This window comes from Deltaproteobacteria bacterium HGW-Deltaproteobacteria-6 (genome assembly GCA_002840435.1).
Taxonomy (GTDB): domain Bacteria; phylum Desulfobacterota; class Syntrophia; order Syntrophales; family Smithellaceae; genus UBA8904.
This window is the reverse complement of record PHAT01000004.1, coordinates 115,344-346,029: the sequence shown is the minus strand read 5'-3', so window position 1 is coordinate 346,029 and position 230,686 is coordinate 115,344. Positions and strand designations below refer to the sequence as shown.

The following is a 230,686-nucleotide window of genomic DNA, read 5'->3' as shown; positions in this document are numbered from 1 at the left end:
TCTTTATTTTGATAGAATGATGTAAGACATTCCACTGTTGGGAATACGGACAAAATAGCTGCCATTGCCTTATCGCGGGGGTTCATTTTTTATATCCTCCATAATTTAAATTATTTATGCTTTATCTAGTAAATCCTGACGGCTTGTACCACTTCATTATTTCAGTCAATACTGTCTTACTGGTTTATTTATAAATCATTATTATTTGTAATACAACATATCAAATTGACTGTCTTTCTTTCAGCGATTATAAATCTGTCTTCAAGAGCTTGAAGCATTAACTGACCGGGGAAGGTTCAAAATGTTCAAGTTGAGAAGTAGCCTTTTTAAAAAAATGTCCGTCTTAAAAAAGGCTGAAGATTCACCTCTGGTGTTAAGTCACACTGTCTCTGTCATTTCGAAGAGGTCTTCAACGACTGAGAGATCTTAGATTTCTCCCTGCGGACTTGCCCCCAGCTATGGGGGTCGAAATGACAGTTCAGGATTGATGCGATGCTGGTCAGATTTTAAGGAGATGATATGGATCCGAATACCGTTTATGATTACCCGAACAACTTGGTCGATTTATTCGAGGAAAGTGTAACCAAGTTTCCGGACATCCGATTCCTGGGCACCAAGAATCCGGAATCCGGAAAGTATGAATGGATTTCGCGCAGGCAGATTGCCGAGCGGGTGGACAACCTCCGCGGCGCTCTGGCCAAACTTGGTTTTGCCAAAGGCGACAAAGCCGGCATCATCATCAACAACTGCGTTGAATGGTTTGTCTGCGAGCAGGCCGTCCACGGGCTGGGCGGGGTATTCGTTCCCATGTATCTGCAGGAACTCCAGAAAGTATGGAAATACATCATTACCGACGCGTCCATCAAGTTCCTGTTTGTCCGCGACGAGAGCGTTTACGAAAAAGTCAAAGAGTTCAAACAGGAAATCAACACGCTCGAAGAAATCTTTGTTGTTTACGGCGAAGGAGTTAACAGTCTTTCCGCCCTGGAAGAAATGGGCAGGAAGAATCCGGCCCCTTCCATCAAGCCCCACTGGTCGGACCTCGCGCATATCATCTTCACATCCGGCACAACGGGCGATCCCAAAGGCGCGATGATCTCCCATGGCAATGCATCTTGGGCCGCAAGGTCCAGCATCGACACGTTTGAGCTCAACGAAACCTCGCAGGTGATCTCGATTCTGCCCTGGGCGCATGTTTACGGACAAAACTGCGATCTGCACAATTATACGTCCTGCGGAGGGGGAATCGCGTTTATCGAATCGCTGGATAAATTCATGCAGAATGTCCAGGAATCGAAGCCCACGGCCATTAACGGCGTTCCGCGCATTATCACCAGGATTTACGATGCCATCATGCAGGGTGTGAATGCCGATCCCGTCAAAAAACAGTTTTTCGACGCGGCACTCGCTGTAGCGGCCAAAAACAGGGACCTGCCGGAGAAAACAAAAGAGTTCAAAGATTATGATGACCTGGTCTTTTCCAAGGTCCGCGCCATTTTCGGCGGCAATCTCCAATTTATCGTCAGCGCGAGCGCGCTTCTGAAGCCGGAAATCGCTCTTTTCTTCCATGATATCGGACAGCCGACCTACGATTGCTACGGCATGACCGAAACCTCGGGCGGCATTACCATGAACTGCACCGAATTCGGGAACAAATTGGGAACCGTAGGCAGGCCGATCCAGCATACGCACGTCGTCATCGACAAATCCCGCGTGGAGAAAGACAGCCTCGACGGCGAGATCTGCGTTTACGGGCCTCAGATCATGATGGGTTACTACAACAAACCCAAGCTCAACGAAGAGGTCATGCTGCCGGATAAATGGAACGGCTTTGCCGGCATCCGCACCGGCGACCGCGGCTGGTTCGACGAAGAAGGCTTCCTGCGCATCACCGGCCGCTTCAAGGACGAATACAAGCTGGCCAACGGCAAATATGTGCATCCGGAAAGCATCGAAAATGAAATCAAGCTGATGCGCCCCGTCGCCAACGCCATGATCTACGGCGAAGGGAGGGATTACAATGTGGCGGTGATTGTTCCGGACTTTGCCGAACTGAAAGCCGATCCCGCCACCCAGGCGTGGGTCAAAGACACGCCGGAAGAGACGCTTAAAAGCGAAGATTTAAAGAACTATCTTACCCAAAGCATTATAGAGTATGTGCGAAAGTCCTTCGGCGGTTATGAAGTGCCGCAGAAGTTTCTTTTTATTGCGGAAGACTTCACTCTCGTCAACGGCATGCTGACCCAGACCATGAAACTTAAAAGAGCCAACGTCCTTACGAAATACAAAGACCAGCTGCTGGCGCTTTATTAGGATTGTTTGACTGCTGCTATGCAAAAAAGCCGCAGCCCATTGTCGGGTTGCGGCTTTTTTTACAGATGAAGATTATTAAGTCATCCTTCCGGAAATGACAGATCAATCCATATGTTCCAGGGATAACTTCGCGGGTTGCTTTCCCAGCAGCACCATGCCGAAGTGTTCATATTTTTCACCGGCCTTATCCATGTCGTGCCAGCGCGCCAGAAATTCTCTCTCTCGCAGCCATGTCCGGCGTATCGTTGCCGGATCTTCAAACAGCAGGACGTCCTTGTTGAGTCCGATGACAATCGCGTAGTGGCCGTTATCCCAGCCGCGGCGCCAGTCATCCAGGGTCATGTATTGTTCCGCCCAGGCCTGTAAGAGCACAATTACCGGCGTTCCGGCGTCGACGTACTGCTTGACCTGATTGAGTGACCATTGCGTGCCGGATTTCACCTCGAAGCCATAGCTTTGCGCGGCTGCGATCATGGCCTGTGGAGGCGTGCCGCTTTCCTCGGTCGTGCCCAGCGCCGAAACCAGTTCGTCGCGGTCGACCTCCACGCCGTAATAGGTCATCACGGTCTGGAGAGCCTGCACGCCGCAGTCGTAATCATAAATCTGTTTGCCGATATGCAGGTCAATCATCGAGACTTTCTGAGATTCCTGAAGCGACTGGATGGTCCGGGTAAGCGATTCGGCAAATATGCGCCTCAGCCGGTTGATTTGTGCGACATTGGGTGTGCCGTCTTCATTTTTGTAGAGGTGTTCGTTGGTTTCCTGAATAAACGCCGGGGCGCGCGCGCCGATTCTTTTCATGGCGTTGACCGAATGTGCGGCGCATACGTGGCCGTGTACCTTGACGTACTCCGAAGCGTTTACCGTGATCAGCACATCGGGCAGGTGCTTGCGCAGTTCGGCGGCGTAAGTTTCCACGAAGATATCAGGGCAATAATAGAGCGGTTTCTCATCGCGATCCGTATGCTGAAAATTCATTAAATCGATTTGATTGCCGGCGACGCCGCGTGCGGTGATCGTGGAATGGCCGTCAAAGATCAGGCCTGCGCCGGCGGAGATACATTCTTCTATGCCCCGGTGAAAGGGTTTGAGATACTTATCCGACCAGGCCGCCCGCATGGATGCCGACGGTTCATACGCACTGCGGTAGATCGGACGGCCGAAGACGTCTCTGACCGGAATGCATTCGTCAATGTCCGCGGGATCGCGGTTGGCATCCAGCAGAATGCTGCAATACGGAAATATCAGCTGCCGGTTGCCGAGAATATCGCGGAAATCATAAAGCCACTGAGTATACCAGTCGACGTTTTTCAAAAGCGCGGTAAAATCGCCGGTCAGGTCTTCCAGCGAAATTTCCGGCGGAACGGCAACACCGCTATGCGCTACAACAACCAGAATGTCCGATCCCGTCATATCTTTAGCCTTTCCTGATGCTATGCCATTTTACGATGCCTGCCTGTCCAAATCGGCGCTCTGTTGCTGTCATTGGACTCTTCACCCTTCGGGTTCATACTCCCGGCAGCATACTGTGTCGTAATTACTTTTTATGTCCTTTCGCAGCGTAGCGAGAAATCTTATTTTCAATATATCCAATGCATTAAGAGTCCTCATCCCGACACATCGGGATTCGGAATGACAATTGCTGCAATTGTGACACAGTCTCCAGGGCAGGGTCCCATTCTTATTGTGTTTCCTTTCAAGATCGTACCTCCGGTCGAAGCAAAGCGGGAAATCCGTGTTTTGAGCTTTGTGAAGAGTTTTAAGATATCTACCGTTGGTCGATATGACAAGTTGGAATGGCGCCGCACGTGATATATTGTAGCGCTTTTCGCTGCCTTTGAAAATGTAAAATAAATTAAATAATATCAATGATATGAGTTTATTCATTGACAGGAATCGTGGTTCTTCTTATAGTTTGTTCCAATAAAGCTAAGGTATTGACCCAGATTCCATGAACAATCCATTCCGGTTTCGACAAACACATTTTTCAGGATGGCTTTCGCTTGCCGGTGTGATGCTGGCCTATGGTGGAATTTGCGGCAATGTTACGTACGCTTTCGGGGTATTTCTGCCGTCCATGAGTGAGACATTTGGGTGGAGCCGTTCGGCTTTGTCCGGTCCTTACACCCTTTATCTCATCATCGGCGGGATGCTCGGGCCGGTGGCCGGGTCAACCATTGCCAGGTTCGGCGCCAGGAAAAATATTGTTTGGGGAAACAGCATCGCGGTTCTGGGTTTGCTGGGGATGTCTCAAGTCAGTGAAATCTGGCAGGCTTACCTTTTTTTCGGCGTCATGGGGGGCCTTGCCCTGGCGTCCGCGGAATTTTTGTCTGTAACCACCGTAATTAATCACTGGTTCATCCGGAAAAGATCACTGGCTCTGGGGCTTGTGTTTGCTTCAGGTGGTGCGGGGGGATTTTTTCTGCCCCCGCTCATCAGTTTGCTGATGGGCGGCTTCGGCTGGCGCTGGACGTGGGTTGGCCTGGCCTTCTTCCATATGCTTCTGGCGGTTATTCTGGCCGGTCTGCTCATTCGGAATACACCGGAAGAAGAAGGACAATATCCGGACGGGCATGCGTCCCAAGAGCTGTTGGAACAGTCGCTCCTTTCGGCAGCAAGCCCTGTTTATCAGACAAAAGAAGATTGGAGTGTCCGTGACGCCCTGCGTGCGCCTGCGCTCTGGATTCTCCTGATTTTGTTTTCCGTGCTCTTGTTTGCCACCAATATGATGACGACCCACCAGGTTGCTTATCTGCAGGATTTGCAGTATTCGCCGATGGTGTCCGCCACGGCTCTGGGTTTGATGCTGGGGATGAGCATATTGGGCAGGATCCTGAGCGGTGTGCTGGGGATGCGGTTTAAAGGGCGGTATCTGGCGGCCGTCTTTATGGCCTGCCTGGGACTGGGGCTTGTGTCGTTGATGAACGCCGGGACCGTTATTTTTGTTTATCTCTACTCGATTTTAACCGGCATTGGATTCGGCGGGATGATTGTGCTTCTGCCCCAGACCATGGGCGCCTATTTCGGGCGCAAACATTTTTCCCGTATTGTCGGCTGGACCACCCCTGTCGTAACGCTGGCCAGCGCGGCAAGTCCGCTGCTTGCCGGATATTTTTATGATGCAACCGGCAGTTATTCTCTGCCTTTTGGAGTCACGGCGGCGCTGATTTTCGGCTGCGCCTTGCTGGCCATACTTATGCGTCCGCCCCTTGCGCCCGGGGCTTTCCGGTAATTATTTTATTTAATTCCGCTCACGCGGGACGAGCGTTAATTGCCGCGGCCTGCCGCGATATGAAAACGTTCGGTTCATGCTCCGACGGATTGCAGAAAGGCGGTTGATCCGCTCAATTTACATTTGTCTAATTTGGAAAATCAGTGTAGGGATGCCGGTATGAAAAACGATAATGGAATGATGGTTGCTGTTCAGGTCAGTCTCATCTGTAATGTTGTTCTTTTTGTCGTCAAGCTCGTCACCTTGCTGATCGTCAATTCTCTTGCCGTTGCCGCCGATCTGGGCATATCGGTTATCGCCCTGTGTGTGTCCGGCATTCTCTATTATGCGATAAAAATGTCGAATAAACCTGCCGACCTTCTGCATAATTACGGATACGGCAAAATTGAAAATGTGACGGAAGCGATTGAAGGCATCGTTTTAATCGGTCTGGCGCTGGCCATGTCCGTTCAGGCTGTTCTCAACCTTGTGAGGCCAGGCGAGGGCGTTCATTCCCCGGTGATCGGATTGTCCACCAGTATGCTTGGGGTGCTGATCAACTTCTGGGGATCCCGCTTCATTCTGAAGCTTGGCGAAAAGCACGCTTCGCCGGCCCTGAGGGCTGAAGGCATTCATTTCCGGCTGGAAGGGTTTATTTCTCTGGCAATTACAGGGGCTTTTGCCCTGGTGATGATTTTTGAGCATTACGGCTTCTCAATGTTGGCCAGATATGTCGATCCCTTTGCGACTCTGCTGGTGAGCGCGGTGATCACAGTGCCTTCTGTGCGTCTTCTCAAAGAGGCCTTTGTGAAGCTTCTGGACGCTTCAATCGGGGAGGAAAGTCAGATGGGTGTCATCAAGGCGCTCGCCTGCCACTATGACCGGTACTGTGATTTTAAAAATATTCGCACGAGATCGGCCGGCCGCAAACAGTTTGTGGACATTCACCTGATCATGCCGGAGCATCTTTCCGTTAAAAATGCCCATCATGTTGTTTCGGCGCTGAAGCGCGATATTGCCGCCGCCATCACGGAAAGTGAAGTCACGGTGCACATCGAGCCCTGCAAGAGAGATTGCGCTTACGTTAAAAACAACAAGCCATGTCCTTATTCTGCTCATTAACAGCGGTCACGCCTTGCCTGCCGGCTTTGCGGGGCAAGCTCGCGGCACATCCGCTGGTTTTGGCGATTTGAAGTTAATACCTGCCATTCTCCTCTCAGTTTATTATCATTGTACCAGACTGCTCAACTTGATAATTTATAAATAATTCCGTGGGTCAATGAGACCGGAACGTCTGTGGCAGTGAATACTGAAGCCTCCGGTGCGGTGTTTTCACCCTGCGGAACATATTATCGGCGGCAATTTACTTTGGATTACAACCGGATGGCAATTGACGGATTGGTCGTCAGAAGGAGCCGAACATGATTTGGGGCATCGCTGTCATTCTCCTGATATTGTGGTTGCTGGGATTTATCAGCGGCTATACGCTGGGCGGATTCATTCATGTCCTGCTGGTTATCGCCATTGCCGTGGTGGTGATCCGGCTGATTCAGGGGCGTAAAGTCATCTGACGATTCGGGCCTCACCTTAATGAAGGTTTGAAAAGTCGGCGGGCTCTCCATGCGCGAAGCGTTTGAATTCCGGCAGAAAAGTTTTGTCATAAACCATTTTATAATAAATATTTTCAAGGAGGAGTTGCTGTTATGAAAAGAACAAGTATCCTTATCCGTTGCCTGGCTGTTCTGATGATCGCCGCCTTCATAGCGTGCGCATCAACCCCCAAACAGGAAAGCGCAGGAGACTTCATTGATGATTCGGTCATCACGACCAAGATCAAATCTTTGCTGGCCAAGGATGACCTTCTCAAGTCATTCGAGGTCCGCGTCGAAACCCGGAAGGGCATCGTGCAGCTGAGCGGTTTTGTTTCTTCTCAACAGATTGCCGATAAAGCCGGCGAAATCGCGGGGAGTGTCGCCGGGGTTGCATCCGTAAAGAATGATCTGATTGTGAAATAAGGCAGATGCGATTAGTTGTACGGCGATTGCCGGCCCGCAGCATCGATGAACCTGTAAAGATGAATAACGGAAATGTTACTCCTTGCGGAAGACATTGCTGTTGTTCCTGGCAACTCCGGTAATGGGAAGAATGAAAAAGATTCTAGCTGTCATTTCTCTATGTCTCGCGGTAAGCGCAATGTCGGGTTGTGTTTTCGCTCCGCTTGTTCCAATCGCAGGCACAGCCTATGGAGGGTATGAAATATGGAAGGGCAGCAAGGTCATAAAATATTATGCTGCTGATTCCGATACGGTCTATCTGGCGATTCAACAATCGTGCAAGGAGATGAAGCTCGAAACAAGGATTCCCGACCCGGTGTCCCCCAAAGAATACTCTCTGGAAATCCTGGGCAATCATCCCGCAATGATCCAGGTCCTGCGAACTGAAAAAAATGTCTCTAAAGTTGTGATTGAAATAGGGGTTCGCGGGGATAAGCAATATGCCGAGTTTTTTTTCAAAACGATTGATGATCACATTGCCAGAATCGCCAGGAATGACCTGAAGCAGCAAAGCCCATGAAGAAAGGGACGGCAACCGCTGCCTGTTTCTTCCGGTTGCCATCGACTGCGATGATGAATTCATTGCTGCCGACTGAAATAGTTTTTAATGTTTTCCGCCGTACGGGTGATGAGCAGCCGGCGCGCTTCGGTGCTTGCCCAGGCAATGTGCGGGGTGATGTATAGGCTTTCCTTCCGGCGGACTTTCAGAAGCGGGCTGTCCGCCGCGATGGGTTCGGAAGCCAGCACATCCAGTGCGGCTCCGGCAATCCGGTTTTCATCAATGATCCGGGCGAGCGCCGCTTCATTCACAATACCGCCCCGTCCCATATTGATGAGATACGCCGTCGGTTTCATCAGTTTCAGCCGGGATTCATCCAGGAGATTCATTGTCCGGTCGTTTAACGGACAATGAATCGAAACCACATCGGCCGAGCCAAGCAGTTCATCGAGGGGCAGATGCGGATAACCCGCTGCCTCCAGATTTTTCCCCGATGTTGAAAAATAGGCAACGCGTGCTCCGAATGCTTCCGCCACCTGCGCCACGCGTTTGCCGATGGTTCCCATGCCGATGATGCCGAAGCGCTTGTCTTTCAGCTCCCGGAATGCGCGATCCAGATGAGTGAAGACGGGGCTTGCCGCGTACCCACCGGATTTTACATAGTCGTCATAGTAACGGCTGGCGTGGAGCAGATAGAAAAGCATGGCAAAAGTGCACTGCGTGACGGATTCGGTGGAATAGCCCGCGACATTTTTTACCGTAATTCCTTTTTTAACGGCATAGTCCAGATCGATATTATTCATGCCGGTGGCGGCGACACAGATCAGTTCGAGTTCCGGGCAGGCATCCATTATATCGCGGTCGATCACAACTTTATTGGTAATGACCGCGTTATGTCCGCTGATACGCTCGATGCGCGAATCGGGTTTGGTCAGTTCATAGCCTGTGTAATCTCCCAGCGTTGAAATTTCCGCCAGATTATCCACATTTCCCACGGTTACGGTGTCCAGAAACACTATTTTAACGGGTCGGTTCATGATGGTTGTCGGCTCCATTATTTTTTAAAATACATGTACCATGGATAACGGGTAAATTCCGTAAAGCCCATGCGCCGGTAAACCGGTGCGCCGAATTTGCTGGCCTGGAGAGCAACAAACGGCGCGCCCCGTTGCAATGCATCGTTGACTATAGCACTGACGCATGCGCAGGCCAGGCCTTTGCCCCGGGCGCCGGGGACGGTTCCCACCCAGTAAATGCCCGCTATGGCGTGGGAGTAAATGAGCATGGCGGCTGAAACCGGTTGATCTTTGTCATAGGCAACAACGATGTCGTGAAAAGGCTTGAGCAGTCTTTCGGGAGACGCAAATATTTTAGCGCCTGTTTCCGGCGGCAGACCAAGGCTTTGGAAGCTTTGTATGGTGACGGAAGAAAAATCGACAACGCCTGATTCTTCCGTGACATGCCGGATTTCAATTTCTTCCGGCAGCCTTTTATCGGGAAACGGTTTATCGATCATCATGCCCGGCGCATCGGCTATCAGGTAGAAATTTTCCTGTTTTAAAATGCTTTCCAGCTCCGCATCCGCATGCTTGCGGATATGAATGCTAAAACCCGATTTTCTCTCCGCATAAAAAGATTTGATCCGGTTGAACAAGTCCGAGCCGGATCGGCCCTGCCGGTTGTTCAGGCAAATTGCAAAATTTGTCGCCGGAGACCAGTCGGCGCCGCAGGTCAGCAGCAGATCATGCTGTTCGAAAATCTCACCGGTACTATTCCACCGCGCCATTTCCCGGACAGATTCCGCCAGATTCTGATCGGCAAGTTGCAGGATATCTTGCTTGTTCATCAGCAGGTCCTCTGAGAGGTTGTCTTATTTGTTTTCGGCAATGAATTTGACCGGTTTTACCATCTGCACTTTGAGGACTTTCAAGAACTTCTTCTTCACGGATGGAATCTTCGTCATCAGCATCATGAAGGCGTTCATGCGCCTTGCTTTGTAGTTTTTCTGCGGAAAATCATAGAGCCCGTGTGTTTTGTAGTAGCGGTGATCGGCCTGAAATACAAAGCGCAGCATGCCGTAAACCTCGTCGCGGAAAATTTTCCGGCCGCCGACGCCCAGAAACGTCATGGGCGGCGCGTAATGCTGCGCGGCGGGGCGGACCAGGGAGACTGCAAGCTCCGTCAGCAGCGCGTCAATCTCGCCCGAATCCCCGGATTCGTCCGTGATGATGGAGGCCAGATTGGCTTCCTGAAATTCCCCGTAGGTGTTGAGAATCTGGCGCAGATTGGGAATCTGTCCCAGAGGCCCGGAAATCAGAAAAGCGATCTGCTTGCCTGTGAGCGTCGGCATATGCGTGTTGAAAAATGAACGGTCGAAGTAGGTCTTCCAGCGCGAGGAGAGATAACGGTCGAAGATCGCGCCCGCGAATACGACCATATCCGCCTTTTTTACTTTTTCGTTGTAGAAATCTTTATAGCCGTCCTTGCCGTCGTACTCGCAGACATTGTCCAGACCGCATTTGCAGCATCCCAGGCAGCCGCCTTTGATATCGATGTCCATGAGGTTGACCACCTCGACGGGGCTGCGGAAATTCGCGGCAAGCGCCTCAACCATCGCGTCGATGTTGCCGGATGGTTTCCGGCCGTCTTTCATGATGAGAATCTTTTTCCCCGTGGCGTCCGCGAGGCCCTTTGCCGGCCCCGGTTTGTAAACGAATTTTTGCGCCGCAAGCGGCGGATAGACCCGGGCTGCGGGAGCAAGGCGGGAAACGGCATCAAGGAAAAGTCCCATGAACCCGAGCCAGCGGGTGCGCTCCGCCCTTTTCATCAGGTCGTACATGGCGGGCGAATACGCGCCCAGATATTTCATGCCCAGATCGTCGCAGATCGAATGAATGTAGTTGTGCGCCGTATGATCGAAGAAGTGAACCGATGTGGAAAGAGATGCCGTGTATTTGCCGGCAAAGGCCGCCTCCTGTTTCTTTTCAAAGATCAGTTCAATGAACCGCTTGTATTGCGAACACACCAGCAGAAAATACAGGGGAAAGGACCATAAGACCGCGTCGGCTTTTTTTACGGCTTCGAGGATGTCACCCAACGCCTTTTCGTCTTTTTCGAGTTTGCCGATGGTTTGCGCGACATGAAATATTTCAAAAGCATGATCGGGAAATTTCCGGGCGGCAAAGCGGACATACTGGAGTGTGACACTGAGTTCGCCTTTGGGGCTGCCGTTTAAGACGACAATTTTCATGGGGTGACATTCCTTTCTTCCTGATGCCGCGGCATTTTACGGCGGATGACCGCGCCGCCTCGCCGCCATGTCCGGTAAGATTCTTTTCAGGAATTATTTTTGTAAAAACAAAAACGGTTCCGCCCTGTATTTTTTGCTTCATACATGGCTTTATCCGCTTTGTTAATCAGGCTGTCAATGTTGTCGCCATGGTCCGGATACATGGCAATGCCCAGACTTGCCGTCACGTAGGCATCAATGGCATCCAGATGAAAAGGCTGATAAAAAGAAGACACGATTTTTTCGGCGACCTGACGGGCTTCATCAAAATTGTTTAAAGACGAAAGGGCGACGGAGAACTCATCGCCGCCCTGGCGGGCAACCGTGTCCGTGTCCCTCACTTTGTCCGCCAGTCTGTCGGCGACTTCTTTTAACAGCAGATCGCCCGCAGCGTGACCCCACCGGTCATTGACATCCTTGAAATAATCCAGATCGAGAACCATGATCGCGACCATTTTCTGGCTGCGCTTGGCTCTTTTGATGGCCATGTTCAGGCGGTCGGTAAAAAGGATCCGGTTGGCAAGATTGGTTAAGGAATCATGGAAGGCCTGCCGGCGGATGCCTTCCTCCGCTTTGCGCCTTGCGGTAATATCGCTCATGATGCCCCGGAATCCCTTGGGCTTGCCGGCGGCGTTGCGGGCAAGGCTGACGGACAATTCCACCTGCCTGACCTCTCCGCTCTTGTGGATGATATCCCATTCCATTTTGTTGAGAGGTTTTCCCGTTTTATAAACCTGTGAGAAGGCCCGAAAGGCGATATCGGAATTCTTTTTATCCACATATCGTTTGTAAGGGATTCCCAGCATTTCCTCCTGCCGGTATCCGAACAATTGCAGGAAGGCTTCGTTGAACAGCAGAAGATTGCCTCTCAAATCGACTTCATAGTAAGCGTCGGTAATGGAATCAATGATGGTTTGCGAGCGTTCTTCACTTTGTTTTAAGGCGTCTTCAGCGCGTTTCTGAAGGGAAATGTCCATCTGGCAGCCCAGAGTGGCCTTCTGATATTTATATTCAATAGAGGTAACGGTTCCCATGTACCATAAAATATCGCCTTTTTTAGTGACAACGCGATACTCATAAGGAAAAACAGTTTCTCCGCGCATCATTGCCAGGGCGCAAACCTTTACATGTTCCCGGTCGTCCGGATGAACCATAAACAGGGAATCGGCGCCGGTAATGTCATCCGCCGTATATCCCGTATTGTCGAGAAACCGCTGATTGGACCAGCAAAAGCGTTTGTTCTGAACAATAAAAATGCCGATGGGTGATTTCTCCGCCAGGGTGGCGTACAGCTGTTCCGCCAGCTTCCATTCCATGATATTTTTGGAAATGATGGAAGCAGCAATGATTTTTCCGTCGTTCGAAGATTCCTTCACCGGACTGAATGTGCGCAGGAACTCTCCTCCGTCTCTTTGACTCACATAACGGCGCTGAAATGATTGGCCCGATTTAAAGATATCCGCCACGTTGGAGGCAAAAACGTTTGTTTCTTCGGGCGAATGCAACTCGCCGTAGTTTTTGCCGATCAGTTCATCCGGTTGTAAACCGATCCTTGAGCAGTGTTTGGGGTTCACGTAAAGATAGCGGCACTCTTTGTCCACCATATAAATGGAATCACTTGTGGCTTCAACCAGGTTCCGGTAAATATCATCCATTTGCCGGAACGCTTTTGTTTTCAGGGGAGCTTTTTTTACGACTTTTGATATAGTTTTTTTCATATGAACAAAACCTGATGTCGTTTTCGATCTCATATCACAGCGAAAAATGAGCAAAATTATTTTTTGCCTGTTTTCTTGGTTTGAAAAGCATGATAATTAGCGAAGGAGTATATGAAGATGATCGCCCTGTGTCAAGATAATTTGAGCCAAATCCGGCGAGAAACTAATTGACATCAATGGCGGTTTTATCTATAGTCGGATATCGGAGTGAAGTAGAGCATGGACATAAAGATCAACACTAAACACTGAAGGCGGGGGAGAAAAGATGAAAATATTAGTCGCATATGCAGGTGAACTAGACGTTGATAAATCAGCCCTTGAAGTTGCCAAGAAGCAAGCCAAGGCATTTAATGCTACTCTTTATATTGCCAGTTCCATGGAACGGGTAACGGAAAAAGAACGCACGGAATTGGATAAGGTGGAAAAACGCCTGGCCCTTGTCAAACAGACAATGGAGGCCGAAGGCATCGCCTGCGAAACGCATATTCTGGTGCGCGGTTTAACGCCCGGAGAAGATATTGTCGAATTTGCAAAAGACAGGCAAATGGACGAAATCGTCATCGGCATCGAGAAAAAATCCAAGGTCGGTAAGCTGTTTTTCGGGTCCAATGCCCAGTATATTATTCTGGAATCAAGCTGCCCGGTGCTTTGCGTTAAATAAAACCGGCGCCATAATCCGATTCGTTCAGGATGGTCAGGACTGTTTCGGGCATGAATGATAAAAAATAAAGGCCGGCGCTCTTTCTGAAGAGCGCCGGCCTTTTGTTGTGTTTATTGCTTTACCGGGTGGTTATTTTTTCCTTTTGGCCATTTCTTCGGCTCTCAATTCCTTACGCAGAATTTTGCCGACCGTGGATTTCGGCAGTTCCTTGCGGAATTCAATTTCCGACGGCAGCTTGTAGGTGGCCAGCTTTGTCTTGCCGTATTCAATCAGTTCTTCGGCAGTTGCCGTTTCACCTTCTTTCAGGACAACAAACAACTTGATGTTTTCGCCTCTCTTCGCGTCGGGGATGCCGATAGAACAGGCTTCCAGAACTTTGGGATGTTCGTAGTAAGCTTCATCCACATCTCTGGGATAAACATTGAATCCACCGGTGATGATCATATCCTTCTTACGATCGACGATATAGAAGTATCCGTCCTGATCCATCGTGGCGATGTCGCCTGTGTAGCACCAGCCGTCACGCAAGAGACTGGCCGTTTCCTGAGGCTGATTGAGATAGCCCTTGGTCACCTGCGGGCCGCGGATAATCAGTTCGCCCGGTTCGCCGATGGGCATGTCGACTTCGCCTTTGTCCAGATCGACAATCCGGCATTCCGTGTCCGAAATGGGCAGGCCGATCGAGCCGATTTTCCGGACGCCTTCAAACGGGTTGGTATGGGTTACGGGCGTGGTTTCCGTCATGCCGAAGCCTTCCACAATGACCGATCCCGCCGCTTTTTCGAAATCATGAATGACTTCCACCGGGAGGGGAGCGCTGCCGGAGAAGAAACCTTTAAAGCATTTTACATCCGTCTTTTTCATATCCGGATGATTCAACATGCCGATAAACATAGTGGGAACCAGCGCGCCGAAGTTTGGTTTGAATTTGCTGATGGCTTCCAGCAGCTGCGGCGGCTGCGGTTTGGGAATCAAAACATCTCCCCATGCCTGATAAATGGAAAAATTCATCGCGCAGGACATGCCGAAAACGTGGAAGAAGGGCAGGGCGCCCAGGTTGATGTTATAAGTGCCGATGAACTTCGGGAACCAGGCGCTGATCTGCTGCACCTGTTTGCTGATGTTGCCGTGGGTCAGGATAACCCCCTTGGAAACACCGGTGGTGCCGCCGGTATACTGATACATGGCGGTGTCAGCGAAAGATAATTTCGCCTTGGGGGGATTGGGTTGTGAGCTCGCGATACAATCCTTCCATTTAAATACGTCGTTCGCCTGTTTCATGGGCGCCGCCGGCAATAAACCCTTCTTTTTGCCGACCAACGGGAATAAAAGATTGACCGGAAACGGCAGATAGTCGCCAATCGACGTAACAATAATTTGCTTAACTTTTGTTTTGGGTCTTAAGTCGATCATCCGGTTTGCCAGAAGATCGATGGTGATCAGGACTTTTGATCCGGAATCGTTGAGCTGATGTTCAAGCTCGCGGTCGGAATAGGTCGGGTTATTTAAAACAACGATAGCGCCCAGTCTGTGGGTGGCGTAATAGGCTACTACGCAGGGAATCATGTTGGGCAGAATAATGGCGACGGCGTCGCCTTTTTTAATGCCGATGCCGGCAAGGTAGGTAGCGAAACGGTCTACCATATCTTTGAGAGCTTTATAGTTCATGGTGTAGCCCTGAAAGTTCAGAGCCATGCGGTCCGGATATTTGGCCGCCGATCGATCCAGAATATCGGGCATGCAAATTTCTTCGTACTGAATTTTTTCAGGAACACCTTTGTCGTAAGACTTCAACCATGGTTTTGACGCATAAGATACTTCTCCAGCCATATTAACTTCCCTCCTAAGTTTGGTGTTAAGACGATGTGAATGAAGCAAACTATATCGCGCTGTCCTAATTGTGATTAATTTTCTACGATTATTCCTCCTATAATTTTTGATTTTTTGACTAAAAAAATAATAAAAAAAGAACCACTGACTGATAACCCTGAGCCTTTTAGCAATTTTTTGAAGCAAAAGCCATAAAATATTCCTTTTTCAGGCGGAAAGTTTTCATATCGGCACTATTTCGACTATTTAGCTTTATTAATTTTTATCGGAGGCGCAGCAAGCGTATCTCACACCGGGACTGCCGTGATTTGCGGGGAATGATCGCAAACCGCTTGACATAAATATTTTTCTGAGGATATTTTAAATTAAAGGAGGCCCTTATGAAAAAGAAATCAAGAGATTTGGAAAAGACCTATCCCGTCGCTGAATTTGCCGCCAAACTTCGCCGTCTGGCCGATGCGCTGGAAAACGGTAAACGCTTCGCCATCAGCATTTCCGGAGAGAGAATATCAGTTCCGTCTTCGGCCATATTTAACGTGGAGCATGAACGCGAAGGGAGAAAAGAAGAAATCGAGTTTCAGGTAAAATGGATCAACAAAAAATAAAGATGAAATCAGCGACGATTCCCGTCACCCCTGCACGATGAGCACTTTTGATATTCACATTCATACCCGCAGGTATTCCGGCTGTTCTTTTATTGATTATGAAGAGATCATAGAGCAGGCCGCGGCGGCGCGCCTCGACGGCATTGCCGTTACTGAGCACGGCATGCGCTGGCCGGATGAAGAATTCGGCGGATTGCGGAAAATAGCAGCCGGTCGCGGCATTGTTTTGATCAACGGACAGGAAATCAATACCTTCAATTCCGCCAATCGTTCCGAGGGTGAATTTCTGGTCTTTGGCATCAATCGCAGTCTGACCGAGAAATGTTCCGCCGCTGAACTGGTTCAAACGGTCCATGGGGAAGGCGGCATTGTCATTGCCGCGCACCCTTATAAATTATCCCGCGGCGGCAGGTCCCATTACTACGGGGCGGGTGATATGGTCTATAAACTGCGGCTTGACGCAATTGAGCTGTGCCATCCTGACCATAGCGAACAGGCCATGAAAAAGGTCCGGCAGGCGATGGATGAATTGAAGATTCCCGGCACCGGCGGCAGCGACGCCCATAAAATACTGAACATCGGTTCCCACGTGACCGTCTTTGAAAATCAAATTCTCAACGAAGAAGATTTCATCCGTGAAATCCGCGCAGGCAGGCTCCGGGCGGAGAAAAGGGATAAATAGGTTCAGGGGTTCAGAGGTTCAATGGCTCAGCGGTTCATACCCTGAATGGCACTCGTACCTCTGCGGGGCACAAGTGGTTCAATGGCGTAAAGCATGGGGAGATAAAATGAGGAGAGGCAGCGCCGGACGGCGCTGCCTCTCCTGTTTTAAAAATTATTCGCCGATAAAGTTTGGTTCGCGTTTTTCCAGGAAGGCAGTGATTCCCTCCATGGCGTCTTTGCTGGCGGCCAGTTTATTCGACCATTCAATATCCAGCTTCAATCCTGCGTCAAAACCCTTATCCAGTCCCACGTTCATGCCGTCGAGGACCGCGGCCACGGCAAGCGGCGGCCGTTTGGCCAGCGCTGTGGCCAGCGCTGTCGCTTCATTGATTAAATCCGCCGCCGGGACGACTTTATCCACCAGACCGATGGCCAGCGCTTCCGCAGGGGAAAGCCTCTTGCTGAAGAGGATGATGTCGAGCGCTTTGGATTTTCCCAGAAGCCTCGGCAGTCTCTGAATGCCGCCCCATCCGGGGGTAATGCCCAGGTTGACTTCCGGCAGTCCGATGAACGCCTTGGGGTTGTCCGTCATGATGCGGAAGTGGCAGGCAATAGCCGTCTCACAGCCGCCGCCCAGCGCGTGACCGTTGATGGCCGCGATATAGGGTTTGGTGGAACGCGAGATGGCATTCATGATTTCGTTGCCGTTGGGACCCTTCGTGATGTTCGCGATGTCGGAGACATCCATGCCGGCGGAAAAACCCTTTTCACCGGCGCCCGTGATAATGACGGCACGGGTGTCCTTGCTTTTTTCGATCGCGGTTACGGCGTCGAAAAATTCTTCACGAATCCCCAGGTTCACCGAATTCATTGGTGGACGATTGAGCGTGATGGTTGTTACAAAGTCTTTGGTTGATACGATAATGTTCTTGTATTCCATAAATATTCTCCTTTCAGATTTTTTATTCTTCAGCCTTCTGTCTTCGGCCTTCAGCCTTTATAATTTCTGATGCGCCAGCCGGACACCCGGAAACGGAACTTCAAAATAAGGAACGTTGGTCCCGCCCAGAGAGCCGATAAAAGCGGTCCGCCGGTCCGGCCCTCCGAAACAGATATTGGCCGGACGATTGATTACAAGGCCATCCGGGTCCTCTACAAAGATTTCCAGCCTGCCCCGTGCATCGATGAACCCGAGGGCATTGGCTATGGGGAAGGTGACCCAGAGGTTGCCCGCTTCATCAAAGGCGATCCCGTCGGGAAAGCCGAGTTTGCCCAGGGACGACGGCCCGTAAACTTCCGCCTTCTCCAGACTGTTTTCCGGGTTGATGCGATAACGCAATACTCGGCGCTGCATGGTTTCGGCCACATAGACAAATTTTTCTTCCGCATCCAGCGCCACGCCATTGGCGAAATAAATGCCGTTTGCGACGATCCGGGGCGGCAGGCCTTCCGCGATGACAACCAGGCATCCGTCCGGGACGGGCGACTGAAGCGAGGCGTCGATATCGGGATTGTCCGTAGAGTTGGATACCCATAGTCTTCCGGAAAAATCAAGGAAGGGAAAGTTGGGCGTGTACATTCTTTTGCCTTCAGCCTCGGTCATTAAAACCGTGTGAGAGCCGGAAGGCGATACCGATTGAACTTCGCCGTTGCCGATATTGGCGACGATGCAGTTGCCTTTCTGATCAAGGCAAATGCCGTTGGGTATGCCGCCCAGGCGGCCGAAAAAGGTGGTGCGGCCGTCCGCTGCAATGCGCGCGCAGCGTCCCAGCCCGTCCGCCGTAAGGACGCTTCCGTCATCCTGTGCCATCACGCCTTCGGGCCGCCGCAGTCCCTGTCCGATGGTTTTGACCTGTCGAATATCGATTTTCATAGGGTCCTCCCGTTATTCACTTTGCCGTCTCGCAGGGACGATTTTATTTTTACTGAAAGCGACGCAGTACAGGGGGACGCCATGATGCGCTGCTTCCAGGCATTTGTTGCAATAAACGCAACGCGGTTTGCGTTCCGGATCTTCGCCCCAGGCTCGAATCAACCCGGGCTCTGAAATCAGCGGACGGCAGAGCGAAATGAAATCGGCTTCCTGATGACGAATCATCTCTTCCATCATGGCGACGGTCTTCAGGCCGCCTACGGCCATGACCGGGACGGTAACCCGTTTTTTAATTTCCCGCGCTTCTTTGCGGAAGTAGCCTTCCCTTGCCGGTTTGTTGATTTTGGTCCTGTATTCCGTGCCTTCGTATTTTTCACCCCGCACGCCGGAGCTGATTTCCATGGCGTCATAACCGGTTTCGGCCAGAATTTCCGCCGCCTGTATTCCTTCGGCAAATGTGAGCCCCCCGGCAAATCCGTCTTCCACTCCCAGCTTGATCAACACGGGATAGTCTTCTCCCACGTTGCGGCGGACTTCCCGGTAAACTTCCCGATGCAGACGCAGACGGTTGGCAAGCGAGCCGCCCCAGTCATCTGTTCTTCTGTTGGTAAAAGGAGAAAGGAACTGGCTGAATAGATACCCGTGCGCTCCGTGAATCTGCACGGCGTCAAATCCGGCGTCCTTTGCCCGGCGGGCGGCCCGGCCGAAAGCATCAATGATTTCCCTGATTTCATTTTCTGTTATTTCCCGATAGTTGCCCTTGCAGTAAGGATCATCGGGAATTATGGATGGAGCAAGGGGCAGCTCGTGTCTGGTCTTGACAAAGCGCGCTTCCCGGCCGCCATGATAGAGCTGCACGGCAATCTTCGCGCCGTGTTCATGCGCGGCTTTCGTGAGATTTTGCATTCCGGGAATAAATTCATCGTCCGCCAGGGAATTCATGAAAGCAGATACCTGGCCTGACGGGTGAACATACGTAATGGCATGAACAATGAGGCCGACGCCGCCTGCCGCCAGATCGGAAATCAGCTTAAGCTGGCCTGCCGAGACATGGCCCGATGTTTCGGCCATGCCGTCATAGGTGGCCGACCGCACAAACCGGTTGCGTAAAGGTATTTTTTTGATCTGTAACGGTTCAAACAGGATGTTCACGATGACTCCTTTGCAGCCTCTGTTCTTGGCTGATATCACAGGGGATAGAGGAAAACCGCAGATAGATCCATGGTGCGCTTAATGTTAGTGACGTTTGTATAGCAGGACAATAGGCCCTGTCAAGCGTATTTATGAATTGTATTGACACGGGCGTTGCTTCTTTCTATACTTCAAAAATTAAGTGTTTAAAAAAAACGTAAATAATGGGATTTGATATGCTGAACCGTTTAGTAAGTGCAGTTATTCTTATTTTTATTGCTTTGACGTCCATTCCGCTTTTTTTTATCGCCCTTGTTTTGCGCCTGGTGACTTATCCCTTTGACCGGCGTCTGCGGCTTTTGCATTTGTTTACCTGCTTCTGGGCGTCGATTTACACCTGGATGATACCTGCCTGGCGGATTCGCATCGAGGGGCGCGAGCATGTCCGGAAAGACGCGGCGTATGTGGTTGTTTCCAATCATCAGTCGCAGTTGGATATCTTGGTCGCGTTCCGGCTTTTCTTTCATTATAAGTGGGTGTCCAAAATTGAGATATTCCGTGTGCCGCTGATCGGCTGGAACATGAGGCTCAATCGTTACATTAAACTGAAACGCGGCGATAAGGAAAGTGTCGCGCAGATGTTGCAGAAATGTGAAATGCATCTGGAAGAGGGAAGCTCCATTTTCATGTTTCCGGAAGGAACGCGCTCTCCCGACGGCGAAGTCAAGGCTTTCAAGCTGGGCGCCTTTCAGCTGGCGTTGAAGGAAAAAGTGCCCATTCTTCCTGTGGTGATCAGCGGAACCAACAAGGCTCTTCCCAAATACAGCATGAACTTTACCGGCATCCAGAAAATGTATATCAAAATATTTGAAGAGATTCCTTATTCGGCTTTTGAAAATTTATCGCCGGAGGAGACGGCGCAAATGGTGCGTCAATTCATCATCGATAAACTAAGAGTGATGAATGAATATACCTTGGGCAAATCAACTTAAATTTTCAGCAACGCCGCGCCGATTTTTTCCTGACGGATTTGCAGACGTCTTTTTTGCAGTGTTCCCAGCGATTCCATATCCCTCTGAAGATCAGTGTATTGGTCCGGCACGGGAATTTTCCAGCGTTCGGACAGTAGACCGATATCGGTGCGAAATTCCGCGGCGAGACGAGCGAAAGTAATTCCCAGAGAAAGAGGGGATTCGCAGCCCTGATCAAGCCTGCCGGCAGCTTCATAGGCGATGGCTTGCAGCGTTTGCCAAAAGGCGCTGAGGGCGCCTAAGTCACCTGACAGGGCACGGTCTGCGGACGTGGAATTTTCCCGGATGGAGGCTGTCAGCAGGTCCAGTTGTGCGGCCATGCCTCCCAGAACAGTTCCCATCATCACCGCATCTTCTATTTCGCCCAGGGGGACGACGATGTCCTGCCAGGCGCTTCCTTTCTTTCCCAGAATGGATTTCTGTCCGATAAGGCAATGGTCCAGTTGAATGCCGCCGTGGGGCGATGGTTTTAAAAAATTCAGGGGCATCGGCGGCGCTACGGTAAGGCCCTGCATATCGCGCGGCACGATGAACGCCGTAAAACTTTTCAGCGGAGCGGTGTCATCGGTCACGGCCACAACAATATACACATCCGCAATGGGGCCATTGGTCAGATAGGTTTTTTCACCGTCTAGCACATAACCGGTTTTAATTTTTTTAGCCTGCGTGGTCAGTGTTTTAGGAGAAGCGCCGCGGCCCGGTTCGGAGACGGCAAAAGAAAAAACGACCTTTCCTTCGGCTGCCGCGCCCAGGTATTGCCGCCGCTGCTGTGGTGTGCCGAACGAACCGACAACATAATGAGCGATGATCTGCTGGAAGAGCCAGGATAAGCCAAGCCCGAGATTACAGCCGCTTCGGACAAAAGCTTCTCCCGCTTTCAAAAGGTCAAGATACCCGCCGCCCGTTCCGCCGTATTTTTTTGCGATCCCGATTTTAAAAAGTCCGGCCTCACCCATTTTTTGCCAGATATCCCGGGGGAATTCCGTGCCGGCTTGTAAGTCCGGACGTGTGGCAATATGCGAGGCTGCAAAAGCCGCAGCCTGTTGGTATGTTATGATCTGGTATTCATCCGGTTGATGCATAATTTTTCCTTGTTACACCTAATACTAAATGTTTTTAAATTTTAATAGAAATAAGGTTTACTATTCGAAAGGTTCAACGAAAAAATCACCCGGAGCGCAGCGATCGGCTGTATTGACAGGTTGGTCCTGTTGTATTCAGTCCATACTGCTAGCAACCATCGTGTATTCTAATTCGAATTAACCGATCAGCCTTAAATTCATAATGAGCATCGTAATACAATAAAACCCTGTTATCCTCATCCATCGATGTGTTATATTCGAGAATCAGGGAGCTATCAGTCGTCTTTTGATTGTGTGGCGTACCAAGAATTGAAATTAACTCGGTTCTTTTCATTCCAAGCTTAATCCCATGGTCAACAGACATCGTATCAGGTAGCTTTTGCGATATGGCGGGTTTTGCAGTAGCAGCAGCTTGAGGGATGTTATCCCCAGAAAATATTTCCACGTCTTCGATAAGTTTGTCTGCACCTATTTCAATATGAAAAGTATATGAATGAGATTTATTTGTGTAATATCGTCCGCCACCATGCCCTTCATTTTTTATAAAGAACCCTTCGCCATACTTTTCAACTACATCTGAATCAAGACTTGAACCAACGCGTATATTTCCTATTTGTTGAACAATGGGTTGTTTTGGATTTTGGCTCTTTAACTCCTCTGCAAGGGCAACCCCATGCAGTAAGGCTGCAATAACTGCCGTAGTAGCAACAAGGGTTAAAAGATTTATCTTTTCTCTGAGGCAATAAGGCATTCAAATATCTCCTCTTGCTGGACTAACAAAAAGTTAAGCCGGACACGCAGCGGATCGGCTTGAGCGCCCTTGTTGTGTTTTTATTTTTGTTTTGCAAACTCTAACAATTTGGAGATTTTACTATGTGCAAGGTCTTTTTTCTCTTTTTCAATACCGCCTTCATAATCAAGCAGTGGAAAGTCTGCCTCTTTGTTATACCCCTCTGGATAGAGATATTCTTCCCATGCTTTGTTGAAGCCATGCCGTTTTCTTCTGGGAATCACTTGTTTGAAATCGTCTATAGCGTGCCTGTGCTTATTGAGAGCTTTAGTTAAAATATCATAGGTGGTTTCGTGAATAGAGCTATCGGGTTTGATGTCAGAAACCAGAAAAGCGAGTTCATCATCAAAGGAAGCGCGGAAAATGATGGAAGCATCATTGAAGATTTTAGCACGATGAATATGCAAAGGTATCCAAGTTGCCGGGATGAGTGCAATCAAAGCCACACAAATTGTAATGATTTGGAAATCGCTCAACTGTTCCTCCTCCTAGTTATATTTAACGTCAGTAACGATAATCATTAGCTATTGGTTGTTTCATTCTCACACAACATTTAATATACTTGGCAAGTTTTTTCCGATTTTTCGTTATCTTTATACTCTCTTTAAAAAGGAATCGAAAGTAAAAATATGTTTAAAATCAGAGGAAATGAAATTTAGGCGCCGGGCATTTCACGGTAATAAAGACCAAAAGCCTGCCGGGTAATTTATGGCTCTGGATGCCGGCTTTCGAGAGTATATCGCAATTCATTTTCATGTCATAACCTTTCAGGTCACGCGTTTCGAAGCAAAGCGAGAAATCTTGTTTTTAATAAATTCAAAACATTAAGATTCCTCATCCCGACACATCGGGATTCGGAATGACAATTGTTACCATTGCCACACAAATTGTAATGGGAGGTGTAAGGGGTAAGTAGTTTTATTTTACTCTCACCCAAAACCTTACAGAACCAGCTCCTCAATAAAGGCGATGAGCTGGTTGACGTTCCGGCAGGAACGGACTTCGTGGCAGTGATGCGTGTAGGCCCTGATCTCACTGTCTCCCGTGCCCCAGAGGTTTTCCGGTTCGGGATTGAGCCAGATCACCCGGCGGCAGCGGTCCCGCATTTCTCCCAGAATGGCGTCTTCCGCGTTCATGTAATTGGAACGGGCGTCGCCGACGATGATGAGGGTTGTCTTTTTGGTCAGAAGATCCATGTAGTCTCTTTTGAAGTGGCGCAGCGTTTCGCCATAGTCCGTCGGCGCTTCATAATGAACGTCAGCCTCTTCCATGACGATGCGGATGGCCTCGGAGATGTCGTGCTCTTCAAAGATGGGCGTCACATCCGTCAACTGGTCGATAAAAACAAAACTGTTCACTTTGTCAAAACAGTCCTGAAGGGAAAAAAGGAGATTGAGCATGAAGCGCGCCGCCGCCCAGACGGAGCCGGAAACGTCGCACAGCGTAACAATCCGGCTTTTGCGCAGGCTTTTCCGGCGGTATTTGATGTCAATGGGAACGCCGTTATATTTGGCCGACGCCCGGAGTGTTTTTTTAACATCCAGGTTTCCCCTGTCCCGCACGGCAAAGCGGCGGCTGACCACGTTCTTCAACTTACGCACCAGCTTGTCAACGGCCTCCCGCATCTCTTCCACTTCCTCATGGGTAAAAGACGAAAAGGATTTTTCTCCCAGATCCTTCATCCGCTGCTCATAGGTTTTGACTTTGCGGGTGCTTTGATCGCCGGGGCGCGGTTCATACATTAAGATGGATCGCGCTGCATCCAGCCGTTCGTCGAAATGAGCCTGAAGATTCTGGAGGGTTTGCGGACTGACTTTAAAATAGTTTTCAGCAATGAGCTCGGAGGCCGCTTTTGAGGCGGCGGTAATTTGCATCAATACATTAAAGCGGCTGGCCAGCGGCCCGAAGTTAAACCGGGTTGGCGACGGCTGATCTTCCTGCTCCGTCTGAATCCGGCGCATTTCCGCCAGAAGCTGCAGGGGATTGCCGGCCATAAAGTCCAGCACGGCATCGTAAACCGGATTATCATGGGGCTTTTGCTTCAGCAGCTCCGCCGCTTTCCTGATCTGGTCGGTCCATTTGGCGGCTTGATCCATGTCGCCCATGTCCACGCGCATTTCATGAAAGAAGAGATGGTAGAGGCGGTTAAAATGCTGCAAATCTCTCAGGCTCTTGGCGTAATTGGCGCGGAGGAGCGACTGGAATTGCATCTCGTCGGTCGGGTCGATCAACTGCAGCTGCTTGAGGCTGTCGAGAACCTCCGACGTGGAGATGCGCAGTCCCGCTGCCCGGCAGCAGGATACAAATTGCTGAATCAGTTTGACCATAGATCACCTGTCAAGTGACAACCCGATTCATGTTCTTACGCACTTTTTCCAGATCGATCTGATATTTGCAAATGACGTTGAGTGTTTCGGAGACGACTTCCGGCGTCAGTTCGGAAATCTGCAGCGCCAGAAGCGATTGCGCCCAGTCGAGTGTTTCTGAAATGCTGGGGCTTTTTTTCAGATCAAGTGTGCGGATTTTGCGGATGGCATCCACCAGAACGGCGCAGAGTTTTTCCTCGATCTCCGGAATTTTCAGGCGGACAATGGCGATCTCCGTGTCGCGCGCCGGATAATCAATATAGAGATGAACGCAGCGGCGTTTGAGCGCGTCGCTCATATCCCGGTAGTTGTTGGAGGTGAGCAGGACAAAAGGAATCTTGATGGCCTTGCGTGTTCCTAACTCGGGGATGGAAACCTGAAAATCGGAAAGCAGTTCCAGAAGGAAAGCTTCAAATTCCGGATCGGATTTATCCACCTCGTCAAGGAGCAGTACGACGGGTTTTTCCGAGCTGATGGCCTGCAAAAGCGGACGCGGCTGGATGAAACGGTCGGAAAAGAAGGCGTCTTCCTGGGCGGCAATCTGGTCCACCGCCTGAGCCAGTGTTGCCGTGGAGCCGATGATGTCGTTGATTCTATCTTTTACCATCTGGGTGTAGAGCAGCTGCTTGGCATATTCCCACTCATAAAGGGCCTTGGCTTCGTCCAGGCCTTCGTAGCATTGGAGACGGATCAATTCGCGATCCAGGCTGCGGGCGACTGCTTTGGCCAGTTCCGTCTTGCCGACGCCTGCCGGTCCTTCAATCAAAACGGGTTTCTGCGTTGCCTGGGCCAGAAAAACAACGGTGGCTATTTCTCTGGACGGGATGTAGCCCGCCTGTTCCAGCCTCTCCTGAACATTATTCACACTTTTATATTCCATAAAAACACAAACCTTTCTTCAGAATGCATATAACAATCACCCCCTCCGGTCAAGCCCGGGGACATAGACGGCCGGCGTTCCGCTGTATTCACCGGCCGGTTTGCCGGCCATTCGCGTTAAAGAACGTTTGACTTCATAAAAAACAACATGTTACTAATAGAAAAATATTTGAAGACCCGTTTGATGACATTGATACGCCGAATGTTACAAGGAGATCAAAGATGACATGGGATGCTGTCATTAATATTTTTCAGGGTGTCACCACCCTGGCGGACTCGTTTGCCCATAACCCGAAAATGGCTGTTGCCAGAATCGCTCTGATTCTGCTGGGGCTTTTTCTGGTTTATATGGGCAAAAAAGGATTTCTGGAGGCGCTGCTCATGATCCCCATGGGACTGGGCATGGCCACGGTCAATGCGGCGATCATGTATTTTGATCCTCTGAATCTGCATGGCGGAATGGGGACGCTTTTTGTGGAAGCGCAGGCGGGAGCTACGGCCGACGCCGTAAAAAACGCCGCCGATCTGATGACGGTCTTACAGATTGACTGGCTCCAGCCCATCTACACATACACCTTCAGCAACGGCTTGATTGCCTGCCTTGTTTTTATGGGGATCGGAGCTTTGCTGGACGTGGGTTATGTGATGGCCCGGCCTTTTCAGAGCATGTTCATTGCCGTCTGCGCGGAGCTGGGAACCATTGTTACACTGCCCATCGCCCAGATGTTCGGCTACACGCCGCAGCAGGCGGCCGCCATTGCGATTGTCGGCGGCGCGGACGGTCCGATGGTTCTATTCACCTCCCTGCATCTGGCGCCCGAACTCTTTGTGCCCATCGCCATCATTGCTTATCTTTATCTAGGGTTTGCCTACGGGGGGTATCCTTACATGGTCAAGATGCTGGTGCCCAAAAAGCTGATGGCCATCAAACCCGCGCCGCCCAAAAAGGTCAGACACATTACATCCGGCCAGAAAATGCTTTTTGCCGTTGTCGCGTGCGTCTTTCTGTCTTTCCTGCTTCCGGTGGCCGCTCCGTTATTTTTCTGCCTGTTTTTCGGCGTGGTCGTCCGGGAATCCGGCATCAAAGAATATATTAATCTTTTGCAGGGGCCGATCCTTTATTTATCCACGATGTTTCTGGGGCTGCTGCTGGGTGTTCTTTGCGACGCCAACACGATTATGGATCCGAAAGTTCTGCCTTTGCTGCTATTGGGAATATTATCGCTGATCATCTCCGGCATCGGCGGTATTATTGCCGGTTATATTCTGTATTTTGCAACGGGCGGCAAATACAATCCCGCCATCGGTATTGCCGGTGTCAGTTGCGTGCCGACCACGGCCAAAGTGGCCCAGAAACTGGTTTCCAAGGCCAACAAGACGGCTATTGTTCTGCCGGAAGCGCTGGGAGCGAATATCAGCGGTGTAATTACCACGGCGATTATTGCCGGCATTTACTGCAGCCTGCTTGCGAAATAAGAAGGAGAATGTGTGATGGGTGGATGGACAGCAGCATTGTTTACTTATCTGTTGACGATTATTATCGCCTTTTTCTGCGCCGGCATGATCCATTTGATGGTTGTGCTCCTGGACCGGCATTCCGGAAAGAAAAAATAGTTTTTTCCCCGGCGTCCTTCCGGTCTTTGCCGGACTTTAGAAATTACGGCCTTGAAATGCGGTCTGAATTCTGTTTAATCTATCCGATAAAGGGTTATGCCATATGACAACGGAACCAAAGCCCGTCGAGCAGAAGAATCGATGGGTTTCATCAGCACTGAAAGTCAATCTGGAAAGAACGGCGGTGGACGTCCAGATTCCCGGCCAATACGCGCCGCTTTTGCAGATTGTCGGGGAACACTACGGTCTGCAGAAAAAAACGCGCGAGCTTTTGACGGAACTCAATCATCCTTATGTCAACTGGGACTATGTTCTCAGGGAGCTCAAGTCCATCTCCATCGGTGATTTTCATATTTATAACAATCATCCGGAGGGACTGGCCGCTTTATCCATCCTCCTGACGATTTATTTTGATGTTCTGAAATCCGCCGCGTCCGAAGACGTGAAAGACAGCGCCATTCATTACCTGTTTGATTATGCGGATGCGATTATCATGCAGAGCAATGAATTTCTGGAAAGAAATCTGTCGCTGTTCCCGGGGTTGATCGCCTCTTTTATGAATATCGCCGGCGAAGAATCGGCGCTGTTCAAAAAAAGCTCATCTTATCTGAAGAGAATTATCCGGGTGGTCCAGGAAAAGAAGGTGAATATTTCCTCTCCGGCCTTCGACGCCCTGCTCTACAAGATGTTCCGGGCGACGTTCGTCTTCTGGCTTGGCCAGCCCGATCCCGCCTTGTGGCTTATCGCTGAACGCCGGGCCGACGCGCCGCTGGACGAGAATACGTATCTGGAATTAATCCGGCCGCTCAGTCATCACCGTTTCCGCGAACTGATCATGGAACTGGAAGGGCTTCGCCCCGTGGAAGGCGAAAAGCCGGGCGCACGGATGGGGGACTTTCTTGCCCTGCCGGATTATTTTCAGATCATTGACGGCTATCTGCATGTGGCAGACGCCCTGGAAAAATCCGAAGCCTACCAGGGGCGTCACCTGGTTAAACTGGATTTTCTTTTCGGCGTCATGTCCGCTCCGGGCCTGAAGGATATTCATGTCAGCGCCATGCGGGAAATCAATTATTCGCTGAAGCTGGTTTTCCAGGAGGAAAAAAAGGAAAATCTGGATGATTTTGTGCGCAGGATTTTCGGCTTTCTGAAAAAAAACACGTCGCGAAACGAATTCCGCGGCGCGAGCATTGACTGTATTGTGACGGCGGCCAGGGAGGTTTTCGCGCAAAACGCGCACCCGCTGGTGGAAACGTTCATCGACGAACTGATTGCCTACGGATTTGAATATCCGGAAATTCAGGGCTCGACTGCGGACTGGCAGGTGCAGGTCAATCCCGAGCATATTCGAACCATCCGCGCCTGGCTGGAAATTATCGCCATGAAGCCGCGCTGGACGAAAAAACTAATTTCCGCCCTGATCATTAATTTAAAAATGGGCGGGATTTTTATTCGCGATACCGATCTGATCCACCGTGAAATTTCAAAGCTGCTGAACACGGATATCGCGCCGGCTTACAACCTGATTAAGCAGCTTTTGCGTCTCTTTCCCGTGTATTTCAGTGAGATCGGGGCGGAAGGCGAACTTCGGGACATTACCACCCGGGTGGATGAACTGTCGTTTCGCAACGACCGGCTGGTGGATTTTTTCCGCAAGCAATCCCATGTGGAGAGCAACAGTCTGCTGGTCGAGTTTACCGAAGATATTTTCCACTACTGGTTTTCCGGCGATAAACAATATCTCCGCAAACATATTCCGGAGGAAGCGTTTGATCAGGTGACGAATTCCGGGAAGTACTTCGACGGGATGCATCAGGCGTTTGTCCATCTGCTGGCGAAGGTGAACAAGGACCCGCGCAGGTTTCTGGAATGGGAAAAGGCAAGAATTGCCAGGGAGATTCAGCAAATCAGGGATATTTCCGAAGTGGATCAGGAACGGGTGTCGCTGATGATTCGTATTTATCAGCTGATCCATAAAAAATATTATCCCCAGTATTTTGATTTGCTCAAAGACCTGGAGTCCGTCAATGCTTTTGCCGGTCAGGACCTCCTGTCGTTGAAACGGGCGCTGGCCTCGAAAAACTATTACCGGAGCCTGACGATTATCCTGAAATTTCTATCCGTGCTGAAGGCCAGAATTCTTTCCGGAAAGAAAACCCAGTCGTTTGAAAATATCTATCATAAGCGGCATATTGCTGCGGGTATTCCATCCATGTACGGAACTTATCATGAGGAGAAATTCGACGCCTTGGGGCTCACGCTGCGCTTGGAAGCCCTGGGCGGTATGCTGTTTGAAGAACTGATCAAATCGCTGAATCTGAAATTCATCACCAAGCGCACCATTATCAAAATTCATACTTATCTGTGGCACTACCTTGCCGCGCTGGAACTGGAAGGCGTTTCCACCGAAGGACTGGTGGCCAAAGTAAAGTATATTACGAGCGCGCTGCCCATTAAACAATTTTCCGTGGATCAATACATCGATATCTTTAGGTTTATCTCCAAGAGCATTCAGGATGTCATCCGTGATTATTATATCGATGCCCACAGCGTCAATTTACCGGTCATCGTCCGCCAGATCAAGCCGCTGTCCGATCAGCCGGACCTGGCGGGTGAGCCGCGCAGGCCCGATGAACTGGTCTATCAGCAATCGGAGAATTTCATCCGGGGTATGATCTCCTCCGCCTTCGGACTGCAGGTGCTGGATAATTTTGTTCACGCGGTGATCAAAACGCTCAACGCGGAACTGGAAAAATTCAAGGACAACAAAAGAATTCTCAATCTGCTGATGGATTATAATCCGGAGCTGGCCGTTTCTTCCATCTACGGCAAAAACACGAGCCTCGACAACCAGATCCTTCTGGGGAACAAAGGTTATTTTCTTAAAAAGATGGTCTCTTTCGGTTTTCCGGTGCCGCCGGGCTTTATCATTACCACGGAAGTGTTCCGGGGCTATGACGCCGTCTATGGTTACAAATATATTTTCAGCGACCTGGCGGCGCGCGTCAACAAGGAAATCAGGGCGCTGGAAAAGAGGACCGGCCGCAAATTCGGAGACCGCAATAATCCCCTGCTTTTATCGGTTCGCAGCGGCGCTACGGTTTCTCTGCCCGGGATGATGCGCTCCTTTTTAAATGTGGGCATCAACGGATCGATTGCGGAAAGCCTGGGCGCTAAAAAAGATTTTCAATGGGCGGCCTGGGATTCCTACCGCCGTTTCCTGCAGACCTGGGGCATGTTCCAGGGCCTGAGCCGCGATTTCTTCGATGCGATCATGGACGGCTTCAAGCAAAAGCACGGCGTGGAAAGAAAAATTCAATTTTCACCCGAGCTGATGAAAACCATCGCGCTGGCTTATAAAAAGGGCATTCTGGACAGCGGCATTCCCCTGGCGGATGATCCGATGCGGCAGCTGCGCCACGCTATTTTGCATGTTTTTGATTCCTGGTATTCGGAGCAGGCCAAAATTTATCGTCATCAGATGCATCTGTCCGATGAATGGGGAACGGCCGTTATCGTCCAGGCGATGGTTTTCGGTAATTTCCATGAACGGTCCGGTTCGGGCGTGATTTTTACGCGCGACCCCAAAAGTGTTTCATCCGATGTCACGCTTTACGGCGATTTTATCTTCGGCGTTCAGGGCGATGATATTGTTTCCGGCCTGGTGGAAACCTTTCCCATTTCGGAAAAACAGCGGATCGCCGAGCATCGCAATACGGGAATTTCCCTGGAAGCCACGTTTCCCGCCATTTATGCCGAGCTGGTCAAAATAGCCGAAATCATGATTTACGAGAAAGGCCTGAATCACCAGGAAATTGAATTTACCTTTGAAGGTCCCGAGAAAGATCAGCTGTTTTTGCTGCAGACGCGCGATATGGATCAAACCAAGACAAAAAGTCTGCGGCGTTTTAAAGACACGCCCTCATTGCAGGCGTCCATGCTGGGCACGGGGATCGGCGTGAGCGGCGGCGCGCTTTGCGGCCGGGCTGTGTATTCCGAAGATGACATTAAACATTTCCGCAGGACGGAACCCAAAACATCTCTGATTCTTGTGCGTCCCGATACGGTTCCCGACGATGTCGGCGTGCTTTTGCAGGTGGAGGGACTCCTTACGGCCAAAGGTGGAGCGACCTCTCATGCCGCAGTGACCATTCCGCAGCTGGGCAAAGTCGGGGTGGTGGGCTTGAGTAAGCTGAAAGTTTATGAAGCAGGCGGTTATGCCGCTCTGGAAGGCCACACCATCAAGACGGGAGATTTTATCTGCATTGACGGCTGGAGCGGCACGCTCTATCTGGGAAAGCATGAACGAGAGACGGATAAGTATTATTCGATCACCCTCTAAGCTGTCAGGGTTCGAAAAAACAAAAATGATTTTTTCTGCGCTTTTTCTTTGCCTTGTACATGGCGAGATCAGCATGATGGATCAACAGATCTGAATTGTCGCCATGCTCCGGAAAAAGCGCAATGCCGACGCTGAATTTGACCTTGATATTTACGGGCGGCGAACCGATGGATAACGGTTCTTTAAATTTTTCAAAAAGAAGCTGAACCACGGTTTCAATATGGCTTCTTTGCGAGATATCCGTCAAGAGGATTAAAAATTCATCGCCGCCGATCCGGGCGATGGTGTCGTTTTCCCGCCGGACAAAATCTTTGAGCCTGGCGGCAATTTCAACAAGCAGCTGATCTCCGGTTTTATGCCCATAGGCATCGTTGACGTCTTTGAAGTCGTCCAGGTCAACAAACAGCAGGGCCAGAGGGCTGCTTCTTCTTTTGGCCGAGACGATGGCCTGCTCCAGACGATCCATCATGAGTTTCCTGTTCGGCAATCCGGTCAAAGGATCGTTATAGGCCAGTTGCATGACCCGTCCTTCCGTCAGATCGACAAAATTGCCCAGGATGGCCTGTTTTTCATTCATGTTAACGAGAGCAACCGAACCCAGAATCCACTTGATTGTTTCCTGCTTCGTCATCACGCGAAACATGAAGAAAGATTCCGTCTGGTCGGTCAGCATGGCCTGGAAGCTTTTTTGCACGTGATCGCGGTCTTCTTCAAAGACAATCTTCAGGGGATCCATCTTTCTTAATTCCCGCGGCGAGAAACCGAATATTTCACAGAAGGCTTTATTGGTGAAGATCAGCCTGTTTTGCTGGATGATGCATATGCCGAAAGGCGACAGGTTCAGCATCAGCTCGATGAACTTATTGAGCTCATGAACCTGCTTGGTGGTTGACCCGAATTGGATTCGCAGGTGCTTATTTTCAGTGACCGCTTTTTTTAACTGTTCCTGAAGGTTTGCCTGAGCGGTTTTAAGTTGTTCCAGTTCCGAAGACACGGTCAATCACCTTTCCGGCGCTTAAATTCCGGGTTAATGGCCCTAACTGATTTACTTTCCTGTAGCATATACCAATTTACGCGAATATAAAAGCAGCTGTTGATCCCGGTGATCCGCTTCCAAATAGACAGCCCCCGTTCTCCAGGAAAAAAGAAAACGAGGGCTGTCCGTCTTAATCACCTTGCCGCTTACTGGATATTCTTGTGGATATAAACGGTCAAATCACCCAGCCGGTTAGTATAGCTGCCGTATTCGTTGTCATACCAGCCGAAAATTTTGGCATGGACTACCGGAACTTTCAGCATTTTCTCACCAATGCTTTCCACGAGCCCCGCCGGCAGATTCGGAATGTGAGACAGATCAACGGGAATGAAAGCCGTGCGGGTGTGATTGAACTGGCCTTCAATGATCACCGCCGCGTCTTCGCCGATCAGATCGGTCGAAACATTCTGCTGCATCGTGAACCGGACCAGCGGGTTGTTCTGGGCGGTTTTCTGATAAATATCATTGAGCTTCTTCGTATCGATATTGGCCGCGGCCCCCGTTTTGCTGTCGCGCGCCTGGAACGTCGCGTTCAGGATGATGAGCGAAAGGGTGTTGGTCGGCACCCGGATGGAATCGCCCATGAAACCGATGTTCTTGACTTCCGGAATAACTTCGATCAGAGCCTTTGCGGCGCCGGTCGAGGTAAGAATAATATTGTTCAGGATGCTGCGCGTCTTGCGGATATCCTTTTCACCCGCTTTGGGCAGTTTGTCCAGAACGCTCTGGGTATTGGTGACGGCATGGATCGTGGACATGGACGCCGTCAGAATGGTGCTGGTTTCCTCATTATCCAGAAGCGGTTTGACCATATGGGCAAGTCCGGTCGTCGTGCAGGACGCAGCGGAGACCAGAATGTGCTTTTTGCGGTCGAAGGCCGTGTGGTTAATGCCGTAAATCAGTGTGGTGGTGTCGTCCGGCGTCGATGCGGCCTTGTTTTTGATCTTGAACGGTGCGGAATGGACAACCACTTTGGCGCCGCCGTTTAAGTGACCGCGGATCGAGCCTTTTTTATCATCAACGGGAACGGTCGGATCTTTGAAATTGCCGCTGCAATCCACAACAATATCCGCGCCATATTGACGCCAGGGAATATTGAGGGGGTTTCGCTGCTCGCGGAGAATCGTTACCGGTATACCGTCAATGATCATCTTGCCGTTTTTCTCATCCGTAATCTGTATACAAGGCTGCGCCTTGTAGCCGTAGAGAAAACGATGGAGCAACCCGTAGGTGGCATCCGCTTCAATCAGGCGGGCAATGGTTTCCATACCCATGCCGATGTCGCGGCCCTGATTAACGACGATTTCTTTAAAATACTTTCTGCCGACGTGATGCCACAGAGTCAGTTTGCCGATTCGTCCCAGACTGTTAATGCCGAGTACCGGCAGCCTGCTGTCCTGTGTGCTACTTTTTACCATAATATATTTCCTCCTTTACCCCCATTTTGGCGGGAATGATTTTTTTTGTGAAATTTGAGATGATAAGGCGCATAGATCCCCAATGATAGCTACGGAAGGTGATTCTGTGTAAATGTTGCCCAAGTCCGATATCCATAATTCATTGAGGTCATTTGAGAAGACCGGGATATCCTTACCGGAAAGCCCGGTCAAAGTCAAGAGCTCAAAAGATAAAGTAAATAATATTAAGTAGATGGGTTGATTTTACCCATGTTTAAGCGCCTGGGGATCATCCGGATGGTTTCAACCGGAATCCACCCGTCATTTGCCGCCGTGTCACTTCACCCGGCATCCGCCGGGCCGGTGCGGCACGCAAGATGCGCTTCACGCGTACTCAGGGGCAACAACCATAGTTTCTTCCGGGGTCCGCTTCCTTGGTCTGAGGTCCGCAGCAGCATTCGCCGCCGTTTAGCCCCAGCATGCCGTTGATGACGGCTGCCGCGCAACCGACGCCGGATTGAACACTGATGGCCCCTGTCTTGCAGTTCCGGCTGCAGGCGCCGCACTCCATGCAGGCGTCGCGATCAGCAATTGCCGCTTTTTTCCCAATTATTTTAAACACATTATGCGGGCAGACGGTGAGGCACATGCCGCAGCCGGTGCATTTTTGCGTATTCATTTCCAGGGTTACGACGTCTTTTAAGTATGTCATCCGTTCCATATTTTCTCCTATGCGATGACCAGCGATGTGATCCACACGGCCAGCCCGAGAACTCCCGCCGTGATTTCCAGCGGTAAAGCAAACCGCATTTCTTTTTTAACACCGGACAGCGATGTGTAAGTCGAGCAGCCTGTAAAATTCATGGCCAGATAAGCGGCGACGGCGGGGATAATCAGCAGCCACGACAAGGCGGCGAGCCCGCCCGCCGGCGACTGTAAATCGGCGCCGGACAGAAAAATCAGCCCGGAGGCGATGACCAATCCGATGAACAATCCCTTAACGGAGAAGGCGCGTCCCGGCAGCCAGGGCAAAAGCAGGGGGTTGATTACCGCTCCGCCCATAACAGCCAGGAAGAGCGCCGCCACGGCAAACAATCCGATGTGGACGAGGTTCATCAGAAAGTTGTCTGGCCCCAAGAGCCCTGCCAGGGCTAATAGACCAAGCGACAGCATCAAAAAGGGCCTGAACGCTGACAGAAGCTCAATGGGAATCAGGACAGCGCGTTCTTTCAGGGGAAAGGTTATTTCTCTCATCCGGTTTGTCTTTTGCATCCCGCCGTCCAGATAAGCGGGCAAATCGACGGCGCGCACCGGTCCGTAATTAACTTTGAAGCCGGATAGCTGTTTGACCTGATGCGCCGCAACTCCCGGAGCGCCAAGTTGCGGAAGGATGATTATTCGGTGTCCGACAACTTTGGCAAGGCCGCTTAATTCTATTCTCCGGACGAGTTCCTCCGTGCCGAACGTGCCTTTGCCCGCCGCACACCAGACGTTGATGCCTTTGGTGTCCAGAACCAGAATCCAGGCGTTTCGGTCGGGGATGGCCTGCCTCAGATAATCAAAGCTCATTTTGTAATTGGCGGTAACCAGAACGGGCGATTTCGAATCAGGTTGGCCCAACGCGTAAAGCCCGGGATCAATCGCATAGTCCATTCTGCCCACGCCCCAGCGGGCTTTGATCGTCCCCCAGCGATCCCGGCTTGTTAATACGGATCCTACCTTCGGGATAGCGCCGGCGGGTGTGGCAATCGATCCGGTTACAAAGGCCTGATCCATTCCGGGAGGTGTGCTCACCGTGTCCGTGGAGGTATCAGCCCCGCAGCCGCAGCCTGGTTTCTGTTCCGAAATGATCGGGAAAATTAATTTGTCTTTCGGGCCACCATATTGTTTTTTTTCTTCCATATTCCATCCTCGCTATATTTATACCAAGTTGCTATCAAATATTAGAATGTTGATTTACTTGGTATTACAACAACCGCAGGCGCCTGCTGCGTTCTTTATCGCGTCGATAAAAATTTGCACAGTCTGTAAGACCTCATCTTTCCTGCCGACCGGGAGATTCCCCGCTACTTTATTGAAAAAATCATCAAGACAGGTGTGCACATTACGGTGAACGATGCTGCCTTCCTTCGTCAGGGTAAGCACAAAGGCCCTGGAATCAAGGCTTGATTTCTCTCTCGTTAAAAGTCCTTTTTGAATCAGAGGATTCACCAGTCTTGTTGTTGTGCTTTTTTCCACGAACAGGATTCTGTGCAAGTCGGAAATATTCAGCGCCCTGTTTTTTACCACGGCGTCCAGAATGACAAACTGATGAAAGGTAACGCCCTCGCAAAAAGCGGTATCCTGCCTGCAGCAGCGCGCCGCCTGAGAAAGTCCGATGAACATGTCTATGAACCCGTCATGATTCAGTGAAGTCTTTTTCATATTGGTTGTATAATACAACTATAATCGGGTTTGTCAAGCACAAAGACGGCGCAGGGGTGATGGACGATAGCCGACAGGCCAATAATCATTTGAATCTTATAGTAAAAATGTTATTCTAACCGCGCATGATCAACGTAAAAATGGAAACCTGATGGAAGGATGAATCATGAAAACACATTCGGAAATAGCTGAAGCAAAATTTATGGAAGGTTATAATTGTTCACAGTCCGTTTTATTTTCTTTCTGCGACGGGTTGGGGCTGGATGCGGATTCCGCCTTAAAGCTTTCGTGCGGTTTCGGGGGCGGGATGGGGCGTCAGGGTGAGATCTGCGGCGCCGTATCGGGCGGGATCATGGCGCTTGGCTTAAAATTCGGCAGGGGAAAGAATGACAGCCGCGCCGAAACGGATTTGACGTATTCAAAAATCCGTGAATTCATGAACCGGTTTTCCGGTAGACACGGTTCCTGCCTTTGCCGGGAATTATTAAGCGGCTGCGATCTGGCCACGCCTGCGGGACAGGAATTTTATAAAGACAACGAATATTTTAATTTAATTTGCCGTCCCTGTGTGCGCGATGCCGCCGCGATGGTTGAAAGCATCATGGCCTCACGATAATCATGGTTATCCAATGATTCAGACAGATGAACACTACGGGATGTGTTTTTCGTTTCCGGCAACGGCCTTCATTCGGGCTTTTTCCTGATACATGCGGCGGTCGGCTTTGGCGATCAACGCTTCTATGTCGTCACCGGCGCGGGCGGTGGAAAACCCCGCGGCAAGACTGATCGGCCGGGCCGCGTTCAGGTTGAATTGCGCCACGTTGTTCTTCAGGCGCGTCAGCGCCTGAGCGCAGGTTTCTTCGTCAACCAGCGGGAGCATGATAATAAATTCATCACCGCCGATTCTGGCGATCATATCTTCCGGCCGGAAAGCCTGCTTGAGCAGATTGGCTGTGTTTTTGATGCAGAGATCACCTGCGGCGTGCCCGTCTTCGTCGTTGACAACTTTCAGGTTGTTCAGATCCATGACGATAAAACTGACGGGACGAAGGCGGCTGGACTTGATGCGGCTGATTTCGGCATCCGAGTAAAAGCGGTTGTAAAGGCCGGTCAGGGCATCGTGAATGCTGATGTGTTTGAGGTTTTCTTCAGCTTTCTTTTGAGCGGTCATGTCGTTGACGTGCATGATGACGTTGTCCGGCGGCGCAAAAGCATATTTGATGGTTACATATTTTTTTTCATCCGCATGACCGTCCCTGAACCAGAAACTCTTTTCGATATGCGTCTGCAAAGAAAAACATTGGTGCATATCAGCGGCAATATGCGGCGCATTCGGGTAACATTCCTCCACCGTTTTGCCGACGGCTTCGAGAATTTTACCGCCGGTATATTGCAGCGCCGCGTCGTTGTATTCCATCAGGATTAAATTATTTTTGTATCCTTTCCAGACAACCGTGGGGACGGGGATATTGTTGAAGAGCACCCGGATTCTTTCCTCGCTGTGACGCAGCGCTTCTTCCGCCTGTTTGCTTTCGGTGATATCTCTGGCTACGGCCCGGAAGCCGGTTTTGCCGCCTGCCGCGTCCTTCATCAATCCAATGCTCAATTGATGGGTGCGAATGCTGCCGTCCCCCCTGATAATTTCGTAATCGCCCAGCTTACTGGCCAGTCCCGTTTGATAAACCTGCCGGTAGGCTTCCGTTATCCTTTTTCTTGTTTCGGGCGTCGTGAACTGCCGGTAATGGATATTCAGGAGTTGTTCTCTTGTATAGCCCATCATGGCGCAGGCCGCGTCATTGGCAAATGTGATGCGGCCTCTTATGCCGCTCTCGAAATATCCCTCCGTCATATTTTCCAGGATGGAACGGTATTTTTCCTCGCTCGCGCGCAGTTCCTCTTCCGCCCGCTTGCGTTCGGTTACATCCCGGGAAACAACTCTGAAGCCTACGGGATGCCCGTCCGTATCCCGCATCAGTCCGACATTCAGCTGATGAATGCGCGTGGTTTTGTCTCTCAGAACAATTTCGTAGTCAAACAGGGTGCAGGGAATGCCGGTTTCAAAAGTGTGCTGAAAAACTTCTTTTACTTTTTTTGATGTTGCCGGTCTTGTGAATGCGCGGTAATCCAGTTTCAGTAATTCGTCAGGCGTATAGCCCATTGTATCGCTGGCTGCTTTGTTGGCAAAAATGAATGTTCCGGACAGGTCGCATTCGAAATAGGCGTCCTGCATATTTTCAATAATGGTCCGGTATTTTTCCTCGCTGTGGCGCAGGGCTTCCTCCGCCTCGCGGCGTTCGGTAATATCGTGGATGATGGAGTACAGAAGCTTTCTGCCGCCGATTTCCACGGGGCTGGTGAATACTTCAACAGGGCGCAAAGCGCCGCAGGCGAGGCGGTGCGTAAAGTAAAAATGGCTGCGCTGCTCCGATTTGGCCATGAGCATCTTTTGGCGGACATCGTCCTCGTTTAATGTATTGATGTCCGTAATTTTCTTCTGCAGAAATTCTTTTTTTGAATATCCATAGTAGGAGCAGGCGGTCAGGTTGACATCAACAAACCGGCCGGTGTCCGGATCGATGAGAAACATGATGGCCTTCGTGTGCTCAAATAAGCTGCGGTAGTGCGCTTCACTCTGCCGGAGAATATCCTGCGTTTCTTTTCTGGCCGTGATGTCCCTGCCCACTCCCCGAAAACCGGCAATGCCTTTCCGGCCGGTCAGGATGGGGGAAATCATCATTTCCATGGTGATGACGGAGCCGTCCTTACGGCGCACGTCCGATTCAAAGAGTTTGGCGGGAACGCCCGTATGGTAGACCTCTTTAAAAATATTCAAGACTTTATCCGCTTCTGTTTTCGTCGCGTATCTCTGCCGGTGTCTGAGATTCATGTATTCTTCGCGGGAATATCCCAGCATCTGATGGGCGGCTTCATTACAGAAGGTGCATTTCCCGTTCGGATTAATTTCAACGCAGGCATCTTGAATGTTATCCAGGAAAATCTGGTGTCGATCCCGGCCGGATTTGATATTTTTTCTTTCGGTCCCGCCGCGGGTGACCGGGGCATCGGCGGCTGAAGATGCCGGTTGTGCATCCGTTCCGACGGGTTTGCTTAAAGCGATTATTTCGGTTCCCCGGGAACGGCCGGAGACTCTGGTATCCGTGTTCCTGCTCTTTGTTTTCATCAATAAACTCATCTGGCTGATTTGATTTTATTTTTAGCATAAGAAGAGTGCTGGGGCAAGTCAAGATAATATTGTATCTTTGATCCAGGATTGCCCTGACAGGTCATGCTGCCATTCTGATGCCTCATCCCGGGGAAACGAAATGTCCGGCGGATTGCACTTCCGGGTATTGCGTTTTGACAATAATATCGTCTCGTTTGCTCTAGGGGTCATCCCCTTTAGCCGGACGGGACGTACGCCTGACCTGCACAAAAATGCCTTGAGTTATAATTTACTACCCTATAATATAAATAAGCCGCTACCTGACGGATCATGATGGATAATAAGAAAATGAAATCAAATCAGCCGCAACAAAACGTTCACAAGGTTCCCCAGAAATGGATCAGACACATTTTTGAGAAGTCTCCCGTCCTTGTTTACGTAACCAATTATGACGGTATTTTTCTGGACATTAATTCAGCAGGCGTTGCCATGCTGGGCGGTGAATCGCGGGAGGAGTTCATCGGTAAGATTTCCATTCGCTCCTTCTATGCCGATCCGGACGACAGAAAGCGCTTTCAGGACCTTATCGCCGATCAGGGATTCATTCAGGACTTTGAAACGCAGTTTCGCCGGATCGATAAAAAGATCTTCGATGTCCGGGTCACCGGTTTTGTCCGTCAAACAGCCGTGGGAAAGATTATCGGTTATGAAGGGTTTATCGTTGACATTACAGACAGGAAGCTGGCCGAGCGGGCGCTCAAAGAATCGGAGGAGAAGTACCGCACGGTTGTCGAGAATTCCCTTTCAGCCATTCTCGTCCATCAGGACGGCCGTTTTCTGTTTGCCAATCAACGCTGTGCCGATTTGGCCGGCTACGACAGGCCTGACGATCTCCTGGGAAAATATTTTTGGGAATTCGTTCACCCGGAAGACCGGGCCATCGTTAAAGAGCGCGGCCTGATGCGTGAAAAAGGGCAGCTGACGCCTGAACATTATTCGTTTCGAATTTTAGAAAAAGACGGGAAAACAATCCATTGGGTCGAGCTACGGGCGACGCATGCCATGTATATGGGAAAGCCGTCGGTCGTCGCTAATTTTATCGATATCACGAAGAGCAAAAAGGCCGAAGAGGAAATACGCCAGTTGTCCCGGCGCCTGGTAAAGGTTCGGGAAGAGGAAAGAAAGATGTTTGCGGGCGATCTCCATGATGATGTGGGACAAATCCTTACGGCGATGCATTTTGACCTGGATTCTTTGCGGAAGATCGCTCCTTCCCATGACATCGCGCAAAAACAGCGTTATGAAAAACTGGTGCGGAATGTGGAAATGTTAGCCGATATCGTGCGCAAGACCACCTCTTACCTTCGTCCGGATATTCTGGACATGATGGTTCTGATCCCCGCCCTGACCAGACATATCGAGAAATTCCAAGCCAACCAGCCGGGCATTCACGTTGAGTTCAAGGCGCTTGGTCTCAAGAAGCGGTTGAATCCCGAAATCGAACTGGCTATTTACCGGATCGTTCAGGAAAGCCTGACGAACATTGCCAAACATGCGCGGGCAACCTCGGTCGATATCATGCTCACCTACTCCCATCCCCATGTTATTCTAGCCGTTCGGGACAACGGGGTGGGACAAAACGAGTCAGGCCGGGAAAGAAAAAAGCGCAGGGAAGGCGAGGGCATCGGACTCCTCACCATGAGGGAGCGGGCGGTATCCCTGGGCGGGTCTTTTGAAATATCTTCGCTGCCGGGCAAAGGAACGACCATCCGGGCGGAGATTCCGGTTTAACGGAAGGAAAACATCATGAAAAAGATTCGCGTGTTGGTAACCGACGACCACAGCATTGTGCGGGAAGGCCTGAAACAGTTTCTGAACAGCCAGCCGGATATGGAAGTGATCGGCGAGGCCGGGGACGGCGCGGAAGCGTTGGAAAAGATCAAAGGGCTTCATCCCGATGTTGTGCTCCTCGATATCACGATGCCGAATATCACGGGATTGGAAGTTGCCAATCTTGTTCGCGACACGGTGCCGAAGACGCGGATTGTCATATTTTCCATGCATGGGAAAGAAAGCTGTGTCAGAGAGCTTTTGTCCTCCGGTGTGCTGGGCTACGTCCTCAAGGCGTCTCCCAGTTCGGATATTCTCAAGGCGATCCGGATGGCCCACCGGGGGGAGTATTTCCTCAGTTCCAAGCTGAAAGCGGAAGTCATCCAGAAATATGTCAAAGGCCAAGGGAGCGCTCCGTCCATCAGCGGTTATGATCTGCTGACGGAGCGGGAACAGCAGGTTTTTCGTCTGGTTGCTCAGGGGCACTCCACGGGTAAGATCGCTGATCTTCTCTTTATCAGTCCAAAAACAGTTGAAAAACACCGCACCAGCCTTATGAAAAAACTCGATATCCACGACCGGTTTGAGCTTCTGAAATATGCCATCAAGGTCGGGGTCGTGGACCCGGAGCTTTGGAGCGACTAGCCTTTCTTTAATCCCGCTTAAGCGGGACGAGCCGTAAATTCGCCGCAGCCATATCTCGATTTATTCTGAACACCTTCCAATGACCGTTGATGACGGTAGGGTCTCCCCCCATATAAAAGTGGGGTCTGCCTCCCCCTGTATGGGGCTTCGCCCCAATTGTTACTTTCCCTGACATATCCTAAGTGCGGATCAGGCGAAAAAAGCGTTCGCCGAATTCAGCTAATGAGGAGGGTATGGAATGGATTGGAGTATTATCGGAATAATTATTTCATTGATCATGATCATTGTGATGGCTTTAAGGGGATGGCACATCATCGTGATTGCGCCGCTCGCGGCTATCGTCGTGGCTCTTTTTTCCAGCATGGACGTTTTGCCCACACTGACCGGGCCTTATATGAAGGGGTTCATCAGCTACGCCGGGAAATTTTATCTGCTCTTTCTGGCCGGTTCCATCTTCGGCAAATTTATGGAGGACAGCGGCGCCGCCAGAGCCATGGCCGAAGGTATCCTGAAACTCATCGGGCGCAACAATCCCATGGCGGCCATTATGGCGGCCGGTTTTATCGGCCTGGTTCTCACCTACGGCGGCGTGAGTCTCTTTGTCGTTGTCTTTGCGCTGATTCCCATCGCGAGGCCGATGTGGCGCGAATTGAATATGCCCTGGCATCTCTTTGCCATCTCTTTTGCCCTGGGAATCGGCTCCATCACGATGACCATGCTGCCCGGTTCGCCCCAGATTCTTAACATCATGCCCACAAAATACATGGCTTCGACCCCGATGGCTGCGCCTCTGATCGGCATCATCGCATCGGTCATCGTTTTTGTTTTCACCTACGTCTATGCGAAAATTCAAATCAAAAGATACCAGGCCCGTGGCGAGGGATATGTCGCGCCTGCGGGTATCGGCGTGGCGAGTGGTGAAGGCGCATCGGCGACGGCGGAGAATCTTCCCAATGTCTGGCTGAGCATCATTCCCATGGTGGTTGTTATTGTCATGCTGAATATATTCAAGCTGGATGCCGTCTGGGCTCTGACCGGCGGAACCGTTGTCTGTCTTGCTTTTTTCTGGAAGAAGTTCGCCAATATTCTGGATACGCTCAACAAAGGCGCCCTGAATACGGTGATCCCCATCGTCAATACCTGCGCTGATGTGGGTTACGGTATGGCTGTTGCCGCAACGGCCGGTTTCAAAGTGGTCACGGCGTGGCTGATGACGCTGCCGATGCATCCTATTGTGTCTTTGTCCATTGCCACCAATGTCATGGCCGCCATCACCGGTTCGGCATCCGGCGGTCTGGGCATTGTTCTGGAGACCCTGGCGAAACAGTACGTGGGTTTGGGACTTCCTCCCGAACTGATCCATCGGGTGGCGACCATGTCTGCGGGATGTTTTGACGCCATGCCGCATAACGGTGTGATTATCACCTTTCTCGCCGTAGCCGGACTGACGCACATGAATTCTTACAAGCATGTATTTTTTACGCACATTCTTGCAACGCTTGCGGCGCTGGTAGTCGTGATTCCCATCGGAATCGCCATTTACTAAAGGATGCCATCTGCCGGAGAATTAACTATCGCCCCGCAAAAAGCGGGATGAAACGATCATCATTAGAAGGAGACGTATTTATGCAGGGAGGTTTTTATGTCTGAAGAACGAAACAAAATCATGAGTGCTAAAGAAGCAATCGGCAAATATGTTTATGACGGTTGCAGTCTGATTCTGGGGAACTATACGGTTGCCGCTTCCATGGCGCTTGTTTACGAGGTTGCCCGCCAGCAGAAAAAGAAATTAACCGTGTATTCGCAATCCGGCGTTATCGATGTAGAAGTCCTGGTGGAAGCAGGCTGCGTGGAGCGCCTGGTAAGCACGTATGTTTATCGGGGCGGCGGCAGGTCCGGCGGGTCCGCCGTAGAGCGCGCCCTTAAGGCCCAGTCGCTGCAAATGGAGGACTACACAAATTTTCAATACAACGCAAGGCTGGTGGCGGGCATGCACGGCTTTACGTTTATTCCGGTTCTGGAAGGGGCCATTGATACCGATTTGTTCCGGAAACGCACCTTCATGGGTGAAGATAAATACCGGGTCATGGCGTGTCCCTATAGCGGCAAGGAAATTCTCACTGTTCCGGCGGCCAATCCCGATGTGTGCATCGTTCATGTGCAGCGCGCGGATAAATACGGGAATGCCCAGTATTGGGGAGCGCTCGGAAGCGTCGCCGCCGCGGCTCTCGCGAGCAAGAGAATTATTGTTTCGTGTGAAGAAATTGTCGAACACGACGTCATCGTGTCCAGCCCCCATCTGACGCTGATCCCCGCGTACCGGGTCGATGCGGTGGTGGAAATCCCCTGGGGCGCCAACCCGACGGAAGTCATCGGCTACTATAATCTGGATCGCTTCATGTTCAGCCTGTTTGCCATGTCCTGTGGAGAAGAAAAAGCCATGAAAGCCTGGATGGATGAATGGGTTTTCGGCTGCAAGGACCGTGAAGCTTATATCGATCACTATGCGCAAAAATTCGGCAGTGGAACCCTGGACGGCATCCGGGCGAAGGCGTTTTATTCCGCTCCGGCAAATTACGGGGCCGCGTTTACCTCCATTTGGGATAACGAAGGGCGGGAAAGAAACATGGGTGTGACGATAGAAGAATTTGAAAAGTTCCTGAAAGAGAAGGGGGCGCTTTATGAGTAAGGCATATACATTGGAAGAGCTGCTGATTATTACCGTCGCAAAGGAAATTCGTGATTATGAAAACGTGGTTTTGGGCGTCGGGCTTCCGACCACGGCCGGTGCTCTGGCCAAAGCCATTTATGCCCCCCATGCTACGCTGATCATGGAATCAGGCATCTTTGATTTTGAACCGCTGTTGCCCCTTAATCATATTGCCGACGCCAACGCCCTGCGCGGGTTTGCTTATGCCACGGATCTCTTTTCCGCCTTCACGATGACCTACCGCGGATTTGTGGATGTCTGTTTCCTCGGTGTGGCCCAGATCGACAAGTTCGGCAATCTCAATACCACGGTGATCGGCGATTATGACAAGCCGACCATGCGCCTGCCCGGCTCGGGCGGGGCGGCGGATTTTCTTTCCTACGCGAAAAGAACGGTCCTGACCATGTTGGGCGGCGAGTTCGTCAACAAGCTCGATTACGTCACCTCTCCCGGTTATCTGGAAGGCGGCGACAGCCGGGAAAAAACCGGACGCTACCCCAAGGGCAGCGGTCCGTCCATGCTCCTGACCACCAAGGGGGTTTTCCGGTTCGATCCCGTGAGCAAGGAGTTGTATCTTGCCCAGATTCATCCGCGCGTTCGCATTGAAGATGTGAAGAAAGATGTCCCCTGGGACCTGAAAATATCGCCCAATGTTTCAGAGACGGATCATCCGACGGAAGAGGAGATTGATTTTGTCAGGCGATTCGCCCCGGCCCAGGCGGCCGGACGAAAGCTGATGACCGAACTGGTCGTAACCAACATCATGAAGAAAATGGCGCAAAAGGCGAAGGCGTAAGCAGGGATCGCCGTCACCGAAATTCCTGGTAAAAACAGAAAGAACGTCTTCGCCCTCTTTCTTCCCCTTCTTTCTGCCAGGCGGAGGGTGAAGATGCTTTCTTTAGCCTGCCAATAAGGCAGAGGTGAATGCTCCGGTCTGCCGCAAACGAAGATGGCTGTTCAGCGGGATTCCGGGGAGATGAAGGTGAGGCTGAAAGACAAAATGGATGCCTTTCAGTTTAAAATAATGAAATAGAGGATTTCAAAGAAAAGGAGATTCAAAATGAAAACAACAACGAGGGGTACGGTGTTTTTTTTGATGGTCATGGCGCTGGTTTTCATGCTGCCCGCCGGCAATGCTTCAGCACAGGAGAAAAAGGCCACGCTGGCCCAGGCGAAGGAGTTCAACAAGAAACTGGTTGCTTACGCAGGCGAGGCCGGCTGTGAAAAATCTTTTGCGGAAATAAACAATGTTAAGAGTATCTGGAACACGACTTACGCCAACGCCTTCTCGGCGGCCGGAGACTGGAAAGGCACAACCCTGGCTCACGGCAGGGTGCCTGTCATGACCGGAACGAATACCATGGCTGTTAAAGACGCGGACGGCAAAACCTTCATCAAAGAGTGTATTGAGAAGTGCCAGAAGAGCGGATATGCGGAGGTCGGCTACCGGTGGTTCAATCCGAAACTGAAAAAAGCCGAAGCGCGCACCTTGATTGCCACGGTTGTGGACTGTGGTTCGAAATTCGGCAAGGTCGACATGATAACGTTTTATGAAGGAACCCAATAACATGGTTTGTCGTTTCCGGCCGGGCTGCAATGATGAGAATAAATTGCGGTTTGTCAACGCCTTGCGAAAGCAGGGAGCGCGGGGCTGGAATTAAATAGTATGACCTTTTCTTTCACCGGCAGGAAGCAATTTTCCCGTCCGAAGGCTGTTGAATCTTTTTTCCTGCCGGTGATTTCTCCTTTTTCATCACATTTATCCTGAATCATGAGGGGCCTGCATGAGCGATTATTTTAATAATTTAAAGCTGGCAAAGAAAATGCTGGTGGCGCCGGTTGTTGTTCTTTTTTTTCTAATTCTCCTGTCCATCGGCACTTATTTCAGCCTTGCCCTGCAAAGGGACGCGCTGGATGATATTTACAACAACAGATTTAAACAATATCAGAACAGCGCCAGGATCCAAAACGATGTGTCCAGTGTTCACGGGAACCTTTCCCGGATTCTCAACTGGATGAAAACCAATTACAGCGCGGAAGAGATTGCCCGGGAAATCAAACAACAGAAAGATCTTTTGACGGAAGATGTTGAGCTTATCAAGAAGCAGCTTGGATCCGGTTCGCTCACTCCGGAGGAGAAAAAATATTTTCAATCCGCTTCCGATCATCTGATCGAATATCAGAAAAGCGTTTTGGGCATTTTTAATGCGGCTGCCGTTAGTCCGGACATGGCCATTCAGATTATGACCGCGACCGATAACCTGTATAAGGACTTGAATAAGTTTCTTAAAGACCTGCTGATATTCGAAGATAAATCCAGCAAGAAAAAATATGACGCCGCAGTTGCGTCTTTTAATATAACCGTGATGATTTTTCTGGTGGTTGTAGCCATTGCGGTCGTTCTGTCTTTTGCCGTCAGTATTTTAGTAACCCGCATCGTTTTAAAACCGATCAATCGGACGATCCATGTTGTAAAACAATTAGCCGACGGTGATCTTACTCAGAAAATTGAATTGAAACAAAACGATGAAATTGGCGCTCTTGTTGAGTCCGTCAACACCATGCGCAGTAAAATGAATCATGCCGTGGGGCAGGCGATGCAAATATCCGGCGGGCTGTCGGATTCGGCCTCCCAGGAAGCCGCGGCCATTGAAGAAACCTCCGCGTCTCTGGATGAAATCGCCTCGATGACCCGCCAGAATGCGGCAAATACGGAAGCGGCCAACCAGCTGATGCTTTCCGCGCGCGACGCCATTAATAAGGCGAATGAATCCATGGGGGGACTGAAGCAGTCCATGATCGAAATCGCCAAGGCCAGCGAACAGACCCAGAAGATTGTCAAAAGCATTGACGAGATTGCGTTTCAGACCAATCTGCTGGCGCTCAATGCCTCCGTGGAAGCGGCGCGCGCCGGAGAAGCCGGAGCGGGCTTTGCCGTCGTGGCCGATGAAGTGCGGAATCTGGCCATGCGAGCCACGCAATCGGCAAAAGGATCCTCCGATCTGATCGGCGATATTGTCCGCAAAGTGAAAAATGGTGAAAATCTGGTCACGGCGACGAGCACAGCCTTCAGTCAGGTCACCGGCAGCGCCAATAAAGTAGTCGATCTGATGAGCGAGATCGCCGCCGCTTCGAAAGAACAATCCCAGGGTATTGATCAGGTCAACCGGGCTATTGCCGAAATGAATGTCACCACGCAGCAGACCGCCGGCAATGCGGAAAATCTCGCCTGTGTCATGACCATTTTCAAGACGGAGCAGAACGATGCGGGAAGAACATCCGGCTTTTCCATGAAAGCGGGCACGGTCGGTTCATCTTTTCAAAAACCGGCAGCCATGACCGTTATGGAGCAGACGGACTTTTAGCGGCAAACCCTGCGGGAAAACGTATTGTTGAAATAGTAAACCGCGTCATCAGAACAGGCGGGTGGTTTGGAAGCAAGAATAAGCAGCGTATCCTGCCCCTTAATCCGTTGTAAATAATCGTAATCAATAGAATTACCGAATACGCCGGAGAGATGTTGAAAACGACAGCAATATTGCGTTGACACGCGCGGGCCCTTTCCTTATACTCCCGGTCAGTAAAGTATCTGAAGGTAACGAAGCTTTTATGACTGTCGACGTTAAAATTGAAGATCACATCCTGTTCATTGAAATTAACCGGCCGGAAAAATACAATGCCATGACGCAGGCCATGTATCACGAGATCGGCCGGGCTTACTTCCGCCTGGATCAGGATGACGAGGCGCGCGTGGGACTGGTCCATGCGGCCGGTCCGCACTTTACATCCGGCCTGGATCTGACCGACTGGGGCGGTACATTTGACGCAGGCAAAGGGTTTCCTTTCATTGGGGATGACGAAATTGATCCGTTTTACGTCATGAGCAACAGGCGCTGCGCGAAGCCGATTGTCATGGCAACCCAGGGGTATTGCTACACCTGGGGATTTGAGATGATGCTCAGCACGGATATCCGGGTGGCGGCCGCCGATACCCGTTTTGCCATGTTGGAGGTCAAACGCGGGTTTTTTCCGGCAGCCGGCGCAACGCTCCGACTGCCCAAAGAGATCGGCTGGGCCAACGCCCAGCGTTACATGCTGACGGGAGATGAAATGAGCGCGGCGGAAGCTTATCGTCTGGGCCTGGTGCAGCAAGTGACAGAGCCGGGCCAACAACTGACGAAAGCGCTGGAGCTTGCCCGCAGCGTGGCGCGCGCCGCACCCCTGGGAGTTCGGGGAGCGCTGGCGTCATGCCGTAAAGCCGCTCTGGAGGGGGATGAAGCGGCCAAGGCGGTCATGTTTCAGGATGTGGCCCAGGTCATGAAAAGTGAAGATATGAGGGAGGGTCTGCAATCGTTTATCGAACGGCGCGCCGCGGTATTTAAGGGGAAATAACCGCAGGGGCACGGACGGCAAAGAGGGTGGACGTGTTGATATTTTTTAAACGGCAGTAAATGAACAACGGCTTTGCATGAATCAATGCTCTGGCAGGGGGCATGTATGCGGATCGGGTAAGAGGGTTTTGAATCTTACAGGGAAGATGATTCGTTTCATTCTACGCCTTTAATTTTCAACAGGAGGAATTGAACATGGCACACAGTAACTGGTTGTATCAGACGCGGGACATCATGTTCCAGATCAAAGAATGGCTCGGCGTGGAAAAGCTCCTGGGCCTTGACGCTTACAAGGATTACTACGGGATGGACGACATCGACAGTTTCCTCGATGTGAACTTCAAAGTCTGCCGCGACGTGATGTGTCCTGCCAATAAAGATGCCGATGAGCCCGGCGCAAAATTTGTTGGCGGCAATGAACATGCGGTTGTTACCCCCGACTCGTTCAAGAATGTTTATAAAACCGTTATGGAGGCGGAACTGGGACCCCAGTTCGGCTACCGCGGCGAAGGCAAAATACCGCTGTGCTGGTATGCTCCGATCCTGGAGATGCAGTCCGCGGCGTCGCCGTCGATCGTCATGTTCTGGTGTCTGACCCAGGGCGCGATCACCGTGCTTCATGAATTCGCCACCCAAAAACAGCAGGACCTGTTTATGCCCAAACTGCGGACAGGTGAATGGGGCGGCACCATGGGGCTTACCGAACCGGGCGCAGGCTCCGAGGTCGGTGCGGTTAAGAGCCGGGCCGTTCCCACGGATGTTCCCGGCAAGTATAAGCTCACCGGCACAAAATGCTTCATTTCTTCGGGCGACCATGACCTGGCGGAAAACATCATCCACCTGATGCTGGCCAAGACCCCGGACGCCAAAGAAGGCACCGCCGGCATCTCCCTGTTTATCGTTCCCAAGTTCTGGGTCAACGACGATGGCTCCTTAGGCGCCTGGAACGACGTCACCACCATGGGGATTGAGCACAAACTGGGCATTCACGGATCGACGACCGCCACCCTGTCCATGGGTGAAAACGATAACTGCTACGGCTGGATGGTCGGCGAGGCGGAAGTGGTGGACGGCCGCGGCATCGGCATGAAGCAGATGTTTGCCTATATGAACGAAGAACGTCTGAACACCGGCTTATTTTCCCTGGGATGCATTGGCTCCGCTTATTACTCCGCTCTGGATTACACCAAAATCCGTGTGCAGAGCAAACATTCCACCAACCCCAAGGGCCCCAGCGTCCGCATCATCGAGCACGAAGATGTCCGCCGCATGTTGTTGTCCCAGAAATCCATTCTGGAAGCCTGCCGGGCTTTGATTTACAAGTCTTATCTCTATCGTGATCTGGCCGTCGATGCCGCCACGAAAGAAGAGCGATGCTATTATGATGACATGTTTGCAATCAACAACCCGCTGTGCAAGGCCTATACATCCGATATGGCGAGGCTGACCACCGGGGATGCCATCCAGTGCCACGGCGGCTACGGCTTTACGGAAGAGTATGCTCCGGCGGAACTTTACCGGGATGTCGTGATCTACGGGATCTGGGAAGGCACCAACTTCATCCAGGCGCAGGACTACACCGGCCGCAAATTTACCATGCAAAACGGCGAACCGTTTGCGAAGTGGGTGAGAGAAATCGACGACTTCGTGGCCGGCAAGAAAACCGATGAATTTGCTGCGGAGTTCGCGATGATGGCGGATGCCATGGCGGCTTTCAAGGATATCGTGGATATGAATGCCGCCTGGACGAAAGGCGATAAGCAGATGAAGCAGCTCTACGCCACCCGGACCATGCATGCCGGCGCCAGAGTTTATTGCGGCATGCTGCTGCTCGACCAGGCGCTCATGGCGGCAGCCAAGCTCAAAGAAAATGGCAGCGTCGATGCCGATTTCTACAAGGGCAAAATCGCCACTGCCAGATTCTATGTCATGAATCATGTTCCGGATATTTTCGGATACGAGAAGGCGATGAAGTGCGGCGACCGCAGCGCGATCGACATCCCCGAAGAAAGTTTCATGTAGTTCAAACAAACCTTGGCTTAAGGGCAAGAAGACCGGAAGTATGAAAGGCCGGAGCGGAACAAAATTCCGCTCCGGCTGCTTAAAGGGGCCTCGGACAAGCTTTGGCATCGCGTTTCATAAAAGACTGGATCGTCCGTCCTGTAAGGCTGTTGTTCTTATTTTGCTGATTCATCCGACCTTTCAATCAGAAGCAATCAAAATATGGCTGAACTCTGATTCGACCTATGATAAAAGTATCCCTGGGGCATGTCAGTGATCAGAGAGAAGACCGGAAACTGATCAAGAAGCCGGAAGGGGGCGCGATTTAAAAACAAGGGAGTATTTTATGAAGAAACTACTCACATCCGTTTTCGCAGCTTTTTTACTGATAATCATTACGGTCTGTACGATTGAGGCCGGTGCACAGAGTCTTGAAGATGCCATATCCGCCGTAAAGCGCGGAGATATTAATTACGTGCGCGACTTCATTGAAAAAGGAGCGGATGTAAACTTAAAAGACAAGGCTGGTTGTAGTCTTTTATGCTGGGCAACCGTCTATGAAAAAGCAGACATTGCCCGCTTTCTCATTGAAAAAGGAGCGGATGTCAATACGAAAGAAAATATCGGTTGGACTCCGTTGCATCGTGTGGCGGCATTTACAAAAAAAACTGATATCGTGAACATTTTGACGGAGAAAGGCGCAGATTTAAACGTAAAAGACAAGTATGGTAAGACCCCTCTGATTTTGGCAGTAGACTCGAGGGGGAACGATGTTGCCCGCCTCCTCATTCAAAAAGGTGCTGATGTTAACACGAGAGACAAGAACGGCATGACACCTTTAGATTACGCCGCAAAAAACAATAATGCTGAGATTGCCCGTTTCCTCATTGAAAATGGTGCAAATGTAAATTCGAAAGGTGGCCATTCCCCTCTCTATTTGGCGCTTATTCATAAAAATATAAACACCATGAGAGTCTTGATTGAGAAGGGCGCTAATGTGAATGAGGGAGACCGCTCGACACTTTTGCATTCGGCGGCTCTCTCCGGGATGACTGATATCGCCCGCCTTCTCGTTGAAAAGGGCGCCAAGGTGGACGCAAAAAATGAATACGGCGCAACGCCTTTGCACAGCGCGGTCTCAAGCAAAAAGATCGATCTTGTCCGCTTTCTCCTGGAAAAAGGCGCAGATGTCAATGCGAAAGACAAAACTGGCTGGACCCCTTTGCATAAGGCGGCGAGCGAAGGGCAGACTGATATTGTCCGCCTTCTCATCGAAAAAGGCGCAGATGTGAGTGCGAAAAACAACTTGGGTTCAACACCCGTGAGTTTTGCAATAATGGACGGTTATCTTGAGGTTGTGCAAGTCTTGATGGAAAAGGGTGCGATTGTTGACGAGAAAGAGGCTCTGAAAGATGCAGTTTACCATAAGAAGACCAATTTAGCCGGTTTTTTTATTGAAAGGGGCGCAAATGTAAACGATCGGTACAGATATGGAGAAACGCTTCTGCATCAGGTGGCCGAAGGCAAGACGGATATGGCACGATTTCTAATTAAGAAGGGAGCCGATGTCAATGCAAAAAACAACGATGGTGAGACGCCTTTGCATAAAGCGGCTCGCTACGGCAATGTTGAGATGATCCATCTTCTCATCGAAAATGGCGCGGATGCAGGTAAGGAGGACAACAAGGGCGATACGCCGGTGGAGACGGCAAAGAAATACGGCATGGATAAGGCCAAACAGGCGCTGCGCGACGCAAAAAATAAATATGCCGCAAAAAAAACCGCAACGCCTTCGTATAGCCCGAAATCAGCTGTTAAGGAAAAATTGTTTGTAAACATCCACGAAATACCCGATTTCAAATCGGCGCCGAGACAAAATGATATTGCCGTTGTCATCGGAATAGAAAACTATCGCGGATTACCCAAATCCGAGTATTCCAAAAGCGATGCCGGCATCGTGAAGGATTACCTGAAAGCTCTGGGATATCAGGAGAGGAATATTGCTCTTCTTATTGATGATAAAGCAAGCCTTTCCGATATCAAGAAAACAGTGGAAACATGGCTCCCGAACAGAATAAAAAAGGGCAGCCAGGTCGTTATTTATTATTCAGGTCACGGCGCTCCCGAACCTAAAACGGGAGACGCGTATATTGTGCCGTTTGACGGCGACCCGGGTTATCTTGATGACACGGGCTATTCATTGAAAAGACTTTATGAGAAACTTGGCAAATTGAAGGCGGCTCAAATTGTCGTTTTACTGGATTCGTGCTTTTCCGGTTCCGGAGGAAGAAGCGTCCTGGCGCAGGGCGCAAGGCCGCTGGTGATGATGGCTGAAGCGCCGGTCAAGGCAAATAATTTAGCAGTGCTCTCAGCGACAGAGGGCGTTCAGATATCCACCTCGTCGCCCGAAAAAGGCCACGGTGTTTTTACCTATTATTTTCTTTTGGCGCTGAAGGAAGGGAAAAAGAGCCTGTCCGAAATTTACGAAACAGTTAAACCACAGGTCGAGGACGAGGCGAGGCAGATCAACGTCCAGCAAAGCCCCAGTCTTCATCCCGCACCGGAAAAACTGGCCGGACGATTCCTGCTGAGATAATAAAAAATTAACTTCAGGTAATAATCAATCAATGCATAAATTAAAAAAGGCAGAACCATATTCACCCGGTCCCTGCCGATATAAAATAATCCCGTCGGACTTTTTTCAAAATAAGTTTTATTAACTGTGATGCATATCACTGACAATTCTTCTGATACTCAATACTGTTTCCCGCGTGTGCCTTGCTTTGGCGGATGGCACGAACGGGACGAAAGGGGAGAGTACTGTGTGAGGTATGTTTTCAATGCAGGTAAGCCTCTGCTGCCTTGTACCCCACTTAAACTTCATCGTTGATCGAATATTTCAATCAGTAACCGGCGGCATATTCAATGAACACATACGCCGACTTCCATATGCTGCCCGGGGAAAATGGTAATATTTCATAAAGAATCAACGCATAACCATAATCATAATAGAGTTTTCCAAGTGAACAGAGAACACAAATATGAACTCAATACAGGCAATCTTCCCGATGATGAAAAAAACAAGATTGAAGTTAAGGTTGAAGGTGAACCGGTGCATTTATTGTATTTCTCTTTGGACATTTTCTATATTCTTTCGGAAAAATTATTTTCTGAGGGTAAGGCGGTGAAAGTTTCATTTAACCTGAAAGACAAGGGGAAAATAAACTTAATAGGCAAAGTTGTTCGCACCAGGTCCATGCCGGATGGCGAAAGGTGGGGCATCGAGATCGATTTAACACGTACGTATGATCTGGAATCCATATAATTCCAGTTCACGGAAACGAGGAGGAAACAGACATGAAATTGATCGTTGCAGACGATTCACGTTTAGTGCGCGGTATTGTCGTAAAAGCGGTCGCATCGATTGGTTTTGAGGCTGTCCCGGCGGCGAACGGCAGGGAAGCGTTGAATATCCTGGAAGCCGGTGACGAAAATATAAATTTGGTGCTTCTCGACTGGAATATGCCTGTCATGAACGGCATTGATGTTATAAAAAGCATGCGGGCTGATGATCGTTTTAAGAAGATTCCCGTATTGATGGTCTCAACGGAGTCTGAAGACGACAGAATTAACGAAGCCATCAGCGCAGGCGCTCAGAACTATCTCACCAAACCCTTTACCGCGGATCAACTGATAGACGCAATTCATCAGGTGTTGGGAAGAAAATAAAAATCGCTGTCCGCCGGTATCGGGAACCGGGTGCCGCGCGGGCAAAGCGATATCGATAACTGCCTGCCTCAGACTTCCATCAGGCAATCCCAATTATTGACCATGAAAAGAAAATGGAGGTTGTTTCTATGAAAAAAATACTGGGAATTGGTTGCAGCCCAAAAATCGAAAAAGTACTTTCGGGCCTGCTAGGCGAAGATTGCAATATTCAATATGAAAAATTTCATCTCGAAATGGTCATCAGCGATTGTGACATGATTATTCTCTGGATGGACAAAAATCAGGAGCAGGTTGTACGGCAAATCTGCAAATTGCGGTATGCCTGCAACTTCCAGAATATACCCATTATTCTTATTCATGGTCAGAAGCAGGATATCACGTCGCAACCCTATATGATCGCAGGCGCAACGGAAGTGCTGTCTGTGGCGGACCCGTCACCCGCCTTCAAGCATATTATCAAAGGTTATTTAATCCCCAACCGGGAGCCTCTGGAAGAAGAACTGGAGTATCTGCGTCCTTTTATCAAGAACACCTGCCATATCCTCAGAACGATGGCCGCGCTGGAGGTGGATTTCAAAAAAGTTTATTTCTCCAATGCCATCAGAATATTCGGTGATGTTTCCGGTATCATGGGCCTTTCCGGAAATGCCGAAGGCACGCTTGTCGTCACTTTTTATTGGGATCTGGCAAAAATGATCGTCGCAAAAATGATGGGAACGGATGAGAGTTCCATCGACGCTGAATTGATTCACGACGGTGTCAGTGAAATTATCAACATGATCAGCGGCTCCACGAAAAAAGAGTTTGTCGGCAAACCTTACCATTTTGAAATTACGCTGCCTTCGGTCGTTGTCGGTCCCGGCCACCAGATTGGTTATTTTCAGCATACCTCCGTCGCCGTGCTCATATTTCAAGCGGGAAATCAGTCGTTTGCCCTGCATGTTTTTATCAAACCGAAAACGACCATGCCGTAGGTTTGTAAATATATGATATACAGGATGACCGCTTGCGGAATGCATTTAAAATATGACTGGATATTTTTTCGGACCGGGATTTATGAACGTTAGAAGCTACATCCTTTTGGTAAACCGCGAAAAGAAAATTCTGGCTGCGGTTTGCCAGTCTCTTCTCGGCACCGGGTACCCGGTGCTCACGGCAACCACGATGAGCGATGCCCTGGATTTGCTGTCCAAAAATGCAGTGGCACTGATTATCTGCGATAGTGAGCTTGCGGATGCCAGCGGCTATCAATTCCTCAGAATTCTCAAGAACAGTTCCCTCTTGAAGAAGATCCCTTTTGTATTTTTCGTCCCGTCTAATTTTGTTACTCTGGAAGTGGAGGTCTCAACGGTTCTGGAGGCTTTTGACATGGGAGCTGCGGATTTCATCGCCTACGCTCCGGATGAAGAGGTCTCCATGGTTTTAATAAAACGCATGGGCAAATTGCTGCCGCCCCTGGCCGGCAATGAAAGCATATCTGCGCCACCCCAGGAAGCGCATCAGGAATCCTTTGCCGGGCAGGCTGAGTTCCCTCCGGCGCCAAAAGAGCGGCGGGACAGCGAAAGAACAATACCTAAGCAGATGATCAGCATTGAAATATCCCGCGATGCCGTTTTATGGATGCCCGGCCGGATAACCAATATCAGCGCAGAAGGACTTCTGATGGAAACGTCCCTCCTCGGCAAACTCGGCATGCTGCTTTACCTGAGAATGCCGCTGCCCGGCGGAACATGCGTTATTGAAAGTCACATCAGGCATATTTCAATAAGCGGGCATCAGCTTTCGGCGGAAATTGGCGTAAAAGTAGAACCCTCCGGGGAATGGATCGAAGCCTGTCATTACATTAAAACCCGCAACGACACGCAGGCCAGGTCTTCTGAAGCGGATAAAACGTCCATCGAAAAAACAAATGATGCAGCCATCACCGCCCGCATGGGGGACAAAAAGCAGCAAGTTGATAAGGCGCTGGAAATTAAATTCTATCATAGTCTTATTGGAAAGCAGCTGGGCAACTATAAGGCGATGTCCTTTATCGGCGCCGGCAGCATGGGGGGTGTTTTTAAAGGATGGGATGTCGTTCTTGAGCGCAATGTGGCCATGAAGATTATCTCTTATAATCTTTCGACGATCGCGTCCTACCGGGATATGTTTGTCAAAGAAGCGCGATTGGTGTCCCGCCTGACTCATCCCAATATCGCGCAAATATACCACATTGACCAAATGGGCGATGTCCTCTACTTTGCCATGGAGTTCATCAGCGGGGGAACGCTCGTGGATATGATCAAGAATCGAGATAAACTCAACACGGCAAAAGTCCTGGAACACTTCCTGACCACGTGCCAGACACTCGATTTTGTCAGCCGGCAAAGGATTGTCCATCGGGATATTAAGCCCGAAAATATCATGATCGATGATCAGGGCATATTGAAGGTCCTGGACTTCGGGGTTGCCACCGTCAATGACGGAACAAACAAAAAAACAGAAGGGTTTGGATCGCCGCTTTATGTGTCTCCCGAATGCATTAAGGGTCAGCAGCAGGACTGCCGAAGCGATATCTATTCATTGGCCGCCACATTTTACCATGTTTTGGCGGGAGTGCCTCCCTTTGAAGGAGATTCTGTTGAAGCCATTTTCTCTAAACACTTAAACGATGAGTTGGTTCCGCTGAAGAAAAAAAATCCCGGCCTTTCCCGCGGGCTGTCTGATCTGATCGGGAAAATGATGGCAAAAATTCCCGGGGAGAGATATCAGGACTACCAGGCGATTATCAATGATCTGGCGGTATTGATGCATACGGCGTGAATCATCTTTTCTGATTTGCTCACTTCAGCCACGGGCTGTCTTATCTGTTTTTTCAAAACAAGGCAGCCGGTCGCTCAGTTCCGGCTGATTGCCGCGTTACACCTTTCAAATCGTAATTCACAATACCGGGACTTTTAATAAAGCATCAGCGGTTGCGGCCGGCCTGTTTCCGTTCAATCGGTAATCAACACGGAAGGCCATTATCTTATTGACACTCCATATTGTTCTTCGTATACTTCCCGCCCGGGAAACAATGTTTCATCCAGCAAAGAATATATCCTCGGCACTCATCTTCGCGCTGAGATCGTTTCATGATGATCAATGACGGGAGAGGTGCCTGCAGGAAATGAAATACAAGATTGCCATCCATGAACTTTATGCGTGCGAACGCAGGGTGAAATTCTAAGAGAATGGAAAAAACGATAAAGCTTTCTTATGGCGATTCATCCCGCAACATACACTAATCATCAACGGCTGCGAAAAACGGTAATGGTCTGCCTGGTGCTGGCGCTGTTTGTCTGGACCATCTATCCCTGGCTGCCGTTCCACGGAAACAAACCTCCGCAGACGATCGTTCTCTATGGATTCGCCATTCTCGAATCCGTGATCGCCAAAAATGTATTTCCCGCCTTTCAAAAAAAATGGAAGGCCCAGACCGGGCAGGACGTGGAACTGATCGGCTCATTTGCCGGATCGGGAACTGTCACGAACCAGTTGATCATGGGCGCCCCTGCGGAGCTTGCCATCCTTTCCACGGAGCTGGATGTCCAGAGGCTCATGAAGGCCGGCGTGATCCGCGGCGAAACCTGGAAAGCATTGCCCCATCAGGGTATCCTGAACCGCACCCCATTCGTGATTGTTGTCCGGCCCGGCAATCCCAAAAATATACGGAGTTTTGCTGACCTGGCCCGTCCCGGAATCCGCATTGTCCATCCGGACCCGCTCACCTCGGGGGCGGCCAACTGGGCCATTGTTGCCGAATACGGGGCGGCCGTCAGACAGGCCGGCGCAGGTCCCGATGCCGGCAAGTCCATGCTGCAAGGCGTCTGGCGCAACGTGAAGATTCAGGCCAGCAGCGGCAGGGCCGCGAAAACCCAGTTTGACAACGGCTTTGGCGATGCTCTGGTCACTTACGAGCAGGATGCGCTCTGGAGCCGTGGGAACGGTTCACCTCCCTTTGAAATCGTTTATCCCCGGAGCACTATTCTCAGTGAGCACACCGTGGTCGTTATCGAATCCCATGTTTCCCATGAGGAAAGGAAGCTCATTGACGCGTTTACCGACTTTCTCTGGAGCGAGGAAGCCCAGCGTATTTTTGTTAAAAACGGGTTTCGCAGTGTTGACCAGCGTTTGAATGCAGTGAATCGGCAATTCGGACATATTCATGATCCGTTCCTGATCGAGGATTTCGGCGGCTGGCAGAAAGCCAGGGATTTGATCATTGATAAAATATGGAAAAACGGCGTCCTCAAGGAGTTAAAGCCATGAAACAGGGCAACATGTATAAAAGGATCGCAGCCATTCTTCCGGCCGGGTTTCTGGTCCTGGTGATGCTGCCGCTTCTGCTCCTGCCATTGACCTCGGTCTTCATCTTTGCTTTGCGGGAAGGTCTTGGTAATTTTGCCGCCTCGCTGGTTACCGTGGATGTCCTTTTTGCCATCCGCTTCAGCTTGATCATCGCCTTTGCCACGGCTGTCATCAACACCATTCTCGGCACCTACGCGGCTTATGTCCTCAGCAAAACCCGTTTCCCGGGGCGTGAGCAGCTGGGCATTATCCTGAACCTGCCGGTGGCCATTCCCAATGTGGTGGTCGGCACATCCCTGCTTTTATTGTGGGGGCCCATCGGTCTTTTCGGGAAGGCTTTGGAACCCTTGGGGATGCAGCCCATGTTCACGCCCGTGGCGGTCCTTCTGGCGCACATCTTCGTGACCTTCCCCTACATGCTGGGAACGCTCAAACCCGTGCTGGACGGGCTGGAAACAACCTATGAAGAAGCGGCCTATACGATGGGCGCCAGCCGTTTGCAGGCGTTCCGGCATATCGTTTTCCCGGCGCTGAAGGGGGGGCTGATCACCGGCGCTTTGCTGACCTTTGCCCACTCGCTGGGAGAATTCGGTGCAACGGTTATGGTCTCGGGAAACCTGAGACTGCGGACACAAACAGCGCCTCTGTATATTTTTTCTCAGTTTGAAGCCGGCAATATCCAGGCCGCAAATGCCGTGGCCACCGTTCTGGCGATTCTTTCCTTCATTCTTTTTTCCGTGATCCTTTATTTTGCCGCACATACGGGCAGGAAAGGGACGCCCTGATGAATCCCATGCCGGGGGGTCTTTTCTGTTTTGTTGCAATCGTCGAGGTGAATAATGTCCATTGCTATTGAAAGCATTAGTAAACGATATGGCAGCCATGCCGTGGTGGATCATGTGTCGCTCAATGTGGAAGACGGTGAACTGGCGGTGCTGCTTGGATCAAGCGGCAGCGGAAAAAGCACCATCCTGCGCATCGTGGCCGGCCTCATCGAACCCGATGAGGGACAGGTATTGTTGAACGGCAAAGACATTACCCATTTGCCCCCGCAGCAGCGCGGCCTCGGATTTGTCTTTCAGAATTATTCGATCTTTCCTAATATGACCATTGCGCAGAACATCGAGTTCGGATTGAAAATCAGAAACATGTCCCTGTCGGAACGGCAGGGTCGCAGCGACAGGCTTCTGGATCTGGTGGGATTGCCGGGACTGGGTTTGCGGTACTCCGGGCAGTTGTCGGGTGGGCAGCAGCAGCGGGTGGCCCTGGCGCGGGCCCTGGCGTATGAACCCCGGGTGCTTTTGCTGGATGAGCCTTTCGGAGCGGTGGACGCCAAGACCCGGATAGCGCTCCGTCAGTTATTAAAGAAGATTGTCCGGGAGACGGGTATCACCACCATGATGGTCACCCACGATCAGGAGGAGGCCTTCGAACTGGCCGACCGGATTGCCATTGTCAATGAAGGACATATCGAACAATACGGGCTTCCCAGTGACGTGTATTACAGTCCGTCAACACAGTTTACAGCCGACTTTGTGGGCGATATCAATTTTTTTGAAGGGCAGGTAAAGGTTTCTACCGGGAAGCAATGCGCAATAGAAATCGTCGGGCAGCGGCTGGTGCACCGGCGCGGGTTATATCCGTTTCAACCGGGACAGCGGGTTCTTTATGGAGTCCGCCCGGAACAGATCCGGGTCAGCCTTCTGGAACCGGAAAGCCATGAGAACGGTCTCAACGGCATTATCGAGCAGAGCACGTTTCTCGGCGATGTGACACGTTATGCCATCCGCCTGCCGGATGGCAGGCTTCTGGATGTGCAACTGCTCAATTACCTTTTTATCGACGGGATGGTCATGCCTTATGAACTGAAAGAACAGGTCTGGCTGATCTGGAGCCAGGGATCCGGAATTATCATCGCCGATCCGGCATCGAAATCATAAATCCCGTCTACAACTTTCTCTTATCAATCACCCGGCTGGCCTTGCCTTCAAAGCGCTGAATGGTTTTGGGCTCGACCAGTTTGATTTTGGCGGTGATGCCCAGGTAGTCTTTCATGTCTTTCTTCAGCTGCCCCTCCAGCTTTTGCAGCACCTTGACCTCGTCAAAATTGGCGGCTTGTTTTTCCGAAAGCTCCACCTGAACCTCCAGCGTATCCAGCGTGCCTTCCCGGTTCACGATGAGCTGGTAATGCGGTTCGAGGCCTTCAATGCCCACCAGCACGGCTTCGATCTGCGAGGGGTAGACATTGACGCCGCGGATGATCAGCATGTCGTCGCTTCGGCCCATGACGCGGCCCATGCGGTAATGCGTCCGTCCGCAGCGGCAGGGCGCGGGGTTCAAACGGGATATGTCGCGAGTCCGGTACCGGATCAGCGGAAAGGCTTCCTTGGTCAGTGTTGTGAAGACCAGCTCGCCTTCCTCGCCCGGAGGCAATACGTCGCCCGTTTCCGGATTAATGGTTTCCACCAGAAAATGATCTTCAAAGATATGCATGCCGTCGCGTGCTTCGGTGCACTCCATGGCCACGCCGGGGCCCATGATTTCGGACAGGCCGTAAATATTCATCGCGGTGAGGTTCAGCACTTTTTCAATTTCCTGGCGCATCTGTTCACTCCAGGGTTCTGCGCCGAAGACGCCCACGCGCAGTTTAAGCGCCCGCATATCCACGCCCATGGCTCGTCCCTGTTCGGCCAGATTCAAAGCATAAGAAGGTGTGCAGCAGATGGCCGTAGGTCCGAAGTCCTGCAAAATCGTGATCTGCCGTTTGGTGTTGCCCCCGGACATCGGGATGACGCTGGCGCCGATTTTCTCCGCTCCGTAATGAGCGCCCAAACCCCCGGTGAACAGTCCGTACCCGTATGCATTATGGATGATGTCGTTTTTGGTGAGGCCAGCGGCAACAAAGCACCGCCCCATCAATTCCGCCCAGGTGTCAATGTCGCGCTTCGTATAGCCGACCACCGTGGACGCGCCTGTGGTGCCCGAAGAGGCGTGCAGGCGCACGACGTTGCTCATCGGCGTGGCGAACAATCCGAAAGGATAATTATCCCGCAAATCCTGCTTGGTGGTAAAAGGGAATCGTTTCAGGTCGCCAAGCGTTTTCAGATGGTCCGGCGAGACGCCCGCTTTGTCAAAAGACTTTTTATAAAAACCAACATTATGATAAAGCCGCGAGGCGACCTGTTGCAGTCTTTTGAGTTGCAGCGCTTCCAGGGCTTCCCGGGGGAGTGTTTCAAATTCTTCATTATAGATCATGGGTTACGGTTCTCCTCAGGTTAAAAAATATTTGAATTCCTATAGCATAAACTCACTGCAAATCCAAATTAAAGCTGGACGAAAAGAGAGGGGAATTTTTCACCTGATCGTCCGCAGTAAAATTCATTGACAGCTAAGCATGTTCTTTCTATACTAAACAATCAGAATGTATTTTAAGCTCGAACCATAACAAAAGGAGTATATTTATGGAAATTGTTGTCACCAATGAGTCAGATATCTCTGTTTTTGCGATTAAAGGCAGACTGGACGCCGTATCCGTTCCTCAACTGGAAGAGCAGCTCAATTCGTGGTTTGAACAACCGGGAAAAAAGCTGATTTTTGATCTGGACGGGCTCGAGTACATCAGCAGCGCCGGCCTGAGAGTATTTCTTACCACCGCTAAGAAAATGAAAGCGCGTGACGGAAAGCTTTGTATGGCCAGGCTTCGGGATAACGTGAAAGACGTGTTCACCATTTCGGGATTCATCGCTCTGATCCCCTCCTTCGACAACCTCGGAGCGGCACAAGACGCCGTGCGATAACGTCCAGCCGCAGTGATGGTCTATGCTGATCAAACAAATGCCCGCCCGGGTGGAAAGCCTGCACGAGTTGCTGACTTTTATCAGGACCGAGGCTGAAAAAAGAGGATTTTCCGAGAGCGCTCTGAATCGGATCGAACTGGTTGTGGAAGAGGCGCTGGTCAATGTGTTCGTGCATGGCTATGCCCGGGATCAGGGAGAGGTCGAAATACGCTGTCTGGTTTCAGATGATCCGTCGCTGACCATTGAAATCCGCGATGCGGGCGTTTCTTTCGATCCGCTGTCCCTTGCCGCCCCGGATGTGGAATCCGATCTGACAAAACGCAGAATCGGCGGCATGGGTGTGTTTTTTATCCGCAAGATGACCGACAAGGTGGCCTATCGGCGTGAAGGCGACAGCAATGTCCTGACCATGACGTTTTTGAATCGCTGAAGACCACGGAAAAGAGAAATGGATCGTTGCCGCTAGAGTCCTGATTCCATTCCCAAATCAAGATGATACCGCGGCGGCTAGGAGGAGGTGACGAGGCGTATTGTATATACGCTGAGGAAGCCGACAGACGACGCCAACAAAGGGAGCGCTTGATTTGGGAATGGAATCACATTTCCACCCGCGTGACAATCCCCTGCAGCCGGCTGGGCGGCAGCTTGCTGAACTGCACGAAATTGGGCGTGACCCGTTTGATCAGGCTGAAGACCCGCCAGATGGGATTGCGCGTGACGATATCCTCCACCCCGTAAAAGATGACCTTTTCCTGAATGCCCTGTTCTTTAATCAGACCCTCGATATCAAGAATTTCCCGGTATCCGGCTTCCACTTCGAGAGCCTCCAGACCCGGCGCCAGATCCTGTTTCATCTGGATGTTCAGGCCGAAGGGTTCATCGGTACGGCTGATGGAAATGAGCACATTCCGTTCGTAAATAATGTTGCTGCGAAAGATGCTGTGGACAATATAGGGTGAGATCATCTGGTAGCCCCGGCAGAAATAAAGGGCTGTGCCGGCAATGTTTCTTCCCTTGGCGTAGATTTGTTCATAACTGATCCGGAAGGTGTCAAAATCCAGCGGCCGCAAAGATTCGTACAGGTGTTTCTGGCCCTTTGTCCAGATGAGAATCAGGGTTAAGGGGACGGCGGCCAGGATCAGCGACCAATAAGCGCCGTGGGGCAGCTTGCTCAGGGTGGCCACAAAATACATAAAAGCAATGCCGGTCACAATGATGGCGACGGGCAGTTTCCATTTCATCCTTTTGCTTTTCATGTTTGAAAATACCAGAATCATCATCAGACCGGTAATGGTCATTGATCCGGTTACCGCCATGCCGTATGCCGCGGCCAGGTTTTCCGATCTCTGGAAGATCAGGATCATGCAGATGACGGCGCACATCAATGTTCCGTTGACGACGGGAATGTAGATCTGTGATTTCATCTCGCTGGAGGTGTAGGCGACTCTCATGAGCGGCATGAGCCTTGTGGTAATGCCCTGGTAGACCACGGAAAAAGTTCCGCTGATGATCGCCTGCGACGCGATAATGGTTGCCACAACGGTGAGCAGGAGAAAAGGAATGTAAAGATAAGAAGCCTGGTGCTGGACCATGCCGAAAAGCAGGGATTTGACTTCAGGATGCTGGATGGCAAAGACGCCCTGACCCATATAGTTGAGCAGAACCGCAACAAACACGAAATACCAGGCATGCAGAATCGGTTTCTTGCCCAAATGGCCCATGTCGGCATACAGGGCTTCGCCGCCCGTGGCGCACAAAATAACCTCGGAAAGGACAAAAAATCCCGCCAGTCCGTTTTCCGAGAGAAATTTAAAGGCATAGTAGGGGCTGACGGCCTTCAGGATTCCCGGCATGGTGGCGACGGAAACCAGACCCGTCACCGCCAGACAAATAAACCAGACGGCCATGACCGGTCCGAAGACCCCGGCGACTTTATCAACGCCCCGGGATTGAACGGTAAAAAGTCCCACGGCAATCACAAGCGCAATCAGAATCAGGATTTCCATTTGCAAATTTCCCAGACCCGGAACAAGCAGGATGCCTTCCACGGCGGACATGATGGTGATGGCCGGTGTGATGACGCCGTCGCCCAGCAAAAGCGAGACGCCGATGAACGCCAGCAATCCCGCGAAGGCCAGTTTGCGGCCGGGTTTAAGCGTTTTCGACAGAATTTCCCGCAGCATGATTTCTCCGCCTTGTCCCTTATAGGCGAGGCTCATGGCCAGCCAGGCATATTCGGCGGTGACCAGGATCAGCAATGTCCAGACAACGAGGGAAAGAATTCCCAGGACGCTGTCCTGGTTTCTCGGGGTCAGGGCAAACACAACGGTCAGGGTATAGATGGGGCTTGTACCGATGTCGCCGAACACAATCCCCATAGAACGGACAACACCACCCCAGAAAGAATCCTGTTTGTTTTTCTTCAATATGATCCTCGCAATAGAACTGAGGTCTCATTTATCACCGAAAGACAGGGGGGTCAAGTTTGGTAAATGGTGTTTGCGCTTGTGAAAATTATTGACTTGGTTTGTCAATCTGCTTATACTGGCCCGTCAAAAAAAGCAATCCAATGGCAATAAAGGCGTACAATTTTAGCAAGATAAATAACTGAAAGACACGGTTTTATGGAAAACTGCTGTCCCGGCAACTGGAGGTTTCTTTTTTCGTGAATAAAAAACCCGCCTATGAGGAATTGGAACAGAGGATTAAAATCCTGGAGGCGGCAGTCGCGGAAGCCGGCAGGTTCCAGGAGGAACTGAAGGAGAGTGAGGAAAAATTCCGGTCTCTTGCCGAATCGACGCCTGCCGCGGTCATGCTGTATCAGAACAGCCGCTGGATATACGTGAACAGGGCTGCCGAGCAGATGACCGGTTTTTCCGCAGAAGAATTCCTCAACATGAACATCTGGGACATCGTTCATCCCGATTACTTGGCGCTCGTCCGGGAGCGCGGCCGGAAGCGTCAGCAGGGTGAAAAAACGATCAATCGTTACGAATTCAAGATCATCACAAAAGATGGTTTGGAAAAATGGGCGGATCTGGCCGGATCATCCACCATGATCGGGGGGCGCCCCGCCGGAATCATATCGGTAACCGATATCACCGACCGTAAGCGGGTGGAGAAGACCCTCATAGAAAGCGAGAAGAAATTTGCCGAATCTTTTTTGAAAAGTCCGATTCCGCTGGCCATAACGGCTATGAAAGACGGCCGGTATGTGGATGTCAACGAGGCATTTGCCAAAGTCATGGATCTTGAGCGTTTAGAAATGATCGGAAAAACCTCGACGGAGATCGGCTATATTACGGCGGAACAACGGACATTGTTTCTGGAGGAATATCACCGCAACGGATTCGTAAAAAATCTCGAACTGCGGATGCGCGTCAAGGATGGTGAATTGCGACAGGGTTTGTTCAATTCGTCAAAAATCAGCATTGGAGGTGAAGATTTTTTCCTGACGATGGTGACGGATATTGACGACCTCAAGCGCGCGCAGGAGGCGCTTGGCCAATCCGAAGAGAAATACCGTCTGTTGACGGAAACCCTTCCGGATGTCATTTTCACCATGGATAAAAACTGGCGGTTTCTCTATGTAAGCCCCTCGGTTGCTAGGCTTCGCGGGTACACGGCACAAGAGGTTATGACGCAGTCGATTGAGGATATTTTAACCCCGGCATCGCTGGAAACCGCAGCGAAAGCTTTTGCCGAGGAGATGGCGATTGAAGCCTGTGGAAATCCTAATCGGAATAGAATAAGGACTCTTGAACTGGAAGAAATCTGCAAGGACGGATCGACCATCTGGACGGAGACTGTTTTCAACGCCATGCGCGATCAGGATCATAAATTTATCGGAATGCTGGGAATAACGCGCGATATTTCCGAACGTAAAAAGGACGCCTGCGAGCGGGAGCGCTTGATGACGGAGCGCCAGAACGCGCTTTCGGAAATCAAGGTGCTGAGCGGTATGCTTCCCATTTGTTCATCCTGCAAGAAAATTCGCAACGATGAAGGGTATTGGGAGCAATTGGAAAATTACATCAGTGATCACTCCAGAGCCGAATTCAGCCATAGTTTTTGTCCCGATTGCGCAAAAAAGTTTTATGAAAAGGCGCATGAAGAGCGGTGAAAAAAGCCGGCGGTTCTGCGGCGTCCACGGCATTTAACTCTAAAATCCATCGGTAGTCTTGAGGCCATTAAACAAACTCTTGACTATTTTATCAGTTGGGAGCACATAAATACGAACGTAAATAAGGCATTGTCAACCGGTTAACAGACCATTTGAACCCTTTTTAAAAGGGGGATGCCATGGCGAAATTATTGAAACCCTGTTTCTGAAAAGAGGCGGGGTTTTGTTGTTTGCGGACTTCCTGAAACAGTGAGCCCGGTTTTCCGGCCGTCTGATTTGTGTGTTCACACTAACTGAGGGGCGGACCGCGATGAGTCGAATGATATGATTTTTTAAGGGCATTTAAGGAGTAAACCCATGAAAAAGACATGTGTGATAAAAACATATGCCGGGACAATCCTGCCTCGGGTTCTGCCCGTACTCTTAATGATACTGATTGCCGCCTGCGCCGTAACGCCCAGGGTAAACGTGAAAACAGGCGGCATGACTATCGACGTGAAAAAGCAGGTGCCTCCTGTATTTACCGTAGATTACTCTCCGGATGGAAAAAGTGTTGTTTCAGGCTCATGGGATAATACGGCAAGACTATGGGATGTCATTTCAGGAAAAGAGATCAGAAAGTTTAAAGGACACACGGGCGGTATCACCGGTGTAGACTATGCGCCTGACGGGAAGACCATCGCATCCATCAGTAATGACGATACGATCAGAATATGGGACATGGCCACAGGCAATGAAATAAAAAAAATATCCGGCCTGAGGGGGACGAGCGGGAAGGTTGTCCATTCACAGGATGGCAAATATCTTTTGGGTTTCAAGGCTGACACCTGGTCCGGATCGGAAATCATTGTGTTATACGACCTTGCATCGTCTCAAGTCGTGAAAGAATTCGCCGGTGATAAACCGGCTGCTTTATGGCTTGGAAAAAAGGGCCGGATTTCACCGGACGGGAAAAATATTCTGATACGGGACAGACATTCTATTTCTTTGAAAGAGCTAGCGACAGAAAGAGAAATATGGAAGACAACAACCGGCAAAAGCAGTTGTCTGCCTTATTTTACGCCGGATGGGCGGCAGATATGTGCGTTATGCCAGGATGTTCAGGGGCTGGGCGGCAGAATGATGAAATTTATCATCATGGACGCGGCAACAGGCAATCCAATCCGGGAATTTGGCTCAAGTGTTATCGCATCAGGCGCTCTGGATTTGAGTGCCACATGGAATAAGATTTGGGCCGTCGCTTTTTCCCCGGACAACCGATTTGCTTTGACCGGCGATCTGGGAGGGCGATACAAAATCTGGGATCTTTCCACCGGCGTGATGGTCAGGCAATTGAAAATTGCCGACGAGCTCGAGGGCAATCTCTATAATATCATTCCATCTGCGGCATTTTCCCCCGATGGCAGGACGGCCGTCGTTGAATCCCTGGCCTCGACAAGACTGTGCGACACCGCAACCGGCGAGGAGCTTGCCGCCATGATCGCCTTTGAGGACGGCGAATGGCTGGTGATAACACCGAACGGATATTATAATTCCTCGGAAAAAGGCGACCAGTACATGGACGTCACGGTGGGCGGCAGGGCATACTCGATTGCCCAACTGCGCGAGTCTTTTTACCGGCCGGATTTAGTGCAGTATGCGCTTGCCGGCGGTTCCATCAAAGAGTACAGGAAGATGGCCGATATAAAACCTCCGCCGATTGTAGCGATAGTTGATACACCGGCCGCTACGGATAAAAGCGACGCTTCCATTAAATTAAAGATTACCGATGCCGGCGGGGGAATCGGCGATATCAGACTATACCTCAATGGCTCGGCGGTCATGCTGGACAGTGCCAGAGGTGTCAATATTGTCACATCCAGTCGGAACGAAATCCATAAGACATATCAGTTGAAGCTCACCAGTGGCTCGAACTCCATACGGGCCATCGCCTTTAACGCCGACAATACCATGCAAAGCACGGACGCCACTCAAACGATAACAGCATCATTTAAAACAACCGGCAGGCCTTCTCTTCATGCTCTGGTCATCGGTATTAACGAATATAAAAATCCCAGGCTCCAGCTGAATTATGCCGTTGCCGATGCGACGCTTTTTGCCAGTACGCTGAAGAAAGGCGCTTCGCCTCTTTTTGAGAAGGTGGAAGTAAAGATGCTTTCTTCCAGAGAAGAGACGACAAGAGAAAACATCCTGAAAGAACTCAAAGCCATGCAGTCTTTAAACCCTGACGACCTGTTTGTCTTATATGTCGCCAGCCACGGAACAGTCGATGATGGAGAATACTTTCTGGTGACCTCGAATGTCGGATCAACGAGGACAGAGAGGCTCAAAACCGACGCCATCGGCCAGTCGGTATTCAAGGAGCTGATCGGTAATATCCCGGCCACAAAAAAAATGATTATCATCGACACCTGTAATGCGGGCGCTTTGGGCGAGGCCATCCAGGTGGCAATGCTGACGCGCGGCATGAGCGAAGATACGGCCATGAAGATTCTCAGTCGGGCGGTCGGGTCGACCATTCTTTCGGCCTCGACGTCCATGCAGGAAGCTCTGGAAGGTTATCAGGGCCATGGCTTGTTTACGTACGTGCTGACGGAAGGATTGAAAGGAAAAGCCGACAAGGGCAATACCGGCTATGTAAAAACGACGGAGCTTGCGGATTACGTGGACAATGAAGTGCCGTCCCTTGCCGAAAAGATCTTCAAGAAAGCCCAGTATCCCACCATATCAATAAGCGGGCAGGCATTCCCGATCGGAAAAGTGAGATAACAGGCAAAATAAGATTGACGGCCGATCGGTGCGGGAGATGACAGCGGTTTCATTTCGTAATCCCCGGGTTCGTCTATAGCCTGCTGTTCACGCTTTGCGGGCGCGGCGGAAAGCAGGCAAATTTCAATGGTCATTCATCGACCGGCGGCACATAACAGGGCGCTGTCTCAGTTGGTTTGCCTGAAACTCTTCAGTTGAAAAAAATTAAGAAATATGCAATATTATTAATAATAACAGTTGGCATCCTGTTACGTTGCCGAAACCTCAAGGTGCGAAGGAAAAAACAGATTGTTAACTGTGATATACGGAGCAGCCGTTTCACTCGATTTAAATATCCAACTGCCTTTCTGCTGATTGATCAAGAAGAATTGTAACGTCGTCTATTTTTTATTTGTAACGAAACAATCGAATAATCTTTTGAGGAAAATAGCTATGAGAATTGCTGTTTTAACGGGTGGCGGTGATTGCCCGGGGCTCAACGGCGCGATTAAATGGGTGACCAAAACGGCCCTCGATCCTCTTCTGGAGAAAAAGCATCGCATCAAGTTTGATGTGATCGGCATCCGCGAAGGATGGAGGGGGCTTGTGGCGGTTGATCCGGAAAGTCCTGAAAGCCTCGCCCGGCATACCCTGAAACTCGACGAAGAGATCGTGCGGACATGGGACCGTCACGGGGGGACCAATCTCGGGACATCGCGGACCAATCCGTTTAATCCCGTGAAGGACACCTCCGCAAAGGTGCTTTCGAATATCGCCAGGCTGGGCATTGACGTCATTGTGGCCATCGGCGGCGAGGATACGCTCGGCGTGGCCTCCAGGCTTTACCATCTGGGCATCAAGACGGTCGGTATTCCCAAGACCATTGACGGTGATCTGGCGGGCACCGATTATTCACTGGGCTTCGATTCGGCGGTGAATATCATCATGGAAGAGATTGATCGTCTCCGGACAACCGCCGGTTCGCATAACCGGATCTTCGTGGTGGAGACCATGGGCCGGCACGCGGGCTGGCTCGCCCTGCACGGCGGTGAATGCAGCGGCGCTTACATCATTCTGATTCCCGAGCACCCTTTTGATATGGGACGGGTCTGTACGCTGCTTGAAGAACGCCGCGGCCGGGAGATTCAATACAGTATTCTCGTTGTATCCGAGGGTGCGACCATGACCGTCCATCAGGAATTCTGCAAGGACAACAAGGTGGATGAGTTCGGGCACCGGTCGCTGGGAGGCATTGCCGCCCATCTCGCAAAGGAAATCGAGGAGAAAACGGGTTTGGAAACCCGCTATGTCGTCTTAAGCCACCTGCAGCGGGGCGGAGCGCCGTCGGCCCGGGACCGCCTGATGGCGCGGTGGTTCGGGATTGCGGCCGTGGACATGATCGTCAACGAGGATTTCGGCAGGATGGTCAGCTACCGCCACGGGGAAATCACATCGGTGCCCATGAAAGATGTGACCGATCACCTGAATCTCATCGATGTGGATAAATATTATGATGTTGAACGTTATAACGGCAAACGATCAATTCTCTAAAATGTGCCCGGCAAGAAAGATGTTTTTCCGGGAGATGACGGCCGCCTCTGTTCGCCAACAAGGAGACAAAAATTGAATTTGATCTACAAGACAGCGACCGATACTTTTTTACTTTTAAAAAAGCGCTTTTCGAAAAGGCGTTCCGGGAAGAAATATGCCCGCGACGAATTTCCTCTGCGATCGGAATTGCTCAGTTCAGAACAAATGAAGCGGCATGCCAGAAAACTGGCGGGCCTGCATCAACTAACCGGTAAAAAAGCGACCGAAAAACTGCTGGAGCGGCTCCATGAGAATGAAGCAGTTCTGGAGGAAACCATCCGGCGGTTGACGGCCGCCGTTTTGGCCAATCGCCCCGCCGCCCCGGCCGAGGAGTGGCTGCTGGATAACTTTTATTTAATTGAAGAAAATGTCCGTACGGCCAAGCGGCACTTATCCCGCAGCTTCAGCCGGAGCCTGCCCTGGCTTGCCTCCGGACCTTCAGCCGGACTGCCCCGGGTTTATGACATCGCGCGTCAGATCATTTCCCATGGCGACGGCCGGGTGGATCTGGAAAATCTGGTTAACTTTGTTACGAACTACCAGACGGTTTCCCATTTGAAACTCGGTGAGTTGTGGGCCATCCCGATCATGCTGCGTCTGGCTCTGATTGAAAATCTCCGGCGGATGGGAACGCGTATCATGGCCGATATCGCCGACCGGGAGCGCGCCAATGACTGGGCGGACCGGATGGTTGAAATTGCCAGGCGGGACCCCAAAAATCTCGTCCTCGTTATTGCGGATATGGCGAAGTCCGATCCGGCGCTTTCCAGTACTTTTGTCGCGGAGTTTGCGCGCCGTTTGCAGGGAAAGAGTCCGGCGCTGGCCCTGCCTCTGGGTTGGATTGAACAGCGGCTTTCCGAATCGCATTCGACCATTGAACAGATGATTCAGACGGGGAATCAGCAACTGGCCGCGGACCAGGCGTCGGTCAGCAACAGCATCGGCTCTCTCCGGTTTCTGACGACGATGGACTGGCGTGAATTTGTCGAGACCCTGAGCGTCGTTGAAAAAATACTGCGGGAAGATCCGGCCGATGTTTATCCCCGGATGGATTTTGTCACACGGGACCATTATCGTCATGTCGTGGAAAAAATCGCCAAAAACTCTCCGATGTTCGAAAGGGATGTCGCGCAAAAAGCCGTTGATTTAGCCAGAGAAGCCCTGTCGCAAAAAAGCGGTGATGAGCGGATGGTTCATGTCGGTTTTTATCTGATTAACAAAGGATTGCCGCAGCTGGAAAAAAGCGCGCAGATGCGCCTTTCTTTCACCGAGGCCGCAAGGAGGGTTCTCTGCCGGGTGCCTCTATTGCTCTATCTGGGTTGCATCATCGGGATGACCTTATTACTGGCGGGATACCTGCTTGCCGGGATTCAGAAGGCGGGCATTCACGGCTGGATACTGTTGCCTTTGGCGCTTGTCCTGGTTCTTTCCGCAAGCTCGCTGGGCGTGGCGTTGACCAACTGGCTGGCCACGCAGTTTGCACGTCCGCAGCCCCTGCCGCGCCTGGATTTTTCCATGGAAATTCCGCCGGAGTCGAGCACGCTGGTGGTCATTCCCACCATGCTCAACAATGTTCAAAACGTGAAGGATTTGATCGAAGCGCTGGAAATTCGATTTCTGACGAACCGGAAAAATAACCTGCACTTCGGCTTGCTGACTGATTTTTGTGACGCCGCTTCAGAAAAAATGCCCGAAGATGACGAACTTTTGCGTCTGGCCGAGAGAGGGATCAAGGAGCTCCACGAGAAATACCGGGGCGCCAAAGAAGGATCGTTTTTTCTGTTTCACCGTCCGCGCCGCTGGAATCCGGAAGAAGAAATATGGATGGGTTATGAACGCAAACGCGGCAAGCTGGCCGATTTGAACGCCCTGCTCAGAGGCGGCGCGAAAGATTGTTTTTCCAAGATTGTCGGCGCCGCGGAATTATTATCCAATGTCAAGTATGTCATTACGCTGGATACGGATACGCAGCTTCCCCGTGATGCCGCGGAGAAATTTATCGGGACGATGGCCCATCCGCTGAACCGTCCCCGTTTTGACGAATCAAAAAAAATCATTTACGACGGTTACAGCATCCTTCAACCCAGGCTGACGGAGAGCTTATCCGGGGTCAGGCAGACCCGGTATTCGCGATTGTGGGGAGGCCAGACGGGGATCGACCCATACACGCGCATGGTTTCCGATATTTATCAGGATGTTTTCGGTGAAGGGTCTTATGTCGGCAAGGGAATTTATGATGTCGATGCGTTTGAAAAGGTGCTGCATGACCGTCTTCCCGAAAACCGGATTCTCAGTCATGACCTGATCGAAGGGTGCCATGCCAGGAGCGGGTTTATCTCCGATGTGGAATTGTATGAAGAATATCCGGCCCAGTACCGGGCGGATGTGAGCCGCAGACACCGCTGGATTCGCGGGGACTGGCAAATTGCCGGTTGGCTGAGATCAAAGGTCCCCGTTTTCGGCGGAGCATATCGACAGAATGCCCTCTCGATGCTTTCCCAGTGGAAAATATTCGATAACCTCCGCCGTAGCCTTGTGCCCGCCGCCCTGACCATTCTGCTGATCGCCGGTTGGACGATCCTGCAGCCTGCCTGGCTGTGGACGCTTCTGGTGGCGGGGATTCTGCTGATTCCTTCCGCCGGCTCCGTCATCCTGGATGTATTGCGTAAACCGGGAGACGTGTTGTGGCGTGACCACTTAACCTATATGATGCGTCAGGCCAGAAGGCACGGTCTGCAGATTTTATTTACGATCGTCTGTCTGCCGTACGAAGCGCTGTACAGTCTGGATGCGATCGTGCGCACCAGCTTTCGGATGCTTATGACACACAAGCGACTGCTGGAGTGGAATCCGTTCAGCAACCAGGCGCATCGCGCCGGAAATGATCTGGCGGCATCCTGCAGGACCATGTGGATAGCGCCTTTCCTGTCCGCCGCGGTATGGACTTATCTGCTCTGGTCGGGGACGCCCGCCGCGATATGTGCGGCGGCGCCGGTGCTGGCCCTCTGGTTTTTGTCTCCTGTCATTACCTGGTGGGTCAGCCGGCCTTCCGTAAAAGAGGGGATCATCCTGAAAGACGAGCAGATCGTTTTCTTAAGAAAAGCCGCCCGCAGAACCTGGGCGTTTTTTGAAACGTTTGTTGCATCGGCGGACAACTGGCTGCCTCCGGACAACTATCAGGAGCATCCCGGCGCCGTGGTTGCCCATCGCACATCACCCACCAATATCGGACTGGCGCTGCTTTCCAATTTATCCGCTTATGATTTCGGTTACATGACAGCCGGTGAACTGATCAGCCGCACCGCGAACACTTTTGGGACCATGGAAAAACTGGATCGCCACCGGGGCCATTTTTATAACTGGTATGACACGCAAAGTTTAAGAACGCTGCCGCCGCATTATATATCGACCGTGGACAGTGGTAATCTTGGGGGTTCTCTGCTGACGCTGAGGCAGGGTCTTCTGGATCTTCCCGACAGGAATTTGCCGGGCAGTCGATTGGCGGAAGGACTTGCTGACACCTGGAGGGTCCTCAAAGACATGGCCGGAAATGCATCCGGAAATGAGCTGGCTGAATTGAAAAAACATCTCGATTCACTCATGGCTTTCCAGGGGGCGACCCTCAACGACTTGTGGCTGCGTCTCGATATGCTGGCGCAGTCCGCCTCCATCCTTGCCGAATCGCTCACGGCGGGTCGGCAAGATCAGGCATATGGCTGGGCGCAGTCCCTTGTCCATCAATGCCGTGATGCGGCGGATGAACTGATTGTATTCTGTCCCTGGGTGACGCTGAGTGGTCCGCCCGGCAGGGCTGCCCGTATTTTTGAGGAAATCGGCATCCCCACTCTGCGGGATGTTTCAGACCGGTCCGCGGGGTGGCTTTCCGCCGCTTCTGAAATGATCGGGCCTGCTCCCGACAGCCGAGAACAGGCGTGGTTTGCGGAGTTTCAGAAACTGGTCATGGAAGGAAACCGGAAGGCGCAGGAAAGACTGGCCGCCATCAATTGCCTGGTTAAAAGAGCAGGGGAACTGGCCGGCATGGACTACAGCTTCCTCTATGACAAGGGACGTCAGCTGTTGACGATCGGGTACAGCGTCGGCGAACGCCGCAGGGACCGGAGCTTCTATGACCTGCTGGCGTCCGAGGCCAGATTCTGCAGTTTTGTCGCCATTGCCGAGGGGCAGCTGCCGAAGGAAAACTGGTTTGCCCTGGGACGCATGCTGACCAATCCGGGAGGTGATCCCGTTCTCCTTTCCTGGGACGGATCGATGTTTGAGTACCTGATGCCGCTTCTGATCATGCCGAATTATGAAAACACGCTCTTGGACCAAACCTACAAGGCGGTGGTGAAAAGGCAGATAGCGTATGGGGAGAAAAGAGGCGTGCCCTGGGGCATTTCAGAATCCGGTTATAATAACATCGATGTCCATCTCAACTACCAGTATCGCGCCTTCGGCGTCCCCGGTCTGGGTCTTAAACGGGGGCTCGGCGACGATCTGGTGGTGGCACCGTACGCTTCAGCGCTGGCGCTGATGATCGCGCCTCAGGAGGCCTGCGTGAATCTCCAGCGTCTGGCCGCGAAAGGCATGCTGGGGACATACGGCTTTTATGAAGCGCTGGATTTCACCGCCTCACGTCTGCCCGCGGGCGTTGAAAGCGTTGCCGTGCGGTCTTTCATGTCGCATCATCAGGGGATGAGCCTGCTGTCGATGGCCCATCTCCTCCTGGACCGCCCGATGCAGAAGCGTTTTGAGTCCGAGCCGATGTTTCAATCGGCAATGCTTTTGCTTCAGGAACGCATTCCCAAAGCCCTTTCCTTCTACCGGCAAATCACCGACGATACGAATATCCGGAAGGCGGCGGGTCCGCAGAAAGTTCCGTCACGCGTTATCGAAACTCCCGATACATCCGTGCCGGAGGTGCAGCTTCTGTCCAACGGCAGATACCATGTCATGATTACCAATGCCGGCTCCGGATACAGCCGCTGGAAAGATCTGGCGGTGACGCGCTGGCGTGAAGACGCCACCCGCGATCCATGGGGCATGTTCTGCTATATCCGCGATGTGGTCACGGGAGAATTCTGGTCCAATGCCTATCAGCCGACGCTGAAGAAGCCGGACCGGTACGAGGCTATTTTTTCCGATGCGAAAGTTGAGTTTCGCAGGCGCGATGATGAAATCAACACCTACACTCAGATCGCCGTGTCGCCGGAAGACGATATGGAACTGAGGCGCATCCGCATTACCAACCGTTCCAGAAAACGCCGTGAACTGGATATCACCAGTTACGCGGAAGTGGTCATCGCGACGCCTGCGGCCGATGCGATCCATCCGGCGTTTTCCAATCTTTTTGTTCAGACGGAAATTATCCGTGATCGCCAGGCGATTCTCTGCACGCGAAGACCGCGCTCCAAGGATGAACCCGCCTACTGGACGTTTCATTTAATGGTGGTGCACGGCACGGATGGCCGCGAGGTCTCTTATGAAACGGATCGTTTGCAGTTTGTCGGCCGCGGCAACACGCTGTCCTGTCCTGTGGCGATGAACAGGTCGGCGGACGGGGTGCAGGCCCTCTCGAACACGGCAGGCTCCGTTCTGGATCCGGTTGTTTCGATTCGCCGTCCGGTCAAACTTGCCGCCGGGGAATCGGCAACCATCGATATTGTGTCCGGTATTGCCGAAACCCGCGCCGGAGCGCTGGCCCTTGTTGAAAAATATTCAGACAACCGCCTGGCCGACCGCGTCTTTACTCTGGCCTGGACGCACAGCCAGATCACGCTCAGGCAAATCAATGCGACACACAACGACGCGCAGCTTTACGGACGTCTGGCCGGTTCCGTTATTTACGCCAATGCGTCGTTCCGGGCCGATCCGAAGATCATTGTGAGAAACCGCCGCGGACAGTCCGGCTTATGGGGCTATGCGATTTCCGGCGATCTACCCATTGTGCTTTTGCAGATCGGCGATCATGCCAACATTGAACTGGTCCGTCAGCTCCAGCAGGCGCATGCCTACTGGCGTTTAAAAGGTCTGGCCGTCGATCTGGTCATCTGGAACGAGGATAATGCCATTTACCGGCAGGCGCTTCACGACCAGATTGCGGGACTGATTGCCACCAGCATGGAAACCAGGGCCGCCGATCGGCCGGGCGGCATTTTTGTGCGGCCGGGTGATCAGATATCCAGTGAAGACCGGCTTCTTTTTCAAACGGTTGCCCGCGTCATCATCAGGGATGATATGGGGACGCTTGAGGAGCAGATCAGCCGCCGCAAAAAGAAGGATACGCCTGTGCCGCTTCTGAAACCGCTCCGCAATCCCGGCGCGAAAAGCCAGGACGAGGCGGCGGTTTCTTATCCCGGGTTGATTTTCAAAAACGGGCTCGGGGGATTTACTCCTGACGGACGTGAATATGTCATCATCACAAAACCCGGGGAGAAAACGCCGCTGCCCTGGGTGAATGTTCTGGCGAACGCCCGCTTCGGATCAATTATTTCCGAAAGCGGTTCGGCATCGACATGGAGTGAAAATGCCCATGAATACCGCCTTACCCCGTGGCATAACGATCCGGTGAGCGACCCAAGCGGCGAAGCGTTTTATATCCGCGATGAAGAAACCGGGCAGGTCTGGTCTCCCACGCCGCTCCCCTGCCCGGGTGCAACGCCTTATGTCTGCCGCCACGGTTTCGGGTACAGTGTTTTTACGCACAGAGAAGACGGCATCAAATCGGAATTATGGATCTATGTATCCTTGAACGCGCCGGTCAAGTTTATGGTTTTAAAAGTGACGAATGAATCGGGGCGTAACCGCACCCTTTCCGTGACCGGTTATCTGGAGTGGGTGCTGGGTGATTTGCAGCCGAAGACAGCCATGCACGTCACAACGGAGGTGGATGCGGGAAGCGGGGCGCTTTTTGCCAGAAATCCTTACAACACGGATTTTGCCGACCGGGTGGCTTTTTTCGACGGGGATGATCCGACGCGGACGCTCACGTGCGATCGGGACGAATTTATCGGCCGCAACGGAGAACTGTCCCGGCCGCAGGCGTTGACGCGGGAGCATCTGTCGGGCCGTGTCGGCGCCGGTCTTGATCCCTGCGGCGCCATCCAGACGACCTTTGGATTGGCGGACGGGCAGGAGCACGAGGCCATTTTCCGGTTGGGTGTCACCGGGAGAAGGGGCGCAGACGATGCCAGTAAAACGGTGGAGAGCTTCCGGGGATCGGCGGTTGCGCAAAAGGAATTGGAAATCGTGCATCGATATTGGGCAAAAACGCTGAGCGTCGTGCAGATTGAGACACCCGATTCGTCACTCAATATTCTGACGAACGGCTGGCTCATATATCAGACACTGTCTTCCCGGCTCTGGGCTAGGAGCGGTTATTACCAGTCAGGCGGCGCTTTCGGCTTCCGCGACCAGTTGCAGGATGTTATGGTGCTGGTTTATGCCGAACCGGCCCTTGTCCGCGGGCACCTGCTTTTGTGCGCCAGCCGCCAATTTACAGAGGGTGACGCCCAGCACTGGTGGCATCCGCCTACCGGCCGGGGTGTGCGCACGCAATGTTCGGACGATTACCTGTGGCTGCCTCTGGCCGTCAGCCGCTATATCGACAGCACCGGTGATTCCGGAATTTTAAATGAAAGCATCCGTTTCCTGGAAGGACGCCAGGTCCGGGCGGATGAAGATTCCTATTACGATCTGCCGGGTGTGTCAGATGAAAAAAGCAGTTTATATGACCATTGTGTGCGGGCTGTCCGGAGAGGCTTGAGATTTGGCAGTCACGGGCTGCCTCTCATGGGGTCCGGCGACTGGAATGACGGCATGAATAAAGTCGGGGATGAGGGGAAGGGCGAAAGTATCTGGATGGGTTTCTTTCTGTATGACGTGCTTGTCAGGTTTGCGGAAATTGCCCGCCTGAAAGACGATGGACCGTTTGCCGATTTGTGCGGGAAGGAAGCGGCGCAACTTCGGCACAACGTTGAGCGGGAAGGCTGGGACGGCGGCTGGTACCGGCGCGCATACAGCGATGAAGGATTATCATTGGGATCGTGCACCAATACGGAATGCCGCATTGATTCGGTGGCCCAGAGCTGGTCCGTGCTGTCCGGAGCGGGAGATGAAGCCAGAGCCCGCCTTGCGATGAACGCGGTAGATGAATTTCTGGTGCATCGGGATAAAAAACTGGTTCAGCTCCTGGACCCGCCGTTCGATAAGTCGGAGATGGAGCCGGGTTATATTAAAGGTTATGTGCCGGGTGTGCGGGAAAACGGCGGACAATACACGCATGCGGCCATCTGGACGGCCATGGCTTTTGCCAGGCTCGGCGACCGGAAACGCGCCTGGGATGTGCTGGACATCATCAATCCGGTCAATCATGCCCGGACGCCTGAGGAGGTGGAAATTTATAAAGTCGAGCCCTATGTGATTTCTTCAGACGTCTATGCGGTCGCGCCGCATATCGGGCGCGGCGGGTGGACATGGTTTACCGGCTCTTCCGCCTGGATGTACCGGCTGATCGTGGAATCGCTGATGGGACTCACTCTGAAAAACGGCAGGCTGAGTTTTGCGCCGTGTCTGCCACAATCCTGGGAAGACGTTAAAATTCATTACCGGTACGGGGAAACACTTTATCATATCGTCATCCGTCAGGCCGCAGGAGAAGCGGATCATGCCGTCATGACGTCAGACGGCTTAACCATACCCGGTGCGGAGATTGCGCTGGTGGATGATCACAAAGAACACATCGTCGAAGTGGTCCTGCCCGTTAAGTTGTAACGGCTGTCATTGTCATATCGACCGCAGGGAGATATCTTTTTATTTCAGTCAGGTCGATTAGGACTTCTCCCTTCGGTTCGAAGTGACAAAATAGTCGAAGCGACAAAGCAATATCATTTGCGAATCCGCCCTCGGCGTGTTTGGTCAGCTACAGATAGTCCCTTCTGAGTTGTTCAATCATCTCATCGGTCAGTTTCTCCGTTTTGCGAAGCTGGGCGAACTTGTCCAGCAGGTTATCCACCGTGATCTGATTTTTTTCCTTTTCGGAAATATCGTCGATGATCCGTCCTTTGTGCATCATCAGCGTCCGGGAGCCCAGTTCGAGGGCCTGCTGCATGCTGTGCGTCACCATGAAGGTCGTCAGGTTTTCTCTTTCCACAAACGCTTTGGTCAGGGCGATAATCTGGGCCGCCGATTTGGGGTCCAGCGCGGCGGTATGTTCATCCAGGAGCAGCACATCCGGCCTGAGGATGACGGCCATCAAAAGGCTTACAGCCTGACGCTGCCCGCCGGAAAGCGAGCCGATGATATTGTCCAGCCGGTCTTCAAGCTGCATCTCCAGGCGGGCCACATGTGTGCGGAACGAGGCCAGGCGCGGGGCGGTGAGCCCCATCCGCAGAAGGTGCTTCCGGCCCCGAAGCGATGCAATCAACAGATTTTCCGCAATGGTCATATCCGGGGCGGTTCCCATGAAAGGGTTCTGGAAAACCCGTGAGATCGTATGAGCCCGTTGATAATCCTTCTGTTTTGTGACGTCCCGGTCATTGATGAACACGCTTCCCATGTCGGGGGAAATAGTCCCGGAAAGCACGTTGAGCAGGGTCGATTTTCCCGAACCGTTCGTGCCGATGATGGTGACAAACTCGCCCTCGCGGATGGTGAGATCAATTCCCCGCAAGGCGTACACTTCATTTTGCGTGCCGGCATTGAATTTCTTATGGATGTTGGTGAGGGTGATCATGATTTACCTCTTTACCACGGTTGCTTTTTTCAGGAGATCGGCCGGAATGGTTACGCCGTAGCGTGCGGCCAGCGCAAGTGAAACGCCCACCGCTTCAGGTACGTACTCCCGGATGGGAATGTTTTTGGGATTGTCGCCGTTGATCACGCGAACAGCCATTTTGGCCGTTTCCCGACCTACCTGATAATAGTCGGCCCCGATGGAAAAGAACGCGCCGCGTTCGATGTCGGAAGGATCATTGGTGAAATAGGGAATTTTGTGCTCCTGCATGACCTGTGCGACGGTCGCTGATGCCAGAATCACGGTGTTGTCGCCGGACGTGAAAAACACGTCGACGCCAGCGTTGATGACGGCCATCGCCGCGTCTTTGACTTCATCCGTACGGGTTACGGTTCTTTCCACCAGTTCAAAGGAATATTGGCGGGCCGCGGCCCGCGCTTTCAGCGTGCAGGCTTCCGAATTGGCTTCCGAGGGATTCCAGACCAATCCGATCCGTTTTGCCTTCGGGAAAATGGCCCGTATCGCGCGAATCGTGGATTCTACGGGCTGGAACGTGGCTACACCGGTAATATTCGGAATGTGATCGGCTGCGTTTCTGGCGACGCCCATCCGGTAGGGATCGGTCACCGCGCCGAAAATGTGGGGGATCTTTTTGTTGCCGTTGGCCGTTATCTGCAATGACATTGTCGAAGCCGTGATGATGTAATCATAATTCTGCCGGACAATGTCCTGCACAATCGCCTGTCCGGTGCTGTATTCATTCTGAGCGTTCTTCACATCGACGGTCATATTGTGTTCCCGCAAAACGCCGCTTTTTTTAAGTTCATCTTGAATGCCCCTGGCAGTCAGTTCCAAAAGGGTGCTGTCGGAAAAGACAAAGAGCGCGAGGCGTTTGGACCCTGCATCTTTTTTTGCGCCGCCCGTGATCGGTGTGGCATTAGCCAGCATAGCCCGTGGTATATTAATCCCCAGCTTTTTGGCGACATCGGGATTGTAGCCGATGGTCAGGTTCCGGTAGCGTTCAAAAGGAATCCGTGACGGGCTTTCCCCTTTGAGGATGCGGGCAACCAGACGCGCCGCCTGCGTGCCGCTCTGGGTATAGTCGTATCCGCAGGCGGCCAGAGCACCGTCATCCAGGCGTTCCACATCGCTCAGAATGACCGGTATCCCGCGGGCATCGGCTGCTTTGATGACGGATTCCAGGGCGGAAAAAACGATATTATCCGTGACCAGCACAAACGCGTCGATATCCTGCCCGGTCAATGCCTGCGCGGCCTGCTGAACTTCCGACGATCCGGTGACGGTGGCGCCGGCAAAGGTAATTTCGGGGTGCTTGGCGATCTGGGCCTGTAGCTGTCGGACATTGAATACCGCGTTCACCTGAGACGGGTCCCAGATACAGCCGACTTTGATTTTTCCCGGCAGGATCGCGGTGGTCAGTTCAATCATTTTATCCATCGGCACCGCTCCATAAACACCGGTGACGTTGGGCAAATGATTCGTATCGGATGTGCCTGCGCCGATGAGAAAGGGATTCGCGACGGTCGCAAAAACGACGGGTCTGTCTTTGATCTTGTTGATGGCCGCCTGCGTGCAGCCGGTGGAGATGGGCACCACCACATCCACGCGTTCCTGCAGAAATTTGTCCAGGATGCTGTTGACCGTGGCCATGTCGCCGTTCGCATCTTCCAGATAGAGGGTCACGTTCCGGCCGTCTTCATAGCCCAGCCGGCCCAGCTCCCGGATGAAGCCGTCCCGCGTCCTATTGAGCACATCATGATTGCTCAGTTGCACCACGCCGATGCGCAGCTTCGGCTGATCGGTGGAAAGTTTTTTCCCGGACATCGTGTAAGCGAAAACCCCGCCCAGCGCCAGAACGATCAGCAGGCCAAAGGCAATGACCGGCTTCTTTCCGGAAAAAAACGAAGATAAACGCGATGCGGCAGCAGGGGTTTTTGCCGGTTTTTTCTGAAGGATTGTCGGCGCGACGAGGATCGCCAGGACGAAGACGGCGGTGATCAGCTTCAAATCAATGGGATTCAAACCGACGTACAGTGCGAGGGCCACCATGAGGCGGAAAATGATGGAGCCGGCAATGACGCTCAGGGTCTTGGCCCAGATCGACCTCAAAGGCAGGATCGTTTCGCCGATGATGACAGCCGCCAGTCCGAAGACGATGGAGCCGATGCCCATGCCGATGTCGGCAAAGCCCTGATACTGAGCGACCAGACTGCCGGAGATGCCGACCAGTCCGTTGGCCAGCGCGATGCCGAAAATTTTCATGCCATTGACGTTGATGCCGGAAGCGGCCGCCATGGCGGGATTGTTGCCGGTGGCTCTCATGGAGATGCCGAAGTCCGTCCGGAAAAACAATGAGATGATAAGCCAGAATGCGGTGATGACCGCGCCGAAGATCAGGCAGAGCCATATTTCATAGGGCAGGCCGGGGTTGATGTCTTTCATGCCCGCGATGAGTCCCGGTTCGTTGAGCAGGGGAATATTGGATCGGCCCATGATGTGCAGATTAATGGAATACAGGCCGGTCATGACCATGATGCCGGCCAGAAGCCCGTTGATTTGAAAGCGGGTGTGGATCAGCGCCGTGATCGCACCCGCGGCGGATGCCGTAAGAAAGGAGAGCAAAAGCGCGATCCAGGGATTGACGCCCGTAACGATGAGGACGGCCGTCATGGCTGCGCCGGTGACAAAACTGCCATCCACGGTGATATCGGCGAAATCGTGAATGCGGAATGTGATGAAGACGCCCATCGCCATAAAGGCGTATAAAAAACCGAGGTTGATCGCGCCGACCCAGAGTTCCACGGTTATACCCCGATTTCCGTCAGGCTTGCCAAACCGCCGGCAAACCGGGATTGTCCGAGGAGGTGCTGAATTTTAAACACGTCCAGTTCATTGAAAACGCGCGCCAGTTCTCGGTCGAAATCCTGAAGGTTATTGCTGATGGGCGCTTTGTCAAAGATGCCGCCGTGCAGATGAAATAAATTGCCGCCGGAAAAAAGAGGCTGAATCGCCCCGGGCAGCTCCCCGGGATTGCGTGTGATGATGCCCGTTGCGGCGACAACCGCTCCGGCATGCATAGGTTCCACGGGAAAGTCAAACCAGTCGGAAAAGGATCCGCTGCTGAAAATATTTTCGCGCCGGGCGGTTTGCGGGTTTTCCACCGGCGGTCTTTTAATGTTCATGCCCCAGATGCCTTTGCTTTCGGCAAGCATTGTCACGCTGATGAGATTCGCCCGGGAAATGGTCAGGAAACTATTGATCAGCGCCGTGAGATCCAACGCGCCGTTTTCGCTTTTGAAAGACAGGAGATACCGCGGCTCGCCATTGACGCCGAAGCCATGCAGAAACTTGTAGGCGGCGGCGGGGTCCGCGTGGGCCCCCAGCATAAAATCGACGGACGGATGGCGGACGGCGGGGTAGTAAAAAAAGTTGGCGTTCACCACCATCGCCTCGCCGAAAAGATTCTGATATTCCGCAAAGCTGTCGCCCAGCGCGGCCAGTCCGCAGCCCGAGCGCATTAGGGAAGCCGGCACGGCCACCACGTCTGTTTCAGAATAGGAGGCGTTTTCCATTTTAGCGGTTGAACCAATCAGAAAAAGAGAACCCGGGGGAACGTCCTTTTCGATGTACGTAAGGGAAATCTGATCGGTCCGCACCTGATGGCCGGGTGCGGCCTCCGAACCGGCGGAGGATTGCGCTCCGATTGCATCAACGCCAGGCACGATGCGGAAAAGTTGATCCAGGCCGCTGACTTTAAAGACGTCCTGCACCTGCGGCGTAAGGCCCGCGAGCAGCATTTCACCGCCCACTTTTTTGAGCTCTTTTTGCGCGCTGATGAACGTCCGTAGTCCCGCGCTGCTGATGTAATGAACCCCCGAGAGATCGGCAAGCAATACCCGCCCGCCTTCCAGAATCAATTGCTGAAAAACTTTTTGAATTTCCGACGCGGAAAGCGCATCAATGCGCCCTTTTGCCGTCACGCACTGGCAGGAATCTTTATGAGTTATGGTGTATTCAAACATGCTGACACCGGTTCTGATTAAGGATGAAGGAATGAAGCACTATAACTGCATTCCTCGATTCCGTGCATCAGGGCGCGGTTGGCTGCGGCCCCTGCCGGAATACTGTGTGGATATAGCATAAACGGAGACCAATGCCAATTTAAAGCTGGGCTCAGGTCAGAAGCTTTTTGGTAATTGAAGAAGGCTCTCCTGAAGGGGTTTTGCTTCTTGCGCCTGCCGCGTTGCGTTATTTTTTATTGACAGCTCAGATGGTTGTTCTTATAGTTTAATTCAAGGGCAGCGTCTTATCCACAAGCCCGTCGCTCTTTGATCTTCAGATCACGTAAAAACGATATGGGCCTGCTGTGCAGCATGATTTTTGCCTGTTCTCAGGGAGCGTTAAGAAATAATGGTTACCTGTCTATTCTTTTCGTGACGGCCCTTATGCCGGTTATGATATGAAAATGTCACAGTTATTATTGAACAACGGCTAATGGGTTGAAATTTGAAAATCTTCTTCAGGGCACACTGACGTTACTAAAATGGCGTCAGAAGCTGACGACCGGAGATCATCATGACGTTAAAACAGCTTTTCGAAAGAATATTGCCCGGCAAAGAACTCAAGGAGTTTCAAGACCTCGAAGGCTGGCGCGTATACTATATCAGGTTCATGCTTTTCTTTGCCTTAGTCATCCTTCCCGTCGGACTGATATTTTCACTTCCAACCTACATTAAGCAGGGGAAATACGACCTGATTATTTTAGAACTCTTTATCATCGCGTTTATCACCGCGCTTCTGTGGATAAGATATACGCCCCATTTTATTAAAATTTTTTTTATCCTGCTTTATGGTTTGATGCTGACCTTTATTATTACGTTGGGGCCTCTTTACGCCCGGCCGGGCTGGCTGGTGATGTCTGTCGTCAGCGCCGCTTTTCTATTCGGCGTCCGCGCCGCCATTGTGACCACGGTGATCAATCTCATTTTGCTGATGGTATTATACTGGCAGGCCGGTCTATATCTGTCATCATGGGCGGCGATCTATACGGAGCCTTTCAGCTTGTGGGTTATGTTCATTGTCAGCATCTCGCTTGTTTCCCTGTTTGCGGGTTTGCCTGTCGGTCTGCTCCTGGACCGGATGAGCGAGCTGCTCCTCCATGAACATAATTTGCGCATACAGCTCGAGCAGGAGAGAGAGGCATTACAAGCCATTAATGAAGCGCTGCGCACCGAGATTTCCGAACGGCGGAAAATCGAGGAAGAAAAAGATCGTCTTCAGGGCGAACTGGATCAGGCCCAGAAAATGGAAGCCATCGGAACAATGGCGGGCGGCATCGCTCATGATTTCAACAACATTTTATCCGCCATCATCGGTTATTCGGAACTGGCGCTTTCCGATCCCGGCGCGGATGATAAAAGCCGCAGGAAAGTTGCCGAAATCCTGAAAGCGGGTGAACGCGGCAAAGCGCTGGTCAACCAGATTCTGACCTTCAGCCGCAAGTCTGAAATCAGCGTGGCGCCTCTTAAACTCAGCGAGTCTGTTTCGGAAGCGCTCAAGATGATGCGTTCATTGATTCCGGCCAATATTAAAGTTGAAGAATATTACGCCGACTCCGGCCTGATTCTGTCCAGTTCAACCTATATCCATCAGATCATCATGAATCTATTAAACAACGCTGTTCATGCCATGGACAAGGACGGCGGCGTGCTGGAGGTCCGCCTCACACGAGAGTACATGGATGAACAAAGAGCGGCGCGCGAGCTGCAACTTCCATCAGGCCCCTATCTTAAAATGACGATCTGCGACAGCGGTCACGGCATGACACCCGAGGTTTCTGCGCGGGTCTTTGAACCTTATTTCACCACGAAAGAGGCTGGCCGCGGAACGGGCCTGGGCCTTTCAGTTGTGCACGGCATTGTTAAAAGCCACGGAGGCGCCATTGTCTGCCGCAGCGCGCAGGGAACAGGAACCTCTTTTGACGTCTATTTCCCGGAGGTTGAAGACCGGAGAAAGCCGGAAGACGCGCGGGAAGAGGACGTCATGCCCACCGGAACGGAAACCATTCTGTATGTCGATGACGAACAGGCCCTGGGCGAGATAGCCGGTGAAATGCTGGAGAGCCTGGGATATCAGGTAATTGTTAAGACCAGCAGCATGGAGGCCTATCATTTCTTCGCCGCTGCCCCCGAGCGGGTTGATGCCGTCATTACCGATATGAGCATGCCGCAGTTAACCGGTGATAAGCTGGCGCATAAAATGCTGGAGCTGAGGCCGGATCTGCCCATTATCATCTGCACAGGGTACAGTGAACATATATCGAGGGCGGAGGCTGCCAGACTGGGTATCCGGGAGTTTCTCATGAAACCCTTCGAAATGGTTCAACTGGCCTATGCCGTGCGCCGAACGATTGACGGCAAATGCCTTGCGGCGATTCAGGATTCCGGTCAATATCCGGTGCCAAATGATGGATGAAACGTTGTAACAAGAGAGAGAAAAGCAGGTCGGGATTATTCTGACCTGCCGGAAAGGGTTTTTCTGCGTTCCGTAATAATGGATGATGAATAAGGAGAGGTGATAAAAATTAAGATGACTACACCATTAAAAATCGCAATGTCTCGGGGAAAAGAAATTGTTCTGCTGCCGAATATGGCCAACCGCCATGGACTTATTACGGGCGCCACCGGTACGGGGAAAACCGTCACACTGCAAAAGATGGCCGAATCCTTCGCGTCCATCGGCGTCCCGGTTTTTATGGCGGACGTTAAGGGAGACCTTGCCGGCATCGGGGCGGCAGGCGTTGCCTCGGAGAAAATGATGAAAAGGCTGGAATCGATCGGCATCAAGGATTTTCAGCCGCGCGCCAGTACAGCCGTGTTCTGGGATGTGTTCGGGGAAAAGGGACACCCGGTGCGCGCCACCATATCCGACATGGGGCCGCTCTTGCTCTCGAGGCTGCTCAATCTTAACGAAACTCAGTCCGGCGTGTTGACGCTGGTTTTTAAAATTGCCGACGACAACGGACTGCTTTTGCTAGATCTGAAGGATCTGCGGGCTATGATCCAGTTCGTGGGCGACAACGCCAAACAGTTCACCACGGAATACGGTAATGTCTCGGCGGCATCCGTGGGCGCGATTCAACGCGGGCTTTTAGGTCTTGACGAACAGGGCGGCGACAAATTTTTCGGGGAGCCGATGCTGAACATTGCCGACCTGATGCAAACCGACGGCGAAGGGCGCGGCGTAGTCAATGTGCTGGCCGCCGACAGGCTCTATCATAATCCCAAACTTTACTCGACCTTTCTCCTGTGGATGCTGTCTGAACTTTTTGAGCAGCTGCCCGAAGTGGGAGATGTCGAAGCGCCTAAACTGGTTTTCTTCTTCGATGAAGCCCATCTGCTGTTTAATGACGCACCGGCCGCGCTTCTGGAAAAAATCGAGCAGGTGGTGCGTCTGATTCGTTCTAAAGGCGTGGGTGTTTATTTCGTGACGCAAAATCCGCTGGATATTCCGGAAACCGTTCTGGGCCAGCTGGGCAACCGCGTCCAGCATGCCCTGCGCGCCTTTACGCCCCGCGATCAGAAAGCGGTTAAAACGGCGGCGGATACCATGCGTCCCAATCCCGCCTTCAGCACGTATGATGCGATTACTGAGCTGGGTGTCGGCGAAGCGCTGATCTCTTTTTTGGATGAGAAAGGCCGTCCGGCTCAGGTGGAGAGGTCTTTTGTTATTGCGCCTGATTCGCGTCTGGGTGTTTTAAGCGATGCCGAGCGGCAGGCGGCCATCAGTCGTTCCACCATTTACGGGCACTATGAAAAGGCGCTGGACCGCGAATCGGCCTATGAAAAACTGCGCGCCTCCGTTCAGGGCGAACCTGCCCCCGTGCAGCCGGGCGGGCAAACGGGTTCTGAGGCGCCCGCGCAGGAAGGCGGAGGAATATTGGGCGGCGCCGTGGGTGATTTATTATTTGGACGCACCGGACCCCGCGGAGGGAAAACCGACGGTTTGGTGCAAACCGCCGCTAAAAGCGTCGTGCGAACCATCGGTTCATCCGTTGGACGGGAAATTGTACGTGGTGTGCTGGGGTCATTGCTGGGCGGCGGACGCCGCCGTTAAATATTTCCGCCAAAGTGCAGACGCTAAAACGCGCCTGCGCTTTATCAGGGAGTGAAAAATAACTTTATTTTAATCAAAGGGCAGAGGCACCTGCAACAAAGACGCATAACAGCGGCGGCAGACGCTCTTCTGATAAGAGCGCGCCTGGCAGGCGTCCAGATCAATGAAGTAACCGAACTTGCCGCACCAGACGTTATTCCTGCCGTTTTTATGCGCCGACGGAAACCGGACCGTCTCCGTATCTTTTTGATGAACGACTTTTTTCATGAAAATATTATCGACTGTCGAAATCGGTGCCGGCAAACAGAGAATACAAAGCCGCAGGCCTCTCCAATCCGAGGTCTGAACGGGGGCAACCATAACCCGGATGATCTAAATTATTTTTTGGCGGCTTTCTTTTTTGCTACCGGTTTTTTGGCGGCTGTTTTTTTAGCCGGCTGTTTCTTTGCGGCCGGTTTTGCCTTTTTCACAACAGCTTTCTTTTTCGGCGGTGCGACCACTTTCTTGGGCGGTTTGGGACCTTTGTTTTCCATCGGCTCCTCGCAACAGATCAGTTCGGCGATCGCGCAGCCGCATTCCTCATCCACAATGACAGCAAGTCCGCATACTTCACAACTCAGAACATCACCAGGTTTTACATTTGACATTTGTGTTCCCTCCTCGTTGTTGATGGGTCTTAAATTCCGCCCTCTATTTATTCAAATTTACTTAATTTTAGTTTAAATTTATTTTTCTTTCAAGCATTGATTGATTATTTATTCATTTTTTTACATATTAAGCAAAATCCGATGATGCATCGTCTCGGGCTGGATCATTGACAAAACATCTGCCGGGGAAACAAAGGACAGCTTGACTTTACCCGGCGTTTTGGTATGATTTCGGAACTTAGGGAAGAATACTGCATGAATCAAAAATTGAAAACCATTTTACAGGTCACGCCGCTCAAGATTACCATCTTTGTGCTGCTGATTGCGCTGGTGTTGTTCCTGTCCGATTTTCAGTTTTTGCGGGTAGTGGAACTCAAAACGCTGGATTTGCGCATAGCGTCTCGCGGCCAGCTGCCAACCGGCGGTGAAACCGTCATTGCCGTCATCGATGAAAAAAGCCTGGCGGAACTTGGGCGCTGGCCCTGGCCGCGGACGGTGATCGCCCAGTTGGTCAACAAGTTAAAAAAGGGCGGCGCGAAGGCCGTCGGCTTTGATATCGTTTTTGCGGAGCCGGATGCCAATGCCAATATTAAAATGATTGACGCGCTTGCCGCCGAAATGAAAAAAAGCGGCATTTCCAATCCCAACGTCGTCAGTCTGCTGCGCAGGAAAAGAACCGTTGCCGACACGGACGCGATTCTGGCCGAATCCATTAAAAACGCAAAAAATGTAACACTGGGTTACTTTTTTCATTTTCCGCGCAAGGGCAACGACAAGGAGCTGGCGCACTTCACAGAGAAGAAAATCGCCGAGAATACCGCGCTTATAGAAAATTCACGCTATGGGATGATCAACTCCTCGACGGATAAACCCGATGAATCGTATCTGCCGCACGCTTATGCGCCGGAAACCAACATTCCACAGATCGCCCGCGCCTCGCAAAACAACGGCTATTTCAACATGCTGCCCGACAGCGACGGGTCCAACCGCTGGTCGCCGCTGATCATCGCGTTTGGAAACAATTGTTATTCTTCGCTGGCCGTTTCATTAGTCCATGCCTATTGGGATTTTCCGGGTTTGGCTTTGAATCTTGAAGAATATGGCGCTAAGAGCATTGCCATCGGAAATACGGTAATTCCTACGGATGAATCCGGCCGATTGCTGATTAATTACATGGGACCACCCCGGACATTTCCCCATTATTCCATTTCCGAAATTCTTTCCGAAAAAATTCCGCCGGACACTTTCCGCAATAAGATTGTGCTGATCGGAGCGACGGCCATTGGCATTTATGATCTGCGCGTGACGCCTTTTTCCGCCGTCTTTTCCGGTGTCGAAATCCACGCCAACGTCATTGATAATATTTTACATCAGAATTTCCTCACCCATTCCTCTTTAACCCGCTTTATTGATGTTTTCGCGATTATCTTTTTCGGACTGGTGCTGGGTCTTTTGATTCCACGCCTGCGGCCGATAGCCGGAATGATCGCCGCTTTTCTGATGATTGCCGCTTTTGCCGCCATCAATTTTTTTGTTTTCTTCAAGTTCAATATCTGGTTGAACCTGGTCTATCCGCTTTTGACCATGGCGACGATTTATCTAGGCATCACGATTTACCATTATTTTAAAGAAGAACGGGAAAAGAAAAAAATACGCGGCGCATTTCAATATTATTTGAACGCCTCGGTGATCAACGAAATACTCAAAGACCCCGCCAAGCTTAAACTCGGTGGCGACAAGAAAGACTTGACCGTCCTGTTTTCGGATATCCGGGGCTTTACCACCATGTCGGAAGGGCTGACGCCGCAGGAACTGGTCGCGCTGCTTAACGAATACCTTACCGCCATGACCAACAAGGTTTTCGAGTATGAAGGCCTGCTCGACAAGTATATGGGCGACGCCATCATGGCCGTGTTTGGCGCGCCGCTCGATCAGCCGGATCACGCCAAACGCGCCTGCCTCACCGCGCTGGCCATGATGCAGGAGCTGCACAGGCTGCAGAAGAAATGGAAAGAGGAAGGGCGCCGCGTCTTTAACATCGGCATCGGCGTCAATTCCGGCGATATGAACGTCGGCAATATGGGTTCGGAGATGCGCTTTGATTATACGGTGATGGGAGACATGGTCAACCTGGGTTCCCGGCTTGAAGGCACCAACAAGGAATACGGAACCAATATCATCATCAGTGAGTTTACGTATGAAAAAGTGAAAGATGTCATGTGCTGTCGCGAGCTGGACTTTGTGCGTGTCAAAGGAAAAGTCAAACCGGTAAGAATCTATGAGTTGCTTGCGGAAAAGAAAGATGAACCCGATTTTAAATCCATGATTGATGCCTTTGATAAAGGTCTGGTGCTGTATCGTGAAGGGAAATGGGATGAGGCGATTGCTGCATTCCAGACCGTTTTGGACATCCGGCCCGGCGATTTCCCGGCGACCATGTATATCGAACGGTGCAAAAATCTAAAGGAACATCCGCCGGCTGAACCCTGGGACGGCGTGTTTGTGATGACGAAAAAGTAATAACGATTCCCCTTTGTTATTTAAACCGCAGGGAGAAATCTTTATCCATGCATAAAGATTGCCTGTCGCTTACACTTCAATGCCGACCCCTTGATAGATAACGTGACCATCTGATCATCTGAAGGTCGCCGCCCTGCGGGCGGCAGGGCAGGAGGTCTCGCGAGGCGGCGTGACGGTGCCATCCCGTGGGCGCACACCGGAAGGACAGGCACACGATGCTTTGATCCATGAGGATTTGAAACAAAATATGCCTCTGAGAAACGAACAAAAATATCGCAGCTGGGTGGAAGTGGACCTGGACAACTTTACCGCCAATCTCCGGGAAATCAAGCGGCTGATCGGCGATGGGGTTGATTTTATGCAGACCGTCAAGGCGGACGCCTACGGTCACGGCGCTATTGAAATATCCCACGCCGCACTGCGCGCGGGCGCCCGCATGCTGGGTGTGGCCAATGCCGATGAAGGTGTTCAGCTGCGCGTGAGTGGCATCGAAGCCCCCATTGTTATTCTGGGACCTTCCACTTTGTCGGAGATCCCCGACATGATCAAATACCACCTTACGCCGTCTGTTTCCGACGCGGGATTTGTCCGTGCGCTCGAAGAACAACTGGCCCGCGCCTCACGGACTTTATCCGTTCATGTGGAAGTCGATACCGGCATGGGACGGGGCGGCACAATGCACAGTGAGGCCCTGGATTTGATACGCACCATTCAAACCCTCTCCCACGTTACCCTGGAGGGATTGTTCAGCCATTTTGCATCGAGCGAAGTCATGACCGCTTATAATGATCAGCAGTGGCAATTATTCTCCGGGCTTATTGCCGAATTGCAGCGCCTCGGCATCGACATCCCCGTCAAACACATGGACAACAGCGGCGCGATCCTGAATTACCCGGCGCTGAAACTGGAAATGACGCGTCCCGGCATTATGACTTACGGTATCTATCCGTCAGAGGAAACCCAAGCCAGGGCCACGCTGCTGCCGGTTATGTCATTCAAAACGACTATCGTGCTGGTCAAGGAATTTCCCGCGGGCTACGGCATCGGCTACAACAGAACATATATCACCAAAAACAAAACCCGTGTGGCGACTATCCCGGTGGGCTATGGCGACGGCTATCCCTTTATTCTTTCCAATCAGGGTGAAGCGCTGATTCGCGGCCGGCGCGCGCCGATTATCGGGCGGGTGTCCATGGACATGTGCACGCTGGACGTCACGCATATTCCGGACTGCGACATCGGCGATGAAGTGGTTTTGCTGGGAAGGCAGCAGTCCGAATATATCAGCGCCAGCGAAATTGCCGCAAAAGCAAAGACAATCAGCTATGAAGTGCTTTGCGCGCTAGGCAAACGCGCGCCGCGCGTCTTTTTGCAAAAAGGGAAAACCGATGCGGTGGAACCCCGGCTGAGACGGGTATTTGTTCCCGGTGAAGAAAAATCCATTGCGCGCATCGACAATATCATCCGCCATTGCTTACAGACCCGCACGCGCAATGAAGAACTCGGCGACGCCATATACTATGAAATGTTTGAAACCCTGTTCGGCAAGGAAGACCGGCAGCTTGAACTGCGTTCTTCTTTCCGCTATGATATTACCATTGCGCCGCTGCCCGACGCCGCCGAACACAGGCGGCGCGCGGAGGCGTATTTCCAGTTGAGAACCCATGTCGAATATAAAAAAACGATCCGCAGCGATATTTTTATGATCGGCTGCGCCTCGGACAGCGCGCAGCTGGAAGCCCTGATTGAAGACGAACATTGCGAATACCGCTGGATTCTGGGCGGTGATGATCTGGTGATGGAACGCGATTTTACCGTTGAGAAGATGAGCATTGACGGCGAGGATATCCCCATCATTGAAGCCAAAAAGACCGGCCGGGGCTACGAAGTCTGGTGCGGCAGCGAGAAACTCAAATCAAAAATCAACCGGGAAGTCAAAATCGAAATCGAAATCCTCACCAAGAAAGCCAAAGGCAACCGGACGTTTCCCGTCTATCTTTTATACCCGACGCGGGGGCTTTCGATCAACTTCAATTATGAAAACGCAAATTTGAAAAATGTCCGGGCGGAAAGCTTTTTTGCCGGTCGTCATCCTCACGCGGATATCCAGGCCAGCCGCGGCAAATCCATCCATATCAGGATATCCCATGAAGAATGGATTTTCCCGACAAGCGGTGTGATTTTCATCTGGGATGTTTAGGCTTTTCTTCTATGAGGAATACGCTGATAACCTGAATGTCGCGCAAGGCGGCGTGAAATGACTATCCATGAATGAAGCAAAGAATTTAATAATTCGCAAGATGAGCCTGGGGGAATTCTGCGTGGCCGTTGAATGGGCCGCCGGAGAAGGTTGGAATCCGGGCGTACAGGATGCCCGATGTTTTTACGCGGCCGATCCCGCTGGATTTTTCCTGGCCTTGCAGAACGGCAAACCGGCGGGGTGTCTGTCGGCGGTAGCCTATGATGAGCATTTTGGCTTCGCCGGATTTTATATTGTGAAACCTGAACTGCGCGGTCAGGGAATCGGACATCAGTTGATCCGGAAGGCCTCAGCTTACATGGGCAACCGCACCGTTGGAAATGATGCGGTTGTTGCGCAGCAGGAAGCTTATAAAAAATATGGTTTCAGCATGGCTTATCGCAATATCCGATATCGCGGGATTGCTGCTTCCGGCGTGATTAATGTTCCTGAAATAGCCGATCTGCGCAAAATACCTTTTCATGAGGTTTCAACTTATGACCGCGGGATGTTTCCCTCCGAACGTTCAGCTTTTCTGCATTGCTGGATCCATCAGCCGGAAAGCACGGCGTTGGGCTATGTTCGGGACGGGCAGTTATCCGGGTACGGGGTGATCAGAAAGTGCCGGCAGGGTTATAAAATCGGTCCATTGTTCGCAGATGGTGAAGAAATCGCAGGGCAATTATTGCTGGCTCTGACGGGCGTTGTATCTGGTGAGGAATTTTTTCTGGATATTCCCGAGCCCAATTCCGGCGCCCGTGCGCTTGTTTGCCGCCATAACATGCAAATGGTTTTTGAAACCGCCCGCATGTATTCCGGTGCTGCGCCTTTGCTTCCTCTGGACAAAATATTCGGTGTGACCAGTTTTGAACTGGGCTAGTCAGGGGCCGTGACTTCCACTTATTCCATTTCTAAATACCCTAATGGCCTAAAGGCCACACGAGGGCACGCGTCAATGATGATATCGCGGCGGCAAGGTGGGAGGAGACCAGCCGTATGGTCTATCCGTTGAGAAAGCCACGACCCCCACGTCTGGGGGCAAGCGACGCCAACAAAGACAGCGCTTGATCGGTGGTGCATTCCCGCAGGGGCGCGCATAATAAATAAAAGCTACATTACCGAGAATATTTGCCGAAATGGCAAATACTTCCTTTAGAAATGGAATCATGTTTTCAAAAACAACTTCCATCCCGCCCACAGTGATCCCGGATTGAAGTCCAGCGCGCCGGATGCTTCGGCAACCGGTGTGAAGCCACAGGCATCGCAGTTGATTTCTCCGCGGTTTTTCACATAGCAGCCTTTCGTAATGGTTCCGTCCGGATCAACGTTGATCAAAATATCGTCATGGCAGCGCCAGCAATTGTCCATCATTGCCCGAAGCCTGCCCGCCGAGTTCAAAATGGGGAATCCCCGCCTTTTCAGCTCCAGCAGTTTCAAAATAGCCTCGCGGCGTTCGTCCTTTGAGAGGGCAAGGTCATCTTCTCCCTGATGGTAGGGGTAAAAAAACTGGACGGTCATCCCTTGAATATGGGGTATTTCCTTCAACCACCGGGACAGCGGCTCCAGATCCCGTAAGTTGCGGCGATTGAGCGTGCAATGAACAAACACACGGGGGTGCTTTGTTGCTTTGAGGTTTGTACGGATACGGTCAAAGGAATGGCTGCGCAGGTCATCCTGTATCTCCTTCATGCCGTCCAGACTTACCCAGAGGGTATGGGCGGGGACGTCCAGTGGCAGTGTTCCATTGGTCGTTACGGCGACGCGCAGGAATCGTTTCCGGGCATAGCGGACAAGATCATGAAGACGGTATGCCCCGTCCCGCCACAAGAGAGGCTCTCCTCCTTCAAAAACGACCATGCGGGTTCCGAGACGGTGGAGGGCTTCCAGAGCGCGAACGGCAATGCTCCGGGACATGTGAGCATCTTCATCATCGGCGCGCAGATGAAAAGGGCAGGCCAGACAGGCCAGATTGCAGCGATAGGTAACTTTGAAACTCGCCAACAGAGGGATTTTGCGGCCGAATATTTTTCGCTGCCAGAAAAACCGCGGCAGGTCCAGAGGCCAGGGAAGAGGTGCGTTTTTCATTTTTTATTTCTTTTTTTCATGACAGCATTATCCCCAACCTGCTGCCCGCGAGAAAAGATTCTCCCCTCTTTTTTAAAGGGGGGAGAATTCGGGGGCGCTGCTTCTCCAATTAAACTGGATGCCCCGGTAATCCGGGTTCAGGAAATTTCTTCAATGCCGAGCGGATATTTGGACAGGACCTCACAGCCGTCTCTGGTGATGACGATATCATTTTCATAGCGGAAGCCGATGTTCTCATCGGGTGCGGCATACTGCATCGCGCAGACGACCATTTCGTTTTCCTGATAAACGTGATCCTGGTCCGTCCAGTAAGGAAGTTCGGAATTGACGACGGAACCGATGCGCCACTCATCGCCGAAAAGACCGATTCCGTGTTCGCAGGCCGGCTGGATAAAATCACCGCAGCCGCGCGATTCGGCAAAGTCCATCATCGTTGCGGCCAGCGTCCCGGGTGTAGTCCCGGCGCGGTAATGATCAATAACTTTTTGAATAATCGCGACAAAATTATCCGCGTGCCAGCGCTGGCGCTTGGTCGCCGGTCCGATCAGATAATTGTGCGAGTGGTCGCCCAGCGCCAGTTTGAACATGGCGTGGAAATCCAGCATCAGCGGCTCGCCCGCCATGATCTCCTTGGTGGTGGGGGGCGTGCACGCGCCCAGTCCCGTGCGGAATCCGCTGGAAATTTCATTGAGCCCCGCGAAATTCCACTCCGACACGCTGCCCGCCTTGCGCATGGCCAGCGCGGCGATGCCGGCAATCACGGTTTCCGTCATGCCTTTGTAGCCGCCGTTTGCAAGCGCCGCTCGCGCCGCTTTGTGTCCTTCATCAACAATCAGCGAGGCGGTGCGGAAACGCTCAATGGTGCCCTGGTCTTTGATCAGCGACAGGGCGTCGATAATATCGTGTGAGTTGACCCACTCAAAGCCGGGAAGCGCGTCTTTAAAATGGGTATATTCCCAGTGGGACAGATTTCCTTCGGCCGTGTAGGTGGAAATTCCGTCCTCGTAGCCCAGCCGCCCCTTCCGGAGCCTCAGCTCATCTTTGATAAAATCCGTAATGGCGGAAACCTGATCCATGCCGCCCATCGGCCCGTAGGCGCGAACATGATCGGCGTCAAGCCAGGTTTCGTCGCCCACGCGCAGCGCGTCGACCACAAATGTAAAATAGGTGGGCTGTCCTTCGGCGGGAATGATCAGATAACTTCTCCACGGGCAGAAGGTATCCATCACAAAACTCATGGTACGGATACGCGAACCAAGATACACGTCAATGCCGCGCTTGTGCATTTCGGTCTGAATCGCCTTCACGCGTCCGGGATTGTCGATATAATACTTGTCCTGAGGGTCTAATATTCTGGTCATATTTTTGTCTCCCTTTAATACTGAGTTGGAATCCGTGACAGAACCTTGTTCAGGCGGTCAGACACGGCGGCGAGTTTAAGCGCTTTGGCCAGATTGCCTTTAAGTTTAAGTTTTCCGGTCATCAGCGCCTTTTGCGCGCCCAGTTCCGCGCGGGAGATTCTGGCAAAAGTTTCATAATCGCCGATGATTCTGAACTCTCCCTGAGGCGGTTCGCCTGCTCCCGTTTCCACGCGGGTTACTTTCCCTTCCCGGCATTCGACAAAAAGAAACATTTCCACGCCGCCGGGACAGTTTTTATAAATGTTGGACATCGATGTCGTGACATTATTCATTTTCTCGGGTGGAAGTTCGGCCTGAAGCCTTTTGAGCGCTTCATCCCGCCATGACGGACTCAGGTATGCAAGTAACTCTGACATGTTGATTCCTCCTGTCTTGTTTGTCGGCCGGCATGGGCATACCGTCCGGATTGATATTATGTGAAAGGCTATGTCTCCTCTTTAAAGGCGGATTAACGATGAATTTCTTTCACGGTTTGAAACTATAGGGTCAAAAAAAAGGCATGTCAACACAATAAAGAAAACTAAAGAGGGCGTCCGGCGCTGAATGTGCTTGCGGCGGACGCCCTCTCTGTTCATTGATCAATGTCAAATCATTTCGCTGAAACGGTAAATTCCGTACTGACGTCACTTTCCAGGCCATCTTTATCAACAGCTGAAACCACATAGTTTTTATTTTTACCTTTAACAATAGAACCGTCTGAATAATGAGCCGTTTTTGTTTCAGCGATTTTTTCCGCACCCATAAAGACTTTTTCATAAACGACATAATGGGAAATATCCGCTTCCTTGTTGGCTGACCAGGATAATTCCGCTTTGCCCGCTTCATATTTTCCCTGCAGATTTTCCGGAGATTTTGGTTTTGGTTTGGTGGTCAGGGAAATGGTATCAGAAAAATCAGACAGCAGTCCATCGTTGTCTTTAGCCTGTATCCGGTAACGATAAGTGGCGCCATCCTTCAGATTTTTATCCGTATGAGGTGACATATTGGCCTGGGCGATATTGGAGAAACTATCACTGTCGCCGGTTGTCCGGTAAATATAATAAAGACTGATATCCTTTTCCGGATTGGCCTGCCACTCCAAAGGGGCTTCCTTGACCCTGGAAGATGTCCCTTTTAAACCGCCCGGTTTTTGCGGTCGGGGTTTGGTTGTGGCAAAAGCCTGCGCCTGCTTGCTTTCCGCATTCACTTTATTGTAAGCGGTGAGCCGGTAATAATATGTTCTGCCATCTGCCAGCTGGTCAAAACCGCGGGAATCATCCATGAAACTGTTGTTTTCCCGGCCGCTGATTTTCTTGAGCAGCGTATACTGGCCGTCCTTTTCCAAAGACCAATAGATTAAGTAGCCTTCAACCTCTTCTTGTTTAGCCGCCTGCCAGGTCAGTTCCACTTTCTTGACGAGGGCGCTGCGGGCGGCAAACTTTTCAGGTTGAGGAGGAATGTCCCTGGTGACCGCAACTTTAACCGGCGACGGGCTTGTTTCCACTCCTAAATCATCTTCTGCCGTGACATAATAATAATACGGGATTTTATCGCCCAGCCCTTCAACGTCTGAATACTCATACTGGTTGTTGGAGTCCGATGCGTTTATTTTCTTAATTTTAATAAAGCCGCCGTCACTTTTCGGACTGCGATAGATATTATAAGCAGCGAGGAAAGGGGATTGAATACCGGTCCAGCTTAACTTCACTTCACGAATCAAGTCGCTGACGCTATTGACTGAAGCAATTCCGGGGAAAGTCGTTCCTTTCACGGGATAACATAATTCGCTTTCAATTCCCTTTTCATTAAAAGCGGCAAGACGATAAAAATAGGTATGGCCATCCGGTAATGCCGTAGACCGATAATGAATTTTTCCGTCGCTGTTGGCGGCAAGATCATTGATGAGCAATTTATTAACTTCCTGATATTGGCCATCCTCCTGGTCGGCGCGGTATATCTTGTAGCCGGCCAGTTGGGATGTGTCCTGGCTTTTTGACGGACTGGGCGTCCAGACAATCAGAATGCTTTTTGAACGCCCTTCCGTCCTCAAGATGATGGGCGCGTTGGGCGCGAAATCAGTGCGGGCGGAAACAACGGGAGTAAAACCGCTCAACCGGCTTAGCTTGTCATAGGCTCTTACTTTGTAATAATAATCAATGTTGTTTTCCACATTTTGATCGTGGTATTCCGTTCTGTCCGCCTGACCCAGCATGGCGAACGGCCCATTCTGATTAAGGCCACGATAAACTTCATAACCGGCGGCGGCAAAACCCGGAATGCTCTGCCAGCGGATGATTATTTTTTTGTTTCCCGGAATGCTTTGACAATTACCCGGAGAGCCGGCTGCTGTTTCCCCTCCCGTGTCTGATGCCCTTTCTCCCGAAGAGCTGTTTTTAGTCAGCACTGCGATGAGCGAAGAACCGAGTTTTCCGACTTCCGTGGTCAGTGCCGATTCGCCGAACGCCGTTACCCGGGTCGTATAAACTTCCTTTTTTTTGTCGATTTGAATCAAGCTGCATTTGATGTTGATTGCCGATCCTCTTTTTGCCACGGACCCGACCACGATAAAATCGAGCCCCAGACGGGAACCGATATTGACAACATTATCAATTTGATCATTTTGTTGAAGATCATTGAGGTTGAGAAAAGTTTCGAGGTCTTTGCGGTCAAAGATAGAAAGGGAGGAATTCGTTTTCAGGGTGCCGATCAGCGCGTTGGTCACGCTCGTTCCCAATCCTGAGGCTTCAAAATTTACCGCTCCGAAATTAAAGACGGACAGCTTGTATTCGCTGGCATGGATCATCCCTGTCTGCGCAAGAATGATCAGAAATAATAAAATTGCACCAAGAATCGTTTTCTTAAGCATAATGAGTCTCCGGCTCAATGGATAAGTCATCATATCGGCATGAAGACCATCCTGAATATCCCACTGGGTTCATGATGACCTGCACCGTTTGTCGGATGTAAGCGAGACGCAGGTGCAGGTCATGTCAGGAAAGATTGAATGTAAAATAATTTAAATATCTTTAATGATCTTTTCAATTAATTCCAGCGATTTCTGCGATATCGGTGTCGTGATCCCTTTTAGTTTTTCATCATAAACGGCATCGATATATTTTTCTACAGCGGCCTCATAATTGCGGCGTTTCTGCAAGTCCTGCGCTTTGTTGAAATATTCCACTTCCAGACTCTGGAAATGTTTCAGAACGTTGCGGCCCATTTCCGAAATTTTGTCGTTGGCCAGTTCGTCCAGCACTTCGGCTTCCGTGGGCATTTCGAGCGGATCCTGCGCTATATTGGCCATGGGCAGGCCGTCCCGGTACTTATCTTCCTTAACCATCTTACCGGAAACAGTGTTGGCAATAATTTCACCCGTCTGTGTATCAACCAGTTTAAAAGACAGTTCCATCATGGCGCTGATTCTGGCGACACCCTCTTTATTGGATATGAACTGGTAATTCTTTTTCTTGATCGTTCGCGGCGGAGCATTTTTTACATCTTCTTCGGTCGGCTTGGGATTTAACATGCGCCAGTCAGACCAGTCAGGATTAGGAACATCGTCTTCACTGACCAATACCCTCACCTGAGTAATGCTGGGATTGTCCTTGAATTTGGCCGAAAAATGTAAAACGTCTCCCATGATAAAAGTATCGATGCCCCTCATTTTACCGACACTCTGGGCTGTTTTAATATCCACCAGTCCCGTCTGGCTGAGCTGCATTTCCCTTAAAATGGACTGCAGGTTTTCCCTTTCAATGATGCGCAGATCAACGCTGGCGTTTTTATGTAAAAAAGCAATTAACTTATTGGCGGCTATTTTGCCGGCATCTTTCTCGGTGCTGGGGGAACCGAAGTCAAAAACGGCTATCGATTTGCGGACGCGTTTGGTGATGGGATCTTTAACGTCGTTCTTCTTTTGGAATAATTCAGGGTAATCCGGAATAAGCGCTTCAATTTTTTGCAGCCAGACCAACGCGTTGCCCCACATCTCTTTTCCTATGAATTTATCCGATCTTTTCATCGCGGCGGCGCAAAGGCGGGTGGCATGCTGTCGAAAATCGGCATCATCGACCAGAGCAGGTGCATAATTGCGGGCCAGTTCGATCTCATCAAAAGCGCCGCAAAGCTTATCCTGCTTTAAAAGTTTGACGGATTCTTTGAAATGGATCTGGCTGGCCTTTGCTTTTAATGCCTCCAGATTTTTGCTCAAGCCGGGATCCGCCTGAGGATAACTCATTGCTTTCTCATAAAGAAACACGGCACGGTCATATTTGTCGGCAGCCTCGGCTCTGGCGGCTTCTGTTGCATAATAACTGGGGTTATCTTTTTTCAACGCTTCCTGATACTGCCTGGAAACATCCAGATACTTGGGATTAACATCCATGGCTGCTTTAAAATTTTCTGCAGCAGCTTTCCAATCGTCCTGCTTGCCGAAATTTACCGCCTGCTGGTAAAGCGCTCTTATCCCTTCAGACTGGGAACGCCTGAGTCTGTTGCCCGTGTCTTCATAATTGGGGAATATGGCATTGACCTGTTTCAGCTTGTTCAAGGCTGCAATCCAGTCTTCCCTCTGCATGTCGGCTTCCGACTGCTGGTAGAGGCTTTTCAAAGTTGCTTTCAAACTATTGGTTTGTTCATTGACCCTGGCGTGAAAAGATTTGATCTCTGCATTTTCAGGATCCATGGCCAGCATTGTATCGGCGTCTTTGGACAGTCTTTCCAGTACCATGAGGTTTTGTCCGGCCGATGCATAGGCCTGCTTGGCCTTCGCCAGACGGGCTTGCGCCGCCTGCTGTTTGGCTCTGGCCAGTTCATTTTTAAATTCCTGATTATCGGGTTCTTCACTCACCGCTTTTTGAAAATAAATGACAGCTTCTTCCCAGCGATTGGCTTTGGTAAAATCCTGGCCCTGCTTAAAACTCTCGTTTGTGCCTACACAAGCTGCAAGGAAAAACAAAATCATTGCAGATGCAACCACCATGTATGTTTTTCTGCTTTTCATTCTTTCATTCCCTCCCCTGAAATATCCGATATCTTTGCTTTAAGGCAGCAGAACTGCCTCAATTCGATTTTGACTGATTTCCTCAATTTTGATGCTGCGTTTGCCGATGGTTATTTGTGATACATCGTGTGCTACGGCTTGTGTGTCGCCTTCGATTTCCAGATCGAATTCAGCCTTGCCCTTTGAATAGTGCCGCTGGTTCATGCCTTTAAAACCTTTGATTTCCTCGCCGATCACCGATTTGAATTTCTGTAAAGCAGCATAAGAATTAAGCCCTGAAACAACCAGCTTGATGGTGGCGGTATTGGCTAATTCTTTCGACCAGCTTTCCAATACGTCATCGACAAGTTTAGCAATCAATTTGGTTGATGTCTTTTCCGTTAAAACTTTAAACTCTCCTTTGCCTTTGTTGTCGGACTCCGTTTCGCTTTCCGTTGTAACAATTTCGCCGGTGTCCCCGTTAACAACCTTGCCGGTGACAACTACTGAGTTTTTATTCATTTCAACATTATAAATTGTCGAGGATTTACTGATGGCCTCGACCGTTCCGAAGATAATCACTTCAGCCCCATAGCGATGGGCAATGCTGGAAATAGCCTTTTTATCTTCAGCCTCCTGCAGGCGCTCATAATCCCTGTTTTTTTTCAATGCCCGGGCGTCAACCAGCTTAAAATTATGATCCTTTAAATATTTGGCCATGGCGCCCTCAGCAACGGCATCTTTTGATTCTGAATCTTTAAAAATCAACATGACCCGCGGGTTTGATTTGCGCGCCATAATCAATTTGATAGCCGCCATCTTATCGCGTAATTTGCCCTCACTGACGGTGGCTTTAATAACAACTTCATACAAGTTGCCGGATCGTTTTTCTGAAATGATATCGTATTTATCAATAAACCCGCTTGATTCAGAAAGGATGCTGTCCATCTTCACCTGAAAATTTTCCACATTGGTTGTGCTGGTGATCATCACGCCGGCGACCTGTTCCACAGCATTGCGCTGCGCTTCATCCAGCGCTTTGCTGCGGGCGATATCAACAAATTCTTTTTGAATGGTTGCCATGCCTTTGGCCGTAATTTTCTTCTGGGCGTAAGCGGGTAAAATGGAAACAGCTATAAAAGCAAAAACGAGACAGAGGATTGTTTTTTTCATAAAAAATACCCTTGAAATTGTGAAGAGAATTTGTTTTCTGTAAAAGATCCTTTACGGTATCGGTTTAAGTCCGTTTCAACGTTTGGTTTTCCATTAAATCGACATGGAAAAGATATACTTAAATTGCTTATCACTGTCAAGATGAAATGGGTTTGAGAGCATGGCTCCTGAAAACGTAAAACAGCACATAAACTATTTTGTCAGTGAAGAGCAGGCAGAGCGTTTTTTTGATTTAAAGCCTTTTTTGAACCATTAAAGAAAAGGAAAAGGCATGGTAAAATCTTTCCCGAAGAAACCGTCTTATTTTAGTTATGTTCATCAGATAGTTAAACACGGCAAAAATAGTCAATAAGTGTTAATGCCCATCAGGTGCCTGGGCGAAATTCTATGATGACGTTCCCTGGATTTGAGCTGTTGTAACCATCGTTGTCGCATCGCTTCCAGATTCCCAGATCATACCAGAACCCCAGCTTGAAATCTTTGGACTTAATGGTCTTTCCTTCTCCTTTTAAAGCGGTGTAATAGCAATATTCTCCATAATCATAAGGCACTTTATCGGTATTTTCGCCCCGGCCCTTTTCGTTGACCAGTGTGCCATTATATTTTTTTATCAGCTTGTTTAACACTCCCCCCAAAATATTAAAGTAGGTATGCTCGGCGCTCAAATCACCGGTATTAAACTGCTTTTGCGCGTGTACGGATTTAATTTTGCCGCCCTTTGTCCGGCAGATTATCTTAAAACCGTCTATATAACCCTCGTAGGCATACCCATAATCATCATCACTGCCCGATTTGAAGAAATCTTCGGGAATTAAAGAGGCTGATCCGCCCGGATATGTTTTGAGAATAAAATCGACCATTTTTTCATTGGCGAAGGCGGCAATGCAATGCAACGGGGAAAACAACATGAGTCCTGAAATTACTGAAATAATCATAAGTCTTTTAAATTTCATATTATTCCCCTTGGTTTTTTATGAAATGAAGTTTCATGAATTTGTAAGACTGGTGCCCCCCAATGTCAAGAAAAAATTTTGCTGAAATTGATCATGAAAGCTGCATCAGTCAGCGGGCCGATCCGATGCGCATTCATTTGTTTCTTATATCAATATATCAATACATTATAATCTTTTTCACTTGACGCCGGACAGCTTTTCTCCTATTCATCATTCATAAGAAAGTAATTTCCGGCAGAGGCGGAAACCGGGGCGAACAGGTTCCGGGGGAAAATGCTGCTTTAAAAAATTATTTTGTCTCTGCCTTAACCGGGCTCACAACACTGAATTCAGGATATGAATATGAACAAGCGTTTTACGGATTTGATTCTTGCCGCCATCAAACAGAGAATTTCCGATCTCCACATTACCGGAGGCTTTCCCCTTATTTTCCGCAGTGACGGCGTTATTCATTTTGATAAGAATGTCAAATGGACGCATGCGGATATTGATATGATTGTCAAAGAAATGTTGAGCGAACGCCAGTTATTTACGCTGAGAAAGAGATGGTCCGTCGATTTTGCAATATCTTTTAATCACGTACGGGTAAGAATCAATGCATTCTACACAACCAGAGGATTGAGTCTGGCGATACGGCTTCTTCCCGAAATGATTCCCGATCTTGCTGCACTTAACCTGCATCCCTCTCTCAGCCAGATCAAGGATCTCCGGTCCGGGTTGGTTCTTGTCTGCGGCAGCACCGGTTCAGGCAAATCGACCACGGTCGCGGCAATGATTGAAGAGATTAATCGCACCCGGCCTGTCCATATTATTACGATTGAAGATCCCATTGAATACCGGTTTAAACCCAAGAAAGCATTTATTGAACAGCGGGAAGTCGGTATTCATGTGCCGTCTTTTGACCAGGGGCTGCTGGATAGTTTGCGGGAAAATCCTGATGTGATTTTTGTCGGGGAAATGAGGGATCCGAATACCATCCGAATGGCCCTTACCGCGGCCGAATCCGGACATCTGGTTTTCGGAACTTTGCATGCCACCGATGCGGAGGATGCCGTTTACCGCATCAACAATTGCGTATCCGGAGATAATCAGGAAGTCATTCGCTACCAGTTTGCCTCCACGTTTTCCTGGTTGATTATTCAACAACTGACCTATATCGAAAAGGCAGGTTTCCGTGTACCGATGTTATCGATAATGCGCGGCTCGTCATCGGTCAGGAGCAGTATCCGTGAAAACAAACTGGCCCAGTTGGAAACGATTATGCTTACCAGCAGGAATGAAGGCATGTTCACCATGGAACTTTATCAAAAGGAGTTTCTCAACAATCAGCCTTCGTTTAACCATCCCCATAAAAGCTTTGGTATGGGAGCGGAATCCTCGCGAGAAGCGGATTATGTTTCAACGCTCATCGATCCCAATGCCGTTCAGGATGTTGTTTATATGGCCAATGTTGATGATGCGCTCAAGAGCCCAACCGTAACGGTTAAAGACGAAGAATGGCAGCAATATGTCATTCTGGAGGATCATGACATGGAACTCAAGGACATTATCGCTCAGTACGACCAGGCGGATAATAACAAACCTGATGGCAACAATAGAAAAGGCAAATGATGCTATTTTTTAATGATGTGTTTTTCAAGTAAAATCTGATTGCTTCCGACCCATTCCGTTCATTATTTCAGCCATGTATAGTATCCGGGGCAGGTATTTCCGGTGAGATCGCCGTACGGAAAGACGACGTGCTCCGGGTTGTCTCCATTCTCAATATAACTTGACCGCTGGTCATTATAAGAGTAAAATCTTAATAGAATGTGCGGGAAACACATCGGGGAAATACAAATCAGGAGGAAATAGAGATGGCAAAATATCTCTACAACGAGGAGGCCGTTGCAAATCTCAGACTCAGCGATACGTCCGTTCTGGACCGGTTGGTTGATTTCGAGTCTGCGCGCGCGGCGCATTTAAAAAAGGAACATGCCAAGAAAGACAAACGGATGTCGCTTGCCGAGGCGGTGGCGACTTATGTGCAGGATGGCGACATCATGACCGATGCCGGTTTTTCTTATGTCAGAACACCCCACCAGGCTTTTCACGAGGTCATCAGGCAGGGTAAAAAGAATCTTCAGATGATCGGGGCGCCCAATACCAATCAGAGTTTCTTTATCTCTTATGGATTAGTGGATTATTCCCATAATTCATACACCGGTGCGGAGATGCGCGGAATTGATAAAAGCTATGACCGCGCGCTCAAGGCAGGCCGGATCAAGATTCTTTCCGAATGGAGCCACGGCGGAGTCGCTCAGGGGTTCAAGGCGGCCCAGCTCGGCACGCCGGGCGTTTGCAGCAAACAGATGCTCGGCAGCGACATCGTTCGCTATAATCCCTACCTCAAGGTGATACAGAACCCCTTGAAGAAGGATAAGGATCCTGTCGTATTTGTTCCGGCATTATATCCCGATGTGGCCATTATCCACTGTCATGTGGCGGACAAGTACGGCAACGGTTATATCTATGGCCCGGCCGTCAATGATCTCGCCGTGGCAGCCGCAACGCGCAAACTCATCATCACAGCCGAAGAAATCGTTCCCGAGAATGACATCCGCTACAACAGGCAGGGGCAGATCATCCCGTTCTTTTATGCCGATGCCGTGGTCGAGCTGCCCTTTGGAGCGGTCCCCGGCAATATGCCCGGATGCTACTACTGGTCGCGGCAGTGGTGGGAAAAAATCATGCGTTTTGGCGGCGTATCCGACGAAAATATGATGATCCTCCTCAATGAGTGGATCATGGGCACCAAGGACCAGTTCGAGTTCATCGAAAAGCTGGGAGGTGCGAAGTGGATCGCCGAGGCCCGTCGTCAGACCAAGGCCGCCGAAGGCGACAATGAAGACATTGATTTTTCTTATGAAGAATATACCCTGAAGCATGATTCAGGGCTCTATTATTAAGATAGGAGTATGTTATGCGAGATTTAAATGCACCGGCCAATCCTCTGGAAACGTTGGCCTATATTATTGCGCAGCAGATTCACGATCATTCGGTCGTGTATATCGGTACCGGGATCCCCATGGTGGCCGGAATCCTGGCCAAGAAAACCCACGCCCCCAATATTACAATTGTCTATGAATCCGGCGGACAGGATCCAATCGAAGGCGACATGCCCTGGTCGGTCGGCTGTCCCTTCACCTGGCGTAAATCCCCTACCACGATGGAAATGTCCTACTCTTTTGCCCAATGCTACAACGGATATGTGGATATGGGATTCCTGGGGTTTGCCCAGGTGGATATGTACGGCAACGTGAATACTCACATGATCGGCAAAGACTTTCACAAACCCGCGGTTCGCATGACGGGCAGCGGCGGGAATAATGACCTGTCGTCTTTAACTGAGAACATGGTGCTGGTCGGACTTCAGTCTCCGGATAAATTTCTGGAGAAGGTTGATTTCGTTACCTCCGTTGGACATCTGACCGGCGGCAATTCGCGTAAGGAGGCAGGCCTGATCGGTAAAGGCCCATCCGCCGTGATCAGCCCGTGGGGCGTTTATGACTTTCATCCGGAAAGCAAGCGGATGCGGGTCAAGACCCTGACCCCCGGCGTCACTTTTGAGATCGCCCAGCAGCTCACCGGCTTCGAGCTGCTCAGGCCTGAAGGAGACATTCCGGACACCAAACTGATCACGCCCGAGGCCTTGGAGATCATCCGTACCCAGGTTGATCCGCGCGGCGTTTTCACGATTATGCCCACCTGATCAAGATTTCACAGTGGGGTTGGGATAGAAAGCGATATCCCAACCCCTTTTTTTATGCATCAATGTCTCATCTGATTTAAATTTTATCCATCCATCGCCGTCCGGCTTCAGTTAAAATCCATTCAATAATTTTGCAGAACAATATTGACTCATTTCGATATTATGATATAGCAACCCGACCCTGAATAAAGCAAATAAGCACCATGAGAAAGGGGCATTGCAGAATCAGAAAAATGCCTCCCGGGTTTTGTGTATTTATAAAATAAAATAAGAGAGAAGAATATGACAACACCGATACAACAGAAAATAAGGGACAAGAAAAGAACAGCCAAACAGATCGCCGATATGGTCCAGTCGGGCGATTGGATCAACCACGGGACAGTCGGCGGTGATTCCACCGTCTGCACGGAAGCTGTCGCGCAACGACTGGGCGGCGGCCCGGGCCAGTTGAAAGATATCGAATTCTGGCTGGCCGGCAATTTTTATCCGCATCCGGAGTTGCAGCAGATGGATCCCTGTCAGCAGTATCATTGTGTTCACGAGCATTTCTTTTTTCCCTGGAACCGCAAAGCCAGGGAAGAAAACGGTGTTACCAGCTGGACGCCCTGGGGGTGGGCGGGCGGCATCTGGGCGCATCACTACCGGTTTGCCAATGCGGACCGGCAGAAGCGCGGCATGGACTGGTGGTTCAACGCGGCCACTGCGCCCGATAATCACGGCTATTTCAACATGTCCTACGGCACCAACAGCAGCAATGTCTTTCGCCAGACGGCCAGGAAAATCGTCTTTGAAGTGCGCGCCGATTATCCCTGGGCGGAAGGCGGGCGGTTCAACACGATTCACATCGATGATATTGACTACTGGGTGGAGGTGGACTGCGAAAAATATAAATGGCCGCAGATGAATGAAAAGGCCATTGTTCCGAAGCCGGTGGAGCAGGAAATTGCCAGCCACATCATGACCATCATGCGCGATCGCGATGTGGTCCAGCTGGGGATCGGATCGCTGCCCTCGGCATGCGTCGCCGCCATGGCTGATGCGGGATTCAAGGATCTGGGCATTCATACGGAAATGCTCAACTACGGTCTCATTAAAATGATCGAGTCGGGGCAGGTGACCAATGCCTACAAGAATCTGGACCATGGGAAAAGTGTCTGGACGTTTGCCTTTCCTGTCGATGTGGCGTGGTATTACGAAACGATCCATCGCAACCAGGCCATGGCCGTTTATGATATCGACTACACCAACAATCTGGATATTCTGCGCCGGATTGACAACATGGTCGCTATCAACAACACCGTGTCTGTTGATCTGCTGGGCCAGATGTCCTGTTCTTTTTATGATAGGCGTCCTATCTCCGGCACGGGTGGATTTTTTCAATTCATTATTTTCGCCGCTCAGGCCCGGGGCGGCCGCTCAGTCGCCGCCATGACGTCGCGCAGCAAGCACAACACGTCACGCATTGTTCCTTTCCTGCCGCCCGGAACGGCGGTGGATGTGCCGGCGCAGTTTGCCCAGTATGTCTGCACGGAATACGGGATAGTAAACCTGCGCGGCCTCAATGGTTATGAACGTGCCGCCGCGCTGATTTCGATTGCTCATCCGGACGACAGGCCCTGGCTTACAAAGGAAGCCCGGGAAAACGGTTTGATACCGCCGAAATTTCCGGCCGACTTTTTGCCTGCGGAAGGCGGCAACCGGCGCTATCCGTCTTATGACGAGCGGCGTCATTACAAGATGCCCATGGGGAGCGCCATCTGGGGATACGACTGGGATCCCATCCAGTCGGGCAAATAGCAGCACCTTGTCCGAATGGTTTCATGAACGGCGCTGCTGGCAGCAAACACTTGAAATGTATGATCAGGTCTGTTACAAGATTTTCGGGTTTGTTCGGCAAAAAAACGGAAATATTCAGGGAGTTGATTGGCCATGGAACAGGTTTACAGTATATGCAAATCATTTGTTGACCCCGTCTTTATCATTTTTATTCTTCTGCTCATTTCTTTTATCATCTGCCTTAATGCCAGCAGGAAAAAAGGCGGTGTTTTGTTTTTATTGCTGATGATTGTCCTGCTCTATGGTTTCAGCATAGAGCCGGTATCCAACTATTTGAGTTACGGACTGGAGAAGAACTATATTGCGGTCCCCCCGGCTGAAGAAAAAGCGGCGGTTGATGTGGTTGTCGTATTGAGCGGGGGCGTCTATTCTGTCAAGGCCCTGGGCAAAACATTTCCGAGTGATACCACCACCGGCCGGCTGGTTCATGCCGTCAGAATGTATCAGGAATATGACGCTAAATATCTTGTTTGTTCCGGCTATGATGACAGTAAAATATCCGGCGCGGAGCTGATGGCCCAGATGGCGGTAGCGTTCGGCGTGCCCAAAGCGAGAATCCGTATGGAAGCCAAATCAAGAAATACTTATGAACATGCGATAGAATTTAATAAAATGTTTATCGACAAAGACATCCGTATCGGGCTGGTAACCTCCGCCTATCACATGAAACGAAGCGAAAAAGAATTTCAAAAGTATTTTAAAAAAGTGCTGCCTCTGCCGGCAGGTTATCTTTACCGATCACCCGCAGGCGTTTCCGCCGTCCGATACATTCCGCAGGCGCAATGGTTGTCGAATAACGCGGTCATCTTCAGAGAGTATGTCGGTCAGTTCTGGTACAGCATCAAAGATTTCTAAAAGGTTTTCATGACAAAGGGAGTCCTGATGCAGGCATCGCAATGGCCGGAGAAATTAAGTTTCGTAAGGGCCGTAACCGATGACACATCGCCCGGAGCCTGCGACTTTCTTGCATTTTACACCGGTCTTTCCAAGGGCCGTGTAAAAGACGCCATGAACAAAGGCGCGGTCTGGCTTCAGCGAAAAGGTTCCGGGCGTATCCGTCTGAGAAAAGCCAGTTTCCGGCTCAGGAAAGAGGATATCCTTGAACTGCACTATGACCCGAAACTCCTGTCAATGGATCCACCCATAGCCTCGTGTCTCCAGGATTACAAACACTACAGCGTCTGGTTCAAGCCGGCAAATCTCCTCAGCCAGGGGACTGATTTTGGAGACCACGGATCGCTCCTCAGGCAGGCGGAGACATATTTCAATCCGAGGCGCGAAGCCTTTCTGGTGCACAGGCTGGACCGGGAGGCAGCAGGCCTCATGATGGTTGCTCATTCCAAAAAAGCTGCGGGCCGGCTTTCCATACTTTTCTCGGAACACAGGGTTGTCAAACGTTACCGCGTGGAGGTTCTGGGCATGCCGGAAAACAATGAAGGCGCCATCAGCCAGCCTCTGGATGGAAAGACGGCAGTAACCCGATACCGGATCATTTCAAGAAATCCCGAAGCGGATACATCCACGCTGGAAGTCGAAATTGAAACAGGACGGCTGCATCAGATCCGTCGTCATCTGGCGTGCATCGGCCATCCGGTGATGGGTGATCCGCGTTATGGCGCCGGCAACAAGGATGGAAAGCCGCTGAGGCTGACCGCCTGCGAGCTTGCCTGGCGCTGTCCGTTTACCGGGAATGAAAGGGTTTCCAGCTTGAAAAATGAAGAGGATGGCGATCGCGGTCCCGGCTTGCGGCAAGGCGTTAAGGCATGAGCAAGACCGGTGCCGGTGGCGATGTAATTGGGTGATAATTCGTTTATTTTACCGGACATGTGTTTGCGTAAAATTTCCCCGTCATTTTTATCTTTAAAATAGTGTTGAAAATATAGCATGAAAAGGATAAAAATCATCCCGGTTTAACTCTAAGGTGCCATGCAAACTGCCTTGAGCGGTTTCTAAAATATGGAGAAAGCGAAGGATACATATGCCGATTGAGATTAAGATGGAGGGCCAGGTGGCCGTAGTCACGTTGAATGAAGGGGAAAACCGTTTGAATCTGGATTTCCTGAATAAATTTATAGACGCCCTGGATCATATTGAGAAACAGACGGATGCCAATGTGCTGGTCGTTCGCGGCGCTCACGAAAAAATATTCAGCAATGGAATCGATCTGGAGTGGTTGATGCCGATCATGCAGAAAAATGACGCGGCAACGGCCAAAAAATTTATTGAAACGATGATGGTGCTTTTCAGGAAGATTACACTGTACCCCATGCCCACGATTGTCGCAATGACCGGACATGCCTTTGCCGGCGGCGCGATCATGTGCTGCTACTTTGATTTTCGTTTCATGCGGTCGGACCGGGGCTTTATGTGCTTCCCGGAAGTTGATCTGGGCATTCCGTTTCTGCCGGGCATGATGGCGGCGATGAAGAAGGCCATTCCGCGTTACAAACTCGATGAGATGGTTTTAACCGGAAAGCGGGTTGCCGCGCAGGAATGCGAGGAGCATCATATCATCACCAAAGCCTGCCACATTGACCAGCTGATGGACGAGGTCATGAATTTCGCCAAACAGCAGACGAAGAGACGCGCGGTTGTTGATCTCATTAAAGCGGAAATGAACAAGGAGATCGTTTACGCGATCGATCATGAAGATCCGCCGATTATTGCGTCCGGACGCTTTTACGTCTAATGAATCCTGCGATCGAAAGAGCTTGCCGGAGAAAAATATTTCCCAAAACCCGATGAAACCCGAGCCCCATCGCCGCTTGCAGACGATGGGGCTGTTTTGCATCCTCTAAACTTATGCTCGTCACATTATCTCTCGATATATTTTCCATTCATCGTTTATTTTTCTTAACTCTAATTTCTTGATGCCTGAATTTTTGAAGATGTCGGAATGGTAATATTGTGTGAAGGTTGCCGTGGCATTATTCTCCTTCACCGATATTTGCAATTCTTCAATCCTGATACGGATGTTTTTACTTTTCCGGTGCACACTGGTTTTATGGGAGCTCCAGACATTCCGGTTCATTCCCCTCGATATAAAATCGGGGGCATAGCAACTCCGGTAAATTTTCATATCCCCTGATTGCCAGCCGTTTAACCATCTGGTAATCAGATTCCGCACTGCTTTTTCACCCGATTGTGCCATGTCATTGTGCAGGAGGTTAACTTGATCCGGATTATTATCGGTAACCGCGGATTCGGCAGCAACCACCTTCTGAGAGGCCGCAGGAGCCCGGCAAACGATATTTTTTAATTTTTCCGCAACGGAATCGGGAAGGATGCTGTTCCATCCACCGGCCACATCTTTCGGTGATGAATAAAGCATATGGCCTTTCTCGTCATAAATAATGGTCGATAAATCTTTTGTTTTTTCTTTTACGCAGTCTATTTCCGATAATTCAAAAACATAATGGATTAAGTGCGGATTAACAGGTGCTTTGCCGACGCTTTGGAGAATTGAAAAATATTTTGTCTTGGCTTTTTCATTCACTACGTTTTGAGTCCAGATACTCATCACGTTTTCATTTACTTTTTTAATGCTGTGTTTGCTGTAATACACAGCCCCGATGGCGGATTCCGAACAGAATATCCAGTCTTCCGCCCGGGTGTGATTCGCAAACAGGAAAAGAGTTAACAAACAGACAAGGATCTGAAAAGTCCGTGTTTCATTATGTCTTCTTTTTTCCATAAATGTCCTGTTTCATACATTGCCCTCCGGTGCAATTCCAGTTATCTCCCGCAATCCGTATATATTGAATTGCCTCAACATCAGGTTATCGGGGCGTCGGGTGGCAGGCAGGTTGCTTGACGGGTGAAGAATAAACGCTATCCGTTCACTTGTCTTTACCGGTTGTAGAACGCACGAGCACCGAGTTGGCGTGCGCGTCAAGTCCTTCCATCCGGGCAAAATGCTGTGTTTGTGAGGATAGTTTTTCGAAAGCCGTTTGAGAGAAAGACAATACGCTCATTCGTTTGTAAAAATCATAGACACCGAGCGGTGAGGAAAACCGCGCCGTGCCTTCCGTCGGCAGAATATGGTTGGTTCCGGCGATGTAGTCGCCCAGCGCTTCCGGGGTATAGGAACCCAGGAATACGGAGCCGGCGTTGCGAACCTGGCCTAAAAGGTCCGCGGGATTTTCCACCATCAGTTCCAGATGTTCCGGCGCGAAGAAATTGGCCAGTTCCACTGCCTGAGCAATATCGGATGTAATGATGATCGCGCCGTATTGTGACAGGGATTTTTCAATGATCCTCTTCTTGGGCAGTGTTTGCATCTGCCGGTCAATTTCTTTTAACACGCGATCGGCCAGATCCGGGTAAGGCGTGAAGAGCACCGCCGCCGCCATCTCATCATGTTCGGCCTGCGCCAGCATGTCCGCCGCCGCAAAAGCGGGATTGGCGGTTTGATCGGCAATGACCACCACCTCGCTGGGACCGGCGATCATGTCAATGGCGACCTGTCCGAAAACGAGCTTTTTGGCCGCGGCGACATAGGCGTTGCCCGGTCCCACAATCTTATCCACGCGGGGGACGGTTTGTGTGCCGTAAGCCAGAGCGGCCACAGCCTGCGCGCCGCCGATCTTGAAGATGCGGTCAACGCCCGCAACTTCGGCGGCCGCGGCAATGAGCGGATTGAGCCGGCCGTCTTTTACGGGACTGGTCAGGATGATTTCTTTGACGCCCGCAATGCGCGCCGGAATGGCCGCCATGAGCAGTGTGGAAGGATAAAAAGCCTTGCCGCCGGGCGCGTAAATGCCCGCCCTGGAGAGCGGCAGTATCCGCTGACCCAGTTCCACGCCGGCTTCCTCACTCATCGTGTATCCGGATGCCGTTTGATGGCGGTGATATTTTTCAATCCGCCTAGCGGCAAGTTCAATCACATCCCGGTCTTCAGATTTTACAAGGGCCGCCGCTTTTTTTATTTCCGCACCGGTTGCTTCTATGGTTGCCGTTGTCAGGTCGCAGCCGTCAAACTTTTTTGTATAGTAAAACAGCGCTTCATCGCCGCGCAGGGACACGTCATGAATAATTTGGGCCACATTGGTCAAGAGCTCCGGTGTAAAGGCGCCGCCCCTGGCCCGTAAGGCCTGAAAAAAATCCCGGAATTCAATTGCGTCGGCTCGAATGATTTTCATTTTATTGTTTCATCCTTTTAATATCCGCACCCAGCGCGGAGAATTTCTTTTCAATATTCTCATAACCGCGGTCGATATGATAGACGCGGGAAATTTCCGTTGCGCCCTCGGCGACCAGTGCCGCCAGAATCAGCGAGGCGGAAGCCCGCAAATCCGTGGCCATGGTTTGCGCTCCGAATAAGGTGGGCACGCCGCGAACCACGGCGCTGCCGCCCTGAATCACGATATCCGCGCCCATGCGCATCAGTTCGCTGACATGCATAAAGCGGTTTTCAAATACGGTTTCCGTAATGACGGAAAGGCCGCTGCCGATGGTCATGTAAGCCATGATCTGCGCCTGCAGATCCGTGGGGAAGCCCGGGTGGGGAAGGGTTTTGATGTCCACACTGTTGATTTTCGGGCCGGCTTTCACATTCAGGCCTCCGTCAACGGGAGTGATTTTCATGCCGGTGTCCCGCAGTTTGTTGATCAGCGCTTCCAGATGCTGAGGATTGCAGCCCAGTACATTGATTTCACCGCGGGTCATGCCGGCGGCGATCATGAAAGTTCCGGCTTCGATGCGATCGGGGATGATGGAGGCTTCCGTTCCGGAAAGCGATGTGACGCCGGTGATGGTGATGACGTCCGTTCCCGCTCCCTTGATTCTGGCGCCCATGCCGGTGAGGACGTCCGCCAGGTTGACGATTTCCGGTTCCCGGGCTGCGTTGTTGAGAACCGTCGTGCCTTCCGCGAGGGTTGCCGCCATCATGATATTTTCCGTGCCGGTAACGGTCGGCAGATCAAAATAAATATTGGCGCCTCGAAGCCGGTCCGCCTTCGCTTCGATATAGCCGCCGTGCAACTCCACGGAGGCGCCCATGTCCTGAAGCGCTTTGATGTGCAGGTTGACCGGACGCGCGCCGATGGCGCAGCCGCCGGGAAGAGACACGCGGGCATGGCCCATGCGCGCCACCAGCGGCCCTAACACCAGAATCGAGGCCCGCATTGTTTTGACAAGATCATAAGGAGCGACGCTATGGGTGATTTTTTCAGCGCTGATTTTTACCGTGCTGTCGCCTTCAATTTCCACTCCCATATTTCTTAAAAGCTTATAGGTGGTTTTGATATCAACCAGATCGGGAATATTGGAAAATGTGCAGGTTCCTTCCGTCAAAAGCGCCGCCGTCAGCACCGGCAGGGCGGCGTTTTTCGCGCCGCTGATCTGAACATCTCCCTGTAGCGGCTTGCCGCCGTTAATGACTATTTTATCCACTTATTTTCTCCTTCCTTTGATAACGCGAGAAAGTCCCGCGTAATCAGCGCGTACATCAATATGGTCGTAAAAACCGGCATTTGCCGACATGATGGCACGCACACTTTCGCTTTGTTTAGCGCCGATTTCCAACAAAAGCCAGCCATTTTCCGCAAGGTGGCTATGTGCCTGATATATCAATTTTTTGTAAAATTCCAGACCTGTTTGTCCGGCCCAAAGCGCAAGCTTCGGCTCAAAATCTTTGACGCCGGCTTCGAGTGTTTCATACTCCGTCGCTCCGATGTAGGGCGGGTTGGAAACGATAATGTCAAATTCGCCGCAAACCGGTTCGAACAAATCACCCGGAAGAAAGGTGATTGAGTTTGCCAGACCGAGCGCGGCGGCGTTTCTTTGCGCTGCGGCCAGTGCCGCCTCTGAAATGTCGGTGGCTGTTACTTTTGCTTCGGGAATTTCGCAGGCCAGGGCCAGCGCAATTGCTCCGCTGCCCGTTCCGATATCCAGAATACGCGGATGATGAAAAGCCTCTGTCTGAAAGACGGCCAGCGCCTCTTCGACGAGCACTTCCGTATCAGGCCTCGGGATCAGGACATCCGGATTAACGTCCAGCGTCAGCGACCAGAAAGCCTTGCGGCCGGTAATGTAGGCCACCGGCTCGAAGCGCAGCCGCCGTTCGATCAGTTGATGAAAAGCTTTCAGCTGCGTCCCGCCTATGATCCGGTCAGGATTTTTGATGAACTCCATCCGGTCGCATTCCAGACAGAAAGCCAACAGAACTTCCGCATCCAGCCTGGCTGAAGGAATTCCCGCGCTGTCCAGCTTTTGAGTTGCTTTGGCAATAATGTCTCGCATCGTCATTTCGATATACTTTCTTTCCTCTAAACGAGAACCTCAACTTGAATGGCGCCGCCTTTATGAGAATAGTTTGCCTTATAAGCAAGCGTCCTGAGCAGCCGCTTCATGTTATGATTGGTCGAATCAATGACGGATACGAAGCGGAAAATTCCATGCTCTCTGCCGATGCTCAGGATTTTGTCAAGCATGTATTTGCCCAGGCCCAGATGCTGCCAGTCGTCACGGACCGCAATCGCAAAGTCTGTAGCCTTCTCGGCGGTATCATACCCATATCGCGCGACGGCAATCAGGGAGTCTTTTCCATGCTCTTCGATGACCGCGACCAGGGCAAAGTTGCTTTCATAGTTAATGTGCGTGAGCTGGAAGAGCATTTTTTCAGGAAGTTCGGTTACGGGCCTCAAGAAACGCAAATAGACGGCATCAGGAGACAGTTTGTTCAATAGATCCACGATCAGGGGCTTGTCTGTCTGCAAAATCGGCCTGAACAATACTGCTCTGCCATTTTTCAGCGTAAGCCGGCTTTCATATTTTGCGGGATAGCCTTCATTCATCGTTGGAATATATATCATCTTAAGGAAATATCCAATCGGCGATTATTTTTGCTCCGCGTTTATTCCGGTTCATCAAACGGCGCCGCACCCCATGTTTTACGCCCAGAATTCTATTGACACAAAAGGCCGCGCTTCGTATATTGCCGACATGAAAAAACAATGCCTGATCAGTCTTTTTGCCCTTTCCGTCCTGCTTGTGTCCTGTCTGAGCTGGGTCATGGAAAACCCTTCCATTGTGGTAAGCGAGATCAGCCTCAGACCCCGCTCCCTGACGGAGGTAAATCTTTTTCTCGGTCTTGATGTGCAAAATCCGAATCGTTTTGACCTGACGCTCCGGTCATTTGAATATACGGTTTACCTGAACAATGAAAAGATCGGGAACGGGCATCTGGAAAAGGAAATCATGATTCCTGCGTCGGCCACAACGCGGGTCCAGGTGCCGGTCGTTGCAATGTTTAAAGACTGGGGCAAAAGTCTGAAGATCATTATTACCGGTGAAAAATTGCCTTATAAGATTGAGGGAAAGGCCGTCATCAAAGCGGCCTTCGGATCCCACGATTTTCCTTTTTCCAAAGAAGGGCACATTAACAATTAGCCCGGCCTGCAATCCTTTTGATGCTGTTTCCCGTTAAAACCAATCCACCGATGCGGCAAACCGTTTTCAGACGTGCCGATAGGATCTTTCGCCGAAAATTGCCCGTCCCACGCGGATAATGGTTGCACCCTCTTCGATGGCGACTTCAAAATCGTCGGTCATGCCCATGGAAAGTTCGTCCATGCGGATGTTGGGAACAGCCGCGCTGTTTATTTCATCGCGCAGTCTGCGCAGGGCTTGAAAATAAGGACGTGAGGTTTCGGGATCATCCGAATAGGGCGGCATGGTCATCAATCCGCGCACGTTTAAATTGGGCAAGACTGAAATCTGCCGGACAAGATCGAGGGCCAGCGAAGCTTCCACGCCGCTTTTTGATTCCTCGCCGCTGACATTGACTTCCATCAGGGCGTTTAATTTGCGGTTGTTCCGGCCCGCCCGCTTATCCAGTTCGCGCGCCAGCTCCAGGCGGTCAACGGAATGAATCCAGTCGAAAAGGTTGATGACGTATTTGACCTTGTTGGTTTGCAGATGGCCGATCATGTGCCAGGAGACGGTGTGACCGATGGCGGGAATTTTTTCACGGGCTTCCTGAACGTAGTTTTCACCAAACAGCGTGATGCCCGCGTCCATGGCGTCACGGATGCGTTCGGGCGGGACCGTTTTGCTGACCGCCATCAGTTGAATGCCGCCGGGGTCACGGCCCGCCCGGGTTGCGGCAGCGGCGATTCTCTCTCTGATCATGCGGATGTTGGAGACGATTGCTGTTTCCATAAGGATTCACCTGAAATGAATGGCCCCGAAAATTTTAAGTTCTTCCAGCGTTTCACAAAGCGGCAAGCCGATGACGTTGGTATAGGAGCCGCGGATCGCTTTGATAAAGTACGCGCCTTTGCCCTGCACGGCATAGCCGCCGGCCTTGTCGTAGGGCTCATCGCAGCCCACGTACCAGTCCATTTCTTCGGGGCTGATTTCTTTGAACTGAACGGCGGATTGGACAACTCTGGTCTTTGATATTCCGGAAGCGGCGCAGGCGATGGTAAAACCCGTGAATACGGTGTGTTTGCGCCCGCTGAGTCTTTCAAGCATTTCGCGCGCCTGCTTCTTGTTTTTGGGCTTGCCCAGAATCAGGCCGTCAATTACCACGATGGTGTCTGCGCCCAGCACCAGAGCCTTCGGGTATTTTGCGGCGATCACTCCCGCTTTATCATGGGACAGCCTTCGGACGTGAGCGCGGGGGCTTTCGCCTTTGAGATAAGTTTCATCAACGTCAGCGGGAATAATTTTAAACTTCAGTCCCACGGAGCGCAACAGCTCTTCGCGGCGCGGCGAAGCGGAGGCCAGAATAAAAGGGAAGGATACGGAGATGGTCATCATTATTTCTTTCTATTTCCAGTTTTGAGTTTTTATTCCAAATAAAACATTCCCTGTCAATTGTAAATTGCCGTTGCATCTTTCAGCGACTTGGCGTAATCAAATTTAAAATGGCAAATGTGGAGCTGATGATGAAAAAAACAGCGATCTTTTTTTTAGTATTCGTTTTCCTGATGTCGCAGGCCTTTACCGCCTTCGCTTCGGAAAAAATCGTGCAGTTGACCGTTCCCGGGTGTTTTTCATGAGGCGCCGGCAGCAGGATAGGGGCTATCCTGAAGAAAATTGACGGCGTTAAGAAACACCAGATACGGCAGCCGGATATCCTGCTTGTTGTCTTTGACGACGAACGGACGAACCTTGATGTCCTGACGAAGGCGTTGAGCGAAGGAAAATTCCCCGTAAAGGACAAGCCGGTTTATCTGAAAGATTTTCCGGAAGAGGCTCAGAGCAACTGATTTTCTCCGCCGGCTTCCAGCAGGTCTACAATTTTTTTGACATCCTGTGATTGACCTTTTTTACAGATGAGCAGAGCGTCTTTTGTCTCGACGACAATGACATCCTTCATGCCGATCAACGCCACCAGCTTTTTCGGGCTGTAAACAAGAGCGTTTTCGGTGTTCTCAAAGATGGCCTGGGAGCCGCCTGTTGCGGCGTTGCCGTTTTTGTCCCTGGCGGATATCTCCCACAGGGTATCCCAGCTTCCCACGTCGCTCCAGCCGAAACTTGCCGGAATCATAAACACGTCTTTGGCTTTTTCCATGACGCCGTAATCGATGGAGATCGACGCCAGTCCCTTGTAAATCGCCGACAGCGTTCTGGCTTCGGAGGATTTTCCCAGCGAGGCCTTGATGGTCATCAGTCCTGAATGCAAATCCGGCAAAAAATGTTCTATTTCGCTTAAGATCGCCGAAGCTTTCCAGATAAACATGCCGCTGTTCCAGAAAAAATTCCCGTTTTTCACAAAGGCTTCGGCCTTTTTGCGGTCCGGTTTTTCGCGGAAGGCTTTCACCCGCAAAAGCGTCTGGCCTGCGACCCGGCCTATGGATGCGCCGCCTTCCATGTAACCAAAGCCGGTATGCGGACTGGTGGGTTTCAGGCCGACGGTCACGAGTGCGTTCCCTTTTTCGGCCGCCTTGGCCGCCGCGGCGATAACTTTCCGGTATTGGGCAGGATCGGCGATGCCATGATCGGAAGGCAAAACAACCATGACGTCATCTTTGCATCTTTTCTGAACGTGGACAGCGGCCAGGCCGATGCAGGGGGCCGTGTTCCGCCCCACCGGTTCAATCAGAATATTTTGAGCGGGAACCTCCGGCAATTGCTTCATCAATTCCTTGGCATGTTTGCTGCCTGTCACAATCAGAATGTTTTCGGGTTTGACGAGCGGCGAGATCCGGTCAACGGTTTCCTGAATGATTGTCCGGTCGCTCGTGATGTCCAGCAGGTGTTTCGGTTTCCTTTCGCGGCTCCTGGGCCAGAATCGTGTGCCGCGTCCTCCGGCCATGATGACTGCATGCATGTGTTTTCTCCTGTCTGTTTATTTTTGTAAAGCATGGGTTCTAAATGCAGAGCCCGGCTGTGCCATGTAACATGGACATCGTCAACTACCGGATTGCCGGTCGGTGCTTGTCACTTTTGCATTCATTAATTTCTATCGTGACATGAACCAATTCATGTACTTTATGTAATCGTGTTTTATAGTCTTCAAGCGAGTATTGTTCAGCTGTAACCAGCGACACAATGCAGGCATACTGGTTTTGCGCCACTTTCCAGATATGCAGGTCACTTATTTTTGAATCTCCATCGGATTCAATCTCACTTTTGATTTCATCAGCGATCGGATTACCCATTTCCCGTTCCAGCAGAATGCCACTGGTATCCTTCAGTAATAAAAACGACCAGTGGATAATCAGGCCCGCGCCCACAATACCCATAAACGGGTCAAGCCAGTTCAGCTTGAAATATTTTGCGCCCAGCAATGCTGCAATAGCCAGGATGGACGTTAAAGCATCTGCCATCACGTGCAGATAGGCTGATTTTAAGTTTAAATCTTCATGATGGTGCGGATGATGCGAATGTTGATGATCATCACTATGATGATCGTGTTCATGAGCATGACTACCGTTGTTCAGTATTGCCGCACAAACAAGATTGACCGACAATCCCACGATGGCCACAAACAAGGCCTGGTTGTAATAAATGTTCAAAGGGTTGATCATTCTTTCAACAGAAGAAAAAATCATGATCACGGCAACGATGCCCAGCACGACGGCGCTGGTATAAGCGCCCAGAATTTCAATTTTCCATGTTCCAAATGTGAAGGTTTCATCTTTTGCATATTTTCTGGCCATCATATAGGCCATCAGGGATATGCCCAGGGCAAACGCATGCGTTCCCATGTGCCAGCCATCGGCCAGCAACGCCATTGAATTTGAAATCCAGCCGAATATTATTTCGGCCGTCATTGTGGCAAAAGTAATGATGACAACAATGGCTGTTCGTTTTTCTATTGCTTTTTTTTCAGCATTGAAGGTGTGATGATGCTGCCATAACTCAATTTGATTTCTATGCATTGATCAATCTCATCCCCGTTATTTCAGCCGCCTGAGACCTGCCTGACGGGCCATTTAAATTTCCAGGTTTTACAGTTGCTACTTAGTACAATCCGGCTTGCTATTTCAAGCCCGAAAAGCTAGATAAACCATTATGGCGAAAATAAATTATCCTGAAATTATATTGAAAAACGGCAGGGAAGCGTCGCTCCTGCGCGGGCACCCGTGGGTGTTTTCCGGCGCGATTGCCGGGATAAAGGGTCAACCGTCCGACGGCGATGTCGTGCTGGCCAGGGATTCCAGAGGCCAAATGCTGGCTTTGGGATTTTTTAACAGCCTTACGGATATCGCTTTTCGTGTAATAACTCGGGATTGCGAAAAGGTTGTCGACGCGGCTTTCTGGAATGAGCGCGTGCAGGCGGCACTGGAGCTGCGCCTGCGGCTTGTGAACGCAAAGACCAACGCCTATCGCCTGATTAATGCCGAAGGCGACGGATGTCCCGGCCTGATTGTGGATGTCTATAACAATACGCAGGTTATCTCCATCACCACGGCCGGCATGGAAGGGCAGAAACAAAACATCCTGGATGCCTTGATTTTCCATCTGAAACCGGCAGGAATCTACGAGCAGAGCGCCGGTCGTTCACGAGGCCTGGAAGGGCTTCAGGAAAGCAGAGGATTTATCTACGGTGACGATCAGAGAAGCGCCGTGCGGATTATGGAAAACGGCTATCAGTTTGATGTCGATTTCATCGGCGGGCAGAAAACAGGCTTTTTTCTGGATCAGCGCGGCAACAGAGAAAAAATCGGCGCGCTGTCGTGCGGCAGGACGGTTTTAAACTGTTTTTGCTATACCGGCGCGTTTTCGGTTTACGCCGTTGCAGGCGGGGCGAAAAAAGTTGTTTCTCTGGATATTTCCAAATCCGCCTGCGCCGCCGTTTCCGAACATTTACGTCTCAATGGCCTGCCGGTTGATGATCATCCGGTGATTGAAACGGATGTATTTCAGTATTTGCGCGATTTGCGGGAGAGTTTTGATCTGATCATTCTCGATCCACCGGCGTTTGCCAAAACCAAACGCGATGTGTCAAAGGCATCCCGGGGCTATAAAGAAATCAATATGCAGGCCATGAAGCATCTGAACCGGGGCGGGATGCTGGCAACGTTTTCCTGCTCCAATTTCATTGAGGAAGATTTGTTTTACAAAATCGTGCAGGGGGCGGCGCGAGACGCGCAGGCCGACTTGCAGTTGCTGGATAGATTTTCGGCCGGTCCGGATCATCCCCTGGCCCTGGGGCATCCCGAAGGCCGGTATCTTAAAGGGCTGCTGGTGAGAAAATATTAATGCCGGTTTTTTGCTCTGTCAGCCTTTATGATGCGAATTTATCAAACAGTGAAGAAACGACCGCCCAGATTAAGACCCCTGTTGTGATAACGGCGCAGGCGTAGGCCAGTATTTTACTCCAGGCGCTCTCGCGATTCCGGTCATTGTAGCCCATCAGATACGCAATCAGCAGTCCCGACAGAAGACCGCCGCCGTGGGCCCAGTTGTTGATGCCGCTGAAGATGAATCCAAAGATGATCAGTCCTGCCACCCATCCCAGAGCCTGTTTGAAGATAGCGTCCCCGTAAGAACCGCCGCGGCTTTTCCCGAAATAAATGATCGCGCCGATCAGCCCGCAAACGGAGGCCGATGCGCCGATTGTAAAGGGAACGCCCGCCAGCACGGAAACGGCAAAACCGGCAACGCCGGTCAGGATGTAAATGTTGACGAAGCGATGAAGGCCGAATTCGCGCAGCACGAAAGGGCCGAGCTGATATAAGGCCATCATGTTGAAAACGATATGCAGAATTCCACCGTGTAAGAATGAAGCGGAGAAGAGGCTCCAGTAGTTATGATACGCCAGCACCGGCATGGTGCCGCTTGCCCCCAGATTCAAAAGGCTCTGGTTGGAGGGTGACAGGAAGCCGAAAGGGCTGCCTCCCGTAAAAATTCCCCGTGGATCGATCAGCAGCGACAGAGCAAAAAAAGCAATATTGATATAGATAATGGCGGTAACCGGTTCAAACGCAAAAAGGATATTGCGAAGCTTCCCCGCTTTTGCATGCAGGCCGGGGCGGATCAACCCGCAATAAGGGCAGGCCGGTTCGTCCAGACTGATCAGTTTTCGGCAATTGGGGCATAAGATCGAGTTTCGGGCAGCGCTCATTATGAAGTCCTTGTAGATTTTAGTCGGGCATTTAATTAACAACAATAAATCGCGTTGTAAAGAAAAATACGTCCCTTCTTGACTAGGGTGTCTATTGTATGAGACAGAATGCCTATGCAGATCAAAGATCGTCTCACTCTGAAAATTGAATCCGTTGCGTTTGGCGGCCAGGGCGTCGGGCGTGCCGATGGGTTTGTTATTTTTGTGCCTTTCACCGCTCCCGACGATATCGTGGAAATTGAAATCGTTGAACGAAAGAAAAAATTTGCCCGGGGCCGTCTGTTGAAAATCATCGAGCCCTCGCCGCAAAGGACCCAACCGCTTTGCCGGTACTATGGCCGGTGCGGCGGCTGTGCTTATCAGCATATCCGTTACGATCAGCAATTGAAAATTAAGAAAAAACAGATTGAAGAGGCTTTTTTAAAAATCGGGGGGCTATTGCAGCCGCAGGTCTGCGAGGTTATCCCTTCGCCTCACCCTTATGCGTACAGAGGCAAGGCAACGCTTCATGCCGTGAAAACGTCCGGAGGCCTCCAGTTTGGTTTTATGGATGTTTCCGGGGGGAGAATTGTTGATATCGAACGATGTGAAATTATGGATGAAACCATCAATGATCAGATCCGGCAGGCCAGAACGGCAGCGAGTGTCTCCCCGGGCAAGGCCGATTTGACGTTTTGGTCCGATCATCCGGATCGATTCGACGAAACCATTGTACGGGTCGTGAAAGGCCGGGAATTTCTTGTCCCGCGCGAAGGTTTTTTTCAGGCCAATTTGCATCTGACGGACCGGATGGTGGAGGAAGTATGTCGTCTGCCCGGCCCAAAAAAGAGGGAAACCATCATCGACGCCTGCTGTGGCTCAGGACTTTTCTCAATATTTATGGCCCCTTACGCAAAACGGATGGTTGGCGTTGAAATTAATGAAAAATCAATTAAGTATGCGCGCGTAAATGCCGATAAACACGGGATAGGGAACGCGGAATTCATTTGCGGTGATGTCGAGGCGGTTTTGAGAGACCGGATGCAGAAGAAAGATGCCGTTGATTTAATCATTCTTGATCCGCCGCGCGCCGGTTTGAGTCCGGAAACGCTCACCGCAATTTCCGGATTGGATGCAGAGGATATTATCTATATTTCCTGTAATCCGGCCACACAGGCGCGGGATGTTAAGTTTTTGAGCGGGCATGGCTACAGCCTGCGGAAGCTTCAGCCTTTGGATATGTTTGCTCAAACAGAGCACATCGAAACCATCGGTTTGTTGCAAAGAAGGTAAACAAGCAGGTGTCCATGCGGCAACCGCCGCAAAGACCGGCCCTGAATAATGCCCTGTTTTTGCGGCACAATAAGTTCATTGACATTTAAAGAATATCGATATAGGCAAAATATCGGCAGGTTAAAGTGCAAATGAGGGTTTATCATCCAATTGGTAAATATTATGAGCGCTCCCGGCAATCTTTTTCCTGTATCTGCGAACCTGTTAAAGCATTTAATGATCACCTGATTTATTATCCGCCTTTACGATCATACCGTATGGAGGCGGCAGCGAAAGTAGCTGTCAGATTGTTCAGTTTTAGATGTTTTTCACAAGCTGGAGCATAAAATGCCCCGTTCATTTACCAGTCATATTAATAAAGACAAAAAATCATCCGATCTTTTTGAGGATTGGCAGCTGGCGGATGAGCATCCGTCTGCGATGAAATATACCGTAAACCCTGAAGGCGGTGCGGACCATCCCGATGAAAGTCTGGCTACGGGGAATGAGACAATCCTGCTGGTCGATGACGATCGGATTATAATTGATGTTGCCCGGGATATGCTGGAAATTCTCGGCTATCGGGTTATTGTCACGCAACAGGGCCGGGAAGCGGTGGATATTTATGCCCGGCAAAAAAATGAAATCGATCTGGTCATTCAGGACATGGTTATGCCCGGTATGAACGGCGCCGATGTTTTTCAAGCCTTAAAAAAGATCAATCCGGAAGTCAGAGTTATTCTGGCCAGCGGCTATGTCATGAACAAGCAAATTGCCGCTGTCATGGAACAGGGGTGCCGGGCGTTTATGCCCAAACCGTTCCGCCTGGAAGACCTGTCCGTAAAAGTCCGGGAAGTCCTGGATTCACCATAATACAATTTCTGAAAAATATTTATGGCTTTCCAATGAAAATATTGCTATTTCCCGGAAAGGCAAATTATTTTTATATTTCAGGGGAGGATAAAATGGCATCAAAAAGCAAGGACGTCAGGATCGAGCAACGTCGGATATTGGAAAAGAAACTGGAGCTGCGGCTCTCGAAGCTGGCAGGACTTGGGGTCGCAAGTGAAAAAGCTAAGAGTGATCCTCTTGTGAAAAATCTGAAATCGCAAATCAGGGAAACGAATGTCCGTATTGCCGCTTTTGATAAGAACACGGTTAAAATCCAGGAATTGAAGCAGGCCAAAGAGAAGAAACTGGCGGAAAAATCCGCGCCGAAAGAAGAGCAGGCCGCGCCGGAAAAGGAAGCCAAGGCGAAAAAGAAAGCGGTGCCGGCGGAAAAAGAACCCAAAAAGAAACCGGCCGAAGGGGAAGCTCCCAAGAAGCCCCGCAAAAAGAAAGAAGAAGCCCCGGCGGAATAATTTCTCCGGTCAAAAAAGGCAAACTGAAAAACAGTTTGCCTTTTTTGATATTCGGGCGTCCCCGAACGGAATCGCCCCCGGTTTCAGGCATGGAAGGGCGTCCCCGCCACCCCGCCGGTATTGAATATCCTGCTTTTATCGTTCATCAAAGTTACTTATAATCGTTATAAACAAGAGACCTTTGTACACCCCCTCTTTGCATCAATGGCAGTTGGATAAATATTAGTCCGCCCTTTGAGCCTTTAAGTATACCGGTTTGCTGATTATCTAATTTTCAAACAGGGGCGGCCGGTCATCCAGACCCGGTATTTTGGGCGTTTGCATTTTAGCTATTGAAAATTAATAAGTTTTTTGGTACCTTAGCTTGGTGCAAAAAAATGAAATGACGTCATTTTTCCATACCACCGCTCTACCGATGATGATTTAATGCACCGAAGCAAGCGGCCTCATAGTCTTTTATTCTGTTAAGTATTAATTCACTTCAACCTGATTTGCGCTGTTGGAAAGTGTTCCGCTTTTTAATGAGTGTAAATATTCCGGGAGATAACCATGGCTAAGAAGAAGCATGCTGATGTTGTTGTTCTTGAAAAATGCCCGACGGGCATCAAGGGGCTCGATGAGATCACGAAGGGAGGGCTTCCCAAAGGCAGGCCAACCCTGATTTGCGGATCCGCGGGGTGCGGTAAAACACTATTCGCCATGGAATTTCTCATGCGGGGCGCCCTGGATTACGGAGAACCCGGCGTCTTCATGACCTTTGAAGAGACCCCCGAGGATCTCGCGAAAAATTTCATCTCTCTGGGCTTTGATCTCCCTTTGATGGTTTCACGCGGTCTCATCGCCACGGATCACGTTTACATCGAGCGCAGCGAGATAGAGGAAACAGGCGAGTACGACCTGGAAGGATTGTTCATCCGTCTGGGCAGTGCCATTGATTCTGTCGGAGCCAAACGGGTTGTTCTGGATACCATCGAAGCGCTTTTCTCCGGGTTGTCCAATGCCGCCATCATCCGGGCGGAGCTTCGCCGCCTTTTTCACTGGTTGAAAGAACGAGGGGTGACGGCCGTTGTTACGGGGGAAAGCGGCGAGAAAATGCTTACCCGTTACGGGCTTGAAGAATATGTGGCCGATTGCGTGATCCTGCTGGATTTCCGTATCGACGAGCAGATTTCCACCCGCCGCCTGCGTATTGTCAAGTACCGCGGCTCATCCCACGGCGCCGACGAGTACCCGTTCCTGATTGACGAGGGTGGCTTCTCTATTTTGCCCATCACATCCCTGGGACTTGACTACGCCGTTTCCTCCGGGCGCGTTTCCACGGGCGTCCCCAGGCTGGATGCCATGCTTGACGGGAAAGGGTTTTACCGGGGCAGCACCATTCTCGCCTCCGGTACGGCGGGCACCGGCAAAACAAGTTTGTCGGCGACCTTTGCCGACGCCGCCTGCCGGCGGGGCGAGCGCTGCCTTTATTTCGCCTTTGAGGAATCGCCCAGCCAGATTATCCGGAACATGGCTTCCATCGGCATTGATCTGGCTCAATGGGTCAGGAAGGGTCTGCTCAAATTCCATTCCGCGAGGCCTTCGCTTTACGGCCTGGAAATGCATCTTGTTACTTTTCATAAAGTGATTAATGAGTTCAAACCCAGGGTATTCATCATCGATCCGATCAGCAACCTGAGCGCCGCGGGAACAGCATCCGAAGTCAAATCTATTTTAACCCGCCTGATCGATTATTTGAAACTCAAACAGATCACAACATTTCTCACGGACCTTACCCATTTTGGAGGCAGCCTGGAGCACACCAACGAGGAGATATCATCTTTGATCGATACTTGGCTGCTGCTGCGGGATATTGAACTCAAGGGGGAACGCAACCGGGGTCTTTACATTTTGAAGTCCCGCGGCATGGCCCACTCCAACCAGATTCAGGAGTTCCTGCTCACGGACCGGGGCATCGACCTCATCGACATTTACACCGGCGCGGGCGATGTATTAACCGGCAGCGCACGAGCCGTCCAGGAAGCCTCCGAAAAAGCCAATGAGCTTATGGCACAACGTGAGGCCCAGCGCAGACTCCGCGAGCAGGAGCGCAAGAGAAATGCCCTGGAAACAAAGATCGCAGCGCTGCGCGCCGAGTTTGATGTGGAAACTCAGGAGGTGCAGCTGATGGCCCAGGAAGAGCAAATAAGGCAAGCTATATTGGCAGATGACCGTTTAAGAATGGCGCATCTGCGCAGGGGGAAAGCTTTAAATCAGCGGATGCCTGGTTCTAAAAAGAACAGGAAGGGAAAGTGAGATGAAAACGGTTTCAACAGTAAAGAGGAAGAACGCAAAGACTGACGCAACGGAAGAAATCTGGAATCTAAGGTTATATGTAGCCGGTCAGACCCAAAAATCGATTACGGCCTTTGCCAACTTAAAGATGATCTGCGACGAGCACCTTGCGGGAAAATACCGGATTGAAGTGATCGACCTGATAAAAAATCCCCAACTGGCCAAAGGCGACCAGATTATTGCCCTGCCGACGCTGGTCCGGAGGCTTCCTGAACCGATAAAAAAGATTATCGGCGATCTGGCGAACACGGAACGCGTGCTGGTGGGGCTGGATATACGAGTGGTGTGAGAAGAGACAGAAGATAGAAGCACAGCGCAAAGCGCGGGGACCGGCGCATGCCGGTGCAGGAGACAGAAGTTTTCCCCTTTTCTAAAGGGGATTAAGCGGGATTTTTCAAGCAATGTAATTCCTTAAAATCTCCCCTACCCCCTCTTTATACCCTGAAGGGCACAAGTAAAAGAGGGGAATCGTTCAATGAAGTTTTTTAGGAGACAGTTAATACGGCAGTTGATTGAAGCGAGCAGTTTATTGGACTCCTATTCGCAAGTTGTTCGGAATTCCGCAAACAAAGAAGGCAGGAGATAGAGAATAGAAGATAGAAGGTGGGCAATAGGAGATAGAAGGCGGAGACGGAATTCTGGATTCTGTATTCTGGCTTCTGAATTCTGCATTAAGGAGTTGGCATGGATCGTAAAAAAGTAAAAAAAAATACTACTGAAGAATTCGAAAAGGCAGCAGCGAAGCGGAAAACAGAAAAGCATTTGCTCCGGCTGTACGTTACGGGGATGACTCCAAAGTCAACCCGGGCCATCGCCAATGTCCGGACACTCTGTGAACAATACCTGAAAGGCGCCTATGAACTCAAGGTGATCGACATTTACCAGCAGCCCAAACTGGCCGCAGGGGAGCAGATTATCGCCACTCCAACGCTTATCAAGCAGCTTCCCCTGCCGCTTCGGAAGCTCATTGGCGACATGTCGGATACGGAAAAGTTTCTTGTCGGCATTGATTTAAAAACAAAGAAGGCAGAAGACACAAGATAGAAGCGAAGCGCAAAGCGCGGAGACCGGCGCATGCCGGTGCAGAAGGCAGAATAAATAATCTTCATCTTCTGTAGTCTGTCTTCTACTGGAGAGAGCTGATCAATGAATAAAAAAAAGGAGAAAACCCGCGAGCAACTGTTAGCCGATCTGCAGTCACTTACCTGTCGGCTGGAGGAATCCGAGGAAACGCTCCGCGCCATTTTGAGTGGCGAGGTGGATGGTCTGGTTGTCAAAACTCCGGAAGGCGACCGCGTCTTTACGCTGTCGGGCGCCGATCATCCTTACCGGATCATGGTCGAAGCCATGAACGAAGGGGCCCTTATTCTGGATGCAGCAGGCACAATCTTATTCTGTAATCAACGTTTTGCCGATATGACCATAACGCCTCTGGAAAAGATAATGGGAACTTCCATCTACCGTTTCATTAACCCGGCGGATAAAACGTTGTTTGAGGAGTTTATCCGGCAGACGGCAAAGGACGGCAGAAAGGATTTTTCACTTGCGGTTGCCGACGGAACGTTCCGGCCGGTTTTTCTTTCTAAAAGCGATCTGCACAGTAAAACCGCAGTTTCGACATGCCTGCTGGTGACCGATGTTTCGGAGCTGCAGAATGCACAGCAGGCTTTGGAAGAGTCCCTTTGTGAAATGGAGCTTCGGGTTGTAGAAAGAACCCATGAGCTTCGGATGAGCGAGGCGCACGCGCAGATGCATGCCCTGCAGGTACAGGGGCTTCTTGACGCTACACCAGCCATTGTCTGGATGACACAGGACCGGCGCTGCCGGGAAATCAGCGCTAATCGTACCGCCTATCAATTTCTGCATCTTGAAGAACCGACCGATCTTTCCATAACCGCTCATCCTGAAGATCTTCTTCGGCACTGCCGCGTCTTCAAAGACGGTTTGCCGTTGGAGGTAAAAGATATGCCGATGCAAAGAGTCGCTTTGTCCGGCGAGCCGCTTCTGGATTATTCTTTGAGTTTCGTCTTCGACAACGGTGCGGTGCGCTACCTCGTCGGAAACATCGTTCCGCTGCAGGATGAAAAAAATGAACCGACCGGCGCGATCGGTGCATTCATCGATGTGACGGAATATGCCCAGGCTACGCAGGCGCTGGAAGAGAAAGCCGCCGAACTGGCGGCCGCCAACCAGGAGCTGGAAAGCTTCAGTTACAGTGTCTCACACGACCTCCGGGCTCCGCTGCGGGCAATCGACGGTTTTTCCCGCATGCTGGAACAGAAATACGCAGGCCGGCTCGACGCAGACGGTCTGCAAAGGTTAAAGATCATCAGAACGAATGCGAAAAAAATGGGGCAGCTCATTGATGATCTGCTGGCTTTTTCCCGGATTGGCCGCGTGGCATTGAAAATGACGGAAGTCGACATGCAGGTTCTTATCCAGAAGATTTTGCCGGATATAGTAAATGACGCCAAAGGTCGGCAACCCGTGATGAAAATAAATAATTTACTCCCCGTCTCAGCTGATCCCTCCCTCCTTAGTCATGTCATTACGAATCTTCTTTCGAACGCCGTCAAATTTTCAAGGCACAGGATGCCGGCTGTGATTGAAATGACCTGCCGTCCCGACGGCAACATGGTTGTCTTCTGCGTCAAAGACAACGGCGCGGGCTTCGATATGCACTATGCCGACAAACTCTTCGGCGTTTTCCAGCGTTTGCATACTGAAGAAGAGTTTGAGGGGACAGGCATTGGTTTGTCCATCGTCTCGCGCATCATCCACAGACATGGCGGCCGCGTGTGGGCGGAGAGTATGCTGGACCAAGGGGCCTCATTTTATTTTACGCTTCCGGCAATCCGGAAGGCCGACCTCTTGTATGGAGCGCAAGACAGAAGGCAGAACCCGGATGACAGGCGTCAGGAGACAGGGGTCAGAAGACAAGAGGCGCGAGGCGGAAGGCAGAGGGCAGGAGACAGAAGACAGAAGACAGAATAAAAAAAATTCCGGATTCTATCTTCTATTGAAATGAGAACTGATCCATGAACAATTCACACAAAACCCGCCGGCAGCTTCTGGACAATTTGCAGGAAATCACACCACGGATGATTGAAGCCGAAGAAACGCTGCGCGCTATTCTGAGCGGTGGTGCGGATGGTCTGGTTGTCAAAACAGCGGAAGGTGACCGCGTCTTTACGCTGTCGGGCGCCGATCATCCGTACAGGCTCATGGTTGAAGCCATGAACGAGGGGGCTGTCACTCTGGCCAGCGACGGCACGATTCTTTTCTGTAACCGGCGTTTTGCGGACATTGTCCGGGGATCTCTCGACGATATAATGGGATCTTCAATCTATCAATTATTTTCATCAACCGATCTTCCGTTGTTCAAAAACCTTTTTGAGCAGGGCTTAAAGAAAAGCAGCAAGCTGGAACTGGCCTTAAAGACCGGAGACAACAATGCAACGCCAGTTTTGTTATCCATCAGCACGCTCGGGCATACCGACGGGCAAGTCGCGACGTGCATGGTGGTGACCGATCTGACGGAGCAAAAGCGTAATGAATCGATACGGGTAGAGGAGGAGGCCCTGCAAAAAGCCCATGATAAACTCGAATCGCAGGTTGCTGAACGGACGGCCGAACTGCGGACGGCTCTCTCCGAAATTCAAGCCATGAAAGAACAGCTCGAGGTCGAGAATATTTACTTCCGTCACGAGAGCAAAATGAAACATCAATATGAAAATATTATCGGGCAAAGCGACGGCCTCAAGTATGTTCTTTACCGGGCCGAGCAGGTGGCTCCGACCAATGCAACGATCCTTATTCTCGGGGAAACCGGTACGGGAAAAGAGTTGATTGCCGCCGCCATCCATAGCATGAGTCCCCGTAAGGAACGGCTGTTGTTTACGGTCAATTGTGCGGCGCTTCCGGCCAACCTCATGGAAAGTGAATTGTTCGGCCGCGAGAAGGGCGCCTTTACCGGGGCCGACAGCCGGCGGATCGGCCGGTTCGAGGTCGCCAATGGTTCCACCCTTTGTTTGGACGAGATCGGGGAACTGCCGCTGGAGTTGCAGGCCAAGCTGCTCCGGGTTATCCAGCATCACGAGTTTGAGCGACTGGGTTCGTCCCAGACGATCAAAATTGACGTGCGGATCGTGGCGACGACTAACCGGGATCTTGATGAAGAAGTCCGCCGGGGCCGGTTCAGGCAGGACCTTTTCTACCGGCTTAACGTTTTCCCCATCACGGTGCCGCCCCTCAGGCAGCGCAAAGATGATATCCCGCTGATGGTCCAGTCATTCATCGAACGGTTTTCCAGAAAACTGGGCAAGCAGATCACGTCGATCTCCAAGGAAACGATGAAGATTCTGCAGGATTATCCATGGCCCGGCAACGTTCGCGAGCTGGAAAGTATTATTGAGCGGGCCGTCATCTTAAGCCCCGGACCTGTTTTGCAGCTGGTCGATAAGCTGAAGATTTCATCTCCGCAAATTTCATCCGCCGTCAGAACTCTGGAAGAGACGGAAAGAAACCAGATCATGAAGATCCTTGAAGAGACGGGGTGGCGCATTGAGGGCCACGACGGTGCCGCCGCGATCCTGGGCCTTCACGCGAGTACGCTCAGGGCACGGATGCATAAGATCGGAATTGCAAGGCCGGAGACAACCGAATGAGAGTAGCCTGTTTAAGGCAATTATGGTATGGATGCCGCAATGAATGAAAAAACAAAGCCAGTGAACAGCGATCAAAACCAGGATAAATCTCCCGCGGCCCCGACAAAGTCAGCGAAGGTATCTTCTGCCGCTCGTTTGAGTCCCCCCGTGAGGGATAAAAAAGCGAAGAAAACAATTTCCAGTGAGCTGAAAGACGCCCCTCCCGGACAGGAAAACCTCCCTTTTCCGATTGTCGGCATCGGAGCCTCCGCCGGGGGCCTGGAGGCTCTCGAACAGTTTCTGCGGAAAGTGCCGCAGGACAGCGGTATGGCCTTTGTCATCGTCCAGCATCTGGACCCGACCCACAAAGGGATCATGCACGAACTTCTTGGGCGCGCCACTTCGATGGAAGTTTTTCAGGTCAGGGACCGGATGCGGGTCAAGCCGAACTCAGTCTATGTTATTCCCCCCAACAAGGACATGTCCATTTTGCACGGCGTGCTGCATTTGTTCGAACCTTCGATCCCCCGCGGTCTGCGCCTCCCGATTGACTTCTTTTTGCGCTCGCTGGCCTGCGACCGGCAGATGCACAGTATTGGTGTTATCCTGTCCGGCATGGGCTCGGACGGCACGATGGGACTTCGCGCCATCAAGGAAAAGGCGGGCTTGGCGCTCGTGCAGGACCCTGCCTCGGCCAAGTTCGACAGCATGCCCCGAAGCGCCATTGCGGCCGGCCTTGCCGATATCGTCGCCCCGGCGGAGGATTTGCCCGGAAAAATTATCGATTACTTAAGGCATGCCCTGGTCATCGCCAAAACGGATTCATCTCTGGAAGAGAGAGACCAAAGCGCCCTGGAAAAAGTCCTGATTCTGCTTCGGAATAAGACCCGCCACGATTTTTCCATGTATAAAAAGAACACCGTTTACCGCCGGATCGAACGGCGTATGAGCATTCACCAGATCGGCCGGATCGCGGCATACGTCCGTTATCTGCAGGAGAATTCCCAGGAAGTGGAACTGCTCTTCAAGGAACTTCTGATTGGCGTGACCAGCTTTTTTCGAGACGAGGCGGCATGGAAATATCTGCAGCAAAAAGCCATCCCGGCGCTGCTGGCTGACTACCCGGCAGGAAAAGCGCTGCGAGCCTGGTCGGCCGGCTGTTCGACCGGAGAGGAAGCCTATTCGCTGGCCATGGTCTTCAAGGAGGCTGCCGAACAGGTCAAGTCCATACAGGATTTCAAACTGCATATCTTCGCCACCGACCTGGACCGGGACACCATCGACAAGGCCCGGCAGGGGCTCTATTCGGCGGGCATCGCTGCGGATGTGACGCCCGAGCGACTGAAGCGGTTTTTTGTCAAAGAAGAGGGCGGCTACCGGATCGCCAGGGAGATCCGGGAGATGGTGACCTTCGCCACGCAGAATGTCATCATGGACCCGCCCTTTACCAAGCTGGATATCCTGATCTGCCGCAACCTTTTAATCTATTTGATGCCGGAGCTTCAGAAAAAGCTACTGCCGCTCTTTCACTACAGCCTGAATACGGGCGGCATTTTGTTTCTGGGAAATTCGGAAACCATCAATGCATTCACCGATCTTTTCGTTCCGTTAGACATCAAGTTACGGCTTTTCCGCAGGATTGAATCGGTGCACAGCGTCGAACCGGCGATGTTTCCGGCTTTTTTTGCTCACATCCTACCGGGTATCCCCAAGGAGTTAAACATGTCGAAGCCTCCAAACAATCTCCAGTCATTTGCCGACCAGTTGCTCCTGCAGCGCTTTTCCCCCCCTGCCGTACTGGTCAATAACAAAGGGGATATTCTGTATATCAGCGGTCGGACGGGCAAGTACCTGGAGCCAGCCGCCGGCAAGGCCAACTGGAACATTTTTGCTATGGCACGCACTGGACTCCGTTTTGAACTCGGCCATGCGTTTCAGAAGGCGCTGCGGCAAAAAGGCGTGGTCACCGTCCGTAATCTTACCGTTGGTGAATTGAGCGCCCCCTACACCGTCGATATAACTGTCTCGGCCATCGAAGAGCCGGAGGCGCTTAAGGGAATGGTCATGGTTGTCTTTAACGATGTGGCGGTGCCTGCGGAAAAGAAAGTGAAGACCGGTGAAAAGAAGACGCCTGCCGGGCCCGCCAGGTTTTTGGAAATGGAGCAGGAACTGAGGCTGCTGCGCGAAGAACTTCAGACAACCCGAGAAGAAATGCAGTCCTCGCAAGAAGAGCTCAAATCCGCCAACGAGGAGTTGCAATCCACCAACGAAGAGCTGCAATCCACCAATGAAGAACTGACCACCTCCCGGGAAGAAATGCAATCCATGAATGAGGAGTTGCAAACAGTAAATGCCGAGCAGCAGTCCAAAATGGATGAACTCGCCAGGATGAACAATGACATGAGGAATCTGCTCAACAGCACGGAAATCATCACCATCTTTCTGGACAACGACCTCCACGTCCGGCGCTTCACCACCGGGGCGGATAAACTCTTCAAGCTGATTCCGGGCGATGTGGGACGGCCGCTCTCCGATATCACAAGCGACCTCCTTTATCCCACGATGACGGAAGAAGCCCGCGAGGTGCTGAGGACGCTGGTTTTTTCGGAAAAGCAAATCACTACGGCGGACGGCCGCTGGTTTTCAGTGCGCATCATGCCCTACCGCACCATGGAAGATGTCATCGGCGGCGTGGTGATCACTTTCTCCAATATCACCGCAGCCAAGAAGCTGGAGGCCGAACTGCGGGAAGAGATGGAAAAGTTAAAAAAAGAAGTCAGAAGTCAGAAGTCAAAATAAAAACATTGTGTACTCCATCTTCCATTCTGCATTTTACCACCCATATTCTGCCTTCCGTCTTCTGATCTCCATGTGATCAAATGATTAGGGCAAAAAGAAGGGAGATTTTAAGGAATTGACCCGGTTGAAAAATCTTCCTCAACGTGCAACCATTGCGCCACATCCTTAAAAAGGGGCTGCCATGGGTGCCACCAAAGACAGAAGCAAATCAACAGCAGACATTCAGCTGCGCGGTCAGGCGGAAACGCGGTTGCGCATGAAAAATGCGGAATTGCGTCCGCCCCGTTCTGAGAAAGATGCCCGGCGTCTTGTCCATGAACTGGAGGTTCACCAGATCGAACTGGAGATGCAGAACGCAGAGCTTCGACGAACCCGGGAGGAGCTTGAGTTATCGCACAACAATTATGTCGATCTTTATGACTTTGCTCCCGTCGGTTATTTCACCTTTGATGCGCAGACGCTGATCCGCGAAGTCAATCTGACGGGCGCGAAACTGCTGGGGAACGAAAGAAAATTACTGATTAAGAAGCCGTTCAGTGACTTTATCGCCACCGCTGCGGAAAGAAATATTTTTTTAAAACACTGCGAAGATATTTTTCAAAAACAGGATGTCCCGGCCTGTGAAATACGATTGAAGAGAAAAGACGGCTCGATATTTCCTGCACAACTCCAAAGCATCGCCAGGGACAATATCGGGGGCACAGCCGGAAATATCCACACCACCATCATGGATGTCACTGAGCACAAAAGGGCGGAGGTAAAAATTGAGCATCTTGCTTCCTTCCCCGAACTCAATCCCCATCCGGTTATCGAAACGGATATGGAGGGGCACGTCATTTATTGCAACGCCGCAACCACGAACATGTTAAAAAAGTTAAAAATGTCCGACGATGATGTCCGCCTCCTGCTTCCGCGCGACCTGGCCAAAACAATAAAAGAGATGGAAAAAAGAAACGACGGGCGATACGAGCTCCGTGAGATGGAAATAAACGGCAGGACGTTTATCGAAAGCATTATTGTGCCTGTTCATCTGAGAGTGGCGCGAATCTACGCGCAGGAAATTACCGGGCGCAAACAGGCGGAACAGGCGCTGCAAAAAGCCAAAGACGAACTGGAGCAACGGGTCAGCGAACGGACGCGCGACCTTCAGACCGCTCTCGCGGAAATCGAGACGATGAAAGATAAACTGGAGGCCGAGAATATTTACTTTCGCTACGTGGACAAGATGAAAAATCATCTTGATAACATTATCGGAGAAAGTGATGGCCTCAAGTACGTTCTTTATCGGGCCGAACAAGTGGCTCCCGCCGACACAACGGTCCTCATTCTGGGTGAGACCGGGACGGGGAAGGAACTGATCGCCGCAGCCATCCATGAGATGAGTCCCCGCAAAGAAAGGCCGTTGATCACGGTCAACTGCGCCGCCCTGCCGGCCAATTTAATAGAGAGTGAATTGTTCGGCCGCGAAAAAGGCGCCTTTACCGGGGCGGATACCAGGCGGATGGGCCGGTTTGAAGTCGCCAATGGGTCCACTATTTGTCTGGATGAAATCGGGGAGCTGCCGCTGGAGTTGCAGATCAAACTCCTGCGGGTCATTCAGCATCACGAGTTTGAACGGCTGGGTTCATCCAATACCATCAAAGTCGACGTCAGGATTGTAGCGACGACCAATCGAAACCTTGAAGAAGAAGTCCGCCAGGGCCGCTTCCGGCAGGACCTTTACTACCGGCTGAATGTTTTCCCCATCACGGTCCCGCCGCTCAGGCTTAGGCAGGGAGATATTCCGTTGATGGTTCAGGCCTTTGTCGACAGGTATTCCAGAAATATGGGAAAGCAAATCACGACGATCTCCAGGGAGACGATGAAGGCGCTCTCGGATTACCCGTGGCCCGGCAACGTCCGGGAGTTGGAAAGCATCATTGAACGGGCTGTGATCCTGTGCCGGGGGCCGGTTTTGCATCTGGCGGATAAACTGGAAATGCCATCCCCTGAAATATCCTCCGCCGTAAGAACCCTGGAAGAGACGGAGCGCAACCAAATGCTGAAAATCCTTTCCGAGACAAAGTGGCGCATCGAAGGAAAGGACGGAGCTGCACTCATTCTGGGCCTCAACGCGAGCACGCTCAGGGCACGGATGCATAAGCTGAGGATCGTCCGGCCGCAGACTAAAAAAGTGAATTAAAGACAGAATAGAGAATACAGAATACAGAAGACAGAAGACAGATGAAGAAAGAAGGATGTTTCCGGATTCAACCGTTTGATTGAAGAGGTCAGCAGGATTTTGAAATTCTATTCGCAACTTGTCCGTCATTCCGTTTCTTAACTTCTGGATTCTGACTTCTCGCTTCCATTTTTTGTTCCCCCTCAATATATTGCGGCTCCACCAAATGCTGAGGGATGTTTAACGTTTTCACAATTTTCGGCTGTTTGCCCCGTTAACCTAATCCCCCGTTATTAAATGACGAATTCAAATCGCTGCCGCCGCTTCGGCTGTTGGCAGACTATTTGCTTTTATACTGAATAACCGAAGCGCACCGCGGGCAAACAATTGAGCGAATGATGGTTATCATGTTTAATGCAAAAGGAAATGAAGATACCGGAGCACGAGTACGTCAATACGCTCCGGCAAATGTAAACGGCAAGCATCATGGATATACTGATGGTCGCGCACGGTTGTATAAGCAATAACAGGTCCTGTCAAAGGAGGATACGATGAAGAGAGTCATTATGTCGGCAATGGTTTTAGTGATGCTGCTTGTGTCGATCGGCGGATGTTTCGTGGGGTGGGATAGAGACGGCCGGGGTGGACGCGGCGGAGGCCATGAAAGAGATGGAGGTCATCACCGGGACGGCGGAGGGCATGACAGGGATGGAAAAGGGCATTAGAAATGAAAGACGAATATCAAGGCCATGCCGGTTTGCATGATGCTGAATGATTGCTGGATAATGGAGGCTGTAAAATGAGCAACTTCGTTTTAGGAAAAATACTTATCGCGCTGACATTTTTATTACCCGCGCAGGCGATGGCCGGGGTCAATGTAGACATTAACATTGCTCTGCCGCCGCCTGTCATCTTTGCCGCACCGCCTGCGTTGGTTGTGCTGCCCGAGACCTATGTCTATGTTGTCCCGGATTCAGATGTGGATATCTTTTTTTACAGCGGCTGGTGGTGGCGTCCGTGGGAAGGGCGCTGGTATCGTTCACGGGATTATAATTCCGGTTGGAGATACTATCGGCGTGTTCCGTCTTTTTATGTCTGGATACCATCGGAATGGAGAAACGACTATCGGGCGCATCGCTGGAGAGGTCATCAGTGGGACTACCAACCCATACCTCATCAGCAGGTTCAACGAAACTGGAGAGGCTGGGAAAAAAACAAACATTGGGAGAAGCAGAATTCCTGGGGGGTCCGGGGTTTGAAGCCGCAAGTGCAATCAAAACCGTCACCGAAGGCGATTGGGCCGCAACCATCCCGGTTGCAGCCCCAGTCGAAACCGGACGTACGCGAACCGGCCAGACAGCAGCAATCACGGCCGCAACCCCGGGATATCCAGTCGCAACAGCCCCGGCCGCAATCTCAACCCAGACCGGAAGTGCGGGAGACAAACAGGCCTCAACCGTCAAGACCGGAACCACAGGACGTAAGACAACAGCACTCACAACCGCAGCAGCAAAGAGGGCAGCAATCTGATTTCCGAAAGGGAAAACCGGAAAGAGGGCAGGAGGAAAAACAGGATAGAAAGCAGCATGACAGGTAAACTGGAAACGCTGTGAAAAAGGATCTGGCGGGCAAATTTGCCAATGACGTAGCGGCGTGAAGAATCATCAATAACCGGATAACCATCGAGTCGTCCACATCCGGGACCAAAGAAAGCGGCGGGGTGACGCCAAACCTGTCCGTGAAAACGAACAACCATAAAGGAGAAGGTAAGATGAAAAAGGTTTTTGTATCAATGTTTATTATTGCATTTTATATGCTGTTCGCGGGCACCGGCCTTGTGCAGGCTCAGGAGCTCGCGGCAGGGGACGTTGAAGATACGCGGCCCGTGTATGCGATCACATATGGCAAGGGCATGATCCTGACTTCGCCGGATGGCGAAGTCTGGACGCTGAGACGTTCCGGTACGGACATGTTTCTTTACGGCATGGCATACGGTAAGCAATCCTTCGTGACAGCGGGCGCGCGCGGCACGATTGTACAGGGCACACAGGATGGTAAAACATGGACCATCCGGGAGTCCGGGGTCCAAAGCGATCTCTGGGCCATCAAGTATGCGCACGGGATTTTTGTGGCCGTCGGTTCCGCCGGTATTGTCACCACGTCGCCGGACGGCGCCACATGGACCAAAAGGGAGAAATTGACTCCCTATTCCCTTAAAAATATCAGCTATGGCAAAAAGAATTTTGTTACGATTGGCGAGATGGGCTTCATCTTCAATTCAACAGACGGTATTAACTGGACACGCAGGCCCGCCCAGTATACCGACCACCTGCTGGGCCTTACGTACGCGCAGAATAAGTTTGTCGCCGTCGGATCAAATGGAAAAATCATGATATCGGCCGATGACGGGGTGACATGGACTGAGCGTTATTCAGGAACGACCGAGACGCTCTCTGCCGTCACTTATGGCAATAAACAATTTGTGGCCGTGGGTTCATACGGCGCGATTGTAACGTCGCCTGACGGACTGACCTGGTCCAGAATGGATTCCGGTTCGCAAAGCTCGCTTGCGGCAATTATTTATGCCCGTAAGCTGTTTATCGCTATCGCTCCGGATGGCACGGCACTGACGTCGCCTGACGGAATAAACTGGTCCTTTTCACGTTATGGTTATGGACCAATCGCCAAAGCTCCGTCAGAGACGGCAGTCAGCATCAGGTACGTTCCACGGGTTGTGGAAAAGGTTGTTTTCGTAACGACAGAACCGCAATTAGAGCAGGAAATTCTGGCCGCTGCAGCAGTGCCGAAAATCGTGATTCTTGCTTTTGAAGATATCCATTTTGACGTGAATAAGGCGACGCTTACGCCGGAAGCACAGACGATCCTGAAGCGGAATATCCTGCTTCTGAAAGATAACCCTAAAGCTAAAGTCCGCATTGCAGGGTATACTTCTGTGACCGGCACCGAGGCTTATATCTATGAGTTAAGTGAACGACGAGCAACGGCTGTTCAGGAATACCTTGTCAGCGAGGGCATTATTTCATGGGAGAGGCTTGTCACCGTCGGCTATGGCGGGGTGAACCCGGCCGCCTATGAATCAGCTCCCAGAGAGATTTACTCAAAAGTGGCAAAGGCGAATGAGCGGGTTATTTTTGAAATCATCGTGCAATAAAAGCATCGGATTTTGCACCCGGAAAATTGTTGAGTGACGTTTTGTCGGGACAGGTTTCGAGACCTGTCCCGACTCGTTTCGTCAACACAATGATGCATCTGTTGTTGTCCCTTTCCCTTCCCAACTTATCCCTCAACATATTGCGGCTCCACCAAATGCTGAGGCCAAAAGAGTTCTTCTATCTTTCCGAACCGCGCACACTTCTTTATCCAACCGCACGTTATTGAAGGATGAAAACCTGCTTCCGATTCCTTTTCGGCTATTGGCAGACTCCTTGCTATTACACAGTCTATCAGCGCCGCAATAGGGACTCCGAAGGGGATGAAGGTCTTCGGTTAAAAATGATTGCCACATTAAAACCGGCAAAATGGAGGTTTGATGAAACCAAGAATTATCATTGCGATTACTTTGATTGCCGTTGGAATCGTGGCATTCGCTTATCAGGGAATCACCTACACGACTCGGGAGAAAGTCGTCGATATCGGCCCCATTCAGATGACAGCCGAAAAAACCAGGACGATTCCTCTGCCGCCCATCGTGGGGGCTATCGCGCTCATTGGCGGTATTGTGCTGCTGGTTACGGGAAGCAGGAAAGGTTGAACAGATCAAAAAACAAATCAGAATCCTTGAAGGAGGAGAACATGAAATCCAGTACAAGAGATAAGGCGGAAGGCAAGTTTCACCAGATGAAAGGCAAGATTAAGGAAGTCGCGGGCGACCTGACCGATAATCCTAAACTTCAAGCGGAAGGCGCCGTTGAAAAGATTTCAGGCCGCACTCAGGAAAAAATGGGCGAGGTCAAGAAGGTTTGGGGGAAATAGCGCGGTCATTTCGGGCCGGGCGTATGCCCGGGAGGGGGCGGCACGGATTTCGCAAAAAATGATAAAACATTGTTCACGGAAAAGCCGCGGGAGAAAACAAAAAATTTAACAGGAAAACGGGCGAAGGCAAAAGCTGTCTCATCCAGGCTCTGGAAATCCCGGTGTTTCTCCCGCACCTTCATGCTTTTGACCGTTTGACCTGTCCTGACGACAGGGAGGATGGGAAAAAAGTCTATGACACAACCCCGTGCACATTCGGGGACCATGCAGTCCGCGGCCGCGGGGGATCGGCCGCGACGCGAATAGTTTAAATGATCCTCAACCAATTAAAGGAGACTAATATGAAAAAAAGGACTTGTTCGGTTGTTTACAGAATGACATTCGTTTTGGTGATGGCGGCGTTTCTATCCACTTTTATTTTAGCCAATGCCAACACTTCTTTTGCCGCCTCAGGCACAAAAAAATCGCAGTCTATGGCCAAAACTTCTGCCGCCGAGTACACGGAGGCCCAGATCAAACAGCTTCAGGACACGTTGAATATCACCGCAGGCCAGGCGCCTTTGTGGAATAACCTGACGCAGGTGATGAGGGAAAATGCAAAAGACATGGATGCCATGAGGAAAGAAAGAGTTGAAAATACGGAACCCATGAACGCGGTCGAGCATATGAAATTCCACAGCCAGATTACCCAATCTCATTTGACTCAAATGAATAAACTCATCCCGCCCTTTGAGGCATTTTATGAAAGCCTGTCGGATCAACAGAAGAATATTACCAATATTGTATTCCGCACAGGAAAATATGGAAAACATAAGAGACAAAACAAGAAATAACAGAAATGGAGTGACTTTATGAAAACACCGCGGAAATGGAATTTCAAATCCATGGCAGGCAAAGTGATGATGGGGCTTGCGCTGGCAGCCATGATCATCAGTACAGGCACGTCGCCGGCCATTGCCAAGAATGATAAATCTCATGGGAGACATGACAACGGCCGTTACCAGCACAGAGGACAAGGATACAACCGTCAGGTGCATGCCAGACCGGTTTACCGGCCTTATGGTTACTATGGCCACAGAGAACGGGTATATTATCCGCCGCCGCCGGTCGTTTATGCACCACCGCCTCCTCCGGGCATCGGTATCTTCTTCCCGCCCATCATTATTCATCCATGAGTAAACGTATCTGGAATCGTATCTCGTATCCCGCGCTCGTGTTCCCGTGCGGGAGATAACGGGAACACGGGATACAACCCGTTCGGGTGGCGCAGCGCGATACGATAGGTGAAAAGTTATAAATGAAGCTTAAATAAATAAAATATAACAGAGGTGTTATTATGAAAAGAACAGGTTTGGGGTTAATATTTTTGTCGATGTTTTTTCTGTTGCTTATCGGTTGTGCGACATTTAAGCCGGTCGATCTTAATCCGGGGATCAAATCAGGACAACTCGTTCAGAAAACGAACAACTTCGTCGTCCTTTTTGACAAATCAGCTTCCATGAATGATCAGCATCATAAGCCGCAGTTTGTGGACAATCCAACACGTCTGGTCTATGGAAAAGAGACGACAATCAATATGATTACAACATTTCCGGATATTCAGATGGGCGCGGGACTCAGAGTCTTCTGGGCAGGGAAAACGGATCTTATCTACGGGATGACGCAGCTTAACAAGACAGATTATACAAGGGCCGTCAACTCTATCGAAATGGTCAACGGTGGATCGCCTCTGGAAAGGGCTATCATGGAAGCCGGCAATGATCTCAGAGGATCTCAGGGTAATTCGGCGCTGATTATTGTCAGTGATTTTTCCGGAAGTCCGATGAAGGGCGACGTTAAAAACATCGATGACATCAACAACGATGCCGTGATGGCGGCCATTACCAAAGTTAACGCGGAATATGGCGACAGACTCTGCGTTTATGCCATCCAGTTAGCCTACACGCAAACCGGCAAGGACCTTTCCGAGCAGATCGTACAGAATGTGGCAGGCGGTTATAATGTCAATGCCGATAAACTGGCGACGCCTGCCGCCATGGCCTCTTTCGTGGAAAAAGTGATCTCCGGCAATTGTTCCCGTTATCAGCAGTTTGCTGCCAAGCCGGTGGAGAAGGTCGTTTTTGTTGCCGATGAGCCGGTTGTGCAGGAGAAAATCGTCGCTGCTGTCGCGGCGGAAAAGGTCATTGTTCTTGCTTTTGAGGACATCCATTTTGATTTCGATAAGGCGACCCTTAAGCCGGAAGCTCAGGCGATTCTGAAAAGAAGCATCCGGATGCTCAAGGATAATCCTAATGCTAAAGTCCGTGTTGCCGGGTATTCGTCTGCCGCCGGAACGGATGTTTATAATCAGAAGTTAAGCGAAAGAAGGGCAGCGGCTGTTCAGGAATACCTCATTAATGAGGGCGTCATTACACCGGACAGGCTTTCCACGATAGGCTATGGAGAAACAGACCCGGCCATGTATGAAGCCGCGCCTAAGGAGATATACTCCAAAGCAGCAAAAGCCAACATGAGAGTTCTTTTTGAAATCATCGTGAAGTAGAAAAAAGTATCTTGTCGCGCGTATCTCGCTTTGCCGCCCGAATGGGTGGACTATCGTCATCCCCCTTGCGGGGGATGCGCGCGCGGGATACGGAACGGGAGATGCGCTTTACAATTTACGAGATGCGAACGACGACGCGCCAATCATTCGGTGGCGCAGCAATGTTACCCATAAAATAATTAATGTCTTAAGGAAACAGGAAAATGAATCAGGAACAAAGAACCATCGAAATGGTCGAATTTAACAAAGCGGTTGAGCGACTCTGGGCTACCTACGACCGGGTTCAATACCAATACTGCAGGGATGAACATACCGATACGAGAGAGTTCGATTTGAATCGCCGGTATGACAAAGTAAAGTAGAGGTGGAAAATGAAGTAATCATTATTTTAAAGGAAACGGATCATGGATATCATCAGGCATATTCTGGTTGTCAGCTGGCTGACCCCGAAATGCAGCAAAACCATACAGCTTGGAATTTCACTGGCCGGTAAATATCAGGCTGAACTTTCCGTGATTCACGTTATGGATACAACATGGCTTAAGGGGTGGAACACCCCCATGGTGTCCATGGAAGAAGAACGTAAACGGGAGATGGAAAAGAACAGAGAAGATCTGCACCAAATTATCAGCACTGAAAATAAGCGGGACAGGATCATTAAAGAATTTGTCAGGGAAGGCATTCCCTCTGAAGTCGTCCTGAAACTCATTGAAGAAGAAAACATGGACCTGCTTATCCTCCGCAGTTATGAAGAAAGCCGCCTGGAACGCCTGCTGGTCGGCGGCAGTAATGATGAAATCATCAGAGCCATGCCCTGCTCAATATTTCTGGTCAAACAAGAAGCATGCGATGCAGCTTAAAGCGGGCAGGTCGATTATGGGCAGGCAAAAAACATCGCGGAACTCCCGGGTTGAGAAATAAAATGTGAGATCCGTCGGCAGGATTTACGCATGCCCGCCTACGGGGAGAGCAGGCGCTGTGCCGCGTGCTTTTTCATCCATTTTCATTCTTGAACATTCTTTCGCAATTTCCCGTTGGAAGCCGTCAAGAGACATCACCACAGATGCGATGCCTCTTGATCAGGCAACAGAGCGGCGATTACTTCACCGTGTAGCCTCGTCCGTCAAGGCAGGCGGCCGACGCCCTCTGATAGCCGTCGCGCTTCCGGGTTATCTCCGTTGTGGAAAGATCAACAGGCGGATTAATCGGGTCATAGCCGGTCTGATCTACCGCCCAGCGGTGGCAATCATAACGGTCGTCTGCCTGCTTCTTCTCGCTCTGACCCTGGCGGGGATAGATGAATACCTGGCTTGCCGATGTTTGATCGCCCTGGGGCGAAGCCGGACTGGCTTCACCCTTCGGGGGTTCGACAACGACGTAGCCGCCTGCGGCCTGGGTATAATAGACGTCATTGGCGTAATAGTAAGGGATGCCTCCTATCCAGACGGTCGTGTAAAACGGAGGCAAAAAGGGAACGATCAGGCCGAATGGCGGTGCGATGACAACGAAGCGTCCTCCGTAAGGGCGGTACCAGGCGCCTTCATGAAAATAATATCGTGATTTTCCATAAAACACCGTACGGTTGCCGCCCGGGATTCTGGCCGTGTACTGACCGCGCGCCGGGTAGGTATGGTCATGGCCATGACGCGAATCTCTGAATTGACGATGACCGGAGCCGCGAGGTTCGGCGCTTGCCGTCTGCGCAAACCCCAACAAGATGACCCCCGATAAGACCGTCAGCATAAGCCCGATCATAACGCACCGGTTTTTATTGTGAGAGCGGATCATGGTTATTACCTCCATAACATCAAAAGCAATGTTCGTTTTGTTTACTTTACGCTGTAGCCGCGGCCTTCCAGACAGGCGCCCATGGCGCGTCGGAAGTCATTCGCCTTTGTCTCATAGCGGGTGTCAAGCGCCTGATTAGGCCGGTTATAGGCTTCATCCATTTGCTGGGCATACTGCTGACGGGAGATATCCGACGTTGCACCGATAACCGCTCCGCTTCCGGCGCCGATTAATGCGCCGGTTCCGGCATGCCTTGGTCCGGCGATCAAGGCGCCCAGCACGGCGCCGGCAATTGCCATGACGGCTGTATCATGACCGGGGGGAGGCATGGGCACCACTTTGACGCGACGTTCGGTCGGGATGGATGACTGACTGGGATCAAAGCCTGTTTTTTGAATCGCCCAATTGTAGCATTCATATTGGTCTCGCGACTGCCGCTCCGGTGTCTGGCCTTTTGCCGGATAAAAGTAGACCTGGGTCATGCCGGCATTCTGGCCGGCGTCTGAACTTGCGCTTGGGGTTACCCGATAAGTCGCAGGATAACATGCGGTCAAAGCAAAAATTAATATTAGCAGCAAAAGCCAAAGACATGCTCCTGACAACCGCCGCTTCGTCTTATGTTTATTTACCGTTGTCTTCCGGATTGATGCCATAAATTTTATCCTCCTTCTCAGTTAAACATTAAAGAAATGATTATCAGAAAAATGCATGTTCCATCCCTTTTGATGATCATTCTTTCCCGTTTCCATTGTATTAAATCTATCCATGATAATATTTAAAGCAATGGGCATGCCTGACTTACATCTTAGACTGCAACATATGGAGTTAATATCACTACTGTAATTTTACGGAAGGCATGCTGCGAACTTTGAAAATGCAATTCTGAGTCAGAAATATCCAATGTGGGTATCCACGTGGGGAAAAAGTATCTGCCTGCCATGGATAATCAAGGGGCTTAAATACGTCCGTTGTGGGGATATATCGTATCCGCCGTTTTCAGACAAATCGGCTCACCCTCCTTCAGGCCATCCCTCAATATGCTGAGGTTCCACCATATATTGAGGCCAAACAAATCATGTTATGCACCGGGTAGTCTCCCGGGTTTTTATCTAACAACCTGATATTAAATGATCAATCCAAGCTTGTGATTCAACTGCGGTTCCTGGCAGGCTACTTGCTATTGCAAGGGTATGAGTATTTTTATCATGCAATAATGCTCCTTTCCAGGACGGTATGGAGCTGCCGGAGATGTTTAACAAGTCGAATAAAATGGAGATGAAAAGATATGGACTCATCATACAGTTCAGCCACCACCAAACCGCTATACCGCGGCACCCAGGTTGTCTGGTATCTTCTGGGCATAATCGAAGTGCTTCTGGCGTTTCGATTTGTCTTGAGGCTGCTTGGCGCCAACCCGCAAGCCGGTTTCAGCAGATTTATTTATACGGTTAGTTATCCTTTTGCCGCGCCGTTTCTCAAGGTCTTTCAGGCATCGAAGGTCGAAAGCGGCGTTTTTGAATGGACCACCTTGCTGGCTATGTTTGTCTTCTTATTGATTGCCTGGGGCATCGTCAAACTTTTTTTCATGAGCAAAACCGTATCGACGACGGAAGCCGCGGCTAAATTGGACAAAGGCAATTAAAGAATAACACATCATCATTCAGGATAGAAAAAATGGTTACGATCCTGATGGTTATTTTAGTTCTTGCCCTCGTTGGCGTGTTGCCTGCCCGGCCTTATAGTATAAACGAGGATGCTATCCCAGCGGTGGAGCTGGATTGGTTCTTCTGATTCCGGCCATCCTGTTTTCGCGGCACGAATCTGAACATCAGCGCCAGAGAGATCTTACAGGAAGCAGAGAGATTATAGTGAACCGGAAATGGAGGCAGAACAAAGCAGTGAAAAGATAGGCGGCGGAGTTCAGGAAAAGATCGTCAAAAAAGTTCTGTGCCATTGGACCATGAGACGACGTCATCCTGAATAATTTTTACTAACAACCCACTCAATAAAAGGAGAAAAAAGTGAATAGAACAAGTGTTAAATATTTTTTTGTCGCATGTATGGCTTTGATTATCGGCAGCCTTCCGGTTGCCTCTTACGCGGCCACGGCGGGTGAAATTGATGCCAGTGTCAATGCATCGCTCGAGCGGTTTGTCAGTCAGGTCAAGGGGGCGCAGGAGTTTCTGGACGCCGCCAAGGGAGTCCTCATTATCCCCAAGGTGATCCAGGGAGGTCTTGTGGTTGGTGCGGAGTATGGCGAGGGCGCTTTAAGGATCGATGGAAAATCAGTTGCCTATTATAACATTGCTTCCGCATCTTTTGGAGCTCAGATCGGCGGCGAAACCAAGGACATCATCCTGGTCTTCATGGATAAAACAGCATTGAAGAAATTCCGCAACAGCAAAAACTGGAAAGCCGGTGTGGACGCTAAGGTAACCCTGATTAATATCGGCGTTGATGAATCCATCAACACGATGAAAATAAAGCAACCTGTTGTGGGGTTTGTCTTTGGCCAGAAAGGGCTGATGGTCGGCGCAACCATAGAAGGCTCGAAATTTACCAAAATGAAAAAGTAAGCCGCGGAAAAATGGAGGGAGATGGTTCTATTTATTTTATCTTGCCCTCCCTTTTGTAAAGTAATTAGAACCGTCTCCTGAAACAAAATCAGCCACTCGCGAAAGGAGATACCATAATGAATATTGGCAAGAGCATCATCGTCCTGTTAGCCGTCATCGCCCTTCTGACCGGGTGTTTGAGCTGCAAAGAAGGCCCGCTGGAGCAGGCGGGCAAGAAAGTCGATAAGGCGGTAGAAGACATCAGGAAATGACAGCCATTGAATCATCGGAAAAGTGTGAACGATTGCGGCTGCGCGCGTTCATTGCGGCTCTATCCATGCCGATGAACGGGCGGAGGCAATGTTTCCGGTAAATTTATATGAGAAAAAAGCGGGAAATGATCCGATGGGTAGCGCCGCTTTTGCCGCATTTGAATGATTTGCGCATCATGGACACTGACGGCCGAGGGGACGAAAATATAATCAAGCTTGAAACGGAAAAAGAATCGGCGGTAGCCGTGAAAGGTAGCCGCATTGCGATAATCAGGATATTTTACCCGGAAAGTGTCCGTTAATGGATCGGGATTATGTACCTTACCTTCGGCTTTGGTATTGATCAGTGCATTACCTTTTAAATATTGTATCGGTAAACTCTTTTCCCGGGCATTGAAATCGCCGGTCAGGACGAAAGCGTCCGGATGAGACCGCGCTGAAATCCGCCGTGTCAGGAGGATGACGCCTTTTTTTCGCGAACGCACCGAAAGATGATTCAAATGGGTATTATAAAAATAAAAAGCCCGTCCGGATTCTTTTTCAATCAGCCGCGCCCAGGTGCAGTTTCGCGGCATGATGTTCCCCCAGCCCTTCGATCCCGGATCGTCGGGCGTGTCCGAATACCAGAAGGTGCCTTCTTCAGAAAGAAGGAATCGCGCTGCTTTATAAAAGATGGCATTGTGCAACACGTTATTGTCACCCGAACTGATAATATTGACCATCTCATACCCGGGAAGCATGGCGCGGATTTCAGAAATTTGAAAATCCAGAGCTTCCTGCAGGCCCAGAACATCCGGGGAATAATGCTGCAATATCTCATTCACCAGATCCCGGCGGAATACCCAGTTATTTTTCCCATCCTGTTTTGTTCCGCGCCGTATATTAAAACTCATTATGTTGATGTTCATCCCGGTATCGGGCAGCCGGTTAGAAAAAGAATCCGGATCCGTTTGGTGATATCTGCGTTTTGGACTGAACCGCTGCAGCCATTTTATGGTCCGGGAAACCGGCTTGAATCCTTTTTTAAAGAATTTCGTTTGTTTCATCTTCGGTATTTACCTTATTTGACCGGTTCGGAATGATATTGAATTAATGATTTATCTTTCAAGTAGTTTAAGCATGAAATTGAAAAAGGCAAATCTTCCCGTAAACGACGGTGAATGTTTTTTTCTGATGGGATCGACTTGTGAAAACCGCTAAATACATCTTTTTATTCTTTTTGTTCCTGTGCCTTTCGAGCTTTGGCAATGGGTGTGCGACTTTGCCGAATGTCTCGGAGAAGATGGATGAAGCGCCGGTTGGGCAGAAACCCCGTCCGATTGTTTCGTCCAAAGGACTCTTATCGCCCCAGAAAAGCAAGGCCATCATGGAACGCCTCAAGCGATCCGTCAACCCGACGGACCTTTTGGAACGCTACATTGCCGTGGTGGAGTCGGTCACCGAAAGTCCGCTGACCAGGGGAAACAAAGTTACCATACTGATTGACGGCAAGGCTACCTATGCCGCGATGTTCGAAGCAATACGGAATGCCAGCGACCATATCAACCTGGAAACCTTTATCATCGAGGATGATGAGATCGGCGGTAAATTTACAGACTTGCTGCTCGCCAAACAGGCACTGGGTGTTCAGGTCAACATCATTTACGACAGCGTGGGAAGCATCAAAACGCCGGAATCATTTTTCAAACGGTTGAGGGATGGAGGAATCCGGGTCGTCGAATTCAATCCAAAAAATCCGTTCAAGGCGCCCGGAAGCTGGTTTCTGGTCCGCCAGGATCACCGCAAGATTTTAGTTGCCGACGGCAAAGTTGCCATTATCGGAGGCATCAATATCAGCAATGTTTATTCAAGCAGTTTTTCGAGAAGGAAAAAAGGAAAGGGAAAACCCCTCGCCTGGCGTGATACGGATATTAAAATTGAAGGGCCTGCTGTCGGGGAAGTCCAGAAGCTCTTTTTGGAAACCTGGTCCAGGCAGCAGGGACCGGCACTTGCCGGACGCAGCTATCTGGCCGATCAGAAAGAAAAAGGGAATGCCCTGGTAGGCATCGTCGGCAGTACACCCGGCACGGACAACCGGATTACATTTATCGCTTATGCGGCTGCGATCACTTATGCGGAGCATTCCATTCATCTGACGAATGCTTACTTTATCCCGGATGACCAGATATTAGACGCCTTCAAGGATGCTGCAAAGCGCGGTGTTGATGTCAAGATTATTCTTCCTTCAATGACTGACTCAACGCTGGTCATAAACGCAGCGCGGCATAGTTATTCCGGGCTTCTGAAGGCGGGGGTGAAGATTTATGAACGCCGGACCGTCCTGCTGCATGCGAAAACAGCGGTCATTGACGGCATATGGTCGACGGTTGGGTCCACCAATCTGGACTACTGGAGCCTCTTAAGCAATGATGAGGTGAATGCCGTTGTCCTGAATCGTGAGTTTGCGATGGAAATGGAGCGCATGTTTGCCGATGATCTTGCCCAATCCGACCAGATTCAAATAGATCAGTGGGAAAGAAGACCTTTATCGCAAAAAATAAAGGAAAAAGCCGCGCACTTATTATCCCGCTGGCTGTAAAACATCGCCGATTGCATACAAAAGATCGAAGGCGGACGCGGGGTCCGTGAGACGATTCAAACGGATCTTTTCCGGAAAAGGGGCGCCTTTCCCGCATTTCCGCTGATCGCAGCGGGCAACCGGACGAATGAGAAATGACGCATGCCTTATGCTTCGAATATTCTACGCGGCTTGCCGCGGAGAGCTTCAATAAAAACCGGATAAAAAGTCTGCGGGTCTATGCAGCTGCAGCATCAAAAAAGCGCCTGATCCGCAGAAGATTGGAAAAGCAGCGGCGATGCCGGTAAAGTTGCGAGTCATTCCCGTTTTAAAGCTTGAGTTTTGCTAAACAGGCATGATATCTGCCGACATGACCGGAAGACGCCGTTTTCGCTTCCGCAATCAAAAGAAGAAAGACTCGGATCGAGAAAGGGACATCATGAATCATCTTCATACGGATGCCGGTATGAATCATCCGGTCTCCGGTTGGGAATATTTTGATCGTCTATACTGCATTTCCCTGAGAGAACGTGAAGATCGCCGCCAGTCGGCGCTCAGGGAATTTTCGAAAGTGGGGCTGGCTTGCCGGGTTGAGTTTGTGATCGTTGAACGCCTTTCCTATGACTTTGAGCAGCAAGTGTATGAGTCTCACATGATGTGCCTGCGTAAAGGCCTGGAGGCGGGCGCAAGGAATATCGTTATTTTTGAAGATGATGTCGTGTTTGACCGCTTTGATCCGGAACGATTAAGACGTTGCACTGAATTTTTGAGCGGGCATCCGGAATGGAAAGTTTTGCTGCTCGGCGCTTTAATTCGCTCCAGCTGTAAAACGGCTGAACCCTGCATCCAGAAAGTTCGTTACCAGAGTTTGACCCATGCCTACGCTTTAAACCGGCCTTATGCGGAAACATTAGCCTATGAACCCTGGCAGGGCATTGTTAACGACACCCTCTTCCGGCCGCTGACGGATGATCTCTATGCGATTTATCCCATGTGCGCATTTCAAAATGATTTTACCTCGGATAATTACAAATATCCCCTTCTTGTGAAAATCCGGCGCTTGTTGGGCGGGCTGACACGAATTCAAAAAGCAAATGAATTCTACCATCGGCGCAAATTTGGCATTTATGCCGCGCATGCCATGATTATTTTACTGGTGTTGTTTGCTTTATTCTATTGATCGGATTAGCGCATGGCCTCAATATGCTGAGGTTCCACCAAATATGGCGGTCCAATGAATGGTTTCATGCGGCTATGTTGTGCGCTCTGCTGATCTAACCCCCTGTTAATATAACATGAATATAATCTTCTGATTTTATTTCGGCAGTTGGCAGAGCACTTGCAACTGTGCATGGGAGAAGCTGTTGCTTGTAATACGACATAAGGAGGGAATATTTTATGAAGAGCATAAGAAATTTGTTTTTCCATGGCCTGGCGCTGACCTTTCTATTAACCGGTTTTAATGTCTTTGCCGCCGACCAATCCATTTGTCATTCCGGTGCAAAAATTATACTTTATAACAATGGATCCCTGCAAAGCTGCCAGCTCAAAGACGATTATGATGTGAACCGTATCCCGTGTAAAGGGAATCGTCCGATCAGCTTTTATAACAACGACAGCCTGGAATCCTGTGTGCTCGCTAAATCGACCAGCGTAGGCATGACGGAATGCCGGCAAAATAGTTTAATTTCCTTTTTCATGGACGGCAATCTGAAATCATGCACAACGCCGGGCAAGTAAAATAAAACTGGTCTGCGAATTTTCATCTTGCCGGAAAACGATCATTTCTGCGGCACGGCGACTGAGGTGATTTCTCAGAAGGCGGTTAAACTTATCTTAAACAGAAATAAATAACGGAAAGAAAGGAAAATTGATTATGACATTGAATGAAAAGCCGCTGGGGCATTTATTGGCTGGACTATTGATCGGCAGCGCCTTGGGCACATTGGCCGGAATTCTCTTCGCTCCGAAATCAGGCAGAGAACTGCGCTCTGAGATCATGGCGAAAAGGAACGCGCTTTTAAAGGACGCAAAGGATATTTATGCCGATGCCGGTGAGAAAGCAAGCCGGATCATTGAGGAGGCCGCGCATCAAACGATGGCGTTAAAGGAAGATGCCGGTCGACATTTCGCAGAGACACGTCAGAAGACAAAAGAGATCCTGTTCCATGGTGAAAATAAACATGCCGATGCCGGTGTCGCAGAAAAATAAGAGGCAGAGGAAAAGAAATTCTCAACAGGAAGGCAATGGTCGCAAATCCATCTGATGGCGACGCGCCGGGGCATACGCGTCGCCTCAGCGGCCCTCTGCCTGCAATGCGTCGGCGCCTGAAAAAAGCATCCCTCAAGATATTGAGGCCCCGTCAAATACTGAGGCCAAACGAATTATTTCAAACCTTGCCGCCGTCCTCTCGGTTTCATCCAACATGATGTTGTTAATAGGATAATTTAAGATTACGATTCGCCTTCCGCACTTGGCAGACTCCTTGCAATTACCTTCATGTCATCATGTCCGTTACATGAAAGAAGGTTCTTTATGATTCTTGCCGTCACACGAATGAACGTCATCTCTGAGAAGCGAATAGAGCTGTCACAGACGATTGCTTCCCTGTCCGCTTCCATCAGGAAGGAGAAAGGATGCGAACGCTGTGAGTGCTGCCGGAGCATCGAGGATGAAGATCGTCTCTTTCTTCTTGAAGAATGGGATACCCGGGAAAATCTTCTGACCCATCTGAAATCGGAGCATTTCAGGGTGATCCGGGGCGCCATGAACCTTCTCCAGGAACCGTATGAAAGGAAATATTTCACCATTAAACTTATTAGAGAGGAAGAAGCGCCATGAAAAAGAAAAATATCGTTAAGCATTTGTTGAGGTTCTTATTGCTGCTTGTGGTGATCGCCGCCTTTGCCGCCTGCGCAGCGACAAGCACGCGTGAAAGCACAGGAGAATACGTTGACGACTCAGTCATCACGACCAAAATTAAATCCATGCTGGCAGCGGATGATTTACTCAAGTCTTTTCAAATCAGCGTTGAAACTTATCAGGGCACCGTTCAGCTGAGCGGCTTCGTCAATTCTCAAAAGGCCGTTGATAAAGCGGATGAAATCGCCAGGAGCGTCAAAGGGGTCAAATCCGTCAAGAATAATCTGATTGTGAAATAGATGGAGAGGGAATGTCATGGATTTAAAAAGCATGCCGGCAGGCGGCAAAGACCATGTCCCGATATTGAATTACATCGCTGCCATTTATCTTATGATGATAGGCATTCAGGCGTTATTGCGCTGATGGTTCGCGCATCTGGACGGCCGGAGTTCCCCGGGGCTTTAAGCCCGGGAGTCAATAAGTCTAAAAAACAACAGCAGCAATTAAGAGGAGAACGGATTAATGAAAGCAAGTAACAGACTGGCAGTAATTGTGGCCGCAACGGTGGCACTCCTGGCGCTCAGCGTGCCCGTGTATGCGTCCAGGACGGATGACCGTATCGAATCATCCGCCAAAAAATCATATGTGTTCCAAACCTATCTTCAGGGCGATGATGTTAAAATCCAGTCCTTGAATGGCGCTGTGACTTTAACGGGAACGGTTGCGGAAGAATCCCACAAAATACTGGCCCGGGATACCGTGGCGGGCTTGCCGGGAGTTAAGAGCGTAGACAATAAATTGGAAATCAAGGGAGAAAGCCCCGCAGAGAGATCGGACGCGTGGATCACAGCGAAGGTAAAAACCATGTTTCTGTTTCATCGAAACGTGAGTGCTATGACGGAGGTTGACACCAAAGACGGTATTGTCACTCTGAAAGGCAAAGCATTAAACAGCGCGCAAAAGGATCTGACAACCGAATACGCAAAGGACGTCGAAGGCGTCAAAGACGTCGTCAATGAGATGACCGTAGGGAAGGACGCAAAAAAGAAGCAAACGGCAGGCTCCAGGATTGATGACGCTTCCATTACCGCGCAGGTGAAGATGACGCTGCTCTATCACCGTTCAACCAGTGGTATCAGCACGTCGGTCGCCACGAAAAAAGGTGTCGTCACCTTGACCGGTAAAGCAAAAAGCGAAGCTGAAAAAGATTTGGCCGCAAAATTCGCCGGCAATGTAAATGGCGTGAAGGCCGTTAATAACAAGATGAGCATTGAGTAGTCCGGACCCAATGCCGAAAGGACAGCATTCCAACTGCCGGCAAGGTGATGAAGCAACCGGCGGTTGGAATGAACAGTCAGAAAGGAAGATCCGATGTTGTGGACTATTGCTGTTGTACTGCTGATTTTGTGGGGGTTGGGACTGGTGACCGGCTACACGATAGGTAATTTTATTCATATCCTGCTGGTTGTGGCCATCATCGTTGTGCTGGTCAGGGTCATTCAGGGGCGGAAAGTCGTTTAACACACTGTCCGGTTTTTCAAAGATATCAAGGAAGCAGATCATGGTAAAGACGGAACAAAATACATATAAGAACTTTGCCGTCGGATTGCCGGCCATGAGCCTCAATATTATAATAATGATATCCCTGTTCTTGATTTTTGTATTTCTTACCGCAACATCTTTTCTGTATCTGCAATCAACTTCGACCCATGTTTACCGGCAGGTATTGGAAGAGGTTTGTACAGACATCAGATGAATCCGGCTGTGGTTATCCAAGGAGCGGGGAAGACGCCTTATCTTTACAATAAACAAGCTGACCAATTCACGCCGGTCTATCCGTCAAACGGAACCGGACCCGTTTATCATCCCGCCGGAGCCGGAGAGCATTATGTGAGATTGATGCTGGATCAGGAACCGGTTCCGGAATGATTAGGTGACAATTGGCAGCGCAGGGCTGTCGCGTATGCTGAATGGAGAATAATACTGTATGATTGAAAACATGTTCCGTGAGATTGAAGACGACGAAGACGTAACCGACATTGTTGCTAAATTTTTTGCGATTATAGCCATTCCCGCCGCCATATTCGTGATTGTTGTCGCACTGTGGACGATCTTTGTGACACCGGGGGCTGCCTGACCCGGCCTTTGCTGAGCTCAGGGAGGTTGAGGATATGACCGGCACAGGTATCAAGGACCGGCTTTGCCCGGATGACACCGACTTGAATCGGCGAATTCAGTTGCTGGAAGCAGCGCTGCTGGAAAAGGCGAATAATCAGGAGGCCCTGCGGGATTCCGAGAAACGCTATCGACGGCTCTTTGAATCAGCCAAAGACGGCATCCTGATTCTTGATGCCGATACGGGCAAGGTGGTGGATGTCAATCCCTTCCTGCTTACATTACTTGGTTATTCTTACGACGCGATCTGCGGGCAATATATCTGGGAACTCGGCGTATTTAAAGACATTGCCGCATCCAAGGACGCTTTCCAGACGCTGCAGGATAACGAATACATCCGTTATGATGATTTGCCGCTGGAAACCCTCGACAGGCGGCCCATAGCCGTGGAGTTTGTCAGTAACGTTTACCTCGTGGACCATTGCAAGGTGATCCAGTGCAACATTCGCGACATCACCGAGCGCAAGCAGGCCGACGCCGAGCGCAAGCGGTTGATGGCGGCCATCGAGCAGGTCGGAGAGGTCATTATCATGACGGATGCGCAAGGGATCATCCTCTATGTAAACCCGGCCTTCGAGCGGACGACAGGCTACAGCCGGGAAGAGGTGGAAGGCCGGAATCCGCGTTTCCTCAAAAGCGGCCGGCAGGATGAATTTTTTTATGGGAATCTCTGGGATACCATTTCCGGCGGCGGCAGCTGGGCGGGCCGCATGGTCAACCGGCGCAAGGACGGGACGTTCTACACCGAGGAAACGACCATTTCACCGATTCGTAATACGGAGGGCCGGATCGTCAACTACGTGGGGGTCAAACGGGACATCACGGATCATCTCCGGCTGACCGCCCAATTTCAGCAAGCCCAGAAAATGGAAGCCGTGGGACTTCTGGCGGGCGGTGTGGCACATGATTACAACAATATGCTCAGCGTGATTCTCGGTTATGCGGAACTGGCGCTCTGCCAGGTGGACCAATCCCAACCGCTTTATAACGACCTTGCGGAAATCATCAAGGCCGCGAAACGTTCCTCAGACATCACCCGGCAATTGCTGACCTTTGCCCGCAAACAGACGATCATCCCCATGGCGCTGGACTTGAACCAGGCCGTGGAAAGCACGCTCAATATGCTGGGAAGACTCATCGGCGAGGACATCAATCTGGTTTGGCTGCCCGGGGAGGGTCCGTGTCCGGTCAAAATGGACCCCGTTCAAATCGATCAGATTCTGGCCAATCTTTGTGTCAACGCCCGGGATGCAATTACCGATGTCGGCAAGATCACGATCGAAACAGGAAATGCCGCCTTTGACGAAACCTACTGTGCTGAGCATTTCGGGTATGTGAAGGGTGATTATGTGCTCCTGGCCATCAGCGATGATGGGTGCGGCATGGACAAGGAGACCCTGGACCAGATTTTCGAGCCGTTTTTCACCAGCAAAGGAGTGGGCCGGGGAACCGGTCTGGGCCTGTCGATGGTCCATGGCATTGTCAAGCAAAACAACGGATTCATTAACGTCTACAGTGAGCCGGGGGAAGGAACAACCTTTAAAATCTATCTGCCGCGGTATTCGGACGAAGTGGTTAATGCGCCGCAAAACAGAAGGGAGGAAATATCCGTTGGCCATGGCGAAACCGTGCTGGTGGTTGAAGATGAACCGGCACTGCTCAGTATGGACAAAATGATGCTGGGCAGATTAGGATATCGGGTGCTGGCCGCCGGCACACCGGAGGAAGCCATCAGGCTGGCCGAAAAATACGCAAACGAGATAAACCTTGTCATTACCGACGTTGTCATGCCGGAAATGAATGGCCGGGAACTTGCCGTCCGGCTGCAATCATATTACCCGGGCATAAAAATTATGTTCATGTCCGGTTATACAGCCGACGTCATCGCCCACCGGGGCGTTTTAGACGAGAACATGAATTTTATTCAGAAGCCATTTTCGATGAAGGATCTGTCCATCAAAGTAAAGTTAGCACTGGAGGAAAAGAATCCATGATCTCTGCTTTTGATCGTTGAAACATTCTTATTACAATGAGTCAACAGGTTTGTATTCCATTCTTATCGATCAAAAATTTCCTGAAAAAGCGTCAACAAAATATGTTCCATCCGGGATAACGAACAGATGTTTGTTTGCCTGCCTGAAACATCTTAAAAAGCAGATGTCTGTAAAAACCCCTGAGGTGATATCTTTGAAGACATTTTGTATCCGGACTTGTGTCCTGGCCATGATTCTGGTAAAAAAAATGGTCTAGACCGGTAAAGTCTAAACCATTTTTTTTATATTTGGCGTCCCCATGGGGAGTCGAACCCCAGTTACAGGCGTGAAAGGCCCGTGTCCTAGGCCTCTAGACGATGGGGACGTCGTTGGCCTAACGTTTAAGTAAGTTGCGCCTTATATATTTTTCAAACCAGAATGTCAAGCACAGGCTCGATTATTTTTGAAAAATCATGATTTCTAAAGAAAAAGTCATCGAAATTCTTGAAGACATCGCCGTTTTGCTGGAATTGACCGGAGAAAATCCCTTTAAATCCCGTGCCTATTCCAATGCCGCCCGGAATCTGGAAAAAGTCGGGGAGGATCTCGGTTGGCTGGCTGGTCAGGGGAAGCTTTATGAAATTGAGGGCGTAGGCCTGGCCATCGGCAAGAAAATCACGGAACTTCTGTCAACCGGCAAACTGGATTATTATGAAAAACTTAAAGCGTCCGTTCCCCCCGGCCATCTGGATATGCTCAAAATCAGCGGGCTCGGTCCCAAGAAAATTCATGCGTTATATAAGGAATTGGGCATCACGACGGTCGGCGAACTGGAATACGCCTGCCACGAAAATCGCCTGGCGGAACTTAAAGGGTTTGGCCGGAAATCGCAGGCCAACATTCTGGCCGGCATCGAAAGGTTCAAACACTATTCGGAAAGACGGTTATATGACGAAGTCGCAGGCCATGCCGATCGGCTGCTGGAATATTTGAAAAAGAACAAGGATGTCTCCGCCGTCAGCATTGCCGGTTCGCTGCGCCGCGGCAATGAGACGATTAAGGACATTGATATTCTCGCTTCTTCATCCAAACCCGAAAAGTTAGCGGAGGCCTTTGCGGGATATGGCGAGGCTGCTTCGGTCATTGCCCGGGGCGATACGAAAGTCAGCATCCGCCTGCAATCCGGCATCAACGCGGATTTGCGCATGGTGTCACACGATGAATTCCCTTACGCCCTGCATCATTTCACCGGCAGCAGGGAGCACAATACGGCCATGCGCGGCCGGGCTAAAGACCGGGGCTTAAAAATGAATGAGTACGGCCTCTTTCAGGGTGAACAAAACGTGATCTGCCGTAACGAAGCGGAAATATTTGCAGCCCTCGGTCTTCAATATATCGAACCGGAACTGCGTGAAAACATGGGCGAGATTGAAGCAGCCGAAAGAGGCGAATTGCCGCATTTGATTGAGGCAAAAGACATCCGGGGTATTTTTCATTTGCACACCAACTACAGCGACGGCGCGGACAGCCTCGAAAATATGGCAGCCGCGGTAAAAGCAATGGGGCTTCAATATATCGGCGTCAGCGATCACAGCCGTTCGGCTTTTTACGCCGGAGGATTGAAGGTGGAAGATATCGCCAGACAGCATGCCGCAATTGACGTGCTCAACCGGAAGCTTGCGCCGTTTCATATTTTTAAAGGGATTGAATCGGACGTTGCTGCGGATGGCCGCCTGGATTATGACGAGGAAATCCTGTCCCAGTTTGACTTTGTGATCGCGGCGGTGCATTCCGGTTTCAACCTGCCGGAAGCTGAAATGACGGCCCGCGTTAAAGCCGCGCTGTCCAATCCTTTTACCACCATGCTGGCGCATCCGACGGGTCGTCTGCTTTTATCGCGCGAACCTTATGCGGTCAATATCGGAGACCTTATCGATGCGGCAGCCGATTACGGCAAGGCGCTGGAACTCAATGCCAATCCGCAACGGTTGGATCTGGACTGGCGCAATTGCATCCATGCCGCAAAAAAAGGCGTGAAAATCGCCATCAATCCGGACGCGCATTCCGTCGATGGGCTGCGTCATATTCAGCTTGGTGTGAAAATTGCCCGCAAAGGCTGGCTCACCAAAGGTGATTGCCTGAATTGCCTGGACCTGTCAGCGATGAAAAAATATTTAGCCAACAGACATCCATAAAAAACTCAGAGGTGATTTATGAACATTCATGATTTCAGAAAACCGGAAAATAATGTCCATGAACTGTTTGTCAGCCGCTGGTCGCCCCGGGCCATGTCCGGCGAGGAAATCGATGAAGCGACGCTGATGACTTTGTTTGAAGCCGCCCGCTGGGCGCCGTCGTCCAATAACAATCAGCCCTGGCGATTTATTTATGCCCGCCGTAACACACCCGGCTGGAATACGATCTTCGGTCTGATGAACGAAGCCAATCAAGCCTGGGCAAAAAACGCCGCCGTGCTGATGGTTGTTATTTCCAAAACCACTTTTGATTCCGGCAAACCGGCCCGGACGCACTCCTATGATACCGGCGCCGCCTGGATCAGCCTTGCCTTGCAGGGATCGCTGAAAAATCTGGTTGTTCACGGCATGCAGGGTTTTGACTATGAGAGGGCGAAGAAAGAATTGCAGGTGCCGGATGATTATCAGGTGGAGGCCATGATCGCCATAGGGAAGCACGGCAAAAAAGAGGATTTGCCCGACTATCAGCAGGAGCGGGAATTTCCTTCAGCGAGAAAAAGTATTGCGGAAATTGCCATGGAGGGAAAGTTCAGGACAGCTTAGGAACACCATCTCTGAAGACAAGTAATGCATCACCTTGCGTCTGCCCTGGTGAAGCGAGTGTACACGTTTTTTATATAGAGAAAGCGAGAAGAAAATTTTGAAAATACTGATAATGGTGATGTCGGGTCTACTGATCTTATTGACGGCAGGGGAGCTGTGGGCCGGTCAGAAAAAGGGGGATGTCCCCTCAACCGGATTTTATCTCTCCATCATCCCGACCGCCCAGTTTCCTTTTTCAGTAGAAACCACCTCACCGGGCCTTTCACCTGCCGAAACCAGGACAAAATGGGGCGTTGGAATTGGCGGAAGTCTGGGGTATCGATACAGTGATTTCCGGGTGGAAGGAGAGGTGATGTACGGCCGCAATGATGTGAAAGATATCCGTTTCGCCGGGGGAGGCGGCGATCTGTCGGGTTACTACGATCTGTGGGGAGCGACGATGAATTTATTTTATGACATCCCCGTAGGTTTCCGGTTCAGACCCTATGTCGGAGCAGGTTTGGGCGTCGTTTTTTTCGAGGCCCATGATATTACTCTGGCCGGTTTTCCTCCGACCACCGGCCGCAATAAACTTTTTACCTACAAACTCATGGCCGGTGTTTCCTGCTCCCTTTCAGACGCCTGGCGGCTGCTTTTGGGATACCGCTTTATGGGCATGAACGGCCCGGACTTTGAAACAGGCGGGGTGCCTCTCCAAGGGGATCCCGTTCAAACTCATGCTGTCCAGGCGGGCGTGCAATTCTATTTCTGACTCGTTGAAACAGAGACGACATCTCAGGTTTTAGAAGTTGACGACCGCTTCCAGAGGCACCGGCGGGTAAATCTGTCCATGATTGGGCGGCATGGAATTATAGACCCAGTCAATATCCAGCGTGCCCAGCCTGATGCCCCGATAACGGTGATAACCGTTAAAGACGCCCCGTACCAGCACATCCTCCATCTGCATGGTCAGACCAAAAACGGACACCATCATCCCCGGTTCAAGCCCGCTCAGTTCGGCGGAAAATGCACCAAGGTGAAAGGCCAGCCGGCTGGTGCCCGCCGCCTGGCATTGAATGACGGGAATGACAACCGGAAAACCGTCCCGGCCGATAAAGGAAAGGAAACAAAGCGAATCGAGCCGGTTGAATAAAGCCTCTCCAAAAAACGACAGCACTCTTTCGGGATGGTTTTTTGCGGCGGCACTTTTCGCCATTTTGGTGAGCAGCGCCGAGGGGATAATGGAGGCAAGCGGCAGAGGCGCGCCGGTTGTGGTTTCCGTGAGATCAAGGTAATGCACGGTGTTGATGCCGAAGTAGGTATTGTACCGGAACATGGGCTGCTGATTATAGATTTCATATTCCCGGCCTTCTTTCTTTAAATGCGTCCAGAGGGCTTTGCCCCGCCAGAGTTTTTTATCCAGCGTCAGAATGGCAAAACCGATTTTCCCTGTTTGCCGCATGTAGGCTTTACTCATGCCCTGGCAGAATTCACCAATGGTCAGTTGCGTCGGCGTGGACGCCATTACAGATGTCAAAAGAGACAGGTGCGGTAAACCGGCAGGCGTTACCGTTGCAATAATGCCGACTTTTTCCGACGGCGCGAAGGCCTTGATATCCGCTTCGGAAAAACTGTTTTTGATGGTCATGTTTCGTTCCCTTTCGGTTTTGCTCAGCAATTGTATGACGGATTGCTTTCAGGTTGCGTTTCTCCCGTTGTTTTATTATCCGTGCTTTTTATAAGTTTTGTCGATCCGCTCCAACAGACAATCGATGGCGACACCCGGCTTTTGGCGATCCGGGTCAGTTCCTCCATCCGTGACGCCTCCGGAAGATCCGTTTCGGCGAAAGACCAGTCCATACCCAGCCGCTGATACTTGTCCCGGCATAGATTGTTAAAGGCGCACAATTCCCACCGGTCAACGGCGCCTTCAAGCTTGGCATGGATGAAATCGCCGATGCCCCGGATGTTTTCAGCCGTATCCGTGGCGCCCGGAATAACCGGCGTGCGGACCCAGAGTGTTTTGGGATAAGGATGAGATTTTTTAAAGTGTGCCGCAAACACCGCATTGGCCAGAATTTTTTCGTTGCCTGCGCCGGTATGCTTTTTATGCTTTACCGGATCGATTTCCTTGAGATCATAAAGCAGAATATCGACATAAGGCAACAAACCGGCAAGCACGCTCCGGGGCACCTGCCCGCAGGTATCCAGCGCCGTCCGGATGCCCCGGCCCCTGAGCTCTTTCAAGAGGGCCAGACAGAAATCGTGCTGCAGGGCCGCTTCGCCGCCGGACAGCGTGACGCCGCCTTCGGACTTCTCAAAATAAGCACGGTCTTTAACGAGTTCACGCACCAGATCCTGAACGTTCCATTTTTTACCCAAGAGTTCCATGGCGGTGGTGGGGCATTCCTGTGTGCATAAACCGCAGCCGGTGCAGAGCTGACGGTCGATCATGATCCCTCCGGGGGTCCTGGTCAACGCTTTTTCCGGACAGGTTTCCACGCAGATGCCGCATCCGATGCAGCCGGTTTTCATCCACTGAATCTGCGGTTCTGAACGGATGCTTTCGGGGTTGTGGCACCATCCGCAGGCAAGCGAACAGCCCTTGAAGAAAACCGTTGTCCGGATGCCGGGGCCGTCTTCGGTGGACATGCGGAGAATTTCCAGAATAATGCCCGTTGGGGTCTGGTGCTGCGTCATCGGTCATCCACCTTAGAATTTATTATGACTCATGCGTTCAATCACTTCGTTTTGCAGTTCCCGGCCCACCGTTGTAAAGTAGGCGTTATAGCCGGTAATCCGGACAAGCAGGTGCCGGTAATCCTGCGGGTGAGCCTGCGCGGCTTTCAGCATACCGGGATCCAGCATGTTGATTTGCAAAGCAGTGCCGCCGTTTTGCGTGTAGCCTTTCAGAAACGCCTTGAATTTCTCCTTGTGCACGGGATCGCGCAGGATGGATGGATTGAAAGTGATTGTATGACTGGCGCCGTTCGGGAGGATGTTGAAGTAATCCTGCCAGTCTCCCCGGCCGTCCGCGGCTTTTCCGCCCAGCACTTTTCCCACGGAGTTGGTATTGGCCGTCGGACCATAAATATCCGCACCGTTGGACGGGCAGATGGCATTGGACAGGAATTGACCCTTTTCTCTTCCATTGGCGCTCGCCGCCATGACAAAGCCGTCGCCGGCCCAGTAGTTCCAGCTCAGCATGCCCGGCCGGAATTGGCGGGAAGTGGCTTTTGTTTTGTGCCGCCACGTTTCGTCGCACCACAATTGCATGACAAGACGGGCCAGGGCGTCCGCTTTGTCGTCATCGCGGCCGTATTTGGGAGCGCGGTTTCTGGCGAGGGCCTGAAGCACTTCGTGGCCCTGCCAGTTGTCTTGGAGTGCAGCGATCAATTCCGTCATCGTGCAGGCTTTTTTATCAAAGACCAGATATTGGATGGCCAGGAGTGAATCCACGGTGGTCGCGTAGGTCACGGCTTCCAGGGTGACGAAGCTGATTTGCGCCCCGCCTTGTGTAATGTCCTTTCCTCGCGCTGCGCAGCCTGTAATCAGGCAGGAAAGATAGGGCGTGGGGAAAAAACGGGCGCGGATGGATTCGGATGTTTCGTATAAATCGACGCATTTTTGAATAATGTAGCGCGTCTGAACGGCATAAGCCTTCCAGAAGTCTTCCCAGGTTTTAAACGACGACGCATCGGGGGTGCGGGGACCATCCTGTTTAAGGGCTTCCGTTTTTCCCGTCATGGGATCGTAAAAAGGCAGCAGGTCTTTACCGCCCGTCAGGGTCAGTTCGACGGCTTTGAGCAGATTGAGGTTGTTGTCCACCGTGCCGGAGCGGTCATTGCCGACCATGGTGTTTTCCAGGCATCCGACCGGGGCGTAGTCGTGAACGTTGTTCCGGTTAATCAGGTCCGTGAGGCCGGCCTTTTCAGCCTCCAGCATCATGCCGGCCATGGAGCGTTCATCAAAATTCAAGAGGAACGGCGCGCCCTGGCTTACTTCAATCATCTCCACGATTTTATCCAGCAGGACTTCGGGACTGTTCTGATGCAGCCGCACGTTGGGTTTGGGTTCCAGGATGGGCGACATTTCGTCAATCACTTCAAGAATGATATAGGTCAGATCGTTGGTCATGTCGGCGCCTTTTGCTCCGAGGCCGGACAGGGTGACAAGCTGGCCGAACCCGGCGGTGATTCCCTGGTTGCCATTGCGGATCATGGCGTCGTAAGCCGTGTTGGCATGAATCCAGAAGCATTTCAGAATTTCCTTGGCCCATTCCCGTGGCATGCCGTCGCGGGTTGATTTTTCATAATAGGGATAAAGATACTGATCCACCCGGCCGAAAGAAACGCCCGCGCCGGGGTAGTTTTCATCCGTCATGACAAGCATGTGGTTGATCCAGAGCGCCTGTACGGCCTCCCAGAAGGTTGAAACGGGTTCCCAGGGGACGCGGCTCAAGTTGGTGGCCATCGTTTGAAGCTCCGTGGCACGTTGTGTGTCCTGCGTTTTTTCGGCAAGGTTTTCACAGACGGCTTTGTATCGGGAGGCCAGATCGCGTGCCATGGTGGAGGCGGTCATCATGGCTTTCAGCTGATTGCCCCTGGGTCCGCTTCGTTCCCGGCGGTCCAGAGCGTTATAGATGGACAGCAGTTCCGCATGGACGCCCTTCCAGCCGATGGCCAGCAGCCGCTCATGGCCGGGGATCAAATGGCCGCAGGTAGCGCCGGCGTTGCCGTAGCCATGATCATGAAACCATTTCATCTGCGCTCTCGCGCCATTTTTGCCTTTTACCAGTTTTTGCCAGGCCAGGCTTTCCTCTTTTGTAAAACACAGGGAGGTCTGAACATTAAACCTTGCGCCGGCCAGCAGATCGCCCGGCAGAATTTCCTGCGGCACATGGTTGACAATCACTTCCCGGACAAACCACGCGCGCCTTTCCGCAAGCGACCAGTTCCAGAAATCCGGATGAAGGGCCACGGGTCTGGCGGCCTGAAGATAAGACGCGCCCAGCGTGTTAAGCAGGGTGTAGGTTTCCGGAACGATGTAAAAGGTCAGCTCATTGTAGATGATGTCCCAGGGTGTTCCGGTTGTCCAGGAGGTGAATTCATTGTTCCAGGCCCGTTCGGTTCCCCGGAAATAATATTCCCTCAGCCATTGGATGCGGCTCGACAGGCCGGAGGGCTCTTTGATGACATGTTCGGGTTGTGAGATGTTTTGCATAGGGACCTCTCTTGGGGGGGAAGGCGCCGGCATGCGGCTATCCTTCCTGATCGATGATGGTGCGAAGATGCTTCTCTCCATGACGAAGAATTTCTTTCATGACGGATGTTGCCTTGGCGCCGTTTCCGGCATCAATTGCCGCAGTCAGCGCCCTGTGGTATCCGTGAACAGTGGCGGTTACTTTCTGATCTTTAAAAAACTGGCCGGAAAGATTCGTGTAAACCTGCCGGAATGAATTTAAAAGAAGCGGATAAACCCTGTTGCCTGAAGCCACGGCAATCAGAAGGTGAAATTCAAAGTCGAGATCCGTTATCTTTTGAACATTCCGTTTGTCGGTGGACACTTCCTTTCCGAGAATGTTGTGAAAATCTCTCACCTGTTCTTCAGTCCGATTTTCGGCCGCGATTCTGGCGAAGGCCGGCTCCAAAAGCATTCTGATCTGCAGCAGGCTTTCCAGAAGTTCGGGTTCCAGCCTGCCTTTCTGATACTGGATCAGTGAGGCAAGCAGGGTAATGGAGCCTTCCTTGCGGTAATCATTCACGACAGCGCCAAAGCGCGGTTTGAGGGAGCAAAGTCCGCGCGACGCAAGCTCTACCAAGCCTTCATGCACCACCGGACGGCTGACGCCAAGTTGAAGGGCAAGCTCCCGCTCCGATGGAAGCTTCTGTCCTATTTGAAATTTCCCGGAAAGAATCAGCTCTTCAAACCGAAGAACAAAAATATCTTTGAGGCTGTCTGTCCGGATGGGTTCCATTAAAGATTCGGGCATGTTTTCTCCTTTTTGCTCACCTGGCTGGTGGTATTACCAGATACAGACTAAACTTCAGGAGAGATTTTGTCAAGATGTAAACAGGCGAGCCTATATCACAAAACAAAACCGGTGAATCGATGCCGGGAATATTAATTATGTTAAAGATATGAATATGTGCCGGGGAGGGCGAAAACTGTTTTGAAATCGGGGTTGGGATAAATGGCGTCGATGGAAATCCGTTTATTGGCGACGCAGCTTGATATATTAAGAGAAACAAGCTATATAAATGCACAATTATTAAAAACCACCTGGATCATTAAGGCATGAACATGACTCAAAAAGAACCGGAAAAATGGTTGAAAATTGAAATAACGGCGGCTGTGAATTTAATTGATGCGCTGAGTAATTTTCTGGAGGAAACAGGCGCGCAGGGCGTCTTTTCGGAATCGCTGCTGCCGCCCGGCGCGAGTGATTTTCCGGAGCAGGGAGACGTTGAAGTGATTCAAGCTTTTTTCCCCGCTGATGTCCGCAGCGAGAAGCGGATTTACACCGTGCGCAAATATTTAAAAAGTCTTGAGGAGATTTTCCCTGATGTTGACGCGCCCTCGCTCACGACCGAGATCATTTCCGATCCGGACTGGGGCGAGCAGTGGAAAAAGTATTTCAAACCGATTCGTGTCTGCAAAAATATCGTTGTCAAACCGACTTGGGAAAGATATACGCCCGCCAGCCGCGATATTGTGGTGGAAATTGATCCGGGCATGGCTTTCGGCACCGGTCAGCACGCGTCCACCCGCATGTGCATGGAAGCCATTGAGGATATTATTTTGAAGGATCGTTCCGTCAAAGAATGGACCGTGCTCGATGTCGGCTGCGGCACGGGAATTCTGGGCATTACGGCCGCTAAGATGGGCGCGCAGGATGTGGTTTGCGTGGACAATGATCCCAAGGCGACGGAAATCGCGGCCCAGAACGCTGTCATCAACAAGGTGGACGACCGTTTACGAATATTAAATGAAGACGCGGCGCAAATCAGTCAGCCCCGCAATCTGGTCATAGCCAATCTCACGGCAAAATTGCTGCTGAAGCTGCACACGCAGCTCGTCAGGCTGCTCATGCCCGGCGGCTATCTGATTATTTCCGGAATCATCGAACCCGATGTTCCCGCGATTGAAGAGCATTTCATCGTCGCGCCGCTTGTAAAACACAGCGTCCTGACCGAAAAGGAATGGGTCTGCTACGTGCTGAAAAGAAATCCGGCGGATGTGAAATCCTGATCGTTTCCAGATGACAAAAATATTTTAAGGAAAGTGTTCTGCTTTGACGCTGCCTAGAATCTACAGTTCCGAAACACTGCAAAATGCGACAGCCTGTGAGCTGGGGATGGATAATCTCCGGTATTTGAAAACAGTGCTGCGTCTCAAGCCCGGAGACGGGATCATTGTTTTCGACGGCTTTGGACATGAGTTCGAGGCGCGCATCGACGGCTTCGGCGCATCCGGCGTCCATGTTTCCCTGGGAACGCCAATTCCGCAGGCGGATAAAAAAATCAGCACGACGCTGGCCCAGGCGATTCCGAAAGCGGGAAAGATGGATTTGATCGTCAAAACCGCCGCGGAACTGGGAACGGACGTTATTATTCCTTTTACAGCTGCGCGTTCGGTCAGCCGGATCGAAGGAGAAAAAGCTTCTGCAAAAGTTGCCCGCTGGCAAAAAATAGTACAGGAGGCCGCCCGCTGCTCGCGCAGTCCCCGATTGGCCGTCATCGAGCCGGTTTTATCTTTTGATGACATGCTCGCCCGGGCAACACCCGGTTCCCGGAAACTGATTTTCTGGGAAGAGGAAGATCAGCGCAACATAAAAGATATATTAAATGACGGGCAATTTAACGGAGCCGTGAATTATTTTATTGTTGTGGGTCCCGAAGGCGGGTTGTCCCGTGATGAAGTTGCCAGGGCCGGGGAGTCCGGTTTTATTTCGGTGAGCCTCGGCAATCGGATTTTAAAAGTGGAAACAGCGGCGGCGGCGATTTTATCCATTATTCAATATGAAAAAGGCATATTCAGTCAGCGGGCAGGAGGGTAAAGGAAAATGGCGACTTACCAATTCGCGGGGTTCTGGCGGCGTTTTGTCGCCTATATGATTGACGGATTCATCATCGGTGTTGTTTTTATTATTCTGGCGATTGTGGCCGGCACGGCCTATTTTGCAGGCGCGATGTCCGGCGACAACCAGGTCTGGATTGCCCAACTGACCGACCCCGAACGTTTTGGTTCATTTGGAATTCTTATTACGGCATTCTACCTTTTGCTCTATATGATTTATTTTACCTATTTTCATGGTCTGAACGGCCGGACCCCCGGCAAAAACTTACTGGGTCTGCAGGTTGTATCCGCCGACGGCAGTCCGATTTCTTTCGGTATCGCTTTTTTAAGATCAGCGGGTTACCTGGTCTCCAGTTTATTATTTACAGTGCCTCTTGGTTTCATCTGGATCGCTTTCGACAAAAAGAAGCAGGGCTGGCATGACAAAATAGCCGGTACCGTCGTGATTATTCGTGAACAGCAGGAAAACGCTGCCGGAATTTCCATTCCTGACGACGCCTTGCGGTCCGATGCCATGACGCCGGGTAATGTTTCCGGCAGTATTCCACCCGTGCAGGCCGAAAAGCCCGACACGCCATCCGGCGGAGATACGACGGGAGCCGACGGCCAAAAAATACCTTGACAAAAGAAACCTAATTCTATAGACGTTTCGTGCTTTTCACCGATTGGATCAACAAGGCGGGCCGGTAGCTCAGTCGGTAGAGCATCGGACTGAAAATCCGAGTGTCGGCAGTTCAATTCTGCCCTGGCCCACCATGGATAAGGGCTCCAGCAATGGAGCCCGTTTTTATTTTATCTACATTTGCCCATATATTGTAGACAAATGTAGATACAAATAATATTGATCATCCTAACTTTCATAAAATATTGTACTATTTATTTGAGAACATCGGATAAATGATCCGATTGCCTGTTACTCAACTCCGACAAACGCATCATGTGCTTGGTGCTCCTTCACTTACTTCCTGTAGCAAACATAACTGCAACCTCTATTAAAATGCGCGATTTCGAACGATAATCATTTACAATATTTCTCTATTGAAAAAAACAACTTATGTTATTATAATATATAAGAAATCGGAAAAAGGAAAGTTCGTATATTTTCATTTTATATGAAAAGTATTTTCATTCTATGTGAATAAATTATTTGAAAACGCTTAATATTTAAAGCGTGCCAATTTCAATTCATGTGAAAGCTATGCTAACAGAGATAAGTTTTATTATATACATCAATACGGAAAGTCGGTGTGTTTCCCATCCAGATTTCAGAAGGTGAGATTATGAAAGATGATGAGAAAACGAGAGAGCAACTGGTTCATGAACTGGCGGAATTGCACTCGGAAATTGCCGCGCTGAAAAAAACAATAGCCAATAAAATACCTGCTGAGCTTTTGATTAAGGAAGCCCGTCGCTTTGCCGAAAGCATTGTGGAAACGGTTCGAGATCCCCTGTTGGTCCTGAACGCGGATATGAAGATAATCTCAGCTAACCACAGCTTTTACTCTACCTTTAAAGAAGATACTAATAAGACAATCGGGAATTTTATCTATGACCTTGGAAACGGACAATGGAATCTCCCCATACTTCGGCATTTGCTGGAAAACATCCTGCCTGAAAAAGAAGTATTCAACGACTTCGAGGTTACTCATAATTTCGAAAACATCGGGCTTAAAATCATGCTGCTCAATGCCCGCCAGATATATCGGAAAGACATCAATAGCAAACTGATCCTTCTAGCCTTCGAGGACATCACAGAGCGTAAGAAACTGGAAGATTTGTTAATATTGTCTGAAGAACGCTACAGGCGTCTTTTTGAGACGGCAAGCGACGCAATCGTGCTCATCGAAAAACTCGAAGGGAAGATTGTCCACATTAATCCGGCCGCCGAAAAGATGTTGGGCTATACCAAAGAGGAGAGCATGGGTAAGCTGCTTCAGAATGTCGGTGTTTTGCTCGACATGGGTAATGTCCAAGTGACCATGCGGGCTTTGGTCAATAGTAGTCTTATGAACTATAATGAAATTCAAATAAAAACCAAGTCCGGGCAATATATCGATGCAGATATATATCTCTCAGACAGGGTAATTTTGGCACAATGTAATATTCGAAACGTCACCGACCGCAAGCGGGCAAAAGAAAGTATTCTCAAACTCAATGAAGATTTGAAAAATGATATAAACTTACGAATAGCCAATCTCGAAGAACTGAACAAAGTATTCGTGGGTAGGGAGTTGAGAATGATTGAACTCAAGGCACGGATTGCCGAACTGGAGGGTAAGAAAGCATAGCTCGTTAAGCGTGAGATGAGTGCGAGGAAGAATTAAAGTGCACCTGTTCAACGGGTAATGTTCCATGTTTTTCTTTCATCCGTTCTGATTACTTGTAGGTGAAATAAACAAATGGAAATATATCCTATTCAGAACAAATTGCTCAAAGTAAAGAATTCCGATAGGCATACAAATATAAATATAAATGGACGTGTCTACGAACATATAGGACGTGTAAGGCTTTGTCTACGCAAAAACGCGCAAAGCCCGATGAATACTGCTATATGTCAGGACTGAAAATCCGAGTGTCGGCAGTTCAATTCTGCCCTGGCCCACCATGGATATAAGGGAGTTAGCCATTTGTGGTTAACTCCTTTTTTTATTGCACCTGTGCCGCTCAGTGTTGTCAGCCGTTATCAGGGTTAAAAGATCAATAAAGAAGAAGAGCGGGTAATGGAATGAATCTTGTTTCTCGAAAATCGCCGGTTTTTGCGGCTTACCGCGGAGGACCTCGATAAGACAAGATATTATTAATAAAATATGATAGGAAGACTCAGTAAATAGAAACAGAGTCTCTGAAAATTAGTTGCATCCACAAAGTAAGAGCCGGTTATGAATAACATCATCTTAATCCTGCAGCGAATTTGTAAATCAGTTATGTAATGGGGAAACTGTGGATCCCAAAAAGTGCTTTTTACCGTGCGGTATTATAATTTTGCTGGGGTTGTCGGTCTGCCTTAATGCGCCGTTCCTTTACGCAGACCATGACACGTCGTTGCGCACGGATCTGAATTTTAACTACACGATTAACGATCAATTTCGAACCGTATCCTATGTGTTTCTCCAGGCCGATAAAGATATCTCTAATTATGATTATTTTGAATGGGCGACCGGTCTGCTTTATCAGACGCCTGTTGCCTGGCTTTCGTTTCTTCTTTCCTATCAGCAGGGGTATTCAAAGATTGATCCTGACAACTGGTCGCTGGAGCAGAGACCCAGCATCAACATGAACACTTCGGCTACTTTCCACCGTTTCAAAATATCCAATCAGATCCGCTATGAGCACAGATTTTCACCGGGTTGGAATGATTACAGAATAAAGAATACCATGGGAATTTCCCGTCCCGATATTTTTCTTCAGCCCTATATCGGATGGGAGCTTTACTACGAAAACAGTGACAAGGCTGTTATGCTCAACAGAATAAAATTTGGCATTGTCAAGAATATCGACAAAAACATTTCCCTTGGCCCTTATTTTCGAGTTGATTTCTCAAACATCAACCACCAATGGGAATGGACCAGGCAGCTCATCGGATTTCAGGTTAACCTGAACTATTAGGAATGGAGACCCTATGCCGGCATATCAGAAAAGCATTGACAGACAGCGCAGAGCGGCCCGCTTTGTGCTGTGGTTGCGACGGTTTTTCATCCTGTTGCTTATTTTATTTCTTGGCGTTCCCCTGGCCCAGGCCGAAAACCGTGTTGTGAAAGTCGGCGTCTATGAAAATGCGCCAAAGATTTTCACAGACGAATCCGGCAAGCCGGCCGGTATCTTTGTTGATGTTATCGAATATATTGCCAAAAAAGAAGGCTGGACGCTGGAATATGTATCCGGTACATGGGTTGCGGGATTGGATCGTCTGGCCGGAGGCGAGATTGACTTGATGCCGGATGTGGCCTATACGGCGGAACGGGAGGAGACATATTCCTTTCATAAAGTGCCGATTCTTTCCTCCTGGTATCTGGTATATGCTCCGAAGGGCAGCAATATCCATTCCATATTGGATTTGAACGAAAAGCGAATTCTTGTTCTGGATCGCTCGGTTCAGCAGCAGGCATTTGCCCGGCTGAGCAAGGGATTTGGCTTGAACGTCACCCTCGTTGCGGTGCCGGATTACAAAACCATGTTTGAGACGGTTGCCCGGGGTGGCGCTCATGCGGCGATCACCAACCGTTTTTACGGGATGAGACACGCCAAGCAATTCGGACTGGAGAATACGGCGGTCATTTTCGAACCCTCCGACCTCTTTTTCGCGGCGCCCAAAAACGCTTCCCGGCAGTTGCTGGATGCAGTTGACAAACATCTTTCCGTTCTGAAGAAAGACACGCAGTCGGCATATTATGCGTCCCTGAGACGATGGACATCCGAAGAGGTCCGTTTCAAAATTCCGGCATGGCTGCAAATCCTTGCCCTCATTGCCGGTGTTGTCCTGCTCATGAGTCTGGCGGGAAGTGTTGTTTTAAAGCATCAAGTCAACGTGCGAACGCTGGAATTGAAAAGAATCAATCAGGAAATGGAACAACGCATTATCGAGCGAACGGCCCAGCTGGCCGCCGCTATGGAAAAAGCGCAGGCAGCCGACCGGATCAAATCCGCATTTCTGGCGACAATGTCCCACGAGCTGCGCACGCCGCTTAATTCCATCATTGGTTTTACCGGTATCCTTATTCAACGCCTGGGAGGGCCGTTAAATGAGGAACAGGATAAACAGCTCCATATGGTTTATAACAGCGCCAAACATCTGCTGGATCTCATCAATGACGTTCTGGACATTTCCAAGATAGAAGCCCAGCAACTCAACGTTACCAGCGAAAGTTTCAACCTGAGCGATTGTGTGCAAAAAGTTGTGAAAAGTTCACAGCCCCTGGCCGACAAGAAAGGGATTGAGCTTTCCGCGACAATTGCGCCTGACATCGGCCTGATCAAAAGCGACCGGCGCCGCGTGGAGCAGATTCTGTTGAACTTAATCAGCAATGCCGTCAAGTTTACGGAGCGGGGATTTGTCCGGCTGAATTGCACCGTCCAAGAAAACAAAATCATCATCGCTGTTCAGGATTCGGGGATCGGCATCAAAACGGAAGATATGGACATTCTTTTCAATGCCTTTCGGCAGATCGAATCCGGCATCACCCGAAAATATGACGGCACGGGATTGGGGCTGGCTATCAGCAAGAAGCTGGCGAATCTGCTGGGCGGTGAAATCGAGGTGGAAAGCGTTTGGGGAAAAGGCAGCACCTTCCGTTTAATTTTGCGCGGCGAAGAATAAATATTTTCCATAATTTTAAAATATGCTAATAGATCAAACGATAATGAAGAAGTTTTCTGATTTGTAAGTTGTATTTCCCCCGCCCCAAGAGGTAATGGCCGGCATGATGAGACGCTCGCTTTTCATAAAGGACGTGACAACCCATCTATCTGAAAAAACATTCTTTCTGACCGGGCCGGCCTTGATATTCGTCCTTTTTATATGTTCGACGCCGCGAATCAATCATGCTGAGGCGTCTTATGCCCTTGCGCAGACAGTCGCTGATAACCTCAAAAACGAAAATGAACGGCAGAAGTTAAAAAAACATGTTCTGGGCATTCCTGCGCACATTCAGCAGATGGAATCCGGCATGACCCGAAAATATGACGGGGCCTGTTTATCAGCGGGAGACCGGCGAATCCGCCGGGCGGTGAAGTTGATGTGGAAAGCGTTTAGGGCAAGGGCGGCATCTTCAGACTGATATTGCCCGCTGAAGGAGAAACGGTATGAAAAGGAATATTCTGGTTATTGAAGATAATGAACAAAACCTTTATCTGGTGAGGTTCATTCTGGAAAAGAACGGCTATCAGGTTCATGCCGCCATGGACGGCGAGGCAGGGATTGACATGGCGAATCAGTTAAAGCCGGACTTGATCCTGCTGGATATTCAGCTTCCGGTCATGGACGGTTACGCCGTTGCCCAGAACCTGCGCGCCAATCCTCAGCTTTCGGGCACGCCCATTGTTGCCGTGACGTCTCATGCCATGGTCGGCGACCGCGAGAAAGCCATGCAGGTAGGGTGCAATGGTTATATAGAGAAACCGATTAATCCGGATACTTTTATGGCGGAAGTCGAACTTCATCTGATAAAGTAATAATCCAACTGGGTGCTTGAAAAATGAAGAACATACTGATTGTCGATGATATTGCTGAAAATCGTTACGTCCTGGAAAAAATGCTGGAAGCGCAGCAATTAAAAGTCACATCCGCCGAAAATGGTAAAGCGGCTCTGGATGCGGCCTATGCTGATCCGCCGGATCTGGTGATTAGTGATATTCTCATGCCCGTCATGGATGGATACGCCTTATGCAAAACCTGGAAAGCGGATGAGCGTTTAAAGCATATTCCCTTTATCTTTTATACGGCAACTTACACGGGTCCCAGGGATGAAGCGTTTGCGATAAAACTTGGCGCGGACCGTTTCATTATTAAACCGCAGGAACCAAAGGTTTTTGTTGAATTGCTGAAAGAGTTTATCACTGAAGAGTTTAACCACCCATCTGAAAACAAGCAGCCCCTGGGTTCGGAGATGGAATATTTCAGACAGTACAATGCAATTCTCTTCAATAAACTGGAGAAGAAAGTTGCCGAACTGGAACAGGTCAATCAGCGCCTGAATCAGGAAATCGATGAGCGCAAGCGGGCTGAAGAGAAATTGCTCAGTCTCACGCAGGCCGTTGAAGAGGGCCCGGCGGCCATTATTTTAACCGATCTCAACGGGGTCATAGAATACGTCAATCCAAAGTTTTTGCAGGTGAGCGGATATTCCGATCAGGAATTGATGGGTAAAAATGTGAGCTTCCTGAAGACGCCCGAAACGCACTTTGATGTTTATAACGATATGTGGGCGGCGATCAAGTCCGATAACGTCTGGCGGGGTGAATTATGCAACAAGAGGAAAGACGGCGAAATGTTCTGGGTGCACCTGACGATGTCGCCGCTTAAAAACGCCGACGGGGTTATCACCAAGTTTATGGCGATCATGGAGGATACAACGGAACGGAGGCAGCTTGAGGCGCAGTTGAGACAATCTCAAAAGCTGGAGGGCATCGGCCAGCTGGCGGGAGGCGTAGCGCATGATTTTAATAACATCCTGACCGCTATTATCGGTTACGCGTATTTGGCCTATCTGAACATGCAAAAGGATGATCCACTCAAAGAACACATCAAGCATATTCTGGATTATTCCGAAAAGGCCGCAACCATTACTAAAAGTCTGCTGGCCTTCAGCCGTCAGCAGACAACGCACCCGGCTCATTTTAACTTAAACGATCTGGTCTCTAATTTTCAGAAATTACTAAGACATTTATTGCGGGAAAATATTGAAATACAGACAAAGTGCGCAGACGGGATTTTATCTGTTCTGGTTGACCAGGTGCAGATCGAACAGGTTATCATGAATCTGGCCACCAACGCGCGGGATGCCATGCCTCAGGGAGGCAGCTTCATCATTACAACCAGTCAGGTTGAACTCCATGACGAATTCATTAAAACCCATGGCTACGGGAAAGCCGGTTCCTATGCGGAAATAACGGTGGCGGATACGGGAATCGGGATGGATCAGGAAACTCAGGAAAAAATATTCGATCCTTTTTTCACAACCAAAGAACAGGGCAAAGGCACCGGTCTGGGTATGGCTATTGTTTACGGTATCGTCAAGAAGCATAACGGTTTTATTACCGTGGACAGTGAGTTGGGGAAAGGCACCCGATACAAAATCCTTTTGCCGATCGTTCGCGCTGCTGAACCGACTGAAAAGAAAAAGACTGAAGGAATGGCGGTTCCCAGGGGAACGGAAACCATTCTGATTGCCGAAGATGATGCGGGTATCCGGGATCTGGTTACAACCATATTAACGGATCACGGCTATGAGGTCATCGGTTCCGCGGATGGCGAAGAAGCCATAGACCGCTTCAGTGAAAATAAAGAAAAGGTGGCGCTGGTCATGCTGGACGGCATCATGCCTAAGAAAAACGGCAAAGAGGCTTATATCGAAATTAAAGCTCTCAATCCGGAGGTGAAGGTGATCTTCATGAGCGGATATTCGGAAAACATGATCGACCTTGAAGCAACAAAATTCAAGGATGTTCATTTTCTGCAAAAACCTGTTCTGCCTTCAAATATTCTGAAAAAAGTTCGTGAAGTGCTGGATAATTAAAATAGGTGTCAGCGCTGAATGTTCTTAACCTGCGGGCGATAGAGGAAAAGATTTTTGCGCAGAAAGCTTTCCTGACTGCCCATGTCCTCGGAAGAATTGCATACATAGGTGACGACAAGGTTCCTGCTGTTTGTGAACTGGCGATGTTCCTTGCCGGCGTAGCAAAAAGTCTGAGGATGATACAGGGGGCTTGCGGGGTCCACTTCAGCGATGGTTTTGATCAGAGCCGCAGGACGGTTCCAGGGGCCTTCGGGACTTGGGGCGGTTTGATATAAGAGCTGATGTCCCTTGTTTTCCGGTGACAGATAAACAGCCAGCCATTGTCCGTCTTCGGCGTGATAACGGACGCTCAGTTCGGAAACACCGGGGAAAATAATTTTTACTTCTGTTGATTTCAATTCCTTCTGCCATCCCCGCCCAGTCCAATATTCCAGATAGTTTTCCGGTTTGTCTAAATGATCAATGGCAATCCGCGCCAGAATGTTGCCGGAGATGAGGGTGTTGCCTTCTTTATGCCTGTAGAGGGGATAGACATAGAGGTAATTTTCATGAAAGACGGATGTTGTCGCCAGCGCTTCAACGCCCGCGGCGATTGCGCGAGTCCAATCCAGATAATCCACCGGCCACAGATGGGGATCAACTGCCTGGAAATCTTTTATCCGGGCGATCCTGAGCCCGGCAATTTTGAAATTGAAGGGCGGCTGGGCGTCCGGCAGTCCCTGAATAACAAGCAGGGGAATATACAGGACGCCTTGCGCGATAAACGGGTCCTGCGGCCAGAGCCATTCGTTTTCGCCGAAGGATGAAACAAATTTGCCGTTTTTCTTTTTCAGATGATACCGAATCTTAAAGGCGGCATTTTCGGAACAAGTGGAAACAGCCAGCGTTGTTCCCAGCACGACATCCATGCCGATGCGGTCTTTCCGGGTTTTGTCTTCTGACACAAACGTATCGCCGAACAGCCAGAGGGTGCGCTGATTGTCCAGCGCGATGGAATAGGCGCTGTCCGCCCCATACCAGCCGTCCTGATAGGGGAAATCAGGAAGGCATGGCCCGGGATGTTTGAGCGGCGCGAGCGCTGAGCAGGAGACTAAAACAAAGCTCAGGCACAGCAGAATGCATGTTGATCGAATTATTTTCATGATCACCACATTTCTGATTGTGAAGGGCTGCAAGCAGACAGGTTACTTTAATTTAAAAGCCGCCCGGCTGTTCTTTACCTTTTCTTTTTTCTCCGGGGCAAGAGACGGGGCTTTCACTAAAAATATCCGTGCCGGTTCGACCTTGCCGGTTTTCAGCAACTGCTCGCGGACGGACTGGGCGCGTCCGGTCGAAAGCGCAGCCAGATCGCCGTCCGTAATGGTTATGTTATCCTGAATCAGCTTTTCCATTTCCGGCGGCGGCAGGGTTTTGGCGATGCCCAGCGCCGTGCGCGGTTTCTTAATATCAGCCGCTTGATAGGCCAGGGTCAGATATTTTACATATTCGGTTTCTTCAATCGAAATATTCTTAAGCGGCACAGGGGCCTGCCCCTTGTTGATCATTTCCTTGAGCTTTTGCGTTTTCATCATACGGTTGAACTCCGCTTTTTTCAGAGCTTCCTTATCCTGCACGGGATCAACATAAGCTTCAATCTCCAGCTTTATATTGGGCCGGTCATAAAGCGCCTTGGTCAGGGCATCGATTTTTTTAAGCCCCGCATCCGTAAGCACGGCGCTGCCGTAGTCAAATTCGACAAAGCTCATTTCTTCTCCGCCGCCGATCAGAGACGACAAAAGCGAGAAGGGGGCCGTGACGGCCTTGGTAATCAGGTTTACCAGAACCTGCCAGATAATCGGCCAGATTTTAAATTTCGGGTCGTCGAGGCTTCCGGACAACGGGATGTCCAGATTGATCTGACCCCTGCGGTCGGTTAACAGGGAGACCGCCAGGGTCACCGGCGCTTTGACGGCGTCGGGGCTTTCCACTTTATCGCCGAAAGTCAGCTGGTCGAAGAAAACTTTGTTTTCAGCGGTTAGTTTTCGCTGGTCGATCAGGTAGGATACATCAAAATTGAGCTTGCCTTTGAGGATGGGATAGCCCAAAAACTTGATGGTATAAGGCGTGGCCTGATTCATCTCAAGGTCTTTAAAACTGATTTTAATATCGGCGAACAGGTCTTTTTTCAGCGGGTTGATGGCGCCTGCGATTTCGAGGGGCGATCCATAGCCGATATTTCCCTTCAAATCCACTCTGGCGCGGGAAATTTCCTGAGAGGACAGCCCTGTGATATTGCCTTTGAGATTGAGCATGGTTACCGCATAGTTCGGTTTGATGTTGCGGTCGGCAAAATTAACGGTGCCATCCTGAAAACTGATTTTACCGATTTTAATATCCGGCGGCTTCTCGCCCGTTTTCGCGCTCTGAACCGGTTGGGCAGGCGGTTTCTCCTGAGGCATTTTTGACGTGTCTGCTTCTGTTTTCGGCGCCCCGGTGATATCCTGGATATTGGTGCTGCCTCCCTGGTTGATGACGATTTTGGCGAAGAAATTTTTAAGTGTGATTTCCCTGATGTTCACAAAGAGTGGATTGTAGCCCGCCGCGAGCGATTGAAAATTCAGTTGCTGCCATTTCAGAAAATCATGCGATTGAGCCTTGTCAATGGTTGCCAGATTGTCCACGGAAAGATTACCCTGGTATTTGACGCTTGGTTTGCTTTTTGCGTCCGCAGTCAGAGAGAAAATTCCCGCCGTGGAGAGGGAACCGCGCGTGACATCAATTTGAATGGACTCGGTAAAATAAGGCTGGAACGGACGGATGTTCAGGTTCTTCACCGCCAGGGCCAGATGGGCGGAAAGCGGATCGATGCCGACCGGTCCTTTCGCGGTGATGACGCTTGTTTTATCAATCATCAGAGCCAGATCAACATCGGCGATGTCTCCCTTCTTCAGAGAAATTTTGGATACGGAGAGGCGCAGGGGATTGATCTGAATTTTCAGAGGCTTTGCCGGTTTTGCGTCGATAAAGGTGATATCGGCTTTATCGATCAGAAAAGAGTCGATAAGCAAGCTCAGCTCCTTCTTCTTTGCGGCTCGATCATCGGGCTTGACTTGATCGGTACTCGACTTGGCTGTCTCCTCTTTTTTGTTCGACCCGACAAGATTTTGCAGGTTGATATTACCCTCTTTGTCCCGCCGGATGACCAGCTGAGGGGTGTCGAGCGTAATTTGCGCCAGATGAACTCTGGGAACAAATGGTTCGACTGCGGAAAACATCACGGTTAGAGCGGGAAGCCGCAGGATTTTATTCCCCTGCAAGTCGTCCAGCGTCACTTTTCTCAAGACGGCAAGACCTGTCAGCTTCAACTCCGGCGATTTATCCTTGTGCATGATGTAGCGCAGTTGAAGCTTCGTGTCCAGATGCGCCTCAGTGAGCTTGAAGTTCATTTTTACCGGCACATACTGTAAATAAAAGGGGACATCAATATCCTTCAGGTCAATATCAATGAGGCTTTCCCGCGAGGTCAGAAAGGGCTGGGTTTTCCCGGCGATGGCAACGGTATGGCCATTCACGACGGCTGAAAATTTGGGTTCAACAAAATTTTTCATGTAGTAATCGATATTGGAAACAAAAGGAACCGATACATTGAGTTCCCGGATGGTGTGATCGGTTTTATTGGGCATGTCGTGAAAATCAATGTTTCCACCGGCGATCTGAATATTATTGACTGAAAAAAGAAAAGGTTGGGAAGGTTCTTCTTTTTTGGTTTCTTCCTTCGGAATCAGGTCGGAGAAATTATAGGTCCCGTCCGTCTTTCGTGTGACGCCGATGAAAGGTTTATCAAGACGTGCTTCTTCCAGGATTAAGGCCCGCCTGAAGATTGATGTCAGGACATCGACATTCACATGCAATTCATTAAAGGCGACAAACGGCGTTTTATTCCCGGGATCGGCCAGCTTAAATCCCCTGATCGTTGCGGAAAGGTCAAACGGGTTGATCTTAATCTGATCAATTGTTGTTTCCCGGTGCAAAGTTTCGGAAATTTTCTTAGTCAGAACAGGTTTGAGTACGGCAGGGAGAACAAAGAATCCGGCAATGCCGGTAAAGACCGCCAAAGCGATCATGACGATAAGTATTTTTTTGAATAAATTCATGTCGGTCAACTCCTTTTAAAAGCTTTTCGTGGCGGTCCACTGTTGGATATGACGTTTATTCCGGACATTTTCCATTATTCAGGCTGTTTTATTGGGAACCGGTCTCCTTTTTCAAATTGCCTTGGGCGACAAATTCTCTGATGAGGCTGTTTAGTTGTTCAATGGATCCCGTAAGACTTTTTTGCGGCATTTTCTCCGGTTCAGGTTTTTGCGGCCATTTCATCTTTTTCCACTGAAAAAGCTCTATTTCAATGAAATGAAAAATTCATTTCATGCCAGATGGCGCATCGAAAATGTTGCCCGGCCGTTAAAAATCTCACTAATAGCCGTTATCCGCTGTTCAAGTCAGTTTGTTGAAGAAGTTTTTAATGAAATAAAATTTCCATTTCACCATGAAACGCTATTTTATTTCATCAGGTCTTCGCGTATTGACAGACATTTGTTTGTCGAATACAAAAAATACGCATGAAATATTTGTTAACCGAAAGGCAAATTGACGCCTTCTCCAATGAAATTGATGATCAATTATCCGTCAGCCGCCTTTGCCCAAAAGCGGGGAATCTTATGAATTTAATAGTTCATTTTACGCCGGGAATCAATCAAAAAAGTACACGGATGCAGGCAGGATGTCGCCGGGGCGCTGGAGGCACGAGGCTGCTGCTGGTCTGAGGATTATGCAGTTGCCGGATCATAACTAAATTTTGAGAGGTTAAGGATCATGATGATTGAGGGAATTGGAGAACAGAAGGTGAAAGCGCAGAGAAGATCATTTGCCGGTGATGTGATGGTTAAGGAAAGCGACGTTTGCCCCGCCTGTCAGAAAGAGGCCATGGAACATCATCCGGCGGAAACTGATTACCCGCCCGGAAACAGCCGGAAAAAAGATGACGATATTCAATACCTGCTTGATCATTCACCGGAAGCCTTCTGGCGGACGGACAAAGATTTGAAAATCATTTTTACTAACGCCGCCTGCAGAAAAATATCCGGCGGATTTGAAAATGAAGATTTTATCGGCAAATCTCTCCTGGAGTTTCTTACCCCGGAAGGCATTGAGCAGATGTGGCGGGTCAATGATTTACGCCTGAAAAATGAAGCCCGGGGAATTAAGACGGATATTGTTTTTTATGAGCTGCAAATGAGGCGCAAAAATGGAACGTATTTCTGGGCCGGCATCAGTTCCACCCCTTGCCGCAATCAGGAGGGTGACGTAATTGGTTACCGCGGTATAATCCGGGACATCGGCGCTTATAAAGAATGTGAGGTGGAGCGCAGGAAGCTTGAAGATTTATTGATCGAGGCGGAAAAGATGGCCGTTGTGGGAAAGATGGCAGGCGATGTCGCCCACGAACTGAATAATGCCATGGCCGGTATTCTCGGTTATTCCGAACTTTTGCTGGCGGAACACAACCTCGACGGTGTTCTTCACAAACATGTCGGGAATATCATGGATTCGGGAGTGAGGGCCGCAGCACTTGTCCAGGATCTTCTGATTATGTCCGGGAGAGACGGCGCCAGCCGCAAACCCGTCAATTTGAATAAGCTGGTGCCCGCCTGTCTCAAAAAAAACGAATTTCAAAAATGGTCGGAACGGTATCCGGATATGGCGCTCCATGTGGATTTGGAGCCTTCCTTGCACTATATAAACGGGTCTTTGCCGCAGCTGGACAGATCGATAATGAACCTGCTTGCCATGGCTTGTGAGCAGGCCGGTCCGATAGGCGCAGTTTCGATTGCCACCAGAACGGTTTATCTTGGCCGTCCGATCAATGGCTGCGATAACCTGCGTGAAGGCGAATATGTCGTTTTATCCATCACCCATAACGGCGAGGGCATTTCCGACGAAGACGTCAGTCAGATTTTTGAACCTTTCTACATCAGTCGAGTGATGAAAAAAGGTGTTACAGGTCTGGAGTTGTCCGTTGCCCGGGAAGTGATCAAGGACCACAACGGATTTATCGATATGACGAGCAGAATCGGCTGCGGCGCAACATTCACCATTTATCTGCCCGTTTCGCGCCGGGACGTGCAGGGGAATCATTGAGATGGACCGGCCTTTGATCAATTGACGTGATTGACGGGGCACGGCGTAAATTGATGGCCATGATGATTGCGCGGCTCTGCGACATAAGAAAAGCGGGGGTGCGGGAAGTATTCAGATAGTTCTTCCTTCCTTCTATCTTGCGGGAACACCCCGCTTTATACTTCCTCGCCCCTGTTTTGATTTTGCTGATGAGACTCCAACAGAACAGGCGCAGCGCCATTGTACTGGTAAATCGAAATAATCCGCAGCCGAAGGTTATCGGGGGTATCCGGCAAAGCGGGATTCATTCCTTTGATGCTTTCGAGAAAAAAACACGCGCGTCCACAATGCTTATCCCTTGCCCTTCCGGATGAACAATAACCGGATTGAGATCAATTTCAGCAATATCCGGGCAGGCGTCAAGCAGCGCGGATACCCGGCAAACCACGTCTATCAGAGCCTGACGGTCCGCGGGGGCTTTGCCTCTGGCGCCTGTAAGCAGGGGGTAAGCTTTCAGCTCCCGGAGCATCGCCGCCGCTTCATTTTGGGTTACCGGCGCCAGACGGATAGACGTATCTTTAAAAATTTCAATAAAGATTCCCCCCAGACCGACCATGATAATGGGCCCGAAAGCAGGATCGCGCCGTCCCCCGACAAAACATTCAATGCCGGCGGGCGCCATTTCCTGAATCAGATACCCGTCGATGACCGGCGGCTGCTTCAGCTTCTGCATTTTGTCTTTCATCCCGGCAAGGGTTTCCGACAGTTGTTTTTTATTGCGGATGTTTATCGCAACACCGCCCACGTCGGATTTATGCGAGGCGTCGCGCGAGATGAGTTTGACGGCCAGAGGATAATGGAGGGGGATCTTCCCGGGGGCGATTTCATCTTTCAGGAGCATGTCGCGGACGGGCTGCAACCCTGCCGCAGCCGCAATCTTCAGGGCTTCATCCGTCAGGGCGATGCGCTGCTGGCCCAGGCAGCGCTCACGGATACTCTTCACGGTTTCCAGATCCAGCGCGTAATCGGCAAGATTGCCGCGGTTGTCGCGGGCGGTTTTTTGTTCATAATACGTCCGGGACACAAAGAGCGCCGTGGCCCCTTCCAGCGGGGACGTGAAAACGGGGAAGGGCTGACTCTGTTGCACTTTAAGAATTTCTTCACGGTCGGAAATCATGGTCAGGCAAACCGGTTTTTGGTATTTGTTGACCAGTTTTTCCACGCCGGCCAGAAATGTCCGCGACATTGCGCCCTCAAAATCAGAAGAATACAGATGGTTGAACAGGACGCCGTCGTAAGTTTCAAGCTGGAGGGCTTCTTCCAGAATATCAATGAAGATGGTGTAGTCGAAGATTTCGCCCAGGTCCAGCGGGTTCTGATGCGCGATGACGCGCGTGTTATAAATTGTTTTGAGCTTTTCAATAAAAGCGGGCGGAAAGGGGACCATCTCAAAACCGTATTTCGCGCAGGCGTCGGCGGACAGCACCGCGTGGCCGCCGGAGCGGGACAATACCGCCACGCGGCTGCCTTTCATCAGCGGCATACGGACGACCCTGATCGCGTTGATGAGTTCCAGTTCATCATCCACGCGGATCGCCGCGGCTTGCGCAAGCGCGCCGTCCACCACGGAGTCGTCGGTGGAAAGCGCCGTGGTGTGCGACTGCGCGATCTTGGCGCTCACCTCGGAGCGGTTTGATTTTTGAATGATGATCGGTTTATCGCAGGCGCGGGCCAGATCAAAAAACGCCCGTCCTCTTTTGAAACCTTCCAGATACAAAGCGATGACGTCCATCTTGGGATCTTTGATAAAATAATCCAGAAAGTCGACTTCATCGATCTGAAGTTTGTTGCCGGTGGCCGCAAACTTGCCGGGCTTGATGCCGTAGCCTCCCACCCCGCGCATATAGGAACCGCCTACGCCGCCGCTTTGCGCAATGAGGGCCAGCCTGCCGCCCACGGGAAGATCCTTGAAGAAGGCAAACGGCATCATCATTTTCCAGTCAAAATTAACGGTTCCCACACAGTTCGGCCCGATGACCTTCATATTGTATTGATCGGCAACCGCCAGGACATCATCTTCCAGGGTATGGTCGCCGTGTGAATATTCGCTGAATCCGCCGGATTCGATGACGATATGCGTGATGCCTTTTTCACCGCATTCCCTCATCAGACCGGGCACCACTTTAGCGGGGGTAAGAAAGATGGCCACGTCCGGCGTTTCGGGCAGATCGGCAACCTTGGTGTAAATATGGACGCCGCCCACGTCGCCTTCCTGAGAACCGACGCCGTAAAGATTTCCCTCATAGCCGACTTGTTTGTTGTTGAGTAAAACGATTTGTCCCAGATTCATCTTGGTGGCGGATGCGCCGAAGACAACGATACTGCGGGGGGTGAAGAATTTTTCCATGATCAGGTTACTCCTTTCGCCCGGCAACACTGATTTGATATTGCGTTTGATGAGCCTGCATGAGCGTAAGTTTAACCGCCTTTTCTCTTACCGTCAGTGCGCAACGCCAGAAAGAACCGCAGGAAAACGAACTTTAATTCCGGTTACCGGACGCCGGTTTTTATAAGACAACCGGGCAGGTGTGTCAAGGTGTAATCAGGGGATGAAATATTCATAAAGATTTTAAGCATTTTAGTGGTGATGCGACGGTAAAGTCATGGCTCTCTTTTGTTTAAAAATGGCCGGAACGGTTATTATAATAATTTTGCAGACCTGATGCCGGAGACAGGATTTTAACGGTCGGGTTCAGTCTGCATTCTGTTTGCTCGAAAAGAGGGTAGTGAGCAGTATAAAGAAGATATATTTTACCATGAGCATGATTGAATTTCCTGCAAAGACTTCAGCTGCAACTATTCACATCGCTCTATCCTCAGGACATTAATCATTACCAAACGAAATGTGTAATATTGATTTTGCCGGCTGTGAGGTTTTCTGGATTGTATGGTATGCAGAATAAGGATGAGTAGGGTATGGGTAAGAGTCCAAAATGCACCGGAGGCTTAACTGATTTGAAAATAAGCTGAACTCTATACTAACATGTGATACAGATATCGGCGACAAGTGACAATTGAGAATTGTGGTGAAAGGAAATTCAATTATGAACGACTCACAATCTGAAATCAGAGAGAAGATTATTGCTTCCGCTCTTAAAGCTATTGCCGAGTATGGTGTGTCCAACACCACGCTACAGATTATCGCCGATGGCGCCGGCATCAGCAAAGGTTCTCTATATTACTATTTTAAAACCAAGGATTCTATTCTTTACAGTGTTGTTGATGAAGATTTTCGCATATCCAGAAGGATTATGCAAAAGTACAGGGCGGGAGAACTAAGCAAACAACAGTTGCGGGAAGCGATCATTGCAGGATTCAAGGAGCGTCTGGAGAAAAAGAATAAAAATCGCCTTCATTTATATCTAGCCTATGAGGCAATGCTGGGCAACCAGGAGTTGATGGCCAGCTATAAAGCAAAGTATGACGACTGGGTCAATGACATCTCCGAAGGGTTTTCTATTGCCTTTGATGTCGAGAATTCCGCATGGACCAGGCTCCTCGCCTTCTTTTTCATATCTACAATGGATGGATGGTGCATACAGGACCTCTTGGAAGTCAATGCGGTACCAAAGAAAGATGCCGTAAAAATCATGGAAGCCATTTTTAGCAACAGTGAAAAGAGAGAGACCATGAAATTACTGTTGAATGGCAAATAATGACCGTCTAGCTGTCTCGCGTCTCATCTCCTAGGAAATTTAATATAAAAATCAATATATTATGGCACATGTAAAACAATTCCCTTGACAAGCAAAATGAAAAAGTGTTTGAAAGCGGTATAAGTCGGCCAGCTGGCCGACTTATATTTTGCCTCATAATTAAGCCGGCTGGCCGACCGACTTAAAATACAAGATAGGAGAAGTAGTATGAGCATCACGAACTGGAAAGAAAATTACTCAAAAAAATGCGTCACAGCACAGCAAGCAGCAGCGGTTATCCAATCAGGGGATAAGATTATTCTGCTCCCCGTCAACAGCATGCCCATTGACATCCTGAACGCACTTGCCGCGCGCAAGGAAGAGCTTCACAAGGTGAAGATCGCAAGTAACCTTATGACCTATCCCTTTGCCTTTGTGCAGGGTGATTACGCCGGTCACATTACTTACTACAGTGGATACTTTGGGCCTTTGGAGAGAATGTTCCACGCCCAGGGGAATATCGTTCCCTTCCCAATGCACCTCTCGAAGAGTTCCATCGCTCTGGATCGCGCCGGCTATTCCGATGTCGCCTTGCTCGAAGTCACGCCACCGGACAGCCGGGGGTACATGAACCTGGGACCATGTGGTGCCGTATACGGACGATATGCAATCGACAAGTGCAAGAAGGTTATCGTTCAGGTCAACACCAAGACGCCGTGGATCCACGGCATCGATAACTTGGTCCATGTGGATGAGGTGGATTACATCGTAGAAGCCGATCACGATCTTGTCCCCGTGCCTGAGATCACGATTACGGACGTGGAAAAAAAGATTGGTGAGAACATTGCCGAGCATATCCCGGATGGTGCTACCATTCAGTTGGGTATCGGCGGCATTCCAAATGCCGTGGCTTATTTCCTTCACAACAAGAAGGACCTGGGCGTTCATGCGGAGATCCTCAGCGACTCCGTGGCAGAGCTTGCCGAACTGGGCGTGATCACCGGAAGGAAAAAGACCCTGTATCCGGGCAAAATTGTCGTGGGTGGTCTCATCATCGGCACGAAGCGGCTCCTTGATTTTGTAGACAACAACCCAACCATCATGACCATGCCTATTGCCATAGCGAATCATCTTGATGTCATTAAACAGAACGACAACCTGTGCTCTATCAATGCAGGGCTCACCGTGGACCTCACCGGTCAGGTGGCCTCGGAGACAATAGGCCACACCCCCTATAGTGCCACCGGTGGCCAGCTCGACTTCGTGAGAGGTGCTGCCGCGTCGAAGGGTGGAAAATCATTCATTGCCTTGAAATCCACATCAGTGAAAAAAGATGGTACACTCACCTCCAGAATCGTACTCAATATGACGCCGGGCACAGTGGTTACGACGCCCCGATCCGACGTGATGTATATCGTCACGGAGTACGGCGTGGCCGACCTCTACATGCGATCGGTTCCCGAACGGGTCAAAGCGATGATTTCCATTGCCCACCCCGACTTCCGTGAAGAGCTCGAAAGGCAGGCCTACGAGGCAAAACTGTTGATCCCTGCCTGCAACCCAGAGAACCTCTAATTTAAAACAGGATGACGTTCATCATAACGTCTCCTGAAAGACACCCAAGAACGAAAGGAGTGTAAACTTGAATCATCTATTGCAACCCAAAAAGTATAAGAGTTTGATGTCCGACGAAGGGTCGAAGGCCATCATGGAAAAAACGGTCGATTTTTTTGAAAACCGGATGGGGAAGACCAAGTTAACAGAAGACTACTGGAGCCGCATCTGGTACAGGGAGTTCATCGATTTCATAAAAAAAGAAAAAATCTTCTACAAGCTGCTCACCCCGAAACAATACGCCGATGATTCCGACTGCCGTTGGGACACGGCCCGCAACAGCGAATTTAGTGAACTGCTTGCATTCTATGGCTTTGGTTACTGGTACTGCTTCCAGGTGACGATCCTGGGGCTGGGCCCTATCTGGATGAGTGGCAATGAAAAAGCCAAAAAGAAGGCCGCCGCCTTCCTCAAGGAAGGGGCTATCTTTGCATTCGGACTCTCCGAGCGGACCCACGGCGCCGACATCTACTCCACGGAGACAAGCCTCTTACCTGATAACAAGGGCAACTGGCTGGCCCGGGGCGAGAAATACTACATCGGCAACGGCAATGAGGCGGAAATGGTCTCCACTCTGGGCAAGGTACGGGACGGCTCCGACGACTATTGCTTCTTTGTCACCAACTTCCACAACAAGGCCTTTGAACTAAAGCGCAACGTCATCTCCCATCAACAATACGTCGCCCAGTTCGCCCTGAACGACTACCCTGTTCTGGAAGAGGACATCCTCAGCAGGGGTCCGTCGGCCTGGGATTCGGCCTTGAATACGGTCAACGTCGGCAAATTTAACATCGGCCCTGCCTCCATCGGCGCCTGCGAGCATGCCTTCTACGAGGCCCTCAACCATGCCGCTAATCGCATTCTTTATGGCCTGCGCGTCACGGACATGCCCCACGTGAAGGGAAACTTCATGGAGGCGTGGTTGCGCCTCATCGGCATGAAGCTTTATCAGCGCCGTGCCACCGACTACTTTCGGGCAGCCACGGCCGATGACCGCCGCTATCTCCTCTTCAACCCCACAAGCAAGATGAAGGTCACCACCCAGTCCGAAGAGGTTATTGCCATGCTGTGGGATGTTATCGCTGCCAAGGGCTTTGAGCGCGACACCTATTTCTCCACGGCCGCCTGCGACATCACGGGACCGTCCAAGCTCGAAGGGACAGTCCATGTCAATGTCCAGTTGATCCGCAAGTTCATCAAGAGCTACTTCTTCAATCCCAAAGACTACACCCCCGTCGGACCGGTTTTCGAACAGACCGACGACCTGTTCCTCTTCAATCAGGGTACAGCTAGTGGCTTGGGCAAGGTCCAGTTCCAGGACTACCGGCCTGTCTTCAATGAATTCAAGGATCTTCCGAATGTTGCTGTGTTCATAAAGCAAATCGGCCTCTTCCGGGAGATGCTGGAAAAATCCTTCCCGGACAAGGTCCAGGAAATGGATCCATCCTTCTCCCTGACCGTGGGTGAGATGTTCTCTATCGTTGTCTATGGCCAGCTCATTTTAGAGCAGGCGAAAATCGACAATTTGGATAAGGATGTCATCAACCAGATCTTCGACTTCATGGTGAGGGACTTCTCCGCCTTTGGCCTCCAGATCTACGGGAAGTTCACGACGAATGAAACTCAACGTGGATATTGCAAAGAGATCATGCTGATCATGTCCGTCCCCGATCCCGCACAATATGAAAAGATCTGGCAGACTTACGTCTTTGCTCTGAACGGCGAATATGAGATGACGGATCGGAAAGTATAGTGCCTGGTAGTAAATAAGATTCAGAACTTTCTCATTGAAAGGCAGGGTCAGTTGGCTCTGCCTTTTTTATTAGCGTTTCAATGATAACCATTCTGATCATGCATTCATTTCCATAATTCAGTTTTAACGACTACCGAAAGCAAGAAATAAAGAATATTAAAAGGCTTAAGCACAGCTATACTTGTGGTTCCCCAACGGGAGATGGGGCAAGAAGAGACTTGCCCCATCCATGATCCGATGCAGCCCGCCTGATTGTTTTCTTTGCCGGTGCAGGCGGGAGAATAATTAAAACTATTTCTTCTTCAGGTTGCGGAAATTGGGTTTTCGCTTTTCCATGAAGGCCATCATCGCCTCGATGCTGGCCGGGCCGCCGGCCAGTCTGTCCATGGCCCCCTTTTCAACGTTCAGCGCAGCTTCAATACCCGCCTTATGCGCCACCTTGAGGCATTTTTTTGTTTCCATAAGCGATACTAAAGGCAGTTGCGCAATCTCCGAGGCTTTCGCCATCGCGTTTTGCAAAAGCTCATCATCCTTGAACTTGCGGGAGGCGATTCCGGTTTCCAGAGCCTTGTCGGCGTCAATCCATTCCGTGGTGAACAGGAGCTCGGCTGCGCGCTTTGGCCCTATGAGCATCTGCAGCATATAACTGCTGGCGAATTCCGGCGCCATGCCCAGGCTGTTGAAGGGAAGTCGCATGCGCAGACTCTCGCCGACGTAAAGCACGTCGGTATGGAACAGAATGGTTGCGCCTCCTCCGACGGCAACCCCTTTGGCTGCGCCGATCAGCGGTTTATCAAAGTCGACGACGGCACGCTCTGTAATTCTATAACTGTGCGCCGCGCCGGAAACGCCGTAATCCTTCAAATCCTGGCCTGCCGAGAAATCATTGCCCGCACCCGTGACGACAACCACCGTAACATCATCATTTGTGCGGGCGGCATCCAGTTCTGCGGCAAAAGCCGTCCACAATTCCATATTGAACGAGTTCTTGGAGCTGGGGCGGTTTAATGTCAATAACAGGACACCGTCTTTTAATTCCTTTAAAACCGTATCACTCATCTTGCACACCTCTTTTGTTTTATTTTTTTCAGAAGCTTTTACTTCTTCATCCGGCATGATTTGACTATTCCGGGAAATCCCTGTCTGGACGCGGCCAGGATTATAGGAAGATCGATTTCCTGTGTCAATGTATTTGTGGGATCCTTGCCGTTTCTCTGATGGAAATACGTCATTGACACTATTGACGGCGTGTTTTATGTTTTACTGGAAGATATGCCCGCATCACAAAGGAAAGGCCGAAGCCCATGATTACACTTACACCGGAAGCCGTTGGCGCGATGCAAACGTTTCTTGCCGGAAAGGAAAGTCCAAAATCCATCCGCATTCATCTCAGGTCCACAGGATGCTGCGACGCGTCTCTCGGTTTGACGGTGGATAACGCTCGGGCGGATGACCTGACTTTTAAGGTTCAGGGCATTGTCTTTGTCGTCAGTCCGGAACTGGATCAGCTGACGGGGAATATTGCGATCGATTATGTGGAAGAAAAGCAGCGGACGGGTTTTGTCCTGACGTCGGCAAGGCCGGTCAGTGAATGGGATGGCTTTGGGGTTTGCACCCTGAAAGACTAACGATACCAATCCGCATGTAAGTTACCACCTGGCCGGTGGCAATTGCCGGCAAGGAAGAATTTATTTGTTATGCGCTCCCCTGCGGGATGCGCTTCCGGTCTTTGGCTGACTTTGTTGGCTGCGTTGCATGCCCCCAGACGTGGGGGGCGGCTGCCTCGACGTATAACTTAAAGGTCACCGTCAATAATACGCATCCGGAGTCTCCTCCTTACCGAAGCTGATCCTTTGAATGCAACCTGGTATCACCTTAATTTTTGTTCAACAAAATGATCGATTAACATCCGGGCAACGCTGAATTTTTTCGGTATGGGCGGGAATTCCTCCGGGCTGTACCAGTCTGCCTTCGATATTTCATGGTGATCAATGGATAATTCGCCGCCCGCGTATTCAGCGGTAAAAGCGATCATCAGAGAATCGGGGAAAGGCCAGGGCTGGCTTTTAAAATACTTGATGTTTTTTATTTCAATGCCGACTTCCTCTCTGATCTCGCGTTTGATGCATTCTTCCAGCGACTCGCCGGGTTCGACAAAACCGGCCAGCACGCTGTACATTTCAATCTGGAACCGTGTGCCCCTGGCCAGCAGCAGCTTCCCGTCTTTTTCGATGGAGACGATAACCGCCGGTGAAATCCTGGGATAACTGGTAAATCCGCAGGAAGGACAGAGAAAACATCTTTCATCCGCTTTCAGGACGGTTTGGTTTCCACAGCGGCCGCAAAACCGGTTGTTATCCGCCCATAAGAGCAGGTGCCTTGCCCTGCCGTAAATATGAAACATTGCATCATCAAATTTATCGTAGCCCCAGCGAACTGAAACCCATTCGGTGTCGGGTATTTCAATGCCGTTTTCCTTCTGATCAAAAATTGCATAACAATGGATGTCATTCAGAAGGCCTGTGTGCAGTGCTTTATTAATATCCAGTTGCGGTATATCCTGAGCCCTGATTAGCAAAGGCTTTGTGGTATTTCCATCAGTCCTGGTCAGCACTTTTTCATTTCTGAAGATAAACCAGTAGGCATTCTCCCCCGGGGGAATATTTTTCTGGAAATGATAATTGAAATTGAAGTTCATGGATCAGTCCTGAATGATTTTCCTCTTCTTAGGAAAATCTGCCGGAAAAAGCAAAGAGTTTAACAAAACGTGGCTGCAAATTAACGGGACGGCCCGGAGTCCTGACATTGTCCGGGAAGCGACCGGATTTCCCGCCATTATGATACATCTTCATAATACGCATCGGTTATTCCGTCCAGCAGTTGAACGGTCCGGATTTTCACGATGATGATTTCCGTATCGGGATCATTAAAAATTTTTTTCAGTCCGGCGTGTTTCTCGAATAATCTCCTCCGTGCCGCCGCGATTTTCTTTTCATCAAGGTTTCTTTGAAGCGTGCCCGATATCGTCAGGGCTTTCGTTTGCGCCACAGGGTCCACCCCGGCGTCCTGCCTTGAATCCACCAGAAGGCTGACGGAAGGATTCGCGGTTAAATTCCGGTATTTTTTTGTTTCCTTATGAGTTGCCATGTAAATTTCCCGGCAGTCATCATCCGTCGCATACGACATTAATGAACAATGCGGATCACCTTCCGATACGGTGGCCAGAACACAGATGTTATTTGCCTGAATCAGTGCTTGAATATCTTTGCGCATGGCATGTCTCCTTCATGACAAGATAAATTTGATTGGATTTTAGCACAAGATCAATCAAAATATTAAGAAAGTTTCCTGCTCCTGCCGATTATCTTTTAGAAACAGGCCTTACAATTTGTTCGTGTTTTTCCTTTTTCTCATTGTAAAAGTTAATGATAACTTCAGCATTATCGTTAAGGTTGGCGAGTGATAAATTTAATATGCCGTTTTTCGATACAAACCATTGTGTCTCTCCTTGTTTCCCGATAATTTTATCGGGGGTTGAGACGATCTTTTCGATTTGCGCACCCATGATTTCCAGAAATATTTTTTCGGCGGGGTTTTCATTATCTTTATTGATAATCAGTTGAAGCGTTCCTTTTCCCGAATTATCGGCGGTTATTATGGAGGCAGGAACAGTGACTTTGTATCCGAGTCTTTTTGGGGGCGCAGGTTTAATAAGGTATATGACATCCAGAGGCTTTGACGGCGTTTGCAATTTAAGAATGTAATTGCCGGCGTCACCAAGTCCCCATATCTTTAAAGAGGGAAAAGCCAGCTTTGCAACCGTTCCATGAGACAATATTTCAATATTCTGGGGTGCTAAAAGATAAGGACTGGTGTTATTTTTTTGTATATGGAGTGTCGGATCCAATTCACTAACGTTGAGATTCTTGCCACGAAGGAGAATGGTGGACGTATTGACTCCATCATCCTGCAAGACAGCAACTTGATCATACAGCTCCTGCGCCTTCTTTTCCGGCAAACTGAAACGGGTAACATCCCACTGGGTTCCGGCATAAACTTTAGATACGAAATCCGTCCAGAGTTGATCCGGATAGGGTGTTAAGCACCTGGCAAGTTTATTAAATTCCCTCCAGTCGTTTGCTTCAATGTCATCACTCATTTCTTGAAGCAATTTATATAAATTTTTATTCCAGCCATGATCCTGTAAACACTTTTGCAGGTCTTCTTTATTGCTGCAATTATTATGGGCTATTTGTACATTCATCATGAGTTCCTTGATATCAGCTTTGGCGGCGAAGTCATCGAGATGACACTCCTTAATTTGTTTTGACTCGACGTACGCATCAATAAGTTCATCAAATAAAAGATTTAATCCCGACCTTCCGGGCAGTTCTTTGCCGTCTTTGACATTGACCATAGTGGCTTTGGAACTAATTTCCACATACTTCGCATTCTTATGTGCCAGCAATAGAAATGTAATGTTGTGTGTTCTCGGGATCATGGCGTAGCCACTGTCAATTTGTTTTAAGGCTCCAATTCTTGCGCGCATGGTATTATCTGAAACACGGCCTACCGTTAAAATGCTGTTAAAATCCTTGCCGAGAATATTCTGGATGTTTTCATATTTCTTCTGAAACTCGGCGCCAAGACCTACCCCTTGATATGCTAATGCCAGATAAGCCGCTATCTGGCGTAGTTTATCTGAACTTTTCATGTGAAGAATATTTTCCAAATTGTCGGTGACCAATAACGGAAGCACCAGTGGAGTATTATTAATATTTCGCGCATTTTTTTGTAATTTTGTTTCAGAAGTAAAAAATGAAAGATTTATGTAAGAATCATATGGCAAGTTTCTCAAATGCGGCATGATACTGATCTGCAAACGAACTATATAAGGGATGAAATCCGATTCACAGGTCGAATCCTCAAGATATCTGTTCAGCAACTTGACTTCCTGGTAAAGTGCAGTGGCGGATAAATAACGCAGCATTGGATCGACGGCCAACTGGTTTTCGGTCAGTGTTTTAGGAATAGATGCTTCAATTATTTTTCCATTATCCTTGCTGTTTTCTGTTGACGTGTTTTTTGATTCGGTGCCTGATTTTTCTCCGGTTGGCAGAGCAATTCTCAGCCCTCCGCTCATTGAATCGATCGTTTTGTCCTCCCATGTGCCTGTAGTCGGCATAACAAGTTCAAGAGCTTTTTGAGAATCTATATTAAATTTCGGCATTAAGTCGTCACGATATTTGTCCCATTCGGCAACTGATAAAACGGCTATGTGAAAAGAACCGGCCTCACTTTGATTCTTCGGGATCACTTCTTTATTGACTGAACATCCGATTAACGGGAGCAGGGTGAGTGTAAGAATTAAGGAAAGGGATCTTATTTTATGATTTGCCTTTTTAATCATTTTATAACTCCTTATCTCCTGATTTTTTTTACATTGATAATTTCCCCTGACTATTAAAGTTGTTTTTTTGATCATACAATTTTATAGTTTGATATATATATGAAGTCCGGGGTCAGGTCTTGAAATATCAGTTTTCAGCTCCCCGGGTGGCAGTTCAGAATTATTTAATGGTGCGTGATGTGTTTCGAATAATACAACTTCTTGAAAACAATGCAAGAACAAATATGAAATGATTCCCGGTTCAGCATTAAATATTCCCTGAATTTTCACAAATAGTTACGGGTAACAATTGTGGTATAATCGGGGGCAAATCGGAGGTCATTGCCGCATGCGGGTCCTTTTAATCGCCGCGAATACGGAAAAAATCAATATCGTTCCCCTGCCGCTGGGATTGCATTACGTGGCTGCGGCAACCGAAGACAGTGGCCATAAGGTATTGATGCTGGATTTAATGACCCACGATGATTTCCGGCTGACGATTACCGAAACGATTAAATCTTTCCGCCCCGGCGTGATCGGCATCTCCATCAGAAATATCGATGATCAGGTCATGCATGGCGCCAGATTTCTGCTGGACGATGTTAAAAGCGTTATTCAGTGTTGCCGAAGCGAATCGACCGTCCCCATCGTTCTGGGCGGTGCGGGCTATAGCATTTTCCCCCAGGCCGTCCTGGCCTATCTGGATGCGGATATGGGCATCCAGGGAGAAGGGGAAATGGTTTTTCCCAAATTGCTGGAACGGCTGGAGCGGCGCGCTGATCCGGCGGGGTTGCCCGGCCTGTTTTTGAAAAGCCGGGGATTGCAGGGCGAGCGGTCCTTTATCCGGGGTCTTGGTGGATTGCCTGTTTCCGGCGTCCATCGCTTTTTGTCCGCCTATGACCGGAATTTATGGATGCCTTTTCAGACAAGGCGTGGATGCCCCATGAATTGCAGCTATTGTTCAACGGCCACGATCGAAGGGCGCACCATCAGAAAACGATCTCCCGCGGCGGCCGCAGAAGAGCTGAAAAACTGTGTGGCGGCGGGATTCCGCCAGTTCTATTTCGTCGATAATACCTTCAATCTGCCTCAGTCCTACGCCAGGGAGATTTGCCGCCTGATCATTGATCAGGGCATTCCTATCGATTGGCGGTGCATCTTTTATCCGGGCCGTGTTGATGAAGACCTGATCAAGCTGATGGCGGAAGCGGGCTGCCGGGAAGTCAGCCTGGGGTTTGAAAGCGGTTGCGAGCGGATACTCGCGAACATGAATAAGCGCTACACCCCGGCGGAAGTTCGAGAAACATCCCTGATGCTGGCCAGACACGGCATCCGGCAGATGGGGTTTTTGATGCTGGGCGGTCCCGGCGAAACCAGGGACTCGGTTCTCGAGAGCCTTGCTTTTGCCGATTCGCTTCCCCTGGATACCATGAAAGTATCGCAGGGGATCCGCATTTATCCTTATACAACGCTCGCGAAAATAGCCGTCGATGAGGGACGGATCAGGCCCGATGATCGGCTTCTCGCGCCGACTTTCTATATGGTGCGCGAAATTGAGGAATGGCTTGGGGAAATCGTGAAAGTCCGGATGGCCGAGCGGCCCAACTGGATGGGGTAATTGCCAGACAGCATGCTGACCCGCTAAGTTCTATTTACTTTTCTACCGGCTTTCCTTTTGCCCCGTCAGGCAATCGGGGGGGCTCTTTTGCTACTGAGCCTTTATCACCTTTGCCGGAGGAAAGGTGATTTTGAATGGTTCAATAAAGATAGACATAAGCGGCCTCGCGCAAGTGAGATCCGGAAAGTATTGCTGATTGACCTTCATCGACCGGATGGACGCAAAACGCCCGCAGCCCCGGCCGCTGAAACTGGTTTGCAGATAGGAACCCTGCCGGCCCTGCATCAGCGGAAAGGGCAGAAGTTTTGTGCTGACGGGAAAGCGCGGCCCCCGGACTTTAATGTCCGTTTGAAAAAAAGTCCCGCCGGCGTTTGCGACTTCTATGCTCTCCAGGTTGTGCCTTTTTAAAAAATGAAATGCGGCCGGTTCTTTGGGAATCGCCCAGTTTTTCCGGCCATTCAAAACGCTGTCCATTGTGGAGACGTAAATTTTAGTGATTCGGTGCCATCGCCCGCCGTTGATATGAACTTTTCCGGGGATAAAGAGCATCTCCGAATAGGGACCGGCATCGGATGCCGTATAATCAACGATCATCAAAGCTCCCAGACCGCCGGCGGGCATAATTCCCTCATCCGGGGGAAGGAACGCCCTGTCTTTAAGAAATTCCTTATTGAATTTATACAGAACCATCAGCCCTCTGCCCTCCAGATTCCAGGGCGCGGGCACTGCGGGAACACGAACGGAATCGTTATTGGCGTCCATCAGATATTGCCCGCAGGTCCGATAATGAGTATTCATACTGCCTGTCCTTTTTGAAGTCCGGTTTTCATCCACTCTTTTTTTAAATAAGCCTGCCTGGCAAAAGGCAACACTGTAAATACAGCATTGATCAATCTAAAAACGGGCAGCGGATAAATACTGGTCTTGTTCGATTGAATGCCCCGGATGATCGAGACGGCAACCTTCCCGGGCTGCTGAGAAGGCCAGGGCAGGTATTCCGTGGATGCCCGGTCAAAAAAATTCGTCCGTGTGGCCACCGGATAAACAGTGGCAATTCTCTGGCCCGCGCATAATTCATAAGCGGCTGTCCGGTTGAACATGCGCACCGCCGCCTTGGTTGCGCCATAAAGCGCATAACCGGGAAGCGCCATGAAGCTCATGGCGCTGGCGGTGCTGACAAAAAGAAAGGGTTTATCTTTTTTCAAGACACGAAGCTTTCCCAGACAATAGGCGGGAGATACGACATTCAAATTAAATATCCCCGAGATATGATTCCAATCGGAGCTGTCGGTTCTCTCACAATAGGCAAAACCTGCGTTGGCAATAAAAATATCGACATCACCCATCACCTTCAGGGCCTCAGCAAACATCGCATCAACGCCGTCCTTTTGAGAAAGGTCCGCCGAAAAAGAAAAGAGGCCTGCTATGCCGGAATCCCTGACGGGGCCGATATTGCGCGCCACCGCCAGGACCCTGGCGCCTCTCCGAGCGAGCATTTTGGCCAGTTCAAACCCGATTCCGGATGAGGCGCCGGTTACAATACAGCATTTGTTTTTAACGTTCATGATGACTTTCCTTTCAGGCCTGCTCTCTATTTGATGTCGAGCAGCAACCGGAGCTTGGCTAAACCGGAGATCATGGATTCAATTTCAGCCGGTTTAAGGACCGTGATATTTTTTGAAATGATTTTAAATTGATAATTATCCACGGCGGTGAGCAGTTTTTTTCCCGCACCGGTGATCCCGACGTTGACCAAGCGTTTGTTGTCTTTCACCTGCGTCTTTTTGACCCACCCGGCGTTCTGAAGCCTTGTCACCATACGGCTGGCTCCGAATAAGGGAAGGCGCAGATACTGGGCAATCATCCCTACGGACATCATCCCGGCATCATCAAGTTTCTTCAGGAGGTAGATATCCTGCCAGCCCGCGCCAAACAGGCCTTCCTCCCGCTTTTGAAAAAGATAAATAACCTCCAGAAACTCATGGAGCAATGCCGATAAATCTTCTTTTTTCATCATAAGCTCACCAATACTTGCAATTTGCAACTAACATACTTGGAATAGTTGCATTCTGCAAGCATTATTTTCAGCGGCCGCTTTTCCGCTTTTGTTTCCGGTGTGAAGGGATGCTCTTGAGAAAATAATAAAAATAGCAGGGACGGTCCGCTGATTTTTATCGGATGTCCGGAAGGCGCGCAGATATGTCCGCATCGTCAGGGGCAGGGCAGACGGGCATCCTCAAGAAAGAGTTCATTTTTATTGAATGGTGATGACGGCATTTTTAAATCGATTTGCTCTTTGGCCGGGAACGACAGCCTACCTTCAAAATCACCGCGCACGCCTGCGGGGTGTCAGCAAGCGTCGGTCAGGCAAAAAAGGACGGTCAGGTAAAGATTCCTGATGCCATATCGATCCAGGGGGATGATGACGGCCTGATTTTCTTTCAGACCGGGCCGAAAGGATACCAGGACAGGCACCTCTCCGACGATAGCGCCTTCACCGGCGCAGTGAGCGCACTCATAAGGCCCGATACTGCCGTAACCCCGGCACGCGCCGCAGACGGCTTTTGCGGGAACCATGATCCGGACATTGCCGCCGGATTGCGCCTGTTCACTGGATAGCGGAACCTCCAGGGTCAGATTCTGCACGTGTCCGGATTTGGGATAGCTGAACGTGGAAAAATTATTCCACAGCCAGTCAAATATCTCATCGAAGGATGGCGTAAAGGTCTGAAACGACCTCATGAGCGAGAGATCATCTGGATCAGGCGACGGCTTCCCGGAAAGGCCCGGCGCTTCAGAAACCTTGCGCCCGGAGAGGACTGTTGTTTTTGCAGAGATTAAATTTTGATCGTATTGCCGCCGCGCCTGATCGTTGCCTATGACCGCGTAGGCTTCCTGAATTTGCTGAAAAATGTCCCTGCCGCCCGAATAACTGTCCGGGTGATATTCTTTGATGAGGCGACGGTATGCGGTTTTAATATCGCCGCCCGGCGCGCGGGACGAAATGCCGAGAATCGCATAGTAATTTTTGGCCATGCTCATCCTCCTTGGGCTTGCGGTGGTTTTTCATGACCGGCCACGACCGCGGCCCCTGATCGCAACGGTTCTTTTGATCACTTACCGGTCGTTTTTATCCAGACACCACTTTACCCCGCCCCGGCAGGCAATGTAGAGAAAAACCAAACAGAAGAGAACGGCCAATTCACCCTTATTAATTGCCGGAAAGATCTGGGGTCCGATTTGGAACTTCCAGTGGTATTGGAAATAAGCCACGGCCATCATGCCGCTGCAGATAAAAGCCGCCTCACGCGTTTTAAACCCGATCATCACCATCAGCCCGCCGACCAGTTCGATGATTCCGCCGATCCAGAGTTGGGACCAAACCGGCGGCTGGGATGCAGCAAACACCCCCAGGATTTTCTGGCAGCCATGAAACAAAAAAAGGAATCCGGTTACAATGCGCAAAAGGGCATACGAAAAGTCTGCGTACTTTCCAAGAAATTTCATAATTGCACTCTCCAATCATTGAAATTTGCGGATTTCTTCCATTCGTAAAGATTATTTTAGATTTTTTTCATCCCGGACGGCGCCTTCGCTTTCGCACAACCTGTCCCCGAATCCGAAAGAAGTTCAGGACGAATCATCGGGAATCCTCGCCTTGCTTTTTAAAACCTCATGGTTTGAGGACTTCCGAGAATTTTTGCTTCTGTTTTTCCAATATCTGCTGCCCCTGCTCAAGTGTCGCCCTGATCTCTTTTTTGGCTTTGTCCGTCAGATCGCTTCCCTGATCGGCAATGTCCGCGGCTTTTGCCTTGAGATCCCCGATAAGTTCACTGACATCTTCAATGCTGTCCTCGATTAAGGCAACCGCTTTATTTCTTGTGCGGCGCGCCGTCCTGATAATTTCCAACCGCGTCCTGCGGCCTGACATGGGCGCAAACAGAAGCGCAATGCCCGCGCCGATCAAACCGCCGATTAACAAGGCGCCGCCGATCTTTGTCGCATCGTTATTCATAATATTCTCCTTATGTTCTGGTCTGGTTAAGATATTGAATCATTAACATCCTGCGCCGTTGGGCACGGCCTCAAACGCCCGCACTCAAATATGGAAGATGCTGCTGCACTTTCCTCAATGCCTGCTTTTCAATCTGGCGGCTGCGTTCACGGGTGATCTTGTATTTATTGCCGATCTCCTGAAGCGTCAGCGGATGATCCGCCATGACCCGGTGTCTGATGATGTAACTTTCCCTTTCGTTCAGTTTGGCCAGCGCGCCGGAGATATCACGTTTGACAAGTCTTCTCTGTTCGTGTTTGATGAGCTGGGTTTCCTGACTGTCTCCATCATGCATGAGAAAATCAAGATGGGAGGCATCCACGTCGTCGTTGATGAATTCATTGAGCGACAGGTCGCGGGTTCCCATTCGCAAATCCATCTCCGCCACTTCTGAGTCCTTGACGCCCAGAGATTCGGCGATTTCGCTGAACTCGGGATTTTTACTGGACAACATTTCCAGTTGTTTTTTTGCCTGGCTCAATTTGAAAAAAAGTTTTCTTTGCGCCTGCGTCGTGCCGATTTTCACAAGGCTCCAGGACTTGACCAGATAGTTCTGAATGTATGCCCGGATCCACCAGACGGCATAAGAGATCAAACGATAGCCCCGGTGGGGATCGAATTTCGTGACCGCGTGGATCAGGCCGATATTTCCTTCCTGGATCAGGTCGGCCAGTTTGTAGCCGTAGTTGCGGTATTCATGGGCGATCTTGACGACAAATCGCAGATTGGAAACGATCAGCTTTTCCGCCGCTTCCGTGTCGTTGAATTCTTTCAATTTAATGGCCAGCTTGAATTCCTCATCGGGAGTCAGCAGGGGAAAATTGTTTATCCCGGAGATGTATAAATCAAGGCTGCCTGTTACGACTGGTACTTTCATGTTAAGCCCTCCATAGTTAATCAACAGAGATACGGTGTTGTCCGTGAGGGTACTTTAAACGGATGTTGGAGAGTAAACAATGGTGTTTAAATGAGGTCATCCTGGTAGTATAATACTACCATAACATTTACGGGAGAAAAGACGTTCTTGCGCCTCTGGTCATCTCATTAAACTGAAAAGGGGCTGCGCGTTGCAGCGCGAAGCCCCTTCCTGACAGAAATAAATTAACAGCTTTTCTTTGCGACGTTCCGATCGCATCGGCTCAGAGAACGGTTGACAGCTCAGCTGAAGCCGACCTCTTGGGCAGCATTTGCATATACTTAATTTTTATGCTGGCTTCCTGATATTGAAATCCCATGATATCTCTCATGGAAAGAATACCGACAACCCTTTTGCCGTCGGCTATCGGAAGATGTCTTATCTTTTCCTTCTTCATGGTTTTGATGGCGTAATCCAAATCGTCGTTCAGCCCCGCTATGGCGACTTTTTCGGTCATGATATCCTTGATAGTTTTATTTTCAAAACCGCCTTCGTGCGCGAAGCACTTTCTGATGATATCCCTTTCCGTCACGATTCCGATCAAATCGCCCGCTTCATTACAGACGGGAAGCGCGCCCTTGTTATGTTCCGCCATTTTCTTAATCGCCGCCGAGGCCGATTCATCCGGAGTAACTGTGATTAAAGCGTGAGGTTTGAATCCTGTGACCTTTAACATATCTTTTACGTTCATAATGTCCCCCCCCTCCTTTTGTCTGGTTAAGTTGACTTGTCAGCGCTTTTCCGGATTCCGGCCCGCGCGCGCCGCAAATTTACTGCAACGTATCCTGCTCGAGATAACCGCCTGAAATATATCGCTCCAGATGATTAATCGTTGTTTTCTGCTGGTCGATCATTCCTTTAACCACATCGCCAATGGAAATGATCCCGGCTAATTTATCGTTCTCCAACACCGGCAGATGACGGATATGCTGATCCGTCATGAACTTCATGCAGTCTTCCACTTTAACGTCAGGGGTTACCGACGTTAACTGCCTGACCATGACGTCCCGCACAAGCGTGTCGCGCGAATTTTTTCCTTTTAATACTAATTTGCGGGCGTAGTCGCGCTCGGAAATAATACCCAGCAGTTTTTTGCTCTTGATGACCAGCAGGGCGCCTACATTATGAGCTGCCATCATCTGCAGGGCCTCATAAATGGTTTTGTCGGGTTGAATGGAGAACGTTTCACTTCCTTTTCTGGACAACAAATCTCTTACGGTCAGCATATGGTTTCCTCCTAATCTATAACGTTGAGTCCACTATAGCCGAATATTGCAAAACGATAAGGTGAATAAAGGAGGGGATAAAGTTCTATATAAAATAGAACCTAGTCAATAAGGTCCAGATGGGTGGTAATGTTTCCGGATTGGTTTCTGATGCCCAGTTTGCCGCGGATGGCGTACTTGTGCTTCTTGACCGTCGAGAGGGAGATGTTCAGGGTTTCGGAGATTTCCTTTTCCCGGTAGTTCGCCTTGATGAGCTTGATGATGGAAATTTCAGTGGGCGTGAAATTGAATTTGGACGTGCCAAGCTTCCGGTAATATTCCGAAGCGATCTGATCGAGATGCTCTTCAAGCAGGCGGAAAGAAGAATCACTTGAATATTTTTTTGCCAGAAGATTGACGATGGGCAGGATATTCTGCTCAACGTTGAATCGGATATTCATCCGGAGATTGTTCTTGCCTTCCTCAATGGAGTCAAGAACATTTCTCAGGATGAACTTCTGCTCCTGAATGATATGTTTGACGACGTCTCCGATCGTGACGATTCCGATGATTTTATTTTTGTCGAGAAGGGGAAGATGCCTTACGCGGTAGGTGGTCATAATGGACATGCAGTCTTCCATCGTGTTTTGGGAGGTGACATAACGTACTTTTGTTGTCATGAATTTCTTTACGGGAAGGTCCATGGAAAGTTGTTTTACGGATGTGGCTTTCCGTGCGAAATCCCGTTCCGAAAAGATGCCGATTAACTTTCCTTCACGGGTTACGGGCACCGCTCCGATATTCTTTTCATTCATGATTTTCAGGGTGTCATAGATGGAAGTATCGGGCGATACCGTCCACACTTTTTTTTTCTTTTCCAGCAGAAATGTTTTCAAAGTGAACATAGGGTCCCGGCAAACATTTGATAAATTGATGTTGAAGAAATTTCAGCTGCCAACGATTGCAATTTTTCTTGGTGTTTCCCTGTTCAGTATGCGGCCGTTTTCTGTTCCTCTATGACCATTGCCGGGTTTGATTTTTTATCCCGGCATTTTATTGAAGCCTGCCGATTTGTGCAGGGGATTTTTGCGGCCCCGCACGACAGATCTCCAAATGTTTGAATTTTTTATCATCTTCCTGTGGATAAGGCAATCATAATCTTGGCTTGGGCTCCGGCACATGCCTGTGCTCCCGAAAGGTCAGGAACATGGATTGCTCCCCCGATCATTTGTTTCCTTCGTCTATCGGAACAACATAATACTTGACGGCAAAGAATGGACAAACCATAATCACCCCGTAGTTTGGTTATTTTATCGGAAGATAATTTAATCGGTGTGTGATACGGATCGCCAATACAAATTACATTACAGGAGAGATCATGAACGACAATCTCATTCTTCAGGATACGCCGGACCTTGTCAATCCCTATATTCTGATCGGCTACCGCGGGTGGCTGAATGCCGGTGAAATGGCGACCGGATGCATCGACTTTCTGCGCCGCAAGCTGGGTGCCCGGAAGTTTGCTGCCATCGATTCCCGGCATTTTTATATCTGGCAGGTGCCGGGCTTTGATCAGGCGCAGATCATGCGGCCCCACGCGGTTGTTGAAGGGGGCCTGATCAAGTCACTCCACGAACCCGCCAATGACTTCTTTTACTGGAAGAGCGGCGCCAAAAACGACCTGATCCTTTTTACGGGCTTTGAACCGAATGTTGCCTGGCCCGAATACACAGCGGCCGTTTTGAGCATGGCCAGACGCTACAAGGCTTGCCGGATCTATGTTCTGGGCGGTGTTCATGACCAGGTTCCCCATACCCGGGAAACAAGCGTCTATGCCGTGCTGAGCCATCCGGAGATGAAAGCCGAATTTCAATCGTTTCCGCTCCTGAATTACACGGGGCCGTGCAGCTTCTCCACGCTGCTTGTGGATCATGCCCGCAGGGAAGGGTTTGAGGCGGCCAGCATCGTGGGCAGGGTCCCGCCGTATATTGCGACTTTTAATGCAAAGGCAGGCTACGAATATTTGAAAAAGGTTCTTGGCCTGATGTCCCTGGATATCGATTTAAGTGATCTTAAAAGAGCCGGAGATGCCATAGCCAAACTGATGGACAATGACTTCAGGCAAAATAAAACCGCCCGGGAGCAGCTCCGGAAACTGGAAGAAGCGCACGATACGACGCTTTTTCAGGACCACGGCTATAAGGAAGTGACCGTCGATGAGCTGATGCAGGAAATGATGAATACAAAAAAAGACGGCCGGAAGCCGCACTGATCTGAAATTTTCAGGCCGGAAAAGGCTCTGAAAAGAACGGCGTTTTATCATTTACCGAAGGAGGTTCTTATGTCGTTTGCGGATAGAAACAATCCTTATGACTTCAATGAATTCCTTGCCTGGCGTCAGGCTGTCGATTACTATGCCGATGATCCGTTCATTCAAAAAGTGGTGCGTCATTTTACCGGCGAAAATTGGAAAGAAGTGGATGCGGAGGGGCGCGCGGTTTCTCAAAAAGCCTCTTTCCGCTGGCGGGACATGGCCGACCGGATTGCCCGTCCGGAGGAGCGCCCCTTCCTGCTGCACTATGACGGCCACCATAACCGCATTGACCGGATCTGCCGCCCGCTGGATACGGAAATCATGGAGCGGGAAATTTTTTCAGAAGCGTTCTTCGCGGATAAGACGTCGCCCTGGGTGAAGCTCATCAAGATGTTCGTGATCTACCAGAACGGCGAGGCCTGCGTGGCCTGTCCCATCACCTGCACGGAAGGCCTGGTGATGCTGCTCGAAAAATATGCCGATACGCCGGAAACAAAGCAGATTCTCAGACACTGCAAGGAAGGCATCGACGGTGTGTACGCCATCGGCGCGCAGTATCTGTCCGAGATCCAGGGGGGATCGGATGTGCCGTCCAATGTTCTGGAAGCGGTGAATGAAAACGGCGTCTGGAAACTTTACGGCGCCAAATTTTTCTGCTCCGCCACGCACGCCGAATATTCCGTTGTGACCGCCAAGCCCGCGGGATCGGAGAAGGTGGCCCTGTTTGTCGTGCCGTCCTGGCTTTCGGGCAATAAAGAAAAAGAAATCCGCAACGGCTATACCATCGACCGGATCAAGTGGAAGCTGGGCACCAGCGAACTGACCACGGGCGAGCTCACATTCAACGGCGCGGTTGCCTATCCGGTGGGGCCCCTGGACAAAGGCGTCGCCAACGTTGTCGGCATCGTGCTGACCTATTCCCGCCTGACGGTGGGGCTTTCCGCCGCCGCGTTCATGACCCGGGCCGTGCGGGAAGCTGAAAAATACGCGTCTTTCCGGACAGCCTTTGACTTGCCGATCGGCCGGTTTCCCCTAGTGGCCGTCCAACTGCAAAGAATCAAGAAGACCACACAGAGGACGATCGCCGGCGCCTTCAAACTGTACCGCGACTTTCTGGCCCTCGATGGCGGTCTGAAAGGAAGTAATGTCGGGGATGAGCCGCTGCCTGCGCGCCGGAATCGCTTCAACATCCGGGAGCTGATTATGCTGCAGAAGATTGCCGCCTCCTGGGATTGCACCGACGTGATCCGGGAAGCCATGTCGATTTTCGGCGGCCACGGCGTGATGGAGGATTTCTCCTCTCTGCCGCGCCTGTACCGGGATTCGGCCATCAACGAACTGTGGGAAGGCCCCCGCAATGTGCTGCTCACCCAGATCCATCGCGACCTGCGTGAGGCGGCCGCCTGGTACGGGCCCGCGGAATTTGTCGCCAATGTTCTTCAGGGGCTGGATCAAAAGCTGATTGATGAGCTTGCGGCGGAAATCAAGTTAATTGTCGCGCATCCGCATCTGTTTCAAATGGACGATGCGACCATTGACATCTGCGGGCGCTGGGATGCATTCTGCCACAAATTCTTCCACGCCTATCAGGATCTGGCGTTAAAAGAAGTGGACCCCCTTAGTTAGGGGGCGCGAGCGGCCGGTTGACGGACACCTGATCTCAGGCAAAAATTAACGCCTGCAAGCCAATAGATGGTTTGCAGGCGTTGGTATTGCTTACTTCCTTTATTTCGGACAGTGGTTCATTTCCCGGCACATCCAAAGCGCGCATTCGGCTTTTGACTTGCATTCTCCGGGCTTTGGCTGGCTTTTACCGGATTGATATTGAGCGCAATACTTGTTGCACGCATTTCTGGTAGCCGGCGGTGTCAGGCCGCAGGCCGCATCACAACCATACGCATCAGACAAATCAAGTGATATGGTCGCATACTGCTGGCACTGGTGGCACGTCATATCGGCAAAGGCCGTACCGGAATAAGTGAGGCAAATGATAAGAAAAATGTATTTGAAATATTTCATGAATGAATCTCCTGTTCCCGATTAATTGATCCGCCGCCCGGTCTTTCTTTGCCAATCTAACACATTGCGCGCCGCAAGAACATGAATAACCCTTTTAGACAGCTATGAAATGAACCTGCCCAACGCTTGGGGCCATGCCCCGGTGCGCCTGCTGACTTAGGGAAGTCACTTCCCGAATCAGCATTTTCCAGATAGCTGATAATACATGGTATTTGTTTTTTATCTGAATAATAGAAATACCTTCTTGACAATAGAACATTTGTTCTATTATAGTCCGGCCCATGGAAACGAAACGCACCATAAACTCAGTAGCCCGCAAGATAGCCGATTTTTATCATGACCGGCATCGCATGCCGACTTATGAGGAGATGCTTACCTTATTGGCGGTTCGCTCCAAGAGCGTCGTCAATTTCTGGGTGAATAAACTCCTGGAAAAAGAGATTCTTGAAAAGGACGCAAAGGGGCGCCTGACGTTTATCAAACCGCAGGTCGGCGTTCCTCTGGCCGGAACCGTATCCGCCGGTTTCCCCTCGCCTGCGGAAGAAGAATTACGCAATATCGTGTCCTTTGATGAATACCTGATCAATAAGTCGTCCGGATTGTTTCTGCTCAAGGTTGACGGTGATTCCATGACCGGTGCCGGAATCATGAAAGATGATCTGGTGCTTGTTGAACGTGGCAGAGAACCAAAATCAGGGGACATCGTCATTGCGGAAGTGGATGGCGCCTGGACCATGAAGTATTTTTATAAAAAAGGCAAAGAAGTTTACCTGGAAGCGGCCAACCCGAAATATCCCAGAATTAAGCCGGCAGCCGAAATGCGTCTTAATGGTGTGGTCACGGCAGTCGTCAGGAAATATCACCTGTAACACATCTCTGATCAGTTGAACGATTATGTCTGAACAGATTTTCAGTCTTCATTCCTGGCCGCGCGCTATTGCCCATATTGACGGCGACGCGTTTTTTACGTCCTGCGAGGAGGCGATTCATCCCGAGCTTCGGGGCAAGCCTCTGATTACCGGTGGTGAACGCGGCATTGTCGCCTGTGCCAGCTACGCGGCCAAAAGAATGGGGGTCAAGCGCGGTGTGCCTCTCCATGAGGCGCGAAAAATCTGTCCAAAATTGATCATTCTTCCTTCCGATTATGAAACATACAGCCTGTTTTCCCGGCGGATGTTCGACATCATGCGCCGGTTTACCCCCGATGTGGAAGAATATTCCATTGACGAAGCCTTTTCCGATCTTACCGGAATGCGCCGCGCCCTGCGTTCAACCTATGAGGAAATCGCCCTGAATATGAAGAAGACCATTGAAAGGGATCTGGGCATCACCGTGTCCGTGGGCCTGAGTATCACCAAGGTGCTGGCGAAAGTGGCCTCCAAGCATCAGAAGCCCGCCGGCATGACCGTGATCAAAGGAAGGGACATCGCTTTCTACCTCCGCAATCTGCCGGTGGGGAAAATCTGGGGCATCGGCAACGCCACAACCAGCTATCTGGCTAAATTGGGTGTTCACCATGCGCTGGAGTTTGCAAAATTGCCGGAAGAGACCGTGCTGAATAAATTTACCAAGCCGGGCGTTGAAATCTGGCGGGAATTGCGCGGGGAATCCGTCTATCCGGTAACGGCGGAAGAAAAGAGTTCTTATGCTTCGATCAGCAAAACAAAGACTTTTGCGCCGCCGACATCCAATGCCGAATATCTTTTCGCGCATCTGATGCGCAATATGGAATCGGCCTGCATTAAAGCGCGTCGTTACAGCCTGGCGCCGCACAAAATCGTTGTCTATCTGAAAAAAAACAACTTTGAGTCCAGCGGCAGCGAGGCGAAGCTCTCGCGTCCCTGTGCCTGTCCGGCGGAATTTTGCGGCATTGTTCGCGAGCTCTTCGATGCCTGTTACCGGCCACAGGATATTTACCGCGCGACCGGCGTTATTTTACTTGATCTGAAGCCGGACGCCAATACGCAATACACGCTGTTTGATGATCCACTTCAGGCGGAAAAGATAAAAGACATTTACAAGGCGGCCGATGAGCTGGGGCAAAAATTCGGCAAACATACCTTGCATCTGGGAAGCTCACATCTGATTGATAAATTAGGCAAGGGCCGCAGGGGTGAACCGACAACCCGTGAACAGACGCAGCTCAAAGGCGAAACGCGCCGCCGTCACCTGGGTCTGCCGTTATTGCATATCAGCACCAAAAGCTGATTATTGGACCGATACAATCTCCCTGCATGAGTTAATAGTAATTTACAATTTTAGGGGCGTCCCCGCAATAGCTCATGTCGGGTTTATCGCGGAGGATGTTCCGGAGCTGGTCGCCGCGAAAGACCGCAAGGGGTTGAGCTCGATGGACATCGTGTCAGTACTCACCCGGGTCGTCCAGGAACAGCAGGGGCTCATTCAGGAGCAACAGAAAAGTATCGCTACGCTGAGAGCAGAGTTAAATGATTTGAATGTAAGAGTGAAATAAACGCGATCAGGAATAACGATGCGACGCTGTTTTCCTGAAGTCGGGAGGACCATGATAATTGATAGCCGCAGCGCCGTTGAATGCGGCGCTGCGGCATCAAGGCCGCGGATCAGCCTTCCGCCTCTTTTTTCACGTACTCGATAATCTGGATCAGGACGCCGTCCGGATCGCGGATGAAGGTGGTGAGCCGGTCCGGCCGGGAGGCAAACGGCTCCATGAGCACCTCGGCCCCCCGGGCGCGCGCGTTCTTCACCAGCGCCTGAATATCATCCACGACCACACTGATGTGATTGAGCCCCGTCATGGCGGACGGGTCCGTCTGTGTCTCATGGGGATTGGCCTGTTCGATTTCAATCTGAAAAGCGTCATTGCCGACGAAGGTGAAGACCTTTCCCCAGATCTCCACCTCATCCACGACGGCCAGCCCCAGAACGTCGCCGTAAAACCGGATGGACGCCGGGCGGTCTTTCGCCTTGATGCCCACATGATACCATTTCATCTCAGCCTCCGATCTTTTCCCGGGTGAGTTTGAAGCAAACGGACGCGACATCCAGCGTCTTTTGAATATCGGCTTCCTGCATGGCCGCGCAAACAAACCAGTTGTGGTGCGGATGGAGGAAGATGCCCCGCCGGGCCGCCTCTCCACAGAAGAACCGGTTGGTTTCAAAGAGCGGATCGTCGGCAAACGTCATGTAAGGCATGGCCGGCGGCCCGGTGACGCTCACTTTCACACCTGCCGCCGCGGCCGCGTCGGCAAGCCCGTTCATGAACATCGTTCCCATCCGGCGAATGTGCTCAATCGCAGAGCTTGCCCGGATTTCGTCGATGCAGGCCAGAGCGGCGGCAAAGGGAACGCCGGAGAAGAAGTGGGTGCCGGTGAAAAAGATGGTCTTGGCCGCCTCCATCAGCTCCCGGCGCGCTCCGGCGACGGAAATGGCGTAGCCGTTGGCCATGGCCTTACCGAAGCACTGGATATCTGCCTTCCAGCCGTAATGCTTCGAGCTTCCCGCGATGTCCAGGCGGAATCCGCAGCGGACGTCGTCGATGATGACCATGAAACCGTCTTTTCGGGCCAGGCTGTTGACCGCCTCCACAAACTCGGGCTTTGGCAGTTCCTGATCCCTCATGGCGTCGTGCCGGTGGGGGGTGAGCACCACGCCCGCGACGGTGCCCTGATGCTCGGCCCACACGCGCCGGAAGTCCTCCGCATCGTTGTACTCAAAATAGTGAACGTGGGTTTTCCACTCTTCGGGCACTCCCTGTCCGTGCGGCTGGCACCAGAAATGAGATCCGTGATAAGAGCCCCTGGCCAGCAGGATGTCCATCTTCCCGGTGTAAACCCGGGCCAATGTGATCGCGTAGGAGGTCACGTCGGAGCCGTTTTTTCCGAAGACGCACCAGTCGAGGCCGTCAATCGTCTCCACCATCTTTTTGGCGAGCGGCAGCCACAAATCCGAAGGCAGCGTGAAGCAGTCGGCGTTTTCCCATTGCTGCTTCGCCGCCGCATCCACTTGCGGATTCTTCAGCCCCAGCAGGTTTGTTCCGAAAGAGCACATGTAATCGATGTATTCATTCCCGTCCACATCCCAGATCCGGCAGCCGCAGCCGCGCTTGATAAAAGCCGGATAAGATCCGAAAGTGAGGAAGGCGGGTGTACGGGGCCCATAAATGCCGTTGGGCAGGTACTTCTGCGCTTCCTCAAAAAGCTGGTACGATTTTGTAAATTCATAGAGCTTCATCAGTGTCCTCCTTAATGTTTTTTCATGCGACTGCGCGCAGAACATACGCCACAGCGATTCCCAGATACGTTCCCACAACCCAGCCGATAATTCCGGTGATCACACCCGAAATCACAATCTCTTTATTTCTTAACGCGGAAGCGACCATCGGCACCAGCGGCGGCGAGCAGATCCCCGCTACGGAAGTAATGATGACCGTGTCGGTGTCGATCCTGAAGATCCGCGCCAGGGCGACATGCAGAAGCAGACACGCGAAGACCGTGAAAGCTACGTACATGAGCATGACCGGCGCTGTGGAGACCAGACGGTTGAAATCCGCCATGGAGCTCACGACCAGGCAGAAGATCAGGATGAAGTAATTGCCGAGCTGGTAGGTCATGCGGATGCCGCGGACGGCGGGGATAAATGAAAATAAAATGCCCAGCGTGGAAATGGCGAGGATCGCGACGACAAAGGCCACATTTTCCGAAAAGGCCAGAAACGCGAGCCCGCCTGCCGCAAAAATCAGCACGGCCAGACCGAGGGCTTTGGCAAGACCAGCGGCCGTCCGGGCGGAAAATATGCCGGCGTAAGAATCGAAGTCCGGCTCCCGATCCGCCGCAGTGCCGGCATCGGCTGCAAAAGCGGGCAGGATCAGCCCGAAAACCCGCTGTCCGACCGTCATCAGGAAAAGCAGGTAGACGCTGGAGACCAGAACGTCGGAGGTATGTGCTGCAAGATAAAGCGTCTGGTCGGTGCGCAGCGCCGTGGCGATGGCGCCCAGGTTGACGGTGCCGCCGGTATAAACGCCCACGAACATGCCGGCGATTTTCCAGGTTTCTTCGCCGACGCCCACGCGGAAGAGAAAAAACCCCGCGAACGCAATGACAACAATGGCCAGGATTTGCAGTCCGAAGGAGAGGAGTGATTTACCCGCCAGCCTGCTCCAGCGGCGCATGTCGATGGAAAAAAACATCAGCGGAAGCGCCAGACCGATCGTGACCAGCATCAGCGGATTTTGAAGTGCGGTCGGGTGAGCCGGAATCAAACCGACGTTGCCGACGAGAATCCCGGCGATGTAACAGACAACGACCGCGCCCAGTCTGTTGAAGACGGTGTATCTGGCGGCCAGATAAACGGCGGCCGCCGGAAAAAGGAGATAAAAAAGAATCAGAGCCACAAGTGCCACAGTATTCCTCCAAAACGAAGATCAGTCTGGCGCTTCCGTCGGTTTTCAGCGCGAACGCTTGCGCGGCTGCCCGCAGGAAAAAATTTGGCCGCGGAGAGTATAGGCAAAATGAGGACTCATGTCAAAGAAGGATTTGGGCGGTGTAAGAAGCACATAATATGTCCTGTCTTGTAGCACATAAACTGTCCGGTTAAGAAGTTACCTCGATGGAGGTGACGGATGAGACGGACGGAGATGCTACAGGAGATCCGGAGGATGCGATTTGAACAGATGTATTCGGGTTGGCAGGAAGGGAGATTAAGCTAGGAAGAAGCGGCAAGAGTGGGGCACAGAGGGGGATGTCCCTAAAATAGTAAGTTTCTCCAAGGGGAAACAAAGAGGGCCATACTTCAAAAAGGATTCCTCAGAAGTAAGCCCCTTTTTTTAATCAAAAAAGACTGCTGTACTCATGCAAAATGATTTTCGAACTTCGACGCCTGACCATTTCTTCCTGAACTGTTTTTTCAGATTCAACCTGTTATTTCAACATTACAATCATTAATATATATTGGTAAACGTGAGAAGGTAGAGCGATTGTTCACCTGTTGAGAAATCTTCCTTCATGTTCCCGAGAAAAGTTTTTGCGTCCGACAGGTTCGTGTTGTATATTACTCGATAATTATTAATCACATACCTCATAATTTAAGGTGATCCGCATGTCTGAAAACAATCATTACCCAAATATCGTCCTGGGTTGTGGAGAGGCCGGCAAGTATATCGGCTGGACTCTGGAAGAGCAGGCCAGAAGACGGCGGTCATCGAATGACAGTATGTCGACGGCTGCGCCGATAAATTAATATGAATAACGTGAAAAATGAGGTCTTATAAAAATCAAAGGAGGATCTATGGCAACAACCAATCGTCGAACCTGGCTTCTGCTGATCGGACTGGTTCTGGCTGCAGTCGCTTTGGTGAGCTGCTACCCCAAGCGTGTCGGTCCCATGGGGCCGTCCGGAGATCGCCTCACCTGGCCGGAGATGAGCGTAGAACAGAAGAAGGCGCGCATGACTGAGGCGGTCCTGCCCCGCGCCGCTTTGTTGTTCGGCACCTGGCGGCCGGAAAGATTCTCTCAGGTGGACTGCACACTATGCCACGGTACGGGAGCGGTCTCCGACAACTACCACATGCCCTCCGCCCACCTGCCGCGTTTGAGCGGAGATGCACTGCTCAGGCCGGAATTCGCGAAATATCCCGATACCACCCGGCTGAAGTTGGACCGTCTGGTGCCGATGATGAGCGAAGCCCTGGGCCTGAAAAGTTTCAGCATCATCACCCGCAGGGGGTTCGGATGTTACTCCTGCCACATGGGTCCTGAAGGGCCGATGTTCGGACATTAACAAGCTTTTCCAGGCAGGGGACATCCCCGGAACAGACAAAAGAAAGCATTATGAATGATGTAAATATTCTGATTATCGGCGCAGGCGTTGTTGGGCTGGCGATTGCTTCCGAGCTGTCTAAAACATACAGCGGTATTGTTGTCGTGGAACGCCACGGCAAATTTGGACAGGAAACGTCATCGCGCAGCAGTGAAGTGATTCATGCCGGAATATACTACGAACCGGGTTCTTTAAAGAGCCGCCTGTGCTTTCGCGGGAATGAACTGCTCTATAAAATCTGTGAAGATCATTCGATACCGTATAATAATTCAGGCAAGCTTCTGATCGCCAAGGAAGAAAAAAGCATCCATAAGCTGGATAATCTATACCGGAAGGCCATTGGCAACAGAGCAAAGAATTGCAGAATGGTCGATGAAGCTGAAATCAGGCAGATTGAACCCAATGTGAAAGCTGCAAAGGCCATATACTTTCCAACTTCGGGTTATGTCGATTCAGAAAAGCTGATGTCGTTTTTTGAAAGTGATTCCATTCATCATGGAGCCATATACTTATACAACCACGAGGCTGTTTCAATAAAAAAGCATCATGCGGGATATGTGGTCAAGGTTCGAACCGCGCGTAATGATGTATATGAAATAACAACCAGCGTGTTAATCAATTCAGCCGGACTTTACAGTGACAAAGTATCGGAAATGGTTGGAATAGACTCTGCTGCACAAGGCTACAGAATCAATTACCACAAGGGAATTTACTTCCGCGCCGTCAGACAACTTGAAAAATATCCCAAATTGCTTATTTATCCTGTTCCGCCGGACGTAGGAAGCGTTGGGATTCATACAACCCCGGACATGAATGGCGGGATGCGGTTGGGGCCCCACTTTTTCTGGTCGGACAGCATCGATTATTCCGTCGATGATTCATTGCATCAGTTTTTCTTTGAAGATGTCAGAAGTTACCTGCCTTTTATTGAGTATGACGACTTGCAGCCTGATATGTCGGGCATCATGTCATCGATACAAACACCTGATGATAAAATTATAAGGGATTTCGTTATTGCTGATGAATCAGCCAAGGGCTTCCCCGGACTGATCAATCTGATTGGAATCGAATCGCCCGGCTTGACCGCATCACCTGCCATTGCCGAATATGTTGCAGAATTAATCAAAAAATATTTTTAGAATCTTCTTTGCGGACATGTGCCAATGGCACCATGGGCTGTGGGAGAGGTAACGATAGGAACGTACTTCAAAATATCAATTGATATGTTTTGAAATCGAATTTCATGAGATGTTCATGCCAAGACAATCGCGCATAGATACATCCGGGGCCCTGCATCGCGTGATAGACAGAGGAATTGACCGCCAGAAAATCTTCACAGATCAAGATGATTATTTATTATTTCTGAAAGGTCTTGCGGATTTGTTGATTGAAACCAGGACCTCCTGCTTGCATGCGCGTTAATCCCAACCACTTTCATCTTTTGCTGCAAATAGAAAATGTTCCCATTTCCCTTCTTTTGCGTTTCAATTGAAGAAAATTGAAGTAGCCTGCAAGGGGTAAGTTAATAAGGAAAGAATGTCTCTGCCCCTGTGCTCCACGATGCAGAAAAAAGCAGGCGCCTTTGACGGTGTTACTGCCAAAGGCGCCCAGGTGCATCTCGCGGTGATGCTTGCGCAAGGCAAGCACCGATCCGCCGTGATGGGGTTCTTCCGCAAGGAATGATGCCCCGAACCTATTTGAAAAGGTTAATCGTCTTCCTCCTCATCATCATCGTTATGACCAGGAATTGTGCCCCGGTAACTGATCTCAACAGACCGTCTGACACTCTTCGATATATTTCCCGCCCCGTCTTTTGCCCAGGCATAGAGGATCCTGGTGCGCGAAGCGCGGAAGGTATAACTCGTCGGCGGCGTTGATCTCCATTTGGAGTCGGCGGCGTTCGGACGTTGTGATGACTCCGTCAGCAGATACCCGGTGACGCCTACATTATCCGTTGCCGTCAGAGTAACGGGAACGGTAAGCGACGACGACCTGGACGGGATAACAAACTTGGTGATGGTCGGGGGTGTTGCATCCGACGTCGAAATGACAACATTGTCGCTTGCTACGGCCGAGATGTTGCCTGCCCCGTCCTTTGCCCAGGCATAGAGGATCTTGGAACCCGCCGAACTGAACGTATAGCCCGCAGGCGGGGTTGCGCTCCACCCCGTGGTGCCTGCCGTAGGAACCGCGGAACTCTCAGAAACCCGATAACCCGTCACGGCAACGTTATCCGTTGCGGCAAAGGTCGTAATGCTTACGGTGAGCGAGTTGGACGTGGAAGGAATCGTAAAGCCGACAATCACCGGCGGCGTGGCGTCGGAAACGGCTACGGTTGTCGATGCGCTGAAGGATGTGGAGATATTGCCCGCCCCATCTTTTGCCCAGGCATAGAGGACCTTGGAACCCACTGAACTGAAGGTATAACCCGACGGTGCCGTGGCGGTCCATCCAGCAGCCGAGGCCAAAGGTGCCGTGGAGACTTCCGTCACCAGATAGCCTGTAACACCCATGTTGTCGGTTGCCGTGAAGGTTGTAATCGGGATCGTCAGCGTGTTTGAATTTGACGGAATGACAAACCCCGTTACAGAAGGCGGAACCGTATCAGGAAGAGTAATGCTCGTTATGGCGCTCAGTGGTACGGAGACATTGCCTGCGGCGTCCTTCGCCCAGGCATAGAGAACCTTGGAGCCCGCCGAACCGAACGTGTAGCTTGCCGGCGGTGTTGCGCTCCATCCCGTCGCTGAGGCCAAAGGAATGGTCGAAGTCTCTTTGACAAGATAGCCCGTGACACCCACATTGTCGGTTGCGGTAAAAGCAGAAATGGACACCGTCAGCGAGCCGGAACTTGAAGGTATGGCAAAGCTTCCGACAACAGGCGGTGCCGCATCGGGCAGCGTGATGGTTATCATCGCGCTCATAGGTGCGGAGATATTACCAGCTCCATCTTTTGCCCAGGCATAAAGGGTTTTGCTGCCCGCAGAGCTGAACGTATACCCTGTGGGAGCCTGAGTGGTCCATCCCGTCGCCTGAGCCAAAGGCGTCGCAGAGGTCTCCTTGATCAGATAGCCCGTCACGCCGGTATTATCCGTGGCGGTAAATGATGTGATTCCAACGGCAAGGGATGTCGAGGTTGCCGGGATAGCAAAGCCTGTAATCACGGGAGCGCTCGTATCGGGAAGGGTGATTGCCGTCGTTCTGCTTATGGGCACCGAGATATTCCCTGCCGCGTCTTTCGTCCAGGCGTAAAGGGTCTTGTTACCAGCAGAGCTGACCGTATAGCTTGCCGGTGCCGTCGCGGACCATCCCACAGCCGAGGCTAAGGGGGTAGTTGCGGTTTCGGTGATCAGATAGCCTGTGACACCGACATTGTCTGTAGCGGTAAACGTCGTAATGGAAACGGTGGTGGAACTGCTGCTTGCCGGGATGGTAAATCCGGTAATCACCGGGGCTGTCGTATCAGGCAGTGTGATGGACGTCGTTCTGCTTAAAGGCGCAGAAATGTTACCCGTGCCATCCTTTGCCCAGGCATAAAGGGTTTTGTTTCCCGCCGAGCTGAACGTGTAGCTTGCCAGGGCTGTGGCGGTCCATCCCGCAGCCGAGGCCAATGGCGTTGCCGATGTCTCCGTGAGCAGATAACCCGTCACGGCAACATTATCTGTGGCGGTAAAAGTTGTAACGGAAATGACCAGTGAACTTGCGCTTGCCGGAATAACAAATGCCGAAACAACCGGGCGGGTTGTGTCAGCAGCGGTAGGATGGCTTGTGGCATCCCCGGGAAAGGTTCCGGCCCTGATCTCATCGATGTTCGTGAATCCGTCGCCATCCGAGTCGAGGGATTCAATAGCCGCAAAACTGCCAGCGTTCGCGTAATCCAGCCCATAGGGGTTGAACTGCGACGTATCACCGCCCGGATGACATAATGAGCACGTGCTAAGAGCCGTACCCGAAGTCCCATAGGTGGCGTTGAAAGATGTCAGGTAGGAACTCAAACCATAGGCAACACTGAAGGCGCCGACGACCAACATCACAATGCAAATTTTTAATGAAATTTTCTTTATCATGCAATCTCCTGTTTCGATTTTTATTTTTTTTCTATTTGGCAAGACGGACAATCCTCTCATATGTTTCCTCTTCTCTTGAAACTCCTTTCTTTCTCGCAAATGGCGAGAACTGCTATGATTGGCAATTTCTTAACCGGTTTGGAATCTCCTTTTTTTCTTTGCGTGACATTCCCTTTGACGGATCCTACGAAATGATCGTTTGGTTCATGATGTCCATAACAGCAATGCTTGTGCCATCATTTGTGCCTAATTGATAAGGTATTGATTATATGTAATATATAACCATAACGGTTCTGGTTCGTGTCAGGCCGTTCGTGACTGGTTTTTCATACATGGAAAAAGGATTATTCGCGTTATCTGCTTAATAAAACAAAGATTTAATTTGTGAATGCTTTTACCTTCAGGCCCGGAGGGTCAATTGGAAGATCAGCAGTGTCCGGATCCGCTAGGGGGAAGCTCTTTAAATTGTAAATTAATTGATATGGTCATGATCCGTAGAAGTTGAGGTAAAGTTTTATAATGCCAGGATCGGGAAGATTAGATACTCCGGGCATGTTCATCACATTATTGTCAGGGGAATCGAGCGTCGGAAGATATTTATAAGACGATGGGATCGTGATGACTTTTTTTGGGGCACGCCAAGCGGGAATCAAACGATGGATGATATCGGGGGATATGGACTGAAACGGCATCCTGCTTTTTTTTCAAGTCAAGAAAGCAGGACGCCTTTTTTTGACTCATTAAAGTGCGTGGCAGGACGCGCATTCCAGTTTTGTTTTCCCACACTCTCCCATTAATTTTGCCCTCAACGAAAATCTTTGTAACATTGAACGCAACCTCCCTTATTTTGGACTGGAATAGGGGGGAAAGGGGATGCTGTCAACTTATTTATTAACTTCATCCTGGTCATCTGCGACGGCAAAAGCTTTGGTGCATTGGCAAGTAGAACGTGCCTTGTACGTTCATGTCTCGCTGTTCACCACCATAGCAGCCAGTTCTCCGACAAATTCCTTCATGTGTTTCGCCTGATTGTTCATCTCTTGCGAAGCCGAAGCTGACTCCTCTGCGTTTGCCGCGTTTCTCTGAACAACCTTGTCTTTCATTGGCTGGCCTTCACCGTCAATCAGACCATGGATAACCTTCATCAACCTGTTTGTCCTCACTCGCGCCGTCCGCGTTCCGACGGCTCATGGAGGCCGTTTCATCGATCGAGGCCGAAGTCTCTTCGATCGCCGCTGCCTGTTCCGACGCACCTTCCGAGACCGACTGGCTGGCATCGGAAACTGTGTTCTAAGCGGCAGAAACCTGCACGGCGCCCGTGGACAGGCCTGAGACCTTCCGAGTGATCGGCCCCGTGAGGTTTCCTGTGATGAGAAATAGCGTAATAACTTGCCCAAAGAACCATGGATAAGAGAGTGAATATGAGAGGGGCGCTGTTAACTTATTATATTAACTTATTTTTCGACAGGAACAATATAGGAGTGTCCCCTGGCAGCTGGTACCGGCGTGAAGCTCTCCAGCGCTTACGGGTTTTTTGTTTTTGGTATCGGATATACTTGAGCCAGAATCGGTTCAAGGTCTGCTTGCGCGCCAATGTAGTTTATCGGATACTTGAAGCCTATTTTTGCCAGGCGCTTCATGCCGGAAATGGCCCGGGGTATTTCGCCGGGAGGGAGCGCCAGTGAAATTTCATCGTCGGACACCTGCCCCATGGATCTTTCTCCGTAGCAGGGGATGGACAACTGAGGCTTATTGGTGCGGTAGAACTCTCCCAATGAATCGGCGCACGCTCCTTCACCGATAAAGAAAAACTGGAATCGTTCATATTTTTCCTTTTGCAAACCGCAAAGGAGCATCATCAGCTGCGCGGGATTTCCATAAAGCAGCACAACGTCAGGCTCGAATTTCCCCTTTGCCAGCGGCGCCAAGGCGACCGCTTCCGCGACGGGAACGCGGGGTGTTTCCATCTGCTGCTCCAACGCCTCTTCGGGAGATGCAAACCAGGTTTTGGAAAGCATGGCTGCTTCGTCTTTCATGCTTTTTTCATGGGCGTGTTTAACGCCGTGCAGGCGCAGGCAGCGATGGTTCATGTTGTCTTGCCTGGTGATGCCGATGGTCAGTCCCTGAACTCTGGCGCGGAATATGGCCTGGCAGAAGGTGGAAAATGTCGGGATGTGGTAAACATTTTTTATTTGTTCAAGGTCTTCCAATTTTTCAAAGCGTTTGAAGGCCAGCGGATCGGTTTTTAAACGCAGCATTTTTACCAATTCGTCACTTACTTCCAACCAGTTCATAGCGCATGCCCCCTGTATTGAAATATGACCATTCATGAAACAGTCTTGTTGATATATACAATGAACATGGACATCAGATCAATCTATAAAAATCATCCGGCTGAACATTCGCATAATCCGGTGCAACTGCCACCATTTTAAATTCCGGATTCCCCCGGCATTCGCCGGGCTTCGGGCCGGATGTTTTGTTTTGCCTGTCAAAAAATAACCAGCCATAGTATACTGCGCCCATGAAAAACGAACATAAACCGGAAGACATTTTGAAGCTGGCAAGGCAGTTCATGGAAAGCCGGATACTGCTCACCGCGGCGGAGTTGAACCTTTTTACGCTGCTGGACAAGGCGCCCTCAACCGCCGAAAACCTGGCGGGCCTATTGCCTGCCGATTTACGGGGCTTGACGATCCTGCTGGATGCGCTCTCGGCGATGGGTTTGATCATCAAAGAGCCGGGCGATGTGTATTGGACATCTCCCGATGTTGCAGCCTGCCTGAGCGACAGCAGCCCTCACTCGGTTCTGCCGATGATCCACCACGCCAACCACCTGTGGGAAAGCTGGTCGGGTCTGACAGCCAAAGTCAGAGGACCGGAACCGGCCGAAAGCCCCGCCGCTAATGACCGCAAGGCCGATGAGATGCGCGCCTTCATCGGGGCGATGCATGTGATCGGAGCAAAGCTTGCCGAAAAAATTGTCACGGCTGCAAAGCCAGGCGATGCCCGAAACCTGATTGATGTGGGCGGTGCTTCCGGTACTTATACGATTGCCTTTCTTGCGGCCTCGCCGAACATGAAAGCAACGCTTTTTGACAGGCCCCCGGTTATTCCGATCGCGCGCGAACGCCTGGCGCAAGCGGGGATGGCAAACCGGGTCAATTTTGTGGCGGGGGATTTTTACGTGGACGTTCTGCCCGGTGGACACGATCTGGCGATGCTTTCCGCCATTATCCACCAGAACAGCCCCGCGCAAAACGTTGAACTGTTCCGCAAGGTGCTGCACGCGCTGGTGCCCGGCGGACGGCTGATTGTCCGCGATCATGTCATGGAGCCCGATCGGATCAAGCCCGAAGCGGGGGCCGTCTTTGCCGTCAACATGCTGGTAAACACGCCCGGAGGCTCCACCTACACCTTTGACGAGATCAAAGCCTGGCTTACGGAGGCGGGATTCACGAACGTGCAGTTAATCCAAACCGGCCGGCAAATGGACGGCCTGGTTGAAGCCTTCAAGCCCGGGAAGACAGAGCAGCGCTGTTAACTCATCTGCTTATTTCTTTACGACGGATGTACGATTCATCAGGGCAATGACGTTTTTTTCGGACGCCCGCGCCTTTGACCACCCTCTGTGTTTGTGTTATGCGCAAAGATATTATGAACCATACTAACATTTAAGAAAGGAGTCATGACCATGGATCTTTCACAGTTTTCCCTCGAAGGAAAAGTCGCAGTTGTCACGGGAGGAAGCCGGGGAATCGGCCGCGCCGCCGCTTTGGCGATGGCTGACGCCGGAGCACACGTTGTGGTAAGCAGCCGGAAAATCGCCGATCTGGAACCTGTCGCCGCGGAGATATCGGCCAAAGGCGTGAAGGGCAGGGCCATCGCGGCCCATGTCGGCAAGATGGCTGATTCCATAGCTTTGATTGATCAGGTGATGGAGGAATTCGGACGCCTCGACATTCTTGTCAATAATGCCGGCACCAATCCTTACTTCGGAACCATGATGGATCAGGATGAAAAAACCTATGACATCACCATGAACGTTAATGTGAAGAGCCTCTTCTTTCTGAGCCAGATGGCCGCGAAGATTATGAAGCCGCAGGGCGGCGGATCGATCATCAACACCTCATCCATCGGCGGAATCCGGGCGGGCGAACTGGGCGTCTACTGCGCCACCAAGGCCGCCGTCATCATGCTCACCCAGGTGATGGCCAAAGAATGGGGGCAATACAATATCCGGGTCAATGCCATTGCCCCGGGCATCATCAAAACGCGCCTGAGCGAAGCGCTCTGGAAGAACCCGGAAGTCAATGCCAAAGCCGTTGCCCATATCCCCCTGATGCGTCTGGGTGAGCCTGAGGAACTGGCCGGCATTGTCGTATTTCTGGCCTCCAATGCGGGAAGCTACGTCACCGGTGAAACCATTGTGGTTGACGGCGGACGGGTCCACGGTGAACCGGCCTGGCTGGAAAAGAAATAATACGTACTGTCTGCAACCCGGGAGCAAGAGGGTAAAGGATCAGGGATCTGCCGGATAAGGAAACCGTTTTTCCTGAATATTTTTTTTATTCCCGCGATTCCTTTCTCTTCTTTAATTTTAATGCTTCCAGGATGCCTTTTTCTCTGATGACCTTTATCTTAAGGCCGGTCTCCGTCATTCGGAAGAAGCGCTTGCCGTATTTTTTCAACAGCTTTTTATCAATCTCAAAACCGAGCCCCGGCCTTTTAAACGGCTGAAGCATGGCGCTTTTATCCGGAATGATCGGTGATATGATCCCCTCCCGGCATTCGGGTATCCAGGACGGGTATTCCAAAGGATACTCCAGCGGCAGTTTGTTGTCCCTGTCGGCGAGGACCAGGTTCCAGTTAACATAAAAACCGATCCCATTTGTCCAGGTATGCGGAGAGTACAGGCGGTCGCGCTTTTTGCATTCATCAATGACTCTTTTGACCTGGGCAATCCCCCCGGCAAATGTGGCGTCGGGCTGGTAGACATGGAAGCAGTCCTTTTCAAACATGATTTTTATTTCGTCCCAGCCATAGTTGAGCTCGGCTCCGGATATTTTAACTTTTGAATATTTTTTCAACTCCGCACTGCCGTCGTAGTCCCTTGAATCAAGCGGTTCTTCAAGCCATTCAATGCCCTGATCGGCGCAGGCATCGGCAAACTTCTTTGCCCGGGCCAGGTCCCAGGCCGGGATATTGTCCACGATGGTTACCAGCCATCCCTGGTTGGCATCCACCCCCAGTACAAAGTCGTCGCCCATCCCTTTCCTCACTTCCGTGATCTGGCGGATGTCATCCTCCAGTTTGATGCTTTTCACTCTGAGCTTGGCGCACCGGTAGCCCTGCTTCTTCATTTCCTGCAATCCCTCCACCCGCTGAACAGGATCACGCATCTCGCCTGTTGAACAATATACTTCTATGGGGCGGGCATTACCGCCCAGGAGTTCGTAGACAGGTTTCCCGGCTTTTTTCCCCATGATGTCCCAGCAGGCGGGTTCTATCCAGAAATTTCTCCAGCCGAGAAAGCCGGCCTGTTTCAGTAATCCCTGCACACGCTCAATATCAGTGGGATCGGCTCCCAGGAGGTAACCGCCGAGCAGGTCTCCCAGCCCCTCGCGTTCCGTTCCCATAGCGGAGCCTGCGGACCATCCTTCTATTCCTTCATCCGTTACCAGGCGGATCAGGGTAAACCGGTTATGGGTCTGCGGGTAACCGGGAATCCAGGTTGGCCAGAACGTTTCCGTGAGAGGCACGGATACATGGTACAATTCAATTTCTGATATTTTCATGGGCTTTCCTCCTTTTTTTATTTTTGATCATTGACTCTATTTTTAAATTGGTATAACCAATTTGTCAAGAATTAATTTCCGGATGACAAGAGACGGTTATTATAAAAAATCAATGGACATTTAACTTATAAAAATGTCATTGCTTCTTTGTTGAGGTAAAGCAGTAAAACATAAAGGGAGCGGACCATGACTCAGAAACTGTCGGACAAAATATATGAAGATATTCGTCGCGACATTATTAATGGAATATACAAAATTGACAGCAGGCTCCCCACTGAGCGGGATCTGGCAGGAATTTACGGAACAAACCGTTTTGCCATCCGCGAGGCCATGACGATGCTGGCGAGCTCTGGCTTTGCGGAAACACGGCCGCAGAGCGGGACCTATGTCAGGGATTTCAATTTACATTGCACGCTGGAGATGCTTGCCCAGATTGTGCTGATCAACAAAAGTGTCGATCCACAGACGCTGAAATCGATTATGAAATTCCGCGAAGTTAACGAGATACGCACTGCTGAACTCGCCGCCGCCCGGATAACAGATGAAGATCTGGCTTTTCTGAGCAATAATCTGATTGAAAAAGAAAAGAACCTGGGGGTACCGCAAAAGCTGGCAGAGCTTGATTACGGTTTCCATTACCGCATCATTCTTGCTTCAAATGACATTATCACCCGCCTGATCTTTACATCCATGAAACAGGTCTATATGGTTTTTACAGATTTTTTCTATTCCCTGGACGGGGCGCCGGAGACGTCGCTGGCCCTGAACCGCCGTCTTTTAGAACACCTGAAAAAGAGAGATCCGGTTAAATCGCGGGAGGCCATGAGAAAAATTATTGCCTATGGAGCGCGGCGTATTCAGGGTAACAAAGGGAACGCCTGAACCTGCCCGGTTTAACGGACACCCCTTTCTTCTTCATGCAATTCCGCCGTCCCTTCACCATAAGAAGGCGACTGCGCGTTTGCCCAGGATGTGGTCATCAAAGATTACTTCCGCGGGTTTGTCCGCCATGCCGAGACACACATGGAGCGGCAGTAAATGCTCCTCACGGGGATGGCAGTAGCGTGCCGAAGGCGCTTTTTCCCATTGGGTCAGGCGTTGTTCACGTCCGGACTGGGGCATCGGGCCTGCGCATGTTTCGATCAGCCAATTTTGAAAGGCGTCATTGGCCGGATCAGGGCGGTCAATGCCTTCCCAGGAAAACGCACCCATATTGTGGAATGAAAATCCGGACCCGATGACCAGGATATTCTCCCGCGTTAATTCGCTAAGCGCGTGGCCCAGGGCAATATGGGCGGCCGGGTTAAGGCCGCGCACCAGGGAAAGCTGCAGCGAAGGAATATCGGCCAAGGGATACATCAGTTTCAGCGGGATGAATAAGCCATGGTCAAATCCCCGCTCGGCATCAATGCGCGCCGGTATCTTGTCCTGATGAAGCAATTTGGCAATCCTTTCGGCCAGAGCGGGGCTGCCCGGCGCCGGGTATGTGATATCGTAGGCTTCATCGGGGAAGCCGTAATAATCATAGAGCATGGGAGGCGTGTGAGCGCCCAAAAGCGTTGCCGCGCTTTCTTCCCAATGGGCGCTGATGACCAGGATGGCATCCGGCTTTTCCAGCCGGGCCGGAAGCTGTCGCATGAAATCCACCATCGCGCGGTGGCTTAAGTCTCCGAGAATCGGCAACGGGCCTCCGCCATGGGAGAAATAAACCATTCGGGCTTTGTTTTCAGTGCTGTTTTGTTTCATTCCCGGCCTCCCATTCCATCTTTTCAAGCGCCTGTCTTTGTCTGACCGTCATCATTGTCGCACGATCTATTAAACCGATGCGCGGAGAAAAAATTCTCCCTCAATTCCTTCCGCTAGGGGAAAGGGTTGAGGGAGAACGTCATTTACGGATTACCATGTTTCATAATGGACCTTGGCAGGATGGAATCTATCCTGATACGCGCGCTTGTCGACAGGGTAGCCCAGGGGAATAATATTGAGCGGCATGATGTGGTCCGGCAGGTTGAGCAGCTGTCTGATCCCTGCCGTTCTGTCCTCATACGGATAGAAGGTTGTCCACACGGCGCCCAGGCCCAGGGAATGAGCCGCAAGCAGGATGTTCATGCTGGCGTTGGAAGCATCGGGTATCCAATGCCCCTTGGTCGCTTCCAGCCTGGTATTGCCGCAAACCACAATGGCCACTTGCGCTTCGGGGATTTGTTTGGAAAAAGGATGAAAGGTGGGAATCTGCGCGAGTGTTTTTTTGTCCCGGATCACGATGAACTCCCAGTCCTGGGCGTTTTTTGCCGATGGCGCCGACATGGCGGCCTGAAGCAGAAGTTTTACCGTCGCGTCGGAAACCGGCTTATCGGAGTATTTGCGCACGCTGCGCCTGGTGAAGATAGCGGTCAGTGTGTCCATATCGGATGTCCCCGGAATCCCCGTGGTCACAATCCCCGGCACGCCTGCCGGAACGGGCGCCGACGGCCCCGGAGGGGCGAACGCCAGCGTTGTTCCCGGTAACAGATATACCGCGGCAAAAAAAATCAGGCCCGCGATGCTTCTGAAAAAATTTCTTTTGTTTCTGCTCATATCGAACCTCCTTATGGCTGATAATGGCGGCTTAAAATTTTAATCATGTCCCGCGTCGTTTGAACCCATCCGGCAGCTTTTCCCGCGTCAATTTGCCGCTTCGTTCATCGGGATGATCTCGGGCATCGGAGATTTCCCGGGCGCCTTCAGCACTTCCGGCAGCGGCGCGTACATGCGCATCGTCAGCATAATCGGTTCTTTTTGCTCGGGCGCGGGCAGCCAGTTATGGATCTGGTTTGGCTGCCGGGGCGTCACATAAATGGTAAAGGAGCCGTCGGCGTTTTTGACAAGAGGCGAGCGGTCTCCCAGGTTGTATCGCTTCATGGGATTGGGCACAAATTGATCTTTGGAATTGTAAACGCAGAGGCTCCAGAATCCCGCGGTTCTGTTGATGGCGGGTGGCTGCGAAAAGCGCACCTCATAGGTTTTTCCGCCGGTGAGGCGCTCGCCGTTTTTGTCCTTGATGGCCAGCCAGTAGATGGCCTCATCCGATGAATTCGCGCCCAGGCCCACTTTTGCC

Annotated in this window: 194 protein-coding genes, 2 tRNA genes and 1 pseudogene (2 of these 197 only partly in view); 113 read left to right on the top strand and 84 right to left on the bottom strand. The window is 50.6% G+C overall.

Annotated elements, in window-relative coordinates; translation table 11 throughout:
* Positions 1 to 86: the start of a hypothetical protein gene (locus CVU71_09925; GenBank protein PKN19088.1), read on the bottom strand. It extends 2,155 nt beyond the left edge of the window; the window shows 86 of its 2,241 coding nt (coding positions 1-86); the start codon lies at positions 84 to 86; the stop codon falls past the left edge of the window.
* Positions 87 to 519: 433 nt separating this feature from the next.
* Here CVU71_09925 and CVU71_09920 point away from each other — a divergent pair, with 433 nt between their 5' ends.
* On the top strand, positions 520 to 2,313 hold the full coding sequence (locus CVU71_09920) for a hypothetical protein (GenBank protein PKN19087.1): 1,794 nt from the start codon (positions 520 to 522) through the stop codon (positions 2,311 to 2,313).
* A gap of 102 nt (positions 2,314 to 2,415) precedes the next feature.
* Here CVU71_09920 and CVU71_09915 read toward each other — a convergent pair whose 3' ends face one another.
* Positions 2,416 to 3,726 carry a hypothetical protein gene (locus CVU71_09915; GenBank protein ID PKN19086.1) on the bottom strand — a complete coding sequence of 437 codons (1,311 nt, stop codon included), beginning with the start codon at positions 3,724 to 3,726 and terminating at the stop codon, positions 2,416 to 2,418.
* Between the two features lie 219 nt (positions 3,727 to 3,945).
* Here CVU71_09915 and CVU71_09910 point away from each other — a divergent pair, with 219 nt between their 5' ends.
* The 5 genes from CVU71_09910 (at position 3,946) to CVU71_09890 (ending at position 8,098) form a co-directional block, all read left to right on the top strand.
* Complete coding sequence (locus tag CVU71_09910; GenBank protein ID PKN19085.1) at positions 3,946 to 4,125, top strand: hypothetical protein; 180 nt, start codon at positions 3,946 to 3,948, stop codon at positions 4,123 to 4,125.
* A 139-nt stretch (positions 4,126 to 4,264) separates the two neighbouring features.
* Positions 4,265 to 5,545, top strand: coding sequence for a hypothetical protein (locus CVU71_09905; protein ID PKN19084.1), 1,281 nt, complete (start codon positions 4,265 to 4,267; stop codon positions 5,543 to 5,545).
* A gap of 159 nt (positions 5,546 to 5,704) precedes the next feature.
* Entirely contained in the window at positions 5,705 to 6,646 is a 942-nt protein-coding gene (locus tag CVU71_09900; protein PKN19083.1) for a hypothetical protein, read from the top strand.
* 581 nt (positions 6,647 to 7,227) lie between these two features.
* Positions 7,228 to 7,539, top strand: coding sequence for a transporter (locus CVU71_09895; protein ID PKN19082.1), 312 nt, complete (start codon positions 7,228 to 7,230; stop codon positions 7,537 to 7,539).
* 82 nt (positions 7,540 to 7,621) lie between these two features.
* The gene (locus CVU71_09890; protein PKN19081.1) at positions 7,622 to 8,098 is read left to right on the top strand and encodes a hypothetical protein; all 477 of its coding nucleotides are present in this window, start codon (positions 7,622 to 7,624) and stop codon (positions 8,096 to 8,098) included.
* 59 nt (positions 8,099 to 8,157) lie between these two features.
* On the opposite strand, the gene CVU71_09885 is transcribed toward CVU71_09890, so the two are convergent.
* The 4 genes from CVU71_09885 to CVU71_09870 form a co-directional block, all read right to left on the bottom strand.
* Complete coding sequence (locus CVU71_09885) at positions 8,158 to 9,114, bottom strand: hydroxyacid dehydrogenase (GenBank protein ID PKN19080.1); 957 nt, start codon at positions 9,112 to 9,114, stop codon at positions 8,158 to 8,160.
* Between the two features lie 17 nt (positions 9,115 to 9,131).
* On the bottom strand, positions 9,132 to 9,923 hold the full coding sequence (locus CVU71_09880) for a hypothetical protein (protein PKN19079.1): 792 nt from the start codon (positions 9,921 to 9,923) through the stop codon (positions 9,132 to 9,134).
* A 24-nt stretch (positions 9,924 to 9,947) separates the two neighbouring features.
* Positions 9,948 to 11,327 carry a hypothetical protein gene (locus CVU71_09875; protein PKN19078.1) on the bottom strand — a complete coding sequence of 460 codons (1,380 nt, stop codon included), beginning with the start codon at positions 11,325 to 11,327 and terminating at the stop codon, positions 9,948 to 9,950.
* Between the two features lie 86 nt (positions 11,328 to 11,413).
* A complete protein-coding gene (locus CVU71_09870; protein ID PKN19077.1) occupies positions 11,414 to 13,138 on the bottom strand; it encodes a hypothetical protein in 1,725 nt (574 codons plus the stop codon).
* Between the two features lie 211 nt (positions 13,139 to 13,349).
* On the opposite strand from CVU71_09870, the gene CVU71_09865 reads away from it, so the two are divergent.
* The gene (locus CVU71_09865; GenBank protein PKN19076.1) at positions 13,350 to 13,745 is read left to right on the top strand and encodes a universal stress protein; all 396 of its coding nucleotides are present in this window, start codon (positions 13,350 to 13,352) and stop codon (positions 13,743 to 13,745) included.
* Between the two features lie 129 nt (positions 13,746 to 13,874).
* Here the strand turns inward: CVU71_09865 and CVU71_09860 are convergent, their stop codons facing one another.
* A complete protein-coding gene (locus CVU71_09860; protein PKN19075.1) occupies positions 13,875 to 15,575 on the bottom strand; it encodes a long-chain fatty acid--CoA ligase in 1,701 nt (566 codons plus the stop codon).
* A gap of 380 nt (positions 15,576 to 15,955) precedes the next feature.
* Between CVU71_09860 and CVU71_09855 the strand changes: the two genes are divergently transcribed.
* Both CVU71_09855 and CVU71_09850 read left to right on the top strand, forming a co-directional pair.
* Positions 15,956 to 16,180 carry an amphi-Trp domain-containing protein gene (locus tag CVU71_09855; protein PKN19074.1) on the top strand — a complete coding sequence of 75 codons (225 nt, stop codon included), beginning with the start codon at positions 15,956 to 15,958 and terminating at the stop codon, positions 16,178 to 16,180.
* Positions 16,181 to 16,217: 37 nt separating this feature from the next.
* Entirely contained in the window at positions 16,218 to 16,862 is a 645-nt protein-coding gene (locus CVU71_09850; GenBank protein ID PKN19073.1) for a hypothetical protein, read from the top strand.
* Between the two features lie 153 nt (positions 16,863 to 17,015).
* Here CVU71_09850 and CVU71_09845 read toward each other — a convergent pair whose 3' ends face one another.
* Genes CVU71_09845 through CVU71_09835 form a run of 3 tightly spaced genes read right to left on the bottom strand, consistent with a single transcriptional unit; the run spans position 17,016 to position 19,931 of the window.
* The gene (locus tag CVU71_09845; protein PKN19072.1) at positions 17,016 to 17,783 is read right to left on the bottom strand and encodes an enoyl-CoA hydratase; all 768 of its coding nucleotides are present in this window, start codon (positions 17,781 to 17,783) and stop codon (positions 17,016 to 17,018) included.
* A gap of 57 nt (positions 17,784 to 17,840) precedes the next feature.
* Positions 17,841 to 18,716 carry a hypothetical protein gene (locus CVU71_09840; protein ID PKN19071.1) on the bottom strand — a complete coding sequence of 292 codons (876 nt, stop codon included), beginning with the start codon at positions 18,714 to 18,716 and terminating at the stop codon, positions 17,841 to 17,843.
* 12 nt (positions 18,717 to 18,728) lie between these two features.
* Positions 18,729 to 19,931: a hypothetical protein gene (locus CVU71_09835; protein PKN19070.1), complete on the bottom strand. Its 1,203-nt coding sequence runs from the start codon at positions 19,929 to 19,931 to the stop codon at positions 18,729 to 18,731.
* Between the two features lie 152 nt (positions 19,932 to 20,083).
* Between CVU71_09835 and CVU71_09830 the strand changes: the two genes are divergently transcribed.
* On the top strand, positions 20,084 to 20,839 hold the full coding sequence (locus tag CVU71_09830; protein PKN19069.1) for a 1-acyl-sn-glycerol-3-phosphate acyltransferase: 756 nt from the start codon (positions 20,084 to 20,086) through the stop codon (positions 20,837 to 20,839).
* Here CVU71_09830 and CVU71_09825 read toward each other — a convergent pair.
* The 5 genes from CVU71_09825 to CVU71_09805 form a co-directional block, all read right to left on the bottom strand.
* Complete coding sequence (locus CVU71_09825; protein PKN19068.1) at positions 20,836 to 21,960, bottom strand: hypothetical protein; 1,125 nt, start codon at positions 21,958 to 21,960, stop codon at positions 20,836 to 20,838. The genes CVU71_09830 and CVU71_09825 overlap by 4 nt on opposite strands.
* Before the next feature lie 148 nt (positions 21,961 to 22,108).
* Complete coding sequence (locus tag CVU71_09820) at positions 22,109 to 22,711, bottom strand: hypothetical protein (protein ID PKN19067.1); 603 nt, start codon at positions 22,709 to 22,711, stop codon at positions 22,109 to 22,111.
* 80 nt (positions 22,712 to 22,791) lie between these two features.
* A complete protein-coding gene (locus CVU71_09815) occupies positions 22,792 to 23,226 on the bottom strand; it encodes a hypothetical protein (GenBank protein ID PKN19066.1) in 435 nt (144 codons plus the stop codon).
* A 465-nt stretch (positions 23,227 to 23,691) separates the two neighbouring features.
* Complete coding sequence (locus CVU71_09810; GenBank protein PKN19065.1) at positions 23,692 to 25,077, bottom strand: hypothetical protein; 1,386 nt, start codon at positions 25,075 to 25,077, stop codon at positions 23,692 to 23,694.
* A gap of 10 nt (positions 25,078 to 25,087) precedes the next feature.
* Positions 25,088 to 25,996 carry an ATPase gene (locus CVU71_09805; protein ID PKN19064.1) on the bottom strand — a complete coding sequence of 303 codons (909 nt, stop codon included), beginning with the start codon at positions 25,994 to 25,996 and terminating at the stop codon, positions 25,088 to 25,090.
* Positions 25,997 to 26,217: 221 nt separating this feature from the next.
* On the opposite strand from CVU71_09805, the gene CVU71_09800 reads away from it, so the two are divergent.
* Positions 26,218 to 27,471 (top strand): Na+-translocating decarboxylase subunit beta, encoded by a 1,254-nt coding sequence (locus tag CVU71_09800; protein ID PKN19063.1) that lies wholly within the window; start codon positions 26,218 to 26,220, stop codon positions 27,469 to 27,471.
* Between the two features lie 241 nt (positions 27,472 to 27,712).
* Positions 27,713 to 31,951 (top strand): hypothetical protein, encoded by a 4,239-nt coding sequence (locus tag CVU71_09795; protein PKN19062.1) that lies wholly within the window; start codon positions 27,713 to 27,715, stop codon positions 31,949 to 31,951.
* Positions 31,952 to 31,955: 4 nt separating this feature from the next.
* Here the strand turns inward: CVU71_09795 and CVU71_09790 are convergent, their stop codons facing one another.
* From CVU71_09790 to CVU71_09770, 5 genes are all read right to left on the bottom strand, one after another.
* Positions 31,956 to 32,945, bottom strand: a complete 990-nt coding sequence (locus CVU71_09790) for a hypothetical protein (protein ID PKN19061.1) — start codon at positions 32,943 to 32,945, stop codon at positions 31,956 to 31,958.
* A 188-nt stretch (positions 32,946 to 33,133) separates the two neighbouring features.
* A complete protein-coding gene (locus CVU71_09785) occupies positions 33,134 to 34,405 on the bottom strand; it encodes a glyceraldehyde-3-phosphate dehydrogenase (protein ID PKN19060.1) in 1,272 nt (423 codons plus the stop codon).
* Between the two features lie 373 nt (positions 34,406 to 34,778).
* Entirely contained in the window at positions 34,779 to 35,105 is a 327-nt protein-coding gene (locus CVU71_09780) for a ferridoxin (protein ID PKN19059.1), read from the bottom strand.
* Between the two features lie 8 nt (positions 35,106 to 35,113).
* Complete coding sequence (locus CVU71_09775; protein PKN19167.1) at positions 35,114 to 36,160, bottom strand: acetyl-CoA synthase subunit gamma; 1,047 nt, start codon at positions 36,158 to 36,160, stop codon at positions 35,114 to 35,116.
* A gap of 180 nt (positions 36,161 to 36,340) precedes the next feature.
* Positions 36,341 to 36,808, bottom strand: a complete 468-nt coding sequence (locus CVU71_09770) for a hypothetical protein (protein ID PKN19058.1) — start codon at positions 36,806 to 36,808, stop codon at positions 36,341 to 36,343.
* Between the two features lie 166 nt (positions 36,809 to 36,974).
* Between CVU71_09770 and CVU71_09765 the strand changes: the two genes are divergently transcribed.
* Positions 36,975 to 37,424 carry a hypothetical protein gene (locus CVU71_09765; GenBank protein ID PKN19057.1) on the top strand — a complete coding sequence of 150 codons (450 nt, stop codon included), beginning with the start codon at positions 36,975 to 36,977 and terminating at the stop codon, positions 37,422 to 37,424.
* Between the two features lie 33 nt (positions 37,425 to 37,457).
* Here the strand turns inward: CVU71_09765 and CVU71_09760 are convergent, their stop codons facing one another.
* Positions 37,458 to 40,001 (bottom strand): hypothetical protein, encoded by a 2,544-nt coding sequence (locus CVU71_09760; protein PKN19056.1) that lies wholly within the window; start codon positions 39,999 to 40,001, stop codon positions 37,458 to 37,460.
* A gap of 300 nt (positions 40,002 to 40,301) precedes the next feature.
* Between CVU71_09760 and CVU71_09755 the strand changes: the two genes are divergently transcribed.
* From CVU71_09755 to CVU71_09725, 7 genes are all read left to right on the top strand, one after another.
* The gene (locus tag CVU71_09755) at positions 40,302 to 41,762 is read left to right on the top strand and encodes a hypothetical protein (GenBank protein ID PKN19055.1); all 1,461 of its coding nucleotides are present in this window, start codon (positions 40,302 to 40,304) and stop codon (positions 41,760 to 41,762) included.
* A gap of 15 nt (positions 41,763 to 41,777) precedes the next feature.
* On the top strand, positions 41,778 to 42,446 hold the full coding sequence (locus tag CVU71_09750) for a DNA-binding response regulator (protein PKN19054.1): 669 nt from the start codon (positions 41,778 to 41,780) through the stop codon (positions 42,444 to 42,446).
* Positions 42,447 to 42,684: 238 nt separating this feature from the next.
* Entirely contained in the window at positions 42,685 to 43,992 is a 1,308-nt protein-coding gene (locus CVU71_09745; protein PKN19053.1) for a citrate transporter, read from the top strand.
* 96 nt (positions 43,993 to 44,088) lie between these two features.
* On the top strand, positions 44,089 to 45,135 hold the full coding sequence (locus CVU71_09740) for a hypothetical protein (protein ID PKN19052.1): 1,047 nt from the start codon (positions 44,089 to 44,091) through the stop codon (positions 45,133 to 45,135).
* Positions 45,128 to 45,952, top strand: coding sequence for a glutaconate CoA-transferase (locus CVU71_09735; GenBank protein ID PKN19051.1), 825 nt, complete (start codon positions 45,128 to 45,130; stop codon positions 45,950 to 45,952). The genes CVU71_09740 and CVU71_09735 overlap by 8 nt, the downstream gene beginning before the upstream one ends.
* Positions 45,953 to 46,216: 264 nt before the next feature.
* Entirely contained in the window at positions 46,217 to 46,723 is a 507-nt protein-coding gene (locus tag CVU71_09730) for a histidine kinase (GenBank protein ID PKN19050.1), read from the top strand.
* A 217-nt stretch (positions 46,724 to 46,940) separates the two neighbouring features.
* Positions 46,941 to 48,521: a hypothetical protein gene (locus CVU71_09725; GenBank protein ID PKN19049.1), complete on the top strand. Its 1,581-nt coding sequence runs from the start codon at positions 46,941 to 46,943 to the stop codon at positions 48,519 to 48,521.
* On the opposite strand, the gene CVU71_09720 is transcribed toward CVU71_09725, so the two are convergent.
* Positions 48,518 to 48,706, bottom strand: coding sequence for a hypothetical protein (locus tag CVU71_09720; protein PKN19048.1), 189 nt, complete (start codon positions 48,704 to 48,706; stop codon positions 48,518 to 48,520). The two genes, CVU71_09725 and CVU71_09720, sit on opposite strands and share 4 nt — an antisense overlap.
* A gap of 59 nt (positions 48,707 to 48,765) precedes the next feature.
* Here CVU71_09720 and CVU71_09715 point away from each other — a divergent pair, with 59 nt between their 5' ends.
* From CVU71_09715 to CVU71_09700, 4 genes are all read left to right on the top strand, one after another.
* A complete protein-coding gene (locus tag CVU71_09715; protein ID PKN19047.1) occupies positions 48,766 to 49,548 on the top strand; it encodes an enoyl-CoA hydratase in 783 nt (260 codons plus the stop codon).
* Positions 49,549 to 49,742: 194 nt separating this feature from the next.
* The gene (locus CVU71_09710) at positions 49,743 to 51,569 is read left to right on the top strand and encodes an acyl-CoA dehydrogenase (protein ID PKN19046.1); all 1,827 of its coding nucleotides are present in this window, start codon (positions 49,743 to 49,745) and stop codon (positions 51,567 to 51,569) included.
* A 40-nt stretch (positions 51,570 to 51,609) separates the two neighbouring features.
* Positions 51,610 to 51,825 carry a hypothetical protein gene (locus tag CVU71_09705; GenBank protein PKN19045.1) on the top strand — a complete coding sequence of 72 codons (216 nt, stop codon included), beginning with the start codon at positions 51,610 to 51,612 and terminating at the stop codon, positions 51,823 to 51,825.
* Positions 51,826 to 51,894: 69 nt separating this feature from the next.
* Positions 51,895 to 54,144 (top strand): hypothetical protein, encoded by a 2,250-nt coding sequence (locus CVU71_09700; protein ID PKN19044.1) that lies wholly within the window; start codon positions 51,895 to 51,897, stop codon positions 54,142 to 54,144.
* On the opposite strand, the gene CVU71_09695 is transcribed toward CVU71_09700, so the two are convergent.
* Positions 54,099 to 54,284: a hypothetical protein gene (locus tag CVU71_09695; protein ID PKN19043.1), complete on the bottom strand. Its 186-nt coding sequence runs from the start codon at positions 54,282 to 54,284 to the stop codon at positions 54,099 to 54,101. The genes CVU71_09700 and CVU71_09695 overlap by 46 nt on opposite strands.
* Positions 54,285 to 54,570: 286 nt before the next feature.
* On the opposite strand from CVU71_09695, the gene CVU71_09690 reads away from it, so the two are divergent.
* The 7 genes from CVU71_09690 (at position 54,571) to CVU71_09660 (ending at position 61,546) form a co-directional block, all read left to right on the top strand.
* A complete protein-coding gene (locus CVU71_09690) occupies positions 54,571 to 54,873 on the top strand; it encodes a PilZ domain-containing protein (GenBank protein PKN19042.1) in 303 nt (100 codons plus the stop codon).
* Between the two features lie 32 nt (positions 54,874 to 54,905).
* A complete protein-coding gene (locus tag CVU71_09685; protein ID PKN19041.1) occupies positions 54,906 to 55,277 on the top strand; it encodes a response regulator in 372 nt (123 codons plus the stop codon).
* Positions 55,278 to 55,390: 113 nt separating this feature from the next.
* Positions 55,391 to 56,251, top strand: coding sequence for a hypothetical protein (locus CVU71_09680; GenBank protein ID PKN19040.1), 861 nt, complete (start codon positions 55,391 to 55,393; stop codon positions 56,249 to 56,251).
* Between the two features lie 52 nt (positions 56,252 to 56,303).
* Positions 56,304 to 58,079 carry a hypothetical protein gene (locus tag CVU71_09675; protein PKN19039.1) on the top strand — a complete coding sequence of 592 codons (1,776 nt, stop codon included), beginning with the start codon at positions 56,304 to 56,306 and terminating at the stop codon, positions 58,077 to 58,079.
* Positions 58,080 to 58,514: 435 nt separating this feature from the next.
* On the top strand, positions 58,515 to 59,567 hold the full coding sequence (locus CVU71_09670) for a sulfate ABC transporter substrate-binding protein (GenBank protein PKN19038.1): 1,053 nt from the start codon (positions 58,515 to 58,517) through the stop codon (positions 59,565 to 59,567).
* Positions 59,531 to 60,391: a hypothetical protein gene (locus tag CVU71_09665; GenBank protein ID PKN19037.1), complete on the top strand. Its 861-nt coding sequence runs from the start codon at positions 59,531 to 59,533 to the stop codon at positions 60,389 to 60,391. The genes CVU71_09670 and CVU71_09665 overlap by 37 nt, the downstream gene beginning before the upstream one ends.
* Before the next feature lie 54 nt (positions 60,392 to 60,445).
* Positions 60,446 to 61,546 carry a polyamine ABC transporter ATP-binding protein gene (locus CVU71_09660; GenBank protein ID PKN19036.1) on the top strand — a complete coding sequence of 367 codons (1,101 nt, stop codon included), beginning with the start codon at positions 60,446 to 60,448 and terminating at the stop codon, positions 61,544 to 61,546.
* A gap of 7 nt (positions 61,547 to 61,553) precedes the next feature.
* Here CVU71_09660 and CVU71_09655 read toward each other — a convergent pair whose 3' ends face one another.
* The gene (locus CVU71_09655) at positions 61,554 to 62,861 is read right to left on the bottom strand and encodes a phenylacetate--CoA ligase (protein PKN19035.1); all 1,308 of its coding nucleotides are present in this window, start codon (positions 62,859 to 62,861) and stop codon (positions 61,554 to 61,556) included.
* Positions 62,862 to 63,067: 206 nt separating this feature from the next.
* Between CVU71_09655 and CVU71_09650 the strand changes: the two genes are divergently transcribed.
* Both CVU71_09650 and CVU71_09645 read left to right on the top strand, forming a co-directional pair.
* Positions 63,068 to 63,403 carry an anti-sigma factor antagonist gene (locus CVU71_09650; GenBank protein ID PKN19034.1) on the top strand — a complete coding sequence of 112 codons (336 nt, stop codon included), beginning with the start codon at positions 63,068 to 63,070 and terminating at the stop codon, positions 63,401 to 63,403.
* A 22-nt stretch (positions 63,404 to 63,425) separates the two neighbouring features.
* Positions 63,426 to 63,833 (top strand): ATP-binding protein, encoded by a 408-nt coding sequence (locus CVU71_09645; GenBank protein ID PKN19033.1) that lies wholly within the window; start codon positions 63,426 to 63,428, stop codon positions 63,831 to 63,833.
* Between the two features lie 166 nt (positions 63,834 to 63,999).
* Here CVU71_09645 and CVU71_09640 read toward each other — a convergent pair whose 3' ends face one another.
* Positions 64,000 to 65,829 carry a potassium transporter Kup gene (locus CVU71_09640; protein ID PKN19032.1) on the bottom strand — a complete coding sequence of 610 codons (1,830 nt, stop codon included), beginning with the start codon at positions 65,827 to 65,829 and terminating at the stop codon, positions 64,000 to 64,002.
* A 239-nt stretch (positions 65,830 to 66,068) separates the two neighbouring features.
* Here CVU71_09640 and CVU71_09635 point away from each other — a divergent pair, with 239 nt between their 5' ends.
* From CVU71_09635 to CVU71_09620, 4 genes are all read left to right on the top strand, one after another.
* Complete coding sequence (locus CVU71_09635; GenBank protein PKN19031.1) at positions 66,069 to 67,526, top strand: hypothetical protein; 1,458 nt, start codon at positions 66,069 to 66,071, stop codon at positions 67,524 to 67,526.
* Between the two features lie 357 nt (positions 67,527 to 67,883).
* Complete coding sequence (locus CVU71_09630) at positions 67,884 to 70,295, top strand: hypothetical protein (protein PKN19030.1); 2,412 nt, start codon at positions 67,884 to 67,886, stop codon at positions 70,293 to 70,295.
* Positions 70,296 to 70,727: 432 nt separating this feature from the next.
* Positions 70,728 to 71,825: a 6-phosphofructokinase gene (locus tag CVU71_09625; GenBank protein PKN19029.1), complete on the top strand. Its 1,098-nt coding sequence runs from the start codon at positions 70,728 to 70,730 to the stop codon at positions 71,823 to 71,825.
* A 204-nt stretch (positions 71,826 to 72,029) separates the two neighbouring features.
* A complete protein-coding gene (locus CVU71_09620; protein PKN19166.1) occupies positions 72,030 to 80,636 on the top strand; it encodes a cyclic beta 1-2 glucan synthetase in 8,607 nt (2,868 codons plus the stop codon).
* 148 nt (positions 80,637 to 80,784) lie between these two features.
* Here the strand turns inward: CVU71_09620 and CVU71_09615 are convergent, their stop codons facing one another.
* The 3 genes from CVU71_09615 to CVU71_09605 are packed head-to-tail and all read right to left on the bottom strand — an operon-like array spanning position 80,785 to position 85,640.
* Positions 80,785 to 81,597 carry an ABC transporter ATP-binding protein gene (locus tag CVU71_09615; protein PKN19028.1) on the bottom strand — a complete coding sequence of 271 codons (813 nt, stop codon included), beginning with the start codon at positions 81,595 to 81,597 and terminating at the stop codon, positions 80,785 to 80,787.
* A gap of 3 nt (positions 81,598 to 81,600) precedes the next feature.
* Positions 81,601 to 84,420 (bottom strand): hypothetical protein, encoded by a 2,820-nt coding sequence (locus CVU71_09610; protein PKN19027.1) that lies wholly within the window; start codon positions 84,418 to 84,420, stop codon positions 81,601 to 81,603.
* Between the two features lie 2 nt (positions 84,421 to 84,422).
* Positions 84,423 to 85,640: a hypothetical protein gene (locus CVU71_09605; GenBank protein PKN19026.1), complete on the bottom strand. Its 1,218-nt coding sequence runs from the start codon at positions 85,638 to 85,640 to the stop codon at positions 84,423 to 84,425.
* Between the two features lie 553 nt (positions 85,641 to 86,193).
* Here CVU71_09605 and CVU71_09600 point away from each other — a divergent pair.
* Both CVU71_09600 and CVU71_09595 read left to right on the top strand, forming a co-directional pair.
* The gene (locus CVU71_09600) at positions 86,194 to 88,092 is read left to right on the top strand and encodes a hybrid sensor histidine kinase/response regulator (GenBank protein PKN19025.1); all 1,899 of its coding nucleotides are present in this window, start codon (positions 86,194 to 86,196) and stop codon (positions 88,090 to 88,092) included.
* A 114-nt stretch (positions 88,093 to 88,206) separates the two neighbouring features.
* Complete coding sequence (locus tag CVU71_09595) at positions 88,207 to 89,733, top strand: ATP-binding protein (protein ID PKN19024.1); 1,527 nt, start codon at positions 88,207 to 88,209, stop codon at positions 89,731 to 89,733.
* A gap of 69 nt (positions 89,734 to 89,802) precedes the next feature.
* Here the strand turns inward: CVU71_09595 and CVU71_09590 are convergent, their stop codons facing one another.
* Positions 89,803 to 90,093: a hypothetical protein gene (locus tag CVU71_09590; GenBank protein ID PKN19023.1), complete on the bottom strand. Its 291-nt coding sequence runs from the start codon at positions 90,091 to 90,093 to the stop codon at positions 89,803 to 89,805.
* Positions 90,094 to 90,110: 17 nt separating this feature from the next.
* Positions 90,111 to 90,380, bottom strand: coding sequence for a hypothetical protein (locus tag CVU71_09585; GenBank protein PKN19022.1), 270 nt, complete (start codon positions 90,378 to 90,380; stop codon positions 90,111 to 90,113).
* Positions 90,381 to 90,605: 225 nt separating this feature from the next.
* On the opposite strand from CVU71_09585, the gene CVU71_09580 reads away from it, so the two are divergent.
* From CVU71_09580 to CVU71_09570, 3 genes are all read left to right on the top strand, one after another.
* Positions 90,606 to 92,900, top strand: coding sequence for an adenylate/guanylate cyclase domain-containing protein (locus tag CVU71_09580; protein ID PKN19021.1), 2,295 nt, complete (start codon positions 90,606 to 90,608; stop codon positions 92,898 to 92,900).
* A gap of 169 nt (positions 92,901 to 93,069) precedes the next feature.
* Entirely contained in the window at positions 93,070 to 95,100 is a 2,031-nt protein-coding gene (gene alr / locus CVU71_09575; protein ID PKN19020.1) for an alanine racemase, read from the top strand.
* A 67-nt stretch (positions 95,101 to 95,167) separates the two neighbouring features.
* Entirely contained in the window at positions 95,168 to 96,019 is an 852-nt protein-coding gene (locus CVU71_09570) for a GNAT family N-acetyltransferase (GenBank protein ID PKN19019.1), read from the top strand.
* 284 nt (positions 96,020 to 96,303) lie between these two features.
* On the opposite strand, the gene CVU71_09565 is transcribed toward CVU71_09570, so the two are convergent.
* The 7 genes from CVU71_09565 to CVU71_09535 all read right to left on the bottom strand — a co-directional run bounded on the left by CVU71_09565 (position 96,304) and on the right by CVU71_09535 (position 105,731).
* Positions 96,304 to 97,224, bottom strand: coding sequence for a hypothetical protein (locus CVU71_09565; protein ID PKN19018.1), 921 nt, complete (start codon positions 97,222 to 97,224; stop codon positions 96,304 to 96,306).
* Positions 97,225 to 97,361: 137 nt separating this feature from the next.
* Positions 97,362 to 98,585: an aminopeptidase P family protein gene (locus tag CVU71_09560; GenBank protein PKN19017.1), complete on the bottom strand. Its 1,224-nt coding sequence runs from the start codon at positions 98,583 to 98,585 to the stop codon at positions 97,362 to 97,364.
* Between the two features lie 14 nt (positions 98,586 to 98,599).
* A complete protein-coding gene (locus tag CVU71_09555; GenBank protein ID PKN19016.1) occupies positions 98,600 to 99,001 on the bottom strand; it encodes a sterol-binding protein in 402 nt (133 codons plus the stop codon).
* A gap of 233 nt (positions 99,002 to 99,234) precedes the next feature.
* Positions 99,235 to 101,490 (bottom strand): hypothetical protein, encoded by a 2,256-nt coding sequence (locus tag CVU71_09550; protein PKN19015.1) that lies wholly within the window; start codon positions 101,488 to 101,490, stop codon positions 99,235 to 99,237.
* A gap of 150 nt (positions 101,491 to 101,640) precedes the next feature.
* Positions 101,641 to 103,626 (bottom strand): hypothetical protein, encoded by a 1,986-nt coding sequence (locus tag CVU71_09545; protein ID PKN19014.1) that lies wholly within the window; start codon positions 103,624 to 103,626, stop codon positions 101,641 to 101,643.
* 39 nt (positions 103,627 to 103,665) lie between these two features.
* Entirely contained in the window at positions 103,666 to 104,778 is a 1,113-nt protein-coding gene (locus CVU71_09540; protein PKN19013.1) for a hypothetical protein, read from the bottom strand.
* Between the two features lie 365 nt (positions 104,779 to 105,143).
* Positions 105,144 to 105,731: a hypothetical protein gene (locus CVU71_09535; protein ID PKN19012.1), complete on the bottom strand. Its 588-nt coding sequence runs from the start codon at positions 105,729 to 105,731 to the stop codon at positions 105,144 to 105,146.
* A gap of 336 nt (positions 105,732 to 106,067) precedes the next feature.
* Between CVU71_09535 and CVU71_09530 the strand changes: the two genes are divergently transcribed.
* The 7 genes from CVU71_09530 (at position 106,068) to CVU71_09500 (ending at position 114,007) form a co-directional block, all read left to right on the top strand.
* A complete protein-coding gene (locus CVU71_09530) occupies positions 106,068 to 107,342 on the top strand; it encodes a twitching motility protein PilT (GenBank protein ID PKN19011.1) in 1,275 nt (424 codons plus the stop codon).
* A gap of 245 nt (positions 107,343 to 107,587) precedes the next feature.
* Positions 107,588 to 108,679, top strand: a complete 1,092-nt coding sequence (locus CVU71_09525; protein ID PKN19010.1) for a hypothetical protein — start codon at positions 107,588 to 107,590, stop codon at positions 108,677 to 108,679.
* Positions 108,680 to 108,693: 14 nt separating this feature from the next.
* On the top strand, positions 108,694 to 109,482 hold the full coding sequence (locus CVU71_09520) for a 3-oxoacid CoA-transferase (GenBank protein PKN19009.1): 789 nt from the start codon (positions 108,694 to 108,696) through the stop codon (positions 109,480 to 109,482).
* A 282-nt stretch (positions 109,483 to 109,764) separates the two neighbouring features.
* On the top strand, positions 109,765 to 111,279 hold the full coding sequence (locus tag CVU71_09515; protein PKN19008.1) for a hypothetical protein: 1,515 nt from the start codon (positions 109,765 to 109,767) through the stop codon (positions 111,277 to 111,279).
* A 132-nt stretch (positions 111,280 to 111,411) separates the two neighbouring features.
* The gene (locus tag CVU71_09510; GenBank protein PKN19007.1) at positions 111,412 to 112,173 is read left to right on the top strand and encodes a hypothetical protein; all 762 of its coding nucleotides are present in this window, start codon (positions 111,412 to 111,414) and stop codon (positions 112,171 to 112,173) included.
* Positions 112,174 to 112,200: 27 nt separating this feature from the next.
* Positions 112,201 to 113,085 (top strand): RNA pseudouridine synthase, encoded by an 885-nt coding sequence (locus tag CVU71_09505; GenBank protein ID PKN19006.1) that lies wholly within the window; start codon positions 112,201 to 112,203, stop codon positions 113,083 to 113,085.
* A gap of 211 nt (positions 113,086 to 113,296) precedes the next feature.
* Complete coding sequence (locus tag CVU71_09500; protein ID PKN19005.1) at positions 113,297 to 114,007, top strand: enoyl-CoA hydratase/isomerase family protein; 711 nt, start codon at positions 113,297 to 113,299, stop codon at positions 114,005 to 114,007.
* A gap of 120 nt (positions 114,008 to 114,127) precedes the next feature.
* Here the strand turns inward: CVU71_09500 and CVU71_09495 are convergent, their stop codons facing one another.
* From CVU71_09495 to CVU71_09475, 5 genes are all read right to left on the bottom strand, one after another.
* Positions 114,128 to 115,012 carry a hypothetical protein gene (locus CVU71_09495; GenBank protein ID PKN19004.1) on the bottom strand — a complete coding sequence of 295 codons (885 nt, stop codon included), beginning with the start codon at positions 115,010 to 115,012 and terminating at the stop codon, positions 114,128 to 114,130.
* 145 nt (positions 115,013 to 115,157) lie between these two features.
* Positions 115,158 to 116,459, bottom strand: coding sequence for a histidinol dehydrogenase (gene hisD, locus CVU71_09490; protein PKN19003.1), 1,302 nt, complete (start codon positions 116,457 to 116,459; stop codon positions 115,158 to 115,160).
* 1 nt (position 116,460) lies between these two features.
* Positions 116,461 to 117,711, bottom strand: a complete 1,251-nt coding sequence (gene murA, locus CVU71_09485) for a UDP-N-acetylglucosamine 1-carboxyvinyltransferase (GenBank protein ID PKN19002.1) — start codon at positions 117,709 to 117,711, stop codon at positions 116,461 to 116,463.
* Positions 117,712 to 118,566 (bottom strand): peptide chain release factor N(5)-glutamine methyltransferase, encoded by an 855-nt coding sequence (gene prmC, locus CVU71_09480; GenBank protein ID PKN19001.1) that lies wholly within the window; start codon positions 118,564 to 118,566, stop codon positions 117,712 to 117,714.
* Between the two features lie 20 nt (positions 118,567 to 118,586).
* Entirely contained in the window at positions 118,587 to 119,132 is a 546-nt protein-coding gene (locus CVU71_09475; GenBank protein ID PKN19000.1) for an N-acetyltransferase, read from the bottom strand.
* A 73-nt stretch (positions 119,133 to 119,205) separates the two neighbouring features.
* Here CVU71_09475 and CVU71_09470 point away from each other — a divergent pair, with 73 nt between their 5' ends.
* Positions 119,206 to 119,709, top strand: a complete 504-nt coding sequence (locus tag CVU71_09470) for a hypothetical protein (GenBank protein ID PKN18999.1) — start codon at positions 119,206 to 119,208, stop codon at positions 119,707 to 119,709.
* A gap of 66 nt (positions 119,710 to 119,775) precedes the next feature.
* Here CVU71_09470 and CVU71_09465 read toward each other — a convergent pair whose 3' ends face one another.
* The 4 genes from CVU71_09465 to CVU71_09450 form a co-directional block, all read right to left on the bottom strand.
* Positions 119,776 to 120,480 (bottom strand): YggS family pyridoxal phosphate-dependent enzyme, encoded by a 705-nt coding sequence (locus CVU71_09465; protein PKN18998.1) that lies wholly within the window; start codon positions 120,478 to 120,480, stop codon positions 119,776 to 119,778.
* Positions 120,481 to 120,486: 6 nt separating this feature from the next.
* Positions 120,487 to 121,083: a septum formation inhibitor Maf gene (locus CVU71_09460; GenBank protein PKN18997.1), complete on the bottom strand. Its 597-nt coding sequence runs from the start codon at positions 121,081 to 121,083 to the stop codon at positions 120,487 to 120,489.
* Between the two features lie 439 nt (positions 121,084 to 121,522).
* The gene (locus CVU71_09455; protein PKN18996.1) at positions 121,523 to 122,599 is read right to left on the bottom strand and encodes a mannose-1-phosphate guanylyltransferase; all 1,077 of its coding nucleotides are present in this window, start codon (positions 122,597 to 122,599) and stop codon (positions 121,523 to 121,525) included.
* Between the two features lie 85 nt (positions 122,600 to 122,684).
* Positions 122,685 to 123,653 (bottom strand): cation transporter, encoded by a 969-nt coding sequence (locus tag CVU71_09450; protein PKN18995.1) that lies wholly within the window; start codon positions 123,651 to 123,653, stop codon positions 122,685 to 122,687.
* Positions 123,654 to 123,786: 133 nt separating this feature from the next.
* Here CVU71_09450 and CVU71_09445 point away from each other — a divergent pair, with 133 nt between their 5' ends.
* On the top strand, positions 123,787 to 124,977 hold the full coding sequence (locus CVU71_09445) for a 23S rRNA (cytosine(1962)-C(5))-methyltransferase RlmI (GenBank protein PKN18994.1): 1,191 nt from the start codon (positions 123,787 to 123,789) through the stop codon (positions 124,975 to 124,977).
* Between the two features lie 25 nt (positions 124,978 to 125,002).
* Here the strand turns inward: CVU71_09445 and CVU71_09440 are convergent, their stop codons facing one another.
* Positions 125,003 to 125,845: a rhomboid family intramembrane serine protease gene (locus CVU71_09440; GenBank protein ID PKN19165.1), complete on the bottom strand. Its 843-nt coding sequence runs from the start codon at positions 125,843 to 125,845 to the stop codon at positions 125,003 to 125,005.
* A 105-nt stretch (positions 125,846 to 125,950) separates the two neighbouring features.
* Here CVU71_09440 and CVU71_09435 point away from each other — a divergent pair, with 105 nt between their 5' ends.
* The 19 genes from CVU71_09435 to CVU71_09345 all read left to right on the top strand — a co-directional run bounded on the left by CVU71_09435 (position 125,951) and on the right by CVU71_09345 (position 147,789).
* Positions 125,951 to 127,114: a hypothetical protein gene (locus tag CVU71_09435; GenBank protein PKN18993.1), complete on the top strand. Its 1,164-nt coding sequence runs from the start codon at positions 125,951 to 125,953 to the stop codon at positions 127,112 to 127,114.
* 327 nt (positions 127,115 to 127,441) lie between these two features.
* Positions 127,442 to 127,966, top strand: a complete 525-nt coding sequence (locus CVU71_09430; protein PKN18992.1) for a hypothetical protein — start codon at positions 127,442 to 127,444, stop codon at positions 127,964 to 127,966.
* A gap of 32 nt (positions 127,967 to 127,998) precedes the next feature.
* On the top strand, positions 127,999 to 128,454 hold the full coding sequence (locus tag CVU71_09425) for a hypothetical protein (protein ID PKN18991.1): 456 nt from the start codon (positions 127,999 to 128,001) through the stop codon (positions 128,452 to 128,454).
* Positions 128,455 to 129,003: 549 nt separating this feature from the next.
* Positions 129,004 to 130,749, top strand: coding sequence for a KaiC 1 (locus CVU71_09420; GenBank protein PKN18990.1), 1,746 nt, complete (start codon positions 129,004 to 129,006; stop codon positions 130,747 to 130,749).
* A gap of 1 nt (position 130,750) precedes the next feature.
* The gene (locus tag CVU71_09415) at positions 130,751 to 131,077 is read left to right on the top strand and encodes a circadian clock protein KaiB (GenBank protein ID PKN18989.1); all 327 of its coding nucleotides are present in this window, start codon (positions 130,751 to 130,753) and stop codon (positions 131,075 to 131,077) included.
* A 395-nt stretch (positions 131,078 to 131,472) separates the two neighbouring features.
* Positions 131,473 to 131,832 carry a thiol-disulfide isomerase gene (locus CVU71_09410; GenBank protein ID PKN18988.1) on the top strand — a complete coding sequence of 120 codons (360 nt, stop codon included), beginning with the start codon at positions 131,473 to 131,475 and terminating at the stop codon, positions 131,830 to 131,832.
* Between the two features lie 102 nt (positions 131,833 to 131,934).
* A complete protein-coding gene (locus CVU71_09405; GenBank protein ID PKN18987.1) occupies positions 131,935 to 133,782 on the top strand; it encodes a hypothetical protein in 1,848 nt (615 codons plus the stop codon).
* 230 nt (positions 133,783 to 134,012) lie between these two features.
* On the top strand, positions 134,013 to 135,455 hold the full coding sequence (locus CVU71_09400) for a Fis family transcriptional regulator (GenBank protein PKN19164.1): 1,443 nt from the start codon (positions 134,013 to 134,015) through the stop codon (positions 135,453 to 135,455).
* 39 nt (positions 135,456 to 135,494) lie between these two features.
* Complete coding sequence (locus CVU71_09395) at positions 135,495 to 138,233, top strand: chemotaxis protein CheB (protein ID PKN19163.1); 2,739 nt, start codon at positions 135,495 to 135,497, stop codon at positions 138,231 to 138,233.
* A gap of 727 nt (positions 138,234 to 138,960) precedes the next feature.
* Entirely contained in the window at positions 138,961 to 140,415 is a 1,455-nt protein-coding gene (locus tag CVU71_09390) for a Fis family transcriptional regulator (GenBank protein ID PKN19162.1), read from the top strand.
* 530 nt (positions 140,416 to 140,945) lie between these two features.
* Positions 140,946 to 141,119 carry a hypothetical protein gene (locus tag CVU71_09385; GenBank protein PKN18986.1) on the top strand — a complete coding sequence of 58 codons (174 nt, stop codon included), beginning with the start codon at positions 140,946 to 140,948 and terminating at the stop codon, positions 141,117 to 141,119.
* A gap of 74 nt (positions 141,120 to 141,193) precedes the next feature.
* Positions 141,194 to 141,991 carry a hypothetical protein gene (locus tag CVU71_09380; protein PKN18985.1) on the top strand — a complete coding sequence of 266 codons (798 nt, stop codon included), beginning with the start codon at positions 141,194 to 141,196 and terminating at the stop codon, positions 141,989 to 141,991.
* A 174-nt stretch (positions 141,992 to 142,165) separates the two neighbouring features.
* Positions 142,166 to 143,566 carry a hypothetical protein gene (locus CVU71_09375; protein ID PKN18984.1) on the top strand — a complete coding sequence of 467 codons (1,401 nt, stop codon included), beginning with the start codon at positions 142,166 to 142,168 and terminating at the stop codon, positions 143,564 to 143,566.
* A gap of 378 nt (positions 143,567 to 143,944) precedes the next feature.
* A complete protein-coding gene (locus CVU71_09370) occupies positions 143,945 to 144,166 on the top strand; it encodes a DUF3185 domain-containing protein (protein ID PKN18983.1) in 222 nt (73 codons plus the stop codon).
* 41 nt (positions 144,167 to 144,207) lie between these two features.
* Positions 144,208 to 144,387 carry a CsbD family protein gene (locus CVU71_09365; protein ID PKN18982.1) on the top strand — a complete coding sequence of 60 codons (180 nt, stop codon included), beginning with the start codon at positions 144,208 to 144,210 and terminating at the stop codon, positions 144,385 to 144,387.
* Between the two features lie 311 nt (positions 144,388 to 144,698).
* Positions 144,699 to 145,220 carry a hypothetical protein gene (locus tag CVU71_09360; protein ID PKN18981.1) on the top strand — a complete coding sequence of 174 codons (522 nt, stop codon included), beginning with the start codon at positions 144,699 to 144,701 and terminating at the stop codon, positions 145,218 to 145,220.
* Positions 145,221 to 145,238: 18 nt separating this feature from the next.
* Positions 145,239 to 145,562 (top strand): hypothetical protein, encoded by a 324-nt coding sequence (locus tag CVU71_09355; protein PKN18980.1) that lies wholly within the window; start codon positions 145,239 to 145,241, stop codon positions 145,560 to 145,562.
* 161 nt (positions 145,563 to 145,723) lie between these two features.
* On the top strand, positions 145,724 to 146,929 hold the full coding sequence (locus CVU71_09350; protein ID PKN18979.1) for a hypothetical protein: 1,206 nt from the start codon (positions 145,724 to 145,726) through the stop codon (positions 146,927 to 146,929).
* A gap of 404 nt (positions 146,930 to 147,333) precedes the next feature.
* The gene (locus CVU71_09345) at positions 147,334 to 147,789 is read left to right on the top strand and encodes a universal stress protein (GenBank protein PKN18978.1); all 456 of its coding nucleotides are present in this window, start codon (positions 147,334 to 147,336) and stop codon (positions 147,787 to 147,789) included.
* A gap of 238 nt (positions 147,790 to 148,027) precedes the next feature.
* On the opposite strand, the gene CVU71_09340 is transcribed toward CVU71_09345, so the two are convergent.
* Entirely contained in the window at positions 148,028 to 148,525 is a 498-nt protein-coding gene (locus CVU71_09340; protein PKN19161.1) for a hypothetical protein, read from the bottom strand.
* A gap of 233 nt (positions 148,526 to 148,758) precedes the next feature.
* Positions 148,759 to 149,370, bottom strand: a complete 612-nt coding sequence (locus CVU71_09335) for a glycine zipper family protein (protein PKN18977.1) — start codon at positions 149,368 to 149,370, stop codon at positions 148,759 to 148,761.
* A 632-nt stretch (positions 149,371 to 150,002) separates the two neighbouring features.
* Between CVU71_09335 and CVU71_09330 the strand changes: the two genes are divergently transcribed.
* The 3 genes and pseudogenes from CVU71_09330 (at position 150,003) to CVU71_09320 (ending at position 151,293) form a co-directional block, all read left to right on the top strand.
* Complete coding sequence (locus CVU71_09330) at positions 150,003 to 150,359, top strand: YggT family protein (protein PKN18976.1); 357 nt, start codon at positions 150,003 to 150,005, stop codon at positions 150,357 to 150,359.
* Positions 150,360 to 150,391: 32 nt separating this feature from the next.
* Positions 150,392 to 150,627 (top strand): annotated as a pseudogene (locus tag CVU71_09325) (hypothetical protein).
* Between the two features lie 150 nt (positions 150,628 to 150,777).
* Complete coding sequence (locus CVU71_09320) at positions 150,778 to 151,293, top strand: hypothetical protein (protein ID PKN19160.1); 516 nt, start codon at positions 150,778 to 150,780, stop codon at positions 151,291 to 151,293.
* 310 nt (positions 151,294 to 151,603) lie between these two features.
* Here the strand turns inward: CVU71_09320 and CVU71_09315 are convergent, their stop codons facing one another.
* Positions 151,604 to 152,590 carry a hypothetical protein gene (locus CVU71_09315; protein ID PKN18975.1) on the bottom strand — a complete coding sequence of 329 codons (987 nt, stop codon included), beginning with the start codon at positions 152,588 to 152,590 and terminating at the stop codon, positions 151,604 to 151,606.
* 140 nt (positions 152,591 to 152,730) lie between these two features.
* Here CVU71_09315 and cls point away from each other — a divergent pair, with 140 nt between their 5' ends.
* The 10 genes from cls (at position 152,731) to CVU71_09265 (ending at position 161,389) form a co-directional block, all read left to right on the top strand.
* The gene (gene cls / locus CVU71_09310; GenBank protein PKN18974.1) at positions 152,731 to 154,122 is read left to right on the top strand and encodes a cardiolipin synthase; all 1,392 of its coding nucleotides are present in this window, start codon (positions 152,731 to 152,733) and stop codon (positions 154,120 to 154,122) included.
* A 445-nt stretch (positions 154,123 to 154,567) separates the two neighbouring features.
* Complete coding sequence (locus CVU71_09305) at positions 154,568 to 155,281, top strand: glycosyltransferase (protein ID PKN18973.1); 714 nt, start codon at positions 154,568 to 154,570, stop codon at positions 155,279 to 155,281.
* A gap of 218 nt (positions 155,282 to 155,499) precedes the next feature.
* Positions 155,500 to 155,841, top strand: coding sequence for a hypothetical protein (locus CVU71_09300; GenBank protein PKN18972.1), 342 nt, complete (start codon positions 155,500 to 155,502; stop codon positions 155,839 to 155,841).
* Between the two features lie 136 nt (positions 155,842 to 155,977).
* Positions 155,978 to 156,313: a hypothetical protein gene (locus CVU71_09295; GenBank protein PKN18971.1), complete on the top strand. Its 336-nt coding sequence runs from the start codon at positions 155,978 to 155,980 to the stop codon at positions 156,311 to 156,313.
* Positions 156,314 to 156,601: 288 nt separating this feature from the next.
* Positions 156,602 to 156,943: an antibiotic biosynthesis monooxygenase gene (locus CVU71_09290; GenBank protein ID PKN18970.1), complete on the top strand. Its 342-nt coding sequence runs from the start codon at positions 156,602 to 156,604 to the stop codon at positions 156,941 to 156,943.
* Entirely contained in the window at positions 156,940 to 157,263 is a 324-nt protein-coding gene (locus tag CVU71_09285) for a transporter (protein ID PKN18969.1), read from the top strand. Before CVU71_09290 ends, CVU71_09285 begins: the two co-directional genes overlap by 4 nt.
* 223 nt (positions 157,264 to 157,486) lie before the next feature.
* Positions 157,487 to 158,242 carry a transport-associated protein gene (locus tag CVU71_09280; protein ID PKN18968.1) on the top strand — a complete coding sequence of 252 codons (756 nt, stop codon included), beginning with the start codon at positions 157,487 to 157,489 and terminating at the stop codon, positions 158,240 to 158,242.
* A gap of 283 nt (positions 158,243 to 158,525) precedes the next feature.
* Entirely contained in the window at positions 158,526 to 158,720 is a 195-nt protein-coding gene (locus tag CVU71_09275; GenBank protein ID PKN18967.1) for a hypothetical protein, read from the top strand.
* A gap of 415 nt (positions 158,721 to 159,135) precedes the next feature.
* Positions 159,136 to 161,133 (top strand): hypothetical protein, encoded by a 1,998-nt coding sequence (locus CVU71_09270; GenBank protein ID PKN18966.1) that lies wholly within the window; start codon positions 159,136 to 159,138, stop codon positions 161,131 to 161,133.
* A 49-nt stretch (positions 161,134 to 161,182) separates the two neighbouring features.
* On the top strand, positions 161,183 to 161,389 hold the full coding sequence (locus CVU71_09265; protein ID PKN18965.1) for a hypothetical protein: 207 nt from the start codon (positions 161,183 to 161,185) through the stop codon (positions 161,387 to 161,389).
* Positions 161,390 to 161,421: 32 nt separating this feature from the next.
* Here CVU71_09265 and CVU71_09260 read toward each other — a convergent pair.
* A tRNA-Glu gene (locus CVU71_09260) sits at positions 161,422 to 161,497 on the bottom strand.
* 91 nt (positions 161,498 to 161,588) lie between these two features.
* Between CVU71_09260 and CVU71_09255 the strand changes: the two genes are divergently transcribed.
* The 3 genes from CVU71_09255 (at position 161,589) to CVU71_09245 (ending at position 164,661) form a co-directional block, all read left to right on the top strand.
* Entirely contained in the window at positions 161,589 to 163,307 is a 1,719-nt protein-coding gene (locus CVU71_09255) for a DNA polymerase/3'-5' exonuclease PolX (GenBank protein PKN19159.1), read from the top strand.
* 18 nt (positions 163,308 to 163,325) lie between these two features.
* Positions 163,326 to 163,910: a nitroreductase gene (locus CVU71_09250; protein PKN18964.1), complete on the top strand. Its 585-nt coding sequence runs from the start codon at positions 163,326 to 163,328 to the stop codon at positions 163,908 to 163,910.
* Positions 163,911 to 164,022: 112 nt separating this feature from the next.
* The gene (locus tag CVU71_09245; GenBank protein PKN18963.1) at positions 164,023 to 164,661 is read left to right on the top strand and encodes a hypothetical protein; all 639 of its coding nucleotides are present in this window, start codon (positions 164,023 to 164,025) and stop codon (positions 164,659 to 164,661) included.
* Positions 164,662 to 164,691: 30 nt separating this feature from the next.
* Here the strand turns inward: CVU71_09245 and CVU71_09240 are convergent, their stop codons facing one another.
* From CVU71_09240 to CVU71_09225, 4 genes are read right to left on the bottom strand one after another with little or no spacing between them, the layout of a single operon-like run.
* Positions 164,692 to 165,537, bottom strand: a complete 846-nt coding sequence (locus CVU71_09240; protein ID PKN18962.1) for a hypothetical protein — start codon at positions 165,535 to 165,537, stop codon at positions 164,692 to 164,694.
* Between the two features lie 23 nt (positions 165,538 to 165,560).
* Entirely contained in the window at positions 165,561 to 166,589 is a 1,029-nt protein-coding gene (locus CVU71_09235; GenBank protein ID PKN18961.1) for a glycyl-radical enzyme activating protein, read from the bottom strand.
* A gap of 12 nt (positions 166,590 to 166,601) precedes the next feature.
* A complete protein-coding gene (locus CVU71_09230; protein ID PKN18960.1) occupies positions 166,602 to 169,193 on the bottom strand; it encodes a hypothetical protein in 2,592 nt (863 codons plus the stop codon).
* The gene (locus tag CVU71_09225) at positions 169,150 to 169,881 is read right to left on the bottom strand and encodes a GntR family transcriptional regulator (protein PKN18959.1); all 732 of its coding nucleotides are present in this window, start codon (positions 169,879 to 169,881) and stop codon (positions 169,150 to 169,152) included. Before CVU71_09225 ends, CVU71_09230 begins: the two co-directional genes overlap by 44 nt.
* Before the next feature lie 305 nt (positions 169,882 to 170,186).
* Between CVU71_09225 and prmA the strand changes: the two genes are divergently transcribed.
* From prmA to CVU71_09175, 10 genes are all read left to right on the top strand, one after another.
* Entirely contained in the window at positions 170,187 to 171,140 is a 954-nt protein-coding gene (prmA, locus tag CVU71_09220; protein PKN18958.1) for a 50S ribosomal protein L11 methyltransferase, read from the top strand.
* 43 nt (positions 171,141 to 171,183) lie between these two features.
* Entirely contained in the window at positions 171,184 to 171,948 is a 765-nt protein-coding gene (locus CVU71_09215) for a hypothetical protein (GenBank protein ID PKN18957.1), read from the top strand.
* 6 nt (positions 171,949 to 171,954) lie between these two features.
* On the top strand, positions 171,955 to 172,590 hold the full coding sequence (locus CVU71_09210; GenBank protein ID PKN18956.1) for a hypothetical protein: 636 nt from the start codon (positions 171,955 to 171,957) through the stop codon (positions 172,588 to 172,590).
* A gap of 58 nt (positions 172,591 to 172,648) precedes the next feature.
* Positions 172,649 to 172,724 (top strand) — tRNA-Phe (locus CVU71_09205).
* 524 nt (positions 172,725 to 173,248) lie between these two features.
* Complete coding sequence (locus tag CVU71_09200) at positions 173,249 to 174,256, top strand: hypothetical protein (protein PKN18955.1); 1,008 nt, start codon at positions 173,249 to 173,251, stop codon at positions 174,254 to 174,256.
* Positions 174,257 to 174,908: 652 nt separating this feature from the next.
* Entirely contained in the window at positions 174,909 to 175,574 is a 666-nt protein-coding gene (locus CVU71_09195; protein PKN18954.1) for a hypothetical protein, read from the top strand.
* 13 nt (positions 175,575 to 175,587) lie between these two features.
* Positions 175,588 to 177,282, top strand: a complete 1,695-nt coding sequence (locus tag CVU71_09190) for a sensor histidine kinase (protein PKN18953.1) — start codon at positions 175,588 to 175,590, stop codon at positions 177,280 to 177,282.
* A 94-nt stretch (positions 177,283 to 177,376) separates the two neighbouring features.
* Positions 177,377 to 177,742, top strand: coding sequence for a hypothetical protein (locus tag CVU71_09185; protein ID PKN18952.1), 366 nt, complete (start codon positions 177,377 to 177,379; stop codon positions 177,740 to 177,742).
* Between the two features lie 25 nt (positions 177,743 to 177,767).
* Positions 177,768 to 178,136: a response regulator gene (locus CVU71_09180; protein PKN18951.1), complete on the top strand. Its 369-nt coding sequence runs from the start codon at positions 177,768 to 177,770 to the stop codon at positions 178,134 to 178,136.
* Between the two features lie 23 nt (positions 178,137 to 178,159).
* Positions 178,160 to 180,199 carry a hybrid sensor histidine kinase/response regulator gene (locus CVU71_09175; GenBank protein ID PKN18950.1) on the top strand — a complete coding sequence of 680 codons (2,040 nt, stop codon included), beginning with the start codon at positions 178,160 to 178,162 and terminating at the stop codon, positions 180,197 to 180,199.
* A gap of 8 nt (positions 180,200 to 180,207) precedes the next feature.
* Here the strand turns inward: CVU71_09175 and CVU71_09170 are convergent, their stop codons facing one another.
* Entirely contained in the window at positions 180,208 to 181,341 is a 1,134-nt protein-coding gene (locus tag CVU71_09170; protein PKN18949.1) for a hypothetical protein, read from the bottom strand.
* 42 nt (positions 181,342 to 181,383) lie between these two features.
* Positions 181,384 to 184,332, bottom strand: coding sequence for a hypothetical protein (locus CVU71_09165; protein PKN18948.1), 2,949 nt, complete (start codon positions 184,330 to 184,332; stop codon positions 181,384 to 181,386).
* A gap of 208 nt (positions 184,333 to 184,540) precedes the next feature.
* Between CVU71_09165 and CVU71_09160 the strand changes: the two genes are divergently transcribed.
* Genes CVU71_09160 through CVU71_09150 form a run of 3 tightly spaced genes read left to right on the top strand, consistent with a single transcriptional unit; the run spans position 184,541 to position 186,376 of the window.
* Positions 184,541 to 184,801 (top strand): hypothetical protein, encoded by a 261-nt coding sequence (locus tag CVU71_09160; protein PKN18947.1) that lies wholly within the window; start codon positions 184,541 to 184,543, stop codon positions 184,799 to 184,801.
* Positions 184,798 to 185,001 carry a hypothetical protein gene (locus tag CVU71_09155; protein PKN18946.1) on the top strand — a complete coding sequence of 68 codons (204 nt, stop codon included), beginning with the start codon at positions 184,798 to 184,800 and terminating at the stop codon, positions 184,999 to 185,001. Before CVU71_09160 ends, CVU71_09155 begins: the two co-directional genes overlap by 4 nt.
* Before the next feature lie 49 nt (positions 185,002 to 185,050).
* Entirely contained in the window at positions 185,051 to 186,376 is a 1,326-nt protein-coding gene (locus tag CVU71_09150; GenBank protein ID PKN18945.1) for a hypothetical protein, read from the top strand.
* A gap of 283 nt (positions 186,377 to 186,659) precedes the next feature.
* Here CVU71_09150 and CVU71_09145 read toward each other — a convergent pair whose 3' ends face one another.
* Complete coding sequence (locus tag CVU71_09145) at positions 186,660 to 188,762, bottom strand: hypothetical protein (protein PKN18944.1); 2,103 nt, start codon at positions 188,760 to 188,762, stop codon at positions 186,660 to 186,662.
* 697 nt (positions 188,763 to 189,459) lie between these two features.
* On the opposite strand from CVU71_09145, the gene CVU71_09140 reads away from it, so the two are divergent.
* The 3 genes from CVU71_09140 (at position 189,460) to CVU71_09130 (ending at position 193,417) form a co-directional block, all read left to right on the top strand.
* The gene (locus tag CVU71_09140; protein ID PKN18943.1) at positions 189,460 to 190,071 is read left to right on the top strand and encodes a hypothetical protein; all 612 of its coding nucleotides are present in this window, start codon (positions 189,460 to 189,462) and stop codon (positions 190,069 to 190,071) included.
* A 207-nt stretch (positions 190,072 to 190,278) separates the two neighbouring features.
* Entirely contained in the window at positions 190,279 to 191,625 is a 1,347-nt protein-coding gene (locus CVU71_09135; protein PKN18942.1) for a 4-hydroxybutyrate CoA-transferase, read from the top strand.
* 106 nt (positions 191,626 to 191,731) lie between these two features.
* The gene (locus CVU71_09130) at positions 191,732 to 193,417 is read left to right on the top strand and encodes an acyl-CoA dehydrogenase (protein PKN19158.1); all 1,686 of its coding nucleotides are present in this window, start codon (positions 191,732 to 191,734) and stop codon (positions 193,415 to 193,417) included.
* A 291-nt stretch (positions 193,418 to 193,708) separates the two neighbouring features.
* Here CVU71_09130 and CVU71_09125 read toward each other — a convergent pair whose 3' ends face one another.
* Entirely contained in the window at positions 193,709 to 194,476 is a 768-nt protein-coding gene (locus CVU71_09125; protein PKN19157.1) for an enoyl-CoA hydratase, read from the bottom strand.
* 245 nt (positions 194,477 to 194,721) lie between these two features.
* On the opposite strand from CVU71_09125, the gene CVU71_09120 reads away from it, so the two are divergent.
* Positions 194,722 to 195,045, top strand: coding sequence for a hypothetical protein (locus tag CVU71_09120; GenBank protein PKN18941.1), 324 nt, complete (start codon positions 194,722 to 194,724; stop codon positions 195,043 to 195,045).
* A gap of 242 nt (positions 195,046 to 195,287) precedes the next feature.
* Here the strand turns inward: CVU71_09120 and CVU71_09115 are convergent, their stop codons facing one another.
* The 3 genes from CVU71_09115 to CVU71_09105 form a co-directional block, all read right to left on the bottom strand.
* Positions 195,288 to 196,115 (bottom strand): NAD(+) diphosphatase, encoded by an 828-nt coding sequence (locus CVU71_09115; GenBank protein PKN18940.1) that lies wholly within the window; start codon positions 196,113 to 196,115, stop codon positions 195,288 to 195,290.
* A 137-nt stretch (positions 196,116 to 196,252) separates the two neighbouring features.
* Positions 196,253 to 196,690, bottom strand: a complete 438-nt coding sequence (locus CVU71_09110) for a pyridoxamine 5'-phosphate oxidase family protein (GenBank protein PKN18939.1) — start codon at positions 196,688 to 196,690, stop codon at positions 196,253 to 196,255.
* Positions 196,691 to 196,778: 88 nt separating this feature from the next.
* Complete coding sequence (locus CVU71_09105) at positions 196,779 to 198,827, bottom strand: hypothetical protein (protein PKN18938.1); 2,049 nt, start codon at positions 198,825 to 198,827, stop codon at positions 196,779 to 196,781.
* Positions 198,828 to 199,155: 328 nt separating this feature from the next.
* Here CVU71_09105 and CVU71_09100 point away from each other — a divergent pair, with 328 nt between their 5' ends.
* Positions 199,156 to 200,424 carry a B12-binding domain-containing radical SAM protein gene (locus tag CVU71_09100; GenBank protein ID PKN18937.1) on the top strand — a complete coding sequence of 423 codons (1,269 nt, stop codon included), beginning with the start codon at positions 199,156 to 199,158 and terminating at the stop codon, positions 200,422 to 200,424.
* A gap of 90 nt (positions 200,425 to 200,514) precedes the next feature.
* Here CVU71_09100 and CVU71_09095 read toward each other — a convergent pair whose 3' ends face one another.
* From CVU71_09095 to CVU71_09050, 10 genes are all read right to left on the bottom strand, one after another.
* Positions 200,515 to 201,222: a hypothetical protein gene (locus tag CVU71_09095; protein ID PKN18936.1), complete on the bottom strand. Its 708-nt coding sequence runs from the start codon at positions 201,220 to 201,222 to the stop codon at positions 200,515 to 200,517.
* Positions 201,219 to 201,989: a short-chain dehydrogenase gene (locus CVU71_09090; GenBank protein ID PKN18935.1), complete on the bottom strand. Its 771-nt coding sequence runs from the start codon at positions 201,987 to 201,989 to the stop codon at positions 201,219 to 201,221. The genes CVU71_09095 and CVU71_09090 overlap by 4 nt, the downstream gene beginning before the upstream one ends.
* Positions 201,990 to 202,015: 26 nt before the next feature.
* Entirely contained in the window at positions 202,016 to 202,438 is a 423-nt protein-coding gene (locus CVU71_09085; protein PKN18934.1) for a hypothetical protein, read from the bottom strand.
* Positions 202,439 to 202,773: 335 nt separating this feature from the next.
* Positions 202,774 to 203,466 carry a J domain-containing protein gene (locus CVU71_09080; protein PKN18933.1) on the bottom strand — a complete coding sequence of 231 codons (693 nt, stop codon included), beginning with the start codon at positions 203,464 to 203,466 and terminating at the stop codon, positions 202,774 to 202,776.
* 75 nt (positions 203,467 to 203,541) lie between these two features.
* Complete coding sequence (locus CVU71_09075) at positions 203,542 to 203,934, bottom strand: DoxX family protein (GenBank protein ID PKN19156.1); 393 nt, start codon at positions 203,932 to 203,934, stop codon at positions 203,542 to 203,544.
* Between the two features lie 163 nt (positions 203,935 to 204,097).
* Complete coding sequence (locus CVU71_09070) at positions 204,098 to 204,439, bottom strand: hypothetical protein (GenBank protein PKN18932.1); 342 nt, start codon at positions 204,437 to 204,439, stop codon at positions 204,098 to 204,100.
* A gap of 70 nt (positions 204,440 to 204,509) precedes the next feature.
* On the bottom strand, positions 204,510 to 205,355 hold the full coding sequence (gene rpoH / locus CVU71_09065; GenBank protein ID PKN18931.1) for an RNA polymerase sigma factor RpoH: 846 nt from the start codon (positions 205,353 to 205,355) through the stop codon (positions 204,510 to 204,512).
* 262 nt (positions 205,356 to 205,617) lie between these two features.
* Entirely contained in the window at positions 205,618 to 206,085 is a 468-nt protein-coding gene (locus CVU71_09060; GenBank protein ID PKN18930.1) for a CBS domain-containing protein, read from the bottom strand.
* A 79-nt stretch (positions 206,086 to 206,164) separates the two neighbouring features.
* Complete coding sequence (locus tag CVU71_09055) at positions 206,165 to 206,620, bottom strand: histidine kinase (GenBank protein ID PKN18929.1); 456 nt, start codon at positions 206,618 to 206,620, stop codon at positions 206,165 to 206,167.
* A 101-nt stretch (positions 206,621 to 206,721) separates the two neighbouring features.
* Complete coding sequence (locus CVU71_09050; GenBank protein PKN18928.1) at positions 206,722 to 207,504, bottom strand: hypothetical protein; 783 nt, start codon at positions 207,502 to 207,504, stop codon at positions 206,722 to 206,724.
* A gap of 473 nt (positions 207,505 to 207,977) precedes the next feature.
* On the opposite strand from CVU71_09050, the gene CVU71_09045 reads away from it, so the two are divergent.
* The gene (locus CVU71_09045; GenBank protein ID PKN18927.1) at positions 207,978 to 208,871 is read left to right on the top strand and encodes a hypothetical protein; all 894 of its coding nucleotides are present in this window, start codon (positions 207,978 to 207,980) and stop codon (positions 208,869 to 208,871) included.
* A gap of 69 nt (positions 208,872 to 208,940) precedes the next feature.
* Entirely contained in the window at positions 208,941 to 210,539 is a 1,599-nt protein-coding gene (locus tag CVU71_09040) for an acyl-CoA dehydrogenase (protein PKN18926.1), read from the top strand.
* A gap of 99 nt (positions 210,540 to 210,638) precedes the next feature.
* On the opposite strand, the gene CVU71_09035 is transcribed toward CVU71_09040, so the two are convergent.
* Both CVU71_09035 and CVU71_09030 read right to left on the bottom strand, forming a co-directional pair.
* Positions 210,639 to 210,932, bottom strand: a complete 294-nt coding sequence (locus CVU71_09035; protein ID PKN18925.1) for a hypothetical protein — start codon at positions 210,930 to 210,932, stop codon at positions 210,639 to 210,641.
* Positions 210,933 to 211,026: 94 nt separating this feature from the next.
* A complete protein-coding gene (locus tag CVU71_09030) occupies positions 211,027 to 211,215 on the bottom strand; it encodes a hypothetical protein (GenBank protein ID PKN18924.1) in 189 nt (62 codons plus the stop codon).
* On the opposite strand from CVU71_09030, the gene CVU71_09025 reads away from it, so the two are divergent.
* Positions 211,214 to 211,801, top strand: coding sequence for a hypothetical protein (locus CVU71_09025; protein PKN18923.1), 588 nt, complete (start codon positions 211,214 to 211,216; stop codon positions 211,799 to 211,801). The two genes, CVU71_09030 and CVU71_09025, sit on opposite strands and share 2 nt — an antisense overlap.
* 25 nt (positions 211,802 to 211,826) lie before the next feature.
* Positions 211,827 to 213,140, top strand: coding sequence for a DNA polymerase IV (locus CVU71_09020; GenBank protein PKN18922.1), 1,314 nt, complete (start codon positions 211,827 to 211,829; stop codon positions 213,138 to 213,140).
* Positions 213,141 to 213,514: 374 nt separating this feature from the next.
* Here the strand turns inward: CVU71_09020 and CVU71_09015 are convergent, their stop codons facing one another.
* The 3 genes from CVU71_09015 to CVU71_09005 are packed head-to-tail and all read right to left on the bottom strand — an operon-like array spanning position 213,515 to position 216,312.
* A complete protein-coding gene (locus CVU71_09015) occupies positions 213,515 to 213,955 on the bottom strand; it encodes a hypothetical protein (GenBank protein PKN18921.1) in 441 nt (146 codons plus the stop codon).
* Positions 213,906 to 215,189 (bottom strand): glutamate-1-semialdehyde 2,1-aminomutase, encoded by a 1,284-nt coding sequence (locus tag CVU71_09010; protein ID PKN18920.1) that lies wholly within the window; start codon positions 215,187 to 215,189, stop codon positions 213,906 to 213,908. The genes CVU71_09015 and CVU71_09010 overlap by 50 nt, the downstream gene beginning before the upstream one ends.
* Positions 215,167 to 216,312 carry a hypothetical protein gene (locus CVU71_09005; GenBank protein PKN18919.1) on the bottom strand — a complete coding sequence of 382 codons (1,146 nt, stop codon included), beginning with the start codon at positions 216,310 to 216,312 and terminating at the stop codon, positions 215,167 to 215,169. The genes CVU71_09010 and CVU71_09005 overlap by 23 nt, the downstream gene beginning before the upstream one ends.
* An 884-nt stretch (positions 216,313 to 217,196) precedes the next feature.
* On the opposite strand from CVU71_09005, the gene CVU71_09000 reads away from it, so the two are divergent.
* Together CVU71_09000 and CVU71_08995 are read left to right on the top strand one after the other, a co-directional pair.
* Positions 217,197 to 217,688 carry a hypothetical protein gene (locus CVU71_09000; GenBank protein ID PKN18918.1) on the top strand — a complete coding sequence of 164 codons (492 nt, stop codon included), beginning with the start codon at positions 217,197 to 217,199 and terminating at the stop codon, positions 217,686 to 217,688.
* A gap of 50 nt (positions 217,689 to 217,738) precedes the next feature.
* The gene (locus CVU71_08995; protein PKN18917.1) at positions 217,739 to 218,866 is read left to right on the top strand and encodes an FAD-dependent oxidoreductase; all 1,128 of its coding nucleotides are present in this window, start codon (positions 217,739 to 217,741) and stop codon (positions 218,864 to 218,866) included.
* A 567-nt stretch (positions 218,867 to 219,433) separates the two neighbouring features.
* Here the strand turns inward: CVU71_08995 and CVU71_08990 are convergent.
* The 3 genes from CVU71_08990 to CVU71_08980 all read right to left on the bottom strand — a co-directional run bounded on the left by CVU71_08990 (position 219,434) and on the right by CVU71_08980 (position 224,121).
* The gene (locus tag CVU71_08990; protein ID PKN18916.1) at positions 219,434 to 221,791 is read right to left on the bottom strand and encodes a hypothetical protein; all 2,358 of its coding nucleotides are present in this window, start codon (positions 221,789 to 221,791) and stop codon (positions 219,434 to 219,436) included.
* Positions 221,792 to 222,753: 962 nt separating this feature from the next.
* A complete protein-coding gene (locus tag CVU71_08985; GenBank protein PKN18915.1) occupies positions 222,754 to 222,936 on the bottom strand; it encodes a hypothetical protein in 183 nt (60 codons plus the stop codon).
* 378 nt (positions 222,937 to 223,314) lie between these two features.
* Positions 223,315 to 224,121 carry a hypothetical protein gene (locus CVU71_08980; protein PKN18914.1) on the bottom strand — a complete coding sequence of 269 codons (807 nt, stop codon included), beginning with the start codon at positions 224,119 to 224,121 and terminating at the stop codon, positions 223,315 to 223,317.
* 194 nt (positions 224,122 to 224,315) lie between these two features.
* On the opposite strand from CVU71_08980, the gene CVU71_08975 reads away from it, so the two are divergent.
* The gene (locus tag CVU71_08975; GenBank protein ID PKN18913.1) at positions 224,316 to 225,335 is read left to right on the top strand and encodes a hypothetical protein; all 1,020 of its coding nucleotides are present in this window, start codon (positions 224,316 to 224,318) and stop codon (positions 225,333 to 225,335) included.
* 150 nt (positions 225,336 to 225,485) lie between these two features.
* Positions 225,486 to 226,274 (top strand): short-chain dehydrogenase, encoded by a 789-nt coding sequence (locus CVU71_08970; protein ID PKN18912.1) that lies wholly within the window; start codon positions 225,486 to 225,488, stop codon positions 226,272 to 226,274.
* Positions 226,275 to 226,359: 85 nt separating this feature from the next.
* Here the strand turns inward: CVU71_08970 and CVU71_08965 are convergent, their stop codons facing one another.
* On the bottom strand, positions 226,360 to 227,589 hold the full coding sequence (locus CVU71_08965; GenBank protein PKN18911.1) for a mandelate racemase/muconate lactonizing enzyme family protein: 1,230 nt from the start codon (positions 227,587 to 227,589) through the stop codon (positions 226,360 to 226,362).
* 186 nt (positions 227,590 to 227,775) lie between these two features.
* Here CVU71_08965 and CVU71_08960 point away from each other — a divergent pair, with 186 nt between their 5' ends.
* Positions 227,776 to 228,471: a hypothetical protein gene (locus tag CVU71_08960; protein ID PKN18910.1), complete on the top strand. Its 696-nt coding sequence runs from the start codon at positions 227,776 to 227,778 to the stop codon at positions 228,469 to 228,471.
* Positions 228,472 to 228,525: 54 nt separating this feature from the next.
* Here the strand turns inward: CVU71_08960 and CVU71_08955 are convergent, their stop codons facing one another.
* From CVU71_08955 to CVU71_08945, 3 genes are all read right to left on the bottom strand, one after another.
* On the bottom strand, positions 228,526 to 229,335 hold the full coding sequence (locus CVU71_08955; GenBank protein PKN18909.1) for a dioxygenase: 810 nt from the start codon (positions 229,333 to 229,335) through the stop codon (positions 228,526 to 228,528).
* 150 nt (positions 229,336 to 229,485) lie between these two features.
* Positions 229,486 to 229,995: a nitroreductase family protein gene (locus tag CVU71_08950; GenBank protein PKN19155.1), complete on the bottom strand. Its 510-nt coding sequence runs from the start codon at positions 229,993 to 229,995 to the stop codon at positions 229,486 to 229,488.
* Positions 229,996 to 230,253: 258 nt separating this feature from the next.
* Positions 230,254 to 230,686, bottom strand: partial view of a hypothetical protein gene (locus tag CVU71_08945; protein ID PKN18908.1) — the 3' portion only. Its footprint extends 242 nt past the window's final position; only the last 433 of its 675 coding nucleotides appear in the window; its start codon lies beyond the right edge, outside the window; its stop codon occupies positions 230,254 to 230,256.

Bases quoted from the DNA above. Each gene is read 5' to 3' on its own strand.
- CVU71_09920 (PKN19087.1), top strand. From the start codon at position 520: ATGGATCCGAATACCGTTTATGATTACCCGAACAACTTGGTCGATTTA.
- CVU71_09915 (PKN19086.1), bottom strand. From the start codon at position 3,726: ATGACGGGATCGGACATTCTGGTTGTTGTAGCGCATAGCGGTGTTGCC.
- CVU71_09910 (PKN19085.1), top strand. From the start codon at position 3,946: ATGACAATTGCTGCAATTGTGACACAGTCTCCAGGGCAGGGTCCCATT.
- CVU71_09905 (PKN19084.1), top strand. From the start codon at position 4,265: ATGAACAATCCATTCCGGTTTCGACAAACACATTTTTCAGGATGGCTT.
- CVU71_09900 (PKN19083.1), top strand. From the start codon at position 5,705: ATGAAAAACGATAATGGAATGATGGTTGCTGTTCAGGTCAGTCTCATC.
- CVU71_09895 (PKN19082.1), top strand. From the start codon at position 7,228: ATGAAAAGAACAAGTATCCTTATCCGTTGCCTGGCTGTTCTGATGATC.
- CVU71_09885 (PKN19080.1), bottom strand. From the start codon at position 9,114: ATGAACCGACCCGTTAAAATAGTGTTTCTGGACACCGTAACCGTGGGA.
- CVU71_09880 (PKN19079.1), bottom strand. From the start codon at position 9,923: ATGAACAAGCAAGATATCCTGCAACTTGCCGATCAGAATCTGGCGGAA.
- CVU71_09875 (PKN19078.1), bottom strand. From the start codon at position 11,327: ATGAAAATTGTCGTCTTAAACGGCAGCCCCAAAGGCGAACTCAGTGTC.
- CVU71_09865 (PKN19076.1), top strand. From the start codon at position 13,350: ATGAAAATATTAGTCGCATATGCAGGTGAACTAGACGTTGATAAATCA.
- CVU71_09860 (PKN19075.1), bottom strand. From the start codon at position 15,575: ATGGCTGGAGAAGTATCTTATGCGTCAAAACCATGGTTGAAGTCTTAC.
- CVU71_09855 (PKN19074.1), top strand. From the start codon at position 15,956: ATGAAAAAGAAATCAAGAGATTTGGAAAAGACCTATCCCGTCGCTGAA.
- CVU71_09850 (PKN19073.1), top strand. From the start codon at position 16,218: ATGAGCACTTTTGATATTCACATTCATACCCGCAGGTATTCCGGCTGT.
- CVU71_09845 (PKN19072.1), bottom strand. From the start codon at position 17,783: ATGGAATACAAGAACATTATCGTATCAACCAAAGACTTTGTAACAACC.
- CVU71_09840 (PKN19071.1), bottom strand. From the start codon at position 18,716: ATGAAAATCGATATTCGACAGGTCAAAACCATCGGACAGGGACTGCGG.
- CVU71_09830 (PKN19069.1), top strand. From the start codon at position 20,084: ATGCTGAACCGTTTAGTAAGTGCAGTTATTCTTATTTTTATTGCTTTG.
- CVU71_09825 (PKN19068.1), bottom strand. From the start codon at position 21,960: ATGCATCAACCGGATGAATACCAGATCATAACATACCAACAGGCTGCG.
- CVU71_09820 (PKN19067.1), bottom strand. From the start codon at position 22,711: ATGCCTTATTGCCTCAGAGAAAAGATAAATCTTTTAACCCTTGTTGCT.
- CVU71_09810 (PKN19065.1), bottom strand. From the start codon at position 25,077: ATGGTCAAACTGATTCAGCAATTTGTATCCTGCTGCCGGGCAGCGGGA.
- CVU71_09805 (PKN19064.1), bottom strand. From the start codon at position 25,996: ATGGAATATAAAAGTGTGAATAATGTTCAGGAGAGGCTGGAACAGGCG.
- CVU71_09800 (PKN19063.1), top strand. From the start codon at position 26,218: ATGACATGGGATGCTGTCATTAATATTTTTCAGGGTGTCACCACCCTG.
- CVU71_09795 (PKN19062.1), top strand. From the start codon at position 27,713: ATGACAACGGAACCAAAGCCCGTCGAGCAGAAGAATCGATGGGTTTCA.
- CVU71_09785 (PKN19060.1), bottom strand. From the start codon at position 34,405: ATGGTAAAAAGTAGCACACAGGACAGCAGGCTGCCGGTACTCGGCATT.
- CVU71_09780 (PKN19059.1), bottom strand. From the start codon at position 35,105: ATGGAACGGATGACATACTTAAAAGACGTCGTAACCCTGGAAATGAAT.
- CVU71_09775 (PKN19167.1), bottom strand. From the start codon at position 36,160: ATGGATCAGGCCTTTGTAACCGGATCGATTGCCACACCCGCCGGCGCT.
- CVU71_09770 (PKN19058.1), bottom strand. From the start codon at position 36,808: ATGAAAAAGACTTCACTGAATCATGACGGGTTCATAGACATGTTCATC.
- CVU71_09765 (PKN19057.1), top strand. From the start codon at position 36,975: ATGAAAACACATTCGGAAATAGCTGAAGCAAAATTTATGGAAGGTTAT.
- CVU71_09760 (PKN19056.1), bottom strand. From the start codon at position 40,001: ATGAGTTTATTGATGAAAACAAAGAGCAGGAACACGGATACCAGAGTC.
- CVU71_09755 (PKN19055.1), top strand. From the start codon at position 40,302: ATGATGGATAATAAGAAAATGAAATCAAATCAGCCGCAACAAAACGTT.
- CVU71_09750 (PKN19054.1), top strand. From the start codon at position 41,778: ATGAAAAAGATTCGCGTGTTGGTAACCGACGACCACAGCATTGTGCGG.
- CVU71_09745 (PKN19053.1), top strand. From the start codon at position 42,685: ATGGATTGGAGTATTATCGGAATAATTATTTCATTGATCATGATCATT.
- CVU71_09740 (PKN19052.1), top strand. From the start codon at position 44,089: ATGTCTGAAGAACGAAACAAAATCATGAGTGCTAAAGAAGCAATCGGC.
- CVU71_09735 (PKN19051.1), top strand. From the start codon at position 45,128: ATGAGTAAGGCATATACATTGGAAGAGCTGCTGATTATTACCGTCGCA.
- CVU71_09730 (PKN19050.1), top strand. From the start codon at position 46,217: ATGAAAACAACAACGAGGGGTACGGTGTTTTTTTTGATGGTCATGGCG.
- CVU71_09725 (PKN19049.1), top strand. From the start codon at position 46,941: ATGAGCGATTATTTTAATAATTTAAAGCTGGCAAAGAAAATGCTGGTG.
- CVU71_09715 (PKN19047.1), top strand. From the start codon at position 48,766: ATGACTGTCGACGTTAAAATTGAAGATCACATCCTGTTCATTGAAATT.
- CVU71_09710 (PKN19046.1), top strand. From the start codon at position 49,743: ATGGCACACAGTAACTGGTTGTATCAGACGCGGGACATCATGTTCCAG.
- CVU71_09705 (PKN19045.1), top strand. From the start codon at position 51,610: ATGAAAGGCCGGAGCGGAACAAAATTCCGCTCCGGCTGCTTAAAGGGG.
- CVU71_09700 (PKN19044.1), top strand. From the start codon at position 51,895: ATGAAGAAACTACTCACATCCGTTTTCGCAGCTTTTTTACTGATAATC.
- CVU71_09685 (PKN19041.1), top strand. From the start codon at position 54,906: ATGAAATTGATCGTTGCAGACGATTCACGTTTAGTGCGCGGTATTGTC.
- CVU71_09680 (PKN19040.1), top strand. From the start codon at position 55,391: ATGGAGGTTGTTTCTATGAAAAAAATACTGGGAATTGGTTGCAGCCCA.
- CVU71_09675 (PKN19039.1), top strand. From the start codon at position 56,304: ATGACTGGATATTTTTTCGGACCGGGATTTATGAACGTTAGAAGCTAC.
- CVU71_09670 (PKN19038.1), top strand. From the start codon at position 58,515: ATGGCGATTCATCCCGCAACATACACTAATCATCAACGGCTGCGAAAA.
- CVU71_09665 (PKN19037.1), top strand. From the start codon at position 59,531: ATGGAAAAACGGCGTCCTCAAGGAGTTAAAGCCATGAAACAGGGCAAC.
- CVU71_09660 (PKN19036.1), top strand. From the start codon at position 60,446: ATGTCCATTGCTATTGAAAGCATTAGTAAACGATATGGCAGCCATGCC.
- CVU71_09655 (PKN19035.1), bottom strand. From the start codon at position 62,861: ATGATCTATAATGAAGAATTTGAAACACTCCCCCGGGAAGCCCTGGAA.
- CVU71_09650 (PKN19034.1), top strand. From the start codon at position 63,068: ATGGAAATTGTTGTCACCAATGAGTCAGATATCTCTGTTTTTGCGATT.
- CVU71_09645 (PKN19033.1), top strand. From the start codon at position 63,426: ATGCTGATCAAACAAATGCCCGCCCGGGTGGAAAGCCTGCACGAGTTG.
- CVU71_09630 (PKN19030.1), top strand. From the start codon at position 67,884: ATGAAAAAGACATGTGTGATAAAAACATATGCCGGGACAATCCTGCCT.
- CVU71_09625 (PKN19029.1), top strand. From the start codon at position 70,728: ATGAGAATTGCTGTTTTAACGGGTGGCGGTGATTGCCCGGGGCTCAAC.
- CVU71_09620 (PKN19166.1), top strand. From the start codon at position 72,030: ATGAAGCGGCATGCCAGAAAACTGGCGGGCCTGCATCAACTAACCGGT.
- CVU71_09615 (PKN19028.1), bottom strand. From the start codon at position 81,597: ATGATCACCCTCACCAACATCCATAAGAAATTCAATGCCGGCACGCAA.
- CVU71_09605 (PKN19026.1), bottom strand. From the start codon at position 85,640: ATGTTTGAATACACCATAACTCATAAAGATTCCTGCCAGTGCGTGACG.
- CVU71_09600 (PKN19025.1), top strand. From the start codon at position 86,194: ATGACGTTAAAACAGCTTTTCGAAAGAATATTGCCCGGCAAAGAACTC.
- CVU71_09595 (PKN19024.1), top strand. From the start codon at position 88,207: ATGACTACACCATTAAAAATCGCAATGTCTCGGGGAAAAGAAATTGTT.
- CVU71_09590 (PKN19023.1), bottom strand. From the start codon at position 90,093: ATGGTTGCCCCCGTTCAGACCTCGGATTGGAGAGGCCTGCGGCTTTGT.
- CVU71_09585 (PKN19022.1), bottom strand. From the start codon at position 90,380: ATGTCAAATGTAAAACCTGGTGATGTTCTGAGTTGTGAAGTATGCGGA.
- CVU71_09580 (PKN19021.1), top strand. From the start codon at position 90,606: ATGATTTCGGAACTTAGGGAAGAATACTGCATGAATCAAAAATTGAAA.
- CVU71_09570 (PKN19019.1), top strand. From the start codon at position 95,168: ATGAATGAAGCAAAGAATTTAATAATTCGCAAGATGAGCCTGGGGGAA.
- CVU71_09565 (PKN19018.1), bottom strand. From the start codon at position 97,224: ATGAAAAACGCACCTCTTCCCTGGCCTCTGGACCTGCCGCGGTTTTTC.
- CVU71_09560 (PKN19017.1), bottom strand. From the start codon at position 98,585: ATGACCAGAATATTAGACCCTCAGGACAAGTATTATATCGACAATCCC.
- CVU71_09555 (PKN19016.1), bottom strand. From the start codon at position 99,001: ATGTCAGAGTTACTTGCATACCTGAGTCCGTCATGGCGGGATGAAGCG.
- CVU71_09550 (PKN19015.1), bottom strand. From the start codon at position 101,490: ATGCTTAAGAAAACGATTCTTGGTGCAATTTTATTATTTCTGATCATT.
- CVU71_09545 (PKN19014.1), bottom strand. From the start codon at position 103,626: ATGAAAAGCAGAAAAACATACATGGTGGTTGCATCTGCAATGATTTTG.
- CVU71_09540 (PKN19013.1), bottom strand. From the start codon at position 104,778: ATGAAAAAAACAATCCTCTGTCTCGTTTTTGCTTTTATAGCTGTTTCC.
- CVU71_09535 (PKN19012.1), bottom strand. From the start codon at position 105,731: ATGAAATTTAAAAGACTTATGATTATTTCAGTAATTTCAGGACTCATG.
- CVU71_09530 (PKN19011.1), top strand. From the start codon at position 106,068: ATGAATATGAACAAGCGTTTTACGGATTTGATTCTTGCCGCCATCAAA.
- CVU71_09525 (PKN19010.1), top strand. From the start codon at position 107,588: ATGGCAAAATATCTCTACAACGAGGAGGCCGTTGCAAATCTCAGACTC.
- CVU71_09520 (PKN19009.1), top strand. From the start codon at position 108,694: ATGCGAGATTTAAATGCACCGGCCAATCCTCTGGAAACGTTGGCCTAT.
- CVU71_09515 (PKN19008.1), top strand. From the start codon at position 109,765: ATGACAACACCGATACAACAGAAAATAAGGGACAAGAAAAGAACAGCC.
- CVU71_09510 (PKN19007.1), top strand. From the start codon at position 111,412: ATGGAACAGGTTTACAGTATATGCAAATCATTTGTTGACCCCGTCTTT.
- CVU71_09505 (PKN19006.1), top strand. From the start codon at position 112,201: ATGCAGGCATCGCAATGGCCGGAGAAATTAAGTTTCGTAAGGGCCGTA.
- CVU71_09500 (PKN19005.1), top strand. From the start codon at position 113,297: ATGCCGATTGAGATTAAGATGGAGGGCCAGGTGGCCGTAGTCACGTTG.
- CVU71_09495 (PKN19004.1), bottom strand. From the start codon at position 115,012: ATGGAAAAAAGAAGACATAATGAAACACGGACTTTTCAGATCCTTGTC.
- hisD (PKN19003.1), bottom strand. From the start codon at position 116,459: ATGAAAATCATTCGAGCCGACGCAATTGAATTCCGGGATTTTTTTCAG.
- prmC (PKN19001.1), bottom strand. From the start codon at position 118,566: ATGACGATGCGAGACATTATTGCCAAAGCAACTCAAAAGCTGGACAGC.
- CVU71_09475 (PKN19000.1), bottom strand. From the start codon at position 119,132: ATGATATATATTCCAACGATGAATGAAGGCTATCCCGCAAAATATGAA.
- CVU71_09470 (PKN18999.1), top strand. From the start codon at position 119,206: ATGTTTTACGCCCAGAATTCTATTGACACAAAAGGCCGCGCTTCGTAT.
- CVU71_09465 (PKN18998.1), bottom strand. From the start codon at position 120,480: ATGGAAACAGCAATCGTCTCCAACATCCGCATGATCAGAGAGAGAATC.
- CVU71_09460 (PKN18997.1), bottom strand. From the start codon at position 121,083: ATGATGACCATCTCCGTATCCTTCCCTTTTATTCTGGCCTCCGCTTCG.
- CVU71_09455 (PKN18996.1), bottom strand. From the start codon at position 122,599: ATGCATGCAGTCATCATGGCCGGAGGACGCGGCACACGATTCTGGCCC.
- CVU71_09450 (PKN18995.1), bottom strand. From the start codon at position 123,653: ATGCATAGAAATCAAATTGAGTTATGGCAGCATCATCACACCTTCAAT.
- CVU71_09445 (PKN18994.1), top strand. From the start codon at position 123,787: ATGGCGAAAATAAATTATCCTGAAATTATATTGAAAAACGGCAGGGAA.
- CVU71_09435 (PKN18993.1), top strand. From the start codon at position 125,951: ATGCCTATGCAGATCAAAGATCGTCTCACTCTGAAAATTGAATCCGTT.
- CVU71_09430 (PKN18992.1), top strand. From the start codon at position 127,442: ATGCCCCGTTCATTTACCAGTCATATTAATAAAGACAAAAAATCATCC.
- CVU71_09425 (PKN18991.1), top strand. From the start codon at position 127,999: ATGAAAATATTGCTATTTCCCGGAAAGGCAAATTATTTTTATATTTCA.
- CVU71_09420 (PKN18990.1), top strand. From the start codon at position 129,004: ATGGCTAAGAAGAAGCATGCTGATGTTGTTGTTCTTGAAAAATGCCCG.
- CVU71_09415 (PKN18989.1), top strand. From the start codon at position 130,751: ATGAAAACGGTTTCAACAGTAAAGAGGAAGAACGCAAAGACTGACGCA.
- CVU71_09410 (PKN18988.1), top strand. From the start codon at position 131,473: ATGGATCGTAAAAAAGTAAAAAAAAATACTACTGAAGAATTCGAAAAG.
- CVU71_09405 (PKN18987.1), top strand. From the start codon at position 131,935: ATGAATAAAAAAAAGGAGAAAACCCGCGAGCAACTGTTAGCCGATCTG.
- CVU71_09400 (PKN19164.1), top strand. From the start codon at position 134,013: ATGGTTGAAGCCATGAACGAGGGGGCTGTCACTCTGGCCAGCGACGGC.
- CVU71_09395 (PKN19163.1), top strand. From the start codon at position 135,495: ATGAATGAAAAAACAAAGCCAGTGAACAGCGATCAAAACCAGGATAAA.
- CVU71_09390 (PKN19162.1), top strand. From the start codon at position 138,961: ATGGATGTCACTGAGCACAAAAGGGCGGAGGTAAAAATTGAGCATCTT.
- CVU71_09385 (PKN18986.1), top strand. From the start codon at position 140,946: ATGAAGAGAGTCATTATGTCGGCAATGGTTTTAGTGATGCTGCTTGTG.
- CVU71_09380 (PKN18985.1), top strand. From the start codon at position 141,194: ATGAGCAACTTCGTTTTAGGAAAAATACTTATCGCGCTGACATTTTTA.
- CVU71_09375 (PKN18984.1), top strand. From the start codon at position 142,166: ATGAAAAAGGTTTTTGTATCAATGTTTATTATTGCATTTTATATGCTG.
- CVU71_09370 (PKN18983.1), top strand. From the start codon at position 143,945: ATGAAACCAAGAATTATCATTGCGATTACTTTGATTGCCGTTGGAATC.
- CVU71_09365 (PKN18982.1), top strand. From the start codon at position 144,208: ATGAAATCCAGTACAAGAGATAAGGCGGAAGGCAAGTTTCACCAGATG.
- CVU71_09360 (PKN18981.1), top strand. From the start codon at position 144,699: ATGATCCTCAACCAATTAAAGGAGACTAATATGAAAAAAAGGACTTGT.
- CVU71_09355 (PKN18980.1), top strand. From the start codon at position 145,239: ATGAAAACACCGCGGAAATGGAATTTCAAATCCATGGCAGGCAAAGTG.
- CVU71_09350 (PKN18979.1), top strand. From the start codon at position 145,724: ATGAAAAGAACAGGTTTGGGGTTAATATTTTTGTCGATGTTTTTTCTG.
- CVU71_09345 (PKN18978.1), top strand. From the start codon at position 147,334: ATGGATATCATCAGGCATATTCTGGTTGTCAGCTGGCTGACCCCGAAA.
- CVU71_09335 (PKN18977.1), bottom strand. From the start codon at position 149,370: ATGGCATCAATCCGGAAGACAACGGTAAATAAACATAAGACGAAGCGG.
- CVU71_09330 (PKN18976.1), top strand. From the start codon at position 150,003: ATGGACTCATCATACAGTTCAGCCACCACCAAACCGCTATACCGCGGC.
- CVU71_09320 (PKN19160.1), top strand. From the start codon at position 150,778: ATGGCTTTGATTATCGGCAGCCTTCCGGTTGCCTCTTACGCGGCCACG.
- CVU71_09315 (PKN18975.1), bottom strand. From the start codon at position 152,590: ATGAAACAAACGAAATTCTTTAAAAAAGGATTCAAGCCGGTTTCCCGG.
- CVU71_09305 (PKN18973.1), top strand. From the start codon at position 154,568: ATGAATCATCCGGTCTCCGGTTGGGAATATTTTGATCGTCTATACTGC.
- CVU71_09300 (PKN18972.1), top strand. From the start codon at position 155,500: ATGAAGAGCATAAGAAATTTGTTTTTCCATGGCCTGGCGCTGACCTTT.
- CVU71_09295 (PKN18971.1), top strand. From the start codon at position 155,978: ATGACATTGAATGAAAAGCCGCTGGGGCATTTATTGGCTGGACTATTG.
- CVU71_09290 (PKN18970.1), top strand. From the start codon at position 156,602: ATGTCATCATGTCCGTTACATGAAAGAAGGTTCTTTATGATTCTTGCC.
- CVU71_09285 (PKN18969.1), top strand. From the start codon at position 156,940: ATGAAAAAGAAAAATATCGTTAAGCATTTGTTGAGGTTCTTATTGCTG.
- CVU71_09280 (PKN18968.1), top strand. From the start codon at position 157,487: ATGAAAGCAAGTAACAGACTGGCAGTAATTGTGGCCGCAACGGTGGCA.
- CVU71_09275 (PKN18967.1), top strand. From the start codon at position 158,526: ATGGTAAAGACGGAACAAAATACATATAAGAACTTTGCCGTCGGATTG.
- CVU71_09270 (PKN18966.1), top strand. From the start codon at position 159,136: ATGACCGGCACAGGTATCAAGGACCGGCTTTGCCCGGATGACACCGAC.
- CVU71_09250 (PKN18964.1), top strand. From the start codon at position 163,326: ATGAACATTCATGATTTCAGAAAACCGGAAAATAATGTCCATGAACTG.
- CVU71_09245 (PKN18963.1), top strand. From the start codon at position 164,023: ATGGTGATGTCGGGTCTACTGATCTTATTGACGGCAGGGGAGCTGTGG.
- CVU71_09240 (PKN18962.1), bottom strand. From the start codon at position 165,537: ATGACCATCAAAAACAGTTTTTCCGAAGCGGATATCAAGGCCTTCGCG.
- CVU71_09235 (PKN18961.1), bottom strand. From the start codon at position 166,589: ATGACGCAGCACCAGACCCCAACGGGCATTATTCTGGAAATTCTCCGC.
- CVU71_09230 (PKN18960.1), bottom strand. From the start codon at position 169,193: ATGGAGAGAAGCATCTTCGCACCATCATCGATCAGGAAGGATAGCCGC.
- CVU71_09225 (PKN18959.1), bottom strand. From the start codon at position 169,881: ATGCCCGAATCTTTAATGGAACCCATCCGGACAGACAGCCTCAAAGAT.
- prmA (PKN18958.1), top strand. From the start codon at position 170,187: ATGAACATGACTCAAAAAGAACCGGAAAAATGGTTGAAAATTGAAATA.
- CVU71_09210 (PKN18956.1), top strand. From the start codon at position 171,955: ATGGCGACTTACCAATTCGCGGGGTTCTGGCGGCGTTTTGTCGCCTAT.
- CVU71_09200 (PKN18955.1), top strand. From the start codon at position 173,249: ATGAAAGATGATGAGAAAACGAGAGAGCAACTGGTTCATGAACTGGCG.
- CVU71_09190 (PKN18953.1), top strand. From the start codon at position 175,588: ATGCCGGCATATCAGAAAAGCATTGACAGACAGCGCAGAGCGGCCCGC.
- CVU71_09185 (PKN18952.1), top strand. From the start codon at position 177,377: ATGGCCGGCATGATGAGACGCTCGCTTTTCATAAAGGACGTGACAACC.
- CVU71_09180 (PKN18951.1), top strand. From the start codon at position 177,768: ATGAAAAGGAATATTCTGGTTATTGAAGATAATGAACAAAACCTTTAT.
- CVU71_09175 (PKN18950.1), top strand. From the start codon at position 178,160: ATGAAGAACATACTGATTGTCGATGATATTGCTGAAAATCGTTACGTC.
- CVU71_09170 (PKN18949.1), bottom strand. From the start codon at position 181,341: ATGAAAATAATTCGATCAACATGCATTCTGCTGTGCCTGAGCTTTGTT.
- CVU71_09165 (PKN18948.1), bottom strand. From the start codon at position 184,332: ATGAATTTATTCAAAAAAATACTTATCGTCATGATCGCTTTGGCGGTC.
- CVU71_09155 (PKN18946.1), top strand. From the start codon at position 184,798: ATGAAATATTTGTTAACCGAAAGGCAAATTGACGCCTTCTCCAATGAA.
- CVU71_09150 (PKN18945.1), top strand. From the start codon at position 185,051: ATGATGATTGAGGGAATTGGAGAACAGAAGGTGAAAGCGCAGAGAAGA.
- CVU71_09145 (PKN18944.1), bottom strand. From the start codon at position 188,762: ATGGAAAAATTCTTCACCCCCCGCAGTATCGTTGTCTTCGGCGCATCC.
- CVU71_09140 (PKN18943.1), top strand. From the start codon at position 189,460: ATGAACGACTCACAATCTGAAATCAGAGAGAAGATTATTGCTTCCGCT.
- CVU71_09135 (PKN18942.1), top strand. From the start codon at position 190,279: ATGAGCATCACGAACTGGAAAGAAAATTACTCAAAAAAATGCGTCACA.
- CVU71_09130 (PKN19158.1), top strand. From the start codon at position 191,732: ATGTCCGACGAAGGGTCGAAGGCCATCATGGAAAAAACGGTCGATTTT.
- CVU71_09125 (PKN19157.1), bottom strand. From the start codon at position 194,476: ATGAGTGATACGGTTTTAAAGGAATTAAAAGACGGTGTCCTGTTATTG.
- CVU71_09120 (PKN18941.1), top strand. From the start codon at position 194,722: ATGATTACACTTACACCGGAAGCCGTTGGCGCGATGCAAACGTTTCTT.
- CVU71_09115 (PKN18940.1), bottom strand. From the start codon at position 196,115: ATGAACTTCAATTTCAATTATCATTTCCAGAAAAATATTCCCCCGGGG.
- CVU71_09110 (PKN18939.1), bottom strand. From the start codon at position 196,690: ATGCGCAAAGATATTCAAGCACTGATTCAGGCAAATAACATCTGTGTT.
- CVU71_09105 (PKN18938.1), bottom strand. From the start codon at position 198,827: ATGATTAAAAAGGCAAATCATAAAATAAGATCCCTTTCCTTAATTCTT.
- CVU71_09100 (PKN18937.1), top strand. From the start codon at position 199,156: ATGCGGGTCCTTTTAATCGCCGCGAATACGGAAAAAATCAATATCGTT.
- CVU71_09095 (PKN18936.1), bottom strand. From the start codon at position 201,222: ATGAATACTCATTATCGGACCTGCGGGCAATATCTGATGGACGCCAAT.
- CVU71_09090 (PKN18935.1), bottom strand. From the start codon at position 201,989: ATGAACGTTAAAAACAAATGCTGTATTGTAACCGGCGCCTCATCCGGA.
- CVU71_09085 (PKN18934.1), bottom strand. From the start codon at position 202,438: ATGAAAAAAGAAGATTTATCGGCATTGCTCCATGAGTTTCTGGAGGTT.
- CVU71_09080 (PKN18933.1), bottom strand. From the start codon at position 203,466: ATGAGCATGGCCAAAAATTACTATGCGATTCTCGGCATTTCGTCCCGC.
- CVU71_09070 (PKN18932.1), bottom strand. From the start codon at position 204,439: ATGAATAACGATGCGACAAAGATCGGCGGCGCCTTGTTAATCGGCGGT.
- rpoH (PKN18931.1), bottom strand. From the start codon at position 205,355: ATGAAAGTACCAGTCGTAACAGGCAGCCTTGATTTATACATCTCCGGG.
- CVU71_09060 (PKN18930.1), bottom strand. From the start codon at position 206,085: ATGAACGTAAAAGATATGTTAAAGGTCACAGGATTCAAACCTCACGCT.
- CVU71_09055 (PKN18929.1), bottom strand. From the start codon at position 206,620: ATGCTGACCGTAAGAGATTTGTTGTCCAGAAAAGGAAGTGAAACGTTC.
- CVU71_09050 (PKN18928.1), bottom strand. From the start codon at position 207,504: ATGTTCACTTTGAAAACATTTCTGCTGGAAAAGAAAAAAAAAGTGTGG.
- CVU71_09045 (PKN18927.1), top strand. From the start codon at position 207,978: ATGAACGACAATCTCATTCTTCAGGATACGCCGGACCTTGTCAATCCC.
- CVU71_09040 (PKN18926.1), top strand. From the start codon at position 208,941: ATGTCGTTTGCGGATAGAAACAATCCTTATGACTTCAATGAATTCCTT.
- CVU71_09035 (PKN18925.1), bottom strand. From the start codon at position 210,932: ATGAAATATTTCAAATACATTTTTCTTATCATTTGCCTCACTTATTCC.
- CVU71_09025 (PKN18923.1), top strand. From the start codon at position 211,214: ATGGAAACGAAACGCACCATAAACTCAGTAGCCCGCAAGATAGCCGAT.
- CVU71_09030 (PKN18924.1), bottom strand. From the start codon at position 211,215: ATGGGCCGGACTATAATAGAACAAATGTTCTATTGTCAAGAAGGTATT.
- CVU71_09020 (PKN18922.1), top strand. From the start codon at position 211,827: ATGTCTGAACAGATTTTCAGTCTTCATTCCTGGCCGCGCGCTATTGCC.
- CVU71_09015 (PKN18921.1), bottom strand. From the start codon at position 213,955: ATGTCGCGTCCGTTTGCTTCAAACTCACCCGGGAAAAGATCGGAGGCT.
- CVU71_09010 (PKN18920.1), bottom strand. From the start codon at position 215,189: ATGTTCTGCGCGCAGTCGCATGAAAAAACATTAAGGAGGACACTGATG.
- CVU71_09000 (PKN18918.1), top strand. From the start codon at position 217,197: ATGGCAACAACCAATCGTCGAACCTGGCTTCTGCTGATCGGACTGGTT.
- CVU71_08995 (PKN18917.1), top strand. From the start codon at position 217,739: ATGAATGATGTAAATATTCTGATTATCGGCGCAGGCGTTGTTGGGCTG.
- CVU71_08990 (PKN18916.1), bottom strand. From the start codon at position 221,791: ATGATAAAGAAAATTTCATTAAAAATTTGCATTGTGATGTTGGTCGTC.
- CVU71_08985 (PKN18915.1), bottom strand. From the start codon at position 222,936: ATGAAGGTTATCCATGGTCTGATTGACGGTGAAGGCCAGCCAATGAAA.
- CVU71_08980 (PKN18914.1), bottom strand. From the start codon at position 224,121: ATGAATGGTCATATTTCAATACAGGGGGCATGCGCTATGAACTGGTTG.
- CVU71_08975 (PKN18913.1), top strand. From the start codon at position 224,316: ATGAAAAACGAACATAAACCGGAAGACATTTTGAAGCTGGCAAGGCAG.
- CVU71_08970 (PKN18912.1), top strand. From the start codon at position 225,486: ATGGATCTTTCACAGTTTTCCCTCGAAGGAAAAGTCGCAGTTGTCACG.
- CVU71_08965 (PKN18911.1), bottom strand. From the start codon at position 227,589: ATGAAAATATCAGAAATTGAATTGTACCATGTATCCGTGCCTCTCACG.
- CVU71_08960 (PKN18910.1), top strand. From the start codon at position 227,776: ATGACTCAGAAACTGTCGGACAAAATATATGAAGATATTCGTCGCGAC.
- CVU71_08955 (PKN18909.1), bottom strand. From the start codon at position 229,335: ATGAAACAAAACAGCACTGAAAACAAAGCCCGAATGGTTTATTTCTCC.
- CVU71_08950 (PKN19155.1), bottom strand. From the start codon at position 229,995: ATGGACACACTGACCGCTATCTTCACCAGGCGCAGCGTGCGCAAATAC.